At 62.0% G+C, this 228,183-nt stretch carries 214 protein-coding genes, 3 tRNA genes and 2 riboswitches (2 of these 219 running past the window's edge); of the genes, 109 read left to right on the forward strand and 108 right to left on the reverse strand.

The features are described 5' to 3' along the window. Positions 1-2,103, reverse strand: the 5' portion of a protein-coding gene (katG, locus tag ACR0EF_RS10190; RefSeq protein WP_170373441.1) for a catalase/peroxidase HPI. It extends 105 nt beyond the left edge of the window; the window shows 2,103 of its 2,208 coding nt (coding positions 1-2,103); the start codon lies at positions 2,101-2,103; its stop codon lies beyond the left edge, outside the window. A gap of 304 nt (positions 2,104-2,407) precedes the next feature. Between katG and ACR0EF_RS10195 the strand changes: the two genes are divergently transcribed. Next, positions 2,408-4,027, forward strand: a complete 1,620-nt coding sequence (locus tag ACR0EF_RS10195; protein ID WP_170373442.1) for a GMC family oxidoreductase — start codon at positions 2,408-2,410, stop codon at positions 4,025-4,027. On the opposite strand, the gene ACR0EF_RS10200 is transcribed toward ACR0EF_RS10195, so the two are convergent. Further along, entirely contained in the window at positions 4,028-4,888 is an 861-nt protein-coding gene (locus ACR0EF_RS10200; protein WP_170373443.1) for an SDR family oxidoreductase, read from the reverse strand. An 87-nt stretch (positions 4,889-4,975) separates the two neighbouring features. Here ACR0EF_RS10200 and ACR0EF_RS10205 point away from each other — a divergent pair, with 87 nt between their 5' ends. Continuing rightward, positions 4,976-5,611 carry a class I SAM-dependent DNA methyltransferase gene (locus ACR0EF_RS10205; protein ID WP_170370441.1) on the forward strand — a complete coding sequence of 212 codons (636 nt, stop codon included), beginning with the start codon at positions 4,976-4,978 and terminating at the stop codon, positions 5,609-5,611. 6 nt (positions 5,612-5,617) lie between these two features. Here ACR0EF_RS10205 and ACR0EF_RS10210 read toward each other — a convergent pair whose 3' ends face one another. Genes ACR0EF_RS10210 through ACR0EF_RS10220 form a run of 3 tightly spaced genes read right to left on the reverse strand, consistent with a single transcriptional unit; the run spans position 5,618 to position 9,620 of the window. Next, positions 5,618-6,397 carry a carnitinyl-CoA dehydratase gene (locus ACR0EF_RS10210; RefSeq protein ID WP_170370440.1) on the reverse strand — a complete coding sequence of 260 codons (780 nt, stop codon included), beginning with the start codon at positions 6,395-6,397 and terminating at the stop codon, positions 5,618-5,620. A gap of 2 nt (positions 6,398-6,399) precedes the next feature. Continuing rightward, positions 6,400-8,457, reverse strand: a complete 2,058-nt coding sequence (locus ACR0EF_RS10215; RefSeq protein ID WP_170370483.1) for an acetate--CoA ligase family protein — start codon at positions 8,455-8,457, stop codon at positions 6,400-6,402. A 2-nt stretch (positions 8,458-8,459) separates the two neighbouring features. Continuing rightward, positions 8,460-9,620 (reverse strand): acyl-CoA dehydrogenase family protein, encoded by a 1,161-nt coding sequence (locus ACR0EF_RS10220; RefSeq protein WP_170373444.1) that lies wholly within the window; start codon positions 9,618-9,620, stop codon positions 8,460-8,462. Between the two features lie 78 nt (positions 9,621-9,698). On the opposite strand from ACR0EF_RS10220, the gene ACR0EF_RS10225 reads away from it, so the two are divergent. After that, positions 9,699-10,646 (forward strand): GlxA family transcriptional regulator, encoded by a 948-nt coding sequence (locus ACR0EF_RS10225; RefSeq protein ID WP_170373445.1) that lies wholly within the window; start codon positions 9,699-9,701, stop codon positions 10,644-10,646. On the opposite strand, the gene ACR0EF_RS10230 is transcribed toward ACR0EF_RS10225, so the two are convergent. Then, entirely contained in the window at positions 10,643-11,632 is a 990-nt protein-coding gene (locus ACR0EF_RS10230) for a sterol desaturase family protein (protein WP_170373446.1), read from the reverse strand. The two genes, ACR0EF_RS10225 and ACR0EF_RS10230, sit on opposite strands and share 4 nt — an antisense overlap. 11 nt (positions 11,633-11,643) lie before the next feature. Next, a complete protein-coding gene (locus ACR0EF_RS10235; protein WP_170373447.1) occupies positions 11,644-12,399 on the reverse strand; it encodes a class II aldolase and adducin N-terminal domain-containing protein in 756 nt (251 codons plus the stop codon). A 114-nt stretch (positions 12,400-12,513) separates the two neighbouring features. Here ACR0EF_RS10235 and ACR0EF_RS10240 point away from each other — a divergent pair, with 114 nt between their 5' ends. Further along, the gene (locus ACR0EF_RS10240) at positions 12,514-13,398 is read left to right on the forward strand and encodes a LysR family transcriptional regulator (RefSeq protein ID WP_170370435.1); all 885 of its coding nucleotides are present in this window, start codon (positions 12,514-12,516) and stop codon (positions 13,396-13,398) included. A 3-nt stretch (positions 13,399-13,401) separates the two neighbouring features. Here ACR0EF_RS10240 and ACR0EF_RS10245 read toward each other — a convergent pair whose 3' ends face one another. Further along, positions 13,402-13,827, reverse strand: a complete 426-nt coding sequence (locus ACR0EF_RS10245) for a VOC family protein (RefSeq protein ID WP_170373448.1) — start codon at positions 13,825-13,827, stop codon at positions 13,402-13,404. A gap of 127 nt (positions 13,828-13,954) precedes the next feature. Between ACR0EF_RS10245 and ade the strand changes: the two genes are divergently transcribed. From ade to ACR0EF_RS10260, 3 genes are all read left to right on the forward strand, one after another. Then, on the forward strand, positions 13,955-15,757 hold the full coding sequence (gene ade / locus ACR0EF_RS10250; protein ID WP_170373449.1) for an adenine deaminase: 1,803 nt from the start codon (positions 13,955-13,957) through the stop codon (positions 15,755-15,757). After that, positions 15,754-17,217, forward strand: coding sequence for an AMP nucleosidase (locus ACR0EF_RS10255; protein WP_170373450.1), 1,464 nt, complete (start codon positions 15,754-15,756; stop codon positions 17,215-17,217). The genes ade and ACR0EF_RS10255 overlap by 4 nt, the downstream gene beginning before the upstream one ends. Positions 17,218-17,347: 130 nt before the next feature. Then, positions 17,348-17,635: an HU family DNA-binding protein gene (locus tag ACR0EF_RS10260; RefSeq protein WP_170340577.1), complete on the forward strand. Its 288-nt coding sequence runs from the start codon at positions 17,348-17,350 to the stop codon at positions 17,633-17,635. 108 nt (positions 17,636-17,743) lie between these two features. Here the strand turns inward: ACR0EF_RS10260 and ACR0EF_RS10265 are convergent, their stop codons facing one another. Then, entirely contained in the window at positions 17,744-18,940 is a 1,197-nt protein-coding gene (locus ACR0EF_RS10265; RefSeq protein WP_170373463.1) for a BCCT family transporter, read from the reverse strand. 184 nt (positions 18,941-19,124) lie between these two features. Between ACR0EF_RS10265 and ACR0EF_RS10270 the strand changes: the two genes are divergently transcribed. Then, complete coding sequence (locus ACR0EF_RS10270) at positions 19,125-20,012, forward strand: DMT family transporter (RefSeq protein WP_170373451.1); 888 nt, start codon at positions 19,125-19,127, stop codon at positions 20,010-20,012. Here ACR0EF_RS10270 and ACR0EF_RS10275 read toward each other — a convergent pair. Beyond that, a complete protein-coding gene (locus ACR0EF_RS10275; RefSeq protein WP_170373452.1) occupies positions 19,988-20,509 on the reverse strand; it encodes a glutathione peroxidase in 522 nt (173 codons plus the stop codon). The two genes, ACR0EF_RS10270 and ACR0EF_RS10275, sit on opposite strands and share 25 nt — an antisense overlap. A gap of 145 nt (positions 20,510-20,654) precedes the next feature. Between ACR0EF_RS10275 and msrB the strand changes: the two genes are divergently transcribed. Together msrB and msrA (ACR0EF_RS10285) are read left to right on the forward strand one after the other, a co-directional pair. Then, entirely contained in the window at positions 20,655-21,104 is a 450-nt protein-coding gene (msrB, locus tag ACR0EF_RS10280; RefSeq protein WP_005979690.1) for a peptide-methionine (R)-S-oxide reductase MsrB, read from the forward strand. After that, on the forward strand, positions 21,101-21,613 hold the full coding sequence (gene msrA, locus ACR0EF_RS10285; RefSeq protein WP_170373453.1) for a peptide-methionine (S)-S-oxide reductase MsrA: 513 nt from the start codon (positions 21,101-21,103) through the stop codon (positions 21,611-21,613). The genes msrB and msrA (ACR0EF_RS10285) overlap by 4 nt, the downstream gene beginning before the upstream one ends. Before the next feature lie 3 nt (positions 21,614-21,616). On the opposite strand, the gene ACR0EF_RS10290 is transcribed toward msrA (ACR0EF_RS10285), so the two are convergent. The 8 genes from ACR0EF_RS10290 to ACR0EF_RS10325 form a co-directional block, all read right to left on the reverse strand. Then, positions 21,617-23,620: a hydantoinase/oxoprolinase family protein gene (locus ACR0EF_RS10290; protein WP_170373464.1), complete on the reverse strand. Its 2,004-nt coding sequence runs from the start codon at positions 23,618-23,620 to the stop codon at positions 21,617-21,619. Positions 23,621-23,691: 71 nt separating this feature from the next. Continuing rightward, the gene (queG, locus tag ACR0EF_RS10295) at positions 23,692-24,729 is read right to left on the reverse strand and encodes a tRNA epoxyqueuosine(34) reductase QueG (RefSeq protein WP_170373454.1); all 1,038 of its coding nucleotides are present in this window, start codon (positions 24,727-24,729) and stop codon (positions 23,692-23,694) included. A 75-nt stretch (positions 24,730-24,804) separates the two neighbouring features. Then, positions 24,805-25,470: an FtsZ-binding protein FzlA gene (gene fzlA, locus ACR0EF_RS10300; protein WP_170373455.1), complete on the reverse strand. Its 666-nt coding sequence runs from the start codon at positions 25,468-25,470 to the stop codon at positions 24,805-24,807. Positions 25,471-25,529: 59 nt separating this feature from the next. Continuing rightward, positions 25,530-26,270, reverse strand: coding sequence for a monofunctional biosynthetic peptidoglycan transglycosylase (gene mtgA, locus ACR0EF_RS10305; protein ID WP_170373456.1), 741 nt, complete (start codon positions 26,268-26,270; stop codon positions 25,530-25,532). Positions 26,271-26,310: 40 nt separating this feature from the next. Further along, positions 26,311-27,228: a Hint domain-containing protein gene (locus ACR0EF_RS10310; protein ID WP_170373457.1), complete on the reverse strand. Its 918-nt coding sequence runs from the start codon at positions 27,226-27,228 to the stop codon at positions 26,311-26,313. A 176-nt stretch (positions 27,229-27,404) separates the two neighbouring features. Then, positions 27,405-31,937, reverse strand: coding sequence for a glutamate synthase large subunit (gene gltB / locus ACR0EF_RS10315; protein ID WP_170373458.1), 4,533 nt, complete (start codon positions 31,935-31,937; stop codon positions 27,405-27,407). Next, complete coding sequence (locus ACR0EF_RS10320; protein WP_005979708.1) at positions 31,934-32,371, reverse strand: GFA family protein; 438 nt, start codon at positions 32,369-32,371, stop codon at positions 31,934-31,936. The genes gltB and ACR0EF_RS10320 overlap by 4 nt, the downstream gene beginning before the upstream one ends. Positions 32,372-32,400: 29 nt before the next feature. Then, complete coding sequence (locus ACR0EF_RS10325) at positions 32,401-33,834, reverse strand: NAD(P)-dependent oxidoreductase (RefSeq protein ID WP_170342501.1); 1,434 nt, start codon at positions 33,832-33,834, stop codon at positions 32,401-32,403. A gap of 228 nt (positions 33,835-34,062) precedes the next feature. Between ACR0EF_RS10325 and ACR0EF_RS10330 the strand changes: the two genes are divergently transcribed. Beyond that, entirely contained in the window at positions 34,063-34,866 is an 804-nt protein-coding gene (locus ACR0EF_RS10330) for an undecaprenyl-diphosphate phosphatase (protein ID WP_170373459.1), read from the forward strand. Here the strand turns inward: ACR0EF_RS10330 and ACR0EF_RS10335 are convergent, their stop codons facing one another. Next, positions 34,867-35,850: a complex I NDUFA9 subunit family protein gene (locus ACR0EF_RS10335; protein WP_170373460.1), complete on the reverse strand. Its 984-nt coding sequence runs from the start codon at positions 35,848-35,850 to the stop codon at positions 34,867-34,869. A gap of 211 nt (positions 35,851-36,061) precedes the next feature. Between ACR0EF_RS10335 and ACR0EF_RS10340 the strand changes: the two genes are divergently transcribed. Together ACR0EF_RS10340 and ACR0EF_RS10345 are read left to right on the forward strand one after the other, a co-directional pair. Then, positions 36,062-36,148, forward strand: a tRNA-Leu gene (locus tag ACR0EF_RS10340). Positions 36,149-36,209: 61 nt separating this feature from the next. Further along, positions 36,210-37,403: a DUF6538 domain-containing protein gene (locus ACR0EF_RS10345; protein WP_170373461.1), complete on the forward strand. Its 1,194-nt coding sequence runs from the start codon at positions 36,210-36,212 to the stop codon at positions 37,401-37,403. 37 nt (positions 37,404-37,440) lie between these two features. Here ACR0EF_RS10345 and ACR0EF_RS10350 read toward each other — a convergent pair whose 3' ends face one another. After that, entirely contained in the window at positions 37,441-37,740 is a 300-nt protein-coding gene (locus ACR0EF_RS10350) for a hypothetical protein (protein WP_170373462.1), read from the reverse strand. A gap of 607 nt (positions 37,741-38,347) precedes the next feature. On the opposite strand from ACR0EF_RS10350, the gene ACR0EF_RS10355 reads away from it, so the two are divergent. The 3 genes from ACR0EF_RS10355 (at position 38,348) to ACR0EF_RS10365 (ending at position 43,802) form a co-directional block, all read left to right on the forward strand. Continuing rightward, entirely contained in the window at positions 38,348-39,154 is an 807-nt protein-coding gene (locus ACR0EF_RS10355) for a DNA adenine methylase (protein ID WP_170373470.1), read from the forward strand. Positions 39,155-39,177: 23 nt separating this feature from the next. Next, complete coding sequence (locus ACR0EF_RS10360) at positions 39,178-41,532, forward strand: DGQHR domain-containing protein (RefSeq protein ID WP_170373469.1); 2,355 nt, start codon at positions 39,178-39,180, stop codon at positions 41,530-41,532. Between the two features lie 299 nt (positions 41,533-41,831). After that, positions 41,832-43,802, forward strand: a complete 1,971-nt coding sequence (locus ACR0EF_RS10365) for a hypothetical protein (RefSeq protein ID WP_480771324.1) — start codon at positions 41,832-41,834, stop codon at positions 43,800-43,802. A gap of 378 nt (positions 43,803-44,180) precedes the next feature. Here the strand turns inward: ACR0EF_RS10365 and ACR0EF_RS10370 are convergent, their stop codons facing one another. From ACR0EF_RS10370 to ACR0EF_RS10425, 12 genes are all read right to left on the reverse strand, one after another. Beyond that, positions 44,181-45,179, reverse strand: a complete 999-nt coding sequence (locus tag ACR0EF_RS10370) for a hypothetical protein (protein WP_170373129.1) — start codon at positions 45,177-45,179, stop codon at positions 44,181-44,183. A gap of 73 nt (positions 45,180-45,252) precedes the next feature. Continuing rightward, positions 45,253-45,705 (reverse strand): SRPBCC family protein, encoded by a 453-nt coding sequence (locus tag ACR0EF_RS10375; RefSeq protein WP_170370423.1) that lies wholly within the window; start codon positions 45,703-45,705, stop codon positions 45,253-45,255. A gap of 106 nt (positions 45,706-45,811) precedes the next feature. Beyond that, positions 45,812-46,624, reverse strand: coding sequence for an XdhC family protein (locus ACR0EF_RS10380; protein ID WP_170370422.1), 813 nt, complete (start codon positions 46,622-46,624; stop codon positions 45,812-45,814). A 12-nt stretch (positions 46,625-46,636) separates the two neighbouring features. After that, positions 46,637-47,779, reverse strand: coding sequence for a vWA domain-containing protein (locus ACR0EF_RS10385; RefSeq protein WP_367646423.1), 1,143 nt, complete (start codon positions 47,777-47,779; stop codon positions 46,637-46,639). A 47-nt stretch (positions 47,780-47,826) separates the two neighbouring features. Continuing rightward, positions 47,827-48,627 carry an AAA family ATPase gene (locus tag ACR0EF_RS10390; protein ID WP_254434022.1) on the reverse strand — a complete coding sequence of 267 codons (801 nt, stop codon included), beginning with the start codon at positions 48,625-48,627 and terminating at the stop codon, positions 47,827-47,829. Between the two features lie 168 nt (positions 48,628-48,795). Continuing rightward, positions 48,796-51,213 carry an aerobic carbon-monoxide dehydrogenase large subunit gene (locus ACR0EF_RS10395; RefSeq protein ID WP_170370421.1) on the reverse strand — a complete coding sequence of 806 codons (2,418 nt, stop codon included), beginning with the start codon at positions 51,211-51,213 and terminating at the stop codon, positions 48,796-48,798. Continuing rightward, on the reverse strand, positions 51,210-51,704 hold the full coding sequence (locus ACR0EF_RS10400; RefSeq protein ID WP_093963851.1) for a (2Fe-2S)-binding protein: 495 nt from the start codon (positions 51,702-51,704) through the stop codon (positions 51,210-51,212). Before ACR0EF_RS10400 ends, ACR0EF_RS10395 begins: the two co-directional genes overlap by 4 nt. A gap of 14 nt (positions 51,705-51,718) precedes the next feature. After that, complete coding sequence (locus ACR0EF_RS10405) at positions 51,719-52,552, reverse strand: FAD binding domain-containing protein (protein ID WP_170373130.1); 834 nt, start codon at positions 52,550-52,552, stop codon at positions 51,719-51,721. A gap of 133 nt (positions 52,553-52,685) precedes the next feature. Continuing rightward, a complete protein-coding gene (locus ACR0EF_RS10410) occupies positions 52,686-53,762 on the reverse strand; it encodes an MHYT domain-containing protein (RefSeq protein WP_170342892.1) in 1,077 nt (358 codons plus the stop codon). A gap of 141 nt (positions 53,763-53,903) precedes the next feature. Continuing rightward, entirely contained in the window at positions 53,904-55,442 is a 1,539-nt protein-coding gene (locus tag ACR0EF_RS10415) for a tripartite tricarboxylate transporter permease (protein WP_093963852.1), read from the reverse strand. A 9-nt stretch (positions 55,443-55,451) separates the two neighbouring features. Then, entirely contained in the window at positions 55,452-55,883 is a 432-nt protein-coding gene (locus ACR0EF_RS10420) for a tripartite tricarboxylate transporter TctB family protein (RefSeq protein WP_170340610.1), read from the reverse strand. Positions 55,884-55,961: 78 nt separating this feature from the next. Continuing rightward, positions 55,962-56,930, reverse strand: a complete 969-nt coding sequence (locus tag ACR0EF_RS10425; RefSeq protein WP_170361035.1) for a Bug family tripartite tricarboxylate transporter substrate binding protein — start codon at positions 56,928-56,930, stop codon at positions 55,962-55,964. Positions 56,931-57,087: 157 nt separating this feature from the next. Between ACR0EF_RS10425 and ACR0EF_RS10430 the strand changes: the two genes are divergently transcribed. The 3 genes from ACR0EF_RS10430 to ACR0EF_RS10440 are packed head-to-tail and all read left to right on the forward strand — an operon-like array spanning position 57,088 to position 60,186. Then, entirely contained in the window at positions 57,088-57,759 is a 672-nt protein-coding gene (locus ACR0EF_RS10430; protein ID WP_170370418.1) for a response regulator transcription factor, read from the forward strand. Further along, complete coding sequence (locus ACR0EF_RS10435) at positions 57,752-59,149, forward strand: sensor histidine kinase (RefSeq protein ID WP_170370417.1); 1,398 nt, start codon at positions 57,752-57,754, stop codon at positions 59,147-59,149. The genes ACR0EF_RS10430 and ACR0EF_RS10435 overlap by 8 nt, the downstream gene beginning before the upstream one ends. Continuing rightward, a complete protein-coding gene (locus ACR0EF_RS10440) occupies positions 59,146-60,186 on the forward strand; it encodes an ABC transporter substrate-binding protein (RefSeq protein WP_170342553.1) in 1,041 nt (346 codons plus the stop codon). The genes ACR0EF_RS10435 and ACR0EF_RS10440 overlap by 4 nt, the downstream gene beginning before the upstream one ends. Here the strand turns inward: ACR0EF_RS10440 and ACR0EF_RS10445 are convergent. From ACR0EF_RS10445 to ACR0EF_RS10455, 3 genes are read right to left on the reverse strand one after another with little or no spacing between them, the layout of a single operon-like run. Then, positions 60,183-61,691 carry a heme biosynthesis protein HemY gene (locus ACR0EF_RS10445; RefSeq protein WP_170342556.1) on the reverse strand — a complete coding sequence of 503 codons (1,509 nt, stop codon included), beginning with the start codon at positions 61,689-61,691 and terminating at the stop codon, positions 60,183-60,185. The two genes, ACR0EF_RS10440 and ACR0EF_RS10445, sit on opposite strands and share 4 nt — an antisense overlap. 10 nt (positions 61,692-61,701) lie before the next feature. Next, positions 61,702-62,859, reverse strand: a complete 1,158-nt coding sequence (locus ACR0EF_RS10450; RefSeq protein WP_170373131.1) for a COG4223 family protein — start codon at positions 62,857-62,859, stop codon at positions 61,702-61,704. 53 nt (positions 62,860-62,912) lie between these two features. Next, entirely contained in the window at positions 62,913-63,704 is a 792-nt protein-coding gene (locus ACR0EF_RS10455) for a uroporphyrinogen-III synthase (protein WP_254434015.1), read from the reverse strand. Positions 63,705-63,723: 19 nt separating this feature from the next. On the opposite strand from ACR0EF_RS10455, the gene tsaD reads away from it, so the two are divergent. The 4 genes from tsaD to ACR0EF_RS10475 are packed head-to-tail and all read left to right on the forward strand — an operon-like array spanning position 63,724 to position 66,473. After that, positions 63,724-64,821: a tRNA (adenosine(37)-N6)-threonylcarbamoyltransferase complex transferase subunit TsaD gene (gene tsaD / locus ACR0EF_RS10460; protein ID WP_170373133.1), complete on the forward strand. Its 1,098-nt coding sequence runs from the start codon at positions 63,724-63,726 to the stop codon at positions 64,819-64,821. Continuing rightward, the gene (locus ACR0EF_RS10465; protein ID WP_170373134.1) at positions 64,818-65,780 is read left to right on the forward strand and encodes an NAD(P)H-dependent glycerol-3-phosphate dehydrogenase; all 963 of its coding nucleotides are present in this window, start codon (positions 64,818-64,820) and stop codon (positions 65,778-65,780) included. The genes tsaD and ACR0EF_RS10465 overlap by 4 nt, the downstream gene beginning before the upstream one ends. A 1-nt stretch (position 65,781) precedes the next feature. Further along, entirely contained in the window at positions 65,782-66,051 is a 270-nt protein-coding gene (locus ACR0EF_RS10470; RefSeq protein WP_005979743.1) for a YciI family protein, read from the forward strand. Next, the gene (locus tag ACR0EF_RS10475; RefSeq protein ID WP_170373135.1) at positions 66,051-66,473 is read left to right on the forward strand and encodes an EVE domain-containing protein; all 423 of its coding nucleotides are present in this window, start codon (positions 66,051-66,053) and stop codon (positions 66,471-66,473) included. The genes ACR0EF_RS10470 and ACR0EF_RS10475 overlap by 1 nt, the downstream gene beginning before the upstream one ends. A 215-nt stretch (positions 66,474-66,688) precedes the next feature. Here ACR0EF_RS10475 and ACR0EF_RS10480 read toward each other — a convergent pair whose 3' ends face one another. Next, the gene (locus ACR0EF_RS10480; RefSeq protein ID WP_170370412.1) at positions 66,689-67,030 is read right to left on the reverse strand and encodes a DUF2853 family protein; all 342 of its coding nucleotides are present in this window, start codon (positions 67,028-67,030) and stop codon (positions 66,689-66,691) included. 188 nt (positions 67,031-67,218) lie between these two features. Here ACR0EF_RS10480 and ACR0EF_RS10485 point away from each other — a divergent pair, with 188 nt between their 5' ends. Then, positions 67,219-67,866: a DUF899 family protein gene (locus tag ACR0EF_RS10485; RefSeq protein ID WP_170370411.1), complete on the forward strand. Its 648-nt coding sequence runs from the start codon at positions 67,219-67,221 to the stop codon at positions 67,864-67,866. A gap of 54 nt (positions 67,867-67,920) precedes the next feature. Here the strand turns inward: ACR0EF_RS10485 and ahcY are convergent, their stop codons facing one another. Both ahcY and ACR0EF_RS10495 read right to left on the reverse strand, forming a co-directional pair. After that, positions 67,921-69,309, reverse strand: a complete 1,389-nt coding sequence (gene ahcY / locus ACR0EF_RS10490) for an adenosylhomocysteinase (protein ID WP_170340635.1) — start codon at positions 69,307-69,309, stop codon at positions 67,921-67,923. Positions 69,310-69,408: 99 nt separating this feature from the next. Continuing rightward, entirely contained in the window at positions 69,409-69,723 is a 315-nt protein-coding gene (locus tag ACR0EF_RS10495; protein ID WP_170340637.1) for a hypothetical protein, read from the reverse strand. A 204-nt stretch (positions 69,724-69,927) separates the two neighbouring features. Here ACR0EF_RS10495 and ACR0EF_RS10500 point away from each other — a divergent pair, with 204 nt between their 5' ends. Together ACR0EF_RS10500 and ACR0EF_RS10505 are read left to right on the forward strand one after the other, a co-directional pair. Further along, on the forward strand, positions 69,928-70,521 hold the full coding sequence (locus ACR0EF_RS10500) for an HD domain-containing protein (protein WP_170373136.1): 594 nt from the start codon (positions 69,928-69,930) through the stop codon (positions 70,519-70,521). 294 nt (positions 70,522-70,815) lie between these two features. Then, complete coding sequence (locus ACR0EF_RS10505) at positions 70,816-71,889, forward strand: alpha/beta hydrolase (RefSeq protein ID WP_217354744.1); 1,074 nt, start codon at positions 70,816-70,818, stop codon at positions 71,887-71,889. Positions 71,890-71,939: 50 nt separating this feature from the next. On the opposite strand, the gene ACR0EF_RS10510 is transcribed toward ACR0EF_RS10505, so the two are convergent. Further along, positions 71,940-72,494: an ActR/PrrA/RegA family redox response regulator transcription factor gene (locus ACR0EF_RS10510; RefSeq protein ID WP_170368977.1), complete on the reverse strand. Its 555-nt coding sequence runs from the start codon at positions 72,492-72,494 to the stop codon at positions 71,940-71,942. Between the two features lie 80 nt (positions 72,495-72,574). Continuing rightward, positions 72,575-73,201: an SCO family protein gene (locus ACR0EF_RS10515; protein ID WP_170340640.1), complete on the reverse strand. Its 627-nt coding sequence runs from the start codon at positions 73,199-73,201 to the stop codon at positions 72,575-72,577. 90 nt (positions 73,202-73,291) lie between these two features. Here ACR0EF_RS10515 and regB point away from each other — a divergent pair, with 90 nt between their 5' ends. The 8 genes from regB (at position 73,292) to trxA (ending at position 85,117) form a co-directional block, all read left to right on the forward strand. Beyond that, positions 73,292-74,689 carry a sensor histidine kinase RegB gene (gene regB, locus ACR0EF_RS10520; RefSeq protein WP_093963869.1) on the forward strand — a complete coding sequence of 466 codons (1,398 nt, stop codon included), beginning with the start codon at positions 73,292-73,294 and terminating at the stop codon, positions 74,687-74,689. Between the two features lie 66 nt (positions 74,690-74,755). Then, positions 74,756-76,264: a PAS-domain containing protein gene (locus ACR0EF_RS10525; protein WP_170373137.1), complete on the forward strand. Its 1,509-nt coding sequence runs from the start codon at positions 74,756-74,758 to the stop codon at positions 76,262-76,264. A 41-nt stretch (positions 76,265-76,305) separates the two neighbouring features. Beyond that, positions 76,306-76,776 carry a tRNA (adenosine(37)-N6)-threonylcarbamoyltransferase complex ATPase subunit type 1 TsaE gene (tsaE, locus tag ACR0EF_RS10530; RefSeq protein WP_170361068.1) on the forward strand — a complete coding sequence of 157 codons (471 nt, stop codon included), beginning with the start codon at positions 76,306-76,308 and terminating at the stop codon, positions 76,774-76,776. Beyond that, the gene (locus ACR0EF_RS10535) at positions 76,773-77,777 is read left to right on the forward strand and encodes an aminoglycoside phosphotransferase family protein (protein WP_170373138.1); all 1,005 of its coding nucleotides are present in this window, start codon (positions 76,773-76,775) and stop codon (positions 77,775-77,777) included. Before tsaE ends, ACR0EF_RS10535 begins: the two co-directional genes overlap by 4 nt. Continuing rightward, entirely contained in the window at positions 77,774-78,460 is a 687-nt protein-coding gene (locus ACR0EF_RS10540) for a nucleotidyltransferase family protein (RefSeq protein WP_170370405.1), read from the forward strand. Before ACR0EF_RS10535 ends, ACR0EF_RS10540 begins: the two co-directional genes overlap by 4 nt. After that, positions 78,453-81,380 carry a double-strand break repair protein AddB gene (gene addB / locus ACR0EF_RS10545; RefSeq protein ID WP_170373139.1) on the forward strand — a complete coding sequence of 976 codons (2,928 nt, stop codon included), beginning with the start codon at positions 78,453-78,455 and terminating at the stop codon, positions 81,378-81,380. The genes ACR0EF_RS10540 and addB overlap by 8 nt, the downstream gene beginning before the upstream one ends. Further along, on the forward strand, positions 81,377-84,736 hold the full coding sequence (gene addA / locus ACR0EF_RS10550; RefSeq protein WP_170373140.1) for a double-strand break repair helicase AddA: 3,360 nt from the start codon (positions 81,377-81,379) through the stop codon (positions 84,734-84,736). Before addB ends, addA begins: the two co-directional genes overlap by 4 nt. A gap of 60 nt (positions 84,737-84,796) precedes the next feature. Then, positions 84,797-85,117 (forward strand): thioredoxin, encoded by a 321-nt coding sequence (trxA, locus tag ACR0EF_RS10555; RefSeq protein WP_093963876.1) that lies wholly within the window; start codon positions 84,797-84,799, stop codon positions 85,115-85,117. Positions 85,118-85,245: 128 nt separating this feature from the next. Here trxA and ACR0EF_RS10560 read toward each other — a convergent pair whose 3' ends face one another. Next, positions 85,246-85,440 (reverse strand): DUF1127 domain-containing protein, encoded by a 195-nt coding sequence (locus ACR0EF_RS10560; protein WP_093963877.1) that lies wholly within the window; start codon positions 85,438-85,440, stop codon positions 85,246-85,248. 195 nt (positions 85,441-85,635) lie between these two features. On the opposite strand from ACR0EF_RS10560, the gene hslV reads away from it, so the two are divergent. Continuing rightward, positions 85,636-86,193 (forward strand): ATP-dependent protease subunit HslV, encoded by a 558-nt coding sequence (gene hslV / locus ACR0EF_RS10565; protein ID WP_093963878.1) that lies wholly within the window; start codon positions 85,636-85,638, stop codon positions 86,191-86,193. Positions 86,194-86,196: 3 nt separating this feature from the next. On the opposite strand, the gene ACR0EF_RS10570 is transcribed toward hslV, so the two are convergent. Continuing rightward, positions 86,197-87,438 carry an MFS transporter gene (locus ACR0EF_RS10570; protein WP_170361080.1) on the reverse strand — a complete coding sequence of 414 codons (1,242 nt, stop codon included), beginning with the start codon at positions 87,436-87,438 and terminating at the stop codon, positions 86,197-86,199. Positions 87,439-87,638: 200 nt separating this feature from the next. Between ACR0EF_RS10570 and hslU the strand changes: the two genes are divergently transcribed. The 3 genes from hslU to ACR0EF_RS10585 all read left to right on the forward strand — a co-directional run bounded on the left by hslU (position 87,639) and on the right by ACR0EF_RS10585 (position 91,362). Then, positions 87,639-88,946: an ATP-dependent protease ATPase subunit HslU gene (gene hslU, locus ACR0EF_RS10575; RefSeq protein ID WP_170370402.1), complete on the forward strand. Its 1,308-nt coding sequence runs from the start codon at positions 87,639-87,641 to the stop codon at positions 88,944-88,946. A gap of 101 nt (positions 88,947-89,047) precedes the next feature. After that, complete coding sequence (locus tag ACR0EF_RS10580) at positions 89,048-90,145, forward strand: alpha/beta hydrolase (protein WP_170373141.1); 1,098 nt, start codon at positions 89,048-89,050, stop codon at positions 90,143-90,145. Positions 90,146-90,216: 71 nt separating this feature from the next. Then, positions 90,217-91,362 carry an MFS transporter gene (locus tag ACR0EF_RS10585; RefSeq protein ID WP_170370400.1) on the forward strand — a complete coding sequence of 382 codons (1,146 nt, stop codon included), beginning with the start codon at positions 90,217-90,219 and terminating at the stop codon, positions 91,360-91,362. Here ACR0EF_RS10585 and ACR0EF_RS10590 read toward each other — a convergent pair. The 3 genes from ACR0EF_RS10590 to ACR0EF_RS10600 are packed head-to-tail and all read right to left on the reverse strand — an operon-like array spanning position 91,359 to position 93,642. Beyond that, complete coding sequence (locus ACR0EF_RS10590) at positions 91,359-91,946, reverse strand: Smr/MutS family protein (RefSeq protein ID WP_170363948.1); 588 nt, start codon at positions 91,944-91,946, stop codon at positions 91,359-91,361. The genes ACR0EF_RS10585 and ACR0EF_RS10590 overlap by 4 nt on opposite strands. After that, positions 91,946-92,986 carry a murein transglycosylase A gene (gene mltA, locus ACR0EF_RS10595; protein ID WP_170373142.1) on the reverse strand — a complete coding sequence of 347 codons (1,041 nt, stop codon included), beginning with the start codon at positions 92,984-92,986 and terminating at the stop codon, positions 91,946-91,948. Before mltA ends, ACR0EF_RS10590 begins: the two co-directional genes overlap by 1 nt. After that, entirely contained in the window at positions 92,983-93,642 is a 660-nt protein-coding gene (locus ACR0EF_RS10600) for a Tim44/TimA family putative adaptor protein (RefSeq protein WP_170340666.1), read from the reverse strand. Before ACR0EF_RS10600 ends, mltA begins: the two co-directional genes overlap by 4 nt. A 108-nt stretch (positions 93,643-93,750) precedes the next feature. Between ACR0EF_RS10600 and ACR0EF_RS10605 the strand changes: the two genes are divergently transcribed. Together ACR0EF_RS10605 and secB are read left to right on the forward strand one after the other, a co-directional pair. Next, the gene (locus ACR0EF_RS10605) at positions 93,751-94,245 is read left to right on the forward strand and encodes an FxsA family protein (protein ID WP_170373143.1); all 495 of its coding nucleotides are present in this window, start codon (positions 93,751-93,753) and stop codon (positions 94,243-94,245) included. A 54-nt stretch (positions 94,246-94,299) separates the two neighbouring features. Beyond that, complete coding sequence (gene secB / locus ACR0EF_RS10610; RefSeq protein WP_170342607.1) at positions 94,300-94,800, forward strand: protein-export chaperone SecB; 501 nt, start codon at positions 94,300-94,302, stop codon at positions 94,798-94,800. Positions 94,801-94,825: 25 nt separating this feature from the next. Here secB and dnaQ read toward each other — a convergent pair whose 3' ends face one another. The 4 genes from dnaQ to ACR0EF_RS10630 are packed head-to-tail and all read right to left on the reverse strand — an operon-like array spanning position 94,826 to position 97,560. After that, a complete protein-coding gene (gene dnaQ, locus ACR0EF_RS10615; protein ID WP_170342610.1) occupies positions 94,826-95,548 on the reverse strand; it encodes a DNA polymerase III subunit epsilon in 723 nt (240 codons plus the stop codon). Beyond that, positions 95,541-96,134, reverse strand: coding sequence for a dephospho-CoA kinase (gene coaE, locus ACR0EF_RS10620; RefSeq protein ID WP_170373144.1), 594 nt, complete (start codon positions 96,132-96,134; stop codon positions 95,541-95,543). The genes dnaQ and coaE overlap by 8 nt, the downstream gene beginning before the upstream one ends. Next, complete coding sequence (locus tag ACR0EF_RS10625) at positions 96,131-96,964, reverse strand: shikimate dehydrogenase (protein ID WP_170370398.1); 834 nt, start codon at positions 96,962-96,964, stop codon at positions 96,131-96,133. Before ACR0EF_RS10625 ends, coaE begins: the two co-directional genes overlap by 4 nt. Beyond that, entirely contained in the window at positions 96,961-97,560 is a 600-nt protein-coding gene (locus ACR0EF_RS10630; protein WP_170373145.1) for a Maf family protein, read from the reverse strand. The genes ACR0EF_RS10625 and ACR0EF_RS10630 overlap by 4 nt, the downstream gene beginning before the upstream one ends. Positions 97,561-97,963: 403 nt before the next feature. On the opposite strand from ACR0EF_RS10630, the gene ACR0EF_RS10635 reads away from it, so the two are divergent. The 7 genes from ACR0EF_RS10635 (at position 97,964) to ACR0EF_RS10665 (ending at position 105,352) form a co-directional block, all read left to right on the forward strand. Continuing rightward, the gene (locus tag ACR0EF_RS10635; protein ID WP_170342619.1) at positions 97,964-98,413 is read left to right on the forward strand and encodes a CopD family protein; all 450 of its coding nucleotides are present in this window, start codon (positions 97,964-97,966) and stop codon (positions 98,411-98,413) included. 135 nt (positions 98,414-98,548) lie between these two features. Further along, complete coding sequence (gene rho, locus ACR0EF_RS10640; RefSeq protein WP_170342621.1) at positions 98,549-99,820, forward strand: transcription termination factor Rho; 1,272 nt, start codon at positions 98,549-98,551, stop codon at positions 99,818-99,820. A gap of 31 nt (positions 99,821-99,851) precedes the next feature. Beyond that, on the forward strand, positions 99,852-101,138 hold the full coding sequence (mnmE, locus tag ACR0EF_RS10645; protein WP_170373146.1) for a tRNA uridine-5-carboxymethylaminomethyl(34) synthesis GTPase MnmE: 1,287 nt from the start codon (positions 99,852-99,854) through the stop codon (positions 101,136-101,138). A 3-nt stretch (positions 101,139-101,141) separates the two neighbouring features. Next, entirely contained in the window at positions 101,142-103,019 is a 1,878-nt protein-coding gene (gene mnmG / locus ACR0EF_RS10650) for a tRNA uridine-5-carboxymethylaminomethyl(34) synthesis enzyme MnmG (protein WP_170373147.1), read from the forward strand. Beyond that, positions 103,016-103,639 carry a 16S rRNA (guanine(527)-N(7))-methyltransferase RsmG gene (rsmG, locus tag ACR0EF_RS10655; RefSeq protein WP_170373148.1) on the forward strand — a complete coding sequence of 208 codons (624 nt, stop codon included), beginning with the start codon at positions 103,016-103,018 and terminating at the stop codon, positions 103,637-103,639. Before mnmG ends, rsmG begins: the two co-directional genes overlap by 4 nt. Continuing rightward, on the forward strand, positions 103,632-104,435 hold the full coding sequence (locus ACR0EF_RS10660; protein ID WP_315901682.1) for a ParA family protein: 804 nt from the start codon (positions 103,632-103,634) through the stop codon (positions 104,433-104,435). Before rsmG ends, ACR0EF_RS10660 begins: the two co-directional genes overlap by 8 nt. Positions 104,436-104,455: 20 nt before the next feature. Continuing rightward, complete coding sequence (locus ACR0EF_RS10665) at positions 104,456-105,352, forward strand: ParB/RepB/Spo0J family partition protein (protein WP_170370393.1); 897 nt, start codon at positions 104,456-104,458, stop codon at positions 105,350-105,352. Here ACR0EF_RS10665 and ACR0EF_RS10670 read toward each other — a convergent pair. The 4 genes from ACR0EF_RS10670 to rph are packed head-to-tail and all read right to left on the reverse strand — an operon-like array spanning position 105,342 to position 108,166. Next, complete coding sequence (locus ACR0EF_RS10670) at positions 105,342-105,695, reverse strand: YbaN family protein (protein ID WP_170361108.1); 354 nt, start codon at positions 105,693-105,695, stop codon at positions 105,342-105,344. The two genes, ACR0EF_RS10665 and ACR0EF_RS10670, sit on opposite strands and share 11 nt — an antisense overlap. Positions 105,696-105,697: 2 nt before the next feature. Further along, positions 105,698-106,852 carry a radical SAM family heme chaperone HemW gene (gene hemW / locus ACR0EF_RS10675; RefSeq protein WP_170373149.1) on the reverse strand — a complete coding sequence of 385 codons (1,155 nt, stop codon included), beginning with the start codon at positions 106,850-106,852 and terminating at the stop codon, positions 105,698-105,700. Next, positions 106,842-107,456 (reverse strand): RdgB/HAM1 family non-canonical purine NTP pyrophosphatase, encoded by a 615-nt coding sequence (rdgB, locus tag ACR0EF_RS10680; protein ID WP_093963900.1) that lies wholly within the window; start codon positions 107,454-107,456, stop codon positions 106,842-106,844. Before rdgB ends, hemW begins: the two co-directional genes overlap by 11 nt. Then, positions 107,453-108,166 carry a ribonuclease PH gene (gene rph, locus ACR0EF_RS10685; RefSeq protein ID WP_005979825.1) on the reverse strand — a complete coding sequence of 238 codons (714 nt, stop codon included), beginning with the start codon at positions 108,164-108,166 and terminating at the stop codon, positions 107,453-107,455. Before rph ends, rdgB begins: the two co-directional genes overlap by 4 nt. Before the next feature lie 113 nt (positions 108,167-108,279). Between rph and hrcA the strand changes: the two genes are divergently transcribed. After that, positions 108,280-109,344 (forward strand): heat-inducible transcriptional repressor HrcA, encoded by a 1,065-nt coding sequence (gene hrcA / locus ACR0EF_RS10690; RefSeq protein ID WP_170342649.1) that lies wholly within the window; start codon positions 108,280-108,282, stop codon positions 109,342-109,344. Positions 109,345-109,354: 10 nt separating this feature from the next. Next, positions 109,355-109,918: a nucleotide exchange factor GrpE gene (locus ACR0EF_RS10695; protein WP_093963902.1), complete on the forward strand. Its 564-nt coding sequence runs from the start codon at positions 109,355-109,357 to the stop codon at positions 109,916-109,918. A 35-nt stretch (positions 109,919-109,953) separates the two neighbouring features. Here the strand turns inward: ACR0EF_RS10695 and mutS are convergent, their stop codons facing one another. Beyond that, complete coding sequence (mutS, locus tag ACR0EF_RS10700; protein ID WP_170370478.1) at positions 109,954-112,569, reverse strand: DNA mismatch repair protein MutS; 2,616 nt, start codon at positions 112,567-112,569, stop codon at positions 109,954-109,956. A 160-nt stretch (positions 112,570-112,729) separates the two neighbouring features. On the opposite strand from mutS, the gene ACR0EF_RS10705 reads away from it, so the two are divergent. Next, positions 112,730-114,985 (forward strand): NADP-dependent malic enzyme, encoded by a 2,256-nt coding sequence (locus tag ACR0EF_RS10705; RefSeq protein WP_170373150.1) that lies wholly within the window; start codon positions 112,730-112,732, stop codon positions 114,983-114,985. 4 nt (positions 114,986-114,989) lie between these two features. After that, positions 114,990-115,862, forward strand: coding sequence for a ribokinase (locus ACR0EF_RS10710; RefSeq protein WP_170373151.1), 873 nt, complete (start codon positions 114,990-114,992; stop codon positions 115,860-115,862). Here the strand turns inward: ACR0EF_RS10710 and msrA (ACR0EF_RS10715) are convergent. The 4 genes from msrA (ACR0EF_RS10715) to ACR0EF_RS10730 form a co-directional block, all read right to left on the reverse strand. Further along, positions 115,859-116,524 (reverse strand): peptide-methionine (S)-S-oxide reductase MsrA, encoded by a 666-nt coding sequence (gene msrA, locus ACR0EF_RS10715; RefSeq protein ID WP_170370389.1) that lies wholly within the window; start codon positions 116,522-116,524, stop codon positions 115,859-115,861. The genes ACR0EF_RS10710 and msrA (ACR0EF_RS10715) overlap by 4 nt on opposite strands. Positions 116,525-116,619: 95 nt before the next feature. Then, on the reverse strand, positions 116,620-116,901 hold the full coding sequence (locus tag ACR0EF_RS10720; RefSeq protein ID WP_093963906.1) for an SCP2 sterol-binding domain-containing protein: 282 nt from the start codon (positions 116,899-116,901) through the stop codon (positions 116,620-116,622). Between the two features lie 80 nt (positions 116,902-116,981). Next, entirely contained in the window at positions 116,982-117,380 is a 399-nt protein-coding gene (locus ACR0EF_RS10725; protein ID WP_170373210.1) for a DUF1810 domain-containing protein, read from the reverse strand. 32 nt (positions 117,381-117,412) lie between these two features. Beyond that, entirely contained in the window at positions 117,413-118,639 is a 1,227-nt protein-coding gene (locus ACR0EF_RS10730) for an argininosuccinate synthase (protein WP_170373152.1), read from the reverse strand. Between the two features lie 194 nt (positions 118,640-118,833). Between ACR0EF_RS10730 and ACR0EF_RS10735 the strand changes: the two genes are divergently transcribed. After that, a complete protein-coding gene (locus ACR0EF_RS10735; RefSeq protein WP_480771325.1) occupies positions 118,834-119,541 on the forward strand; it encodes a hypothetical protein in 708 nt (235 codons plus the stop codon). A gap of 59 nt (positions 119,542-119,600) precedes the next feature. Continuing rightward, on the forward strand, positions 119,601-120,827 hold the full coding sequence (gene ilvA / locus ACR0EF_RS10740; protein ID WP_170373154.1) for a threonine ammonia-lyase IlvA: 1,227 nt from the start codon (positions 119,601-119,603) through the stop codon (positions 120,825-120,827). A 4-nt stretch (positions 120,828-120,831) separates the two neighbouring features. Here the strand turns inward: ilvA and ACR0EF_RS10745 are convergent, their stop codons facing one another. Further along, positions 120,832-121,158 (reverse strand): Hpt domain-containing protein, encoded by a 327-nt coding sequence (locus ACR0EF_RS10745; protein WP_170373155.1) that lies wholly within the window; start codon positions 121,156-121,158, stop codon positions 120,832-120,834. 157 nt (positions 121,159-121,315) lie between these two features. On the opposite strand from ACR0EF_RS10745, the gene ACR0EF_RS10750 reads away from it, so the two are divergent. Continuing rightward, complete coding sequence (locus ACR0EF_RS10750; RefSeq protein WP_170373156.1) at positions 121,316-122,581, forward strand: PP2C family protein-serine/threonine phosphatase; 1,266 nt, start codon at positions 121,316-121,318, stop codon at positions 122,579-122,581. On the opposite strand, the gene ACR0EF_RS10755 is transcribed toward ACR0EF_RS10750, so the two are convergent. After that, positions 122,578-123,021 carry an NUDIX hydrolase gene (locus ACR0EF_RS10755; RefSeq protein ID WP_170340705.1) on the reverse strand — a complete coding sequence of 148 codons (444 nt, stop codon included), beginning with the start codon at positions 123,019-123,021 and terminating at the stop codon, positions 122,578-122,580. The two genes, ACR0EF_RS10750 and ACR0EF_RS10755, sit on opposite strands and share 4 nt — an antisense overlap. 76 nt (positions 123,022-123,097) lie before the next feature. Between ACR0EF_RS10755 and hslO the strand changes: the two genes are divergently transcribed. The 8 genes from hslO (at position 123,098) to ACR0EF_RS10795 (ending at position 132,345) form a co-directional block, all read left to right on the forward strand. Continuing rightward, positions 123,098-124,084 (forward strand): Hsp33 family molecular chaperone HslO, encoded by a 987-nt coding sequence (hslO, locus tag ACR0EF_RS10760; RefSeq protein ID WP_170373157.1) that lies wholly within the window; start codon positions 123,098-123,100, stop codon positions 124,082-124,084. Then, positions 124,074-124,673, forward strand: coding sequence for a CoA pyrophosphatase (locus tag ACR0EF_RS10765; protein WP_170363969.1), 600 nt, complete (start codon positions 124,074-124,076; stop codon positions 124,671-124,673). The genes hslO and ACR0EF_RS10765 overlap by 11 nt, the downstream gene beginning before the upstream one ends. Further along, positions 124,670-125,824 (forward strand): CCA tRNA nucleotidyltransferase, encoded by a 1,155-nt coding sequence (locus tag ACR0EF_RS10770; RefSeq protein ID WP_170373158.1) that lies wholly within the window; start codon positions 124,670-124,672, stop codon positions 125,822-125,824. Before ACR0EF_RS10765 ends, ACR0EF_RS10770 begins: the two co-directional genes overlap by 4 nt. A gap of 191 nt (positions 125,825-126,015) precedes the next feature. Continuing rightward, positions 126,016-127,866: an ABC transporter ATP-binding protein gene (locus tag ACR0EF_RS10775; protein ID WP_170370381.1), complete on the forward strand. Its 1,851-nt coding sequence runs from the start codon at positions 126,016-126,018 to the stop codon at positions 127,864-127,866. Beyond that, complete coding sequence (locus ACR0EF_RS10780) at positions 127,863-129,695, forward strand: ABC transporter ATP-binding protein (protein ID WP_170373159.1); 1,833 nt, start codon at positions 127,863-127,865, stop codon at positions 129,693-129,695. Before ACR0EF_RS10775 ends, ACR0EF_RS10780 begins: the two co-directional genes overlap by 4 nt. A gap of 39 nt (positions 129,696-129,734) precedes the next feature. Next, positions 129,735-130,964 (forward strand): class I SAM-dependent RNA methyltransferase, encoded by a 1,230-nt coding sequence (locus ACR0EF_RS10785; RefSeq protein WP_170370379.1) that lies wholly within the window; start codon positions 129,735-129,737, stop codon positions 130,962-130,964. A 20-nt stretch (positions 130,965-130,984) separates the two neighbouring features. Continuing rightward, positions 130,985-131,770 carry an ion transporter gene (locus ACR0EF_RS10790; RefSeq protein ID WP_170370378.1) on the forward strand — a complete coding sequence of 262 codons (786 nt, stop codon included), beginning with the start codon at positions 130,985-130,987 and terminating at the stop codon, positions 131,768-131,770. A gap of 56 nt (positions 131,771-131,826) precedes the next feature. Beyond that, positions 131,827-132,345, forward strand: coding sequence for a L,D-transpeptidase family protein (locus ACR0EF_RS10795; RefSeq protein WP_093963918.1), 519 nt, complete (start codon positions 131,827-131,829; stop codon positions 132,343-132,345). On the opposite strand, the gene ACR0EF_RS10800 is transcribed toward ACR0EF_RS10795, so the two are convergent. The 7 genes from ACR0EF_RS10800 to cysQ all read right to left on the reverse strand — a co-directional run bounded on the left by ACR0EF_RS10800 (position 132,329) and on the right by cysQ (position 140,349). Further along, the gene (locus ACR0EF_RS10800) at positions 132,329-133,765 is read right to left on the reverse strand and encodes a nodulation protein NodH (RefSeq protein WP_170373160.1); all 1,437 of its coding nucleotides are present in this window, start codon (positions 133,763-133,765) and stop codon (positions 132,329-132,331) included. The genes ACR0EF_RS10795 and ACR0EF_RS10800 overlap by 17 nt on opposite strands. A gap of 6 nt (positions 133,766-133,771) precedes the next feature. Next, positions 133,772-135,475: a DUF5927 domain-containing protein gene (locus ACR0EF_RS10805; RefSeq protein WP_170373161.1), complete on the reverse strand. Its 1,704-nt coding sequence runs from the start codon at positions 135,473-135,475 to the stop codon at positions 133,772-133,774. Then, positions 135,472-136,458 (reverse strand): glycosyltransferase family 2 protein, encoded by a 987-nt coding sequence (locus ACR0EF_RS10810; protein WP_170370375.1) that lies wholly within the window; start codon positions 136,456-136,458, stop codon positions 135,472-135,474. Before ACR0EF_RS10810 ends, ACR0EF_RS10805 begins: the two co-directional genes overlap by 4 nt. A 185-nt stretch (positions 136,459-136,643) precedes the next feature. Then, positions 136,644-137,687 carry a glycosyltransferase family 2 protein gene (locus ACR0EF_RS10815; protein WP_170370475.1) on the reverse strand — a complete coding sequence of 348 codons (1,044 nt, stop codon included), beginning with the start codon at positions 137,685-137,687 and terminating at the stop codon, positions 136,644-136,646. A 7-nt stretch (positions 137,688-137,694) separates the two neighbouring features. Continuing rightward, a complete protein-coding gene (gene galE / locus ACR0EF_RS10820) occupies positions 137,695-138,678 on the reverse strand; it encodes a UDP-glucose 4-epimerase GalE (RefSeq protein WP_170364396.1) in 984 nt (327 codons plus the stop codon). A gap of 73 nt (positions 138,679-138,751) precedes the next feature. Beyond that, positions 138,752-139,552 carry a 3-deoxy-manno-octulosonate cytidylyltransferase family protein gene (locus ACR0EF_RS10825; RefSeq protein WP_170373162.1) on the reverse strand — a complete coding sequence of 267 codons (801 nt, stop codon included), beginning with the start codon at positions 139,550-139,552 and terminating at the stop codon, positions 138,752-138,754. Beyond that, positions 139,552-140,349 (reverse strand): 3'(2'),5'-bisphosphate nucleotidase CysQ, encoded by a 798-nt coding sequence (gene cysQ, locus ACR0EF_RS10830; RefSeq protein ID WP_170373163.1) that lies wholly within the window; start codon positions 140,347-140,349, stop codon positions 139,552-139,554. The genes ACR0EF_RS10825 and cysQ overlap by 1 nt, the downstream gene beginning before the upstream one ends. A gap of 122 nt (positions 140,350-140,471) precedes the next feature. Here cysQ and ACR0EF_RS10835 point away from each other — a divergent pair, with 122 nt between their 5' ends. Beyond that, a complete protein-coding gene (locus tag ACR0EF_RS10835; RefSeq protein ID WP_170363982.1) occupies positions 140,472-141,293 on the forward strand; it encodes an ABC transporter permease in 822 nt (273 codons plus the stop codon). Here ACR0EF_RS10835 and ACR0EF_RS10840 read toward each other — a convergent pair. After that, positions 141,290-141,892 carry an alpha-ketoglutarate-dependent dioxygenase AlkB family protein gene (locus ACR0EF_RS10840; RefSeq protein ID WP_170370374.1) on the reverse strand — a complete coding sequence of 201 codons (603 nt, stop codon included), beginning with the start codon at positions 141,890-141,892 and terminating at the stop codon, positions 141,290-141,292. The genes ACR0EF_RS10835 and ACR0EF_RS10840 overlap by 4 nt on opposite strands. Before the next feature lie 213 nt (positions 141,893-142,105). On the opposite strand from ACR0EF_RS10840, the gene dnaK reads away from it, so the two are divergent. The 13 genes from dnaK (at position 142,106) to radC (ending at position 153,661) form a co-directional block, all read left to right on the forward strand. Next, entirely contained in the window at positions 142,106-144,013 is a 1,908-nt protein-coding gene (gene dnaK, locus ACR0EF_RS10845; protein ID WP_170363984.1) for a molecular chaperone DnaK, read from the forward strand. A gap of 74 nt (positions 144,014-144,087) precedes the next feature. Beyond that, positions 144,088-145,230, forward strand: coding sequence for a molecular chaperone DnaJ (dnaJ, locus tag ACR0EF_RS10850; RefSeq protein ID WP_170361153.1), 1,143 nt, complete (start codon positions 144,088-144,090; stop codon positions 145,228-145,230). A 126-nt stretch (positions 145,231-145,356) separates the two neighbouring features. Then, positions 145,357-145,459, forward strand: a riboswitch (TPP riboswitch). Between the two features lie 46 nt (positions 145,460-145,505). After that, on the forward strand, positions 145,506-146,309 hold the full coding sequence (thiD, locus tag ACR0EF_RS10855) for a bifunctional hydroxymethylpyrimidine kinase/phosphomethylpyrimidine kinase (RefSeq protein ID WP_170373211.1): 804 nt from the start codon (positions 145,506-145,508) through the stop codon (positions 146,307-146,309). After that, a complete protein-coding gene (locus ACR0EF_RS10860; protein WP_170373212.1) occupies positions 146,306-147,283 on the forward strand; it encodes an FAD-dependent oxidoreductase in 978 nt (325 codons plus the stop codon). Before thiD ends, ACR0EF_RS10860 begins: the two co-directional genes overlap by 4 nt. Next, a complete protein-coding gene (gene thiS, locus ACR0EF_RS10865) occupies positions 147,267-147,461 on the forward strand; it encodes a sulfur carrier protein ThiS (protein WP_170373164.1) in 195 nt (64 codons plus the stop codon). Before ACR0EF_RS10860 ends, thiS begins: the two co-directional genes overlap by 17 nt. 2 nt (positions 147,462-147,463) lie before the next feature. Beyond that, positions 147,464-148,234, forward strand: a complete 771-nt coding sequence (locus ACR0EF_RS10870) for a thiazole synthase (RefSeq protein WP_170340740.1) — start codon at positions 147,464-147,466, stop codon at positions 148,232-148,234. Further along, positions 148,231-148,827, forward strand: a complete 597-nt coding sequence (locus tag ACR0EF_RS10875) for a thiamine phosphate synthase (RefSeq protein WP_170373165.1) — start codon at positions 148,231-148,233, stop codon at positions 148,825-148,827. Before ACR0EF_RS10870 ends, ACR0EF_RS10875 begins: the two co-directional genes overlap by 4 nt. Next, entirely contained in the window at positions 148,824-149,786 is a 963-nt protein-coding gene (locus ACR0EF_RS10880; RefSeq protein ID WP_170373166.1) for a ThiF family adenylyltransferase, read from the forward strand. Before ACR0EF_RS10875 ends, ACR0EF_RS10880 begins: the two co-directional genes overlap by 4 nt. 20 nt (positions 149,787-149,806) lie before the next feature. Beyond that, on the forward strand, positions 149,807-150,742 hold the full coding sequence (locus ACR0EF_RS10885) for an ABC transporter substrate-binding protein (RefSeq protein ID WP_170373167.1): 936 nt from the start codon (positions 149,807-149,809) through the stop codon (positions 150,740-150,742). Continuing rightward, positions 150,739-151,413, forward strand: coding sequence for a thiaminase II (gene tenA / locus ACR0EF_RS10890; protein ID WP_170373168.1), 675 nt, complete (start codon positions 150,739-150,741; stop codon positions 151,411-151,413). The genes ACR0EF_RS10885 and tenA overlap by 4 nt, the downstream gene beginning before the upstream one ends. Beyond that, positions 151,410-152,138: an ABC transporter ATP-binding protein gene (locus ACR0EF_RS10895; RefSeq protein ID WP_170342710.1), complete on the forward strand. Its 729-nt coding sequence runs from the start codon at positions 151,410-151,412 to the stop codon at positions 152,136-152,138. Before tenA ends, ACR0EF_RS10895 begins: the two co-directional genes overlap by 4 nt. Further along, the gene (locus ACR0EF_RS10900) at positions 152,135-152,869 is read left to right on the forward strand and encodes an ABC transporter permease (RefSeq protein WP_170373169.1); all 735 of its coding nucleotides are present in this window, start codon (positions 152,135-152,137) and stop codon (positions 152,867-152,869) included. The genes ACR0EF_RS10895 and ACR0EF_RS10900 overlap by 4 nt, the downstream gene beginning before the upstream one ends. A gap of 36 nt (positions 152,870-152,905) precedes the next feature. Further along, positions 152,906-153,661 (forward strand): RadC family protein, encoded by a 756-nt coding sequence (radC, locus tag ACR0EF_RS10905; protein ID WP_170373170.1) that lies wholly within the window; start codon positions 152,906-152,908, stop codon positions 153,659-153,661. 3 nt (positions 153,662-153,664) lie between these two features. On the opposite strand, the gene ACR0EF_RS10910 is transcribed toward radC, so the two are convergent. The 3 genes from ACR0EF_RS10910 to secA form a co-directional block, all read right to left on the reverse strand. Then, positions 153,665-155,221 (reverse strand): phosphate ABC transporter substrate-binding/OmpA family protein, encoded by a 1,557-nt coding sequence (locus ACR0EF_RS10910; protein ID WP_170373171.1) that lies wholly within the window; start codon positions 155,219-155,221, stop codon positions 153,665-153,667. Between the two features lie 24 nt (positions 155,222-155,245). Further along, entirely contained in the window at positions 155,246-156,163 is a 918-nt protein-coding gene (locus tag ACR0EF_RS10915; protein ID WP_170373172.1) for a hypothetical protein, read from the reverse strand. A 100-nt stretch (positions 156,164-156,263) separates the two neighbouring features. Continuing rightward, complete coding sequence (secA, locus tag ACR0EF_RS10920) at positions 156,264-158,969, reverse strand: preprotein translocase subunit SecA (RefSeq protein WP_170373173.1); 2,706 nt, start codon at positions 158,967-158,969, stop codon at positions 156,264-156,266. Between the two features lie 176 nt (positions 158,970-159,145). On the opposite strand from secA, the gene ACR0EF_RS10925 reads away from it, so the two are divergent. From ACR0EF_RS10925 to mutT, 3 genes are read left to right on the forward strand one after another with little or no spacing between them, the layout of a single operon-like run. Next, positions 159,146-159,994, forward strand: a complete 849-nt coding sequence (locus ACR0EF_RS10925) for a peptidylprolyl isomerase (RefSeq protein WP_170370363.1) — start codon at positions 159,146-159,148, stop codon at positions 159,992-159,994. A gap of 6 nt (positions 159,995-160,000) precedes the next feature. Further along, on the forward strand, positions 160,001-161,227 hold the full coding sequence (gene argJ, locus ACR0EF_RS10930) for a bifunctional glutamate N-acetyltransferase/amino-acid acetyltransferase ArgJ (RefSeq protein WP_170373174.1): 1,227 nt from the start codon (positions 160,001-160,003) through the stop codon (positions 161,225-161,227). A 55-nt stretch (positions 161,228-161,282) separates the two neighbouring features. Next, positions 161,283-161,681 (forward strand): 8-oxo-dGTP diphosphatase MutT, encoded by a 399-nt coding sequence (gene mutT / locus ACR0EF_RS10935; protein ID WP_005979926.1) that lies wholly within the window; start codon positions 161,283-161,285, stop codon positions 161,679-161,681. A gap of 150 nt (positions 161,682-161,831) precedes the next feature. Here the strand turns inward: mutT and ACR0EF_RS10940 are convergent, their stop codons facing one another. Next, the gene (locus ACR0EF_RS10940; RefSeq protein WP_170370361.1) at positions 161,832-162,644 is read right to left on the reverse strand and encodes a bestrophin-like domain; all 813 of its coding nucleotides are present in this window, start codon (positions 162,642-162,644) and stop codon (positions 161,832-161,834) included. A 420-nt stretch (positions 162,645-163,064) separates the two neighbouring features. Here ACR0EF_RS10940 and ACR0EF_RS10945 point away from each other — a divergent pair, with 420 nt between their 5' ends. From ACR0EF_RS10945 to ACR0EF_RS10990, 10 genes are all read left to right on the forward strand, one after another. Next, positions 163,065-165,008, forward strand: coding sequence for an AMP-binding protein (locus ACR0EF_RS10945; RefSeq protein ID WP_170370473.1), 1,944 nt, complete (start codon positions 163,065-163,067; stop codon positions 165,006-165,008). A gap of 77 nt (positions 165,009-165,085) precedes the next feature. Next, positions 165,086-165,907, forward strand: coding sequence for an ABC transporter ATP-binding protein (locus ACR0EF_RS10950; protein WP_093963943.1), 822 nt, complete (start codon positions 165,086-165,088; stop codon positions 165,905-165,907). 29 nt (positions 165,908-165,936) lie between these two features. Next, a complete protein-coding gene (locus ACR0EF_RS10955; protein WP_170340766.1) occupies positions 165,937-166,923 on the forward strand; it encodes a branched-chain amino acid ABC transporter permease in 987 nt (328 codons plus the stop codon). A gap of 3 nt (positions 166,924-166,926) precedes the next feature. Then, positions 166,927-167,184, forward strand: coding sequence for a hypothetical protein (locus tag ACR0EF_RS10960; RefSeq protein WP_170340767.1), 258 nt, complete (start codon positions 166,927-166,929; stop codon positions 167,182-167,184). 3 nt (positions 167,185-167,187) lie between these two features. After that, positions 167,188-168,264, forward strand: a complete 1,077-nt coding sequence (locus tag ACR0EF_RS10965; protein WP_170370360.1) for a branched-chain amino acid ABC transporter permease — start codon at positions 167,188-167,190, stop codon at positions 168,262-168,264. Positions 168,265-168,335: 71 nt separating this feature from the next. Further along, entirely contained in the window at positions 168,336-169,619 is a 1,284-nt protein-coding gene (locus tag ACR0EF_RS10970; protein ID WP_170342736.1) for an ABC transporter substrate-binding protein, read from the forward strand. Positions 169,620-169,702: 83 nt separating this feature from the next. Next, on the forward strand, positions 169,703-170,536 hold the full coding sequence (locus tag ACR0EF_RS10975) for an ABC transporter ATP-binding protein (protein ID WP_170342738.1): 834 nt from the start codon (positions 169,703-169,705) through the stop codon (positions 170,534-170,536). Positions 170,537-170,555: 19 nt separating this feature from the next. Next, positions 170,556-171,773, forward strand: coding sequence for a phenylacetate--CoA ligase family protein (locus ACR0EF_RS10980; RefSeq protein ID WP_170373175.1), 1,218 nt, complete (start codon positions 170,556-170,558; stop codon positions 171,771-171,773). 114 nt (positions 171,774-171,887) lie between these two features. Next, on the forward strand, positions 171,888-173,555 hold the full coding sequence (locus tag ACR0EF_RS10985; RefSeq protein WP_170373176.1) for an ABC transporter permease: 1,668 nt from the start codon (positions 171,888-171,890) through the stop codon (positions 173,553-173,555). A 73-nt stretch (positions 173,556-173,628) separates the two neighbouring features. Continuing rightward, the gene (locus tag ACR0EF_RS10990) at positions 173,629-173,979 is read left to right on the forward strand and encodes a DUF2794 domain-containing protein (RefSeq protein WP_170342743.1); all 351 of its coding nucleotides are present in this window, start codon (positions 173,629-173,631) and stop codon (positions 173,977-173,979) included. Here ACR0EF_RS10990 and ACR0EF_RS10995 read toward each other — a convergent pair. From ACR0EF_RS10995 to ACR0EF_RS11005, 3 genes are all read right to left on the reverse strand, one after another. After that, the gene (locus tag ACR0EF_RS10995; protein ID WP_170373177.1) at positions 173,976-174,713 is read right to left on the reverse strand and encodes a C40 family peptidase; all 738 of its coding nucleotides are present in this window, start codon (positions 174,711-174,713) and stop codon (positions 173,976-173,978) included. The two genes, ACR0EF_RS10990 and ACR0EF_RS10995, sit on opposite strands and share 4 nt — an antisense overlap. After that, complete coding sequence (locus ACR0EF_RS11000) at positions 174,710-176,092, reverse strand: leucyl aminopeptidase family protein (RefSeq protein ID WP_170373178.1); 1,383 nt, start codon at positions 176,090-176,092, stop codon at positions 174,710-174,712. The genes ACR0EF_RS10995 and ACR0EF_RS11000 overlap by 4 nt, the downstream gene beginning before the upstream one ends. Positions 176,093-176,153: 61 nt before the next feature. Then, positions 176,154-176,543 carry a hypothetical protein gene (locus ACR0EF_RS11005; protein WP_170340773.1) on the reverse strand — a complete coding sequence of 130 codons (390 nt, stop codon included), beginning with the start codon at positions 176,541-176,543 and terminating at the stop codon, positions 176,154-176,156. Between the two features lie 142 nt (positions 176,544-176,685). On the opposite strand from ACR0EF_RS11005, the gene ACR0EF_RS11010 reads away from it, so the two are divergent. From ACR0EF_RS11010 to ACR0EF_RS11030, 5 genes are all read left to right on the forward strand, one after another. Further along, the gene (locus ACR0EF_RS11010) at positions 176,686-177,336 is read left to right on the forward strand and encodes a carbonic anhydrase (protein WP_093963954.1); all 651 of its coding nucleotides are present in this window, start codon (positions 176,686-176,688) and stop codon (positions 177,334-177,336) included. Between the two features lie 61 nt (positions 177,337-177,397). Then, positions 177,398-178,375, forward strand: coding sequence for a sodium-dependent bicarbonate transport family permease (locus ACR0EF_RS11015; RefSeq protein WP_170361196.1), 978 nt, complete (start codon positions 177,398-177,400; stop codon positions 178,373-178,375). Between the two features lie 4 nt (positions 178,376-178,379). Beyond that, complete coding sequence (locus tag ACR0EF_RS11020) at positions 178,380-178,691, forward strand: P-II family nitrogen regulator (RefSeq protein WP_093963956.1); 312 nt, start codon at positions 178,380-178,382, stop codon at positions 178,689-178,691. Between the two features lie 198 nt (positions 178,692-178,889). Beyond that, positions 178,890-180,938, forward strand: coding sequence for an acyltransferase family protein (locus tag ACR0EF_RS11025; protein WP_170373179.1), 2,049 nt, complete (start codon positions 178,890-178,892; stop codon positions 180,936-180,938). A 162-nt stretch (positions 180,939-181,100) separates the two neighbouring features. Then, on the forward strand, positions 181,101-183,020 hold the full coding sequence (locus tag ACR0EF_RS11030) for a DUF3604 domain-containing protein (protein ID WP_170370354.1): 1,920 nt from the start codon (positions 181,101-181,103) through the stop codon (positions 183,018-183,020). A 52-nt stretch (positions 183,021-183,072) separates the two neighbouring features. Here ACR0EF_RS11030 and ACR0EF_RS11035 read toward each other — a convergent pair whose 3' ends face one another. Continuing rightward, positions 183,073-183,495, reverse strand: a complete 423-nt coding sequence (locus ACR0EF_RS11035) for a hypothetical protein (protein ID WP_170370353.1) — start codon at positions 183,493-183,495, stop codon at positions 183,073-183,075. On the opposite strand from ACR0EF_RS11035, the gene ACR0EF_RS11040 reads away from it, so the two are divergent. Next, positions 183,479-183,835 (forward strand): hypothetical protein, encoded by a 357-nt coding sequence (locus ACR0EF_RS11040; protein WP_170361202.1) that lies wholly within the window; start codon positions 183,479-183,481, stop codon positions 183,833-183,835. The two genes, ACR0EF_RS11035 and ACR0EF_RS11040, sit on opposite strands and share 17 nt — an antisense overlap. Before the next feature lie 145 nt (positions 183,836-183,980). Here the strand turns inward: ACR0EF_RS11040 and ACR0EF_RS11045 are convergent, their stop codons facing one another. The 3 genes from ACR0EF_RS11045 to ACR0EF_RS11055 all read right to left on the reverse strand — a co-directional run bounded on the left by ACR0EF_RS11045 (position 183,981) and on the right by ACR0EF_RS11055 (position 187,331). Next, entirely contained in the window at positions 183,981-185,003 is a 1,023-nt protein-coding gene (locus ACR0EF_RS11045) for an aspartate-semialdehyde dehydrogenase (protein WP_170373180.1), read from the reverse strand. 103 nt (positions 185,004-185,106) lie between these two features. Beyond that, complete coding sequence (locus ACR0EF_RS11050) at positions 185,107-186,138, reverse strand: glycosyltransferase family 4 protein (protein ID WP_170370352.1); 1,032 nt, start codon at positions 186,136-186,138, stop codon at positions 185,107-185,109. Between the two features lie 20 nt (positions 186,139-186,158). Beyond that, positions 186,159-187,331, reverse strand: coding sequence for an MFS transporter (locus ACR0EF_RS11055; protein ID WP_170365966.1), 1,173 nt, complete (start codon positions 187,329-187,331; stop codon positions 186,159-186,161). 136 nt (positions 187,332-187,467) lie between these two features. Between ACR0EF_RS11055 and ACR0EF_RS11060 the strand changes: the two genes are divergently transcribed. Continuing rightward, positions 187,468-188,610, forward strand: coding sequence for a DUF3095 domain-containing protein (locus ACR0EF_RS11060; RefSeq protein ID WP_170373181.1), 1,143 nt, complete (start codon positions 187,468-187,470; stop codon positions 188,608-188,610). A gap of 7 nt (positions 188,611-188,617) precedes the next feature. Here ACR0EF_RS11060 and ACR0EF_RS11065 read toward each other — a convergent pair whose 3' ends face one another. Both ACR0EF_RS11065 and ACR0EF_RS11070 read right to left on the reverse strand, forming a co-directional pair. Continuing rightward, positions 188,618-189,385 (reverse strand): HpcH/HpaI aldolase family protein, encoded by a 768-nt coding sequence (locus ACR0EF_RS11065; RefSeq protein WP_170373182.1) that lies wholly within the window; start codon positions 189,383-189,385, stop codon positions 188,618-188,620. Then, positions 189,385-190,818 (reverse strand): pyridoxal phosphate-dependent decarboxylase family protein, encoded by a 1,434-nt coding sequence (locus ACR0EF_RS11070; RefSeq protein WP_170373183.1) that lies wholly within the window; start codon positions 190,816-190,818, stop codon positions 189,385-189,387. Before ACR0EF_RS11070 ends, ACR0EF_RS11065 begins: the two co-directional genes overlap by 1 nt. A 776-nt stretch (positions 190,819-191,594) precedes the next feature. On the opposite strand from ACR0EF_RS11070, the gene ACR0EF_RS11075 reads away from it, so the two are divergent. Next, positions 191,595-192,293 (forward strand): fumarylacetoacetate hydrolase family protein, encoded by a 699-nt coding sequence (locus ACR0EF_RS11075; RefSeq protein WP_170373184.1) that lies wholly within the window; start codon positions 191,595-191,597, stop codon positions 192,291-192,293. A gap of 25 nt (positions 192,294-192,318) precedes the next feature. Here ACR0EF_RS11075 and ACR0EF_RS11080 read toward each other — a convergent pair whose 3' ends face one another. Further along, complete coding sequence (locus ACR0EF_RS11080; protein ID WP_170373185.1) at positions 192,319-193,563, reverse strand: winged helix-turn-helix domain-containing protein; 1,245 nt, start codon at positions 193,561-193,563, stop codon at positions 192,319-192,321. Then, entirely contained in the window at positions 193,538-194,563 is a 1,026-nt protein-coding gene (locus ACR0EF_RS11085) for a LacI family DNA-binding transcriptional regulator (RefSeq protein WP_170342776.1), read from the reverse strand. The genes ACR0EF_RS11080 and ACR0EF_RS11085 overlap by 26 nt, the downstream gene beginning before the upstream one ends. Before the next feature lie 114 nt (positions 194,564-194,677). On the opposite strand from ACR0EF_RS11085, the gene ACR0EF_RS11090 reads away from it, so the two are divergent. Next, positions 194,678-194,754: transfer RNA gene (locus tag ACR0EF_RS11090), tRNA-Arg, on the forward strand. A gap of 586 nt (positions 194,755-195,340) precedes the next feature. Here ACR0EF_RS11090 and ACR0EF_RS11095 read toward each other — a convergent pair. Then, entirely contained in the window at positions 195,341-196,726 is a 1,386-nt protein-coding gene (locus ACR0EF_RS11095; RefSeq protein ID WP_217354745.1) for a peptidase M16 family protein, read from the reverse strand. Position 196,727: 1 nt separating this feature from the next. Continuing rightward, a complete protein-coding gene (locus tag ACR0EF_RS11100; protein ID WP_254438880.1) occupies positions 196,728-197,996 on the reverse strand; it encodes a M16 family metallopeptidase in 1,269 nt (422 codons plus the stop codon). A gap of 338 nt (positions 197,997-198,334) precedes the next feature. Between ACR0EF_RS11100 and ACR0EF_RS11105 the strand changes: the two genes are divergently transcribed. Both ACR0EF_RS11105 and ACR0EF_RS11110 read left to right on the forward strand, forming a co-directional pair. Further along, entirely contained in the window at positions 198,335-199,660 is a 1,326-nt protein-coding gene (locus ACR0EF_RS11105) for a sensor histidine kinase (RefSeq protein ID WP_170373187.1), read from the forward strand. Next, positions 199,657-200,313, forward strand: a complete 657-nt coding sequence (locus ACR0EF_RS11110) for a response regulator (protein ID WP_093963999.1) — start codon at positions 199,657-199,659, stop codon at positions 200,311-200,313. Before ACR0EF_RS11105 ends, ACR0EF_RS11110 begins: the two co-directional genes overlap by 4 nt. A 61-nt stretch (positions 200,314-200,374) precedes the next feature. On the opposite strand, the gene ACR0EF_RS11115 is transcribed toward ACR0EF_RS11110, so the two are convergent. The 3 genes from ACR0EF_RS11115 to ACR0EF_RS11125 form a co-directional block, all read right to left on the reverse strand. Next, complete coding sequence (locus ACR0EF_RS11115) at positions 200,375-201,064, reverse strand: hypothetical protein (RefSeq protein WP_174825242.1); 690 nt, start codon at positions 201,062-201,064, stop codon at positions 200,375-200,377. 239 nt (positions 201,065-201,303) lie between these two features. Continuing rightward, complete coding sequence (locus ACR0EF_RS11120) at positions 201,304-202,212, reverse strand: c-type cytochrome (RefSeq protein ID WP_170370343.1); 909 nt, start codon at positions 202,210-202,212, stop codon at positions 201,304-201,306. A gap of 13 nt (positions 202,213-202,225) precedes the next feature. Further along, on the reverse strand, positions 202,226-202,693 hold the full coding sequence (locus tag ACR0EF_RS11125; RefSeq protein WP_170370342.1) for a c-type cytochrome: 468 nt from the start codon (positions 202,691-202,693) through the stop codon (positions 202,226-202,228). An 86-nt stretch (positions 202,694-202,779) separates the two neighbouring features. On the opposite strand from ACR0EF_RS11125, the gene ACR0EF_RS11130 reads away from it, so the two are divergent. Next, complete coding sequence (locus ACR0EF_RS11130) at positions 202,780-203,625, forward strand: LysR family transcriptional regulator (RefSeq protein WP_170373188.1); 846 nt, start codon at positions 202,780-202,782, stop codon at positions 203,623-203,625. A 2-nt stretch (positions 203,626-203,627) separates the two neighbouring features. Here the strand turns inward: ACR0EF_RS11130 and urtE are convergent, their stop codons facing one another. The 6 genes from urtE to ACR0EF_RS11160 form a co-directional block, all read right to left on the reverse strand. Next, the gene (gene urtE / locus ACR0EF_RS11135; protein WP_170364477.1) at positions 203,628-204,335 is read right to left on the reverse strand and encodes an urea ABC transporter ATP-binding subunit UrtE; all 708 of its coding nucleotides are present in this window, start codon (positions 204,333-204,335) and stop codon (positions 203,628-203,630) included. Next, positions 204,325-205,065 (reverse strand): urea ABC transporter ATP-binding protein UrtD, encoded by a 741-nt coding sequence (urtD, locus tag ACR0EF_RS11140; RefSeq protein ID WP_170340827.1) that lies wholly within the window; start codon positions 205,063-205,065, stop codon positions 204,325-204,327. Before urtD ends, urtE begins: the two co-directional genes overlap by 11 nt. Beyond that, complete coding sequence (gene urtC, locus ACR0EF_RS11145) at positions 205,062-206,294, reverse strand: urea ABC transporter permease subunit UrtC (RefSeq protein WP_170373189.1); 1,233 nt, start codon at positions 206,292-206,294, stop codon at positions 205,062-205,064. Before urtC ends, urtD begins: the two co-directional genes overlap by 4 nt. A 31-nt stretch (positions 206,295-206,325) precedes the next feature. After that, entirely contained in the window at positions 206,326-208,281 is a 1,956-nt protein-coding gene (urtB, locus tag ACR0EF_RS11150; RefSeq protein WP_170373190.1) for an urea ABC transporter permease subunit UrtB, read from the reverse strand. Between the two features lie 67 nt (positions 208,282-208,348). After that, a complete protein-coding gene (gene urtA / locus ACR0EF_RS11155; protein ID WP_093964383.1) occupies positions 208,349-209,623 on the reverse strand; it encodes an urea ABC transporter substrate-binding protein in 1,275 nt (424 codons plus the stop codon). Positions 209,624-209,910: 287 nt separating this feature from the next. Beyond that, positions 209,911-210,240 carry a hypothetical protein gene (locus ACR0EF_RS11160; protein WP_170370339.1) on the reverse strand — a complete coding sequence of 110 codons (330 nt, stop codon included), beginning with the start codon at positions 210,238-210,240 and terminating at the stop codon, positions 209,911-209,913. A 268-nt stretch (positions 210,241-210,508) separates the two neighbouring features. On the opposite strand from ACR0EF_RS11160, the gene ACR0EF_RS11165 reads away from it, so the two are divergent. Both ACR0EF_RS11165 and ACR0EF_RS11170 read left to right on the forward strand, forming a co-directional pair. Then, on the forward strand, positions 210,509-212,020 hold the full coding sequence (locus ACR0EF_RS11165; protein ID WP_170373191.1) for an FAD-binding domain-containing protein: 1,512 nt from the start codon (positions 210,509-210,511) through the stop codon (positions 212,018-212,020). 6 nt (positions 212,021-212,026) lie between these two features. After that, positions 212,027-212,179: a DUF2256 domain-containing protein gene (locus ACR0EF_RS11170; RefSeq protein ID WP_217353607.1), complete on the forward strand. Its 153-nt coding sequence runs from the start codon at positions 212,027-212,029 to the stop codon at positions 212,177-212,179. Here the strand turns inward: ACR0EF_RS11170 and ACR0EF_RS11175 are convergent. The 8 genes from ACR0EF_RS11175 to ACR0EF_RS11210 form a co-directional block, all read right to left on the reverse strand. Beyond that, entirely contained in the window at positions 212,176-213,720 is a 1,545-nt protein-coding gene (locus ACR0EF_RS11175; protein WP_170370337.1) for a cryptochrome/photolyase family protein, read from the reverse strand. The genes ACR0EF_RS11170 and ACR0EF_RS11175 overlap by 4 nt on opposite strands. 135 nt (positions 213,721-213,855) lie before the next feature. Beyond that, positions 213,856-213,931: transfer RNA gene (locus tag ACR0EF_RS11180), tRNA-Thr, on the reverse strand. A gap of 195 nt (positions 213,932-214,126) precedes the next feature. Next, the gene (gene dxs, locus ACR0EF_RS11185; RefSeq protein WP_170370336.1) at positions 214,127-216,055 is read right to left on the reverse strand and encodes a 1-deoxy-D-xylulose-5-phosphate synthase; all 1,929 of its coding nucleotides are present in this window, start codon (positions 216,053-216,055) and stop codon (positions 214,127-214,129) included. A 15-nt stretch (positions 216,056-216,070) separates the two neighbouring features. Next, entirely contained in the window at positions 216,071-216,937 is an 867-nt protein-coding gene (locus ACR0EF_RS11190) for a polyprenyl synthetase family protein (protein ID WP_170373192.1), read from the reverse strand. Continuing rightward, entirely contained in the window at positions 216,937-217,179 is a 243-nt protein-coding gene (locus ACR0EF_RS11195) for an exodeoxyribonuclease VII small subunit (RefSeq protein WP_170342825.1), read from the reverse strand. The genes ACR0EF_RS11190 and ACR0EF_RS11195 overlap by 1 nt, the downstream gene beginning before the upstream one ends. Beyond that, positions 217,176-218,102, reverse strand: a complete 927-nt coding sequence (locus ACR0EF_RS11200) for a histone deacetylase family protein (RefSeq protein ID WP_170370334.1) — start codon at positions 218,100-218,102, stop codon at positions 217,176-217,178. The genes ACR0EF_RS11195 and ACR0EF_RS11200 overlap by 4 nt, the downstream gene beginning before the upstream one ends. A gap of 71 nt (positions 218,103-218,173) precedes the next feature. Beyond that, the gene (locus ACR0EF_RS11205; protein ID WP_093964013.1) at positions 218,174-218,875 is read right to left on the reverse strand and encodes a response regulator; all 702 of its coding nucleotides are present in this window, start codon (positions 218,873-218,875) and stop codon (positions 218,174-218,176) included. Further along, positions 218,872-219,384, reverse strand: coding sequence for a MarR family winged helix-turn-helix transcriptional regulator (locus ACR0EF_RS11210; RefSeq protein ID WP_093964014.1), 513 nt, complete (start codon positions 219,382-219,384; stop codon positions 218,872-218,874). Before ACR0EF_RS11210 ends, ACR0EF_RS11205 begins: the two co-directional genes overlap by 4 nt. A 158-nt stretch (positions 219,385-219,542) precedes the next feature. On the opposite strand from ACR0EF_RS11210, the gene ACR0EF_RS11215 reads away from it, so the two are divergent. From ACR0EF_RS11215 to ACR0EF_RS11230, 4 genes are all read left to right on the forward strand, one after another. Next, complete coding sequence (locus tag ACR0EF_RS11215; protein ID WP_170373193.1) at positions 219,543-220,409, forward strand: branched-chain amino acid aminotransferase; 867 nt, start codon at positions 219,543-219,545, stop codon at positions 220,407-220,409. 108 nt (positions 220,410-220,517) lie between these two features. Beyond that, on the forward strand, positions 220,518-221,468 hold the full coding sequence (locus tag ACR0EF_RS11220) for an AraC family transcriptional regulator (RefSeq protein WP_170364029.1): 951 nt from the start codon (positions 220,518-220,520) through the stop codon (positions 221,466-221,468). Positions 221,469-221,577: 109 nt separating this feature from the next. Continuing rightward, the gene (locus ACR0EF_RS11225; RefSeq protein ID WP_149774166.1) at positions 221,578-221,943 is read left to right on the forward strand and encodes a hypothetical protein; all 366 of its coding nucleotides are present in this window, start codon (positions 221,578-221,580) and stop codon (positions 221,941-221,943) included. A gap of 186 nt (positions 221,944-222,129) precedes the next feature. Next, complete coding sequence (locus tag ACR0EF_RS11230) at positions 222,130-222,336, forward strand: hypothetical protein (RefSeq protein WP_170373194.1); 207 nt, start codon at positions 222,130-222,132, stop codon at positions 222,334-222,336. 4 nt (positions 222,337-222,340) lie between these two features. Here the strand turns inward: ACR0EF_RS11230 and cobO are convergent, their stop codons facing one another. The 5 genes from cobO to ACR0EF_RS11255 form a co-directional block, all read right to left on the reverse strand. Beyond that, positions 222,341-222,940: a cob(I)yrinic acid a,c-diamide adenosyltransferase gene (gene cobO / locus ACR0EF_RS11235; RefSeq protein ID WP_170364030.1), complete on the reverse strand. Its 600-nt coding sequence runs from the start codon at positions 222,938-222,940 to the stop codon at positions 222,341-222,343. A 56-nt stretch (positions 222,941-222,996) separates the two neighbouring features. Then, positions 222,997-223,932, reverse strand: coding sequence for a DMT family transporter (locus ACR0EF_RS11240; protein WP_149774168.1), 936 nt, complete (start codon positions 223,930-223,932; stop codon positions 222,997-222,999). 32 nt (positions 223,933-223,964) lie between these two features. Beyond that, a complete protein-coding gene (locus ACR0EF_RS11245) occupies positions 223,965-224,639 on the reverse strand; it encodes an HD domain-containing protein (protein WP_170373195.1) in 675 nt (224 codons plus the stop codon). Then, the gene (gene aroC / locus ACR0EF_RS11250) at positions 224,623-225,723 is read right to left on the reverse strand and encodes a chorismate synthase (protein WP_170373196.1); all 1,101 of its coding nucleotides are present in this window, start codon (positions 225,721-225,723) and stop codon (positions 224,623-224,625) included. The genes ACR0EF_RS11245 and aroC overlap by 17 nt, the downstream gene beginning before the upstream one ends. A 94-nt stretch (positions 225,724-225,817) precedes the next feature. Continuing rightward, a complete protein-coding gene (locus ACR0EF_RS11255) occupies positions 225,818-226,258 on the reverse strand; it encodes a 6,7-dimethyl-8-ribityllumazine synthase (protein ID WP_170373197.1) in 441 nt (146 codons plus the stop codon). A 117-nt stretch (positions 226,259-226,375) separates the two neighbouring features. After that, positions 226,376-226,530, reverse strand: a riboswitch (FMN riboswitch). Positions 226,531-226,584: 54 nt separating this feature from the next. Here ACR0EF_RS11255 and ACR0EF_RS11260 point away from each other — a divergent pair. Further along, positions 226,585-227,199 (forward strand): FMN-binding negative transcriptional regulator, encoded by a 615-nt coding sequence (locus ACR0EF_RS11260; RefSeq protein WP_170373198.1) that lies wholly within the window; start codon positions 226,585-226,587, stop codon positions 227,197-227,199. Between the two features lie 17 nt (positions 227,200-227,216). Here ACR0EF_RS11260 and ACR0EF_RS11265 read toward each other — a convergent pair whose 3' ends face one another. Then, positions 227,217-227,660 (reverse strand): c-type cytochrome, encoded by a 444-nt coding sequence (locus tag ACR0EF_RS11265; protein WP_170364534.1) that lies wholly within the window; start codon positions 227,658-227,660, stop codon positions 227,217-227,219. 473 nt (positions 227,661-228,133) lie between these two features. On the opposite strand from ACR0EF_RS11265, the gene petA reads away from it, so the two are divergent. Continuing rightward, positions 228,134-228,183 carry the 5' portion of a ubiquinol-cytochrome c reductase iron-sulfur subunit gene (gene petA, locus ACR0EF_RS11270; protein WP_093964025.1) on the forward strand. Its footprint extends 511 nt past the window's final position, so only the first 50 of its 561 coding nucleotides appear in the window; it begins with the start codon at positions 228,134-228,136; the stop codon falls past the right edge of the window.

Genomic DNA, 228,183 nt, shown 5'->3' on the forward strand with positions numbered 1-228,183 from the left:
AGCCCGGAGTTGTGAATTGGAACCGAATACCAGGTCCACCCGGGTTCCGGTCCACTTCACTTCACCCGAAGCCCGATCCCGGCCTTCATACACTCCTTTGGCGTCTGCCGCCGGCTTCCATTCGGTGCGCATGTCCAGCAGATTGACAAAGAAGTCATTGCTCAGAACCCCGACCCGGTCTGTCAGGACGCCATGCGCCGTGCCACCGAAATTCGCACCGAGAACGCGCATACCGCCGACCAGGACGGTCATTTCGGGTGCCGACAGAGTCAACAGTTGCGCCTTGTCCACCAGCAACTCTTCAGGAGACACGCTGTACTCCTTGCGCTGGTAATTCCGGAACCCATCCGCGATCGGTTCAAGCGGGGCGAAGGATTCGGCATCGGTCTGGTCCTGCGTGGCATCCGTACGGCCGGGTGCAAACGGAACATCGATGTCATGCCCAGCAGCCTTGGCGGCCTTTTCGATCGCCGCAACGCCGCCCAGCACGATTACATCCGCAAGCGAAACCTTCTTGTTGCCGGACTGCGCGGCATTGAACTCGGCTTGCACCGCCGTCAAAGCATCCAGCGCCTTGGACAGTTTCTCGGGCTCGTTGACGTCCCAGTCCTTCTGGGGCGCTAGCCGGATGCGGGCACCGTTGGCGCCACCGCGCTTGTCCGAGCCGCGGAAGGTCGAAGCCGAGGCCCATGCCGTCGCGACCAGTTCCGACACCGACAGGCCACAAGCCAGCAGCCGGGCTTTTAGGTCGGCCACGTCTGCGGCATCGATCAGATCATGGTCCACCGCCGGCACGTTGTCCTGCCAGATGAGCTCTTCGGCCGGCGCCTCGGGGCCGATGTAGCGCGCCTTTGGCCCTATATCGCGATGGGTCAGCTTGAACCAAGCGCGCGCGAAGGCGTCGGCGAACTCGTCGGGGTTTTCGTGGAACCGCTTCGAGATCGGCCCATAGATCGGATCCATGCGCATCGCCATGTCGGCGGTGGTCATCATCGTCTTGACCTTTTTCGACGGGTCATGCGCAGCTGGTGCCATGTCCTCTTCCTTGACGCCGACCGGCTCCCAGATCCACGCTCCGGCAGGGCTTTTGGTCAGGTTCCAGTCATAACCGAACAGAAGGTCGAAATAGCCATTGTCCCACTTGATCGGGTTCGCGGTCCAGGCGCCCTCGATTCCGCTGGTCGTGGTATCGTCACCCTTGCCTGTGCCGAATTTGTTGATCCAGCCAAAGCCCATCTCTTCGATCGGCGCGGCCTCGGGTTCGGGGCCGACCAGCGCCGGGTCCCCGGCACCATGCGCCTTGCCGAATGTGTGGCCACCGGCAACCAGTGCGACGGTCTCTTCATCGTTCATTGCCATCCGGGCAAAGGTGTCGCGAATGTCACGGCCCGAGGCCAGCACGTCCGGCTCTCCGTCCGGGCCTTCGGGGTTTACGTAGATCAGGCCCATCTGCACGGCGGCCAGCGGATCTTCCAGATCGCGCTCGCCCGAGTAGCGGCTGTACGGGTTTTCGGTCGGGGCCAACCATTCTGTCTCGGCACCCCAATAGATGTCCTCCTCGGGCGCCCAGATATCTTCCCGGCCGCCGGCAAAGCCGAAGGTCTTGCCGCCCATCGATTCAATGGCGCAGTTGCCGGCCAGAATCATCAGGTCGGCCCACGAAATCTGGTTGCCGTATTTCTGCTTGATCGGCCACAGCAGACGACGGGCCTTGTCGAGGTTGCCGTTGTCCGGCCAGCTGTTGAGCGGCGCGAACCGCTGGTTCCCGGTCGAGGCGCCGCCCCGCCCGTCAGCCGTCCGGTAGGTGCCGGCGCTGTGCCAGGCCATGCGGATGAACAGACCGCCATAATGGCCGTAATCCGCCGGCCACCAATCCTGCGAATCCGTCATCAGGTCATACAAGTCCTGTTTCAACGCGTCATAGTCGATCTTCTTGAACGCGTCGGCATAGTTGAAATCGGCCCCCAGCGGATTCCCGGCCGGCTGGTGCTGGTGCAGGATCGCCAGGTTCAGCTGGTTGGGCCACCAGTCCCGGTTCGATCGGGTTCCGGCGCCGTGCATGATGGGGCATTTGCCCGTGTTGGGGTTGTCGCTTCCGTCCATCTCAATCTCCGATCCTGGCTGGTGTCTGTCTGTTTGCGAGGCAACCGTGCGTATGGCACGTGAAAAAGGGGCGGACCGCAGTCCGCTTGAATACACCGAGTCATAGCAAATCCCAGCCATGAGAAAAAATTTTGTTTTCGGATTGATTTGATAGCTATTGATTATGGCTCTGCCATGATCTTTCAAACCGATCCCCATTCACATGACGCGGCGTTCCCCGCCGCCCCGATTGCGTTTTGCCGCCGGTGCTTCAAACTGCGGGCCGTGACGCGCGACACCGCGCGGGCCACAGGGGAGGATCGCCATGCAATTCGACTACGTCATCGTCGGCGGAGGGTCCGCGGGATGCGTGCTGGCCAACCGTCTGAGCGCCAATCCGGGCACGCGGGTCTGCCTGCTCGAGGCGGGCGGGGGCGGCAACAGCATTCTGGTGCGGATGCCTGCCGCTGTGGTTGCCATGCTACCGGGGCGACCCAAGATCAACAACTGGGCCTTTGAAACGGTGCCGCAACCGGGGTTGAACGGGCGAACGGGCTATCAGCCGCGTGGCCGGGCCCTGGGCGGGTCCAGCGCGATCAACGCAATGCTCTATGTACGCGGGCAGCGGCAGGATTATGACGGCTGGGCCGATTTGGGCTGCGAGGGCTGGGACTGGGACAGCGTTCTGCCCTATTTCAAACGGTCCGAGAACAACGAACGCGGCGCGGATGACCTGCATGGCGCCGACGGCCCGCTTCAGGTGTCAGACCAGAAAGAAGAACGCCCGATCACGCGCGCTTTCGTCGAGGCCGCCGCCCAGTTGCAGCACAAGGTGACCGACGATTTCAATCGCGGCGACAACGAAGGCGCGGGGCTGTACCAGGTCACCCAGTTCCACGACCCCGCCAAAAACGGCGAGCGGTGCTCGGCCGCCGCGGCCTATCTGTTTCCAGTCATGGACCGGCCCAACCTGACGGTCATCACCGGGGCGCAGGCGCGCGAGATCACCTTTGACGGCCACCGCGCCACGGGCGTGATATATCGCCAGGGCGGCAAGGGCGCCGACCTTACTGTCACCGCCGCGCGCGAGCTTCTGGTCTGCTCGGGCGCGCTGAAATCGCCGCAACTGCTGCAGCTGTCGGGCATCGGCGACCCCGAGGACCTGAGCCCGCATGGAATCGCCGTCCGCCACGCGCTGCCGGGCGTGGGCAAGAACCTGCAAGATCACCTGGATTTCATCCTGGCCTACAAGACAAAGGACACAGACAATTTCGGCATCGGCGCCGCCGGTACGGTGGGGCTGGTCAAACACCTTTTGCGGTGGCGCAAGACCGGTGTGTCGATGGCGGCCACCCCCTTTGCGGAAGGCGCGGCCTTTCTGAAGACCTCTCCCGATCTGGACCGCCCCGACATCCAACTGCATTTCACCATCGCGCTGGTAGATGACCACGCGCGCAAACTGCACCTGGGCTACGGGTTCAGCTGCCATATCTGCAAACTGCGCCCCGAAAGCCGCGGCACCGTCTCGCTGCACAGCGCAGACCCCTTTGCCGCCCCGGCGATCGACCCGGCCTTTCTGTCCGACCCGCGCGATCTGGACACGATGATCAAGGGCGCGCGGATGACGCGCGAAATCCTCGAGGCACCGGCCCTCGCCAAATACCGCCACAAGGAAATGTTCGGCACCGACACCGCCCGGACCGACCCGGATTGGGAAGGCCATATCCGCGCGCGGGCCGATACGATCTATCACCCCGTGGGCACCTGCAAGATGGGGGTGGACGACATGGCGGTGGTCGATCCGCAGCTGCGCGTGCGGGGGCTGCAGGGGCTGCGGGTGGTCGATGCCTCGGTCATGCCGACGCTGGTCTCGGGCAACACCAACGCGCCCACGATCATGATTGCGGAAAAGGCTGCCGACATGATCCTGGCGGATGTGGTCTGATCAGTCGCCGTTCAGCGTCTGATCCGCGTGCAGCGCCTCAAGGCCCACCCGGTAGTTGGGGTATTTCAGCGTCACGCCCAGATCGGTCTTGATCCGGTCGTTCCGAACGCGCTTGTTCTCGTTGTAGAAGCTGCGCGCCATCGGCGTCAGGTCGGCCGTGTCGAAATCCACTGCCGGCGGCAGCGGCAGGCCCTGAAGCTGCGCGGCATAGCCGATCACGTCCTGCGGCGGCACCGGTTCGTCATCGCAGACATTGTAGATCGCGCCCGGATCGGGACGGCGCATCGACGCCTCGAGCACCTGTGCGATGTCATCCACATGAATGCGCGAAAACACCTGCCCCGGCTTGATGATCCGCCGCAGCCCGCCTTTCTTCAGCTTGGAAAACGGCCCCCGCCCCGGCCCGTAGATGCCCGCAAGGCGAAAGATGTGCAGCGGCAGGCCGGGGATCGCGGCCCAGTCCTGCTCGGCCCGCAACCGCCAGCGCCCGCGCTCGGCCGTGGGTGTCGCCGGCGTGGTTTCATCGACCCAGTCCCCCTGGTGGTCGCCATAGACGGCGGTGGTCGACAGGTACCCGACCCAGTCGAACTGCCCGGCGCGCGCGGCAATCTCATCCCGCAGGGCGGCCAGAACCGGATCTCCCTTGGCCGTGGGCGCGGTCGAGATCAGCAGATGCGTAACCCCGTCCAGATCGGGGGCCTCGCCCGGCCAGACCAGCGGTTCGGCCCTGGCGGCGCGGATGGCGTCCTTCTCGGCGGCATCGCGGGTGGTTCCGACGATGCGCCAACCCTTGGGGGCCAGCCGGCGCGACAGGGCGCGGGCGGTATAGCCGTGCCCGAATGAAAAAAGCGTTCCAGTCATGGTCCCTTGATGATCGCGCCGCGGGCGGGATGCAAGCGCCGGATGGCCGCACTTGATTCGAATCCCCGCCTGCGCCTTCATGGTGTCATGAGTGATGACAAACCCAGCCTGCACGCGGCCTATGCGCTGAAAACTCCGGCAGACAACAAACGGCTCTATGCCGAATGGGCCGGAGATTACGATCGCGGATTCGCCGCGCGCGAGGATTACCAGCTGCATATTCACACCGCCCGCGCTTTTGTCGGCGCCGGGGGACAGGGTCCGGTGCTGGATGTGGGCGCGGGAACCGGCCTGTGCGGCGCGGTTCTGGCCGATCTGGGCGTGGGGCCGATCGACGCCACAGACATCAGTGCCGAGATGCTGGAAAAGGCCATGCGCAAGGACATCTACCGCGACGCGATCGAGGCCGACCTGAACGAGGGCATCCCGGTTCCGCGCTACAGTTATTCGGGCATCGTGTCGTCGGGCACCTTCACCCACGGCCATCTGGGCCCCGAGGTCCTGCCCGCCCTGCTGCGGGTGGCCCGGCCCGGGGCGCAATTCGCCCTGTCGATCAACGCCAAACACTTCGAGGCGCTGGGATTCGCAACCGCCTTCGACAAGCTGCAGGCCGAGGGCCGGATCGAACATCTGACCCTGACCCCGGTCCGCATCTATGGCGATCTGGCCGCCGGCCCCAACAAGGACGACAACGCGCTGATCGCCCTGTTCGAGAAATCCTGATCCGCCTCAGCGGCCCTTCCAGACCGGGTCACGCTTCTCGGCGAAGGCGCGAGCCCCTTCCAGATTGTCCTCGGAGCCATAGAGCACATCGACCGTGCGCAGCTGGCGCTTGGTGATACGGTTCATGATGTCCTGAAACTTGGAATCTTCGGCCTCGCGCACGATCTCCTTGATCGCGGCATAGACCAGCGGCGGGCCGCTCGCCAGCAGGCGCGCCAGGTCCCATGCCCGGTCCATCAACTGGTCTGCCGGGACGATCTCGTTCACCAAGCCCCAGCGATGCGCTTCCTCGGCGTCGAACCAGCGGCCGGTCAGCAGCAGTTCCATCGCAATGTGATAGGGAATGCGCTTGGGCAGCTTGACGCTGGCCGCGTCCGCCACCGTGCCCGAGCGTATTTCCGGCAGGGCAAAGGTGGCGTGATCGGCGGCCAGAATCATGTCGGCGCTCAGGGCCAGTTCCAGCCCGCCGCCGCATGCGATGCCGTTCACGGCGGCAATCACCGGCTTGTTCATGTCGCGCAACTCCTGCAGGCCACCGAAACCGCCGACCCCGTAATCGCCGTCCACCGCATCGCCCTCGGCCGCGGCCTTCAGGTCCCAGCCGGGGCAAAAGAATTTTTTGCCGCCGCCCGTCAAAATCGCCACGCGCAGGTCGGGATCATCGCGAAAGTCGCGGAACACTTCGCCCATGACACGGCTGGTCGCCAAATCGATGGCATTCGCCTTGGGCCGGTCCAACGTGACCTGAAGGATTGCACCATCGCGGTGGGTTTTGATCGGGTTCATGGTCACGCCTTTCGGATCAGGGCATCAACGGCGACCACAGTGTCGGCCGCGCAGATGAGAGGGTTGATTTCAACTTCGTCCACGACCGCCGCGTTGGCAATGACGTAGTTCTGCACCGCCATGACCACTCGCACGACAGCATAGATATCCACGCCGGGCTTGCCCCGATATCCGCTCAACACGGGCGCACAGGCCAGCTTGCCCAGCGCGTCGCGGATCGCAGACGGCGTGGACGGGATCAGGATCGAGGTAGAGTCGCGCAGGAGCTCGGTCAGAACCCCGCCCGCCCCAAGGGTCAGCACATAGCCATGCGCCGGGTCGCGGGTGACGCCGATCAACAGCTCGACAATACCGGCCGGGGCCATTTCCTCGATCAGAACCTCATCGGTGCCGATTGATCTCGCGACCTCGGGCAGATCTTGTCCAGAAACGCCCAGCCGCACCGCGCCATGTTCGGATTTGTGCGCCAGGCCAACGCCTTTCACCGCAAAGGGTCCTCTCAGACCGACCACCGCCTTTTCCGCCCGATCCGCCCGCGCGACGACCGAGCGGGGAACCGGCACGTCGCAAGCGGCCAGTTCGGCCTTGGCCTGAGCCTCGGTCAGAACGGTTGTGGCCGCATTGGCGGCGGGCAGCAGAACCGGCTCCTGCGGTTGGGGATGCAGGCGTGCTGCAGCGCGTGTCGCCGCCAGCGCCTCACGCAGCCCGGCAAAGGGCACGACACCGCCCGCCATCAACCGCTCGGCTACGTCCTCGGGCATCAGTTCGGGCAGGGTCGCGGCCACGGCAAAGGGCCTGCCGGTTTCGCGCGCGCAGGTCAACGCCGCACGGGTGGCGCAGTCCCAATCGGTGGGATCGGTGTGAGGGTAGTCAACGATTGAGATCGTTATTGCCACATGCGGCCCCGTCATCGCCGACCAAGCCCGCGCCATCGCGTCAGCGTCGCGCCAGATATAGGTGTGGTAGTCCAGTGGATTGGCCAGCGCCACCATCGGCCCCAGCGCCGCGCGCAGGCCCGAAACCTGCTCTGCGGCAAGCGGCGGAAAGTGCAGGCCGGTTCCCTCGGCCATGTCGGCGGCCAGGCTGGCCTCGCCACCGGAACAGCTGATCGTCGCCACTCCGGTCCCGTCCAGCGGCCCGGTGACATGCAACAGCTTCAGTGTTTCCAGAAACGCGGGCACGTCGTTCAGCCGCGCGATTCCCAACCGATCCAGAAATGCTTGCGCCCCGGCATCACCCCCCGCCAGCGAGGCGGTGTGCGAAATGGTCGCCGCCTGCGCCTGAGCTGACCGCCCCACCTTGAGCGCCACGATCGGTATGCCCCGGTCACGCGCTTTGGCCGCCAGCGCCTCCCATTTGCGTAGGTCGCCGAAGCCTTCGACATGTAGGCCGATGGCGGTGATCCGGTCATCATCCAGCAGCGCCATCGCGATTTCGGCCTGATGGGTTTGCGCCTGATTCCCGCAGGTCAGCATGAAGGCCAGCGGCAGCGCCCGGCGCTGCATGGTCATGTTGATGGCGATGTTTGAGCTTTGCGTCAGGATCGCAACGCCCCTTTCCACCGGGCGCATGCCGTGCTGGTCGGGCCAGATCGCCACCCGGTCCAGACCGTTGACGAAGCCGTAACAGTTGGGACCGAGGATCGGCATGTCCCCCGCTGCAGTTACAAGCTGCACCTGCAAGTCGGCCCCATCAGCGTCCTCGGCCTGCGCCTCGGTAAAGCCCGAGGCGAAACACACCGCGCCGCCCGCGCCGATGCGGGACAGAGCCTCGACCGCCTCGATGGTGGCGCGGCGATTGATGCCGACAAAGGCCGCGTCGGGCGCTTGGGGCAGGTCTTCGACCCTGGCAAAGACGCGCTCGCCCGCCACCTCGTCGGCCTTGGGATGCACCGGCCAGACCGGGCCGGTGAAGCCCAGTTTCCGCACCTGGCGAATAACCTCGGCGCACCATGCGCCCCCACCGATCACCGCCAGCGAACGGAACCCCAGCATCCGCCTCAGCGCGGCGAGCTTTCCCGGCGCGAGCGCATCCGCCGCGCCGCTCAGGCCCGGCGGCATCTTCACGCCCCCAACGCGCGCAGCAGGTCGCGGCTGATGATGTGGCGCTGGATCTCGCTGGTGCCGTCCCAGATCCGCTCGACCCGAGCATCGCGCCAGAAGCGTTCCAGCGGATAGTCATCCATCAGACCCATTCCGCCATGCACCTGGATCGCCGCATCGGTCACCCGCGCCAGCATTTCCGAGGCATGGAGCTTGGCCGAGGCGATCTCGCGATTGGCGGGCAGGCCCTTGTCCAGCCGGTCGGCGGCGGCCAGGGTCAGCAGGTCGGCGGCGTCGATCTCGGTGATCATATCGGCGATCTGAAAGCTGACGCCCTGAAACTTGCCGATCTTCTGGCCGAACTGTTCGCGCGTGGCGGCATAGTCCAGCGCATAGTCGAAAGCCCGCCGCGCCCGACCCACGCACATGGCCGCCACGGTGATGCGGGTGGCATAGAGCCATGTGTTCATCACCTCGAACCCGCCATCGACCTCACCCAGCACCTGCGCATCGGGCAGGCGGCAGTCGTCGAATTCCAACACCATGTTCTTGTAGCCGCGATGGCTGACCGACTTGTAGCCGTCGCGGATGGTGAAGCCCGCCGTGCCGCGATCGACCAGAAAGGCGGTGATGCGCTTCTTGGGGCCTTTCGGCGTCTGATCCTCGCCCGTGGCGATGAAGACGATGATGAAATCGGCATGTTCCGCGCCCGAGATGAAATGCTTGGTGCCGTTCACCACCCAATCGCCGCCGTCACGCACGGCGGAACATTTCATGCCCCGCACATCCGAACCCGCGCCCGGTTCGGTCATCGCCAGCGCATCCATCTTCTCGCCGCGCACGGCGGGCATCAGATAGCGTTCGACCTGATCGCCCTGACAGGCCATCAGGATGTTCTGCGGCCGCCCGAAGAAATGGGTCAGTGCCATCGACCCGCGCCCCAACTCGCGCTCGACCAGCGCGAATTCCAGGTGGTTCAACCCGGCGCAGCCCACGCTTTCGGGGAAATTGCAGGCGTAGAATCCCAGCTCGATCGTCTTGCGCTTGATCTCGTCGGCGATCTCTTTCGGCACCTCGCCGGTGCGTTCGACGAGCTCTTCATGGGGATAGATTTCTTTTTCCACAAAGCTGCGGACGGTCGAGACGATCATCTCCTGCTCGTCGGTCAGGCCATATTGCATCGCGGGTCTCCGGTTTCTGGGCGTGCGATAATCCTGACGCGGCTTGCCGCCACAATGATGCAGAACTAGACTTCAATCATGCAGAAATGGACCAAATCACCCGCCGCACCGCAGCGATTCGGGGTGCTGCTGTTCGACGGGTTCTCGAACCATTGCCTGGCCAACACGGTCGAGCCATTGCGCGCGGCCAACACGTTGTCGGGGCAGCGACTGTATGACTGGCAATTCCTGTCACTGGATCCGAGGCCGGTCACGTCATCCTCAGGGTTGCAGGTGGCGCCCCATGCGGCGCTGACGGATGCGGATGGGGATATACTGCTGGTGATGCCCTCCTACGGGTTTCAGGCACATGGTGGTTGGCGCACCCAGGCGGGGTTGCGTGCGGCAAAGCGGCGCTTTCGAACCCTCGCCGGGCTGGACACCGGCAGTTGGCTGCTGGCCCAGGCCGGATTGCTGAACGGCTACCGCGCCACGATCCATTGGGAGGAGCTGACCGCGTTCACCGAGCGTTTCCCCGAAGTCCAGGCCTGCCGCGAGCGCTATGTCATCGACGGTGACCGCATCACCTGCTCGGGCGCAATGGCCGCATTTGATCTGGTGATGCACCTGATCGGGCAGGATCACGGTCAGGCGCTGGCACTGGAAGTCGCGCAGCTTTTCATGACGCGCGACTCTGCCCGGTCACATTCCGGCGGCGCAGGCTCGGCCAGCTCGCATGTCAACAAGGCGCTGGCGCTGATGCAGGAAAATCTCGAGACCCCTCTGACGATCCCCGAGATCGCCCGGCGCGTGGGACGGTCGCAAAAAGCGCTGGAATCCCGGATGCGGGCGGACCTGGGGGCCGGGCCGGCCAAGGTCTATCGTCGGATGCGTCTGAATCTTGCGCGCAAGCTGGCCGCGGAAACCGACCTGAGTATCGCCGAGATCGCTCTGCGCGCGGGCTATGAGGATCCCAGCGCGCTGACCCGTGCCTTTCGGGCCGAGTTCGGTCTCAGTCCGCGTGCCCTGCGCAGCCGGGCCCGCTAGGTATACATCTGTTTCTTGTAGGCCCGCGTCCGCGTCGTCGCCTCGGCCGACCCGTCGTGGTATGTGCCGAACCACTTGTCGAACGGAATCTCGGACGTGCCGTAGTTGCACTCGAAATACCGGTGGTGCAGCTGGTGAAAGAAATCGCCGGCCCGTGCGGCGTCCGTATCCCCTGCTTTCAGCTTCTCGAACCCCGAATGGGACAGGACCGGGCTGATCTGCTGGAAATAGACATGGAAGAGCAGATGCAACGGGTTTGAGGCCACGATCAGGTGGATGAAATAGGTCGTGAAATACAGCAGGTTCTCGTACCAGTGGTTCGAGATGCCCGACCACGGCCCAACATTGACGTTGCGGTGATGTACCGCGTGCACATGCTTGTACAGTTTCGGATGATGCTCCAGCCGGTGCACCCAATAGAAATGCAGACCTGACCACATCGGGATGAACAGCATCCAGACCACGCACCAGACCGGCGCGCTGGTCCATGTGACCGTTGGCGCATACCCGTTGGCCATCGCCCAGTAGATCACCCATTGATAAACCGTCGCCACCGTCATGGCGCTGCCCAGCGTCCACCAGATGTTGTCCCAGACCTGATTGCGGAAGGTAAAGGTCCCGTTGTCGCGGGTCAGGTCGCGGCGATCGAACTTTTTGTACATACCCTGCCCCTTGCGCATGTACAGCCACCAGTGCAGCCCGCCCGCGACAAGGATCTGAGGCACCATGTTCAGCAGCCAGACGCGGAACATCCAACCCGGCGCAAAGCTTTGCATCGCATCGAGCGGCGGCAGGAACAACACATAAGCCGCCAGCGCCAGCACCAGGCACAGGGTCAGCGCGGTGATCTGCAACCATGCACCGCTGTACCATTTCCCAACCGCCATCGGTCTGGGCGGCCAGCTGAACAAAGGGTTCAACGCCACAGGGTCAGACGGCCGATAGTGCCAGCGGGCGGCTTCGGGATCATGCGAGGCATCGGTCATGACAAAACCCTCTAGGTGGCGTAGTCCGAGCCTTCGGAGTCCAGAACGGCCTTGATCTCGCGCAGATGCGCAGCGGCCTGATCGGGATAGTCGTCCAGCTCCTGCGCGGTCTTTTCGGCGATCTCGTCCGAAAGCACCCGCAACGGCCGGCCCGTCTGAAGGGCGCGTACATAGGTCTCGGCGGCGCGCTCGAAATAATAGAGTCTGTTAAAGGCATCCGCTGCATTGTTGCCAATCACCAGCACACCGTGGTTGCCCATGATCATGACCTTCTTTTTCGGGTCTTGCAGCATTGTCGCGCAACGCTCACCCTCGCTTTCAAAGGCCAAACCGCCGAATTCGTCATCAATGACATAGCGGTTGAAAAAGGTTGCGGTGTTCTGGTCGATCGGCGGCAGGTTGCTGTCGGCCAAGGAGGCCAGGACGGTGGCAAAAATCGAATGCACATGCATCACGCAACGCGCATGCGGGCATCTCCGGTGAATCGATCCATGCAGACCCCATGCGGTCGGGTCCGGTGCTCCGGGCTTGTTCATCGTGTCGGGATCGTTGGCATCCAGCAGCAGAAGGTCCGAGGCGCGGATGCGCGCGAAATGCATCTGGTTCGGGTTCATCAGGAACTGCGTGCCATCCTCGTTCACGGCAAGGCTGAAGTGATTGGCGACCGCTTCGTGCATGTTCGACCGCTCGGTCCAGCGGAAGGCGGCGGCCATGTCCACGCGCTCCTGCCAATGGTCGATATTCGGCTTCAGATTGGTGACGCTCATCCGGGGGCTCCATTCGGCTTGGGCAGAGGGCTGATACAAACCGTGCCGGGCCGTGGAGCAATTGACCAACGAAAAAATTGGCGCTTTGGCATTAGCTGAGCTTATGATTGAATTATGAAGCCCCGGACTCCCCTTCCCCCGCTTGGCTGGCTGCGCACCTTCGAGGCCGCGGCCCGCCACCTATCTTTCACCGGCGCGGCGCGCGATCTGAACATGACGCAAAGCGCCGTCAGCCAGCAGATCAAATCGCTCGAGGGCTATCTGGGTCAGCCTCTGTTTCACCGCCGCCCCCGCGCATTGGAACTAACTGAGGCCGGAATCACCTATCTGCCCGTGGTGCGCGAGGCGTTCCGGACGCTGGTGCGTGGCACCCAGGCCGTGACCGGGCAGCAGGAAAATACTGTTCAGGTGCAGTGCAACATCACCTTCTCGGTCAACTGGCTGGCCCCCCGCCTGCCCGCCTTCCGCGCGCTGCACCCCGATGTCCACCTGAACATCTTCACCGAGTTGTGGGAGCCGCGCGAAATGGCCGAAGGCGCGGCGGTGGAAATCCGCTATTCCCTGCGCCCGGCCGACACGGTCCGAACCGAGCTTTTGCGCAGCGAGCACTACTACCCCGTCTGCGCCCCCGACTATCCGGTCACACTGGAAAACCTTCAGCAGCAACCGTTGTACGACTGTTCGAATCTTCTGTCGAACTGGGCCAGCTGGGCCGAAGATCAGGATCTAACATGGGAGAATCCGCCGATTACCTATGCCACGACCTATATGGTCGGCCTGTCCGTCGCGATGGCCGGGGGCGGGCTGTGCCTGGCCCATGATACCATCGCAAAGCGCTTGTTGGACGAAGGCCACCTGATCGCGCCCTTCGCGCATCGCGCACACATGCCCGAAGCCTATTACCTGCTGCTGTCGCCCCAGGCCGAGGAGACCCCGGGTGCCGTGGCCTTTGCCGAGTGGATCAGGGCGGAGATCGCGGCCGAGCAACACCGCGCCTGACTTTCAGCCGTCCTTGGGGCGGCTGGCGACCCAGGCATAGCCGTTCTCGCACAGGATATAGGTCTCGCGCAGGCCATGGGGCTTGTCGGTCGGCTCCTGCAGGACGACCGCCCCAGCGGACCTGGCGCGCTCCGCCGCCTCGTCCGGGTCGGTGTCGTATAGGTGAATCTCGATCCCGCCACCGCGCGGGGGCGTTTCAGGAACCAGCCCCAGCAGCGGGTTGGAATGATAGGTGCCGTCCGAATGCAGCTGAAACACCTGATCGCCATAGGTGACGATGGCAAAACCCGCCGTCACCTGATGGGATTTCAGGCCAAAAACAGTCTCCAAAAAAGCGCATTCCGCCCGCACGTCGCGCACCAGCAGGTTCAGCCCGATCCCGCGCAGGCTGCGGCCGAAACTGTCCGCATCTATGGTTTCGTAATCCATGTCGCTACCAGACCCCGCATCGCAGCGCGGATCAAGCATTTGCTGCCCCGCGCCCGGTCGGATGACGGTTTCATGAAGGTGGCACGGCAGGGGTTGCACCTTCCGATGCATTCGGGAAAGTTGTGCCATGGAATACGCACCCTTCCCCTCTTGGCCCGACGTCGCCCCCCGCCTGATCGCCGTTGCCGCTGGCCGCGAAGCCGCCGACATGGTCATTCGCGGCGGGATCTGGATCAACGTGCACAGCCGCGAGGCGCTGCCCGATCACTCCATCGCCATCGCCGCCGGACGCGTGGCCTATGTCGGCCCCGACGCCAGCCATTGCATCGGCCCCGACACCCAGATCATCGAGGCTAAGGGCCGCTACATGATCCCCGGGCTGTGCGACGCGCATATGCATATCGAATCCGGCATGCTGACCCCGGCAGAGTTCGCCCGCGCGGTGATTCCGCATGGCACCACCTCGATGTTCACCGACCCGCATGAGATCGCCAACGTGCTGGGGCTGGACGGCGTGCGGATGATGCATGACGAGGCGCTGATGCAGCCGGTCAACATCTTCACCCAGATGCCGTCCTGCGCGCCCTCGGCGCCCGGGCTGGAAACCACGGGCTACGAGATCACCGCCGAAGACGTGGCCGAGGCGATGACCTGGCCCGGCATCATCGGGCTGGGCGAGATGATGAACTTTCCCGGTGTGATCAACGCCGACCCCAAGATGCTGGCCGAAATCGCCGCCACCCAGCGCGCGGGAAAGACGGTGGGCGGACACTATGCCTCGCCCGATCTGGGGCCTGATTTTGCCGCCTATGTCGCCGGCGGCCCGGCGGATGACCACGAGGGCACCTGCGAGGCCGACGCCATTGCCCGCGTGCGGCAGGGGATGCGGTCGATGATGCGGCTGGGCTCGGCCTGGTATGACGTGGAAAGCCAGATCACCGCCGTCACCGAAAAGGGGCTGGACCCGCGCAACTTCATCCTGTGCACCGATGACTGCCACTCGGGCACGCTGGTGAACGAGGGTCACATGAACCGCGTCGTCCGCCATGCCATCGCCTGTGGCTGCGACCCGCTGATCGCCCTGCAGATGGCCACGATCAACACCGCCACCCATTTCGGGCTTGAGCGCGAGATCGGCTCGATCACGCCGGGCCGCCGGGCGGACGTGATCCTCAGTTCGAACCTGACTGAACTGCCGATCGAGATGGCCATCGCCCGCGGACAGGTGGTGGCCGAGAACGGCGCGATCACGGTGGATTGCCCGCATTTCCACTGGCCTGACCGGGCACGCAACACGGTGCATCTGGGCCATGCCCTGACCGCCGCCGATTTCGAGATCTCCGCGCCCGAAGGCGCCAATCGCGTGCGTGCAAACGTGATCGGCGTGGTCGAGAACCAGGCCCCCACCCAGGCGCTGAAGGCCGAGTTGCCCATTATCGGCGGGCTGGTCGAAGGCGAAGGCGATGTCTGCCAGATTGCGCTGGTCGAGCGGCACCGCGCCACGGGCGGCGTGACCAACGCCTTTGTTTCGGGCTTTGGCTATCAGGGCCGGATGGCCATGGCCTCGACCGTGGCGCATGACAGCCACCACATCATCGTGGTCGGCACCGACCGCGATCAGATGGCGTTGGCCGCCAATCGCCTTGCCGAAGTAGGCGGCGGCATCACCATCTTCCGTGATGGCGAAGAGCTGGCGCTGGTCGAACTGCCCATCGCAGGCCTGATGTCCGACAGCCCGGCCGCGGACGTCGCGGCCAAGGCGCAGAAGATGGTCGAGGCGATGCAGGCCTGCGGCTGTCAGTTGAACAACGCCTATATGCAGCACTCGCTGCTGGCCCTTGTCGTCATCCCCGAACTGCGGATATCCGATCTGGGACTGGTGGATGTCCGAACATTCGAAAAAATTGACCTTCTGGAACCCCTCGCATGACAAAAATAACAACTCCCGACCCACGGGACCCCGAGATTTTCACCGATGCCGCCGCAGCCGTTGCCCGGCTGGAAGAGCTGTATAACGAGTCCACCGCCTTTCTGTGCGAAAGCTTTGCCGAGGCGATGGAAAGCGGCGCGCCCAAGGTCCGGTACAGAGCCTATTACCCGGAAATCCGTATCCGTACGGCGTCCTACGCGCATGTGGACAGCCGCCTGAGCTTTGGTCACGTGTCCGAGCCGGGGGTTCATGCCACCACGGTGACCCGGCCGGATCTGTTCCGGTCCTACCTCACGCAACAGATCGCGCTGCTGATCAAGAATCACAACCAGCCGGTGACCATCGGCCCCTCGACCACGCCGATGCCGGTGCATTTCGCCGTGGCCGGCAACCCCGATCTGGTGGTGCCGCATCAGGGAGCGGCCGGGTTCACCCTGCGCGACGTGTTCGACGTGCCCGACCTGACCACCACCAATGACGACATCGTCAACGGTGTGCACGAACCGCAGGATGGCGTCGGCCCGCTGGCCTTGTTCACCGCGCAGCGCATCGACTATTCGCTGGCCCGGCTAGCCCACTATACCGCCACCGATCCGGACCATTTCCAGAACCACGTTCTGTTCACCAACTACCAGTTCTATGTCTCGGAATTCGAGAACTACGCCCGCGCGCAACTGGCCGACCCGAACAGCGGCTATACCAGTTTCGTCTCGACCGGGAATGTCGAGATCACCGACCCCGACGCGCCGCTGGAACAGCCGCTGAAACTGCCGCAAATGCCGACCTATCACCTGAAACGCGCCGACGGGTCGGGGATCACGCTGGTCAATATCGGCGTCGGGCCATCGAACGCCAAAACCGCCACCGACCACATCGCGGTGCTGCGACCACACGCCTGGCTGATGGTCGGCCACTGTGCGGGGCTGCGCAACACGCAGGCTCTGGGGGATTTCGTGCTGGCCCATGCCTATCTGCGCGAAGACAAGGTGCTGGACGACGATCTGCCCGTCTGGGTGCCGATCCCGCCGCTGGCCGAAGTTCAGGTCGCGCTGGAACGCGCCGTAGCCGAAGTGACCGAGCTGGAAGGCTATGAGCTGAAGCGGATCATGCGCACCGGCACGGTGGCTTCGGTCGACAACCGTAACTGGGAACTGCGCGACCAATCCGGCCCGGTGCAACGGCTGAGCCAGTCGCGCGCGATCGCGCTGGACATGGAAAGCGCCACGATCGCCGCAAACGGCTATCGCTTCCGCGTGCCCTACGGCACTTTGCTGTGCGTGTCCGACAAGCCCCTGCATGGAGAATTGAAGTTGCCCGGCATGGCGTCCGAGTTCTATACAACCCAGGTCAGCCGCCATCTGGCGATCGGAATCCGCGCGATGGAACACCTGCGAGGCATGCCGCTGGAACGTTTGCACAGCCGGAAATTGCGCTCGTTCGACGAAACGGCCTTCCTCTGACGCAAAAAAGCAACGAAATCCCCATATTTTTTGGGGTTTCGGTGCTACTATTCGTTGTGTTCGCCCACAATATCCCGTTACAGTTACGCGGTGAGGCCCAATAGATCGGGCACGTTAAGGAGACCAAGAAATGGCAAAGCCTATGACGAAGACTCAGCTGGTTGCTGCTCTCGCTGAGGAAATGGGAACCGACAAGAAATCCGCGAACGCGGCGCTGGAGGCGATCACTGGCCTGATCACCCGCGAAGTTTCGGCCGGTGGCGCTGTGACCCTGCCGGGCGTCGGCAAGATCTACTGCCGCGAGCGCCCCGAGCGTCAGGTTCGCAACCCGGCCACTGGTGAGACCTTCACCAAAGAAGCCGACAAGGTTGTGAAGATGACCATCGCCAAGGCCCTGAAGGACAGCGTCAACAGCTGATCCGCGCCTTAGGGAAAACGATCAAGGGCCGCGATTTCGCGGCCCTTTTTCTATGGTGTTTGTTTACCGGGCCTGTTGGACCAGACCCGGTGTTGTCGTTGGCCGAGGTCAGTGAACAGTCTCGACCTTGTGGAAATCCAGATCCCGATCTTCGGGCATCGAGTCGATGCTCATCACCTCTTTGCGCTTGGCGATCAGGATATAGACCACGCAGGCGAGGTAGAGGCCAACCACAACGGCGCCGATCCACTGAATCTGCAGCCACTGACTCTGGAACAGAAGCGTCAGCACAAACAGAAGCACCACATTGCCGGCAACATAGGCCGTCTTACCGAAGCGTTCGACCGTCATGTTCAGGTTGTCGGTATAGAGCCTGATCAGCGAGTCCAGTGAGTTAATCACGAAGGTCACGCCGACGATCACCATCGCGATGTTGGTGATGCCTGCGGTGCTGATGCCGTTCAGGTGATAGTAGTAAAGCACGCTGAACCAGATCGCCAAGGGGATCGACGGAAAGATCAGCAGCGCCGCCAGCAATTGCCAGGTGGTCAGCCCTCCGACAAAGCGCGAGGTGAACTGACCGATCATGATCGACCAGGCAAACCACCAGAACAGGTAGAAGGCGTGATAGTCGGACAGAGGCAGTACGAACTTGTGGATATTGGCGAAATACGCCCCGATATTGCTGCTGGTTTCCACGAAACCCGCAACGCCCATACCGGCCGCGGCCCACATGCCAACGATCAGCGCCAGAAACAGAAACGTCGAGCCGACGGAAAGAATCCGCACGTATTTCAGGTCAGTCGAGGAATAGGCCGCGGCCAGAATGACGACAAACACGATGATGTAAAACGTGGTCACTACAGACTCGCCATCACCAACTTCGGGCAGGTATCCGGGCAGGTAGATCAGGAACAGGCTGGCGGTGAAAGCGCAGGTCCCGATGATCACCACATTGTTGATCAGCTTGACCACCGGGATTTCAAAGAACTGTACTCGGGGCTCGATGACGCAGAAATAGAAGGCCGTCAGGAAATAGAAGGCCCAGATCAGGAAACCCCAGAACCCGAACTCGATCGCCAGCGGGTTAGCGAACGCATAGGCCGGATCTTCGGCATAGCCTCCGAATTCGGTGAGCGGGAACATGATCAGCCCGACATCCAGGCCGGATGTGAACAGGATCGCGATGAAAGTGAACAGATGTACAGGTGTCACGCCCACGCACCGCAGGTTCCACCATTTCACGACGAAGAACGCTACCAGCCCAAGAGCAAGCAGGACCCCGAATGACAGGATGTATTCCAATAGCACCGACAAACCTCCCTTTAGATGTCAGATCACCGAGCGGATATCTTTAATTGGCTAGTCAATCAATAAAACCGGCACCCACGGAAAACTTGCGCGCTCCATGTGTCTTTTTTGACGCTCGGGCGCTTGTGGCCCGAGAGAAAATCGGAAACAGTCGCCGCATATTCAAACAGGAGCGGTCATGGATCTGCGCGCCATCGCCATGGGGCTGGCCTTTGCCTTCATCTGGTCGTCGGCCTTTACCTCGGCGCGGATCATCGTCGCGGATGCTTCGCCGCTGTTTTCACTGGCGGTTCGCTTCCTGATTTCCGGCATCCTGGGTGTCGCAATCGCCCGGGCCATGGGCCAGAGCTGGCACCTGACGCGGTCGCAATGGCATGCGACCATCCTGTTCGGAATCTGCCAGAATGCCCTTTATTTGGGTCTGAATTTCTATGCGATGCAAACGGTCGAAGCCTCGGTAGCGGCGATCATCGCCTCGACCATGCCACTCTTGGTGGCGCTGGCCGGTTGGCTGCTGTTCGGGGAACGGTTGCGTCCGCTGGGTGTTCTGGGTCTGCTGGCCGGGTTCGCTGGCGTGGCCCTGATCATGAGCAGCCGGATCAGCGCTGGGATCGACCTGTTTGGCGTTGCCCTCTGCGGGCTGGGCGCGCTGGCGCTGACCTTCGCCACGCTGGCCGTGCGCGGGGCGACCTCGGGCGGGAATTTCATGATGGTCGTCGGCCTGCAGATGTTTGTCGGCTCGGCGGTTCTGTTCGTCGCCGCCCCGTTGTTCGAGACGATCTATGTCCGTCCAACCTGGCCGCTGGCGCTGGCCTTCACCTACACGACCCTGTTCCCCGGCCTGCTGGCCACGCTGATCTGGTTCCTGCTGCTCAACCGGATCGGACCGATCCGCGCGGCGACATTCCATTTCCTCAACCCGGTGTTCGGGGTCGCGATCGCCGCGGTTCTGCTGGGTGAACGGTTGGGCGCAATGGACGCCGTTGGTGTTGCGGTCACCACGCTGGGCATTCTGGCCGTGCAGTTGTCACGCCAGCCGGTTCAGCGCAGCAGCGCCTCGACCTGACGGCGCAGCTTGCGTGAGTCCGGCCGGGTCGTCGACCCAAAGGTCGCCACGACCTCGCCATCGGGGCTCAGCAGGATCTTGTTGAAATTCCAGCCCGGCACAAACCCGGTTTCGGCCGCGACCGCCTTGTAGAACGGGTGCGCCTGCGGACCGGTGACGGGGGTGATGTCGGTCATGGGCAGGGTCAGGTCATAGTTCAACTCGCAGAACTCCTTGACCTCGCTGGCGGTTTCCAGTTCCTGGTTGAAGGAATCCGATGGGACCGACAAAACCACCAAACCCTTGGGCCCATAAGTGTCCTGCAGCTTTTGCAGCCCGGCATACTGCCCGGTAAACCCGCATTGCGAGGCCGTGTTGACCACCAGAACCGGCTGGCCGCGCCAGTCCGACAGCGACAGCGTGCCGCCATCGATCGAAGGGAACTCTCCGGACACGGGCGCGGCCTGCACCGTTCGACCGATCAACAACAGGGCAGACAACAGCAACATTCTGAACATGGCGTGACCTCCTCTTTGATATTGATACGCTCGAAGCACGGCGGCAGATCACCCGCACGATCGCGCGAGCCGGATGAAACAGGGCTTTGCTTTTGTCGCGGCGCACCCCAAATATCTCGGCAACGTATGCAATGCCGGAGGACCCATGCCCAAATATACCAAAGATCCATCGGTTGTGGCGGCCCTGTCGCCCGAGGAATTCCACGTTACCCAGCGCAACGGGACCGAACGCCCCGGCACCGGAAAACACCTGAACAACAAGGAACCCGGCATCTACGTGGATATCGTATCGGGCGAGCCGCTGTTCGCCTCGACCCACAAATACGAGTCGGGCTGCGGCTGGCCCAGTTTCACCAAACCCATCGTGCATGACCACGTCACCGAGCTTGAGGACCGCTCGCTGGGCATGATCCGGACCGAGGTCCGCTCGAAACACGGCGACAGCCACCTGGGCCATGTGTTTCCCGATGGTCCGCTGGATCAGGGTGGGCTACGCTATTGCATCAACTCCGCCGCGCTGAGGTTCATCCATCGTGACGACATGGAGGCCGAGGGCTATGGCGAATACCTCGATCAAGTGGAGGACCCGAAATGACCGAACACCGCGCCGTTCTGGCCGGAGGCTGCTTCTGGGGCATGCAGGACCTGATCCGCAAGCTGCCCGGCGTTCTGCGCACCCGCGTCGGATATACCGGCGGCGACGTGCCCAACGCGACCTATCGCAACCACGGCACCCATGCCGAAGGGATCGAGATCTGGTTCGACCCCGCGCAGATCACCTATCGCGATCTGCTCGAGTTCTTCTTCCAGATCCACGACCCGACCACCGTGAACCGCCAGGGCAATGACATTGGGATGAGCTATCGCTCGGCCATCTACTACTGCGACGAAACGCAGAAACAGATCGCGCTGGACACGATCGCCGATGTGGATGCCAGCGGGTTGTGGCCCGGCAAGGTCGTGACCGAGGTCGAACCCGCGGGCGATTTCTGGGAGGCCGAGCCCGAGCATCAGGACTACCTTCAGCGTATCCCCAACGGCTATACCTGCCACTTCTCGCGCCCGGACTGGGTTCTGCCCAAACGCAGCAGCGCTGCCGAATAAAGGTCAGCCGACGGCCACCCGCGGGCGGCCGCTGGCTTCGACGGTCAGCATCGCCTCGACGAAGACATCCTTGCCCTCGATCCGGGCGGTGCGGATGTCGCGGTTGACGATCACGCGGATATCCTCGGCCCCGGCCTCGCGCACGGCGCTTTCGGTCTCGCGCCGCAGTTCGGCCTCCAGCAGGGCCAGCGCGGGTTCGGGTGTGGGGAAATCCTGCGGACCTTCATTCAGATGCACGCGGTACCGGCCTTCGGACGGAGCGGTCACCGTGCCCGCCCGCCGCATGGTCAACCGCCCCACGACGGCCCCGATCGCGTTGGCCACCCCGGCATGGTCGGGCAGCACCATGGTACAGCGCAGACGCTCACCGACCGCCGGGTAATAGCTCGGCGCCGAGGCACCCAGCCCGACCACATCCACGTTCAGCCTCGTATCCAACGCCAGCAGACCGCGATGCCCGCGCAAGCCCCGCCGTGTCAGCACATGGCGCGCCAGATCCTCGGGCGGCAGGCCGAACGCCTCGGCTTCTTCCGCAAAAGCAGTCTCTAACAAGGTCAAAACGGTCTGTTCGGTCAACTGATCCACGATCATCCCGGCCAGTTCATCGGCCGAGCCCGCGAGCCGGTCGCCCGACCCCACACGCCGACGCGCAATCAACTCCAGCGCCTTGCGCGCGGCATCGGCATCCCAATCGGACAGGCGCCCCAGAACGTGGCTGGCATCCGACGGCGTCACCCCCGAGACCTGAACGATCCCGCGGTCCACCAGCCGGGTCAGAGCGCCGTTTTCCATCCGCGTGCGCAACAGGGTGCTCAGGGGCAGAACCTTGTCCCCCAGCCGCTCCAGCAGCCCCGCCTCGCGCGGGCCCAGACCCTCGGCGTGGATGCCGGGCACGCGGCGGGCGAAACGGGTGTCGTGCTCGCCCACCGTGGTCGCGCGCAACTGCTCGTCCAGCGCGGCATGGACCACCTCGGGCGCCTCAGCCGCGATCAGCGACACCGGCAGCACCCGGCGCGGACCCAGGAACACGCCGCCGCGCAGGCCCTCGGTTACCACATGCACCTGGCTGTCACCGCCCAGACCATGCGTGCGCATCGCCACCGCCTCGACCATGGTGCGAAACCCGCCGACCCGGGCGCCCACCGGGTCGACCGCCGGTTTGCCATCGCGGATCAGCGCCACATCGGTCGTCGTCCCTCCGATATCCGACACCAGCGCGTCCTGAACTCCGGTCAGCCAGCGCGCGCCCACGATCGAGGCCGCCGGACCGCTAAGAATGGTTTCGATCGGCCGTTCCCGCGCCTGCTCGGCGCTCATCAAGGCGCCATCGCCTCGCACCACCATCATCGGCGCGTCGATGCCCAGCTCGAGCAATACATCCTGCGCCCGGCCGATCAGGCGGTCGATCATTCCGATCAGACGTGCGTTCAGCACCGCCGTCACCGCACGTTTCGGCCCGTTCAGCTTGGCGGACAACTGATGCGAGCAGGTCACTGGCGCGCCGGTCTTCTCGGTGATGATTCGCGCGACCTCAAGCTCGTGCGCGGGGTTGCGGGTGGCGAACTGGGCCGCAACCGCGAACCCGGAAATCCCGGACTGCTGGTCCAGAAATTCGCGCAACGCCCCTGTATCCAACGGCGCGGCCTCGGCCCCGGCATGGCTGTGCCCACCCGCGATCACCAGCGCCGGGTCACCCTTCAGCGCATCGCGCAGCCCGTGCCTGTCCAGATCGCCGTCGCGAAACCCGACATAGATCAGCGCAACGCGCCCGCCCTGCCCCTCGACCAGCGCGTTCGTGGCCAGCGTCGTCGACAGCGACGCCATCGAGATCTGAACGGGCGCGACCTGCGCCTGGTCCAGCACCGCCCGGATCGCCCGCCCGACGCCGATCGCCAGATCCTCGCGTGTGGTCAGGGACTTGGCCGAGGCGATCACCTCTTCCTCGTCCCGGATCAGCACCGCATCGGTGTAGGTTCCACCGGTATCCACGCCCAAAGCCAACGCCATCGGGATCTCCATCCTGTTCGCAGTCACGGGTGTAGCGGTTTGAACCGACGCGTCCAGCCTGTTTGCGGCATTCACGACAGTTGTTCGACCGCCCAGCGCGCCGCGTCGGCCACCGTGGGGTCGGCATCCCCGATCAACGCCTGCGCGACCGGAATCAACTCCGACGACCCGGAATTGCCGATGGCATACAGAACGTTTCGCACGAACCGGTCGCGCCCGATCCGCTTGATCGGAGAACCCGAGAATCTGGCCCGGAACGCCGCATCGTCCAACCCGGCCAGTTCCGCCAACGGCGGCGCCATCAGGTCTTGGCGCGCGGCATATCGGATGTCACTGGCCGCCACCGCGAACTTGTTCCACGGACAGGCGGCCAGGCAATCATCACAGCCATAGATCCGGTTGCCCAGCTTGCCGCGCAACTCCTGATCCACCGACCCCTTGTGCTCGATGGTCAGATAGGAAATGCAGCGCCGCGCATCCAGTTGATAGGGCGCCGGAAAGGCATCCGTCGGACAGGCATCCAGACAGGCCCGACACGACCCGCAATGATCCACTTCCGGCGGGTCCGTCGGCAGGTCCAAAGTGGTGAAAACAGACCCTAAAAAGGACCAATTGCCCCACTCCCGGCTGACCAGATTGGTGTGTTTGCCCTGCCAGCCCAACCCGGCCGCATGGCCCAGTGCTTTCTCGGGCACCGGCGCGGTGTCGACGAACACCTTCACCTCGCCCCCGGCTTCGGCAATCAGCCACCGGGCCAGCCGCTTCAGCCGCTTTTTGACCAGATCATGGTAGTCTTTGTTCTGCGCATAGACCGAGATCGCCCCGCGATCGGGTCGGCCCAGAACCTCGGTCGGATCATGATCCGGCGTGTAACTCTCGGCCAGCATGATGACCGAGCGCGCCTCAGGCCACAGCTCCGCCGGATCCCCCCGCCAATGGGCCCGCTCGGCCATCCAGCCCATCTGCCCGTGATAACCGGCCGCCAGAAAGGCGGCCAACCGCGCAGGCACTTCCGGCACGTCCCAGGGTCGGCAGATCCGGCACGACACGAACCCCTCGGCCCGGGCCTGCGACACCAACCTGTCCTTCAATGCCGTCGCGCTGTTCATCTGGCCCAAAATATCCTCGGGGGTGAATTGGCCCAATGGGCCAAGAGGGGGCAGACCGCCCCCTGCCCCAACCTATCAGAAATCCAGGTCGGCGTAATGGGCGGGCGGGCGGAAGCCCGGCACCTGATCCGCCAGAATCGACCGGAAGGCCGGGCGAGACTTGATCTTGGCGTACCAGTCCTTGACCACATGGCTGCGATTCCAGTCCACGTCCGAAATATAGTCCAACGCCGACAGATGCGCGGCAGCCGCAAAATCGGCCAATGTCATCTGATCCCCCGCCAGCCAGCGCCGCTGATCCAGCAGCCAGGCCATGTAATCCAAGTGGAACTTGATTGCCCGCGCGCCTTCCTTGACGTTCTTGCTGTCGGGATAGCCCTGACCGGTCACTTTTTTGTTCACCCGCTCGTACAGCAGCTTGGATGTCACCTCATGGTGGAATTTGTCATCAAACCAACTGACCAGACGGCGCACCTCGAACCGTGCTTCCGGATTTTTCGGCATCAATGCGGGTTCCGGCCGAGTCTCTTCGATGTATTCGCAGATCGCCGCGCTTTCTGACATCACCCGGCCATCCAGCCGCAGAACCGGGACCTTGGCCGCAGGGTTTCTGCGCAAGAAGTCCGGGGATTTTTCCCAGTACTTTTCCTCGACCAATTCGACTTCGATCTTCTTTTCCGCCAGGGACAGGCGGACTTTTCGACAAAAGGGGGACAGGGGAACGTGAAACAAACGCGCCATGTGGATCCATTCGAACCAATTGAGTACCGCTCAGCAATAGCCGCTGACGGGCAGAAGTTTCAATCCTCGAAGCAATCTGCGCGACCATCTGCGCGGATGGTGGCCGCTCCATCGCGGATCGCGGCCGCTCGTCTGCGGGTGTAAACCGACGGGTCCGTGACCGAACGGTTGCGCGGTGACGGAAGGATTGCCGCCAGACGCGCCGCCTGCACCGGGCTGAGCTGGGCGGAACTGACTCCAAAATTCTTGCGGGCGGCCGCCTCGATCCCAAACAGGCCCTCACCGGTCTCCGCCACGTTCAGATACACCTCGAGTATGCGCTTCTTGCTCCAGAAGATTTCGACGACCGGGGTCATGGAGGTCTCTAGCGCCTTGCGCACCCAACTGCGCCCCTGCCACAGAAAGACATTCTTGACCACCTGCTGAGAAATGGTCGATGCCCCGCGGTTGCCACCATCTTCAAGCGCATCGCGGATCGCGTTCACGTCAAAGCCCCAATGCAGGCAGAAATTCGCATCCTCGGCCGCAACGACCGACCGGGCCATGGCCGGAGACATATCCTCGATCGCGACCCATTCCCGGTCCACCTTGCCCAGGCGGCGCCACTCGGACCAGATCGTATGGGTGATCGGCGGGTTGACCACGGTGTAAAGCAAAACAAGCGCCACGAACGCCGCGGCCAGAGCACCGATGACACGCAGTACCCATCGCCGAATCCGAACGATGAGCGTTTCCGTTTTCCGAGACCGGGTTGCCTTTTTGGACTTACCGCGGGATTTGCGCGCTGCTTTCTTCGCCATGTTCCTGCTATACGCCGCAGCACCGGTATTTGGAACGGAATTATGACGCGATCAGCCGCCCTTCGCGCGGGCGCACCACCGGACGGGCGGTTTTCGGACCACCATCTTCCACCGCTGCCAACTGCGGGAACAGTCGCAACAGCTCGGCCTGGGTTTCCCGGTCAGACCGCGTAACGGCGTGGCCGGGATAGTAGCTTTCGCTTTTGGCGCCGTTGGCGATGACGATCTCGTGTTGGTCGAACAACAGGTGGAAATACTCGATCTCTCCACCTTCGACCCGCGTCACTGTCGTGCCGTTGACCAGGGAATGTGCGGCAACCAAAACCTCGGGGTGGCCGTAGAAATAAGCCGCGCGCCAATCGTCGATCAGCATCCGGTGCTGGGGCGAGAACAGAGTGTCACGGTCCAGTCCCAAAACCCCTTCGGCAAAGCGGATGGGGGCGGCGTTGCCCTCGGCCGCGACGGTGGTTCTGCCGACCCAGATCAGAGCCCGCGGGCCATTGTCGATCGTCGTGACCAAGTCACCGGCCTGCAGTTCCTCGACGCAGCGCAATCCGTCGGGTGTCTTTATCATTGTTCCGGCAGTAAAACACGGCGGCCCAAGCTCACCCGGAACCACCAGGGGACCTTCGGTATTGACGAAAGTCGTCGAGACAAGCGTTCCCTCTTGCAGCACCTGACCGTCCGTCGGGGTGAACACGCGGCTGCCATCAGCCAGATAGAAGGTGATTCCCGTGTAGGTGACGTTTCCCACACCGGACACGTTGATCGTCACCGTGTCGCCCGGCCAGGATCGGGTGACATCAATGCCGTTGACCGAGTCATTGTCGGAACTGTCGATGTCGCCATCGTCGTTCTGGTCGACCAGATTGTACTTCTCAACCGTCAGAAGGGTCCCCGTTGCCGGCGGGCTGGCCGGATCCATGGCAAAGAACTGGTCAAGATAGGTCGTGGGCATGCGACGACTCCCTGGCGAAATTGGTGGCAAGCGGAAGCATTGGCGAAATTTCCAAACTTTCCGTGTACAGGCCTAGCGACACGCAATGTTTTTTCAAGAAATCCGGAAACGGGAGGGCACAAAAGGAAAACCCCGCGTGTCTTTTCAAACACGCGGGGCAGGCTTCACAGGCGGTCTTACTCGGCCGGAACCGCCGCTGCCTCGTGGCTCAGCGGGTGGCTGAGTTTGTTCAGCATCTCCTTCGGGCAGACCTGCAGGAAGTTCGACAGCTCGACATCCCAGTGCTGCAGGATATCGGCGGCCTTGCGGCTGCCGGTCTCCGCGGCGTGGCGCTCGATCAGCGACTTCAGCTGCATCTCCCAATGCTCGACCGTTACGGGGCAGGTCACCAGGGTTTCCATGTTCATCAGCAGCTGCGCCTTGCCTTCGGGGTCGTACAGATAGGCCATGCCACCCGTCATCCCCGCGCCAAAGTTCGCACCGATGTCACCGAGGATCACCGCAACGCCGCCGGTCATGTACTCACACCCGTTCGAGCCGCAGCCCTCGACCACCACGGTGGCACCCGAGTTGCGCACGGCAAAGCGTTCCCCAGCACGGCCAGCCGCGAACAGGTACCCGTCGGTCGCGCCGTACAGGACCGTGTTGCCGATGATCGTATTCCGGTCGGCCTGCAGCGGGCTGACCTGCGGCGGACGCACGACGATGGTGCCGCCCGACAGGCCCTTGCCCACATAGTCGTTGGCGTCGCCCGACACTTCCAGCTTGAGCCCCGGCGCGGCGAAGGCGCCCAGCGACTGGCCGGCCGAGCCCTGCAGTTTCACATGCAGGTGGTCCGGCTGGAACGTGTTGCGCATGCCAAAGTTCTGCACGATGTGGCTGGACACGCGGGTGCCGACCGTCCGGTGCGTGTTCTGCACGGCATAAGACAGCTGCATCTTCTCGCCATCCTTCAGGAACCGCGCAGCGTCGCGCACGATTTCAGAGTCCAGCGTATCAGGCACCGCGTTGCGGGGCTTGTCACGGTCATAGACGATGTTTTGCGCGCCATCGACGGTGATCAGCAGCGGATTCAGGTCCAGATCGTCCAGATGCGCCGAACCGCGGCTGACCTGCGCCAGCAGATCCGCCCGACCGATGATTTCGTCGACCGACCGTGCGCCGAGGCTGGCCAGGATCTCGCGCACTTCTTGTGCGTAGAAGGTGATCAGGTTCACCACCTTGTCGGCATTGCCGGTGAACTTGGCGCGCAGGCTCTCGTCCTGCGTACAAACGCCCACCGGGCAGGTGTTCGACTGGCACTGGCGCACCATGATGCAGCCCATCGCGATCAGGGCGGCGGTGCCGATGCCGTATTCCTCGGCCCCCATCATCGCGGCCATGACGATATCGCGCCCGGTGCGCAACCCGCCATCGGTGCGCAGGGTCACCCGGTCGCGCAGGTTGTTCATCGCCAGAACCTGATGCGCCTCGGTCAGGCCCATTTCCCACGGCAGGCCGGCATATTTGATGCTGGTCGCGGGCGATGCCCCGGTGCCGCCATTGTGGCCCGAGATCAGGATGATGTCGGCCTTTGCCTTGGCCACCCCGGCGGCGATCGTGCCCACGCCCGAGGACGCCACCAGTTTCACCGTCACCTTGGCGCGCGGGTTGATCTGCTTGAGGTCATAGATCAGCTGCGCCAGATCCTCGATCGAGTAGATGTCGTGGTGCGGAGGCGGCGAGATCAGCGTCACGCCCTTGGTCGAGTGACGCAGGCGCGCGATCAGATCGGTGACCTTCATGCCGGGCAGCTGGCCGCCCTCGCCGGGCTTGGCACCCTGGGCCACCTTGATTTCCAGCTCTTCGCACTGGTTGAGGTATTCGGCGGTCACGCCGAACCGGCCCGAGGCCACCTGTTTGATCTTGGCCGAGGGGTTGTCGCCATTCGGCTCAGGCACGAAGTGAGCGGGATCTTCCCCACCTTCACCCGAGTCGGATTTCGCACCGATCCGGTTCATCGCCACGTTCAGCGTCTTGTGCGCCTCGGGGCTGAGCGCACCCAGCGACATGCCCGGGGTGACAAAGCGCTTGCGGATCGAAGTGATCGACTCGACCTCCTCGATCGGGATCGGCTTGCCCAGCGGTTTGAAATCCATCAGATCGCGCAGATGGATCGGCGGGTTGGCCTGCATCTTGGCCGAGTACTGCTTCCACAGCTCGTACGAGGCGCGGCTGCAGGCCATCTGCATCATGTGCATCGAGGTCGCTTCCCACGCATGGGTCTCACCCGATTTGCGGGCCTTGTAGAAGCCACCGATAGGCAGAACATCCAGGCCACTCTCCCAGCCTTTGGCGTGGATTCCTTCAGCCTTGGACTGAATGCCGGTGACGCCGATGCCGGAAATCCGGCTGGTCATGCCGGGGAAATATTCGGCCACCATGGCGCGGCTCAGGCCCACGGCTTCGAAATTCAGGCCGCCGCGATACGACGAGATCACCGAGATGCCCATCTTGGCCATGATCTTCAGCAGGCCCTGGTCGATCGCCTCGCGGTAACGCGCGACGTTTTCAGTCAGGCTGCCTTCCAGCAACCCGCGTTCGATCCGGTCGGCCAACGAATCCTCGGCCAGATAGGCGTTCACCACGGTCGCGCCACAGCCGATCAGCACCGCGAAATAATGCGGGTCGATGCATTCCGCCGAGCGCACGTTGAGCGAGCAGAAGGTCCGCAGGCCCTGACGGATCAAGTGCGAATGCACCGCGCTGGTGGCCAGGATCATCGGCATCGCCACTTTGCCGGGGCCGGAATACTGGTCGGTCAGCACCAGGTGACCCGCGCCCGAACGCACGGCCTCCTCCGCCTCGGCGCGGATGCGCGCCAGCGCGGCGCTTAGCGCGCCGGTGCCGGGTTCGAAGGTACAGTCGATTTCGGCCAGCGGCGCATCGAAATTCGCCACCAGTTCTTCCCACTGGGCGTTGCCGACAAAGGGGCTTTCCAGCACCACGATCTCGGTCTGGCTGCTGTCCTCATCCAGCACGTTCTTGAGGTTGCCGAACCGCGTCTTCAGCGACATCACGCGGTATTCGCGCAGGCTGTCGATGGGCGGGTTGGTCACCTGACTGAAGTTCTGGCGGAAGAAATGGCTGAGCGGTCGGTACTGTTTGGACAGAACCGCCGAGGGCGTGTCGTCGCCCATCGAGGCGATCGCTTCTTTGCCATCCTCGGCCATCGGTGCGAGGATCTGCTCCAGTTCCTCGACCGTGTAGCCCGCCGCGATCTGGCGCTTGCGCAGTTCCTCACCGGTGAACAGCGGCTTTTCGGCGACCTTCGCCAGCTTTTCGTCCAGATCGTTGATCTTGCTGACCCATTCGCCGAACGGCAGGGCCGCGGCCAGCTTGTCCTTGATCTGCTTGTCGCGGTACAGCTTGCCCTTCTTCATGTCGACGGCCAGCATCTGGCCCGGACCCAGCGCGCCTTTTTCCTTAACGCTGGCCTCGTCGATCGGGACCATGCCCGCCTCGGACCCGGCGATCACCAGACCGTCGCCGGTGACTACATAGCGCATCGGGCGCAGGCCGTTGCGGTCCAGCCCGGCGCAGACCCAGCGGCCATCCGTCATGGCCAGCGCGGCGGGGCCGTCCCAGGGCTCCATCACCGAGTTGCAGTAGGAATACATGTCGCGCCAGGCCTGCGGCAGTTCCACCGCCTGTTTCGACCAGCTTTCCGGCACCAGCATCGTCTTGGCCATCGGGGCCGAGCGGCCCGCGCGAACCAGAACCTCGAACACCGAATCCAGCGCCGCCGAATCCGACGACCCACCGGCGATGATCGGCTTGATGTCTTCGGCATAGTCGCCGAAGGTCGCCGAGGCCATGCGGATCTCGTGGCTTTTCATCCAGTTGATGTTGCCCTTCAGCGTGTTGATCTCGCCGTTATGCGCCAGCATCCGGAACGGCTGCGCCAGCCACCATTGCGGGAAGGTGTTGGTGGAATAGCGCTGATGATAGATGGCAAAGGCCGACTCGAAACGCTCGTCCATCAGGTCGGGGTAGAACACGGCGACCTGCTCGGCCAGCATCATGCCCTTGTAGATGATCGACCGGCAGCTGAGCGAGGCCAGGTACAAACTCGAAATCCCCGCGGCGGCGGCGGCTTTTTCGATCCGGCGGCGGATGACGTACAGCTCGCGCTCGAACGTGTCCTCGTCAACGCCCTTGGAATTCGAGATCAGGATCTGCTCGATCTCGGGCCGGGTCGCGTTGGCCTTTTCGCCTAGGCAGGTGACATCCACCGGCACGTGGCGCCAGCCATAAATGTAGTAACCCATCCGCAGAACTTCGGTTTCCACGATGGTCCGGCAGCGTTCCTGCGCGCCGAAATCGGTGCGCGGCAGGAACACCTGCCCCACGGCGATCAGCTCGTCCATCTTGGGCTCGTGCCCGGTGCGGCGGATCTGGTCATAGAAGAAAGGGGCCGGGATCTGCACATGGATGCCCGCGCCGTCGCCGGTCTTGCCGTCGGCATCCACCGCGCCGCGGTGCCAGATCGCCTTGAGCGCATTGATCCCGGCCTCGACCACCTTGCGGCTTTTTTTGCCGTCAACCGAAACCACCAGGCCGACCCCGCACGAGGAATGCTCTTCCTGCTCGGAATACAGGCCATTTTCGGCCATCCACTTGCGCTTGGCTTCCTCGGCCCGGACCCAATCGGCATCATATTTCGTCATTGGCTGTCTCCTTCTTCCGACGGGGCGTACATGGCCATGACCTCGGCTTCGGTCATTTGGCGGCGTTCACCTGCGAACGCGTAACCCTCGGGCTTCTTGTCGATGTAAAGTTCAAGTTTCAGCGTGTTGCCGGCCGCGTTGTCGAACAGGCCGGCCGCGATCTGTGTCTGGCCGTGCATCTCGCCCGGCAGGGTGATCCGGTACCACAGGGCCGAGCCGCATTCTTCGCAGAAGGCGCGTTCGGCCCAGTCGGACGAGGTGAAGGTCTTGACCGGCCCCAGCGCCGCATAGCCCGGCTGGGCCGGAAAGGTGACCAGAGCGCTGCTGGTCCAGCGGCGGCACATGTCGCAATGGCAGGCGCCCAGCGCGTCGCGGGCGGGGGTCGCGGTCACGGTGACGGCACCGCACATGCATTGGCCTTGCAATTCGGGCATCCTGTCCCTCCTGTCGCTGGGCTGCGGGGTCACTCGGCCGCAAGCGCGGCCTTGCCGTTGAACCGGTCAATGATGGCCTGGGCGCAGTCACGGCCGTCGCGGATCGCCCAGACCACCAGCGAGGCACCGCGCACGATGTCACCAATGGCATAGACGCCGTCCATCTCGGTCTCGCCAGTTTCGAACGCGGCCTTGATGGTGCCCCAGCGGGTCACGGGCAGGTCGGGCTGGCCGAACAGGGTGGGCAGGTCCTCAGGCTCGAAGCCCAGCGCCTTGATGACCAGATCGGCCTCTTCGACGTAATCCGCGCCTTCGATCACTTCGGGGGCCTGGCGGCCGGTGGCGTCGGGTTGGCCCAAGCGCATCTTCTGCACCATCACGCCGGTGACCCGCTCATCGCCCACGAACCCTTTGGGCGCGCTGAGCCATTCAAAGATCACGCCCTCTTCCTCGGCGTTCTGTGTTTCGCGCTGCGAGCCAGGCATGTTCGCCCGGTCGCGGCGATACAGGCATTTGACCGAGGTCGCGCCCTGGCGGATCGAGGTTCGGACGCAATCCATCGCAGTATCACCGCCACCGATCACGACCACCTTCTTGTCCTTGGCGTTCAGGCGGCCATCGTCGAACTCGGGAACCGCGTCACCAAAGCTTTTGCGGTTCGAGGCAGTCAGGAAATCGATCGCCTTTTCGATACCGGGCAGGCCACTGCCGGGCATGGACAGATCCCGCGACTTGTAGACGCCCGTCGCAATGATCACGGCGTCATGTTTGGCGCGGATATCGGCGAACTTGGCAGCGTCGACGTCACAGTTCAGTTCAAAAGTGACGCCGCCCTCGGCTAGCAGGTCGTTGCGGCGTTGAACCACGTCCTTTTCCAGCTTGAAGCCCGGAATGCCGTACATCAGCAGGCCGCCCGCGCGGTCATAGCGGTCATAGACCGTGACCTGGATCCCGGCCCGGCGCAGCATGTCCGCCGCCGCCAGACCACCGGGTCCGCCCCCGATGATGCCGACGCTTTCGGGGCGTTCGGCGGTTGGAGCGACAGGTTTGACCCAGCCTTCCTCCCACGCGGTGTCGGTGATGTATTTCTCGACCGCACCGATGGTGACAGTGCCATGGCCCGATTGCTCGATCACGCAGTTGCCTTCGCACAGTCGGTCCTGCGGGCATATACGTCCGCAGATCTCGGGGAAGGTATTGGTGGCCTGGCTGGTCTGATAGGCTTCTTCAAGTCGTCCGGTGGCGGTCAGGCGCAGCCAGTCCGGGATGTTGTTGTGCAGCGGGCAGTGCGACTGACAATACGGCACACCGCATTGGCTGCAACGGCTGGCCTGCTCGGCGGCTTTTTCGGCGGCGTATTCGGCATAGATTTCATGAAAGTCCGCTCTGCGATCGGTTGCGGCGCGCTTTTCAGGCATGTCACGATCGATCTGCACAAATTTCAGCATCGGTTGCTTGGCCACGGTCAGACTCCATGAATTGGCTTGGTCGGATTTCTTTATGCGAAGCCAATTCGGATGAAAAGTCAATTGTGCTGACCTAAATTGGAAAAAATCGGAAAGATCGATCTCTTTGGGCGACTTTCTGTTCATTTTTAGGACCACTTCGGACCTAAATCCTGACTTTCCTTTTGCTGATCGCGCTTATACGCCTTGAATGCAAAGAACACGGGCGCAAACACGGGCGGGCAGATGAGTCTTTTTCAGCTGATTCTGGTGGCGATCATCCAGGGGATCACAGAGTTTCTGCCGATTTCGTCATCAGGCCACCTGATCCTGCTGCCAAGCCTCACCGGAATGGAAGACCAGGGCCTGGCCATCGACGTCGCGGTGCATGTGGGCACATTGGGCGCGGTGGTTCTGTATTTCTGGAGCGACGTGAAACTGGCCCTTGCGGGCCTGCCACGTGCTTTGCGCGGGCGCATCGACACCCCACAGTCCCGACTGGCCCTGGCCCTGATCGTCGCCACCATCCCGACCGTTATCGTCGGCGCGATCCTGCACCTGACCGGCCTCAGCAGTGCGATGCGGTCCGTGGCGGTGATCGGGTGGACGATGCTGGGCTTCGGATTGCTGCTGTATTGGATGGACCAGAAGGGCCCCCAGACCAAAGAGGCCGCCGACTGGGGGCTGCATGACGCGATTATTTTGGGTCTGTGGCAGGTCCTGGCGCTGATTCCCGGCACCTCGCGGTCGGGGATCTGCATCACTGGCGCGCGGCACTTGGGGTATACCCGCGAGGACGGCGCGCGCATCGCGATGCTGATGTCGATCCCTACAATCATCGCCTCGGGCGCGCTGCTGTCGCTGGACGTGATCGGGCAGGCCAACGCTCAGCTGGCCAAGGACAGCGCCATTGCAGCCGTGTTCGCCTTTGTTTCGGCCCTGTTGGCGCTGAACCTGATGATGCGTCTGCTGCGTAGCGTCAGCTTCACGCCATATGTGATCTATCGCGTGATCCTGGGTACGATCCTGCTGATTGTCGCTTACAGCTGATCAGATGCGCAGGTTCCGGGCCGAGTTCTGGATGTCGTCGTACTGACCCGACGGGCGGAATTTCCACAGGTATTCCGGCAGAACCGATTCCAGCGAAGCAGGCTCGATCCCCAGATCGGCAAAACCCTTCGCTCCTTCGGACACCACATTGTCACGGCGCAGGTTCTTCAACTGGTCGCGGGTCAGAATGTTGTTCGGAAACAGCTGGAAGCTGATGAATTTCAGCATGTCCAGAACCCCGGCCATGATCCGCCCAACCCAGAACGGCAGACCGATGATGATGCGGCGGCGGTGGATCACCCCGAGCATCTGCTGCATCAGCTCACGGAAGGTCTTGGCCTCAGGCCCACCCAATTCGTAGACGCCCGGTGCGGCCTGACCCAACACGCCCTTGACTGCGGCCTGCGCCACATCATCCACAAACACCGGCTGGAACCGGGTGTCGGCGCCAAAGATCGGAAGGAAGGGCGAGATACGGGTCATGCCGGCGAAACGGTTGAAGAACTGATCTTCGGTCCCGAAGATCACCGAGGGTCGCGGGATCACGGCATCGGGCATGTGGGTCAGCACAGCAGCCTCACCTGCGGCCTTGGTGCGGGCGTATTCGCTGTCGGAATTCGCGTCAGCACCGATGGCCGAAATGTGGACCATGCGGGAAATGCCTTGCTCGGCCGCCAGACGGGCGATGCGGCCCGCGCCTTCGGCTTGCACGGCGCCAAATCCATTCTTGCCCAGTTCGTTCAGAACGCCCACGCAGTTGACGACCGCATCGGCGCCATGCATCGCACTGGCCACCGAGGCATCGTCGCGGATATTGCACAGAATGGGCTCGACCTGGCCCACGACGCCATAGGTTTTGACGAAGATTGCCTCGTTCGGACGGCGGACCGCCACCCGTACACGCCACCCTTCGTTCGCCATGCGTCGCGCGATATAGCGGCCGACGAATCCCGATCCACCGTAAATCGTGACCAGTTTGGACATGGTTGGGCTCCTGCTGTGTAGGTCTTGTTCCGATCTACCGCTCCAAAGCCCGGCAAACAAGGCGCAATAACGCCGCGCATCAGGCAAAAAACACTGCCGGAACCGGCGGGATCGCGCCGTGGGAAGGTGGCCGAAAAAAAACTTTCGAAATTCCGTTCGAATCCTGTTGACGCCCTCGGCGAGTAGGCTTAAACGCCCCTCCACGACACCTGCCCAGGTGGCGGAATTGGTAGACGCGCTAGCTTCAGGTGCTAGTGTCCGTATGGACGTGGAGGTTCGAGTCCTCTCCTGGGCACCATAGCATCCGCTAAACTATTGTTTTGCCTCAGCTTTATCTCAGGATGGAGCTACCGTAGAACATGGCGGAGAACAAAACTGCACCTCACTCATTTGTCAAAGACGGCATCTACTACTTCGTGAGACGCGTCCCCAAGGACCTGCAGCATCACTACACATCACCAAAAATCTCATTCTCGCTTCGCACGAGATCAGCATCTGTCGCTACCTCTCGCGCACTCAGAGCGGCGCAACGGCTCGATGAACACTGGTATTTCCTCAGGATCAACGACTGCGACCTGCCGGGAAAGCACATGCTGCGTTTGGCGCAGAACACCAACGCCGCCCCCAACATGGCGGCCCCCTCTGCTGCAGCAGCCGATACAGTGAAGCTCTCGGAGGCCGTGGGTATCTACCTGAGGCTCAAGGGCCAAGGTCGTCCCATTACCTTTCATCGAGCAGCTGAACGCTCTTGCGGCTACGTGATCGACGTTTGCGGAGATAAGGACATCACTGCTTACAGCAAGGCTGACGCGAACGCCTTCCGCGACAACCTGATTGAACGCGGCCTGGCAGGTAGTAGCATGACGAGGGTCATCGGAACGGTGCGTTCGGTCTTCAACTTTGCCGCTGCCGAAGTTGGCCTCGACATCACCAATCCGTTCGGCAAGGTTTACTATGACCGCAGCGCGGGCGTTGAAGATCGAGAGCCGCTGACGCTCAAAGCCATTCGCACCCTGCAGAGCGAGTGTCGCAAATTCGACGATGATCTGCGCTGGCTGGTCGCGATGGTTTCCGACACGGGTATGCGTCTCGCTGAGGCCGCTGGTCTGTCTGTGGAGGATCTCAACCTGGACGATCCTATCCCCCATGTTGTCGTTCGGGAGCATCCTTGGCGTCGCTTAAAGACCGCAGGCAGCAGTCGCGTAGTTCCTCTTGTGGGTGAAGCGCTCTGGGCCGCTCAGCGCATCCACGACAGCGTCAAGGATAGCGAGTTCGCCTTTCCACGATACAACAAGAACGGACAGACCAACGCAAACTCAGCGAGTGCGGCACTGAACAAATGGATGAAGCCATACGTCAGCGGCAAAGCCACAATGCACGGTTTCCGTCATTCGATGCGCGACAGGCTAAGGGAAGTTGAGTGTCCTGCAGACATCGTGGACCAGCTCGGAGGCTGGCAGACCGAGGGCGTTGGACACGGATACGGAAGGGGTTATCCGTTGAGCGTATTGTCAAAGTGGATGGGGAAGGTGGCGTCCGAACCAGAGAGCTAAGGTCAACGCCACCTGATTTCTGGATAAGGAAGATGGTCTATTCAGGTCCTGCGGAAGAAGCGACCAGCTCTACACCCGCACCTTTGATCGTCGCCTTATCGAGCAGCACCAAGAGACATGATGCAAGGTGAAGCTGACCCTCACCCGGATCGAACAGTTCTTCCTTGATGAGTTGGTCGAGCGGCGATCCATATTGGTAGTCGGAGGCTTCTCCGTGCTTTTCGACCACATCTTCTCTCAACTCTTCCAAAGCTCTCTTGGCGGCTTCAAACAGTTGGTCTTGGTCCACCACCTCAAACTCAAGGGAAACTCTAACTTTGTCCTTTACCTTGTTCAACTTCGTATCCTTGTTATTCACCCGAAGACATAGCACGATCCGCCATGTTCTACGGTAGCTCCATCCTGAGATAAAGCTGAGGCAAAACAATAGTTTAGCGGATGCTATGGTGCCCAGGAGACGTCCCGCTTCTGCGTTCAGCTCCCGTTACAGGCACCGCATCAACCCATAGCCTCAGCTAAACAAAGGGTATCAGCAGGGGCGAATCCCCGTCAACGGGCACCATGTGTTCTACGGTTTGTTCTACGCTACAGGAGGGGCGCTACGAGGACACACAGGTTCGGTACGATACTGTCGTCTTCCACCATTGCTCAAGTTGCAAGCAAGCGTCACCCGCCAACTTAGAGCCTTAGGAGAAGCGTCACTATGAATGGCGATGTTAGGGGGCTTGGGGGGGAAGCCGAAGCCTCCCCTCCTAAGATAGACCACTCAGATATTTGACCCCAAAAGTCTTGGGGTCGTTTCCTAAATACAAGACTTCAGCTTAAGCTCAGTGCTTGCCAATGAGGACTGCTGCCGGGATCCGTTTTGGGTAGACCTGTGGCGCCGCCTATCGCTGAAGAGCTTCTTGAACTCATCCAAGATAAGAGTTTAGGTTGAGAAAAAAATGACAGGACTACGATTGAAACCTTTTATCAAATGGGCGGGTGGAAAGCGCTGGTTGGTTGCTTCCAGCCAGGTGAACTTTCCCGAATATGATGGACGCTACATTGAGCCATTTCTCGGAGGGGCTGCAGTTTTCTTTCATCTACGGCCGAAACAGGCATTACTGTCCGATGTTAACCCACGCTTGGTAGAAACCTACCAAGCAGTACGCGATGACTGGACCCTTGTATGGAAAGAACTACAGCGACTTCAGACAAAGCACTGTAAGGCGTTTTATTATTCGGAGCGATCTAGAACACGAAGAACTAAACACACAAGGGCTGCACAATTTCTTTATCTGAATAGAACTTGTTGGAATGGACTGTATCGAGAAAATCTCAAAGGTCAATTTAATGTTCCAATAGGCACGAAAACTCAAGTAATTATGCCAGATGATGATTTTGAGGCGGCATCTAATGCCCTTCAAAAAGCAAAACTCAGTACATGCGATTTTGAGGAAACTCTACTGGAGGCGAGAACTGGTGACCTCGTATTTCTAGATCCTCCCTACACGACCGCGCACAACACAAATGGATTTGTAAAATATAACCAAAATATCTTTTCTTGGGAGGACCAGATACGCCTGAAGTCATGTGCGTTAGCCGCGAGACAAAGAGGGGCGCGTATTGTTCTAACAAACGCTCATCACGAAAGTATTTTGGGACTTTATAAAGAAATGGGAGAGCCAACTATTGTCAACCGCAACTCAGTCATCTCAGGCAACGCTTCCGCTCGGGGCGCCACTACTGAAGCCGTGTTTATCTTTTGAGAAAAACTGAGAGAGATTGAAGAATGGCTATGCTATCGGATGAGCAAGTTTTGGAACTTAAGGGAAAATTGTCTTCAGATCCATCAACGCTCGGAAAGATATATAAATCTAAAAAGAAAAAGTTTCACGAAAGAAATGTTGACCATAATCGCGTCGAAGAGTTCCTAAGGGATGGATGGGAAGAATTTGGTACACGCCTAAAAACAAAAACAAAACTGCGCAAGCCAAAATCACATTCTGATCAATTTGAAGATGATATTTGGTGCCAGATGTATGAGCTTGGATTTCGCCAGCTAAACGTAGATCGGCACCTCAGCTTACCCTTTGGAAGAAATGAAACGGAGAGAAAGCAGATAGACGTTCTCGCCGTAAGCGGTGACGTGGTTTTGATTATTGAGTGTAAGTCTAGTGACAAGGCAAAGAAGGCCCCCTCATTCAAAACAGAGTTCGAAGCCCTTAGTCAACGCCTTGACGGTCATAAAAAAGTGATTGAACAGCTGTTTGGACCAGGGAAGCGAATGAAGTTTATTTTCGCTACACGTAATTTGAGACTTAATAGAGCAAGTGTTGACGTACAGCGCCTAGAGGAGTGCGGCGGATACTTTTTTAATGACAACACTTTTGACTATGTGAACAGTCTTATCAAGGCTTACAAAGACGCGTCCCATTACCAGTTTTTAGGAATGGTGTTCAAAGGTCAGAACATCAATTCAGAAAAAATTGAGGTGCCCGCTATTGAAGGAAGAATGGGCGCAAAGACTTACTATATGTTTTCGCTGGAGCCCGAGCTATTACTGAAACTCGGATTTGTTCTACATAGAACTCGGGCAAACGAGGCAGAAATGCCGACTTATCAACGGTTGTTGGTGCCTAACAGACTCAAGGGAATTGGAAAATTTATTGAAGAAGGGGGATATTTTCCCAATTCTGTAATAATAAACTTCAATGAGAAAAAAAGGCAGAAGATCCAGTTTGAGGCGAATAGTCGCTCTTCCCACTCTAAGTCGAGATCGGGTACTTTGAAAATACCAAATGCTTACGCAATCGCCTACATAATAGACGGTCAGCATCGCGTTTATGGTTACTCTCAAAGTAAGTTCAAATCTACCAATACCATCCCTGTAGTAGCCTTCAAAAACTTAGAATCCAGCGAACAACTTGAGATGTTCATGGACATCAATCAGAATCAGAAGGCGGTGAGTCCCACCCTTAGAATTACTCTCGAGGAAGACTTGTTCTGGGATGCAGCGCGGGCTGACTCTCGCATGAAGGCATTACGATCATCAATTATTTCTAGTCTTGGTGGCGACCAGTCTGGACCCTTGTTTGGAAAAATTTCACTTGGTGAGGACCGCGCTACTCTGCAAGCAAAGCCCTTTGCGGATTCGCTCCTGCGCTCTGGCCTCCTGCCCGAGGCCAAAGGCAACAAGTTTACAGCTAAGGGTGCAAATCTGAGTTTATATGATGTTCAAAATCAAGATCACCGTAAGGAAATGAGGGCCGCAAAACAGCGTATCGTTTCGCTTTTGAACCATAGTTACGAGCTTGCAGAGACAATGTTGTCTTCACAAGAAGAGGTACTCAGCGATTTTATTGTATCGAACAAGGGGACCTACGCTTTCATATCATTGATAGGCAGCGTTTACACTCATGAGTGCAAAACGGCTTCGATATCATTGAATGTTTCTGATGAAGACCGATTTTCAAGAATCGAAAAATATCTCACGGCGCTTTTCGATGCGCTGAAAAACTTGGACAAAGAACTCTCTAATCATCTGTTGGGAATCCATGGAAGCGGTGCTGAAACTGCGTGGCTGCGGAACTTCCAGAATATCCTTAATAGGAAGTTCTCCGATTATGACCCGCCCGAACTGGAAGATTGGCGAGAACGGCAAAACCAAGAACTTCAACAAAAGGGCCGGGAGCTTGGTACGTCGATTGAACGCCATCTCAAGAAAACAATTCTGAGTAATCTTAAGCTGATATTTGGAGATAATTGGGAGCTGGAGATAGCTAGCATTAAACGTGAGTGCCTACATAGAGCTAGTGAACAGGAAGAAAGGAACTACAAGGAAGGTTTGGAAGTTGTAAAAATTGAATGGACTGAGCAGTTCATGTTGAAAGACTACAAGAAAATTATCTCTGATTACTGGGTTAAAAAGCCTGATCCGGCTCCAGAGGGCTTTCTTACATTTGAAGACCACTACGCAATAGATATTGGGCAAGGTTTCAAGACAAAGAATGATAAGCTGAAATGGTTTTCGCAGTTCAATTCTCTGCGGAATCTCTGGGCGCATGAAGGTTCGAAAGATAAAGGGCTCAACATGAAGGAAGTCGAGTTTCTAGATTCTGTCCACTCGTCACTCAAGGCTCTCTAGATCTCTTTGATCGCATTAGGGATCGTTTGCGCTCAGCAGAAAAGACTTCTCTCGTTTTCCAGGCGTTTCGATTGGAGAACTCGGTTGCTGAAAAATTATTCCTAAAAAAGACACGAACCTTCTTAGTTTCAAGACGATAGGGCTCTGCAGACCTGTGGGTAAATAATCAAGTAGGCCAGGAATGGTTTGGCGTAGAGCAGATTAGCAGAGACCGCTCTCCCGGATGCCGCGCCAAGTCAACACCTGAGAATTAGGGACCACCATAGAAGTACAATGGTGCCATGAACTCAGGAAATCCAATGAAAACCAACTTTCCAGCGCCAATCAGTTCTACAGCTAACCTGACTAGAGGTGGTGAGCGTCCACTTGATGCTTGGCCCGCCTCTATGATCGGGGAAATGATACACACGGCGATTGCGTCCGATCAACTGGTACAAAAGCCAATAAGCTATAAAGATAATAATACCACTTACGCAGCAAACCGTCACATCTCGCTTCGCTCCCAAACCATGGGTAACTTGATAGATCGGCTCATGCAGCTTGGTCTTAGACCATCAGCGAGCCAGCTACTCGCCATTAACGATGTGGCAACGACACTGGAAAAAATGGCTGAAGCCAAATGCGAGCCTTCAGTGTACCTATCCAGTCTTGACCCTGGGGTCGGGAAGACCACAACTCTTATAGAGTTTCTGAAGTGTATTACATCATCTGACGACCACCATAATGTGGGTGTCTTGGTGTGTGTGTCACGGCTCAGCGAGGTGGGGAGGTTGTTCAAAGAAGCTGGTCTCAATGATGAGGATTTCGCAGTCCTGACCGCCGACTCTCAAACCAACCGCCTATCCAACACCGATCCCAGCCAAGCACAGGTTCTCATCACCACGCAGCAAATGCTGGCAATGCGATGTGCTGGGGGCTCCTTCTCTCACTGCAGGGATTTCCACTACCTTGGAGAGCCAAGACAGGTCAGGGTCTGGGATGAAACGCTGGAGCCGGGAGAGGTGGTCTCTCTATCCTCAGACGATGCAGGCAGCTTGTTGCCAATTCTTCGGCCTGTCAGTTCCGAGTTGGCAGACCAGGTCCAGTCAATCCAAGAACAGCTAATCTCGAGCCAAGCTGGCACGACCTTTCAACTGCCCAAAATCGACCCTGGGTTACTCAAGCGGGCTATCGGCGTCGCAAATGCTGAAGACGCCAAACGAAGGCTTGAAGCGCTTGCCTCACTCTCGGGACGTGTTGTGAGGGTTGCGAGTGGAATGGGTAGGCAACGCATTGCGCTCGACATCCGAGACGCGCTACCAAGTGATCTGGTCCCTCTTCTGGTCCTCGATGCCTCGGGTCGGGTGCGCCAGACCTACAGCCACTGGGAGAAGCAGAGGGGAACGCTGAAGCGTTTGCGCTCTGCACCCAAGTCCTACGACCAGCTGATCATCAGTGTCCTCGACCAAGGGGGAGGGAAAGACAGCTGGCACAAAAATGGTGATCAACTCGCTATGGAAGTTGCTACGCTCGTCGACAGCAAGCCCGATGAAGAATGGTTGGTCATACATCACAAGGATGCCAGAGGGGTCGATCCGAAGGACTTGATCTGCAGCTACATGCAGACTGATCCTTCCCGCGTCCACTTCCTGCACTGGGGCGCTCATCAAGCAACCAACGAGTTCAAGGACATCCAAAATGTAGTCTTGGCCGGGACGCTCTTCCTGCCAGAAAGCCACTATGAGGGTCTGAGCTACGCCTCAACTGGTCGCTCCCTCGAAGAAGCTCTTCCCTGTGATCTCATCGCCAATGTTCGTCTTGGGGAGTATGGACATGCAGTGCTGCAAGCGCTCTGCAGGGCCTCAGTGCGAGGAAGTGACGGGTCACGATGTCTGCCCTGCAATGCTTACATCATCGCTTCCCCGAAGTCAGGCATCCGAAAGGCGCTAACCGAGTGGTTCCCTGGTTGTCGGATAAAGACTTGGAGACCCGCTCACAAGCCGCTTCGGGGCAAGGTTGGTGACGCTGTAGACTACATCCAACGCTGCCTTCAGGAAGACCCCACAGCCCCCATCTACTTCTCGGAATTGATGGACGCTGTTGGCATTGCTGACAGGTCGAACTTCAATCGTACAATCCGAAAGAACGAGAGCTTCTTAGCTCCTGTTGAGGCGCTCGGTTTGATCGAGGTGAAGATCGGGAAGTGTAGAGGGAACAACGCTTTGCAACGCCTGTTCGGCCCTGTGGAAAGGTCAGACTACAACCCAAGACTTTTGGGGTCAAATATCTGAGTGGTCTATCTTAGGAGGGGAGGCTTCGGCTTCCCCCCCAAGCCCCCTAACATCGCCATTCATAGTGACGCTTCTCCTAAGGCTCTAAGTTGGCGGGTGACGCTTGCTTGCAACTTGAGCAATGGTGGAAGACGACAGTATCGTACCGAACCTGTGTGTCCTCGTAGCGCCCCTCCTGTAGCGTAGAACAAACCGTAGAACACATGGTGCCCGTTGACGGGGATTCGCCCCTGCTGATACCCTTTGTTTAGCTGAGGCTATGGGTTGATGCGGTGCCTGTAACGGGAGCTGAACGCAGAAGCGGGACGTCTCCTGGGCACCATATCCCCGAACAGATATAACGACCGCGCAAACCACCCTCGAACGGGTGGTCGGCTCTCATTCCGTCTTCTGCAATTCCTCCATCTCGCGGCGACGGATCTTTGCCTGAGACCGCACCCGCTTGATGAATTGCTGGGGAAGGTCCGGTCCGCGCAGCGCCGCGTAGGCCTCGCTGGTCGGGTCGCCGATCAGGTCGGCGTATTTGACCCATGTGCAGAAGGCGAAGACATCGCGCAGGCTCACATGCTCACGGGTGTTGCTGTCCCGGGCCTGTGCCGGAAGCTTGATCGACCTGAAATAGGCCTTTTCGATAGCGGGCCATTGCGGATCGGGAACGAACTCGGGCGCGTCATCGGTTTCCGGAAATTTGAATGCCGGATACTTCTGCCCGTATTCCGAACATCCGTGCGAGATCTTGCTGCTGATTCCTTCAATCCCGTGCTTGGCCTGAAGATCGCGGAACGCGTGCAGGCAGGCGCGCACGTCATCAACCGTGTCGCAATAGATATAGGCCTTGTACGGGAACTTGATCCCGTCGCGCAGCTCGATCATGCATTTGCGGGCGTTGTCATTGGGTAGATCCAGCTTCAGCAACAGGGCATAGGTCTGGAACATCGCACGCAGGTCATGCGGCAATATCTGTACCTTGTAGCAGTCATTGCAAAGAGCCGGGATAGCGCCGGTCTCTTTGAAGAAGTCCAGAAAAACGCCGCAATAGGCGTTCTGCCCGCGTACCTTGAGGACGCGCCCGGAAAAGACCTGCCCGATCGGCACCGCTTGCGAAACGCCGCGGCTTCGCAATGCAGCCAACCATGCGCGGTACTGTTTGACCATGTGCTCGGGCTCAAATAGTTCCGCCTGCCAATCGGCGCCCAGCGAGGTAACGATGTCCGCTTGTGCCGCAGAGAAACGCCCAGCCGAACCCGGAGCCTTGGGCGTATGTTCCAGCCGTGTGACCAACTGACGAATCGACTTGAGGTCAGCGGGCTTCATCACCAGCCAATTCTCAAGTTCGGCAATTTTCGAGGTGGGGGGCACCACTGTCTCCTGCTGCATCAGCGCCAAATACTATGCAGGTGCATACCCCCCTCACGCAATTCGTCAACCGGAACGGCGCCGGGCGCCTGCCTCAGGCAGCGGTTTGCGCGGATACGACCTCGCCGAACCGGGTGAAGAACTTGCCCGAGAGCTTCTTGGCCGTCCCGGCGATCAGACGACTGCCTAACTGGGCGATCTTGCCCCCGACATCAACCTTGGCGGTATAGGTCAGAACGGTCTCGTCACCATCTTCGGTCAGCGTGACGTCCGCACCACCCTTGGCAAAACCTGCGGCTCCACCTTTGCCCTCGCCCACCAGCGAAAACCCGTCGGGGGCGTTGGTCTGGTCCAGCGTCACCTCGCCAGCGAAACGCGCCTTCACCGGACCGATTTTCAGAACCACCTTGGCCTCAAGCTCGTTGGGGGCGGTCTGGGTCAGCTCTTCGCAGCCGGGGATGCATTCACGCAGAACCTCGGGATCGTTCAGCGCGCGATAAACCGCGTCCCGGGGGGCAGCAATGCGAATTTCGTCAGTCAGTTCCATTGGGTATTCCTCTGCTCAGCAACATCTGGGAAAGACACGCAGCGCCTGTTCCGTGGCATCCTCGGGGGTTTGGGCGGGTCGGGGCGGCCATAGCCGCGCCACCCAGCTACGCAAGTTTTTCATCATGAGTTGTCTCCTCGGCGGTGTCCGCATTTCGCCAGCGCACGATCTCGGCCAGGATGGACAAAGCGATTTCATGCGGATCAATGGCCCCGATATCCAGCCCGGCAGGCGACTTCAGGCGCGCAACCTTCTCGGTGTCCATGCCCTGCGATACCAACCTGTCCGTCAGAACCTTTGCCTTGCGCTGGCTGGCCACCATCGACACCCGCCTTGCCGGCGTACCCAGCGCAGAGGCCAACGCTGCCCGGTCGTTCTGGCCTTGCGAGGCGACGACCACAAAATCGCGGGGCTCAACCCCCAACGCATCCACGTTGTCTGGGTCGAAACATGATTGCGCAGCCGCGTCTCTGGTCTCAAACGATACGAACACGCGCAACCCGGCCAATGCCGCATGAGCCGACAAAGCATGGGCAATCGGGGTGTCGCCAAAGATCACTAGGCGGGGCGCGTGTTGATAGGGCTCGACAAGCAGGTCGACCGTACCGCCGGATGGGCAGCCACTCTTGAAGGTCTGAACGCCATCCGGATCGGTCATTGCCACCACCTTGTCCGAGGGTTTCACGCGGATCATCCGCGACGCACCGCTAGCCAGCGCTTCCTGGGCCGAGGCGCGCACCGCACGCTGGACACAGGCTCCGCCCAGATGGCCGAGGATCCGGCCGTCCCGGGTAATCGCCGCCTTGGCGCCCGCCTTGGCCGAGGTCGCATCTGCCGTCCGCACCACCGTTGCGACGCAGAACGCCTCGCCGCTGCTGCGCAACTGGTCAATCGTGTCGAAAATGTCGAAACCAGGCATGATCGGTTCCTCTCACAACTTTTGAAACTCGGGCTCCAACGCGGCCAGCGCGTCGAGCGTGTTTGCCGGAAGGTGCGCATCCAGATGGGGCAAAGCAGCCTGCATGGCGGCGGCGACGGGCTGATAATTCTCCCAACCTTTTAGGGGGTTCAGCCAGACGATCCGGCGCGCCTTGCGCCGGATCCTCGACAAAGCCGCGCCCAGCGCCTGCGGGTCAGAGCTGCAATAGCCATCCGAAAGGATCAGCACGATGGTGCGCCCATTCAGCGCCCGCGCACCGTATCCGTCCAGAAACCTTTCGAGACTGCCGGAGATGTCCGTGCCGCCACCGAAACCTTCGGCCATCAGTGACAACCGCCCAGCGGCGCGCAAGGTGTCGTGGTCCCGCAACGCATCGGTGACCCGCATCAACCGCGTGTGAAACAGATAGGCATCCGCATCCGTTCCGCTGGCCACAAGGCCCTTGAGAAAGGCCAGAAATACACGCGAATAGACGGTCATGGACCCGCTGACATCGCACAGCGCGACGATCCGCATCGGGCGTGGCGGTCGGGCACGGCGAAACAGCTCCAAAGGCTCGCCCCCGCGCGCAAGGCTCGCCCGCTGGATGCGACGCATGTCCAGCGCCGGACCCCGCCGCGCCTGTTTGCGCCTGCGCGAACGTCGATCCCGGATCGCCCGCGCCAGGGCGAGGGCCGCGGCTTCGGCCCGGCGCAGGGATTGCTCGTCCATCAACTCGCGCAGATCCCGGCGCGACAGGTTGTCGGTCCGGGTTGCGATCAGCTTGCCGTCCGTTCCTTCGGCCAGTCCATCCCCGGAATCCGGGGTGCTGGCATCCTGCGCATCGGGGGAAGCGTCCGCGGAATCTCCGCGATCTTCGGGCTGCCAGATCATCGGCTTGGCCGACTGGACCCTGACGTGGGTGTTCTGTGCGACACCGCTCCGCTGCTTGCCCGCGTTGAACCAATAGGCATCGAACAAATCGTCAAAGCGCCGCCAATCCTCGGCATCCCCGGACATCAGGGCACACAAGGCATCCCGCGCCTGTCCGACATCGGTGGCCTCGACCGAGGCCAGTGCGGCCAGCGCATCTCCGGTCTCACGCGGTCCGACCCGCAAACCGTTCCCGCGCAGATGCGCCACGAATCCCGCCATACGGTCGGCCAATCCGTGCGCTCGCGATGGAAACCGTGTTACCTGCATCACGCGACCTTTCCGATCAGGCGATCCATCACCTCGGGTGGAACGGCATCATAGTCCGCAGCGGTCTTCAGCAGACAGACCAGAGTGGCCTGTACGGCCTCGGGTGATTGGGACAGATCGTTGACGCCAAGACCCGAGAGGGCCGCGGCCCAGTCGAGCATTTCGGCAATGCCGGGTGTCTTTTCCAGATCTTCCTTGCGCAGGTTCTGAACCACTCCGATGATCTGGCGCGCCAACAGCCCTTCGACTTCGGGCATCCGTGCCCGCAGGATGGCCATTTCGGTCTCGCCGGACGGGTAGTTCAAAAAGCTGTACAGGCACCGCCGCCGCAGCGCATCCGAGAGATCGCGCGTGCCGTTTGCGGTCAGAATGACGATGGGTCGCGTTTTGGCGGAAATCGTCCCCAGTTCCGGGATCGTGATCTGAAAGTCCGACAGAATTTCAAGCAGATAGGCCTCAAATTCTTCATCCGCCCGGTCAATCTCATCGATCAAAAGAACGGGCGGATCATCGGCGCTGATCGCCTCCAACAACGGCCGCTTCAGCAGATAGTCGTCGGAAAACAGTTGGGCCTCGCTGGTTCCACCACGCGCCTCAGAGGCTCGGATGGCCAGCAGCTGCCGCTGGTAGTTCCACTCATAGATCGCGTGACTGGCGTCCAACCCTTCGTAACACTGCAAGCGGATCAAACGGGCGTCGCGCCACGCCGCCAAAGCCTTTGCCACTTCGGTCTTGCCGACACCGGCCGGACCCTCCAGCAGCAGCGGTCGTCCCAGGGTTTGGGCCAAATGCAACGCCATCGCCAACCGGTCGTCGGCAACATAGCCCTGCTGGGCCAAACCGTTCTGAACGTCACTCAGTGTCACACCAGGGTCCAATCTTCGTTTGACCAAAATATCCCGTGGGGGTCGGAGGGGGTCAGCACCCCCTCCGTTCGGTCGGACCGGGCCCCGCCGGTCCGAAACCGATTACCCGTGCATCCCCAAGCCGTTGGCGATCTTCCAGATCCGCCAATGGTCATGCGGCATGTGGCTCTGAACCAGGCCAAAGGGCCGGAACGCATCATGAACCGCATTCGAGAACGCCGGGACGCCACCCACATTCGGGCTTTCGCCGACACCCTTCGCGCCGATCGGATGATGCGGCGAGGGGGTCACCGTGTGATCGGTCGTGTAGTTGGGCGTTTCCCACGCGGTTGGCAGGAAGAAGTCCATCAGAGTACCGGTCTTGACGTTGCCCATCTCATCATAGGCAATCTCTTGACCCATCGCGATGGCCAGCGCCTCGGTCACACCGCCATGAACCTGACCTTCGATGATCATCGGGTTGATCCGGGTTCCGCAATCGTCCAGCGCATAGAACTGCCGGACCTCCCATTCACCGGTATCGACATCGATCTCCATGACACAGATATAGGCGCCGAACGGATAGGTCATGTTGGGCGGGTCATAGTAGCTGACGGCTTCCAGACCCGGCTCCAACCCCGGGATGGCTTGGTTGTAGGCGGCAAAGGCGATCTCTTTCATCGTCTTGAACCGCTCGGGCGCGCCTTTGACCGCGAACCGGTCCACGTCCCATTCGACATCGTCGTCGTGAACCTCAAGCAGATAGGCCGCGATCATCTGCGCCTTGGCGCGGATCTTGCGTGCAGCCATGGCTGTTGCAGCCCCAGCAACCGGCGTGGACCGAGAGCCATAGGTGCCCAAGCCATAGGGCGCGGTGTCGGTGTCTCCTTCCTCCAGCGTGATGTCATCGGCTGGAAGACCGATCTCGCTGGCAATGATCTGGGCAAAGGTCGTGGCATGACCCTGGCCCTGAGAGATCGTCCCCAGCCGCGCGATGGCTGACCCGGTCGGGTGGATGCGGATTTCGCAGCTGTCGAACATCCCCAAGCCCAGAATATCGCAGTTCTTCACAGGCCCTGCCCCGACGATTTCGGTGAAATGCGTCAGACCAATCCCCAGAAGTTTGCGCGTCTTGCCGGCTTTGAAGTCCTCGATCCGCTGGGCCTGCTCGGCGCGCAGGCCGTCATAGTCGACCGCTTTCAGCGCCTTGTCCCAGGCGGTGTGGTAATCGCCCGAGTCATATTCCCATCCCAGCGCGGACTGATAGGGGAACTGATCGGCCTTGATGAAGTTGATCCGGCGCAGCTCGGCCGCGTCCATGTTCAACTTGATGGCCAGAACCTCGATCATCCGCTCGATGAAATAGGCGGCCTCGGTCACGCGGAAGGAACAGCGATAGGCCACACCCCCCGGAGCCTTATTGGTGTAGACGCCGTCCACGGCCAGATAGGCGGTCGGGATGTCGTAGGACCCGGTGCAGATGTTCATGAACCCGGCCGGGAACTTGGTCGGGTCGGCGCAGGCGTCGAACCCACCGTGGTCCGCGGTTGTATGACACCACAGGCCCGTGATCTTGCCGTCTTTGGTGGCGGCGATCTTGCCCTGCATCCAGTAGTCGCGGGCAAAGGCGGTGGACATCAGGTTTTCCATCCGGTTCTCGACCCATTTCACCGGCTGACCGGTGACGATCGAGGCCACGACCGAACAGACATAACCCGCATAAGCGCCCACCTTGTTGCCGAAACCGCCGCCGATATCGGGGCTGATCACCCGGATATTGTGCTCGGCCAGGCCCGAAATCAGGGACACGACGGTGCGGATCGCATGCGGGGCCTGGAAGGTGCCGTACAGCGTCAGCTTGCCGGTCACCTTGTCCATGCTGGCCACGCAGCCGCAGGTCTCAAGCGGGCAGGGGTGTGTCCGGTGGTAATAGACCATCTCCTCGGCCACCACATCGGCTTCGGCCAGAACGGCTTCGGTCGCGTCCTTTTCGCCCTGTTCCCAGGTGAAGATGTGGTTGTGATGCTTGCGCGGCCCGTGGGCGCCTTCGGTCTGACCTTCCAGATCTTCACGCAGCACCACGTCAGATTTCAGCGCCTCGAACGGGTCGGTCAGAACCGGCAGTTCCTCGTATTCGACTTCGACCAGTTCGACGGCATCTGCGGCGACATAGCGGTCTTCTGCAACCACATAGGCCACCTCCTGGCCCTGGAACAGGACCTTGCCGTCGGCCAGCACCATCTGCTTGTCGCCGGCAAGCGTGGGCATCCAGTGCAGACCCAGCGGCGCCAAGTCCTCGGCCGTCAGAACGGCCACGACACCGGGCACGGCCAGAGCGGCCTCTTTGTTGACACTGACAACGCGGGCATGGGCATAGGGTGAACGGACAAAGGCGCCGAACAGCATTCCGTCCAGCTTGATGTCATCGACGTAGTTGCCCTTGCCTTGGGTAAAGCGCACGTCCTCGACGCGTTTGCGAGAACTGCCCATCCCCTTGAGGTTGGCTGCGCGTTCTTCGGGGGTCATGGTCTGGTCGTTCATTCCGCGGCCTCCTTCTGCGCGTTCAGCATGTCAGCCGAGGCTGAGATCGCCTTGACGATGTTCTGGTACCCGGTGCAGCGGCAGAGATTGCCGGCCATGCCAAAGCGGATTTCTTCTTCGGTCGGGTTGGGATTTTCCTGCAGCAGGCGATGCGCGCGGGTGATCATGCCCGGCGTGCAGAAACCGCACTGCAGCCCGTGATGCTCGCGGAACATTTCCTGCAGCACACCAAGGCTGCCGTCGTCATTGGTCAGCCCTTCGACGGTGGTGATATCGGCCCCGTTCACCTGCGCCACGAAGGTCGTGCAGGATTTGACGGATTTGCCATCGATATCCACGGTACAGGCTCCGCAGTGGCTGGTTTCGCAACCGATATGCGGGCCGGTGATTTTCAGATCTTCCCGCAGGAAGTGGATCAACAACGTGCGCGGCTCGGCCAGGCCTTCGACCTGCTTGCCGTTCACGGTGAGTTTGACATGCATCTTCGACATCTGTGTTCCTCCCCTCAGCCCGCGCGGCTCTGCGCACGGTCGATGGCGCGGCGCAGCATCACGGCGGCCACGTGTTTCTTGAATTCGACGGGTCCGCGGTTGTCGGCCACCGGGTCGATCGCCTCGAGCATCGCGGCCACGCAGCCGTCGACATCACCCGAAGCCAGTGCCGCGCTGGCCGCGTCAGACCAGACGGGCGTGTCGGACAGGTTGGTCATCGCCACAGATGCCTGACCGTTGCCAACCATCACTGCGGCAGCCGCGGTTGCGTAGTCGCCGATCTTGCGTTTCTGCTTTTCATAGGCCTGCCCGACACCGGGGCCGGGAACAGGGATGGAAATCCGTGTCAGGATCTCTTCGTCCTCGCGGGCGGTGAAATAGGCCGCCTCGTAGAAATCGCGGGCCGGGACGCTGCGGGTGCCATCAGGGCCGGACAGTTCGAACGACGCGTTCAGGCACTGCATCAGACCCGGCATGTCATTGCCCGGATCCCCGTTGGCCACGTTCCCGCCGACCGTACCCATGTATCGCACCTGCGGATCCGCGATCTGCAGCGCCGCTTCGCGGATCAGCGGGATCGCGTCGGCCAGACCGTCGTGAGTAATCAACTCGTGCTGCGTGACCATCGCGCCCAGGGTCACGGTATCGGACCCGACCTCGATGCCTTTGAGTTCCTCGATGGCCTGCAGGTCGACCAGATGGCCCATCTCGGCCATGCGCAGCTTCATCATCGGGATCAGACTGTGCCCGCCTGCGATCACGCGCGCTTCGTCCCCGTGTTCCTGCAGAATGCCGATGGCCGAGGCGACGTCGCCTGGCCGGTGATACTCGAAACCGGCTGGTATCATGTTTTCCTCCCTTGGCCCGTTCACGTCGGGGCCTTGGGATTAAGCAAAGTCCTGAGGGCGCGCGCAGGCTATCGCGCAGGAACGGGGGGCGCGGCTTCTTTCACGAAATGCGAATGGACTGCACGAGTTGCGATCAGAGACCCAGCGCCTCGCGGATGTCCGTCAGGCGGGATCGGCTGACCGGCACCTTGCTGAGCGCATCGACCTGGTCGAAATAACAGGTGCCGTTGTCCTTGTGCCGCTCAAACCGGGAAACGTGTCTGGGGTTCACAAGGTAACTTCGGTGGGCCCGCAAAAAGCCGTCTGGTTTCAGGCGGGTTTCGGCCTCGGTGATCGACCAGGGGCAGAACAGTTTCTCAGCGCCCATGTACAAAACGGTGTAGTGCCCCTCGGCCCGAATGGCGGCGATGCGCGCTGGTTCAGTGAAAAAGGTCTGGCCCTCGCGCTCAAACGGGACGCCGGCGCGCAGAGCCGGTTCCGGCTGCGGCGCTTCGGCCACCGGCTCGGGCCCGATAAAGGTGATCCCGGTCAGCAGGAATGCCCCGCAAATCAGGAACACCGCAACGGTCACCCCCATCGCAAGAACCTGATTGTTCAATGCCGGGCCCGCGCCACCTGCGTTGTCACTGGCGGTAAAATCGGTCAGGCCCGTGGCGACGAAGTGCATGGTGAACACGGCCAGGCCAAAACACACCGTGCCCAGCAGGATATTGCGCTGGGTGCGATTGTCGTAGGCAACCCAGATCGCCAGCACTGACAGCACCACCGAAGCCACGGTCGCGATCGCAACGTCCGATGCGGTGTAGACGGGGCGACACAGCTCCATCCCGGCCATGCCGATATAGTGCATCACCACGATACCAAGACCCACGATCACGCCCGCGCCGACAATCGTGCCCGGGCTACGCGCGCGGAAATGCAACAGCAGCAGCGCCAGCCCGACCATCAGAATGGCAACCAGGGCTGAGATCAGGGTAATCAACGCGTCATAGTAGAAAAGGATCGGCAGTTGCAGGCCCAGCATGGCCACGAAATGCATCGACCAGATGCCGCCGCCCAGAATGACCGCGGCCAGGGCGACGACGAACTTCCGCCTCTGGTCATCCAGCTTTGAGGCGCCATGCGTCAGATACAGGCCCGTGAACCCGGCCATGAGTGCGACGGCCAACGAGGCCGCTACGAGCCAAGCGTTATGCGAGTAATCCAGCATTTCGGTTTGCACGCCCTCCCCGACGCGAGAGTGACGTTAGCAAAGCGAGGTGTCTGGGACAATCTTCAGCCGAACCCTGCGGGTCACGGGCCGGCAAACGATCCGCCGCCCGACCATTTCGGCGGGCGGCGGACAGGCAGATCAATCGCTGATCGCGCCTTCTTCGTCACGACGCTGGTGCATCTTGGCCTTGACCCGGGCGCCCACGATCAGGGGCAGAACAAAGCCGATGATCGCGATTGTCCACAACCCGATGGACAACGGGCTGTCGATCAGGGTCCACCAGTTGCCGTTGTCGATGGTCACGGCGCGACGCAGGTTGTTCTCCATCGCGTTGCCCAGCAGGGTACCCAGAATGATCGGCACCAGCGGCACGTCCAGCTTGCGCAGGACCCAGCCCATCACGCCGAACCCGATCATCACCAGCAGGTCAAAGCTGGACCCGGAAATGCCATAGATGCCGACAAAGCTGACCATGGCCACGATCGGCATCAGGATGCGCGACGGGATCATCAGCACGCGGGTGAACAGGCCCACCATGGGGATGTTCATGGCCAGCAGCATGAAGTTGGCGATGAACAGCGCCGCGATCAGGCCCCAGACCACATCCGGGTTCTGCGTGAACAGCAGCGGCCCGGGCGTGATGTTCAGCGCCAGCAGCACCGCCAGCAGTACCGCCGTGGTACCCGACCCCGGAACGCCCAGCGCCAGCATCGGTACCAATGCGCCTCCGGCGGCGGCGTTGTTGCCAGCCTCGGGCGCGGCCACGCCACGCGGATCACCGGTGCCAAAGGTGTTTTTCTTATCCACCAGCCGCTTTTCCATCGAGTACGAAATGAACGACCCCAGTGATGCCCCGGCCCCGGGAAGAACCCCGGCGATGAAGCCCAGGAACGAGGTGCGCAGCATCGTCGGCGTGCAGCTCTTGATCATCGACATCGGAGGGTAGAGCTTGCCGATTTTCAGCTTGCTGCCCTCGGCGTCAGACCCGCCATGCCGGTGTTCGAGGAAAATGAACACCTCGGACAGGGCAAACAGGCCGACGATGGCCACCAGGAAATCGATCCCGTCGTACAGATGCACTTCGCCATAGGTAAAGCGCGGCACGCCCGTTTGGGTATCAACGCCGATGGTCGCCAGCCCAAGCCCCAGCGCGGCGGCAAAAGCCGATTTGGCCTGGTTGGTCGACGACACACCGCCCAGCGTCATGAACGCCAGCGCAAAAAGGGCAAAATATTCGGCCGGGCCGAACAGCAATGCCACTTTGACCAGCTGAGGCGCCAGCAGGATCAGGCCCCAGGTCGCCAGGAACGCGCCGACGAATGAGGCGATACCCGACAGCGAAAGAGCTTCACCCGCCAGGCCTTTTTTGGCCATGGGATGCCCATCCAGACAGGTCATCATCGCAGGCTCGTCACCGGGGATGTTCAGCAGGATCGACGAGATCCGCCCCCCGTACATCGCCCCGTAATAGACACTGGTCAGCAGGATCAGCGACGGCGTCGCGCCCAGCCCCAGCGTGAAGGCCAGCGGGATCAGGATGGCCACGCCGTTCGACGGGCCAAGGCCCGGCAGCGCGCCCATGACCGTGCCCAGAAAGCAGCCCAACAGGGCCAGCATCAGGTTCTGCCAAGTCAGCGCGATGGCGAACCCATCGGCCAAGGATGCAAAAGTTTCCATGATCGCCCCCTAGAAACCCAGCGGCCCTTTGGCCAGCGACAGGCCCAGAACCAGGTGGAAAATGACGTAGATGCCAACCGAGGTACCCACGCCGACCAGAACGCTTTCGATCGGGCCGGACCCCAATCGCCAGGCCAGGTAGGCCGCGGCAAAGGCCGTTGCGATGACGAAGCCCAGCTCGGGCAGCAATTCGGCATACAGGATCATGACCACCACCGCGGCGGCGATCTCGACCAGACGGCCAAGGGCCGGCCACTCCGGCTCGGCGTCCGGGCGCAGGGCGATCACCGCGCTGGACACGCCCAGAATGGCGGCGATGATCAAAGGAAAGGCCTTGGGCCCAACGGCATCGGACAGAAAGCTTTCTTCGATCGCCAGCGCGGATATCGCGAAACCAATGGCAAGAAGAAGTCCGACAACCCCGAAGATGCGGTCACTCATCGGTGTCTCCTGTTGTTCGGGAAAAAAGAGTGCGGGCGCCACGCTGTCGCGGCACCCGCCTGCACGTGAGTGGTGCGGTTACTTGATGATCCCGATCTCTTTCGAGATGGTCTGGATCTGACCGACGGACTCGGCAACGAAGTTCTGGAAGTCCTCGCCCTGCAGGTCCAGCGGAGCCAGACCGTTGGCGGCCATCACTTCTTTCCACTCGTCCGACGCATACAGGTCACCGATTTTTGCGACCCAGTCGTTGTAGGCCTCGTCCGACATGCCGCCCGGAGCGTAGAAACCGCGCCAGTTGGCGCCGATGGCATCCACACCCTGTTCCTTGGCGGTCGGGAAGTCAGCGAATTCACCGGGCAGACGCTCGGGCGCCAGAACCGCGATCACTTTGATGTCGCCGGAATCCACGAAACCCTTGGCTTCGGAAATGTCACCGGTAAAGGCCTGGACCGAGCCGGCCAGCAGCTGGGTCACCGCCTCGCCACCGCCGTCAAAGGCGATGTACTTGACCGAGCGGACATCGTCGATGCCATAGGCGTTGGCCGCGATCAGCACCTTCAGGTGGTCCCAGCCGCCCACGGCCGAACCGCCAGCAACCGAAACCGAAGCCGGGTCGGCTTTGATCTGGTCCAGCAGCTCGGGCAGGGTGTTGACGGGGCTGTCGGCAGCCACGGCGATCACGCCATAGTCGGCGCCGATCGCGGCCAGCCAGCGGACCTGATCCATGGTGTTGCCCGGATAGGCGCCCTGGGCCAGACGGGTTGCGGTTGCGGCACTTGCGGCGACAATCAGGTTGTTGTCGTCATTGCGCTTGTTCACCACCTCGGCAAAGGCCACGCCACCGCCGCCACCGGCCAGGTTCACGACCTGCATGGTCTGGTCGATCAGGCCCAGATCCTGCAGCGACTTGCCCACCTGACGGCAGGTGAAATCCCAACCACCACCGGGGTTTGCCGGTGCAATACATTCCTGAGCGCTGGCGGCAAAGCCGGTCAGGGCGAATACGGCAGCGGCTACGACGCCGCCGGTTCCAAACAGTTTCATTTGGTTCTCCTCCTAGGGTCTTCTTGGCCTGCTGTTACGCAGACGAAACCGGTCCCTGCAGGGAGCCGGGCGCGCAGCCCTTCCTTGCAGGTTGATTTTCTTTAACGAATAATGCTGTCACGAACCTGTCATGTTGCGACGGGCGTTCGGGGGGACAATGCGCGTATTGATGATCGAAGATGCCGAGGATCTGGCCGAGGGCGTCGTGGCCCATCTGGGTCGGTCCGGTGTCGTATGCGATCTGGCGACCTCGGTCGAGGCCGCGCGCGATTTCCGCGCGGTCCAGGTCTATGACGCGATCCTGCTGGACATCAACCTGCCCGACGGGTCGGGCCTGGGCTTTCTGGACGAAATCCGTGGCGGGGGTGACCGCATTCCGGTCTTGATGCTGACCGCGCTGACTGCGGTCGAGGACCGGGTCGCCGCGCTGGACAAAGGAGCCGACGACTACTTGGGCAAACCCTTCGACCAGCGCGAGCTCGAGGCGCGGTTGCGCGCGCTGGTGCGCCGAGATGCCGACCGCAAGAGCGAGCAGATCACGCTGGGCCCGCTGGTCTATGCCCCCAAGGACCGCAGCGCCACGCTGGGCGGCAAACGCCTGAACCTGACCGCGCGCGAGGCCGCCGTGCTGGACGCCCTGATCCGGCACGAGGGGCAGTTCCTGTCCAAGGCGCGGCTGTACGACTCGCTTTACGGGTTCGAGGATGCCGATGTGGGCGTGAACGCGATCGAGCTGTATATCGCCCGGCTGCGCAAGAAATTCTCGGGCAGCGGCGTGGCCATCACCACCCAGCGCGGGGTCGGGTACCGGATCGGCCTGCATGGTTAGGCCGCCCCTGCCCCACAGCCTGACCGCCCGGGTGCTGAGCGCGGTGATGCTGATCCTTGTTCTGGGCGGCGTGCTGGTCGGCCTGTCGATCTGGGCCAACGGCCGGTTGGCGGCCCGTCAGGCCTATGACCGGCTGCTGCTGGGCGCGGCCAGCGACATCGCCGAATCCGTGCGCATCCAGGACGGCCAGCCCATCGTCGACCTGCCGGTTTCGGCGTTTGAGCTGCTGGCCCAGGCCCCGGATGACCGGATCTATTACGCGGTGCGCGGGCCCGACGGGCGCTTCATCACCGGGCTGGACCCGGACACGGTGATCGCGCCCCCGCAGCCCGTCAGCCAAGTGGCCCAGTATTTCACGGCCGACCTGAACGGGGAACCGGCCCGGTTCGTCCGACTGCCCCGCCTGTTCGCCGAGCGCGACTTTTCCGGCGAAGTCGAAATCGTGGTCGGGCAGACCTTGCTTGCGCGGCGCGCGATGACCGCCGGGCTGATGCTGGATGCCCTGCTGCCGATGGCGGCTGCCGGCGCGTTGCTGCTGATCATGTCCTGGTTCGTCACCCGTTCGGCGCTGCGCCCGCTCGAGGCGATGTCGGACGACCTGATCCGCCGCGACCCCTATGACCTGACGCCCGTGGCCAGCGACGGTCTGCCGCGCGAATTGCAGGTCATGATCGCGGCGATGAACCGGTTCATGGGGCGACTGGACCGGCAGGTTCTGTCGATGCGCAACCTGATCGCCGACACCGCCCATCAGTTGCGCACCCCGGTCGCGGCGATCCGGGTGCAGGCCGAAATCGCGCAGGCGGATCCGGATGCCCCAGCTCGCCACCGCGCGCTGGACCGGCTGCTGAATCGCACGCGGTCGCTCGGAACACTTCTGGATCAGCTGTTGTCGCGCGCGATGGTCATCCACCGCATCGACAGCGCCCCGCGCCTGCTAGTCGATCTGCGCGAAGTGGCGCTCGAGGCGCTGGAGCAGAGCGACCACGAGGTGATCGCCCCCGGTGTCGAGGTGCATCTGAAAATCGGGGAAGACCCGGTCTGGGTGCGGGGCGATGCATTCTCGCTGGGCGAGGCCACCAAGAACTTGCTGGGCAACGCGCTGCGCCACGGCAAGGCCCCGGTCAGCATCGGGGCCAGCCTGGACGGTGGCCGCGCCGTTCTGTGGGTGCGCGACAGCGGCCCGGGGCCGGAAACGTCGGTCTCTGCCCGGCTGGGCGACCGGTTCAACCGCAACGCAGGCTCGGGCGAGGACAGCAGCGGGCTGGGCCTGTCGATCGTCAAATCCACCGCCGAAGCCTTTGACGGCACCGTCGAGATGACCCGCACCGATGACGGGTTTTGCGTATCGCTCAGCTTTCCGGCCGCCACCGAAGGAACAGGCGCATGATACGGTTTCTGATCCCGCTGACCCTGTGCCTGCTGATGCCCGCTTCCCGCACTGCTGCGCAGGAGGCAGTGACCGAATTCGGCACCGGGCCTACCCCCCTGCTGGTGCGCTCGACCACGGATATCGGGATCATTCGCCCGGTGATGGAGCAGTTCGCCGCGCAAAACCCCGACCTGACCATCACCTATGAACAATGGGGCTCGAACGCGCTGTTCCAGCACAGCAAGACGGCCTGCAAGACCGGCGACAGCCCGGCGGATGCGGTCTTCTCCTCGGCGGTTCAGCAGATGGTCTGGTTGGTCAATGCCGCCTGCGCCCACCGCTACAGCTCGGCCCTGACGCAGGCGCTGCCCCCGGCCCGGCGCTGGCGGGACGAGCTGTGGGGGATCACCACCGAACCCGCGGTCATCGTCTACAACAAGGACCGTTTGGACGATCTGGAGGTGCCGCGCAGCCGCTTTGCCCTGCTGGACGCGATGCGCACCCGCCCCGACCTGCTGCGCGGCCGGGTGGCGACCTATGACATCGCGGCCTCGGGGCTGGGGTATCTGTTTGCCTATGGCGACAGTCTCGAGGCGACCACCTTCGGGTCACTGATCGAAGGTTTCGCGCGCATAGATGCCATCGCCACCTGTTGTTCCGCCGAGATCATTCGCGACGTTGCCGAGGGCCGGTTCCTGATCGCCTACAACGTGCTTGGCTCATATGTCGCGAATGCCCAGGACCCGGCAGTTGGGGTGATCCTGCCCGAGGACTACACCCTCGTCCTGTCCCGCGCCTTTCTGATCCCGAAGAATGCAGGCAACAGCGCCGCCGCAGCCCGTTTGCTGGATTTCCTGCTTTCTGCACAGGCGCAGGACTTGCTCGCAACCTCGGGGCTTGTGTCCCGAATGGACTCGGCCGAGACCGGACTGACGCCCAGCGCACGACGGTTCATCCCCCTGTCGCCCGCCCTTCTGGTGGCCAGCGACCCGAACCGCCGGGCAGAGTTGTTCAAACTGTGGAACGACGCGTTCGACGTCGAAACCGCCCGCTAGGCCGGTTTCGGTCCGGCGTCTTCGGTCTCAGGTTCTTCGGGGGCCTGGTCTGCCATGCTGGCATCGACAATCTCAGGCTCGGGGATATCCTCGACTTCGGCGTCCTCGGCCATATCCGAGCGGTCTTCCAACGCCCCCACGATCAGAGGCAGCATGTGAACACCCGTCGCCGAGGCGATCTCGGGGGTTTTGGGGGTCTGCCAGCTGAGCGTGTCAAAGCTGTGACAGTTGGGGCAGACCGGCGCCCATTCAGCCTCGATGTCATGGCAGTTGTCGCAAACCCATTGCGGCCCGCGAGGCGCATTCAACGCTTTGGCCAGCCAGCCCTGTACCACCGCGTCCGAGGCCCCTTCGCCGCGCTCGATGGCGGCCATCAGGGTATAGGCTCGGGCATCGGCACCTTTCTCGACCACATCTCCAAGCGCCCGGCGGGCCTCGGGAAAGTCTTCGGCGACGATGTTCAGCTCGGCCAGGATCAGGCGGGTTTCCAGATGTTCGGGATGGATGCGCGTCAATGCCGTAAAGCGCTTGACCCGTTCCTCGGCGGTTTCGTCGGGCACGATCTCGGCAAAGGCATGGGCCAGATCCGGATGCGGCTGCGCCTCCCATGCCTTTTTGAGAATCTTTGTCGCGGCGCGCGGCTTGCCCTTGGAGATGTAGGCCCGTGCGGCCATAGCCGCCGCCGGCACCAGGTCGGGTGAGAGGCGGTTCGCCTCGATCGCGCGCTCCTGCTGTTCGACACTGGCGGTTTCATCCAGAATTCCCTTGGCCTCGGACAGCGCCAGAACAGCGTCGCGTCGCTTGAACACATCACGCGGCAGCGCGCCCGACTTCAACTTGGCGGTCAGGGTCGACCGTGCGCCGGCCCAGTCCTGCGCCTTGGTCTGCAGTTTCAGAAGCACATCCTGCGTTTCCTGATGCCGCGGCTTTAGCGCCAGTGCTTTCTCGGCGAGTTTGCGCGCGGTTTCATCATCGCCCTCGGCCAACTTCTGTTTCATGATTCCGCGCACGCCGACGAAACGTGTGGCCTGATCCGTCACCAGTTTCTTGTAGGTTTCCGAGGCCTTCTTGGTGTCACCGACCATTTCGGCCGCCTGGGCCACCAGAAGGTTGGTCAGCTCCGGCTTGTTGAGCAGCCGTTCGGCCTTGTGCGCCATCGTCATGGCCGTCCGCCCCTCGCCCGAGGCCAGCGCCATCAACCCGTCAGCCAGCGCCTGATAGCCCCGTTTCTCGCGGCTGCGGTCGAAATAGCGCGAAAGGGCAGTTTCATCACCGTTGAGGAATTTCAGGGTCGCAATCAGCAGGTTGAGCAGCTTGAAGAACAGCCAAACCGCCAGAACCAGCAGGCCCAGAGCGATCACCGACTGCAGCGGGCTGAGCGTGACCTCGGTTCCCATCGCGGTGATCTGGATGCCACCGCTGGTTTCCATCAGAACGCCTGCCCCCATGGCCAGAAGGCCGACGATCGCGACAAAAACCAGGATCTTCAACAATGACCAGAGCATGGCGGGCCCCTCAGTTCGAGTTCACGCTTGTCACAAGCGCATTGGCGGCTTCGACCGCGGATTGGCGGGTTTTGGCAGCCGCGATCCATTCGGCCATAGCTGGCTGCGCCGATTCCGGAAGCGCGCCCAGCTCGGTCAGGGCCGTGCTGATGTCACCTTTGCCCAACGCGGCCTCCGCTCGTGACAGGATGGCGTCGGGATCATTGCCGTCTTTTGGCGAAACGGACCGGGCGCCGGTCTGCCGCTGAAGAAAGGCGACGAGGCCCGTTCCCTTGTCGGCTTCGCGCGCATCTGCCAGCGCAGTTCGGGCGGCAGGCGCAAAACTCTCGCGCAGATCCGTCAGTGTCGGCACACCTTCGCCGGCCGGAGCGGACAGGGCTTCCGGCACCTGCACGCCGCCGGTCTGCAACTGGGCCACCAGATCGGCATAGGGTGCGCCGGCATCCAATTGACCCTGAACCTTGGACAGCACGGCCAGGTTCTCTGCCGCCTGTGCCCGGGCTTGGGCCTGCGCGTCCAGGGTTTGCGCTTCGGCGACCATCTTTTCGACTTCGGCACGCTGGGCGGCCAGCGAATCCTGCAGCTTTTTCAGCTCGGCCTCGACGGCCGCAACCGTTTCGGGCGAGGCAGCGTCGGTCAACGGTCGTGCCTCAAGCTGTGCGACGCGTTGCGCCAAGGGATCAACCTTGCCGGACAGATCGTCGACATTGGATTTGAGCGCGCCAAGATCGCTTTCGATCGGCGTCAGCTTGGCGCTCAGCGCCGCGATATCAGCGGACGGGTCGGGAACTTCAGACAATTGCTTGCTCAGGTCAGCCAGTTGCTGAGCCTGGTCGGTCACCTTGGTCTCAAGCGCTGCAATCGCCTCGGACGGATCGGACCCTGCCGGCCAAAGCAGATCGCTGCGTCCGGCGGCGAACCCCAGCGCCGCCGCGATGACGCCACCGATCAGCGCCGGCATGAACCCGCTTCGCTTGGCCTCAGGTTGCTGATCGGTTGCCGTAGCCCGTTCGGCTTCGGCTTCGGCTTCGGCTTCGGAAGGGCTTTGTTCAACCCGATCTTCCGGGTTAAGCGTGTAGGCGTCAGTCTTGGCTTCGACCGCTTCGGGCACCTCATCGACCTTGGGGTCGTCGGCCGGTTTCTGGTCTGTGTCTTTCTTGGCAGCCACCGTCACTTCCCCCTGTCGATTCCCATAAAACCTGACGCGCAGACGCGTCCAAGTTAATCCGCGCCCATCGCACCCTCAAGCCGGATCGCGTATTTAACGAGTTTTTTCACGGCTTTCCGCATTTTCTTGGGCGTCGGGCGTTTGGCAATCCGCAAACAGGCAATCGCCAAGTTTTCAAGGGGCTCGGCGGTCGGTTCGCTCATCACGGCGACCAAAAGCGGTGCCGGTCCGGGCCAAATGTCGGCAAATTGTCGCGCGGTCCGCGGCGAGAACAAGGGCGCAATCACCGGGGCCGAACCAGCCGCAGCCGCCCGGGCCTCGGGCGTCAAAGGCAGCAAATGCTGGCGATAGACCGGCTGTTCCCGCACGGTCAGGCCCAGTTCGGTCAGCCGGGCCGCGATGTTTCCCCGGCTGTGTTCGCCGCGCAGATGCAGCAGCGGGCTGTCCGGGCGCTCTTTGAGCAGTTTGGCGACCAGTTCCTCGGCGGTTTCGCCGGCCATCCGGGCCTCCCACCCGGCCTGGCGGGCTGTTTCGGTGGTGGCCGGCCCCACGCAATAGGCGGGTAGATCCCGGCGCACATCCTGCGCCGCGGCGGCCGCCACGCCATTGGCCGAGGTGAAGATCAGGCCCCGGACTCCGGTCGTGTCCACCGCCTGTTCCATCGGTCGGATATCCAGCAGCGGGGAATAGATCACCTGGACCCGCGACCGCAAACGTTCGGGCAGCTGCGCCACGAACCTTTCCGAGGCGGCGCGGGGGCGGGTCATCAACAGGTACACGGGCGGGCGTTCGGGCCTTGAGGATTGTTTGCTGCGGCGCGGGGTGATACCCCGCGACCAGATCATGATGCAATGGTTCAGGCCGATGGTGCAAACACTTACCGTTCTGGGATTGGAAAGCAGCTGCGATGACACGGCGGCGGCCGTGGTGCGGCAGACCGAGGGCGAACCGGCGCAGGTTCTGTCTTCGGTCGTGCATGGCCAGACGGAGCTGCACAGCGCCTTCGGCGGCGTGGTGCCCGAGATTGCGGCCCGCGCGCATGCCGAAAAGCTGGATGTCTGCGTGCAGCAGGCGTTGGAGCAGGCGGGCCTGACCCTGCAGGACATGGACGCAGTCGCCGTGACCGCCGGGCCGGGACTGATCGGCGGGGTCATGTCGGGCGTGATGTGCGCCAAGGGGATCAGCGCGGCCACCGGCCTGCCGCTGATCGGCGTCAACCACCTGGCCGGCCACGCGCTGACCCCGCGGCTGACGGACGGGATCGCCTTTCCCTACCTGATGCTGCTGGTGTCCGGCGGGCATTGCCAATACCTGATCGCCCACGGTCCCGAGCGGTTCACCCGGCTGGGCGGCACCATCGACGACGCCCCGGGCGAGGCATTCGACAAGACCGCGCGCCTGCTGGGCCTGCCCCAGCCCGGCGGCCCCTCGGTCGAGGCCGAGGCGCGCGATGGCGACCCCAAACGCTTTCGTTTTCCGCGGCCACTGCTGGACCGGCCCGGATGCGATCTGTCCTTTTCCGGGCTCAAGACCGCCTTGATGCGGATGCGCGACCAGATCGTGGCCGAAAAGGGCGGGCTGACGCGTCAGGACCGCGCCGATCTGTGCGCCGGGTTCCAGCAGGCGGTCGTGGATACGCTGGCCGAGAAGACCCGCCGCGCCATCGCCCTGTATCTTGACACCAGCCCTGCCGAGCCGGTGATCGCTGTGGCCGGGGGCGTTGCGGCAAATACGGCCATTCGGACTTCGTTAGAGTCTATTTCCGCGGATTCCGGCGCGCGGTTTACTGCCCCGCCACTGCACCTGTGTACCGACAATGCGGCGATGATCGCCTATGCCGGGTTGGAACGGTTCCGGCTTGGCGCGCGCGACGGGCTGGACCTGACCGCCCGGCCCCGCTGGCCGCTGGACCAGACCAGCCCGGCCATGCTGGGCGGCGGGCGCAAGGGAGCCAAGGCGTGAGTGTTTCGGTTCTAGGAGCCGGCGCCTTCGGCACCGCGCTGGCGATTTCGCTGGCGGGCAAGGGTCCGGTCACCTTATGGGCCCGGTCGGGCGAACAGGCGCAGACGATGCAGGCGACCCGCAGCAACGACGCCCGCCTGCCCGGTGTCACCCTGCCCGACGCCATCACGGTGGCCGCTGAAATCACCCTGGCCTGTCAAAGCGACGTGTTGTTGCTGGCCGTGCCCATGCAAAAACTGCGCGATGTCCTGTCGGACCATGCGGCGGACCTGCAGGGTCGCACCCTGGTGGCCTGCTGCAAAGGCATAGAACTGTCCACAGGCCTCGGTCCGATTGCCGTGATCGAACAGGTGCTGCCCGGTGCACGCACTGCCTTGCTGACCGGGCCCAGCTTTGCCGATGACATCGCGCGCGGGTTGCCCACGGCGCTGACCCTCGCCTGCGCCGACGCGGACCTGGGCACCCGGCTGCAACAGGCCCTGACCACCGCCAACCTGCGTCTCTACCGGACCACCGACGTGACCGGGGCCGAGCTGGGCGGGGCCTTGAAGAACGTGATGGCCATCGCCTGCGGGGCCTGCATCGGCGCGGGTCTGGGGGACAGCGCCCGCGCGGCCCTGATGACGCGCGGCTTTGCCGAGATGCAGCGCTTTGCCGCGATGCGCGGCGCCCGGCCCGAGACGCTGATGGGCCTGTCGGGTTTGGGCGATCTGGTCCTGACCTGCTCGTCCGACCTGTCGCGCAACTTCCGGTTCGGCCTGTCGCTGGGCCGCAACGAGTCCTTTGACGCCGCGACCACCGTCGAAGGCGTGGCCACGGCAAATGCAATGGCCGCCATCGCCGCGGCCGAGGGGCTGGACATGCCCATCTGCCAGACGGTGGCGCAGCTCAGCCGTGGCGCCTACAGTGTCGCCGAGGCCCTGCAATCCCTGCTCAATCGCCCACTCAAGGAGGAATGACATGCTTATCGCCCTGATCGCCCGCGACAAGGACGGCGCCCTGCAGACCCGGCTGGACAACCGCGCCGCGCACCTGGCCTATATCGAAGAAACCGGCGTGGTCGCGCAGGCCGGACCGTTGCTAGACGGCGATGCCATGATCGGATCGCTGGTCATCCTGGATGTCGAGGATCTGTCCGCCGCACAGGCCTGGGCCGATAACGATCCCTACGCCAAGGCCGGTTTGTTCAAATCGGTCGAACTGATCCCGTGGAAGAAGGTCATCGGCTGATGGCGTATTGGCTGTTCAAATCCGAACCCTCGACCTGGAGCTGGGACCAGCAGGTCGCCAAGGGCGACGCGGGCGAGGAATGGGACGGGGTGCGCAACTATCAGGCCCGCAATTTCATGCGGCAGATGAAGCTGGGCGACCGGGGGTTTTTCTATCATTCGCAGAAGGACAAGGCGATCGTCGGCATCGTCGAGGTCTGCGCCGAGGCCCACCCCGACAGCACCACCGACGACGACCGGTGGGACTGCGTGGACATCAAGGCGGTACGCCCCTTCGTCAAACCGGTCACGCTGGACCAGATCAAGGCCGATCAGAGGCTGGCCGACATGGTGCTGGTGAAAAACTCGCGCCTGTCGGTGCAGCCCGTTTCGGATGCCGAATGGGCGGTGATCTGCGAACTGGGCCAGACCGAACCGGATTAAAAAAGGGAAGGCCCTGACGATGCAGAACCTTCCCTACCCCGCGTGCTCCCTACTCACCACACGCAAAGAAATCTCTGGTTCTGACCGTCCTGGTCACGAGGCGAATGTAGCCCAAGGCACGGCGGTTTTTCAAACATGAAATCAATAGATTATGATTCAAATGCAAAACGCCCGCCGAACCAGTCGGGCGGGCGTTTCTGAATGTCGCGGCGGGATCAGCCGTAGACCGACTCTTTGCCGAAATGCTTGGTCAGTATGTAATAGACCACCGCGCGGTATTTGTTGCGCTCGGACATGCCATAGGTCTCCATGACTTTGTTGATCGCGGCCATCAGCTCGGGGCCATCCGACAGGCCCAGTTTCTTGATCAGGAAGTTGTTCTTGACCGTTTCCAGCTCACCTTCCTGGCTGGCGGCCACGGTTGCGGCATCCGCGTCATAGATGGCCGGGCCGCACCCAATGGTAACCTTGGTCAGCAGGTCCATGTCCGGCGTCATACCGCATTTGTTCTTCAGATCATCCGCGTATTTGGCGATCAACTCGTCACGTTTTCCCATTGTCCTCTCCTGTGTGGGTTGGGTTCCGGCCTTTGCGGCGCTGGCTGAACGGTAACGGCTGACAGCTTTTCAACAAAGGGAAAAATCCGACGGTTTCCCCCCAAGGCAGGGATACGCGCACCCGCGGGTTGATCATTGTTTCACTTTTATTTAACATTTTAGTTAATCATTGAGTCGAGGAGACTGCCATGACCATCGCCCTACCGAACGAAAGCGCCGAGTACCGAACCGCCCGAAATGCCCTGTTGGCCGCCGAAGCCGATCTGCGTGCGCGGGTCGAGGAAGTGGCCGCGCTGCGCCGGACCTTGCCCAAGGGCGGCCAAATCCCGCAGGATTACGCCTTTCGGGATCTCGAGGGCAAAATTGCCCCGATTTCAAGCCTGTTCGGTGATCATGACACTCTGGTCGTGTATTCGCTGATGTTTGGCCCCAAGGCGCAGGACCCCTGCCCCATGTGCTCGGCCTTTCTGGACGGGCTGACCGGGCAGGTCGCACATCTGACCCGAAAAACCGCCTTTGCGGTCGTGGCGCAGAATACACCGGATGCCCTGGCTGCGCTGAACCAGCGCATGGGCTGGCAGGGTCTGCCGCTCTATTCCGCGTTGGATACAACGTACCAGCAAGACTATCTGGCCGAGACCGAGGACGGAAACCAGTTGCCGATTCTGAACGTGTTTCAACGCGATGCGCAGGGAATCCACCATTTCTGGAGCTCCGAGCTGTTCTTTCAGCCCAGCGACTGGCATCCACGCCATGTCGATGCTGCCTGGCCCCTGTGGAACATTCTGGACCTGACGCCGCAGGGCCGCGGCGATTTCGTGCCGCCGCTCCGCTGAGCGCAACAAAAAAGGCGGCCCAGATGGCCGCCTTCTCCGCTTATTTCTGACAGATCAATACCGGTAATGCTCGGGCTTGAACGGACCTTCGGGCGTAACGCCGATGTAGTCCGCCTGTTCCTTGTCCAGCTTGGTCAGCTTGACGCCGATCCGGTCCAGATGCAGGCGTGCAACTTTCTCGTCCAGGTGCTTGGGCAAGATATAGACCTTGTTCTCGTACTGGTCGCCTTTGGTGAACAGTTCGATCTGGGCCAGAACCTGATTGGTGAACGAAGCCGACATCACGAAGGACGGATGCCCGGTGGCATTGCCCAAGTTCAGCAGACGGCCTTCGGACAGCAGGATGATGCGGTTGCCCGAGGGCATCTCGATCATGTCCACCTGGTCCTTGATGTTGGTCCATTTGTGGTTTTTCAGGCTGGCCACCTGAATCTCGTTGTCGAAATGGCCAATATTGCCGACAATGGCCATGTCCTTCATCTCGCGCATGTGCTCGATGCGGATCACGTCCTTGTTGCCGGTGGTGGTGATGAAGATGTCGGCGGTCGAAACCACGTCTTCCAGCAGAACCACCTCGAACCCGTCCATGGCGGCCTGCAGGGCGCAGATCGGATCAACCTCGGTCACCTTCACGCGGGCGCCCGCGCCGCGCAGGGACGCGGCCGAGCCTTTGCCCACGTCGCCATAGCCACAGACCACGGCAACCTTGCCGGCCATCATCGTGTCGGTGGCGCGGCGGATACCGTCGACCAGCGATTCCTTGCAGCCGTACTTGTTGTCGAACTTCGACTTGGTGACGCTGTCATTCACGTTGATCGCCGGGAACGGCAGGTGGCCGTCCTTGACCAGCTGATACAGGCGGTTGACGCCGGTGGTGGTTTCCTCGGACACGCCCTTGATCTGATCGCGTACCTTGGTGAACCAGCCCGGGCTGGCGGCCATCCGCTTCTTGATCTGCGCCTTGATGACTTCTTCCTCTTCCGAGGACGGGACGGGGATGATGTCCTCGCCCGCCTCGGCGCGCGCGCCCAGCAGGATGTACAACGTGGCGTCGCCGCCATCATCCAGGATCATATTCGGGCCGTCTTCGAACAGGAAAGACTTGTCGAGATAGTCCCAATGCTCTTCCAGAGTCTGTCCCTTGATGGCAAAGACCGGAATGCCCGCCTCGGCGATGGCCGCCGCCGCGTGGTCCTGGGTCGAGAAGATGTTGCACGACGCCCAGCGCACATCCGCGCCCAGCGCGACCAGCGTTTCGATCAGAACGGCGGTCTGGATCGTCATGTGCAACGACCCGACGATGCGCGCCCCTTTCAGCGGCTTGCTGTCGCCGTATTCCGCACGCAGAGCCATCAGGCCCGGCATTTCGGTTTCCGCGATATCCAGTTCCTTGCGGCCGAACCCGGCCAGTGAAATGTCTTTGACGATGTAGTCGCCAGCCATCAGATGCTCCATTCCGATCAACAACGGTTTGGGCAGCCCCTAACACCGTTGGGGAAAAGTGGCAATGTGGGTGGCAGTGGACCGCGAGCGGCGCTCAGTTCAACTGGGCGTCCCCTCGGCTTGGATCTTTGGGATCGCTTCAAAGAAATCGGTGCCGGCGGCGACAATGCAGCTGATGCCGTTGGCGTGGGTCACCAGAACGGTATAGGTCCCGCTTTCGCGTGAGGCCCATACCTCCATGACCGTTTGTCCGCCTCGCGAGTTCTGCAAGCCGCCAAAGGCAAGCTCCTCTGAATAGGTCTGCTGGAGTTTGGCGATCACATCTCCGCGCAAGGCGCAGTTCTGTGCCAATGCAGGCGGCGCGGCCGCAGCCATTCCAAAGACAAGTGCCAGTCCGAATACACGCTTGAACATGACAGGCTCCTTTCGGTTGGGTTTCAATCCGAGAGGGGCACACTGGGAGGAGCGCGTGCCCCCCTCAGTCTTCATGTCGTGATCACAAGGTGCCGGTTCAAAGCACGATTGCTCAAGAAATTGTTGGCAGCCAGTGATCAGGATGGCTTAAGCATAGCATAAAACCGGGTCTCGGGCACGGTGGACAAGATGGGGCATGGCAGAATGGCAACACAACCCAGGGCATGGCAACGGATGCTGTCGGGCCGCAGGCTGGACCTGCTGGACCCGACACCGGTGGATATCGAGATCGAGGATATCGCCCATGGTCTGGCTTTCGTGGCGCGCTGGAACGGCCAGACGGCGGGTGATTTCGCCTATTCCGTGGCCGAGCATTCCCTGCTGGTCGAAGAGCTGTTCGGCCGGATCGCCCCCAAGGCGCCGGTGAAATGGCGGCTGGCGGCGCTGCTGCACGATGCGCCGGAATATGTGATCGGCGACATGATCTCGCCGGTGAAGGCCGCGGTCGGCCCGGGTTACGGCGCGCTGGACGACCGGCTGGCGGCGGCAATCCACATCCGCTTCGGCCTGCCCGCCGCGGTGCCGAAAACGGTGAAACGTCAGATCAAGAAAGCCGACAAAATCAGCGCGTGGATGGAGGCCACCCAGATCGCGGGGTTTTCCGAGGCCGAGGCGACCAGGTTCTTCGGCCGACCGGACGCGGCGGTGATGGAGGGGTTGCAGATCACCCTCAGGCCACCAGTTGAGGTGCGGCAGGCATATACGGCGCGGCATGCGGAGCTGTTGGCGGAGCTATGAAACTCGACTGGTAACGGAATCTTGCTTGCCCCCAGCCGCATATTTGCCTTTGCGGCGCCCACGCAGCCCGTTTGTCTAAACTCCGAAGAACGGCCTCATTTACTCGATATCGTACCGCAGAGAAGACACTGCTTGAGCCAAAAAGAGCGGCTCCAGCGTTCGTCTGTTGACAGAAGAACGGCACCGTCAGTCTAATGAGGCGCAACCGAGCCGAGTGATCGTCGTTGTATGAAACGCCTCAGAATTGGAACTTCGGATCTACCGCGCGCATTCCGGCTTCTGTGTTTATCCACAATGATGTTGCTGGGAGCGGCTTCATGCGGCCGCCCGCCGGAATTGGTAGGGATCGATAATCCAAGACTTCCTGCATCTGAGGTAGAAGAGGCCAAGCGCCAAACAGTCTTCATTGCCACGACGCGTCAAGCGTCCGGAGCAGAAGGGGTCTTCTTTTCCGGTGACCGCGGTGAGGGTTTGGGCTTGGCTTCAGTAGTCGTCACCATCCCGCCAATTCACAAAGCAGGAAAAATTGAAAGAGCCAGCTCTCTGCCACCTATTGCCTCAAAGCACTTCACCATAGTTGAACCAAAAGTCTATGCTTCGGAAGCCGCCTTTGTTTCTGAAATTGACAATCAACTCCTGAACCTCAGCGTTTCCGACAGAAACGTTCTGGTCTTTGTGCACGGCTACAACACGACCCTGAGCGATGCCATCCTTAGATTGGCACAGTTTGTCGAGGATACCGAGTATGACGGGATCCCCGTATTGATGTCATGGGCGTCTGCTGCAGAGACTCTGAAATACGTCTACGATATCAACAGCGCCCTCGCTGCCAGATCAGACTTTTTGAAAGCCGGTGAGATCATTTCGCGATCACAGGCTCAACAGTTTGACATACTCGCATTTTCCATGGGAGCGTTCCTTACGATGGAAGCCATCTCGCAAGCCGAAATTGCTGGCGAGTTCAATCCCAACAAGAAAATTCGAAACATAATTCTGGCGGCACCCGATATCGATTTGGCGGTATTCGAAAGCCAGCTCTCAACTATCACCCACGACAATCAGAAAATCTTTGTGCTCGTATCCTCGGACGACGGAGCCTTGAGTTTTTCGAAGTTCATTTCTGGCGGAGTCGACCGTGTTGGCGCTGCCGATGCCGCCGAACTCGCAAGGTCAGGAGTCACCGTTATTGATCTCAGCCAAGTCCAGGACTCTCAAAGCACAAGTCACTCGAAATTTGCTTCGTCCCCTGAGGTTGTTCGAATTGCTGGTGAAGCAATCCGCACAAGCAGACGGACCGGCAGGCGTTCCACAACAGAACTTCAGGACCTTATTGGCGAAGGTTCAGTGGAAGTTGTAGGCGAACCTTAATTTCTTGATTTCCCAAGCCTGTTGCCAGAACAGTGCCGATCGACAAAACGCTACCGCGGGCTGCGTTTCGCCAGAATCCGCTGCAAGGTCCGGCGGTGCATGTTCAGGCGACGCGCTGTTTCCGAGACGTTTCGGTCGCACAGCTCATAGACCCGCTGGATATGCTCCCAACGCACGCGATCGGCGCTCATGGGGTTTTCTGGCGGCGGGGGCAGTTCGTCGCCCTTGGCCAGCAGCGCGTTGGTGATGTCGGTGGCGTCGGCGGGTTTCGACAGATAGTCGGTCGCGCCGATTTTCACCGCCGCCACGGCAGTCGCAATTGCACCGTATCCGGTCAGAACCACCACCCGGCTGTCGGGGCGCTTTTCCCGCAGCACCTCGACCACGTCCAGCCCGTTGCCGTCCTCGAGCCGCAGGTCCACCACGGCAAAGGCAGGCGGGCGGGCGGTGGCGATCGCGCGTCCGGCGGCGACGGAACCGGCGGTTTCCACCTCGAACCCGCGCTTTTCCATCGCTCTGGCGAGACGTCTCAGAAACGGCTCGTCATCATCCACCAGAAGCAGGGATTTGTCGGGGCCGATGTCAAGCTGAGCAATGTCTGCCATGGTGTGGTCTTTCTGCTATTTCATGCCGATAGGCTTTGAGATGAGTAATAGCAGCGCCACACCAAAGGTCAAACCGACGGTTACTCTGCCGCCTGGTCCACAAAACAGGCAACAGTGTCGGCCATCTGCTCGGCCGTCGCGTCGCGTTTGAAAAACTCAAGGAACCCGTCCTGCGGCGTAACGAGGTAGGTAAATGTCGAATGGTCGACGAGGTAGTACTCGTCGCTCTTGTCCTGGGCCTTGTAATAGGTCTTGTAGGCCTGGCTCGCGGCCTTGACCTGTTCCGGCGTACCGGTTAGGCCAATCATCTTTTCATGCAGGTTGTAGGCAAAATCCCCCACGACGTCGGGGGTGTCCCGATCCGGGTCTACCGAGATGAAGATCGGAGTGACCGAATAACCGCGCTCGGTCAGCAGGTCGACGGCCTCGGCATTGCGGGTGGTGTCCAGCGGACAGACATCGGGGCAGAAGGTGTAACCGAAATAGATCAGCGAGGGCTCGGTGATCACGTCCTTGTCGGTCACGGTTTCACCCTTGGAGTTGATCAACTCGAACGGGCCGCCGATGGTTGCAGTGCCGCCTGCAATCTGGCTGGACCGGCACTGGGCAAACTTGTCGTCCGAACCGCCGCCGCGCGTCATCAGCCACATGGCGCCCAGGCCCACGGCCAGCACGACGGTTGCAAGAATGGCATAAAGGCGGGTCATGGCGAAATTCCTGACACATGGGGTTGTTGATCGGTTCGGCCGGGACACCTATCAAGTTGACCAGCGGACGCAACAGGACATAATCGCCCGATGACGGATTCCAACACCAGCCTCTGGCGCGGACAGGAACGCAGCAGCTGGATCCGGCTGCGCACGCTGATCCTGCTGCGGTGGGTTGCAATCATCGGCCAGATCACGGCCATCACCGTTGCCCAGCAGACCTATCACGTCCAGCTGGAGCTTGGGCTGTGCTACCTTGCCATCGGTGTTTCGGTCATGGGCAACCTGACCGCCATCCTGCTGTTCCCGCAGAACAAGCGCCTGTCGGAATTCGAAAACTTCCTCATGGTGATGTTCGACCTGCTGCAGCTGGCTTTCCTGCTGTATCTCACAGGCGGTCTGAACAACCCGTTTGCCCTGCTTTTGCTGGGCCCCGTGACGATTGCGGCCAACGTCATGAGCACCCGGTCGACCCTGATCATCGGGGGCGCCGCAATCGTGCTGGCGACGCTTCTGGCCCAGTTTCACCTGCCGCTGCGCACCGATCTCGGCCTTGTTCTGGACATCCCCGACATCCTGCTGTTCGGCAACTGGGCCGCCATCGTGATCGCTATCGTATTCATCGGAGCTTATTCACACCGCATCAGCGCCGAGGTTCAGTCGATGTCCGAGGCGCTGGCCGCCACCCATATGGCCCTGGCGCGCGAGCAGAAGCTGACCGACCTAGGCGGCGTTGTCGCCGCCGCAGCGCACGAGTTGGGGACGCCACTGGCCACCATCAAGCTGACCAGCTCGGAACTGATCGAAGAGTTGGACGACCGCCCCGACCTGAAGGAAGACGCCGCCCTGATCCGCGAACAGGCCGACCGGTGCCGCGACATACTGCGCGACATGGGTCGGGCCGGCAAAGATGACCTGCACCTGCGCCAGGCACCTTTGTCCGCCGTGATCCACGAGGCCGCCGAGCCCCACATACACAGGGGCAAACAGGTACATTTTGACGAAGGCCCCGGGCCCGACGGGGATGTCCAGCAGCCCTCGATCCTGCGCAAGCCCGAGATCATTCATGGCCTGCGAAACCTGATCCAGAACGCCGTGGACTTTGCCCGCGCACAAGTCTGGGTCGAGGCCGAATGGACGCCGGACCGGATCACCGTCAGCATTATGGATGACGGGCGTGGTTATCCGTCACACATCATCGGCCGTATCGGTGACCCGTTCATGCGCCGCAGACGCGCCGAAAGCGATCTGCGCACACGCCCCGAATACGAGGGTATGGGGTTGGGCCTATTCATCGCAAAAACGCTCTTGGAGCGCAGCGGCGCCGAACTGAAATTTGCAAATGGGTCAGACCCTTACCAGGCGGTGACGGACCAGGCCGAGCGACGCGGCGCGATCGTGCTGGTGACATGGCCGCGCAAGCTGATCGATGCGCAGACAGGCGACAACCCGGTGCCGTCGGGCGTGAACGAACGGTTCCAGGTCTGAGTTAAGACACCGTTAACTATTTAAGCGCAAAGTCGGGTCCGGTTTGTTTTTGGGGTAGGCGGCACTGTGGCCGACTGGATCATACTTGCGGCGATCAGCCTGGTTTCGTCGGGCTTTGCCCTGCAGTGGCTCATGCCGCGCCGTCCGCGACGCGGTGACAATTTTGGTTTGTCTGCGCCGGCTTCGTTGTTGGATGCGGTGTTTCTGTTCAACGGAAGCCGCCTGATCAGCCATTCCGACATCGCCTTGTCCGGGTTCGAGGCGGTGAATGACTGGGATGATCTCAGGCGCCTGCTGCAGCGCGACTTTCCGGCCTTCCCCGAGACTTACGAAACCGTCCGCCAGCAAGGCAATATCGTGGTTTCGGCCATAGATTGTACGGTCGAGCGCGAGGTTCGGTGTGAATGGATCGACGGCATCGTCCGGGTGCAGTTGCGTGATCTGACCGGCATCACCGAACCGACAAGGAGGGATCCGAACGATCCGATCCGCCTCGCCATGGATCGCGCGCCCTACCCCGTGTGGCTTCTGGATCATGCCAACAAGGTTAGATGGTGCAACGCCGCCTATGTCGCGCTGGCCCGCAAGGCGCGCGGGCAGGACACGGATCTGACCCAACCCATGTTCCCTGAACTGACCGAAGACGCGCGGCCCGGCAAGAAGACCCGCGTGTCAATTCCGGTGAAGGACAGCAGCAGCAAGCTGTGGTTTGATCTGACGCGTGTGGCGCTGGACGAAGGTCACCTGCATTACGCGGTCGACGTAAACGCCATTGTCGAGGCCGAGACCGCCCAGCGCAAATTCGTCCAGACGATGACGAAAACCTTCGCGCAACTGTCGATCGGCCTGGCAATCTTTGATCGAAACCGCCAGTTGGCGCTGTTCAACCCCGCCTTGATCGACCTGACCGCATTGCCGCCCGACTTCCTGAGTTGCCGGCCGAATATCTCAAGCTTCTTTGACCGCCTTCGGGATCAGCACATGATGCCCGAACCCAAGAATTACCGCAGTTGGCGCCGGCAGATGAACGATCTTCTGGAAGCGGCCGAGGACGGAAACTATCAGGAAACCTGGTCACTGCCGTCGGGCTCAGTCTATTCGGTCAGCGGTCGCCCCCATCCCGACGGCGCCGTCGCCTTCCTGTTCGAGGACATTACGGCCGAGATCACCCTGACCCGCCGGTTCCGGTCCGAGATGGACCTTATGCAGTCAATCCTCGACAAGCTTGCGGACGCCGTCGCCGTTTTTGCCGATGACGGGACACTGGCTTTCACCAACTACGCCTACCAGCTGCTGTGGGGAGACTCGGACGAGGTCGGCTTTGAACCAGCCACGGTTCTGGACGTCACGCGCCAGTGGCAGTCGCAATGCCAGGCCAATCCAATTCTGGGTGACATTCGGGACTTCGTCGAAATGCGCAACAACCGGGCCGAGTGGAGCTCTGATCTGTACAAGCGCGACGGCACCCGGCTCTTGTGTACGGTCAGCCCTATCCAGAATGGCGCAACCATCGTCCGGTTCACGATCGAACACGCGCGTGGAGAAACGCCGGATATGTTGCAGATCACCGCCTGAACCGGGTTGCAGAGGGTTCGGCCCCCGTTCATTGTGGCGCCATGAATTCGCCCGCTTCGATCACTCTGACATCACCGGAAGAAACCGCCGATCTGGCCAGCCGCCTGTCCGCCCATTTGGCGCCCGGCGACGTTATTTTGCTGGACGGCCCAATCGGCAGTGGCAAAACCCATTTTGCACGCAATCTGATCCAATCGGCACTGCCTGTGCCCGAAGATGTGCCATCGCCCACATTCACGCTGGTTCAGGTTTACGATGGTGAAGCCGGCGAAATCTGGCACTCCGATCTGTACCGGCTTACCTCGGTGGATGAGATCGAGGAATTGGGCCTGACCGGGGCCTTTGATACGGCGATCTGCCTTGTGGAATGGCCTGACAAGCTGGGTCCGCTACAACCGGCCTCGGCCCTGTTGGTGCAGTTTCATGCCGACCCCGCTGCCGAAGAAACCCGACACCTGACCCTGACGTGGTCCGACCCCAAGTGGACCGAAAAACTGAAGAGGATCGCATGACCAACCGCGCAGTTCTGGCCGAGGCGCTGGTCGCACGGACCCCTTGGGCCAAAGCCTCTCGCGCGCCGCTGGCTGGAGACGCCTCGAACCGCCGGTATGAACGCCTGACCGACCCGGATACCGGGCGGACCGCCGTTTTGATGGACGCGCCCCCGGACAAGGGGGAAGACGTGGAACCGTTTGTCAGGGTGGCGGAATACCTGCGGTCCGTCGGTCTGAGCGCGCCCGAGATTCTTGCCGAGGACGCCGAGAACGGGTTCCTCCTGCTGGAGGATTTCGGCGACGACCTGTTTGCCCGCCTGATCGAGAAGCAGCCGGAGGTCGAGCGTGAATTGTACGAGGCCGCAACCGACGTGCTGATCCATCTGCACTCTGGGCCCCTGCCCTCATTGGACAGCTATGACCCGTCCCTCATGGCGGAATTGTCGGCTCTTGCCTTCACCAAATATGCCCAAGGGATACAAGGCGCCTATGACCAAGACGCCCATGATCGTTTTCAGCATCGGTTCGCCGACATATTGCTGCAGGAAACCTCGGGCACGCGGGTGGTGACCCTAAGGGACTACCATGCCGAGAACCTGATCTGGCTGCCTGAGCGCGACGGGGTCCGCCGGGTCGGTCTGCTGGATTTTCAAAGCGCAATGCTGTGCCATCCCGCCTATGACCTGATGTCGTTGCTGCAGGATGTCCGCCGCACTGTGCCCGCCGCAATCGAAATGAGCATGGTCAACCGCTACATCACGGCAACAGGTGTGGATGACCACGATTTCCGCACGGCGTACAGTGCCCTCGGCGCCCAACGCAACCTGCGGATACTGGGCGGATTTGCCCGCCTTGCCACCGACTATGGCAAACCGCATTACGTGGATCTTATCCCGGCGGCTTGGGCTCATCTGATGCGCGATCTCGAGCATCCGGCGCTGGTCTCGGTCGCGGATCTGGTTCGGCAGGCGCTGCCATCCCCAACGCCCGAAAACCTTGCAAGGCTGAGGGCCGGATGACCGATACACCCGAGGCCATCATGCTGTTTGCCGCCGGTTTCGGCACCCGCATGGGCGCGTTGACCCGCACCCGACCCAAGCCGCTGATCCCAGTGGCCGGACGGCCGCTGATCGACCATGCGCTGGACCTGACGGATGCGCTAAGGCCGCGCCGGGTGGTCGCGAACCTGCATTACCTGGCTGATCAGCTGACAGATCATTTGGCGCCACGTGGTGTCCTGCTTTCACACGAACAGCCGGACATCCTGGAAACCGGCGGCGGATTGCGCGCGGCCCTGCCGCTGCTGGGTCCGGGGCCGGTTTTCACGATGAACACCGATGCGATCTGGTCCGGGCCCAACCCTTTGGAGTTGCTGAAGGCGGCTTGGGATCCGGCGCGGATGGACGCTCTGTTGATCTGCGTGCCGATCGCACAGACGATCGGACATGCAGGCCTCGGAGATTTCAGGATCGACCCCCAAGGCCGGCTTGAACGCGGGCCGGGTCACGTCTATGGCGGCATTCAGATCCTGAAGACCGACGGTCTGGCGGACATTCCGGAAAAAGCGTTCTCGCTCAATATCTTGTGGGACCGGATGCACCGCGATGGCCGGCTGTACGGTCTGCAGTATCCCGGGCGCTGGTGCGATGTGGGCCGGCCCGAAGGCATCGCCCTGGCCGAGGAGATCGTGGCCGATGTTTGACCCCAGCGCCACCCCCCGGGTCTTTGCGGTGCCGCCCGGTGCGGATTTTCCGCAGGCACTGGTGCGTGGGCTGCGGGCGCGCTGCGACGGCCACCCGCCCGAGGCACTGGCCCGCGTGCAACTGGTGCTGAACACCCGCCGCATGGCCCGCCGCGTGCGCGAGCTGTTCGATCAGGGTCCGCCCTGCCTCTTGCCCCGCATTTCGCTGGTCACCGATCTGGGCGAAAGCGTCGATCTTGATCGTGTACCGCCCGCCGTACCGCCCTTGCGTCGCCGGCTGGAACTGACGCAGCTGGTGGCGCGACTGCTGGACCAGCAACCGGACCTGGCCGCGCGGTCGTCGCTGTTTGACCTTTCCGACAGCCTCGCTGCCCTGATCGAAGAGATGCAGGGCGAAGGCGTCCCGCCCGAGGCGATCCGGCAACTGGACGTGACTGACCTGTCGGGCCATTGGGCACGGACGCAGGCCTTCATCGGCATCGCCGACCAGTTCCTGAAGACCGAGGATGGCAGTCTGGACGTGCAGGCCCGCCAACGCCGCGTGGTCGAGAACCTGATCGCCCGCTGGCAGGACGCGCCGCCGCAACACCCCGTGATCCTGGCCGGGTCCACCGGCTCGCGCGGGACCACGCTGATGCTGATGCAGGCGGTGGCGCGGCTGCCGCAGGGGGCGCTGATCCTGCCGGGGTACGATTTCGACCAACCCGCTCATGTCTGGGAACGGTTGGATTCGGCAATGACCTCGGAGGATCACCCGCAATACCGGTTCCGCAAGCTGATGACCGAACTGGGGATAGGGCCGGATCAGATCGCATCCTGGACCCCGGACCAGCCCCCCTCGCCCGCGCGCAACCGTTTGGTTTCATTGGCATTGCGCCCTGCCCCGATCACCGATGCCTGGATGAGCGAAGGCCCGCAGCTGCGCGATCTGGATGCCGCGACTCGCAACATCACCTTGGTCGAGGCGCAATCGCCGCGGGCCGAGGCGCTGGCCATCGCCCTGCGCCTGCGGCAGGCGGCCGAGACCGGCCAGACCGCCGCCCTGATCACCCCCGACCGGATGCTGACCCGCCAGGTCAGCGCCGCGCTGGACCGCTGGAACATCCTGCCCGATGACAGCGCCGGCCTGCCGCTGCAACTGTCGCCACCGGGCCGGTTCCTGCGCCATGTGGCCGGGCTGTTCGCGCGCCGTCTGGATGCCGAGGCACTGCTGACCCTGCTGAAACACCCTTTGTGTCACAGCGCCGGCGACCGCGGCGCGCATCTGTTGCACAGCCGCGATCTGGAACTGCACCTGCGCCGCAACGGCCCGCCCTTCCCCGACAGCGCCAGCCTGACAGGTTTTGCCGTCGAAAAAGACGTGCCGGATGCGTGGGCTCTGTGGCTGATCCGCAATTTCTGCAACCAGCAGATCAGCGGCACCCTGCCCCTGACCGACTGGGTGCAGCGCCTGCGCGATCTGGCCGAGGCGATTGCTAGCGCCGGAACCGACGGCGCGGGCGAGTTGTGGGACAAGAACGCAGGTCAATCGGCGCTGGCGGTGATCTCGGGACTTGCAGACGAGGCCGAGCACGGCGGCGAGATGACGGCGCTGGATTTCGCCGATCTGCTGGGCGCGCTGCTGGCCGGGCAAGAGGTCCGCGACCGCGACGCCCCCCACCCGCGGATCATGATCTGGGGCACGCTCGAAGCGCGCGTTCAGGGTGCCGACCTGCTGATCCTGGGCGGGTTGAACGAAGGCAGCTGGCCCGAGGCTCCCGCGCCAGACCCCTGGCTGAACCGCCAGATGCGCGACCGTGCCGGCCTGTTGCTGCCGGAACGGCGAATCGGCCTGTCGGCGCATGATTTCCAGCAGGCCATCGGCGCGACCGAGGTCTGGCTGACCCGCGCGGTCCGCTCGGATGATGCCGAAACCGTGCCGTCACGCTGGCTGAACCGGTTGACAAACTTGTTGCAGGGCCTGCCGGATCAGGGCGGCCGCGCGGCGCTGGAACAGATGCGCGACCGGGGCAAGACATGGCTGCGCTGGTCCGAGATGCTGGAACAGGCGCCCCGGATCGCCGCCGCACCGCGTCCTTCACCGCGCCCGCCGGTGGTCGCGCGCCCGCGCCGCCTTTCGGTGACCGAGATCAAGCGGCTGATCCGCGACCCTTATGCGATCTATGCCAAGCACGTCCTGCGCCTGAAACCGCTGGACCCGCTGGTGCAGGCGCCCGACGCCCTGCTGCGCGGCATCGTGATCCACGAAATCCTGGAACATTTCGTCAAAGACAGCGTGCTGGACAGCGCGCTGCTGACCCGCGACAACTTCCTGAAACGGGCCGAGGCGCTGCTGGATCAGCATGTCGCCTGGCCCACCGCCCGGAAACTGTGGCTGGCGCGGCTCGAGCGGATCGCCGACGACTTTCTGCGCGCCGAGATCAGCCGCCGCAGCGACGGCGGTCCGATCGCCTTCGAGGCCAAGATGCGCCTGACGCTGGAACCGCTTGGGTTCGCCCTGAATGGCCGCGCCGACCGGATCGACCGCAACAGCCGCGGCGCGCTGACCATCATCGACTACAAGACCGGCACGCCACCCTCGGAGTCGCAGCAGGCCAAGTTCGACAAGCAATTGCTGATAGAGGCCGCGATGGCCGAGCAGGGCGGGATCGAAGGATTTGACCCGATGGCCGTGGCCAGCGCCGTGTTCATCGGTATGGGCGGCACCTACAAAGAGGTCCCGGCACCCTTGGACAAAGAGCCGCCCGACAGGGTTCTGGCCGAGCTGACAGAGCTGATTTCCACCTATTTAGAGCCTGATCAAGGTTTCTCCTCGCGCCGGATGATGCACAAGGACAGCGACGTGGGCGACTATGACCACCTGGCGCGGTTCGGCGAATGGGACCGCACCGCCGAAACCAAGCCCGAGGATCTGACATGACCCCGCGCGACGAAGCGACCGAACGGCAGGTTCAGGCGGCGCGGCCCGATGCGTCGACCTGGCTGGCGGCCAATGCGGGCTCGGGCAAGACGCGGGTTCTGACCGACCGCGTGGCGCGGCTGCTCCTGGACGGTGTTCAGCCGCAGCACATCCTTTGCCTGACCTACACCAAGGCCGCCGCCAGCGAGATGCAGAACCGCCTGTTCAAACGGCTGGGCGAGTGGGCGATGCTGGACGACGCGGCGTTGCTGCGGCAACTGACCGAACTGGGCGTCGAAGGGGTGATCGACCCCGACCGCCTGGCCCGTGCCCGCACCCTGTTCGCGCGCGCGATCGAAACGCCGGGCGGTTTGAAGATCCAGACGATCCACTCGTTCTGCGCCTCGCTGCTACGGCGGTTCCCGCTCGAGGCCGGGGTCAGCCCGCAGTTTTCCGAGATGGAAGACCGTGCCGCGGCCCTGCTGCGCGAGGAAATCGTCGAGGATTTCGCCGAAGGCCCGCAGGCCCGCATGATCGAGGACGTGGCCCGCCACATCACCGATACCGGCTTTGACAAGCTGACCGCCGCGATCGCCCAGAAGCGTACCCTGTTCACGCCCGCGCTGCAATGGCCCGACCTGCTGGCCCGTTTTGGCCTGCCCGAGGGGTTCGACGAGGACGCGCTGCTGGCGCAGGTGTTTCTGGGCGGCGAGGTCGAGCTGATCCGTTCGATCCTTCCGGCGCTGGCGGGCGGCGGCAAGACCGACGCCAAGGCGGCCGAGAAACTGTCGGGCTTCACCGAACCCGCCTTGGGTCAGTTGCCGGTGCTGGAAGACGTGTTCCTGACCGGCAAATCCGCCAAAGAGCCCTTTACCGCCAAGATCAACAGCTTTCCCACCAAGGCGCTACGCGAGGGGGTTCTGGCGGGGCAGATGGATCCGCTCGAGGCATTGATGCGGCGGGTCGAAGCTGCAAGGGAAGGGCGACTGGCGCTGGCAGCCGCACGCAAATCTCTGGTGCTGCACCGCTTCGCGGCGGCATTCCTGCCGGAATATGAGCGCCGCAAGCAACTGCGCGGCTGGCTGGATTTCGACGACCTGATCCTGCGCGCGCGCCTGTTGCTGAACGATCCGGCGGTGGCCGCTTGGGTTCTGTACCGGCTGGATGGCGGCATCGACCACATCCTTGTGGACGAGGCGCAGGACACCAGCCCCGATCAATGGGATGTGGTCGAGAAACTGGCGCAGGAATTCACCAGCGGCGAAGGCGCACGATCAGGGGTCGAGCGCACGATCTTCGTGGTCGGCGACAAGAAACAGTCGATCTATTCCTTCCAGGGGGCCGACCCGCAGGCCTTTGACCGGATGCAGGCCGAGTTCGGGCGGAAACTGCAGGAATCAGGCTCTAAACTGTGGGATTGGACGCTGGAATATTCGTTCCGTTCCTCCAGCTCCATCCTGTCGCTGGTCGATATTCTGTTCGAAAACCGCGCCGAGGCAGGGTTTCAGAAAGAGTCGCAGCACCGCGCCTTCAAAGCCGATCTGCCGGGCCGGGTCGATCTGTGGCCGGTGGTGGAAAAGGTCGAGGACGCGGACGAGGGCGACTGGACCGATCCGGTCGATCGGCCCGCGGCGCAGCATCACACGGTGATCCTGGCCAACCAGATCGCCGCGCGCATCAAGGCCATGATCGACGCCGGCGAAACCATCCCCGAAGACGGACCTACGCGCAGTACATTCGTGCGCCGCAAGGTGCGGCCGGGGGATTTCCTGATCCTGGTTCAGCGCCGCTCGGACCTGTTCGCCGAGATCATCCGCGCCTGCAAGGCCCAGGGTTTGCCGATCGCAGGGGCCGACAGGCTGAAGGTGGGCGCGGAACTGGCGGTCAAGGATCTGGCCGCGCTGCTGAGCTTTCTCGCCACGCCCGAGGATGACCTGTCACTGGCCACGGTGCTGAAATCGCCGCTGTTCGGCTGGTCCGAGCAGATGCTGTTCGACCTGGCTCATCGCCGGCAGGAAAGGTACCTGTGGGCGGCGCTGCGCCAACGAGCCGGGGATTTTCCCGAAACGCTGGCGGTACTGAACGATCTGCGCGGGCAGGTGGACTTTCTGCGCCCCTATGACCTGATCGAACGGGTGCTGACCCGCCATGACGGCCGCCGCAAACTGCTGGGCCGTCTGGGTGCCGAGGCCGAGGACGGCATCAACGCGTTGCTGTCGCAGGCGCTGGCCTATGAGCGGTCGGACATTCCCAGCCTGACGGGCTTCCTGGTGTGGATGCAGACCGACGACCTTGAGATCAAGCGCCAGATGACCGGAGTGGGCGACATGATCCGGGTGATGACGGTACATGGCTCGAAAGGGTTGGAGGCGCCGATCGTCATCCTGCCGGACACCGGCAAGCGGCAGCCGCCCCGCGATACCGAGATCATGGTCGCCGACGGAACGCCGCTGTGGAAGGTGCCCGCCGACCTGTCGCCCAGCCTTGTCGCCCGCGCCCGCGAAGACGCGCGCCAACGCGAGGAGAACGAACGGCTGCGTTTGCTGTACGTCGCGCTGACCCGGGCCGAGAAATGGCTGATCGTGGCGGCGGCCGGCGATCTGGGTCGGGACGGGTCCAGCTGGTACCAGCTGGTCGAAGACGCGATGGGCTGGGCAGGGGCCACCGAGATCCCCGGCACCGGCATCCGCCGTCTGGCGCATGGTGATTGGGAGGGTCTGCCACTGGACCATCGCCCGACCCCGGAACCGGTGCAGGATACCCTGCCGGACCTGTTCCACCGGCCCGCGCCCGAGCCGACGCCCGATCCCGAGACGCTCAGCCCGTCCGATCTGGGCGGGGCCAAGGCTCTGCCGGGCGAAACCGGGCTTGAGGAAGAGGCCGCCAAGCTGCGCGGCACCCGCCTGCACCTGCTGCTCGAACATCTGGGCCAGGCGCCGCGCGACCGGTGGGATCAGCTCTGCGCCCGGCTTCTGCCCGATATGCAAGACGGTGACCGCCGCGACCTTCTGGCCGAGGCGGCGGGCGTACTGACCGCGCCGGACCTGGCCCCCGTCTTTGCACCGGCCGCGCTGGCCGAGGTGCCCGTCTCGGCCACTCTGGACGGTCGTCGGATCCACGGGGTGATCGACCGGTTGATCGTGACGGATGACGCGGTGCAAGTCATTGATTTCAAATCGAACGCCACGGTTCCTGATCGGGCCGAGACCTGCCCCGAGGGCCTGCTGCGCCAGATGGGCGCCTATGCCGCCGCGCTGTCGCAGATCTATCCCGGCCGCGAGATCTGCACCGCGATTTTGTGGACGCGGACGGCGCGCCTGATGTGGCTGCCACACGATCTTGTGACAGATGCGCTGGTGCGGGCCCAGATATCTTGACCTCCCCAATGGGCGCACCTACGTTCGACTCCCAACCGCATGTCATTCAGGAGACAGAATATGTCGACCGTAGCCGTAACCGACGAAACCTTTGACGCCGAAGTCAAGAACTCGGACGTCCCCGTCGTGGTGGATTTCTGGGCCGAGTGGTGCGGACCCTGCAAGCAGATCGGACCCGCTCTGGAAGAGCTGGCGGCCGAATATGGCGGCAAGGTCAAGATCGCCAAGGTCGACGTGGACAGCAACCCCAACTCGGCCGCAGCCATGGGTGTACGCGGTATTCCCGCGCTGTTCATCTTCAAGGACGGTCAGGTGGTTTCGAACCGCGCAGGCGCTGCCCCGAAGGCCGCTCTGCAAAGCTGGATCGACGAATCCATCTGATACCGAACGGAACTCAAGAAAGAAGGCGCTCCTCATCGGGCGCCTTTTTTGTGCATGGTCTGCGCAAAAAGAAAAAGCCGCCCGGAAATCCAAGCGGCCATTCGTCTTTAGTCGAATTCGGTCTGAATTCAGATCTTGGCGATATCTTCGCGGACCAGACCGATATCTTCCAGCTGGGCATCGCTCAGTTGCGACAGCAGCTTGCGGGTCTTGCGGGCGGTGTTCCATTCGGCGACAGCTTCGAAAGCGTGCGAGATGCCGTCCACTACACGCAGGATGGTAGCTGCTCCGAGCGGCGCATGGATGTTTGCGGTGGTTGCCATTTGCGCATTCCTTTTTTGAAACAGCCGACCCTGTGTCGGTTGTAAGCCTCATCTAGTCTTGCGACAGGCGACTCACAATTGCTGGTCCGGCAACCCCGTGATGCACGGATTGCATATCTTTTAGGCAGTTTGAGAACGGGTTGCGCGGATCGCGCCTCCGGCCCATATAGGGCATCAACGGATACGGAGGCTTGAATGGCGGAGAACGACTTTCCCGGTTGGCACGGCACCACGATCATCGGCGTCAAGAAAGGCGGCCAGATCGTCATCGCGGGTGACGGGCAGGTCAGCCTGGGCCAGACCGTGATCAAGGGCACCGCCCGCAAGGTGCGGCGCCTGTCGCCCGGCGGGTTCGAGATCGTCGCCGGGTTCGCCGGATCGACCGCCGACGCCTTCACACTGCTGGAACGGCTGGAAGCCAAGCTGGAGGCCACGCCCGGTCAACTGGCCCGCGCCTCGGTCGAACTGGCCAAGGACTGGCGCACCGACAAGTACCTGCAAAAGCTTGAGGCGATGCTGATCGTCACCGACGGCCGTGACCTGTTCGTGATCACCGGGGCCGGGGACGTGCTCGAGCCGGAACATGACGTGGCGGCGATCGGGTCGGGTGGCAACTTTGCCCTGGCAGCCGCGCGCGCGATGATGGACAGCGACAAGTCGGCCGAGGAGGTTGCCCGCGAGGCCATGGCAATTGCCGCCGACATCTGCGTCTACACCAACGGCAACCTGACGGTTGAGAGCATTTCGGGCTAGGGGTCAGGCCAGCAGGGCCGAAATCTCCTTGCCCTTCCACCGGCGGTGCATCCCGATCAGCCCCAGAATGGCCGAGGCGATCACGATGTAATAGGGCAGGCGGATATCGATGCTCATCAACCCGCCGCCGATCAGCGACATGATTCCACCGGCCAGGCAGAACACGGCCGTGGTTACGCCCATGACCCAGCCCTGATCCGCCTCGCTGACCGACGAGGAGAACAGGCCCAGAAGGGTCGGGTAGGCCACGCCAAACAGGAAATAGAACAGGAACACCGGCACATAGCTGAGCACGCCGCTGGGGCTGAAGGCAAAGGCAAAGCCGCAGATCACCATGACGATAAGCGAAACATATATGATGTTGTGCTTGCTGAAACGTTCTTGCGCGGGTTTCACGAGAAACGTACTTGAGAAGGCCAGCGCAACACCGATGACGACCATCGCCATACTGCCACCGATCACGCCGTAACCAAAAGCGCTGGTCAGGAAATTGTCCACAAACACGTAGAAGGTGACGTTCGCGATCATGAAGAACGCGTAGACGGGCAGGATCTTCAGAACCATGGGGTGGCCACGCACGGCGACGAGGCTGTCGGTTACGTCGCGTGGGCGAAAGACGAAGGGTTCGCGTTCGGTTCGAGTATCCTTGAAGAAGAACAGCACCAGCAGGATCGCGATAAGCACCAGGACAAACGCGCCGTAGAATGGGGTCTTGAGCGTGGCAACGCTGCCCAAAAGCGCCGCATCCGACAGGACCGCTCCGATGATCGGGCCGCCGACCAGGCCAAAGCTGACCCCTGTCACGATATAACCCATGTTCCGGTCACGATCGGCCGCATCCGTGCTGCCGTCGATCATGGCCGCCTGCGCAATGGGTTGGTTTCCGGCCGTGAACCCAGTGATCGACCGGCCCACGATCAGCAGGATCAGGCTGTTGAGATACAGCGCCGCAATCGTGATCGCATAGCCCGCCAGCGCGCCACCCAGACAGACCAGAAGTGCATTCTTGCGCCCGATGGAGTCCGAAACTTTCGAGACATAGACGACGCCCAGAAACCAGGACAGGAAGAAACACCCGATCACCAGACCGTAGTAGAAGTGACGGCTGCCCATTGGCGTGCTTTCCGGCAGAAAGCCCGATTTCGTCTCCATGATCAGCGAGTTGATGATCGGAAAAACCAGCCCTTGGCCGATCAGGTCCACGAACACCACGAACAGCAGGGTAATCTTGGCAATCTTGGACATTTCACTCTCCGGGTCCCGCGCACATTCCGCCAACCCTATCAGAGGACACCGAAATCTCCCAACACGGAGGTCAGGAAAGAATTGCATTGGCGCCGGGTCATTGTTAACCAACGCGGCCAAATGTGCGGTCTCGGTTGTTTTTGCCGACCCCGTGCTTACCTAAGCCGCAGCTGACTGCCGACCATCGAAAGGACTGCCCTGTGACCGACCTGACCCCGCGCGAGATCGTCTCGGAACTGGATCGTTTCATCATCGGGCAGAAGGATGCCAAGCGCGCTGTCGCCGTGGCCCTGCGCAACCGCTGGCGGCGCAAGCAGTTGCCGGATGACATCCGCGATGAGGTCTATCCCAAGAATATCCTGATGATCGGGCCCACCGGCGTGGGCAAAACCGAGATCAGCCGCCGCCTGGCCAAGCTGGCCCGCGCGCCTTTCATCAAGGTCGAAGCGACCAAATTCACCGAAGTCGGCTATGTCGGCCGCGATGTCGAACAGATCATCCGCGATCTGGCCGATGCCGCGATCATCCAGACCCGTGAATACATGCGCGAAGAGGTCAAAGCCAAGGCGCATCAGGCTGCCGAGGACCGCGTGATCGAGGCCATCGCCGGCTCGGACGCCCGCGAGAGCACCCGCGAGATGTTCCGCAAGAAGCTGAAATCCGGCGAGCTGGACGACACGGTGATCGAGCTTGAATTGGCCGATACGTCCAACCCGATGCCGATGTTCGACATTCCCGGCCAGCCGGGCGGTCAGATGGGCATGATGAACCTGGGCGACATTTTCGGCAAAGCTTTCGGCGGGCGCACCGTCAAGCGTCGCATGACCGTTGCCGAAAGCTATGACACCCTGATCGGGGAAGAGGCCGACAAGTTGCTGGATGACGAGGCCGTCACCCGCGCGGCGCTGGAATCGGTCGAGCAGAATGGAATCGTATTTCTGGACGAGATCGACAAGGTCTGCGCCCGGGCAGAAACCCGCGGCGGGGATGTCAGCCGCGAAGGCGTGCAGCGCGACCTGCTGCCGCTGATCGAAGGCACGACCGTCTCCACCAAGCATGGCCCGGTCAAGACCGACCACATTCTGTTCATCGCCAGCGGCGCGTTCCATATCGCCAAGCCTTCGGACCTGTTGCCGGAACTGCAGGGGCGTCTGCCGATCCGGGTGGAACTGCGCGCGCTGACCGAAGAGGATTTCGTGCGCATCCTGACCGAGACGGACAACGCGCTGACCCGCCAGTATACGGCTTTGATGGGCACCGAAAACGTTACCGTCAGCTTTACCGAGGACGGGATCGCCGCGCTAGCCCGGATCGCCGCCGAAGTGAACCAGAGCGTCGAGAATATCGGCGCCCGGCGCCTGTACACCGTGATGGAGCGCGTTTTCGAAGATCTGTCCTTTGTCGCGCCGGACCGTGCCGGCGCGGAAATCGTGGTCAACGCGGCCTTTGTGGATGAAAACCTTGGTGAGCTGACCAAATCCACGGACCTGAGCCGTTACGTTCTGTAACATGATCAGCCGGTTTTCGCCGGTTGATCCTGCGCAATTATCTGGACGCGTCGGCAGGTTACGCTATGCGTAGCACGTAACTGTTGGTCTGGGATCGATCCGTGCTGCGCTATCTGATCATTTTCGTCACGGTTTCCGTTTTGGGAGGCTGCGTTGATCGATCCATCTCGGTCACCTTGCCCGAAGCGTTGGACGTCGGAACGGCGCAGACCGTGTTCGCGGCCACCACCCGCGCACGCGAGGCCGACGGCTCGTACGGGTATCGTCGCACTGACCGCCTGCAATTCCTCGAAACCACCGTCTCGATCCCGCCGAACCACCGACCCGGGACGCTTGAGTTTTCCTATTCGGACCCGAACCCGAGCCGGCAGTTCGTTTTGGCCGGTGTGCGCGAATTTCCGACCGAGCAGGATCTGAAAGCGCGGCTGAACGGCGCCAAGGAAGTCACGATTTTTGTTCATGGCTACAACGCCACCCAGACCGAGACCGTTTTTCGTGCGGCTCAGTTGGCTCACGACATCGGCCTGCCTGGCAAGACGTTGGTCTATTCATGGCCCAGCCGGGGGGCCGGATCGGGCTATGCCTATGATCTGGACAGCATGCTGTTTGCCCGCGACGGGCTGCAACAAACCATCTCTACGCTGAAATCTCTGGGCGTCCCGCGCGTGCTGATCGTTGCGCACTCGATGGGAGGCGCGCTGACCATGGAGATGATGCGCCAGGCTGAGCTGCGCGAGCCAGGCTGGTCGCGGCGCAATCTGGAAGGTGTGTTGCTGATCTCGCCCGATCTCGACGTTGACGTGTTCCGGTCGCAAATGGCGGTGATCAAGTCTCCGCCCGAGCCATTCGTGATCATGGTCTCGCGCAAAGACAAGATCTTGAACGTGTCCGGACGCCTGCGCGGAACTGCCAAAGGCGAGCGGCTGGGCAACATCAACTCGACCGAGAAGCTGGCGCAGTACCCGGTCAGCATCATCGACACCACGGCCTTCAACAAGGATGCGGAGTCCTCGCATTTCGTGGCCGCCACATCTCCGGCACTTCTGTCGATCCTCAACGCGGCGGGCCGGGTCAGCAGGACCTTTGGCCGGGATCAGGGTGGCATTGATCTTCTGGTGCCGCCGGCCGTGCGAAACGATGCCGGCGCGACTGAGGTTGTTCTGACCGAAACCGGGCAGGTGCGGGTCAGCACTCCGTGATTGCGCGCGGGGTCCGCCTTTTCCTTGCGGACAATGCTCCGTGGTTGGGCGCGGGGGTCTTGCTGACCTTCATGTCCAGTTTCGGGCAGACTTTTTTCATTTCGATCTTCGCCGGGCAGATCCGGGCTGAGTTCGGCCTCAGCCACGGCGCATGGGGCGGTCTTTATTCATTGGGCACGACTGTTTCCGCGATTGTCATGATCTGGGCCGGAGGGCTGACCGATATCTATCGTGTCCGAGTGCTGGGCCCGGCTGTCCTGCTTGGGCTTGCGTGTGCCGCGCTGGCGATGGCGGTCAATCAGTGGGTGATCCTGTTGCCCGTGGTGATCTTTCTGCTGCGTCTGTTCGGCCAGGGCATGTGCAGCCACATTGCCATGGTTGCGATGGCCCGGTGGTTCACTGCCACGCGGGGCAGGGCACTCTCCATCGCAACGCTAGGATTTGCCGTCGGTGAGGCCCTGCTGCCCGTGCTGTTCGTCGCCGCCATGGCCTTTGTCGACTGGCATTTTCTTTGGGCGCTCTCCGCCGCCATCGCGTTGTTGGGAATACCGGCGTTAATGCGGATGCTGCGTCAAGAACGGACACCGCAAAGCCTGGCCCGGGAAACCAGCGCGACCGGGATGCTTGGGCGGCACTGGACCCGGCGCGAAACGTTGTTGAACCCGCTTTTCTGGTTCATGATGCCTGCGCTCATGGGGCCTTCGGCATTCATTACCGCGTTCTTCTTTCACCAGGTCCATCTGGCGCAGACCAAGGGCTGGGCCCATATCCAACTGGTTGCGTTGTTTCCGGTCTATACCGGGGTGTCGATCCTGGCGATGTTCGCCTCGGGCTGGGCGCTGGACAGATGGGGCACGGCGCGGATGATGCCGTTCTATCAGCTTCCGATGGCTGCCGGGTTTGCCCTGTTTGCCTTTGTCCAGACAATCCCCGGCGCCGTAGTCGGTTTGTCCTGTCTTGCCATTTCGGTCGGCGCCAACAGCACGCTGCCCGCCGCGTTCTGGGCCGAGTTCTACGGCACCCGTCACATCGGCGCGATCAAGGCGATGGCTGCCGCCGTCATGGTGCTGGGGTCTGCTGTCGGGCCCGGTCTGACTGGCGGGTTGATCGATCTGGGCGTGCCGCTCAGCGCGCAGTTCCTGTGGATCGCCTGGTTCTTCGTGGCAACTTGCGGCATAGTCTGGATCGGTGTTCACAGAGCCCGGCGGCTGCTTTAGCGGATCCGCCTCAGATACACGTAGTAAGCCCCATCACCGCCATGACTGATATGGGCCGGACTGACCTGAAGAACCGCTTGGGCCAAGGGCGGCAAGTTCAACCACTGAGGCACCTGGTTGCGCAGCACGCCGCGGGGCGTCGGGATCGGGCCGGGTTCGTCTCTGTCCTTGCCTTTGCCGGTGACCACCAGAACCAGTCGTTTTCCCGATGCCTGCGCCGACAGGATGAACCGGATCAAAGCAGGATGGGCCGTGTCGACCCGCATTCCGTGCAGATCCAGCTTACCTTCGGGCTTCAGCTTGCCGCGTTTCATCCGCGCAAAGGCCTTGCTGTCCATCTGTACGGGAGCGGCACGCAGGCTATCGCCGATTGCGGGCTTCAAGCTGTGGCCGCGCCCATTTGTCGGTGCATTCTGACCCAGTTCAAAGGCGTCTATCCGCGCTTTTGGGGTTTTTCGCGGCTTGGGTTTCGGCAATGTCGATGGGTGAACGGATTGGGGAATCTCCGGGTGCAGCCGCTCGGTCTGCCGGGTCACCTTGTGCCACAATTCAATCTCGTCTTCGGTCAGCTTGCGGCGGGTCATCAGAACTCATCCGGCAGCATGGCATAGGCGCGTTGGATCGGCAGCAGAACGATCATGCGGCCGGGATCCTTGAGCTGGCCCGCTGCCTGTCCTGCGGCGTCCCCGGTTCCGAAAAAGATGTCGGCCCGTTGTGCGCCCTTGATTGCCGAGCCGGTGTCCTGGGCGATCATCAAGCGCCGCAGCGGAGTCTTGCCGTCTTTTTCAACCCAGACCGGCGCACCCAACGGGGTATAGGCCGGGTCCACGGCGATGCTGCGCATTGCGGTGATCGACCGGTTCATTGCGCCCAAAGGCCCGCGGTCTGCAGCCACCCGCGAAACCTCGCGGAAAAAGACGTAGGACGGGTTGTGCATCAACAGCTCGGTCCCAATCTCGGGGTTCTTGCGCACCCAGGACTGGATCATCCGGGCGCTCACATCATGCGCACCCAGAATACCGCGCCGGACCAGCTCAACCCCAACCGACCGATAGGGGTGGCCGTTGGCCCCGCCATATCCGACACGCACCGAACTGCCATCCGGCAAACGGATGCGCCCCGAGCCTTGAATCTGCAGAAAAAACAACTCGACCGGGTCATCGACCCAGGCGATTTCCAAGCCGCGGCCCTTCATCACGCCACTGGTCAGCAACTCGCGCCGACTGAGCCATTGCCCAGCCGCCCGCGCCTCGGGCGGCATCTTGTAGACCGGGTATCTGTAGGTTTCAGTCCGCGTCCGCGAGCCGTTCAATTCCGGTTCAAAATATCCGGTGAACAGCGGGGCCTTTTCATCCTCGATCAGGATGGGCCGGAAGAACAGTTCGAAAAAGGCGCGCGCGGCATCGGGCTCGTATGTCCGTGCGGCTGCACACAACGAACGCCAGTCCGGATCGTCCAGATCCCCGCAAGTGTCCAGAAAAACGGACAAAGCCGCGCCGTGGTCATCCTCGGCCCAGCCATCAAGGTCAGCAAATGACAGGATGGATCGCGTCGCCTCAGCTCCGGCGGCATTGGCGGCGGTCAGAACCGCCACCAGCATCAGCGACCGGAGCGTTCCGATCATGCGTCCGTGGCGACAAGCAGCCAGTTCGGATCATCCGCGCCCATGACGCGAGCAAAAGTCCAGCTGTCCTTTTGGCGCTTGATCGTGTTGGGGCTGCCTTCGATGATGTCACCGCCCCGGTCACGCACGACCGACGTCAGCTCGCCGACGAACCGCACAGTGATCTCGGCGCGGTTTGAATCCTTGTCGAATTGTGCATCCACCAGGCCCATCTCACGCACACCGATGAACTCGGCCTCGATCGTCAGGCCCTTGTCCTCGCGATCGGCGACAACCGACACGAAGGTTTCGAAAACTTCCTCGGACAGGAAGGGCTGGATTTCATCCAGATTGCCCCGCTCGAACCCCATGACGATCAGCTCATAGGCGCCACGGGCGCCCTGCAGAAACTCGCTGACCGAAAAGCTGGGCTCGACTCGCTTCATTGCGGCCAGCGTCTGCGCCAATTCGCTGTCTTCGGGCACATGGTCGGTAATGTCACGATCCGGACCGCCGTCGATCACTTCGAAATCACGACGCGACTTCCCGGTGTCGGGTTGCTGCGGCACCGGTGGTTTTTCAAAGCCTTCGCGCGTGCCCAGCACGCTTCTGAGACGCAGGATCAGGAAGATGGCTATGCCAGCCAGCACCAGAAGCTGGATCAGGGGTGAATTCATTTCGTCCTCTTTTCAGCACCGAGACTTTGTACACGCGGCCTCGTGCCACTATGTAGGTGACAGTTGGTGGCAAGTCCACAGCCCGGCCTGTGGGAAAGGATAGCGCATATGTATCTGTTCTTGGCATTTTTATTGGTGCCGATCATCGAAATCGCCCTTTTTATCCAGGTCGGCGGTCTGATCGGCCTGTGGCCGACGCTGGCAATCGTGGTTTTGACCGCCGTTCTGGGTACCGCGATGGTGCGGACACAAGGTCGCATGGCGATGGGTCAGCTGCAGCGCGCCTTTTCCGAACTGGACGACCCGACCGAACCGCTGGCCAATGGTGCAATGATCCTGCTGTCGGGCGTTCTGCTGATGACTCCTGGGTTCTTCACCGACGCAATCGGCTTTGCGCTGCTGGTTCCCGGGGTGCGGGCCGCGGTTTTTCGGTATCTCAAATCACGGGTCACGATTGCCCAGTTCCAGATGGGTCCCGGCCCGCAATATGGGGCGGCGCGCGATCCGTTCGGTGGGGATGACATCATAGACGGAGAGTATTCGGAAGTGCGCACAAAACCCGCACAACCGTCGAAATGGGTGGAAGGGCCGCACCAGCATTGAGGTGCCCGGCCCAACTTGATAAGCAGTGGCGAATTAAAATTTTGGAGCGGATCCATGACCGAAGAAACCGCCGCCGGCACAACCGAGCCCCAGGCAGCCCCCCAAATCCAGATGCGCATTCTGGGACAGTTCATCCGGGACATGTCCTTTGAAAACGTGATGGCGCAAAAAGGCGTCTCGGGCGACGTGCAGCCCGAGATCTCAGTCCAAGTGAACCTGGATGCGAAAAAGCGCTCGGCCGACCACCAATACGAGGTGTCGATCAAGCTGAACCTCAAGTCCAAGGCCAAGGGTCTGGAGGACATCCTGTTCCTGTGCGAGATCGATTATTGCGGCCTGTTCCACGTGGAAGGCGTGCCGAATGATCAGTTGCACCCGTTCCTGATGATCGAATGCCCGCGGATGCTGTTCCCTTACCTGCGCCGCATCGTCAGCGACATCACCCGCGACGGTGGCTACCCGCCGGTCAATCTGGACAACATCGATTTCGTCGGTCTGTACCGCAACGAGTTGATGCGCCGTCAGGCCGAGGCGTCCGACAAGACCGAGGCGTGATCAGGCAACCCGCATCTGACCCGGGTCAGGTGCGGGACCACAGGGCGTTTTCGCCCAGCTTTTCGACAAATGCATCATGCGCAGCACGCTCATCCTCGGTAATCCGGGGCTGCAGTGGGTTCGGCCGTGGACCGGGGCGCCAGATGTCGCCACCGGTTGAGCTTTCAGCAGACGCCGAAGACAGGCCAAAATCAGGTTGGCGTCCGCCGATCAGCTCCAGATAGACTTCTGCCAGGATTTCCGAGTCAAGCAGCGCACCGTGCAGAACCCGGTTCGAGTTGTCGATGTTGAACCGGCGGCACAGCGCATCCAGCGAGGCGGGCGAGCCGGGAAACCGCTTGCGCGCGATCGCCAGCGTGTCCAGCGCCTGCTCCATCGGGATCGGGGGCAGGCCCATCCATCCCAACTCGGCATTGAGGAACTTCATGTCGAATGACGCGTTGTGGATCACCAGCCGTGCATCCCCCACGAAATCGCGGAAGGCCTGCCCGACCTTCGCAAAGACAGGTTTGTCCTTCAGGGTGATCTGGCCCGGTTCGGCAGGTTGCGGCGGCTCCAGCAGGTCAGGGCCGATGCCGTGCACGCCGAAAGCCTCGGCCGGCATCGAACGTTCAGGGTTGATATAAACGTGATAGGTCTCGCCCGTGGCGACATGGTTCCACAGCTCGATAGCCCCGATCTCGACGATCCGGTCGCCGCTTTCGGGATCGAATCCGGTGGTTTCCGTATCCAGTACGATTTCACGCATCTGTCAGTCCTGCCCTGATCTGCCTGACCACATCCTGCACCTGTGCGCGGGCATGGTCCAGAGTGTCGGTGACGATCACGAAATCCGCCCGCGCGCATTTTTCGTCATTCGGCATCTGCTTGGCGCGGATCTGCTCGAACTGCGCCTCGGTCATCGTGCCCCGTGCCATGACACGGCGCTTCTGCTCGTCCGGGGGGATCGAAACGCAGGCCACCGCATCCATCTGCGCGTCGCCGCCGGTTTCGAAAAGCAATGGGATGTCAAAGACAAGGATGTCCGACTTGGCCGCCTGTCGAAACGCCTCGCGATCCTGGGCCACCAGCGGGTGCACGATGACTTCGATCCGTTTCAAGGCGGTCGGATCGGCGCCGATGATCCGTTTCAGCGCGTCACGGCTGACGGCCCCATCCTCGATCGCGTCGGGAAATGCCGCGCGGATCGGCGCGACCGCCGCACCGCCTTCCGCATACAGCCGATGCACCGCGGCGTCGGCATCCCACACGGCGCAACCTTCCTGCGCGAACAGGTCGGCGGTGGTGCTTTTGCCCATGCCGATCGACCCGGTCAGACCCAGCGCAAAGCTCATGCCAGAACCGCTGCGCGGGTTTCTTCCGTAACCTCGGGGCGCAGGCCGAACCACCGCTCGAACCCCGGGACCGCCTGGTGCAGCAACATGCCCAGCCCATCGACGACCGTACAGCCGGCAGCCTCGGCCTGTTCCAGAAGGCGGGTTTTCATCGGCGTGTAGACCAGATCAGTCACCACCGTTCCCGGCTGCAGCCCGTCCAGCGGGACGCGCAGCTCGGGCTGACCCTGCATGCCCAGTGACGTTGTGTTCACCACCAGTTCGGCGTTTTCGATCACGTTTCCGGCCTGGACCCAATCGACCACGGTGATGCGCTGACCAAATTCCTCTTTCAGGTGATCGGCGCGCGACCGCGTGCGGTTGGTCAGCAGAATCTCGGGTACGCCGGCCTCGGCCAGCGCCTGCAGCACCGCCCGCGCAGCACCGCCCGCGCCGAATACCACAGCCGGACCATCCTGCGGCACCCAATCCGGCGCGCCCGCGCGAAGGTTCTGCATGAACCCGTACCCGTCGGTATTGTCCGCGTGGATCGAGCCATCGGCCCGGAACACCAGCGTATTCGCCGCCCCGATCACCGAGGCGCGGTCCGACACGTGATCGGCCAGGCGCAACGCGGCCTCTTTGTGCGGAACGGTGACATTGGTCCCGACGAACCCGGCCTTGGGCAAGCTGCGCAGGACCGTTTCAAGATCTGCGGGCGCAACATCCATCGGCACATAATGGCCCGGCAAACCATAGGTCTTCAGCCAATAGCCATGCAGCGCGGGCGATCGGGAATGGGCAATCGGGTGTCCGATCACTCCGGCCAGTGGAATGCGGTTGTCGGTCATTGTTCGATCACCCCTCGGACCGCTAGAAAATTGAGCAGCTCCAGCAGGGGCATACCCAAGACGTTAAAATAGTCGCCGTCAATGCTGCTGAACAGGCGCACACCTTCTTCTTCCAGCTTGTAGGCCCCGACCGCGTGGCGAATGCTGTCCCAGTTGCGCGCGACATAGCCCTTCAGATAGGCATCCGAACTGGCGCGCATCCGCAACCGCACCTGCCCGACATGGCGCCAGACCGGTTCGCCATTCTGATAGATCACCGCCGCGGACAGCAGCATGTGACGCTTGCCGCGCATCGCCTTCAATTGCGACAGCGCTTCTTCGGGCGTTTCGGGCTTGGACAGCAGACGTCCGTCGAAATCCAGAACCTGGTCACAGCCCAGAACCATCGCCCCGGGCGTCTTGTCACTGATCTTGCGCGCCTTGAGCTCGGCCAGTGCATCGGCGATGTCGCGGGGCGGGGCGCCCTCGGCCACAAGCGCGCGTTTGGCGGTATCCTCGTCCACGCGGGCGACCTGGACGGAAAACGGCACTCCGGCGTTCCGCAGCAACTGCGCGCGGATCTCGGACCCCGAGGCAAGAAAGATGGGGACAGTCATGTGGAAAACCCCGTGGGCAAGTGGATCATTGGTCTTGAACGGTTTGTATGGTTTTCCGGTTGACACGCAAGCCCGCGATTTAGGCCTGAAACTTCCCTGAGTCGCTCAAAGACTGTCCGGTCGGGACAAGGATAACTCGGGATCTTGGGACTTCCTATTCATCAAAAGATGTCCCTTGAGTTATCCCCAAGACAGGTCCGCGATGTATAGTTTAAATGCTTATTTTTATTATGTAAAAAATGAAATCACCAGAATCACCCAGTTTTGGAATTTATTCATCCACCTGGGGAAAACTGGCGGACAAAACAATAATCCACGGATTTTGCCCACCCTACAAAACCATCATCCTTTCTCTTTTCTATTTTTTTTATTAGGGAGGGTCCGACCAGTGCCGGGAAACCCGATGACCGATCTTCTCTTCACACTGTACCCTTGGGTGAAATCGCTGCACATCATGGCGGTGATCTCGTGGATGGCGGGGCTGTTCTATCTGCCACGTCTGTTCGTCTATCACGTCGAAAAGGCACAAGCCGTGGACGGTGCGCCCGAGATCTTCTTTGAAATGGAAGAAAAGCTGCTGCGCGTGATCATGCGACCGGCGATGATCGTGGCCTGGGTCTGCGGCCTCATCATGGTGTTCACTCCCGGCATCGTCGGGTGGGACTGGTCCTGGCCTTGGGTCAAGGGTGCTGCGGTGATCGGCATGACCTGGTTTCATCACTGGCTGATGGCCCGGCGCAAGGATTTCGTCGAAGGCCGCAATACGCTCACAGGGCGCCAGTACCGCATGATGAACGAGGTTCCGACCGTTTTGATGGTCATCATCGTTCTGGCGGTCATTCTGAAGTTCTGAGGGCCATTTCCGCACCGGTTTGACTCGGGCGGCGACCGGCCTTATGTAGGGATCAACCCATCCGTCCGGATGGCGCATCTTCCTGTTTGAAATTCAACGCTGTGCCGCACCCTTGCGGCCAAGGTCCGTATCATCATGACAATCGAATCCCTGAACCTGTCCGATCTGAAGGCGAAAAGCCCCAAAGACCTTCTGGCCATGGCCGAAGAGCTCGAGATCGAAAACGCCTCGACCATGCGCAAGGGCGAGATGATGTTCCAGATCCTGCGCGAACGCGCAGACGAGGGCTGGACCGTGGGCGGCGACGGCGTGCTTGAGGTGCTGCAGGACGGCTTCGGCTTTCTGCGCTCGCCCGAGGCGAACTATCTGCCCGGCCCGGACGACATCTATGTCTCGCCCGACATGATCCGCCAGCATTCGCTGCGCACCGGCGACACGGTCGAGGGTGAGATAAAGGCTCCGGACGAGAATGAGCGCTATTTTGCGCTGACGAAGGTGACCAAGATCAACTTCGAAGACCCGGAAAAGGCCAAGCACAAGATCCTGTTCGACAACCTGACGCCGCTCTATCCGGATGAGCGGTTGAAGATGGAGATCGAAGATCCGACCATCAAGGACAAATCCGCTCGTGTGATCGACTTGGTCGCGCCGATCGGCAAGGGCCAGCGGTCGCTGATCGTGGCGCCGCCGCGGACCGGTAAAACGGTGATCCTGCAGAACATCGCGCACTCGATCGAGCGCAACCACCCGGAATGCTACCTGATCGTCCTGCTGATCGACGAACGCCCCGAAGAGGTGACGGACATGCAGCGTTCGGTGAAGGGTGAGGTGGTATCCTCGACCTTTGATGAACCGGCGACCCGCCACGTCGCCGTGTCCGAGATGGTGATCGAAAAAGCCAAGCGCCTGGTCGAGCACAAACGAGATGTTGTTATTCTTCTCGACTCGATCACAAGACTTGGTAGAGCGTTCAACACCGTGGTGCCGTCCTCGGGCAAGGTTCTGACCGGTGGTGTGGACGCCAACGCGCTGCAGAGGCCCAAGCGGTTCTTCGGTGCGGCCCGGAACATCGAAGAGGGCGGTTCGCTGACCATCATCGCCACCGCGCTGATCGACACCGGCAGCCGGATGGACGAAGTGATCTTTGAAGAATTCAAGGGTACCGGTAACTCGGAGATCGTTCTGGATCGCAAGATCGCAGACAAGCGGGTGTTCCCGGCGATCGACATCCTCAAGTCCGGCACCCGGAAAGAGGACCTGCTGGTCGACAAGGGCGATCTGGCCAAAACCTTTGTTCTGCGCCGTATCCTCAACCCGATGGGCACAACCGACGCGATCGAGTTCCTGTTGTCCAAGTTGAAACAGACCAAGACCAATTCCGAGTTCTTCGACTCGATGAATACCTGATACGGTCTTGTAACCGACGCGAGGCCTTCGAATGGATACGATATTCGCCTTGGCCAGCGCGCAAGGCAAGGCAGGGGTTGCTGTGATCCGCCTGTCAGGACCGCAGTCGCACCAAGCGGCCAAGGTTCTGTCGGGTGGAGATTTGCCGTTGCGTGGCATGTGCCTGCGTGAGTTGCGGGCACCTGACGGGTCGCGCCTGGATGACGGGCTGGTTCTGACCTTCCACGGTCCATCCAGCTTTACCGGCGAAGATGTGGCCGAGCTGCAGATCCATGGCAGCGCGGCTTCGGTCAACGCGGTTCTGCGCGTCTTGTCCGAAATGCCGGATCTGCGACTGGCTGAGCCGGGCGAGTTCACCCGGCGTGCTCTTGAAAACGGGAAGATGGACCTTGCCCAGGTCGAAGGCTTGGCCGATCTGATCGACGCAGAGACCGATGCACAGCGCAAGCAGGCTCAGACCATCCTGGCCGGCGAATTGGGCGACTTGGCGGAACGGTGGCGGCGGGATTTGATCCGGGCGGCCTCATTGCTGGAGGCCGTCATTGATTTTGCCGATGAAGACGTGCCAACGGATGTGTCACCCGAAGTCCGATCGCTTGTGACTGCTGTCATGGCGGATCTGGAGCGGGAGGCGAAGGGCGTGAGGATTGCCGAGCGGATTCGCACCGGCTTTGAAGTGGCTATTGTCGGCCCACCGAACGCGGGCAAGTCGACCTTGCTGAATGCGCTTGCGGGCCGGGAGGCGGCAATTACTTCGGAATATGCTGGCACCACCCGCGATATTATCGAGGTGCGGATGGACCTGGCAGGCTTGCCGGTCACGTTGCTGGATACGGCCGGGTTGCGCGAAACAGAGGACCACGTAGAGGGTCTTGGGATCGCTCTGGCCAGAAAGCGGGCGGAAAATGCCGACCTTCGCGTTTTTCTGACCGAGGACCCGGAAGCGTTGGGAATCGGTATGCAATCCGGCGACATCCAGGTTCTGCCGAAGTCCGACCTTCGTTCAGATGGGACCGAGGGTGTGTCGGGGAAGACAGGTCAGGGAATAGACCGCCTGATCCACAACATATCGGTAGTCTTGCGAGAGCGAACCGCAAGTTCTGGTATTGCCACCCGGGAACGCCATCGTGTTGCAATGCTGAAATCCTCGACCGCTCTGTCCGAAGCACTCAGAGTTCTGGATTCCGGCCCGGACCTGTACGATATTGCAGCAGAAGAGCTGCGGATCGCCATCCGCGCGTTGGAGTCTTTGGTCGGCCGAGTAGATGTGGAAAATCTGCTGGACGAAATATTCGCCAGCTTTTGTTTGGGTAAATGAGGAGTGTTTCACGTGAAACATTCGGAGTTGGACGTCGTCGTTATCGGAGCGGGGCATGCGGGGGCCGAGGCGGCCCATGCCGCGGCCCGGATGGGTGCGCAGACAGCTTTGGTGACACTTTCGGAAACCGACATCGGTGTCATGTCGTGCAATCCGGCGATCGGTGGACTTGGAAAAGGCCACTTGGTTCGTGAGATCGACGCCCTGGACGGCGTTATGGGGCGGGTTGCAGACCGGGCGGGAATCCAGTTCCGCCTTCTGAATCGCCGTAAAGGGCCCGCCGTTCAAGGGCCTCGTGCGCAGGCCGACCGTGCGCTGTACCGGGCTGCAATGCAACAGGAAACAAAGGCGCGCAAGAACCTCGAAGTCATTACAGGAGAAGTCATAGATTTCCGAATGGCCGGTCATCGCGTTGCCGGGGTGGTTCTGTCCGACGGATCTGAAATCACTGCGAAATCGGTGATTCTGACCTCGGGAACGTTTCTGCGGGGCGTGATTCATATCGGCGATGTTCAGAGGCCCGGAGGCCGCATGGGCGACAGGCCGTCTGTACGACTGGCTGAGCGGTTGGATAGCTATGACCTGCCGATGGCGCGGCTGAAAACAGGAACGCCTCCTCGACTTGATGGACGCACGATCGACTGGGACGGATTGGAACGGCAGGACGGTGATGATGACCCGACCATGTTCTCATTCTTGTCCAAAACACCGGTGGCGCCGCAGATATCTTGCGGCATCACTCACACGAACGCGCAAACCCATGAAATCATCGAGAAGAACCTGAGCCGCTCTGCGATGTATGGGGGGCATATCGAGGGAGTGGGGCCGCGATATTGCCCTTCGATCGAAGACAAGATCGTTCGGTTTGCGGATAAGGACTCTCACCAGATTTTTCTGGAGCCTGAGGGCGTCAATGATCACACGGTGTATCCAAACGGGATTTCGACTTCGCTGCCGCAGGATGTCCAAGTCGAGTATGTTCGATCCATCAAAGGCCTTGAGTCGGCAGAAATCCTGCAGCCGGGCTACGCCATTGAATACGACTATGTGGACCCGCGTGTGTTGAGCGCGTCCCTGGCCTTGCCGGAGATCCCGGGGCTATATCTTGCAGGGCAGATCAATGGAACCACAGGATATGAGGAGGCGGCTGCTCAGGGCCTGATCGCGGGCCTGAATGCCGCGTTGGAAGTTCAAGGGCGAGATGCGATTCATTTTACTCGAGCCAATAGCTATATTGGTGTCATGATTGACGATCTGACCACACGGGGTGTAGCGGAACCGTATCGGATGTTTACCTCGCGCGCCGAATTCCGTCTGTCCTTGCGCGCGGACAATGCGGATCAACGCCTTACGCCGAAAGGCCTGGAAATTGGGTGTATATCGGATCACCGTCGCTTGGCTTTTGAAACCAAAATGGAAAGGCTGGGTGCTGTGAAGTCAGTACTGACCGAACGGACCTTTACGCCCAAGGAAATCCGCACAGCTGGCATCGAAGTAAATCAGGATGGTAACCGCAGGGACGGAATGGCAATCTTGGCGTTTCCGAACGTTTGCTTCGAGGACCTTGTGCCGCTGATCCAGCAGCTGGAGGATGTCGACCAAGACACCCGTCGGCAGATCGAAAGGGACGCGCTGTACGCCAATTACATAGCTCGGCAACAACGAGACGTCGAAGCCATGAAGCGCGACGAAACCCATGCCATACCCGCGGATTTTGACTATTCCTCGCTCACAGGTCTTTCGAATGAGTTGAAGCAGAAGCTGTCAGCCGCGCGACCGGCGAACATTGCCCAGGCGAGTCGCGTGGAGGGTGTTACGCCTGCTGCTTTGACCTTGGTACTGGCAAAACTCAGAAGCAGTCAGAGAGCAAAAAAGGCATGAACGGCGACTCGTGCGCTTCGCCCGATGGCTTGAATGTTTCACGTGAAACATTCGAAAAGCTGTCAGTCTTTGTCGATCTTCTGCGGAAGTGGAATCCAAAGATTAACTTGGTTTCGCGCAGCACTCTGCCAGAAGTCTGGTCGCGGCACGTAAAGGATTCGATCCAGGTCTTTCATTTGGTTGAGCCGAAGAATCACTGGGTCGATCTGGGAAGCGGTGGAGGATTTCCGGGGCTGGTCTGCGCGATACTGGCCTCTGAAGCTTCGCCTGAGACGGAATTTACCCTAGTTGAGAGCGATCAGAGAAAATCGGCGTTTTTGCGCACCGTCATCCGTGAAACCAAGGCCAACTGCTCGGTGATTTCAAAGCGGATTGAGGCTGTTGATCCCTTGGGCGCTGATGTCCTCTCCGCAAGGGCGCTCGCAGACCTGACGACGTTATTGTCATTTTGTGACAGGCATTTAAAGGAAGATGGAGTGGCCGTGTTTCCCAAAGGTGCCACCTGGAAAAAAGAAATCGACGCGGCACAACGGGAATGGAATTTCACCACGGAGACGGCTAATAGTTTAACTGACCCCCAGGCTGTCATCCTGAAGATCAAAGGAGTCTCACGTGGTTGATCTGTCGCGCCCTGCAGGACCTCGTATCATGGCGGTTGCCAATCAGAAGGGTGGGGTTGGCAAGACCACGACAGCGATCAATCTGGCGGCGGGTTTGGCCGAGGCGGGATGCAAGGTTCTGGTCGTGGATCTGGACCCGCAGGGAAATGCGTCCACCGGGCTTGGAGTCGAGGATCGTGATTGGACCACGTATGATTTGATCTTGGACGAGGCGCCCTTGGAGGCTGTCGTACAGGAAACCGAAATCGAAAACCTCAGTATCGTTCCGGCCACGGTTGACCTCAGCTCGGCAGATATTGAGCTGATCTCGAATGAAAAACGCAGCTACTTGCTGCACGACGCGCTCAGGCAACCGGCGATCGACAAATTCGGTTTTGACTTCGTTCTGATCGACTGCCCGCCGTCCCTCAATCTGCTGACAGTCAACGCAATGGTGGCGGCGCATTCGGTGTTGGTTCCGTTGCAAAGCGAGTTCTTTGCGCTGGAAGGCCTTTCGCAACTGATGCTGACGATCCGAGAGGTTCGCCAGTCCGCGAATCCAGACCTCAGAATCGAAGGTATTGTGTTGACTATGTATGACAACCGCAACAACTTGTCCCGGCAGGTCGAAAAGGATGCGCGTGACAATCTGGGAGAGATGGTATTTAAAACCAAGATACCCAGAAATGTCCGGGTCAGCGAAGCGCCGTCATTTGCACTTCCGGTCCTTCAATATGACTCGGGGTCTCTGGGGGCGATGGCGTACCGGCATCTGGCACGCGAAATCATGCAAAAGAACAAGAAAGTGGCTGCCTGAGCGGCTGTCAGGAGGGCGAAGTGAGCGCCAGAAAAGGAAAACCTCGCGGATTGGGGCGCGGCTTGTCCGCCTTGATGGCGGATGTATCACAGGATCCTGAGGGCCGGGTTACGGCTGAACCACGTCGGCCGGACATGAAGGTTCCGATCGAGAAGCTGCGGGCCAACCCGAATCAGCCGCGCCGCACATTCTCGCAGGATCAACTGGACGAGCTTGCTGCCTCGGTCAAAGAGAAAGGGATCATCCAGCCCCTGATCGTTCGCCCGGTCGGCGGCGGCGAATATGAAATCGTCGCGGGTGAGCGCCGCTGGCGCGCCGCGCAGATGGCGCAGTTGCACGACATTCCGGTCATCGTGCGCGAATTCGACGACACCGAAGTACTTGAAGTCGCCATCATCGAAAACATCCAGCGGGCAGATCTGAACGCCGTGGAGGAGGCCGCTGGCTACAAGCAATTGATGGATCGGTTCGGCCACACCCAGGAAAAGTTGGCCGAAGCCCTGGGCAAAAGCCGCAGCCATATTGCCAACCTTCTGAGGCTTTTGTCACTGCCGGGTGACGTTCAAGCCCTTGTTATTGAAGGTAAAATCTCGGCCGGACACGCGCGCGCCCTTATCACTGCGGATAATCCGTCCGAACTGGCAAAAATTGTCGTGAAAGACGGCTTGTCAGTCCGCGCGACCGAAGCGCTGGTCAAGAAGCAGCAACAGGGCGACAAAGATCGTCCCGCACCGCGGTCGCGTGACCTCAATGCAGGCAAGGACGCAGATACGCGGGTTTTGGAAAAAGACCTTTCCGCGATTCTGGCGATGAAGGTGGTCATCAACCACAAGCCCGGAACCGAGACCGGGCAGGTCGTGCTGACCTATGAAAACCTGGATCAACTGGATGATCTCTGCGCAAAGCTCAGCCGTTAGGGCGTGACCAGATAAAGATCATCACCGCGCCCAAGGTCACGGCCTGAATAATCAGGACATGGCTGGGCACAGAGACCAGAACCGACAAACCAAAGACGGCGGCAACCGACAGGGTCGCCGCCTTTTTTGCGGCTGGCCGGATCGCGCCCGAGGTTTGCCAATCAAGGATTAACGGACCGAAGGTTCGGTGAGACATCAGCCAGTTGTGCAGACGGGAAGAAGAGCGCGCGAAACAGAAGGCGGCCAACAGTAGGAACGGAACGGTAGGAAGCAGGGGCAGGGCAACGCCGATCATGGCCAAGGCCACGCAGAGCAATCCAAATGTGGCCCACAAATAGTGCATGACTAATCCAGCAACTCACGGATCACCGCATTGAGAACCGCGCGGCCGTCAGCAGTGGCGGAAACGCGTGGCCCGTCTTGGGTGATCATTCCGATGTCTTGCAGGTAGTCCAGTTTGGGTTGCGGCAAAGGGTGGCCGGACAGGCAATTGAAACGGTCCATATCTAGACCTTCAGTCAAGCGAAGACACATCATGAGGTATTCGTTCGCTTGTTCTTCGTCGGTCAGGGGGGGCCGCAGCTTTTCGCCATTTCCTTGCGTAGCGGCATTCAGCCACACGGTCGGTGCCAGATGGGTTTCGGTTGCGATCCGTTGGCCATCTACCGTGATCCGCCCATGGGCACCCGGTCCGATGCCGACATAATCGCCATAGCGCCAATAGATCAGGTTGTGCCGCGACTCGGCCCCGGGAACGGCGTGGTTCGACACCTCGTAGGCAGGCATGCCGTGGGCTTCGCAGACCTCTTGCGTGGCCACGTACATGTCGGCGGCGTTGTCGTCCTCGGGCAGGCCACGCAGCTTGCCGACCGAGTAGCGGTCGCCAAAGGCAGTGCCTGCCTCGATGGTCAGCTGGTACAGTGACAGATGGTCGATCGCCATCGACAGCGCCTCGGTCAGCTCGGCGCGCCAGGCTTCAAGCGTCTGGTACTGGCGGGCATAGATCAGGTCGAAGCTGACCCTGTCGAAACAGGTGCGGGCAATGTCGAAGGCGGCGCGTGCCTCGGCCACGCTATGGATGCGGCCCAGCCGCCTTAGATCTTCGTCATTCATCGCCTGAATGCCCATCGAGATCCGGTTCACGCCCGCATCGCGATAGGCGGCGAACCGTCCGGCTTCGACCGAGCCGGGATTGGCCTCGAGCGTGATTTCCATGTCATTGGCGGGTCGCCATAGGCTGCGGGCGGTGTCGATCACGGCGGCGACGGTTTCGGGCGCCATCAGCGATGGGGTGCCGCCGCCAAAGAAGATCGTGTTCAGAACCCGGTCGGGGGTTTCGGTGGCCGAGCGCTTCAGCTCGGACAGATATGCGTCAAGCCATTGTTTTTGATCAATATTTCTGGAAACATGGCTGTTGAAATCGCAATAGGGGCACTTGGCCTCGCAAAAGGGCCAATGCACGTACAGGCCAAAGCCCCCGTTGCGCCAATCATCCGCCAAAACAGCCTTTCACGAACAGCTCCACCGCGCGACCACGGTGGCTGATCTTGTTCTTTTCCCAGCGATCCATCTCGGCAAAGGTAATGTCGAATCCGTCAGGGACGAACATCGGATCATAGCCGAACCCGTCCTTGCCACGGATCGGCCAGACCAGATGACCGGGTGCGACGCCCTCGAACACCTCGTCATGGCCGTCGGGCCAGGCCAGAACCAACGTACAGCGGAACTGAGCGGTGCGTGGATGCGGAGCGTTGCGCGCCTCAAGCTCGGTGTGGGCGCGAGTCATGGCCATCAGGAAATCGCGGCCATTTCCGGTTTCGGCCCAGTCGGCGGTGTACACGCCCGGCGCGCCATCCAGCGCATCGATGGTGATTCCGGAATCGTCGGACAGGGCCGGCAGGCCAGTGGCCTGTGCGGCCGCGTGGGCCTTGATGCGCGCGTTGCCGACGAACGTGTCCTCGGTCTCTTCGGGTTCGGGCAGGTTCATCTCGGCCGCGCCCACGACGGTCACGCCAAAGGGCTCGAGCAGATGGGCCATCTCCTCGAGCTTGCCTTTGTTGTGCGTGGCCACCAGCAGCCGATCACCTTCGAACCGGCGGGTCATGCGGTGGCGGCCTTTTGCGCGGCCACCAGCTCGGACACGCCTTTTTCTGCCAGTTCCATCAGCTGATCCATCTGCGCGCGGCTGAAGACCGAACCTTCGGCGCTCATCTGCACCTCGATCAGCTTGCCCGAGCCGGTCATGATGAAGTTTCCGTCAACGCCGGCCTCGCTGTCTTCGGGATAGTCCAGGTCCAGAACGGGCTGGCCGGCATAGATGCCGCAGGATACGGCGGCGACCGGATCGACCAACGGGTCCGTGATAACGTCGCCCGCCTTCATCAGCTTGTTCACCGCCAGCCGCAGCGCGACCCAGCCGCCGGTGATCGAGGCGCAGCGGGTGCCGCCATCGGCCTGCAGCACGTCACAATCGACGGTGATCTGGCGTTCGCCCAGGGCGACGCGGTCGACCCCGGCGCGCAGGGCACGGCCGATCAGGCGCTGGATCTCGACGGTCCGGCCACCCTGTTTGCCGCTGGCGGCCTCGCGCCGCATCCGGGTATTGGTCGCGCGGGGCAGCATGCCGTATTCGGCGGTGACCCAGCCCAGGCCTGACCCCTTGATGAAAGGCGGCACGCGATCCTCGATCGTGGCGGTGCACAGAACATGGGTGTCGCCGATTTTGATCAGGCAGGAACCTTCGGCATGTTTGGTAAACCCGGTCTCGATTGAAACCGGGCGCATTTCGCTTAAATCTCGTCCAGAGGGTCGCATGAAATATCCTTTGTCTGCTGGCTTGGGGATAACGCCCGGCATGGCAGCGATGCAACCCCGATTGACCTTTCTGTTGGCAGCTATTTAATGGCCACCCAGCAAGGGAACCACCGATGAGTGAAGCGAGCAAAATTCTGGACGAGTTGAACGACCGGTCGCGGGAAGTGTTTCGCCTGATCGTCGAAAGCTATCTGGAAAGCGGCGAGCCTGTGGGCAGCCGCACCCTCAGCCGGTCGCTCAGTGAAAAAGTCAGCGCGGCAACGGTTCGCAATGTCATGCAGGATCTCGAGTTTCTGGGCCTTTTGGGCAGTCCGCATGTCAGCGCCGGCCGGGTGCCCACACAGGTTGGGCTGCGCATGTTCGTCGACGGCCTGCTGGAAGTTGGCGACTTGGGCGAGGACGACCGCAAGAAGCTGGATGAGACGCTGGGCAGCAATTCCGGTGATGTCAGCGGTATGCTGGATCGCGTCGGGGCCGCCTTGTCGAACGTCACGCATGGCGCGTCGCTGGTGCTGACACCCAAGCACGAATCCGAGATCAAGCATATCGAGTTCGTTTCCCTGGGCCATGACCGGGCCCTGGTGGTATTGGTTTTCGCAGATGGCCATGTGGAGAACCGGCTGTTCACGCCACCACCGGGTCAGACGCCCAGTTCGATGCGTGAGGCGGCCAATTTCCTGAACGCCCTGATCGAGGGCCGGAAACTGTCCGATGTGCGCCGGATGATCCAGACCGAGATTGCGGCGCGCAGGCAAGAGATCGACGTGCTGGCCCGCGAGCTTGTGGAAAGCGGCCTTGCGGCCTGGGAGGGCGAGGCGTCGGACTCGGCGCGTCTGATCGTGCGTGGTCGGGCGAATCTGCTGGGCGACACCGGTCAGGAAGAGGAGCTGGAGCGAATCCGGGTCCTGTTTGACGATCTGGAACGCAAGCGTGACATAGCCGAATTCCTCGAATTGACCGAGGAAGGCGAAGGTGTGCGCATTTTTATCGGCTCGGAGAACAAACTTTTCTCACTTTCGGGTTCCTCTTTGGTGGTGTCTCCTTATATGAACGCTGATCGAAAGATAATCGGCGCCGTTGGCGTGATCGGGCCGACCCGTCTGAACTATGGGCGGATCGTGCCGATCGTGGACTATACGGCGCAACTGGTTGGGAAACTGATTTCCGATCGGAGCTAGAGGGTAAAAGATGGCAGAGCCGAAGAACGAAGACTTTCTGGACGACATTGCAACTGCCGAGGCGGAAGAACTGGCCGAGGAGATGGCCGAGATCAGCGAAGAAGCGCTGGAACTGGATGCCCTGAAGGCCGAGCGCGACGAGTTGCGCGACAAGTTCATGCGCGCCCTGGCGGATGCGGAAAACGCACGCAAGCGTGGCGACAGGGCCCGCCGTGAGGCCGAACAGTATGGTGGGTCCAAATTGGCGCGCGACATGCTGCCGGTCTACGACAACATGAAACGAGCGCTCGAGGCGGCTACGGACGAGCAGAAAGAGGTTGCGGCCGGCCTGATCGAAGGTGTCGAGCTGACCATGCGCGTGTTGAAGGACGTATTCCAGAAACACGGGATCGAGGTGATCACACCCGAGGTTGGCGACAAGTTCGACCCGAACCTGCACGAAGCCATGTTCGAAGCCCCTGTGCCGGGCACCAAAGCGGGCGAGATCATCCAGGTCTCGGCCGAAGGGTTCATGCTGCATGACCGCCTGCTGCGTCCGGCGCAGGTGGGGGTCAGCTCGACCCCGGCCAGCTGACGGGCCAGTGCTTCACTGACAATTGAATGGGGCGGTCAGGATTTGGCCGCCTCTTTCAGTTTGTAGATCAGGTCCAGCGCTTCGCGCGGGGTCAACTCGTCCGGCAGGATCTGGTCCAGCATGTCGGTGATTGGCGAGGCCTTCGCAACCGGTGGCGGCGGGGGCGGTGCTGCGGAAAACAGCGGCAGATCATCGATCAGCGCTTTTTGCTTGCCGCCCTCGCGCTCGGTCTTCTCCAACTGGTCCAGAACCACCCGTGCGCGCTCGACGACCGAAGCCGGCAAGCCCGCCAGTTGCGCGACCTGCACGCCATAAGACCGGTCGGCCGCGCCTTTGTGGACCTCGTGCAGGAAGATCACCTCGCCCTCCCATTCCTTGACTGCGACGGTGGCGTTTTCGACGCCCTCCAGCTTGCCGGCCAGCGCGGTCAGTTCGTGGTAATGGGTGGCGAACAGGGCGCGGCAGCGGTTGGCGGCGTGCAGATGTTCCAGCGTGGCCCAGGCGATGGACAGGCCGTCATAGGTGGCGGTGCCGCGTCCGATCTCATCGAGGATCACCAGCGCCCGGTCATCGGCCTGGTTGAGGATGGCCGCGGTTTCGACCATCTCGACCATGAAGGTCGACCGGCCCCGCGCCAGATCGTCGGAGGCACCCACGCGGCTGAACAACTGGCTGACCAGCCCGATACGCGCGCGCTCGGCCGGAACGAAACTGCCCATCTGCGCCAACAGGGCAATCAGCGCGTTCTGGCGCAGGAAGGTCGATTTACCCGCCATGTTCGGACCGGTCAGCAGCCAGATGGCCGCACCGTCCTCGGCGCTGAGGTCGCAGTCATTGGCGATGAAGGCATCACCCGATTGCTGGCGCAACGCGTGCTCCACCACCGGGTGGCGGCCCGCGACGATGTCGAAGGCGCGCGAGCCGTCCACCTGCGGTCGGCACCAGTTCTCGCCCCGCGCCAGGTCGGCCAGCGCGGTGGTCAGATCCAGCTCGGCCAGCCCGCGCGCGGCTTGATTGATGCGGGCAGCATGCGCCAGAATCTCGTCAGACAGCCTTTGATAGAGCCGCTTTTCGATCTCAAGCGCCAGGTTGCCGGCGTTCAGGATGCGGGTTTCGATCTCGCTGAGCTCAACCGTAGTGAACCGCACCTGGTTGGCGGTTGTCTGGCGGTGGATATAGGTCTCGCTGAACGGCGGGTTCAGCATCTTTTCGGCATGGGTGGCCGTGGTTTCGATGAAATAGCCCAGCACGTTGTTGTGCTTGATCTTCAACGAGGCGATGCCGGTATGTTCCGCGTATTTCTGCTGAAACCCGGCAATGACCGAGCGGCCTTCGTCGCGCAGGGTGCGGGCCTCGTCCAGCTCGGCGTCGAAACCGGGGGCGATGAAGCCGCCATCGCGCGCCAGCAGCGGGGGGTCGGCGACCAGCGCCTGATCCAGCAGGTCGAGCAGATCGTCGAAGCCCACGAGGTTCTGCTCCGCGGTTGCCAGCAGCATGGGCAGGTCCTGACTGGCGCAGATTTCGGCAATGGCCTGCGCCTGGGCCAGCCCGTTGCGGATGGCGGCTATGTCGCGCGGGCCACCGCGCTCCAGCGACAGGCGCGACAGGGCGCGGTCCAGATCGGGCGTCTTGCGCAAGGCTTCGCGCAGATCGGCGGCGATCAGGCTGTCCTGCGCGGCAAAATCGACCGCGTCCAGCCGCGCATGGATCACATCCAGGTTGCGCGAGGGGCTGGACAGCCGTTGTTCCAACAGGCGCGCGCCGCCCGGGGTCACGGTCCGATCCACCACCGACAGCAGCGATCCGGCCCGTCCGCCCGACAAAGATCGCGTAAGTTCAAGGTTGCGGCGGGTGGCCGCGTCGATCTGCACGACGCGATCCTCGGATTCTTTCATCGGCGTCTGCAGCAGCGGCAGTTTGCCCTTTTGCGTGATCTCCAGATAGTCGATCAGCGCGCCCATGGCCGAGATCTCGGCCCGGCCAAAGCTGCCGAACGCGTCCAGCGTGCCCACGTGAAACAACCCGCAGATGCGTTTTTCTGCCGCAGTGCTGTCGAAACTGGCCCGCCCGATGGGGGTAAGCGCGATGCCCAGGTCCTGGACCGTGTCGCGCAGACCGGCCTCAGTGCCGTCGGCCACGATCAGCTCGGACGGGGCCAGCCGGGCCAGCTCGGGGCTGAGGCGGACCGAGGTCAGCGGCATCACGTGAAACGCCCCGGTCGAGATGTCGGCCCAGGCCAGCGCGGCCTCGTCGCGCACCTCGGCATAGGCGGCCAGAAAATTGTGGCGGCGCGCCTCCAGCAGGGCGTCTTCGGTCAGGGTGCCGGGGGTGACAAGGCGCACGACATCGCGCTTTACCACCGATTTAGAGCCTCTTTTTTTGGCCTCGGCCGGGCTTTCCATCTGTTCGCAGACGGCGACGCGAAAGCCCTTGCGGATCAGCGTCAGCAGATAGCCCTCGGCCGAATGCACCGGCACGCCGCACATGGGGATGTCGTCGCCATTGTGCTTGCCGCGCTTGGTCAGGGCGATGTCCAGCGCCTCGGCGGCGTTCACGGCGTCTTCAAAGAACATCTCGTAGAAATCGCCCATGCGGTAGAACAGCAGGGCGTCTTTGTGGGCCTCTTTGATTTCCAGGTATTGCGCCATCATCGGCGTGACGTTGGACAAGGCTGCTCCCCTCTGGCGTATTCCGGCGCGACCTTACAAATCCCCCAACCGCGACGAAAGGTGAAATCGCATAGTCGTTGAGGCGCGCCCGCGCCTGCGGTATGAGGCGAAAAGCCCCGAAGTCATGGAACCGACCGTCAAAATGCCCAAAGCGAAGATCACCAAAGAAGAGGCGTTGGCCTTTCACCTGGAACCCACCCCCGGCAAGTGGGAGGTGCAGGCCACCGTTCCCATGACCACGCAGCGCGATCTGTCGCTGGCCTACAGCCCCGGCGTGGCGGTTCCGTGTGAAGCCATCGCCGAAAACCCCGAGACCGCCTATGACTATACCAACAAGGGCAACCTTGTGGCCGTGATCTCGAACGGGACGGCGGTTCTGGGGCTGGGCAACCTGGGCGCTCTGGGGTCCAAGCCGGTGATGGAGGGCAAATCGGTCCTGTTCAAGCGCTTCGCCGACGTGAACTCGATCGATATCGAACTGGACACCGAGGACCCCGACGAATTCTGTCGCGCGGTCAAGCTGATGGGGCCGACCTTCGGCGGCATCAACCTGGAAGACATCAAGGCGCCCGAGTGCTTCATCATCGAACAGCGCCTGAAGGAAGAGATGGACATCCCCGTCTTTCACGACGACCAGCACGGCACGGCGGTGATCTGCGCGGCGGGGCTGATCAACGCGCTGCACATCTCGGGCAAGAAGATCGAGGACGTGAAGATCGTCCTGAACGGGGCCGGGGCGGCGGGGATTGCCTGTATCGAACTGCTCAAGTCGATGGGCGCCCGCCATGAAAACTGCATCGTCTGCGACACCAAGGGCGTGATCTACCAGGGCCGGACCGAGGGGATGAATCAGTGGAAATCGGCGCATGCGATTTCGACCGAGCTGCGTACGCTGGAAGAGGCCATGAAGGGCGCCGACGTGTTTCTGGGCGTATCCGTCAAGGGCGCGGTCACGCAGGAGATGGTCGCCAGCATGGCCGACAATCCGGTGATCTTCGCCATGGCCAACCCCGATCCGGAAATCACCCCGGAAGAGGCGCACGAGGTGCGCGTTGACGCGATCGTGGCCACCGGGCGCAGCGACTACCCCAACCAGGTCAACAACGTTCTGGGCTTTCCCTACCTGTTCCGCGGGGCGCTGGACATTCACGCCCGCGCCATCAATGACGAGATGAAGATCGCCTGCGCCCACGCGCTGGCGCGTCTGGCGCGCGAGGACGTGCCCGACGAGGTGGCGCTGGCTTATGGCAAATCGCTGACCTTCGGGCGCGACTACATCATTCCCACGCCGTTTGATCCGCGCCTGATCTATCGCATTCCGCCGGCCGTCGCGAAGGCGGGGATGGACACCGGCGCGGCCCGGCGGCCGATCATCGACATGGAGGCTTATGAGCTGAGCCTCAAGTCGCGTATGGACCCGACCGCCAGCATTCTGCGTGGCCTGAACGCCCGGGCCCGCGCGGCGCAAAGCCGGATGATCTTTGCCGAGGGCGACGATCCGCGGGTTCTGCGCGCGGCGGTGATGTATCAGCGGTCGGGCTTCGGCAAGGCGCTGGTCGTGGGCCGGCCCGACGACGTGAAGACCAAGCTGGAAGCCGCCGGTCTGGGCGACGCGGTGCGCGAATTGGAAGTGGTCAACGCCGCCAACACCACGCATCTCGATGCCTACAAGGACTTTCTGTATCAGCGGTTGCAACGCAAAGGCTTTGATCGCAAGGACATCCACCGCCTGGCCGCGCGCGACCGGCATGTGTTCTCGGCCCTGATGCTGGCGCATGGGCACGGCGACGGTCTGGTGACCGGGGCCACTCGCAAATCGGCGCATGTGCTGGACCGCATCAGCCATGTGTTCGACGCCGACGCCGCCCATGGCGCCGCCGGGATCACCGCGCTGCTACACAAGGGCCGGATCGTGCTGATCGGCGACACGCTGGTGCACGAATGGCCCGACGAGAACGATCTGGCGACGATTGCCGAACGCGCCGCCACGGTTGCCCGCCACATGGGGCTGGAGCCTCGGGTGGCCTTCGTCAGCTTCTCGACCTTCGGCTATCCGGTCTCCGAGCGGACCGAAAAGCTGTACAAAGCCCCGCAAGTGCTGGAGGCGCGCGGCGTCGATTTCGAATACGAAGGCGAAATGACCGTCGACGTGGCGCTGAACGCCCACCAGCAAGAGGCCTATCCCTTCTGCCGCCTGACCGGGCCGGCCAACATCCTGATCGTGCCCGCGCGGCACTCGGCCTCGATTTCCACCAAGCTGATGCAGGAGATGGCCGGAGCCACGGTGATCGGCCCGATCCTGACCGGCATCGACAAGCCGATCCAGATCTGTTCGACCGGCTCGACCGCGAATGACATCCTGAACATGGCCATCCTGGCCTCGTGCGACATGGCGTGATCCGATGGCAATCTGGAACCTGGGCTCGATCAATGCCGACATGGTTTATGCGCTGCCGCACCTGCCGGCGCCGGGTGAAACCCTTGCGGCCAGCGGTTTGCAGCGGTTTCTGGGCGGCAAAGGCGCGAACATGTCGGTTGCGGCGGCGCGGGCCGGGGCGCATGTGCGCCACATCGGCGCCGTGGGGGCCGACGGGCTGTGGGCGCGCGACCGGTTGACCGAATACGGGGTCGACACGCGGCACATCGCGCAGGTCGATCAGCCCACGGGCCATGCGATCATCGCCGTGGATGCGCAGGGCGAAAACCTGATCATCCTGTACCCCGGCGCCAACCATGCGATCGGAGCCGGTCAGGTTTCCGCCGCGCTGGCAGACTCTGACACGGGCGGTCTTCTGGTGTTCCAGAACGAGACCACCGCACAGGTCGAGGCCGGGAAGCTGGGCCGCGAGCGGGGTCTGACGGTGTGCTATGCCGCAGCCCCCTTCAGCGCAACGGCGGTGCAGGCGGTGCTGCCCTATCTGGATTTCCTGATCCTGAACGAGGTCGAGGCCGCCCAGCTGCAACAGGCCACAGGGATGGCTCCGGCCGATCTGCCGGTCGAGCATGTGATCGTCACGCTGGGGTCAAAAGGCGCCCGCTATCATCAACGCGGGCAGGCGGCGGCAGAGTTTCCCGCCCACAAGGTCAAGGCCGTGGACACGACCGGGGCCGGGGACACCTTTACCGGATATGTTCTGGCGGGAATGGACCGGGGGATGCCGATGGCGCAGGCCATCACCCAAGCGAACCGGGCCGCTGCCCTGATGGTGATGCGGCCTGGTACGGCGGACGTCATTCCCGATCTGAAAGAGGTGCGCGAGGCCGCGCTGGATTAAGATCCGGCAAACGGCGCGGCGTTGCCCCACAATTGCCGGACCCGTGCATCGCGGCCGCAGGCCTTGCGATACGCCTTGTAGGCATTCAGCTGGCGTTTCGGCCCGAACCGGGTGAACACCAGCTTTTTGCCCTTGTAGTAATCCTGATGATAGGCCTCGGCCGGATAGAACGCCCCAAGCGACAGGACCGGAGTCACGATGGCCTGACCCAGCGCACGCTGTGCTTCGGCCTTGCTGCGTTCGGCCAAAGCTTTTTCGCCTGTGTCAGAGACGAAAATCGCGGTGCGATAGCTGTCGCCCCGGTCACAGAACTGTCCACCGGCATCGGTGGGATCGACCGAGCGGAAAAATAGGTTCAGCAGGGTTTCACGGGAAACGCGGGCCGGATCGAAGGTGATCTGCACCGCCTCGTAATGGCCGGTGCCACCGCTCGTGACCTGGCTGTAGGTGGGGTTCGGAGTCGTGCCGCCGGTGTAACCCGAAACCGCCTCGATCACGCCGGGCACGGATTCGAAATCGGCCTCGACGCACCAGAAACAGCCGCCCGCCACGGTCAACGTCTCGGTTCCGGCCGCCGGGGAAGGCTGAGCGCGCAGGATCAGCGCCAGCGCAATCAGCGCAAACAGAAGGGTCAGCTTGATCTGGTCGAGGCAACGGGTCATGGCGGATCTCCTTTCCGCCTAAGGCTGCCGCGCAACGGGGCGGCTGACAATCGGCTGAAACCGTTTGTCACGCGGTGGTGAGTCGAGTTTATCGCCTAGCCCAGCAGCTGCCCCAGCTTCATCGCGACGCCCATGTCGCCCGAGATCTTGAGCTTGCCCATCATCACCCCTGTCATCGGGTTCAGCTTGCCGGTCAGCAGTTTGCCCAGATTGTCGCGCGAGATGCGGATGGTGCAATCGGTCTCGCGGTCCTGGGTGGTGGCCGTGTTGTCGGCCAGAACGATCACGCCATCGGCGCCGCAATCGAATTTCAACGAGCCGTCAAAGCGTTTATCGGCCAGCCCCTTCTGGATTCCCTCGGCGATCTCCTGCAGCATCCCTGCCTCCCTTTTTCGCACTTTCGTTTGGGGTGACAGAGGGCAGGGGCCGGGGCAAGCGTGACCTTACGGGAAACCGCTCAGCCCAGGGCCTGCTGCGTGCGCGGGCAGGGCTGACCGTCGTAGAACGCATCCAGAACCGCCTGGAATTCGGGAGGCGCATCGGGCACGGTGGCGAACAGGGTCATGGACGACCGCAGCTTCTTGGCATCCACCTTGCCCAGAATCTCGGCCGGGTCCTTGCCTGCGTGGGTCAGCATCAGCCGGGCCACCTCGGTCAGGCGGCGGCGCAGTTCGGGGTGGGCCAGATAGGCGGCAGCCTCGTCCAGATCCTCGATCCCGTAGAGCTGCGCCATGTGCGACTGGCCCAGCTCGGCCAGTTGCGGAAAGACGAACCACATCCAATGGCTGGTTTTCTGCCCCTGTTCCAGTTCGCGCAGGACATCGGACCAGACCGTGTCCTGCGCTTCGATGAACATTTCCAGTTCGTCGTTTATGCCGTCATCCTCGGTCACTTGGACAACCGCTTGTCGCGCGCCGCCAGCAGCTTGAGCCGCAGCGCGTTCAACTGGATGAAGCCCGCAGCGTCCTTCTGGTCATAGGCGCCGGCGTCCTCCTCAAAAGTCACATGCGCCTCGGAATACAGCGAATGATCCGACCAGCGGCCGACCGTCGAGGCCAGACCCTTGTACAGCTTCACGCGGACGGTGCCGGTGACGTGTTCCTGAGATTTGTCGATGGCGGCTTGCAGCATCTCGCGCTCGGGGCTGTACCAGAAGCCGTTGTAGATCAGCTCGGCATATTGCGGCATCAGTTGGTCCTTCAGGTGCATCGCGCCGCGGTCCATGGTGATGGATTCGATGCCGCGATGCGCCTCCAGGAGGATGGTGCCGCCCGGTGTTTCGTAGATGCCGCGCGACTTCATGCCCACGAACCGGCCCTCGACCAGATCCAGACGACCGATGCCATGCTTGCCGCCGTATTCGTTCAGCTTGGTCAGCAGGGTGGCGGGGCTCATCGCCTCGCCATTGATGCTGACCGGATCGCCTTTTTCAAAGCCGATCTCGATATATTCGGGCTCGTTCGGGGCGTCCTCGGGGTGGACGGTGCGCTGATAGACATAGTCGGGCGCCTGAACGGCGGGGTCTTCCAGAACCTTGCCCTCGGACGAGGTGTGCAGCAGGTTTGCGTCCACCGAGAAGGGCGCCTCGCCGCGCTTGTCCTTGGCGATCGGGATCTGGTGCGCCTCGGCAAATTCCAGCAGCTTGGTACGGCTGGTCAGGTCCCACTCGCGCCAGGGCGCGATCACCTTGATGTCGGGGTTCAACGCATAGGCCGCCAGTTCGAACCGCACCTGGTCATTGCCTTTGCCGGTGGCGCCATGCGCCACCGCGTCAGCGCCGGTTTCCTTGGCGATCTCGATCAGGCGCTTCGAGATCAGCGGCCGCGCGATCGAGGTGCCCAGCAGGTACAGCCCTTCGTACTGCGCATTGGCGCGGAACATGGGGAAGACGAAATCGCGGACGAACTCCTCGCGGATGTCCTCGATATAAATGTTCTCGGGCTTGATCCCCAGCAGCTCGGCCTTCTGGCGGGCGGGCTCAAGCTCTTCGCCCTGACCCAGGTCGGCGGTGAAGGTCACCACCTCGCAGCCATACTCGGTCTGCAGCCATTTCAGGATGATCGAGGTATCAAGGCCACCGGAATAGGCCAGAACAACTTTCTTGGGCGCGGACATCTGACTTCCCCTTATGCGTAAGACGATTGGCCCCTAGCGGGTTTTCGACGTGGGGGCAAGAAGCTGTGGATTGACCGGGCGGCGGAATTGCAGTCAAACGGTATCAACCATGGATTGATTAAGGAAAATTCGGAATGCTCGGATGGAATATTTTTGCGCACTCGCTTCGGATGGTTTTTGGCAATCTCAAGCAGGTGGCGCAAATCGTTATCGGTCCGGCCGTAATCGGAACGGTTGCGATCATCGGACTGTTCATGGTGTCCGGAATTCCACTTGAGGCATTTGATGACAATCCGAACGGGCTTCCGCCGGGAGTGAACCCGGGGGCCCTTATTCTGTTCGCGTTTCTCGTGTTCGTCGTGATGGTCCTCATCATGGGCTGGATCGCGGTGGCCTGGCACAGATACATTCTTCTGGAAGAGTATCCTTCCGGCGTGCTGCCCACCTTTCGGTTCGATCGCATTCTGGCCTATTTCGGACGCGGGCTGATGCTGGGGATCCTGATGGCAATTGCGTTTCTGCCGATGGGGATCCTGACAGGCATGCTGGGCGAAGGACTGATCGCCGTTTCGATCATCCTGACCATCGGCTACCTGGTTTTCCTGGCTATTTGCTTCTATCGGCTGTCGATTATCCTGCCGGCTGCGGCAATCGGCCAGCCGATCACGCTGACCGAGGCTTGGAACAACACTCTGGGCACCGCAGGAACAATCGTCGTTCTTATCGTGGTCTCGTTCCTGTTTCAGTTCCTTGTTCAGCTGGCGATCGGAGTTTTGTCGATCATTCCGGTATTGGGTGTATTGATCGCCCTGTTTTTCGGGATCCTGATCCTGCCGATGATCAACGTCAGCATCCTGACTACGATGTACGGCGTGTTCATCGAAAAGCGCGAACTGGGCTGATCGCTCGTACACCGATGTATTCCTTGCCCTTGTCGGCCTGATGGGGCAGGGAATGCGGCATGAGTGATTTCATGACCCGCGCCCGCGCCGCCGAACAGGCGATGCGCACCGTGTTTCCTGCAACACCGTTGCAGCGCAATGCCCATCTGTCCGAGAAATACGACGCCGACATCTGGCTGAAACGCGAAGACCTCAGCCCGGTGCGGTCCTACAAGATCCGTGGTGCGTTCAACGCCATGCGCAAGCAGCAGGGACAGGACCTGTTCGTCTGCGCCAGCGCTGGCAACCACGCGCAGGGCGTGGCCTTTATGTGCAAGCACATGGGGGTCAAAGGCGTGATCTTCATGCCGGTGACGACACCTCAGCAAAAGATCCAGAAGACCCGAATCTTTGGTGGCGACAACGTCGAGATCCACCTGACCGGCGACTATTTCGACCACACGCTCGCCGCGGCTCAGGACTGGTGCGCGCAGCAGGGTGGGTATTTCCTGTCGCCCTTCGACGATGACGACGTGATCGAGGGGCAGGCCTCATTGGCGGTTGAAATTGAGGAACAGTTGGGCCGCCTGCCTGATCACGTGGTGTTGCCGGTGGGCGGGGGCGGCATGTCCTCGGGTGTGGCGACGTGGTTCGGCGACCGAACCCATTGCCTGTTCGTCGAACCCGCAGGCGGAGCTTGTCTGCGCGCGGCGCTGGCGGCGGGCCATCCGGTGTCGCTGGACAAGGTGGACAATTTCGTTGACGGCGCGGCGGTGGGCCGGATCGGGGACAAGCCGTTCCAGCTGTTGAGTGACCGGCACCTGTCGGACGTGATCGTTCTGTCCGAGGACCGCATCTGCACCACGATGATCGAGATGCTGAATGTTGAAGGCATCGTGCTGGAACCCGCCGGGGCCTTGGCGATCGAGGCGGTGGGAGACATCCAAAGCTTTGTGCGCGGCAAGACGGTCGTCTGCGTCACCTCGGGCGGGAATTTCGATTTCGAGCGTCTTCCCGAGGTCAAAGAGCGCGCACAGCGCTATTCGGGCGTCAAAAAATACTTCATCCTGCGCCTGCCGCAGCGCCCCGGAGCACTGAAGGAATTTCTGAACATCCTCGGCCCCGAAGATGACATCGCCCGGTTTGAATACATGAAGAAATCGGCGCGCAATTTCGGTTCGGTCCTGATCGGGATCGAGACCAGCAAGCCGGACAATTTCCTGCGCCTGTTTGCGCATCTGGACGATGCCGGGTTCGTCTATACCGACATCACCGAGGACGAGACGCTGGCGCAGTTCGTGATCTGACCGATTACAGGTTGTCCTTTAAGCCGGACATGAATTCCGCGCGCGAGCGGTCAAAAGCCGCGATGACCGCGTCCAGATCGACTTCCGCCCCATGGCCCGCAGCAGCGCGCCGTTCGCCATCCTGACAGAGTTTGGACAGACTCTCAAAGCCAAGGCTCAATGCACTGCCTTTGAGGAAATGCAGGTTCTGCTCAAGCGCGGACCGGTCGGTGTCCGACGTCAAGCGGCCCATGACCTCACCGACTTCATCCAGAAAGATCCGGACGACCTCGTCGAATTCCTCGGGCCCGACTTCATCACGCAGCTGGCGCACCCTGGGCCAGTGTATCATCACCGTCCTCCACCTTGACCGGTACCGTCTCTGAATACCGGTCCGGGGTAAAATCCGGGTTAAGCCGCTGCGGTGAACAGCTTTCATCGGTTGTTAAGCCGTGCGCCGTAGCTTTGCCCCACCCCCGTTGGAAAATGCGCAGAGGTTTCGCGTGCGAGTGTCCAGCCATATTGAGGCCAAGGCTGACCTGGATTTTGGAGCCATCCGGACGGTGCTGGTGGTCGATGACAGCCGCCTGCAACGCCGTATTCTGGTGGCATCGCTGAAGAAATGGGGATTCACGGTTGTCGAGGCCGACAGCGGTGAAGAAGCGATCGAGATCTGCAAGCAGTCCCTGCCTGATCTGGTGCTCAGTGACTGGGTGATGCCGGGCATGGGCGGGCTGGAATTTTGCCGCGCGTTTCGCGCGTTGGAGAACGACCAGTACACCTATTTCATCCTTCTGACCTCAAAAAGTGAGAAGCAGGAAGTCGCGCGCGGCCTGGATGCCGGCGCGGATGATTTCCTGATCAAACCGCTAGAAGCAGACGAGTTGCGGGCCCGCATTTCGGCAGGGGCCCGCATTCTTGATATGCAGCGCGAGCTTTCGGACAAGAACCGGTTGATCGAAACCGCTTTGGCCGAACTGCGCCTTGCGCATGACGCCATCGACAAGGATCTGATCCAGGCGCGCAAGATACAGGAATCACTGGTGCCGGAACTCTATCGGGAATTTGGCAGGTCCCGGGTCAGCCTGCTGCTCAAACCCTGCGGCCACATCGGGGGTGACCTGGTGGGGATGTTTTCGCCGGGCGCGAACCGGATCGGGTTCTACAGCATCGACGTCTCCGGCCACGGTATCACGTCAGCAATGATGACAGCGCGGTTGGGCGGGTATCTGACCAGCCAGCATTTCGATCAGAACGTCGCAATGGAGAAGCGGTTCAACAAGTTCTACGCCTTGCTGCCACCCGAGCAGGTAGCCGCCATTCTGAATGCCCGCCTGATGGCCGACACGGGGATCGAGGAGTATTTCACCATGGTCTACGCCATCGTGGACCTGCGCAACGGCCACCTGAGGATGGTTCAGGCTGGGCACCCCCACCCACTGCTGTTGCGCCGGACCGGCCGGGCAGAGTTCCTTGGGGATGGCGGCCTGCCCATCGGATTGCTGCCCGATGTGGCGTTCCAGCAGACCGAAACCTATCTGCAGCGCGGTGACAAGCTGCTGTTGTACTCGGACGGCTTCACCGAATGCCGTGTCAAAAACGGTGATCTTCTGGATGAGGATGGGCTGCAACGGATGGCGCTGGAATGCCTTGGTGCGAACAGCGGGCCGGAGTTTCTGGACGACATGTTCTGGCGATTGACTCAGGGCATGCCGCCGGGTGCCGGGATGGAGGATGACGTTTCAGCCGTGTTTTTCGAGTACAACGGAAACTAAAGCCCGGATAGATGCAGCCGCGCGAAGTGCCGGTCGCCTGCATTGCCCAACATGTGAACCGCATCGCCGGTGTTCATCCAAACCGCCTCGTGAAAGGGTTCGGTCGGTGGTCCTTTGCGTTGAACCGGGCGAGCGCGGTAGATCAGACAGACCTTCTCGGCCCACAAATCATATTCGGGCATGTAGGTGAACCGCCGGAACGCACCAACCCGCCGCGGGTCCGCGATCGACCATCCGGTTTCTTCGAACACCTCGCGATGCAGGGCGACAATTGGCGACTCGCCCGGGTCGATCCCGCCACCGGGCAGCTGCAAGTCGGGTCCGGGTTCGGTCTGGCAGGTCAGCAGCAGGCTGGCCCCGCGCGGCAGCAGCGCATAGACGCCGACCCGGCGCGTGTATTTCCGTCCCGGTTCCGGGGTTTCGCCGAACCGCCTGATCATGTAAGGACCCTTTCAACCCCGAATGTACGACCTATATGGTGGCGATATGCCAACTTGCGGCGCTTAAGGAAACCCCATGTCTCTTGGAACGAAAATCGCGTGGGACGATACCGTCCTGCCCTTTCAACTTGATGTATCGGATATGCGTGGCCGCGTGGCCCGGCTGGACGGGGTGCTGGACGGCATCCTGAAGCAGCACAACTACCCCGCGCAGGTCGAGGCGCTGGTGGCCGAGATGGCCTTGCTGACCGCGTTGATCGGCCAGACGGTCGCGCTGCGCTGGAAGCTGTCGCTGCAGGTTCAGTCAAAGGGGCCCGTGCGGATGATCGCCACCGACTATTACGCCCCGCGAGAAGAGGGCCAGCCCGCGCAGATCAGGGCCTATGCCAGCTTTGACCGCGACCGTCTGACCGAAGGTGCACCCTTTGATCAGGTGGGCGAGGGATACTTCGCGATCCTGATCGACCAGGGCAAGGGGACGCAACCCTATCAGGGGATCACGCCGCTGGCCGGAGGATCGCTCAGCGCCTGTGCCGAGGCGTATTTCGCGCAGTCCGAACAGCTTCCGACCCGCTTCTCGCTCAGCTTTGGCCGGTCGACCGAGCCGGGTGTGGGCGAACGCTGGCGCGCCGGCGGCATCATGCTGCAGCACATGCCAAAGGCGTCTCCGTTTGTCGCCAGCGGCGAGGGTACGGGCGAAGTTCTGACAGCCGCCGATCTGGTCGATGGTCAGGAAGAAGAGAATTGGGGCCGGGTCAACATCCTGCTGGACACGGTCGAGGATCTGGAAATGATCGGGCCGTCCGTGGCGCCGACCGACCTGCTGGTGCGCCTGTTCCACGAGGAACAGCCCCGCGTGTACGAGGCCCAGTCGGTGCAGTTCGGCTGCACCTGCTCCGAGGACCGCGTGCGTCAAAGCCTGTCGATCTACTCGGCCCAAGACATCGAGAAGATGACCACGGATGAAGGCACCGTCACCGCCGACTGCCAGTTCTGCGGCGCGCATTATGTGCTGGATCCGAAATCGGTCGGGTTCGAGGCCGAAGATCCGGATGGCGCCTGACTTGATCCCGCGTCTGAGCGCGGCGTTGACCCGTCCGGGCGATCGGTCCAGCGACTTCGACCTCAATCCCGACACGGTTCTGCCTGCGGGGCGCAAGCTGCGCCCCGCGGGTGTTCTGGTCGCCGTGGACCTGGCCCGCGGCGATCCGCGCCTGATTCTGACCAAGCGGTCCTCGGCCCTTAAACACCATCCGGGGCAGATCGCCTTTCCGGGCGGCAAGCAGGACGACACCGATGCGGATGTGACCGTCACGGCCCTGCGCGAGGCGCAGGAAGAGATCGGCCTGCCGCCGGACCTGCCGCGCATTCTGGGCACATTGCCGGTGCATGAAACTGTCACGTCATTCGCCGTGACACCGGTGGTGGCGGTTCTGGAGCGCGGCTTTGACCCGGTGGCCGAACCGGGCGAGGTAGACGAGGTGTTTTCGGTTCCGCTTGCGCATGTGCTGAACCCTGCGAATTATGTGGTTGAATCGCGCATCTGGCGCGGAACACGGCGGTATTACTTCGCGGTGCCCTTTGGCCCCTACTACATCTGGGGCGCCACGGCCCGCATGTTGCGCGGGCTGGCGGCACGGATGAGCGAATGATGCGGATCACCGAAGACTGGATCACCAACCCGGCCACGCAGAACGTGTGCAAGGCGCTGACCGAGGGCGGCGCGCAGGCGCTGTTCGTGGGGGGGGGCGTCCGCAATGCGCTGCTGGGGGCGCCGGTCTCGGATCTCGACATCGCCACCGACGCCCGCCCGCAACAGGTGATGGACCTGGCCGAACGGGCCGGGCTGAAGGCAATTCCGACGGGGATTGATCATGGTACTGTGACCGTGGTCAGCGACGGCATACCGCATGAAATCACGACATTTCGCCGCGACGTCGAAACCGATGGGCGACGCGCGGTCGTGGCCTTTTCCGACCAAGTGGAAGAGGACGCCGCCCGTCGCGATTTTACGATGAACGCGCTTTATGCCCGCCCCGACGGCACCATTCTGGACCCGCTGGGCGGCCTGCCTGACCTGCAGGCGCGGCGCGTGCGGTTCATCGGCACGGCCGGGGATCGCATCCGCGAGGACTATCTGCGCTCGTTGCGGTATTTCCGGTTCCACGCCTGGTATGGCAACGCGCAGGCCGGAATGGACCCGGATGCGCTGGCGGCGATTGCGGCGGATCTGGACGGGCTCGACCGGCTGTCGCGCGAACGGGTCGGGGCCGAGATGCTGAAACTTCTGGCCGCGCCCGATCCGGCCCCATCAGTGGCCGCCATGCGCAGCATCGGCGTTCTGGCGCATCTGCTGCCCGGCGCCGACGATCGGGCGCTGCCGATCCTGATCCATCTTGAATCGCAGGCCGGGCTTGCCCCCGACGCGCTGCGCCGTCTGGCAGCCATCGCGGGGCCCGAGGTTGCCGGGACTCTGCGCCTCAGCAAGGCGCAACTGGCCCGCCTGACCCGGATTCGGGACGGCGCGCAGGGCGGTTCCGGGGCGGCCGAATTGGGTTATCGGCTGGGTCGGCCAGACGGACAGGACGCGGCGCTGCTGCGCTGCGCCTTTCTGGAACAGCCTTGGACGGCTGAGACGGGCGCGGCCGTTGAAAAAGGGGCCGCGGTGTCATTCCCGGTCAAGGCCGCCGATCTGCTCGGGCGCTACTCCGGCCCTGCGCTGGGCGCGAAACTGGCCGAACTGGAAAGCCGCTGGATCGCCTCGGATTTCACGCTGGACCGGGACGCGCTGCTGCAAGTTTGACGGGAAGTCTCAAAAGGGGATGACAAGCCTGCAGGTGTTCGGCTAGGGTGCGCCTGTCACATGGATGGAGGACTGCGAATGTATTACGGGATCTGGTTCGGCTAAAGCCAGAACACCTGACCCGTACGGGTGGTGTTTTGGCGCCATCTGCTTTCGCATTTTCAATTTTCCTGCTCAATCGGAGCACCTCCATGTTTCGCTTTTTCGAAAACCTTGTAGACCCTTTTGTTGCCTATGAAGAGGTAAACAAGCCGCCGACGCGGCTGTGGCCCTTCATGCTGGATTATTCCCGCCCTTTTAGGCGCGTCTTCTTCTGGGCCGCGCTGATGTCGATCATCGTGGCCGCGGTCGAGATCGGGCTGATCTATTACATGGGCCGGGTCGTCGACCTGCTGGGCGGATCACCGTCCGAGGTCTGGCAGGCCCACGGGACCGAGCTGGTCCTGGTCGCGCTGTTCATCCTGTTCCTGCGACCTATCCTGCATGTGCTGGACGTGTTGCTGCTGAACAATGCGATCCTGCCCAATTTCGGCACGCTGATCCGCTGGCGGGCGCACAAGCACGTTCTTCGCCAGTCGGTCGGTTGGTTCGAGAATGATTTTGCCGGGCGTATCGCGAACCGCATCATGCAAACCCCGCCGGCCGCGGGCGAGGTGGTGTTCCAGGTGTTCGATGCGATTTCGTTCTCGCTGGCCTATCTGATCGGCGCGGCGATCCTGCTGATGGCCGCCGATCCACGCCTGCTGCTGCCGTTGCTGATCTGGTTCGCGCTCTATGCGCTGCTGGTGCGCTGGACGGTGCAGCGGGTGGGGCCGGCGTCGCAGGCCGCGTCCGATGCGCGGTCTACGGTGACGGGCCGGGTGGTCGACAGCTATACCAACATCCATTCGGTGAAGATGTTCGCCCATGCCCGGCAGGAACTCGATTATGCACGGGAAGCGATCGAGGAGACCCGGCGCACCTTCCAGATCGAAATGCGTATCTTCACCATCATGGATGCCGTTCTGGTCGCGCTGAACGGCGTGCTGATCATCGGTGTGGTCGGCTGGGCCATTTACCTGTGGATGCAGGGCAGCGCCTCGGTCGGGGTGGTGGCGGCGGCCACCGCGCTGACGCTGCGGCTGAATGCCATGACCGGCTGGATCATGTGGGCGTTGACCAGCTTCTTCCGCCAGCTGGGCGTCGTGGCCGAGGGGATGGAGACCATCGCCCAACCCGTCGACCTGTTGGATGCGCCGGGCGCCAAGCCGCTGCAGCTGACCGACGGCCAGATCGAGATCCGCGACCTGTCGCACCATTATGGACGCGAGACCGGCGGGCTGGATCATGTCAATCTGACCATCCAGCCGGGCGAGAAGGTCGGGCTGATCGGGCGGTCGGGGGCCGGGAAATCGACCCTCGTCAAGCTGCTTTTGCGGTTCTACGACGTGGAAAGCGGTGCGATCCTGATCGACGGGCAGGACATCCGCACTGTCACCCAGGACAGCCTGCGCCGCAATATCGGCATGGTTCAGCAGGACAGCGCGCTGCTGCACCGCTCGGTGCGCGACAACATCCTGTATGGCCGTCCCGATGCGACAGAAGACCAGATGATCGCCGCTGCCAAACAGGCCGAGGCGCATGACTTCATCCTCGACCTGCAGGACCCGCAGGGCCGCACCGGCTATGACGCCCATGTGGGCGAGCGCGGCGTCAAGCTGAGCGGCGGGCAACGGCAGCGGGTGACGCTGGCGCGGGTGATCCTGAAGGACGCGCCGATCTTGTTGTTGGACGAGGCCACATCCGCCCTAGATTCCGAGGTCGAAGCCGCAATCCAGGAGACGCTGTACGGCATGATGCAGGGCAAGACCGTGATCGCCATCGCGCACCGGCTCAGCACCATCGCCCAGATGGACCGCATCCTGGTGATGGACGGAGGCCGGATCGTCGAGGAAGGCACCCATGCCGATCTTTTGGAGCAGGGCGGTCTTTACGCCCAGTTCTGGGCGCGCCAATCTGGCGGCTTCATGAACCCCGAGGCCGCGGACGAGGCAGCAGAATGACGGTCGCAGACCTGATCAAACCGTTTGAACCCACCCAGACGCCCCCGCCGCAAAGGCTGGGGGCGTTCATTCGCTGGTGCCTGACAGGGGCCTGGCCCATGTTGTTCGCCGCTGCGCTGTTTTCGGCCCTGGCAGGCGCGATGGAGGCCGGAACCGCCTGGATTCTGGGCTGGGTGATCGACATCGCGACCGCCAGCGGCCCCGAGAACTTTCTGACACCGCGAAACCTGTGGATGATCCTGGGCGCCGTGGCGTTCTTCATGCTGATCCGGCCGCTGCTGTTCGGGCTGTCCTCGGTGTCGAACAACTATATCGTCATGCCCAACATCCCGCCGCTGGTGCTGGCCAGGCTGAACCGCTGGACGCTGGGCCAGTCGGTCACCTATTTCGACGACGATTTCGCCGGTCGCATCGCCCAGAAACAGATGCAGACGGCCAATGCGCTGACCTCGGTCGTGTCCGAGACCATCAGCGCCATCGTCTTTGCCCTCGCCTCTCTCGTGGGGTCTTTGCTTTTGTTAGGGTCTATTCACCCCCTGGTCATGCTGCCCTTCGTGGCTTGGCTGGCGGTGTATTTCCTGCTGGTGCGCTGGTACCTGCCGCGCATCCGTACACGCTCGGCCGCGCGGGCCGGAGCGCGGGCGATGGTGTCGGGACAGGTGGTGGACACGATCACCAACATCAAGACCGTCAAGCTGTTTGCCCATTCCGAGTTCGAGGATCAGGCCGCGCGCGACTCGATGGTTGCGCTGCGCGACAAGTCTCTGGCCTTTGGCAAACTGTCGGCCAGTTTCCGGTTCATTTTGATGACACTGGCGGGGCTTCTGCCGGTTCTGCTGTTGGGCGCGACGCTGTGGCTGTGGCAGGGCGGGTCGGCGACCACCGGGGATATCGTGGCGGCGGGCGCCATTTCGATCCGCATCGCGCAGATGACGGGCTGGGTCAGCTTTACCCTGATGGGGATCTACGCCCATGTGGGCGAGATCGAGAACGGCATGAAAACCCTGGCGCGGCCCGACCGGGTCGAGGATGCGCCGGACGCCGCCGAGCTGACGGTGCCCGAGGGCCGGATCGAGTTTCGTGATGTCAGCTTTGCCTATGGTCGCGACTTGGGCGGGGTCTCGGACATGACGCTGACGGTGCAGCCGGGCGAAAAACTGGGAATCGTCGGCGCCTCGGGGGCGGGGAAGTCCACCTTGGTTTCGCTGCTTCTCAGGCTCTATGACAGGGAAAATGGGCAGATTCTGATCGACGGGCAGGACATCTCCCGCGTCAAGCAGGACAGCCTGCGCCGCCAGATCGGCATGGTCACGCAGGAAACCGCGATGTTCAACCGCTCGGCCCGCGACAATATCCTGTACGGTCGGCCCGATGCCACCGAAGACCAGATGATCGCCGCCGCCAAAAAAGCCGAAGCGCATGATTTCATCCTCGATCTGCAGGACGGGCAGGGGCGCAAGGGTTATGACGCGCATCTGGGCGAGCGCGGCGTCAAGCTGAGCGGTGGCCAGCGTCAGCGCATCGCTTTGGCCCGCGCGATCCTGAAGGACGCGCCGATCCTCGTGCTGGACGAGGCCACCTCGGCGCTGGATTCCGAGGTCGAGGCCGCGATCCAGACCGCGCTGCACCGGGTAATGGAGGGCAAGACCGTTCTGGCCATCGCCCACCGCCTGTCCACCCTCAGCGAGATGGACCGGATCATCGTTCTGGATCACGGGCGCATCGTGGAAAGCGGGCCGCATGACACTCTGCTCGCGCAGGGCGGGTTGTATGCGCGGTTCTGGCACCGCCAGTCGGGCGGGTTCATCCAGACCGAGGCCGCCGAATAAGGGTTTTGTTGGCGCATCAGCCCGGCTATCAGGCAGGCCATGACGCAGGAATACACCATTCTCCGCCTCGGGCATCAGGGCGACGGCATCGCCGAGGGCCCGGTCTATGCCCCCCGAACGCTGCCCGGAGAGCGGGTCAGCGGCGCGTTGGACGGCTCGGTGCTGACCGATATCAAGGTGCTTACGCCGTCGGACGATCGGGTCAAGCCGCCCTGCCGCCACTACAAAAGCTGTGGCGGCTGCCAGTTGCAGCACGCCTCGGACACCTTCGTGGCCGATTGGAAGGTCGAGGTGGTGCGTACCGCCTTGGCCGCTCAGCGGCTGCAGGCCGAGATGCGCCCGATCCTGACGTCGCCACCGCAGTCGCGTCGCCGCGCCTCCATCGCGGTGCGCCGCACCAAGAAGGGCGCGCTGGCGGGGTTCCACGGGCGCGCCTCGGACGTGATCACCGAGATCCCGGATTGCCAGCTGCTGGACCCGGCTCTGACTGCCGCCACCCCAGTGGCCAAGGCGCTGGCCGAACTGGGCGGCAGCCGCAAGGGCGTGTTGTCGGTCACCCTGACCCTGTCCGAAGCCGGGCTGGACGTGGCGGTGCAGGGCGGCAAGCCGCTGGATGGCCCGCTGGAACTGGCGCTTGCGCAGGCGACCGAGCAGCACGGGCTGGCGCGGCTGGCCTGGGATGGCGAGGTGATCGCCATGCGCAACCCACCCGCACAGCGGTTCGGACCAGCGGCGGTGGTCCCGCCGCCGGGGGCCTTCCTTCAGGCCACTAAAGACGGAGAACAGGCTCTGACACAGGCTGTTTTCGAGATTGTCGGCCCAGCCAAGCGGGTGGTTGATCTGTTCGCGGGCTGCGGCACGTTCTCGTTGCCGCTGGCGCAACGGGCCGAGGTTCATGCCGTTGAAGGCGCGGCCGACATGACCCGTGCGCTGGATCAGGGCTGGCGCAAGTCCACGGGATTGAAACAGGTCACGACCGAAGCGCGCGACCTGTTCCGCCGCCCCTTGATGCCGGACGAGCTGCGCCGTTTTGACGCCGTGGTTCTGGACCCGCCGCGCGCCGGCGCCGAGGCCCAGGTGGCCGAGCTGGCTGAGGCCCGCCGTCCGGTCATTGCCTATGTGTCCTGCAACCCTGTGACCTTCGCGCGGGATGCAAAAATTCTGGTTCAGGCGGGCTATGCCCTTGAATGGGTCCAAGTGGTTGACCAATTTCGATGGTCATCCCACAGCGAATTGGTGGGCAGCTTCAAACTGGCAGAGAATCCATGACCCGACAGGAGACCCTTCGCATGACGATCCGGCAGCGCCTGCAGGCCTTTGTCGAAAACCCGCGGTTTTCGCAATTCATCACCGGCGTCATCTTGGTGAACGCAGTTCTGCTGGGCATGGAAACCTCGGACGGCCTGATGGCGAAATTCGGGCCGGCGATCGTGCTGCTCGACACCATCTGCCTGACCATCTTCGTGGCCGAGATCGCGATGAAACTGGTGGCCAACGGGCGCCGTTTCTTCCTCAATGGCTGGAACATCTTCGATTTCGTCATCGTCGGCATCGCCTTGGTGCCCGGCGGTGCGGGTCTTTCGGTGTTGCGTGCGCTGCGGATTCTGCGGGTGCTGCGCGTGATATCGGTTGCGCCACGTCTGCGCCGGGTGGTCGAGGGCTTCATTTCGGCCTTGCCGGGCATGGCAAGCGTGTTCCTGTTGATGGCGATCCTGTTCTATATCGGTGCTGTGATCTCGACCAAACTGTTCTCGGACAGCTTTCCGGAGTGGTTCGGTGATCTGGGTCTGTCGGCCTACACCCTGTTCCAGATCATGACGTTGGAAAGCTGGTCGATGGGCATCGTCCGCCCGGTGATGGAGGTATATCCCTACGCCTGGCTGTTCTTCGTGCCCTTCATCATGGTCACGACCTTCGCGGTCGTGAACCTGTTGGTCGGTCTGATCGTGAATTCGATGCAGGATGCCCACCACGCCGAGGACGAAGTCAAGACGGATGCCTATCGGGACGAGGTGCTGGACCGGCTGGAGTCGATCGAACGCCGCCTGACCGAGCATATGAACAGCAAAAAGTGATTTCCGTTTCTGCCGGATTTTGGCATTATGCGAAAAAACGAGCAGGCAGTGAAATCATGGATCGTCGAGCATTTGGATTGGGTGCACTGGCAACACTGAGCCTTTCGGCTTGTGGAAGTGCGGGCCCCCGGTTTCTGACCTACAACGGACCCGAGGTGACATCCATTGTGGTGAACAAGGGCGCGCGCAAGATGTACCTGCTGCATCACGAGCAGATCTTGCGTGAATATGATGTCGAGCTTGGGTTCGCTCCAAGCGGCACAAAGGTCAAGCGCGGAGACGGTCGCACACCCGAAGGCACCTACCTGATCGACCGCCGCAACCCTCGCAGCCGATATCACCTGTCGCTGGGGATTTCCTATCCCAACAGCCAGGATATCGCCAAGGCAAAGGCGATGGGCTTCGACCCGGGTGGAGATATCTTCATTCACGGCCAACCGAACCTGCGCAAGGAGTTCAAGCGCGCGAAGAAGACACCGGATTGGACCGCTGGCTGCATCGCCGTCAAAAACGAAGAGATCGAAGAGATATATGCGATGGTGAACGAGGGTACGTTGATCACCGTTCGGCCTTGATAGGCCGCCATTTCCCGAATCCAAACTGCAGATAATCGCGCTGATAGGTTTCCTCGGCCAGCGCCTCGAGTTTGTCATCGTAGATCTGATCCAACGAATAGGGCTGGTCCGGCGCGGGCACGCCGGGCTTCGGCGGGGCATTGTGCCCCAGGCCGCGGGCCAGATTCGGTAGCGCGGTGGCCATCTCTTCTTCGCGCAGTATGAGATCGGGCAGGGCAAAGCCCGCAATCCCCTCCAGCATGCGGGCCTGCGTGCACCACAGCCCGTCGACCCGGATCGGGGTCTGGCCAGAAAGATTCAGCTGCAGAAACTCAAGAAACGCCGAAAACGCCTGATAGTGCTGCTCGAGCGAATAGTTCCCATCGCGCACCTGGCCCGGGATCGGCAACTTGAACCCGTTGCGCAGCCGGTTGCGGATTCCGGCATATGCGCCGGGCCCGGTGCCCAGGATCCGTTCGCAAAACACCGAATGTGCCCGCGCCAACGGGTGTCGCAGGACCGTGAATTTCCGGTGACCCGGATGCGCCTTCATCCAGCGGCGCACCTGTTTCTGGTTTCGGTCGGTGATCAGCTCGCCGCCATCCAGTTCGGACATCCATTGAACCACGATCTGTTCCGGTCCACCACGGATCGGCAGATACATCAGCGGCGTTTCCGCGGCCGCGATATGACGCGAAACGGCAGGCCCCCGTCGTGGTTCGAAGTTCGGCGTTCGGTGCAGGTTGAACCGGTCCAGCGCCGCAAGGGCCGCATCCATGGCTTCGGGATTGGTCACCTTTGACAAAGCCGGTTCCGGGTTCTGAGGTTTGAGATCCGGAGCCAGTTGATCCAGACGCGCCTCAACCCCCAGCCATGCCGCCAGTCCGTTCAGAACATCCAGTTGGGTCAGATCCTCGTAACCGATGTAAAATGCGGTCTGGCCCGTTTTTTGCAGCTGATTGACCAAACTCAGTTGAAACGCCTGCTGCTCATCCACGTAGTCCCGAAACTCGTCCGCATCAAACGCAACCTTGGTGGCGCGCCTGCGTTTGACGTTGGTCAGCATCCACTGTTGGGTCTCCCGCGCAATCTTGAGCGAGATGTAGCTGTCCAACGGGTTGCGGTTGAGAATGATCTTTGCGCAGCGCGGATCGTTCAGCGCCATCGTCAGGGCCCGCGGGTCGTGCGAGTGAAAAAACCGGAACCCGTGCAGACCCTCCGGCGCGGAACGCATTGCTTCGATCAGGCGGTCCGGCGCAGCATCCCTGTCTTCCAGTGAAAATCCCAGCACTTCGGTTGCTTTCGGGTATCCGATGAAGTGCGGATTGAACGCCTCGCCATGACACTGCACGCCGTCCAACGCATTCAGGTTTGCCTCCAGCAGGTTCGACCCGGTGCGCATTTCGGCAAGAATGATGAAATAGTCAAAGTCGGTCGGCATGCGGGGTCATTGCACCAGGTAGGGCTTGCGATACGGGCGGGTCTGATTGCCGAATACATCGTCGGCAGGAAAGTCGCCCATCAGGTGAGGGTGCATTCCCTGGTTCTTGAGGTTTTGCAGGAACTTTCCAAACCCCGCCAGATCAACCATCGTCGGCGCCTCGATCAGATGGCTGGGCTGCGTCGCGCCCATCTCTTCAAGAACGGTTTGCAGGTGTTCCATCGGAGATTCGACGAATTCGGCCATTGACCAAACATGCACGCGCGCTTTGGTCCACACGGAATCCAGCACCTCAAGCTGTTCGGTCTCGATCTTTTGCAGGCGGGCCGCTTCGGCGCGGATGTCGGCGAAATTCATGTTCGACCGAAACAGCGGAACAGCCCAGGCCCCGGTGACCACGCAGACCTGTGCGTTCTTGTCTCTCGCCAGAAACCAATTGATCTTCTGGGTGTCAGCGGGGCCGAATTGAAAACACTGGCGTTCGCCCCGGGTGTTCCAGATCAGGTTCGAAAGAAAAGCCGTCGGATTGTAGTCGCGTAAAACGGCGTTGTCGCTGAGGGACCCGTTCAGGATGGTCTCGCCTTCGGCAAACTCGGCACGCGTGGGGTTGAACAGATGCCCATGGACGCGGGCGCCTGACGCATTGCCCAGCCAGCTTTCAAAGCCCTCAAACAACTCGGAAAAACCCTGAAACACGGAGTAAGGAAACGCGGTCAGGCCGTTTTCGCTGCCATGGCGGGGAAAACGACTTTGCATGTACAGGCCGTCGCGGCCGCGGGTACGACGCTCGACCGCTTTGGAAAAAACGCGGTCGATCTTGCCGGGATTGGGCTCGGCGGGTTTTCCGGCGAGATACTGATCGTTCAGAAACGCCTGATACAGCCGGTCGGCGCGCGGCCAGGTCTTGCGGGCGACAAAACAATCGGATCGGCGCAGCAACTGCAGGTGATCGTCATAGAAGATGTGCGGGCGGCCCTGATAGTCGAATTTCGACAGGGTCAGCGATCGGCTTTCGATCTGGGTGGAATAGAGCCGCGCCAGCGTCTGGAAATAGCTTTCGTCGGGGATCCAGACATGCCGGAAGTATCGATCATAGACCTCTCGCTTGGGGTCTTGCAGGATCGCGGTCAGGGTCTGCCGAGTCAGGCACCACCACTGGCTGCCCATATGCGGGATCAGTCCGTTGGGGATTGTCCGCCGATATCCGACCGCGCGCTGAAGCTTGACGAAGCGGTCAAACAGCTTGCGGTGTTTGCGCCACGAGAAGGGAAACCGAAGGGTAAAGCGTTCAAGGTCCAGCCCGCCCACGGTCCAACTGACATCGGCGGTGGTGGCGCTTTCAATGAAATCCACGCGAGGCCGGTCGCTCAGGTAATCGATCAGGTCCTGAACCGGGCGCAATGGCAGGCAAGAGCCCGATGACAGAAAGACATGGCGTACGTCGGGAAAGCGCTCCAGCATCAGCGTCGCGGCAGATTGCGAAGCCGCAACGATACCCCAGCCGCCCCACTCGCAGACCTGGCGGTCGCAGAACAGGATCAGCGGATCATCCCCGCAGGCTGCGACAAAGTCTTTGAACACGGCCGGGTCGACCTTGCGGTCGACGTGGATGACCACCGGACAACCTGCCGCGGTCCAGTGCCGGGCAACCTGCTCAGCCCGGTCCAGCGCAGTGTGGACCAGCATCACGATGCCCAGGGTCCCGCTCATGCCCAGTTCCCTTTGGACATCAGACCCAGAATCTCAAGTTGGCGCCAATTGATGTATTTCTCGGACCATTTGCACCAGAAAACCGGTTTGCTCTCCAACTGGTCGACATAGGCCCTGTATTCGCCGGACGCGCGGTAGTGTTCACCGCGCTGCAGTTCTTCGCGGGCTTTGTCACCCAGCGTGTTGATCAGCTTGGCATGCAGCAATGCGCCGCTGGTTTTCTCGCCGCCCCACTCCTCGTAGACCTGGTTCAGGCCGCGCGGCAGCAGCGCATGGGTCGAGCTGACATAGACATAGCGCCGATCCCATTTGACCAGAGGGATCTTGTTCAGCGCGGGCGCTTTCGCGGGCTTGTCCTGAAAGAAAACCCGTGCCCGTGGCCCACCCTGGATCCACAGGTTTCCATAGGCCGGGTTCTTGGTGATCATGTAGTTGCCCGAGTCGAACCATGCGGCAATCTCGAACGGGTCCTGCCCCTCGTGATAGGTGGCGTCCTGTATCGGCCCCTCGGGATACATGTCCAGCAGCATCGTCCCGAAACTGCGCACCCCGGTGCCGTCCAGCCAGTCGGTCAGCGCGTCGATGGGACGTGTGTCGCAGAACGGATAGATCAGGAACTCGTCCGGATCTACGGTCAGGACCCAGTGTCCATGGGCGTATTTCCGCAGCAAGTAGTTGGACCAGTCGATCCCGAATGTAGAACGGCGATAGCTGGCATTCGTATACCAGACCGAGACATCGGGCTGCGCCTTGAGATAGTCCAGCGTGCCATCCGTGCTGTCATTGTCGACGAACAGGAAATGCCGGACGCCCAGCTTGCGGTAATAGTCCAGAAAATAGGGCAGGCGGATCTTTTCGTTGCGCACGACGCTCATCAGCAGAACATCACCGGACCGGATCTGCCGGGTGTTGTTGCGGACGGTGCGCAGATCGCGTCTTCGGCGGATGCAGCGCACAAGACGGCGCTTGCGCCGCAGTCTCATCCGGTAAGAATCCAAAAGGCTCACGCGCTGCCCAACCTTCTTGTAATACGCGAGCATGCCCGGGGTCCGCATTTGGTCAGACGGGAGCCGGACACTAACGTTTTATGACATTTTCGCACCTTGCGAAGCAATGTATTTAAAAGCCGTTAGCCAAGCATGGGTTTTTGAGGCACAGGGTTCCCCGTTCACGTCCACCCGCCCGCTGACAGCAGTCCAAGGCTCTGCAGATGCGCCCAGCCTGAATACCGTTCTGATTGTGGAGTCCAAAGGTCGGGCCCGGCAATGATGCCATCATAGTATGGCCCGAATTGGTCGGGATCATGAAAATGCTGGCGCCTTTGTTTTTCGATGCGCGACTTCTCGACGACTTGCGGCAGGAATTTCGTGTGCAACAGGACGCCCGAGGGGGTTTGCCCGGAAGGCCCGCCATAGGCAAAATTCAGGTGTCGGGGCAGGGCCGAGTGACAGGAGTTCACGAAGGCATAGCGACGGTCCCACTTCACCAACGGAATCTTGTTCAGGGTCGGAGACCGGTCCGGGCAATCGGCAAAGAAGGCGCGTTCGCGAACGCCGCCTTGCACCCACAGGTTTCCCAGCGGCTCTTGCCGGCGGGCCCTGTAAGGGCCGGAATCGAACCAGTTCAAAGTTTCGGTCGGGTCGGTCTCGGGATCATAGGGCGCCGCGCCCAACGGGCCTTTCGGGTATAGATCAAGCATCAGCGCGCCAAAGGCCGGCTGTCCGATTTGGTCCAGCCATCCCGTCAGATCGCGCAGGTCGCGGCCGTCGTGATGGGCATAGATCAGCAGTTCGTCCGCATCCACCATCAGCGTCCAATGACCATGGCCATGCCGCATCTGCAACCAAGTCAGCCAGTCCAGCCCGAACCGAGCCTCGCGATAGCTGGCCTGCGTTTGCCACAGCGACACGTCCGGCTGGTTCAGCAGATAGGTGGTCGAACCGTCATCGCTGCCGTTGTCGACCATCAGGAAATGATCGACCCCCAGCCGGCGATAGTGGCGCAAGAACCAGGGCAGGCGCTCGATCTCGTTGCGCAGGGTGGTAAAGGCCAGAATGTCGGTGGGCGCGATCAGCCGGGTCTTGTCCGAAACCGGCGTCAACGCGTGGCGGCTGCGGAAGGACCGCCACAACAGGCGCTTGCGTTTCAGGCGCAGGCGGTATCTGCGAACCCAGCCCGGGGCGTTTTCGTCATGGTGGTGCGCGGCGCCCATGGCTCGATCACTTTTCGTAATGGCCATTCTGATGCCAGCGCCAGGCATCGGCGATCATCACTTCCAGCCGCGACCGTTTGGGCCGCCAGCCCAGTTCGGCCTCGGCCCGGGTCGAGCCTGACACCAGCTTGGTGCAGTCGCCCGCCCGGCGCGGACCGGTGATGAAGGGCACCTCGCGATTGGTCACGCTGTGCGACTGCGCGATCACCTCTTTTACTGAAAACCCGGTGCCGGTGCCCAGGTTGAACACCCGGCTGCCCTTGCCCTGTTCCAGCCAGCGCAGGCCCAGCACATGCGCATCCACCAGGTCGCAGACATGGACATAGTCGCGGATGCAGGTGCCGTCGGGCGTATCGTAATCGGTGCCAAAGACAGTCAGCGCGTCGCGCTTCCCGTCGATCGCGTCCAACAACAGCGGAACCAGATGGGTCTCGGGGCGGTGAAACTCGCCCACGTCGCCGTCAGGGTCGGCACCGGCCACGTTGAAATAGCGAAAGATCACGTGGTTCAGCCCGTGCGCCTGTTCGAAATCGCGCAGGATGTCCTCGATCGCGCGTTTCGAGGCGCCATAGGCGTTCAACGGGTGTTGCGGCGTGGTTTCGTCCAGCACCACGTTGTCGTGGTCGCCATAGGTTGCACAGGTGGACGAGAACACGAAGTCCAGGCAGCCGGCGGCCACGGCCGCCTCAATCAGGCTCAGCGATCCGGTGACGTTGTTGCGCCAGTACCGGCCCGGCTCGCTCATGGCTTCGCCGACCTGGCTGAGCGCGGCAAAATGCATCACTGCCGCCGGCTGGTACTTGGCAAAGACCTGCTCCAGCCGCGCGCGGTCCAGCAGATCGCCCTGTTCGAAGGGGCCGAATTTCACCGCATCCTGCCAGCCGGTGACAAGGTTGTCATAAGTCACGGGCACATAGCCCGCCTGCGCCAGCGCCTTGCAGGCATGAGATCCGATATATCCGGCGCCGCCGGTCACGAGTATGTTTGTCATCCGTGGTCCTGCCGAATGTCTGCCCGTCATGGATTAGCTGCCCGGCCGCCCGCGCGGAACGGGGAATTTGCGCCTATTCCAACCCCATCGCGGCCATCATGCTTTCGATCCTGGCCACGTCCTGCGGATTGTTCAACTCCCAGAACTGACGGCCTTTTGCCTCGACCTCGACACACAGAACCTTGCGCCCGTTTTCCATGAACCGCAGCTGTTCCAGCCCCTCGAGCCGTTCCAGCGGCCCGACCGGCCAGCCCGGATAGGCGGCCAGCGCGTCGGGCCGGTAGGCGTAGACGCCCACATGGTGGAACACCGGCGTCGGATCCGACCCGGCATAGGTTTCGGCGGTGAAGGGGATCACTTCCTTCGAGAAATAGAGCGCGCTGTGATCGGTCGCGAAGACGGCGGTGGTGCCGCCCACCCGGCCATGCCTGCGGTCGTTCAGCAGCCCGTTCAGCGCCTCGCCGTCGCACCGCAGCACCGGCGTGGCCACGCCGGCCTCGGGCGCGGCGCGCAGGCCATTGACCAGATCCTCGATGAACCAATGCGGGGTCAGCGGGGCGTCGCCCTGCAGGTTGACCACGATCTCGTAGCCGCCGCCCAGCCTGTCATGCGCCTCGGCGCAGCGTTCGGTGCCGTTGGCGCAGCTTTCCGAGGTCATCACCACCTCGGCGCCAAAGCCCTCGGCCGCGGCGCGGATGCGGTCGTCATCGGTGGCCACCACCACACGGTCGACGTCTGAGACCGACATGGCCGCGCGCCAGGACCGCTCGATCAGGGTCATGGACTTTCCCGTTGCGCCGGTCAGCGGCACCAGCGGTTTGCCCGGATAGCGGGTCGAGGCATAGCGGGCGGGGATCGCGATCAGAACCGACATCAGGCCTCCTTGAGTTCGACGCCGGGGGCATAGGCGATGAAGAACGGGTTGGCATAGCCTTCCTTGCCGTAGGTCAGCGGCGCGTGGTCGTCAAAACGAACCACATTACCCCCGGCACCGGCCAGCACCGCGTGGCCAGCGGCGGTGTCCCACTCCATCGTGCGGCCGACACGCGGGTAGAGGTCGGCCTCGCCCGTGGCCACAAGGCAGAATTTCAGCGACGAGCCCGCCGACTTGCTGTCTTTGACCTGGTATTTGTTGATGTAGTCATCCGTAGCCTGATCGCGATGCGATTTCGAGGCCACCACCAAAAGCGCCGAATTGTCCGGATCAGAGACTGAAATCGGGGTGACCTCGCCCGGTTTGTCCTTGTCCAGAGCGCCGGTTTCTTCGACCGATCGGCCATCGGCCAGGGTATAGAACATGCGCCCGCGGGCCGGGGCATAGACCACGCCGCGGGTGGGCACGCCGTTTTCGACCAGCGCGATGTTCACGGTGAAATCGCCACGTCGGTTTATGAATTCCTTGGTGCCGTCCAGCGGATCGACGATCAGAAAGGTGTCGCCCTGCTGGCTGTGCGACGCGGCCTGCTCCTCGGTCACCAGCAGGATGTCGGGAAAGGCGGCGCGCAGACCGGCCGAGATCAGCGCATCGGCGGCTTCGTCGGCTTCGGTCACGGGGCTGGAATCGGACTTGACCTTCACGTCAAAATCATCGGCATCGTAGATCTCCATGATCTTGTCGCCCGCTTCGAGGGCCAGGCGTCTGATCACGGGGATGAGGTCGTCATAGGTCACAAAAATGCTCCGTTTCCATGGTTTGTTGATCCGAAAACCTGACGAACTTATGCTGTGCCGGATGCGGAACGGCAAGGAATTCGTGCCACGCTGGCGGAACAAAACCGGGAAAGAGCGTTCGAGTGTTCTATTACAAGCGAAGCAGCAGCCTTGTGGGTGGGGCATTCAACCTTGCGGAACTGGTGTTTCACGCCGTGGTCCGCAACATCCGCTCGCAGCATTCCAACGCCGTAATCGCCATCATGATGAACATCGTCCAGGTCGTTTTGATGGCGACCGTGTTCTATTTCATCATGTCGTTTCTGGGCGGACGGGTGGCCAAAATCCGGGGTGAGTTCATCCTGTACATCCTGTCCGGCATCTTTCTTTTCATGACGCACATCAAGTCCGTCGGTGCGATTGCGGGGCTTGGAGGCACCAACAACCCCATGATGCTGCATTCGCCGATGAACATGATGGTTCTGCTTTTGGCCGCGGCCTTCGGAACCTTGTACACGCAGGTCGTTTCAATCCTGGTGATCCTGTTCGTCTACAGCGTCGCGGTCAATCCGATCGAGATGCAGGACCCGGGCGGCGCGTTCGCGATGCTGATCCTTGCGTGGTACACCGGCTGCGCGGTCGGTCTGGTCTTCATGGCGCTCAAGCCGTGGCTGCCGCAGACCTCCACCATTCTCAGCAATGTTTATCGCCGGATGAACATGATCTTCTCGGGCAAGATGTTCGTGGGCAATGCGCTGGGCGGATGGATGCTGGCCATGTTCGCCTGGAACCCGTTGTTTCACGTGATCGATCAGTGCCGCGGTTTCGTGTTTCGCAACTATTTTCCGCGCAACTCCAGCTGGGAATATGCGCTTTGGGTCGGTATCGCCCTGATGATGATCGGGTTGCTGGGAGAATTCTTTACCCGCAAGCACATTTCGAAAAGCTGGGATGCGCGCCGTTAGGTTGCCACGCGCAGCGTCAGGTTGATCCGGCCCCCTTTGGGCAGCAGGCGCGAAGAGCCGAAGCGGATCCGGTCGATACCGTGATAGGCCAACCGGGCGGGACCCCCCATGACGACCACGTCGCCGGAATTCAGCCAGACGGACTCGGTTTTGCCGCCGCGGGTCGTGTTGCCGATGCGGAACAGGGCGTCATCGCCCAACGAAACCGACAGGACCGGCCACGAGAAATCGGCCTCGTCCTTGTCCTGGTGCATCCCCATTTTTGCGCCTTCGCCGTAGTAGTTGATCAGACAGCAATCGGGATCTCGAGCGGTTCCGGCAAGGTCGCGCCATATCGACAGGATCGGGTCCGGAATGGCAGGCCACGCCATGCCCTTGGGGTGCGCGTCTTGGTACCGGTATCCGGCCCCGTCCGACACCCAGCCCAACGTTCCGGCCGACGTCATGCGAACCGACATCTTGCGCCCCGAAGCGGTCCTGGGATGAAACAGCGGAGCGGCTTTCAGAATCGGCCGCAAAAGCTCGATGATCTGCCGCTGAGCAGCGCCGTCCAGATGGCCTTTTCGGATGTCGAACCCCCGTAAATTCAGGCGCGTCATGACAGAAACCTCATTCCTTTCGAAATCCTTGCCAAAAAAGGCCCAAGATTCCCGAAAACCTGCATTTCACAACGCTTGCAGGCCTCAGGCCTCGCCCTTATATACGCCGGGACGCGCGATGGTGTAGACCTGTCGCGCCCAGCAGATCGGGGCAGGGATGCCGTAACGGGTTCCGGCCTCGGGACATCGCCTTGAAAAGAAAGGGATCGAAAAATGGGAAAAGTAATCGGGATTGACCTCGGGACCACCAACTCGTGCGTAGCCATCATGGACGGCGCGCAGCCGAAGGTCATCGAAAACGCGGAAGGGGCGCGGACCACGCCCTCGATCGTCGCCTTCACCGAAGACGAGCGACTGGTCGGGCAGCCGGCGAAACGCCAGGCGGTCACCAACCCCGACAACACGATTTTTGGCGTCAAGCGCCTGATCGGGCGTCGTGTGGATGACGCAGAAGTCCAGAAGGACAAGAAAATGGTGCCCTACGCCATCGTCGATGGCGGCAACGGCGACGCTTGGGTCGAGGCCCGCGGGCAGAAATACTCTCCAAGCCAGATCTCGGCCTTCATCCTCGGCAAGATGAAAGAAACCGCTGAAAGCTATCTGGGTGAAGAAGTCACGCAGGCCGTGATCACCGTTCCGGCCTATTTCAACGACGCTCAGCGTCAGGCCACCAAGGACGCAGGCAAGATCGCCGGTCTGGAAGTGCTGCGGATCATCAACGAACCGACTGCCGCCGCGCTGGCCTATGGCCTGGACAAGCAGGACAGCCAGACCATCGCGGTCTATGACCTTGGCGGTGGTACCTTCGACGTGACCATTCTGGAAATCGACGACGGCCTGTTCGAGGTCAAATCGACCAATGGTGACACCTTCCTGGGTGGTGAAGACTTTGACATGCGCATCGTCAACTACCTGGCCGACGAGTTCAAAAAGGAACACGGCGTCGACCTGAGCCAGGACAAGATGGCGCTGCAGCGTCTGAAGGAAGCCGCAGAGAAGGCCAAGATCGAGCTTAGCTCGACCACCCAGACCGAGATCAACCAGCCGTTCATCTCGATGGGCGCGAACGGTCAGCCGCTGCATATGGTCATGAAGCTGACCCGTGCCAAGCTGGAATCGCTGGTCGGCGACCTGATCAAGAAGTCGCTGAAGCCCTGCCAGGCCGCTCTGAAAGACGCCGGCATCTCGGCCAGCGACGTGGATGAGGTTGTTCTGGTTGGTGGTATGACCCGGATGCCGAAAGTCATCGAAGAGGTGACCAAGTTCTTCGGCAAAGAGCCGCACAAAGGCGTGAACCCGGACGAAGTCGTGGCCATGGGTGCTGCGATCCAGGCCGGTGTTCTGCAAGGCGACGTCAAGGACGTGGTTCTGCTGGACGTGACCCCGCTGTCGCTGGGCATCGAAACTCTGGGCGGCGTGTTCACCCGCCTGATCGACCGCAACACCACGATCCCGACCAAGAAGTCCCAGGTCTTCTCGACCGCCGAGGACAACCAGAACGCCGTGACCATCCGGGTGTTCCAGGGTGAGCGTGAAATGGCTGCGGACAACAAGATCCTGGGCCAGTTCAACCTTGAAGACATCCCGCCGGCCCCGCGCGGCATGCCTCAGATCGAGGTGACCTTCGACATCGACGCCAACGGCATTGTTTCGGTTTCGGCCAAGGACAAAGGCACCGGCAAGGAACAGAAGATCACGATCCAGGCCTCGGGCGGACTGTCGGAAGAAGACATCGAAAAGATGGTCAAGGACGCCGAGGAAAACGCCGAAGCCGACCGCAAGCGCAAGGAGCTGGTCGAAGCCAAGAACCAGGCCGAAAGCCTGATCCACGCGACCGAGAAATCGATCGAGGAGCATGGCGACAAGGTCGATCCGTCGACCATCGAGGCCATCGAACTGGCGCTGGCGGCCCTCAAGGACGAGGTCGAGTCGGACAATGCCGACAAGATCAAGGCCGGCATCCAGAACGTGACCGAAGCGGCCATGAAACTGGGCGAGGCGATCTACAAGGCGCAGTCCGAAGAGGCCAGCGACGAACCGGCAGCCACGGATGCGGGTCCCGGCGATGACGACATCGTCGATGCCGAGTTCGAAGACCTGGACGATGACAAGCGCAACTAACGGGTAACCGGGCCAATTCGGGCCGGTCCGGATGCCGGGCCGGCCCGTTTACGTTGAGGCAGAAGGAAATACCGATGTCAAAACGCGACTACTACGAAGTGCTCGGCGTGTCCAAGGGTGCTTCGGCGGATGAGATCAAGAAAGCTTTTCGCCGGAAGGCGAAAGAGCTGCACCCCGATCGCAACAAGGACAACCCGGACGCCGAGGCCCTGTTCAAAGAGGCCAACGAGGCCTATGACGTTCTGCGCGACGCTGACAAAAAGGCCGCCTATGACCGGTTCGGCCATGCTGCGTTCGAGAATGGCATGGGCGGAGGCCAGCGTGGTGGCGGCTTTGGATCGGGCGATTTCTCCAGCGCGTTTTCCGATGTGTTCGATGACCTGTTCGGCGATTTCATGGGTGGACAGCGTGGCGGCGGCGGACGCCGGGCTGCTCGCGGTTCGGACCTTCGCTACAACCTGAGGGTTTCGCTGGAAGAGGCCTATTCCGGCCTGCAGAAAACCATCAACGTCCCGACAGCCGTGGCCTGCTCGTCCTGCGAGGGCACCGGCGCCGAGGGCGGAGTTGAACCAACCACCTGCCCGACCTGTTCCGGCATGGGCAAGGTACGCGCACAACAGGGCTTTTTCACTGTCGAGCGCAGCTGCCCGACCTGTGCTGGTCTGGGACAAATCATCAAGAACCCCTGCAAATCCTGCCATGGCTCGGGCCGGGTCGAGAAGGAACGCGCGCTGTCGGTCAACATTCCGGCGGGCGTCGAAACTGGCACCCGTATCCGTTTGGCGGGCGAGGGCGAGGCCGGAATGCGCGGCGGTCCTCCGGGCGATCTCTACATCTTTGTCGAGGTGACTCCGCACAAACTGTTCGAGCGGGACGGCCCGAACCTGTATTGCCGCGTGCCTGTCAGCATGGCGAAGGCAGCGCTGGGCGGCTCGATCGAAGTGCCCACCATCGACGGTGGCCGCGGCCGGGTGCAGATTCCGGCCGGCAGCCAGTCGGGCCGGCAGATGCGCCTGCGCGGCAAAGGTATGCCTGCGCTGCGGGGCGGCGGTATCGGTGACATGTTCATCGAGCTTGCGGTCGAGACTCCGGTCAACCTGACCGCGCGGCAAAAAGAGCTGCTGCAGGAGTTCGACGATCTGGGAGAGGACAACCACCCGGAATCGAAAAGCTTTTTCTCGTCCGTTAAATCCTTCTGGGAAAGGATGCAAAGCTGATCCCAGCGTTCCAGACCCCGAAAGGCCGGCGTATCATCGCCGGCTTTTTTGTTTTCTAAGTCCAGATTGGCCCGAAACTGCGCGGAATTGGCCCTTGATTCTCGGCCTCAGCCTTGAGAATGTCCGCGCCAACCGTTGGGGTGCCCCGGAACCGGGGCTGAGAGGCGCGAGCCAACCCATCGAACCTGATCCGGGCAATACCGGCGGAGGGAACGGTCTAAAACACTCAGACGTTTTCCATGCCCGCGTTGCCCCACATGCAAGAAGGGAGCGACATGGCGCATATCGCTTTGACCATCGCAGGATCCGACAGCGGCGGAGGGGCCGGTATTCAGGCCGATCTCAAGGCGATGTCGGCGCTGGGTGTGTTCGGTGCCAGTGTCATCACCGCCGTCACGGCGCAGAACACGCAGGCGGTCACCGCCGTGCATGGTATTCCGCTGGACGTGATTGCCGCGCAGATCGACGCGGTTCTGTCCGATCTGGACGTGCGGGCGGTCAAGATCGGCATGCTGGCCACGCCCGAGATCATCCAGACCGTCGCTGACGGCCTGTCCGGCTTTGCAGGCCCCATCGTGCTGGACCCTGTGATGATCGCCAAATCGGGCGATGCCCTGCTGGCGCGCGAGGCGGTGCAAACGTTGCGCGAGGTGCTGCTGCCCCGCGCCACCGTCCTGACCCCGAACCTGCCCGAGGCCGCCTGTCTGCTGGACCAGCTGGTCGCCGAAACGCCCGAGGAGATGGTCGCGCAGGGCCATGACCTGTGCACCCTGGGGGCTGGGGCCGTCCTGATGAAAGGCGGACACGGCAAGGGCGATACCTGCCATGATCTGCTGATCGATCAGAACGGCGTCATCGGTGAATTTACCGCGCCCCGTCAGGACACGCGCAACACCCACGGCACCGGATGCACCCTGTCCTCGGCCGTCGCGGCCGGTCTGGCCAAGGGGCTGCCTCTGGTCGATGCGGTGGCGGAGGCGCATGACTACCTGCAAGGCGCGATCACCCGCGCGGATGAGTTGCAGGTCGGCTCGGGCCACGGGCCGGTACATCACTTCCACCGGGTATGGCTGGCGTGACGGTCTGGTCGGTCATAGGTGCCGGGGTTGCCGGCTTGGCCGTGGCCTCGGAACTGGTGGCGCGGGGCGCGCGGGTGCAGGTGTTCGATCCCGGCGGGCCTCCCGGTCCGCATGGGTGTTCCTGGTGGGCGGGCGGCATGCTGGCGCCGTGGTGCGAATATGAAAATGCCGAGGAACCGGTGCTGAGGCTGGGGCAGCAGGCGATCGACTGGTGGGCGGCCCGCACCCCAGTCGCGCGGCAGGGAACGCTGGTCGTGGCCAACACGCGCGACCTGCCCGACCTGCGCCGCTTTGCCCGCCGGACCGAGGGATTCACGCAGGTCGATCAAGCGAAAATCGCCGAATTAGAGCCTGATCTGCACCAGTTTTCCCAAGGCCTGTTCTTCGCCGACGAGGCCCATCTGGACCCTCGCCGGGCATTGCAGGACCTCTATCGCGGCCTGCAGGACAAAGGGGTCGAATTCCACCGCACGCTGGCCCCGTCGCGGCTGGACAACGCCATCGATTGCCGGGGCCTGCACGCGCGCGACATCCTGCACGACCTGCGCGGCGTGAAGGGTGAAATGCTGGTGATCCGCTGCCCCGACTTGACGCTGACCCGGCCCGTGCGCCTGCTGCATCCCCGGATGCCGCTCTATGTCGTGCCGCGGGGCGAGGGCATCTACATGCTGGGCGCAACGATGATCGAATCCGAGGACAGCAGCCGCATCACCGCGCGCTCGATGCTGGAACTGCTCAGCGCGGCCTATGCGCTGAACCCGGCCTTCGGCGAGGCCGAGGTGCTGGAAATCGGCGTCGATCTGCGCCCGGCCTTTCCCAACAATCTGCCGCGCATCCGCCGGCTGGGCCGGACGATCTATGCCAATGGCCTCTATCGTCACGGCTACCTGCTGGCCCCGGCGCTGGCCCAGGGCGTGGCCGATCTGGCGCTGAACAACACACATTCGGAGATGGTCGATGAAGATCGTGCTTAACGGCGAGCCGCGCGAGGTGAGCGCCGAAACCCTTGGCGACTTGCTGGCCGAATGCCGCTTTTCCGGCCGCGTCGCCACCGCGGTGAACGAGGAATTCGTGCCCTCCAGCCTGCGCATTGCGCACAAACTGGCCGAGGGCGACAGGGTCGAGGTCGTCGCACCGATGCAGGGGGGATGAAGATGAAGACGTTTTACGGCACCGAACTACCCAACCCGCTGATGCTGGGCACCGCGCAATATCCCAGCCCGGCGATCCTGGAACAGGCGTTCCGGGCCAGCGGCGCGGGCGTGGCCACCGTCTCGTTGCGGCGCGAAGGTGCGGGCGGGGCCGGTCAGGCGTTCTGGTCGATGATCCGCGATCTGGGGGTTTTGATCCTGCCCAACACCGCTGGCTGCCACACGGTCAAAGAGGCCGTGACAACCGCCCACATGGCGCGCGAGGTGTTCGACACGCCGTGGATCAAGCTGGAATTGATCGGCCACACCGACAGCCTGCAGCCCGACGTTTTCCAACTGGTCGAAGCCGCGCGCATTCTGACCGACGAAGGGTTCCAGGTGTTTCCCTACACCACCGAAGACCTGATCGTGGCCGAACGTCTGCTGGCGGCCGGGTGCCAGGTGCTGATGCCCTGGGGCGCGCCGATCGGGTCGGGGCGGGGTTTGAACAACGAATACGCCCTGCGCGCGATGCGGGCCGAGTTTCCGGACGTGCCGCTGGTGGTGGATGCGGGCATCGGCCTGCCCAGCCACGCCGCCCACGCGATGGAGCTGGGCTATGATGCGGTGCTGCTGAACACCGCCGTTGCCCGCGCGGGCGATCCGGTGGCGATGGCGCAGGCCATGGCGCTGGCGGTGCAGGCCGGGCAATTGGCGCATCAGGCCGACCCGATCGAGCCGCGCGACATGGCCGAAGCCTCGACCCCGGTGATCGGAAAGGCCTTTCTGTCATGACGCTCGACCGCTTCTATCCGATCTTCGATCATAGCGACTGGCTGCGGCGGGTGCTGCCCTTGGGCGTGAAGCTGGTGCAGTTGCGCATCAAGGATCAGCCCGACGCGGTGGTGCGCGCGGAAATCGCCACCGCGCAGGCCCTATGCCGCGACCACGGCGCGGTGCTGGTGGTGAACGACTATTGGCAGGCCGCCATCGACGCGGGCTGCGACTGGATCCATCTGGGGCAGGAGGATCTGGACGACGCCGATCTGCCCGCCATCCGCAAGGCCGGGCTGAAGCTGGGTGTCTCCACCCATGACGATGACGAGCTTGAGCGCGTGCTTTCGATGGATCCGGACTATGTGGCGCTGGGGCCGGTCTATCCGACCATCCTGAAAAAGATGAAATGGCACCAACAGGGCCTTCCGCGCGTGACCGAGTGGAAACGGCGCGTGGGTGACATCCCTCTGGTCGGCATTGGCGGCATGAGCGTCGAGCGCGCGCCGGGCGTGTTTCAGGCCGGGGCCGACATCGTCTCGGTCGTGACCGACATCACCCTGAACGCCGACCCCGAAGGCAGGGTGCGCCAGTGGATCGAGGTCACGCGATGAGCCGCTATGCCCGCCAGATGATCCTGCCCGAGGTCGGGGCCGAGGGGCAGAACCGCCTTGCTCGCGCGCGGGTTCTGGTGGTGGGCGCCGGGGGGCTGGCCGCGCCCGCCCTGCCGCTGCTGGCCGGGGCCGGGGTGGGGCGTCTGACCATCGTCGATCCCGATACGGTGGACCTGTCGAATCTGCACCGCCAGACGTTGTTTGCCGAGTCCGATTGCGGCCGCCCCAAGGCCGAAGTGGCCGCCGAACGCTGCCGGGCGCTGCACAGTGAGATCACCGTTGAAGCGCAAAAAAAGGGTCTAACACCGGCAATTGCTGCTGATCTGGTGGCCGAGGCCGATCTGGTTTTGGACTGCGCCGACAGCTACGCGGCCAGCTATACGCTGTCGGATACCTGCCTGGCGCAGGGCAAGCCGCTGATCAGCGCCTCGGTTCTGGGCCTGTCGGGGTATGTCGGCGGGTTCTGCGGCGGCGCGCCGTCGTTGCGCGCGGTGTTTCCCGACGCGCCCGACAGCGGGGCCAGCTGCGCCACCGCAGGCGTTCTGGGCCCGGTCGTGAGCATGATCGGCGCGATGCAGGCGCAGATGGCGCTGGGCGTGATCCTGGGCCTCGATCCCTCGCACCTGGGCCAGATAGTGCAGGTGGATGGCCGTACCTGCTCCAGCAGCGGATTCCGCTTTGACACCGCGCCGGAACCAGCCAGCCATTTCCCTTTTGTGGCGCCCGCGCAGCTGACCCCGGACGACCTGGTTGTCGATCTGCGCAGCGTTGATGAGGCGCCCGAAGCGATCCACCCCGACGCCCGCCGCCTGACGGTCGAGGCGCTGAAAACAGACCCTAACAAAGGCAAAACGCTGGCCCTCTGCTGTGCCACCGGGCTGCGCGCCTGGCGCGCGGCCGAGGAACTCCACCCCCATTGGCGCGGCCCGATCGTTCTGGTCGCCGCCGCAACGTCGTGAAGCAAAAGGAAACGCAGACCATGAAGAAACTGATCACCGCCCTTGCCCTGCTGGCCGCCGCGCCCGCCTGGGCGCAGGACAAGATGACCGTCCTGCTGGATTGGTTCGTGAACCCCGACCACGGGCCGATCATCGTGGCGCAGGAAAACGGCTATTTCGCCGAACAGGGACTTGAGGTCGAAATCGTCCCGCCTGCCGATCCGTCGGCTCCGCCGCGCCTTGTGGCCGCCGGTCAAGCCGATCTGGCCGTGTCCTACCAGCCGCAGCTGCACCTGCAGATCCACGAGGGCCTGCCGCTGAAACGGGTCGGCACGCTGGTCGCCACACCGCTGAACTGCCTGTTGGTGCTGGAGGACGGCCCGATCAAAACGCTGGCCGACCTCAAGGGAAAGAAGATCGGCTTCTCGGTCGCCGGTGTCGAAGAGGCGATCCTGACCGCGATGCTGAACGCGCATGGCGTGTCGCTGGACGATATCGAGATGATCAACGTCAACTTCTCGCTGTCGCCGTCGCTGATGACGGGGCAAGTGGACGCCGTGATCGGCGCCTTCCGTAATTTCGAACTGAACCAGATGGATATCGAAGGCGTTCCGGGCCGCTGCTTCTACATCGAGGAAGAAGGCGTGCCGCCCTATGACGAGCTGATCTATGTGGCCAACCCCGAGACGATGGATGCCGGCAAGATCGCCCGCTTCCTGGCCGCCACCGAGAAGGCCACGCAGTTCATCGTGAACAATCCGGAAAAAAGCTGGGAGATCTTCGCCGCCACCTCGCCCGAGCTGCAGGACGAGCTGAACGCCCGCGCCTGGGTCGATACCCTGCCGCGTTTCGCCCTGCGCCCCGCAGGCTTTGATGCTGGCCGCTATGCCCGGTTCGAGGCCTTCCTGAAAGAGTCCGGCATGATCGACAGCATCAACCCGGTCAGCGACATCACCATCGACGTGACCGCGCAATGAGCGACTACGGCAACGCCTTCGCGCTGATGCGCGACGCGGCACAGGGGCCGTGGCGGGACTATACCCGCCACGCCTTTGTCGAGGGGCTGAGGGACGGCACTCTGCCGCGTGCGGCCTTTCTGCATTACCTGCGGCAGGATTACGTGTTCCTGATCCATTTCTCGCGCGCTTGGGCGCTGGCGGTGGTGAAATCCGAAACCCATGCCGAGATGCTGGCCGCGTCGCGCACGGTGAGCGGTCTGATCAGCGAAGAGATGAAGTTGCATATCGGCATTTGCGAGGCCGCGGGCATCAGCCAGGACGAGCTGTTCGCCACACCCGAACGCCCCGAGAACCTGGCCTATACACGCTATGTACTCGAGGCCGGCTACAGCGGTGATCTGCTGGATCTGCTGGCGGCGCTGGCGCCCTGCGTAATGGGATACGGGGAAATCGGCACACGGCTGGCGGCCGAGGCCACCTCGGACACCTACCGCGATTGGATCGACGCCTATTCCAGCAGTGAATATCAGGAAGTCTGTCAGGCTGTGGGTGAACTGCTGGATTCGGCTCTAATAAGGCGACTTGGGGCGGATTTCCGTACCACACCGCGTTGGGATCGCCTGTGCCAGACCTTCCGCACCGCGACTGAGCTCGAGGTCAATTTCTGGCAGATGGGTCTGACCCCATGACCCCGCCCCCCGATCTGACCATCAGCGGACAGGCTAGTATCGACGGCGCGCCTCTGTTCGCGCCGCTGACCCTGTCGCTGAAGGCCGGGCAGTGGACCTGTCTGCTGGGCGGATCGGGGGTCGGCAAGACCACGGTTCTGCGCCTGATCGCCGGGTTGGCGACGGGGGCAGAGTTCACCGGCGAGATCCGCGCCAGCGACGGGCTGCCGGTGGCCGAGCGTGTGGCCTACATGGCGCAGGATGATCTGCTGCTGCCTTGGGCCACGGTCGCGCAGAACGTGGCGCTGGGCGCGCGGCTGCGCGGCGAACGGGTCGATCAGGACCGCCGCGCCCGGTTGATCGAACGGATGCGGCTGCAGGATCACATGGCCAAGAAGCCCTCGGAACTGTCGGGCGGGCAGCGTCAGCGGGTGGCATTGGCCCGGACCCTGATGGAAGACAAGCCGATCATCCTGCTGGACGAGCCGTTCTCGGCGCTGGATGCGCGCACCCGCGCCGACATGCAGGATCTGGCCGCCGAGGCGTTGCAGGGCCGGACCGTTCTGCTGGTCACCCATGACCCTGCCGAGGCCGCGCGTCTGGGGCAGTCGATCATGGTGATGACGCGACACGGCCTGACCCCATGCCAACCGCCTCATGCACCGGCCCCGCGGAAGGTGGACGATCTCGAGACGCTGGAAACGCAGGGCGCGCTGCTGAAACTGCTGCGCGAGGAAGTGGCATGAAGACGCTCTCGGTCCTTGCCGCGACCCTGTTTGCGCTGGTCCTCTGGCAGGCGATCGTCACCCTGACCGGCCTGCCGAAATTCATCCTGCCCGGCCCGGCATTGGTGGCAGAGACGTGGTGGCAGAACCGCTGGCTGATCGCCGAACACACCTGGATCACCGCCATCGAGGTGTTGATCGGTCTGGCCTGCGGCACTGTGCTGGGTGTCATCACCGCGCTACAGCTGGCCAATTCCCGCGCCGCGCGGGTGCTGGTGCAGCCTATGCTGGTGTTCACCCAGGCACTGCCGGTCTTTGCGCTGGCGCCGCTGCTGACCCTGTGGCTGGGCTATGGGCTGTGGTCCAAGGTCGCGATGGCGGTTCTGATCATCTATTTTCCCATCACCTCGTCGTTTTTCGACGGGCTGATGCGCACGCCGCCCGGCTATCTGGACTTGGCCCGCACCATGCAGGCCAGCCCGCGCAGCGTGCTGTGGCATATCCGCATCCCGGCGGCGCTGCCCTCGCTGGCCTCGGGGATGCGGCTGGCGGCGGTCTATGCTCCGATCGGGGCCGTGATCGGTGAATGGGTCGGCTCGTCGCGGGGGCTGGGATACCTGATGCTGCTGGCCAATGGCCGCGCCAAGACCGACCTGATGTTTGCCGCGATGCTGACGCTGGGGGTGTTCTCGATCCTTCTGCACCTGGCAGTGCGCCGCGCCACGGCCCGCATGGCCGGTGAGGCGCGTTAACCATTCGGAAACCGACTCTGAGGCAATAATGGGTTTATGACCGATGACGCCTTTGCCGAAGCCCCATCGCTGTTCGAAAGTGACGAAGCGCCGGTCACGCCGCTGCCCACGGGTCGGCTGCCCTCGTATATCAAGGACCACCGCAAGCGCCTGCGCGAACGGTTCATGTCGGGCGGCGCGGGGGCGATGCCCGATTACGAGCTTCTGGAACTGGTCCTGTTCCGCTCGATCCCCCGGCAGGACGTGAAGCCGCTGGCGCGGCGTCTGCTGGACGCGTTCGGTGATTTCAACCGGGTGCTCACCGCCCCGGTGGAACGCCTGCGTCAGATCAAGGGCGTGGGCGATACGGTCATCACCGACCTCAAGATCCTCGAGGCCTGCGCCCATCGCATGGCCCGCGCCCGGGTGATGCAGCGGCACGTGATTTCCAGCTGGGACGCGCTGCTGGACTATTGCCACACCACCATGGCACATCGCGAGATCGAGCAGTTCCGCGTGTTCTTCCTGGACCGCAAGAACGTGCTGATCGCGGATGAGGAGCAGGCCAAGGGCACCGTCGATCACGTACCCGTCTACCCGCGCGAGGTCGCCAAACGCGCGCTGGAACTGAACGCCTCGGCGCTGATCCTGGTGCACAATCATCCGTCGGGTGATCCAACCCCGTCGCAGTCGGATATCGACATGACCAACCGCATCAACGATGCCTGCGCCGCACTGGGGCTGACCTTGCACGACCACCTGATCATCGGCAAATCGACCGAGCTGAGCTTCCGCTCGGAAGGTTATCTCTGACCGCTAGCGCACCCAGACTTCGACACGACGGTTGGCCTTGCGGCCCCATTCCGTGTCGTCGCAGGCCATGGGCATGGCTTCACCGAAACCTTCGACGGCGATCTCGACGGTTTCGGGGACGGCGGTTTCGATCGCGGCAAGGATCGCGTTCCGCACTGTCTGTGCGCGCCGCAAGGCGATGCGGGCATTGGTTTCCGCAGCACCGTCTCCGTCACTGAAACCGACGAAGACCAGTTTGCGCCCGTCATACTGGCCCGATTCAAGCGCCTGCGCCATTTGCAGGATGTTCGATCGCGACTGCGCGTCTGGCCGCGACGATCCCGGCTCGAACCGGAAAGACACCGACAGGCGCGACAGCGGGCGCAGAGTTTCGATCATCCGTTGCAGTTCTTCCAGACCCACCTCGGACCCACCCGAGGTGATGGCGTTGGCCAACCGGTCGCCCTGAAGCCCAAGACGTACCAGTTCGTGGGACTGGTCGACGAAACCGGCTTGCCGGATGACCATCTGTGCCTCGGGGCTTTGGACATAGGCCAGAAACTGGCGGGCGATCTTCGGCAGGCGCCGCTGCGGCAGATACAAGAACATCGGCAGGGTCAGCGGATAGTCCTCGGTCTTGATGGCGGCGCGCGTGGCGCGCAATGCGTGGCCGCATCCGCCGGCCAGCGGCAGATTGCGCACGTTTTGCGGGCCAGCGTGGCTGACGATACCAAGTGCGAACGGATCGCGCGCAACCGCTGCTGCCAGTTCCGCGCTGCGGGTGTGGCGGATCACGTCCTCATGCGCCTGCACACCGGCTGGCTGCATCACCTGGTCTTGCACGGCCTGACCAACACCGGTTGTCACATCCGGCAGATGAACGGCGATGGGGGCATCCGGGCCACCGAGCTGTGCCCAGTTGGCGACCTCGCCATTTATGACCCGCGCCAGGTCCGAAACCGAGATCTGCTGGATCGGATTGTCCAATGAGACCACAGGCACCAGCGCGCCAAGAGCCACCACCCGCGACCGGCGCGGTCGGGACAGGTCGCCCAGACCGTTTTCCTGCGCCGCCGCGGCCTCCTGCGGGCGGATTTCGCGCATCGCCAAAGCGATGTCTGCCTGATCGGCGGTCAGATCGGCAAAACCGCGGTCGGTGTCCGATACGCGCAGGAAAAACCGCGCCAAAGGAGCGGTCCGATCCGGCTGCGTCAGGGCAAAGACAAGCTGCGCAGGGTCCGTGCCTTCGCTTAGCACGTTCAGGTTTTCTCGTTGCGCAAAGCCTTCGATCAACGCCGGAAGTAGGGATTCGGCCATCACCGATGCGCCAGAGAAGTTCACTTCGGCCACAAAGTCGATCAGGTTGGGGCAAGCCGGACCGTCGCAGGTGACGCCGGATCCATCCACCGTCAGTTCGCCGAACTGGGTGTCCACACGGTAGAACTCACCATCAAACCCCAACAGGTTCCCGGTGATCTCGACCTTGCCGTCATGCGAGGTCAGCGTGATGTCCTGAGCGAGGGCGCCTGAAGCGCCAGCCATCAACGATAACATCGTCATCGTCGCGCGAAGATACTTCATAAAGACCTGTTGACCTGCCTGCCGTTACTTTGCGGCGATTGTCAGGTCTTGGAACAGATTATTCAACACCAGAAAATCCTGTCCGCTGTCGCAGGCCGGCAGGGAGATCGACAGCTCTCGCGACCGCAACCCTTGATCGTCCAGCAACTCGAGCGCTTGCAGATCCAAGTCCTGCCCACAATTCCGGGGAGTCACTTCGGCCTCGACGCTCAGGGCGACGGTGCCATTTGCGTCGGCCAGGTTGCGGGGGATCGAATAGATCTCGACATTGCGCTCGCCGGCCATGCCGAAGTGGACAACCTGCCCGGTACCGGAGCTGCCGGCGTTCGACCAGACATGCCCGGCCTCGCCATAGGATGCACCGAACTCCAACGCGTGCAGTTGTAATTCGGTGTCCCCCATCCATTGCAGCGCAACCCGGTCATAGTCTGAAAAATCAGGAATGTGAGTGGTGGCGACAGTGCCGCGCTGGTTTTGGAACGAGATCAGGAAAATGGCATATTCCGACAGGGCGGGAATGGACAGGTCCAGACGGCCGTCCTTGTCGGTTCGGGCGCTGAACGTCATGCCGCTGTGGTGCAGCTCGACGGTTTCATCGGGGTTGCAGGGGGCCTTCAAGGTCAAACGTGCTGTCGCGTTGGGGGCTGCCATTGCGCGGGCCCGGAGATCGCAGTTGACCTGCGCCTGAGGAACGGCAGGCTCTGCCCGAGGCGGAACTTTGGCCGAGGGTTCGGGGGCCGTGGACGCGGTCGGCGTTGCCGAGGTCAGCACGATTCCTTCCAACCCGGCAATCACGGTGCCTTCACCAGACGGCTGGATCATCGCCTGACGTGTTTCCTGCACGTCCGGCTGCGAGGCCGGTCCGTTCTGCATCAGGTAGCCGATGGCCAAGGCGCATGCGACCGTGCCACCTGTGGTCACGTAGTTCCGTATTACAAACAAGACACCCTCCCCAGTTGAAGGAGCGAGTCGGAGAGTGCTTAACAATCGCGGCCAATATGTGGCCGCGACGCGGACTCATTATGTCGGGAATCTGACCGGATCAGGCAAGCCGACCATGGCAGTGCTTGAACTTCTTGCCGGATCCGCAGGGGCAGGGATCGTTGCGCGACGGGTTACCCCAGGTTGACGGGTCGTCCTCGACAAAGCCGGGCCGCGCATCGCCCGAGGCCTGCGCCTCGGCCACCGCTTCGGCCTGTTCGGCGGCTTTCTTGATCTGGGCCTGCTGCGCCTGCATCTGTGCCAGCATCTCGCGCTGCTCTTCTTCGGTCAGCGGGCGGACGCGGGCCAGTTGCTGGGTAACCGTTTCACGCAGGCTGTCGAGCATGTTCTCGAACAGCTGGAAGCTTTCGGTCTTGTATTCGTTCAGCGGATCGCGCTGGGCGTAACCGCGGAAGCCCACGACCGAGCGCAGATGTTCCAGGGTCAGCAAGTGCTCGCGCCACTTGCTGTCGATGGTCTGCAGCAGCACCTGCTTTTCGATGTTGCGCATGTTCTCGGGGCCGAAGGCGGCGGCCTTCTGGGCCATCATCTCGTCGGTCGCCTTGATCAGGCGTTCGCGAACCACGTCGTCATCGACCCCATCCTCGGCCGCCCACTCCTGCACCGGAACATCGATGTTCAGCTTTTCTTTGAGGGCCGCGTGCAGCCCGTCGGTGTCCCACTGGTCGGCGTAGGTTTTGGGCGGCATGTACTGGTCGATCAGATCGTCGATGACCTGTTCGCGCATGTCCGAAACGATTTCGGACAGATCGTCGGTCGACATGATTTCACGTCGCTGGTTGAAGATCACCTTGCGCTGATCGTTCATCACGTCGTCGAACTTGAGAACGTTCTTGCGCATGTCGAAGTTGCGGCCTTCGACCTTGGCCTGCGCGCGTTCGAGCGATTTGTTCACCCAAGGGTGGACGATCGCTTCGCCTTCTTTCATGCCCAAGGTGGTCAGAACCTTGTCCAGCCGTTCCGAGCCGAAGATGCGCATCAGGTCGTCTTCCAGGCTGAGGAAGAACACGGTGCGGCCTGGGTCGCCCTGACGGCCCGAACGGCCGCGCAGCTGGTTGTCGATGCGGCGGCTTTCGTGGCGCTCCGAGGCCAGAACGAACAGACCGCCGGCCTCAAGCACCTTTTGCTTTTCTTCCGCATGGCGCGCCTCTTCCCGGGCGCGCAGTTCGGCCGGGTCGGCGTCGGGGTTCTCGGCCAGCGCTTGCATGACGCTCATTTCCACGTTGCCGCCCAGCTGGATGTCGGTGCCGCGGCCGGCCATGTTGGTGGCGATGGTTACCGCGCCCAGACGTCCGGCCTCGGCCACGATCTGGGCCTCCTGCTCGTGCTGGCGGGCGTTCAGGACGTTGTGCTTGATGCCTTCCTTGGTCAGCATCTCGCTGAGCATCTCGGACTTCTCGATCGAGGTCGTGCCCACCAGAACCGGCTGGCCCTTGGCGTTGGCCTTCTTGATCTCTTCGATCATGGCCGCGTATTTCTCGGCCGCGGTGCGATAGACCTGATCGTCCTCGTCGACACGGGCGATCGGCTTGTTGGTCGGCACTTCAACCACGCCCAGGCCATAGATTTCGGCGAATTCCTCGGCCTCGGTCAGGGCGGTACCGGTCATGCCGGCCAGCTTGTCATAGAGGCGGAAATAGTTCTGGAAAGTCACGCTGGCCAAAGTCACGTTTTCGGGCTGGATGGGGGCGCCTTCCTTTGCTTCGATCGCCTGATGCAGGCCTTCGGACAGACGGCGGCCCGGCATCATGCGCCCGGTGAATTCGTCGATCAGAACCACGTTGCCGTCGCGCACGATGTAGTCCTTGTCCCGCTGGAACAGTTTGTGCGCGCGCAGGCCCTGGTTGACGTGGTGCACCACCGTGGTGCTTTCAGGGTCGTACAGCGACTGGCCCTCGGGCAGCAGGCCACTGGCGTGCAGCTGCTCTTCAAGGAACTCGTTGCCTTCATCGGTGAAGGTCACGCTGCGGGACTTCTCGTCGATCGTATAGTGATCGTCCTGCAGGGACGGAATCAGGCCGTCGATGGCCGTGTAAAGATCGGACCGGTCCTGAGATGGACCCGAGATGATCAGCGGGGTCCGTGCCTCGTCGATCAGAATCGAGTCGACCTCGTCCACGATCGCGAAATTGTGGTGCTTCTGGTAGACCTCGTTCAGATCCGCCTTCATGTTGTCGCGCAGATAGTCGAAGCCCAGCTCATTGTTGGTGGCGTAGGTGATGTCACAGGCATAGGCCGCTTTTTTCTCGGCATCGGGCTGGCCCGACCAGATCACGCCGGTGGTCATACCCAACGCGCCGAACACGTTGCTCATCCATTCGGCGTCACGCTTTGCCAGATATTCGTTGACTGTGACGACATGCACGCCCTTTCCGGTCAGTGCGTTCAGATAGGCGGGGAAGGTGGCGACCAGGGTCTTGCCTTCGCCGGTCTTCATCTCGGCAATGTTGCCCTGATGCAGGAAGATGCCGCCCATGAGCTGCACGTCAAAGGCCCGCAAACCCAGCGCGCGCTTGGCGCCTTCGCGCACGTTGGCGAATGCCTCGGGCAGCAGGTCGTCCAGGCTCTCACCCTCGTTGGCCCGCTTGCGCAGCTCTTCGGTCTTGGCTTTCAGATCGTCATCCGAGAGTTTTTCGAACTCCGGCTCCAGCGCGTTGATCTTTTCGACCAGCGGGCGGGTTGCCTTGATCTTGCGGTCGTTCGGTGTTCCGAACACCTTTTTGGCAAGCGTACCGAGTCCCAGCATGTTCACTCCAGCGGATCTTTTCTTGTCTTGGTTGCGACAGGCTTGCCCACCTTGCGCGCAACCCATAGATAGCTGGGAGGAAAAGATGGTCCTGTCAAAGGCTGCAAGCGATGTAAGCGGCAGGTTCCAGAGTGTCAACGCCACGCCCTGTCGCGGCCAGAATATAGGATGAATTCATGCCCAAAGGTCTCACTTTTCTGCCATCGCTGGCTCTTGCGGCCATGATGGCCCTGCCTGTCGCCGCTGAAACCGAACACTCTGCCGATACGGTTGTGGCGCGCGTCAACGGCGACGAGATCACTTTGGGTCACGTGATTGCCACTGCGGCTGGCCTGCCGCCGCAATATCAGCAGTTGGAAGACGAGGTCCTGTACCAGTTCATCGTCGAGCAGCTGATCCAGCAACAATTGCTCAGCCAGGAGCAGGAAGACTTGACCCGCCTGAACGCGCTGATGCTGACCAACGAAGAGCGCTCGCTGAAGGCGGTGCAGACGGTGAACCAGATCACCGATGCCGAGGTGACCGACGACGCGATCCAGGCCGCCTATGACGCGCAGTTCGCGGACTTCCAGGGCGAGGACGAGTTCAACGCCAGCCACATCCTTGTCGCGACCGAGGAGGAGGCCAAAGAGATCAAGGCGCAACTGGATGACGGCGCCGATTTTGCCGAGCTGGCCAAAGAGAAATCCACCGGTCCGTCCGGTCCCAATGGCGGCGCGCTGGGCTGGTTCGGAAAGGGCCAGATGGTTCCCGAGTTCGAACAGGCCGTGATCGGGCTGGAAAAAGGTCAGGTCTCGGACCCGGTGCAGACCCAGTTCGGGTGGCATGTGGTGATCCTGAACGACAAACGCAAATCCGAAGCGCCCGAGTTTGCGGCGGTGCGGGATGAACTGGCCCAGTCCGTCCGTCAGGAGGCCATTCAGGCCAAGATCGACGAGCTGACCCAGGCGGGCAGCGTCGAGCGCCCCGAGGTCGAGGGCCTGACCCCGGACGTGGTCCGCAAGCTGGACCTGGTTCAGGAGTAACCCGGCGTGGCCAAGATCACCAAGGTGTCTCCGCTGGTCCCTGCGGCCTTCCCTGATCTGCCGGTCATCGACGGTGTGCGGTTCGCCACCGTCGCTGCCGGGGTGCGGTATCAGGGCCGCACCGACGTGATGCTGGCGGTGCTCGATCCGGGTACCGCGGTGGCGGGGGTGTTCACCCGCTCGGCCACCCGTGCGGCGCCCGTGCTGGATTGCCAGGACAAGATCGGCGGGCCCAGCGACGGGCCGGCGGCGATCCTGGTGAACTCGGGCAATGCCAATGCCTTTACCGGACAGTACGGGCGGGCCTCGGTCGAGCAGATTACCGCTGCCGTGTCGCAGGTCACCGGCGTGGCGCAGAACCGCGTGTTCACCTCGTCCACCGGGGTGATCGGCGAGCCGCTGCCGCATGACCGGATCGTGGCCCAGCTGGACGAACTGACCGCCGGCCTGCGCGCCGACGCGTTGGAAGAGGCCGCGCGGGCGATCATGACCACCGACACCTTCCCCAAAGGCGCTAGCGCGCAGGTGGAGATTGACGGCAAAACAGTCTCTATTGCAGGGATTGCCAAAGGGTCGGGTATGATCGCACCCGACATGGCGACGATGCTGGTCTATATCTTCACCGATGCGAGGATCGACCAATCGGCGCTGCAACGGATGCTGGCCGAGCAGACCGACCGGACCTTCAACTGCATCACAGTGGACAGCGACACCTCGACCTCGGACAGCCTGTTGCTGTGCGCGACGGGCGCGTCGGGCGTGGAGGCCACCGGCAATGCCGATTTCGCGCGGGCGCTGGAATCGGTGATGCTGGATCTGGCGCATCAGGTGGTGAAGGACGGCGAAGGCGCCACCAAATTCGTCGAGATCCGCGTGACTGGCGCCGCCTCGGACGCGGATGCCAAAGTGCACGGCATGGCCATCGCCAATTCACCGCTGGTCAAGACCGCCATCGCGGGCGAGGACCCGAACTGGGGCCGTGTCGTCATGGCGATCGGCAAGTCCGGCGCGGCAGCTGACCGGGACACGCTCAGCATTTCCTTCGGCGATATCCTCGTGGCCGAAAAAGGCTGGGTCAGCCCGACCTATCGCGAGGAAGACGCCGCCGCCTACATGATGGGCCAGGAACTGGTGATCGCGGTCGATCTGGGGCTGGGCGAGGGCAAGGCCACCGTCTGGACCTGCGATCTGACCCACCGATACATCGAGATCAACGCGGATTACCGGTCGTGACATCAGAGCAATTCCAGCAGAAGTGGCGCCCGGTTTTGCGTCCGGGATTGCGACCATGAAAACGGTTCTCGTCTCTGCCGTCGCCCTGATCGACGTGGATGGGCGGGTGCTGCTGGCGCAGCGCCCGGAAGGCAAGGCCATGGCCGGGCTGTGGGAATTTCCGGGCGGCAAGATCGAGCCGGGCGAAACCCCCGAGGCCGCCCTGATCCGCGAATTGCACGAGGAACTTGGCATCGACACCTGGGCCTCGTGCCTGGCACCGCTGACCTTTGCCAGCCACAGCTATGACGATTTCCACCTGCTGATGCCGCTGTTTGCCTGCCGCAAATGGCAGGGCATCCCGCAGTCAAAAGAAGGGCAGGCGTTGAAATGGGTGCGGGCGAATGACCTGCGCAACTATCCGATGCCGGCGGCGGATGTTCCACTGATCCCGATTTTGCGGGATTGGTTGTAGGGCGCAAAGCCAGGGACGTTCGAGTTGATAGGTCTGGATGTCTCGTATACAGGATGAACTCGACATTCGCGGCAAGCGGCTTGAGCCGCCCAAAAACAACAAACAAAACCGCCCTATGCAGTTATCTAAGCTGTGTTTTCAGGCTAACCCTCAAAATGATCTTTCGATCACCTTTTCAAGTGAAACAGGTGTGACTTTAACAATCCGCTCGAATGGATTCCCCATAACGACGATTCCAAAAAGCACTGCTCCGTTCAATGCCGCAAACATCGCCATCACCGCCGTAGAAGCACTACTCAAGGGGTATGCTAGCAAACAAATCGCAGAAAAAACAAAACCGACTGAAGCGATCGTCCAGAATAGCCGGGTTGGGCCAGACAGGACATTCAAACTGAGAGTGGCACGGGTCTCTTGCACAACCAGATGACTGGTAAGAAGGTCTTCTGCAATCGGTTCGTTTGCGTTTGACCGCAGATGCATCAAGCCGGTACCGATCTCACGCATTAGCGCGTCTGCTGCCAACGAAAGCTCGCCTTCGCTGAGAAGGGGCCATTCCTCATTGACTAGGACGTTTGCCAGTTCCGCCACTTTGGCTCTTATGATCGCAGCTTCCGGGTCGCTCGACCAGCCCAAGCCTTTATAAATTCGCTCTATTTCTATGGCCTGCTGGTTGGCAACAGATCTCAATTCGATGAAGTCGTCTCGAGTTACGCTAAAGCCAAGTGTCAGCAACAGCGAGTGTATCACTGATATTCTGAATGCGCCCCAATCAAGAATCTTGATGTGTTCGTCGGCAATTCGGTTATGTATCACGGCGTACATCAGGCGGTACAGCAAAGTTGCGACGAGGGTGAAGCATGCGACGCACAGCAAGAATACGGGTATCAGATCATTAGAAAAGGCCAAGGTCCGTACCTTTCGATCACTTTTTTCGCCGCTCAACACCCACTTTTGAATGAGCATCCAGCAACTTTTTATATCGGAAACCTAGGATCGCAAACACTGCTACTTTGGGTCGCCGAGGACAAACGTCAACTTCGGGCTCGAAGCTGCCATTTATCACGCTCTGCTTATACGACCGCTACCATATTCTCTTTAGCGTTTCGGCGTAGAAGCAGAATGCAAACCCACGCCGCTCTTTTTTGAAGCGTGCTGTTTCGCAGTTTGTACAAGACGTACAAATCGGAACATCACCCCGGCATCCCTGTTACAATTCGTAAGATTCCGGAAAACATCACGAAAAAGTTGACGCTGATCGTCCTCCTTGTCCTTAATCGGGGCAGCGACGCGCGGGTCTGACCCGGCGACGTCGTTCCGGCCCAAACCGGGGCCGGATGGGGAGGAGAGATAGAATTGGCTCAGACGCAGTCGGGCGCCGAGGGGATGCATTCCCTTCCGGCGCTGCTACACCGCAATGCGACGCAGTTCGGGGATGCCCCGGCCTACCGCGAAAAGGAATTCGGGATCTGGCAGTGCTGGACCTGGGCGGAAACCGCCGCTGAGATCCGTGCGCTGGCTCTGGGTTTCCTGGAGCTTGGCGTTGAAAAGGGCGACCATATCGCCGTGATCGGGCGCAACCGTCCGGCGCATTACTGGTCGATGGTCGCGGCCCAGATGGTGGGCGCGGTGCCGGTGCCGCTGTATCAGGACTCGGTCGCAGAAGAGATGGCCTATGTGCTGGAACACTGCGGCGCGAAATACGTGGTCTGCGGCGACCAGGAGCAGGTCGACAAGGTTATCGAGATCCAGCAGGACATGCACCAGGTCAAGCACATCCTGTACACCGACAAGCGCGGCATGCGGAAATACGACCACAGCCAGATGAACGCGCTGAGCGACATCATGGCCGAGGGCCGCGCCGGGCACCACCGGTTCGATGCCGAGCTGGACCGCCGTATCGCCGAGATCACCTATGACGACACCTGCGTGATGCTCTATACCTCGGGCACCACGGGCAAGCCCAAGGGCGTGGTTCTGTCGAACCGCAACGTGATCGAAAGCGCAAAGAACTCGGCTGAGTTCGACCACCTGACCCGGAACGAGGATATCCTGTCCTATCTGCCGATGGCCTGGGTGGGCGATTTCATCTTTTCGGTCGGTCAGGCCTATTGGTGCGGGTTCTGCGTGAACTGTCCCGAAAGCGCCGACACGATGATGACCGACCTGCGCGAGATCGGCCCGACCTACTTCTTCGCGCCGCCGCGCGTGTTTGAGACCCAGCTGACCAACGTGATGATCCGGATGGAGGATGCCAGCCCGATGAAGCAGCGGATGTTCCGCTATTTCATGGATCACGCCAAAAAGGTCGGCGGGCGCATCCTGGACGGCCACCCGGTCGGCTTCGTGGATCGCCTGAAATACGCGATCGGAAATGTCCTGGTTTACGGACCGCTCAAAGACACGCTGGGCTATGGCCGGTTCCGTGTCGGATACACCGCGGGCGAGGCGATCGGGCCCGAAATTTTCGATTTCTACCGCTCGCTGGGGATCAACCTGAAGCAGCTGTATGGTCAGACCGAGGCAACGGTGTTCATCACCGTCCAGCCCGACGGCGAGGTGCGCGCCGACACCGTCGGTGTGCCTGCGCCCGATGTCGAACTGAAGATCGCCGAGAATGGCGAGATTTTCTATCGCTCGCCCGGAGTGTTCGTTGAATACTTCAAGAACCCCGAATCCACTGCCTCGACCAAGGACCCCGAAGGTTGGGTGGCCACGGGCGACGCGGGGTTCATCGAGGAAAGCAGCGGCCATCTGCGGATCATCGACCGCGCCAAGGACGTGGGCAAGATGGCCGACGGCTCGATGTTCGCGCCGAAATATGTCGAGAACAAGCTGAAGTTCTATCCCGACATCCTCGAAGCGGTGCTGTTCGGCAATGGCCGCGACCGCTGCGTGGCCTTCATCAACATCGACCTGACGGCGGTGGGCAACTGGGCCGAGCGCAACAACATCGCCTATGCCTCGTACCAGGAACTGGCGGGCCATCCGCGGGTGCTGGAGACGATTCGCAGCCATGTGGAAGAGGTCAACAAGTCGGTTGCCGCCGACGAGATGCTGTCAGGCTGCCAGGTGCTCCGGTTCGTGGTGCTACACAAGGAACTGGACCCCGACGATGGCGAGATCACCCGCACCCGAAAGGTGCGCCGCAAGTTCGTCGAGGACAAATACGCCGACATCATCGCCGCGCTTTATGACGGGTCCGAGACGGTCTCGACCACGACCGAGGTGACCTATGAGGACGGGCGCAAGGGATCGATCAGCGCCACGTTGCAGATCGTCGACGTGCCGGTCGTGCCGGTGTCGCATCAGAAGGTGGCCGCGGAATGAGGCCGGTCGTGCGCCGCTCGGCCTGCGGCCATCGCCCCGCCCGCCGTCCCGTTAACCCGCAGTTTGAGGAGTAGACGATGCTGGATGCATCCGACGACGGATATGTCACTGAGGATGGCCGCAAGATCGGCGGCGTGGTGATGGAGATGAAGAACATCACCCTGCGGTTCGGCGGCGTGGTGGCGATTAAGGACATCTCGTTCGACATCCGCCAGGGCGAGATCCGCGCGATCATCGGGCCCAACGGTGCCGGCAAGTCCTCGATGCTGAACGTGATTTCCGGCTTCTACATCCCGCAGGAGGGCGAGGTCTGGTTCCACGGGGCGAAACGCCCGCAGATGAAACCCTATGAGGTGGCCCGACAGGGCATCGCGCGGACCTTTCAGAACATCGCCCTGTTCGAAGGCATGAGCGTTCTGGACAACGTGATGACCGGCCGCCTGAACTTCATGAAGACAAACATTCTGCAGCAGGCGATCTGGCGCGGCAAGGCCGAGGCGGAAGAGGTGGAAAACCGCGAGGCGGTCGAGAAGATCATCGACTTTCTGGAAATCCAGCACATCCGCAAGACGCCTGTGGCGCGGCTGCCCTATGGCCTGAAGAAGCGCGTCGAACTGGCCCGCGCGCTGGCCGCCGAACCCAAGCTGCTGCTGCTGGACGAGCCGATGGCCGGCATGAACGTCGAAGAAAAAGAGGACATGAGCCGCTTTATCCTGGATGTGAACGACGAGTTCGGCACGACCATCGCCCTGATCGAACATGACATGGGCGTGGTGATGGACCTGAGCGACCGCGTGGTCGTGATGGATTACGGCAAGAAGATCGGGGACGGCACGCCCGACGAGGTGCGCAACAACCAGGAAGTCATCGACGCCTATCTGGGGGTCAGCCATGACTGAGCTCCGCACAGAATTGAGGGGAGGCGCATATGCCTGATCAGTTGATTTTCGCGATGGAGGTCTTTCTGAACGGCCTCATGGCCGGGGTGCTGTATGCGCTGGTCGCGCTGGGCTTTGTGCTGATCTACAAGGCGTCGGGGATCTTCAATTATGCCCAAGGGGTTATGGCCCTGTTTGCGGCGATGACGCTGGTGGGGATCATGAACGGGCAAGTGCCGTTCTCCCATCTGATCAACGCGATCTTCGGTACGCATATTCACTACTTCGGCTGGAATGTGCCGGCGCTGCTGGCCATTCTGCTGACGATGGGCGTGATGGTCCTGCTGGCCTGGGCGGTGCAGCGCTTTGTCATGCGCCACCTTGTGGGGCAGGAGCCAATCATCTTGTTCATGGCCACGATCGGCCTGGCCTATTTCCTGGAAGGCGTGGCCGACCTGATGTGGGGATCCGAGATCAAGACGCTGGACGTGGGTCTTCCGCAGGGCATCAACCTGTGGATCGACGAGACCACCTACAACATCTTCGGCTACGGCTTCTTCATCGACAACCTGGACATCGTGGCGACGGTCATCGCGGCGCTTCTGGTGGCGGCATTGGTCGCGTTCAGCCAGTACACCAAACAGGGCCGCGCCATGCGGGCCGTGGCCGACGACCACCAGGCCGCGCTGTCGGTGGGCATCTCGCTGAACTTCATCTGGATCATGGTCTGGTCGGTGGCGGGGTTCGTGGCGCTGGTCGCGGGCATCATGTGGGGCACCAAATCGGGCGTGCAGTTCTCGCTGTCGCTGATCGCGCTCAAGGCGCTGCCGGTGCTGATGCTGGGCGGGTTTACCTCGATCCCCGGTGCCATCGTCGGCGGGCTGATCATCGGCGTGGGCGAGAAGCTGTTCGAGTTCGCCGTGGGCCCGCTGGTGGGTGGCGCGACCGAGAACTGGTTTGCCTATGTTCTGGCGCTGATCTTCCTTGTGTTCCGGCCGCAGGGCCTGTTCGGCGAGAAGATCATCGAGAGGGTGTAGGCCATGACCAAGCTGATCGCCATCATCAACGTGATCGCGTGGGCGGGGTTCTGGGCCTTTGGGTACATCGCCCTGACCTCGAACGATCTGACCGCCAATCAGCTGACCGTGGCCGCGCTATTGGCCTTTGCCGGGCTGGTGATGGGTGTTCTGGCCTACATGAAACTGGTGCGCGCCTCAGAGGCGAGCGGATATGCCAAACGGTCCAACCAACTGGACGCCGAAGCCCGCAACCGGGCGCAGGAACAATGGGGAAAGTAAGACATGTTCTATCGTGAGGCCGGAGACTTCAAGACCTCCTACAGGGACGACAACCAGACTTTCCCGATCAAGTTCGACCGGTATCGGTATTATGTGGTGCTGGTGGTGGCGTTCGGGATCATCCCGTTCATCATCAACGACTATTGGGCCAACGCGCTGCTGCTGCCCTTCCTGATCTATGCGATTGCGGCGATCGGCCTGAACATCCTTGTGGGGTATTGCGGGCAGGTTTCCCTGGGTACCGGGGGGTTCATGGCCGTGGGCGCCTATGCCTGCTACAAGCTGATGACCGCCTTTCCAGACGTGTCGATGTTCATCCATGTGATCCTGGCCGGCGGCATCTCCGCCATCGTGGGCGTGCTGTTCGGCCTGCCCAGCCTGCGGATCAAGGGGTTCTACCTGGCGGTGGCGACGCTGGCGGCGCAGTTCTTCCTGGTGTGGCTGTTCAACCGGGTGCCGTGGTTCTACAACTATTCGGCCTCGGGGCAGATCAACGCGCCGGAACGTGACGTGTTCGGCATCATCATCACAGGCCCCAACGCGCCGGCCTGGGCGACCTATCTGTTCTGCCTGATCTTCCTGACCGCCTGCGCGATCATCGCCCGCAACCTGACCCGCGGCACCACCGGGCGCACCTGGATGGCGATCCGCGACATGGATATCGCCGCGGAAATCATCGGTGTGAACCCGCTGCGCGCCAAGCTCAGCGCCTTTGCCGTCAGCTCGTTCTTCGTGGGCGTGTCGGGCGCGCTGTTCTTCGCCATCTACCTGGGCGCGGTCGAGGTGGGCGAGGCCTTCGGCATCCAGAAATCCTTCCTGGTGCTGTTCATGGTCATCATCGGCGGGTTGGGCTCGATCTTCGGATCCTTTGCCGGCGCGGCCTTCCTGGTCCTGTTGCCGGTTGTGCTCAAGGTCGTGGGCGCGGACATGCTGGGCTGGCCCACCGATATCGTCGCGCATCTGCAGCTGGTGATCGTGGGCGGGCTGATCATCCTGTTCCTGATCCTAGAACCGCACGGTCTGGCGCAGCTGTGGCGCGTCGCCAAGGAGAAACTGAGACTCTGGCCTTTCCCGCACTAGGGACTGGCCCAATCAAGAAAGGGGCGCAAAGCCCGAACCAACATCGGACAAACCAAGGGAGGAGACACCCGATGAACAAGAAACTGGCAACAATGGCGCTGGGTGCGCTGATGGCCGCAGGTCCGGCAATGGCCGACCTCGTGTTCCCGTCGCTCAGCTACCGCACCGGGCCTTACGCCGCGGGCGGCATCCCCTTCGCGGATGGCTACGCGGACTATTTCACTCTGCTCAACGAGCGGGACGGCGGCATCGGTGGTGTTCCGGCCAAGGTCATCGAGTGCGAAACTGGCTACAACACCGAGAAGGGTGTGGAATGCTATGAATCGACCAAGGGCGAAGGTGCGCTGGTGTATCAGCCGCTGTCGACCGGCATCACCTATCAGCTGATCCCGAAAACCACGGCTGACGACATCCCGATGCACACGATGGGATATGGCCGCACCTCGGCCAAGAACGGCAAGGTGTTCAGCCACACGTTCAACTACCCGGCCAACTACTGGGACGGTGCCTCGGGTGCGATCAACTATCTGCTCGAGGAAAACGGCGGTGATCTGAGCGGCAAGAAGATTGCGCTGGTCTATCACAACTCGGCCTATGGCAAGGAGCCGATCCGCACGCTGGAAGAGCTGTCCAAGAAGCACGGCTTCGAGCTGGTGGCCCTGCCGGTCGACCACCCCGGCCAGGAGCAGAAATCACAGTGGCTGCAGATCCGCCGCGATCGTCCCGATTATGTCCTGATGTGGGGCTGGGGCGTGATGAACCAGGTGGCCATCCAGGAAGCCGCGAACATCCGGTTCCCGATGGAGAACTTCATCGGCATCTGGTGGTCGGGCGCTGAACATGACGTGATGCCCGCCGGTGCGGCCGCGAATGGCTACAAGGCGCTGACCTTCCACAACGTCGGCTCGGACTATCCGCTGTATGACGACCTGCAGAAATACGTCATCGACGCTGGCAAGGCCGCCGGTGCCGGTGATCAGGTCGGTACGGTCCTGTACAACCGCGGCCTCTATGCTGCGATGCTGGCAGCCGAAGCCGCCAAGAAGGCACAGGAAATCTCGGGCAAGGCTGACATCACCTCGGGCGACATGCGCGACGGTATGGAAGCACTTGAGATGACCGAAGCGAAGATGGCCGAACTGGGCCTGCCGAACTTTGGTCCGACCTTCTCGGTCAGCTGTGAAAACCACGGCGGGGATGCCCTTGTGGGCGTGACCCAGTGGGATGCAGACAGCAAGACCTGGACTCTGATTTCGGAGTTCAAGGCTACCGATACGGACGTGATCGGCCCGCTGATCGAGGAAGACTCGAGCGCATACGCGGCTGAGAACAACATCGAACAGGGCTGCAACTAAGCGGCACGAACACCGGGGCGGCGGCTGACCGCCGTCCCGAACCGGACAAGCCCCGAACGGGGCAGGCATGAGGACACGCGCTGATGCTGGATGCGGCACAAACCACTGACGTGCAGGCGGAAACCCTGCTTGAGGTCAACAATATCGAGGTGATCTACAACCACGTGATCCTCGTGCTGAAGGGCGTCAGCCTGACCGTGCCCAAGGGCGGGATCACCGCGCTGCTGGGCGGCAACGGGGCCGGCAAGACGACGACGCTCAAGGCGGTGTCGAACCTGCTGCATTCCGAACGCGGCGAGGTCACCAAGGGCTCGATCAAGTATCGCGGCCAGAACGTGCACGAGAGCGATCCGGCCGACCTGGTGCAGAAGGGCGTCATCCAGGTGATGGAAGGCCGCCACTGTTTCGAACATCTGACCGTCGAGGAAAACCTGCTGACCGGGGCCTATACCCGCAAGGACGGCAAGGCCGCCATCCAGCAGGACCTTGAACTGGTCTACAACTATTTCCCCCGCTTGAAAGAGCGCCGCCGAAGCCAGGCAGGCTATACCTCGGGCGGGGAACAGCAGATGGTCGCCATGGGCCGCGCGCTGATGAGCCGCCCCGAGACGATCCTGCTGGACGAGCCCTCGATGGGCCTTGCGCCGCAGCTGGTCGAGGAGATCTTCACCATCGTGAAGGACCTGAACGAACAGGAAGGCGTGTCTTTCCTGCTGGCCGAACAGAACACCAACGTGGCGCTGCGCTTTGCCCATTACGGATATATCCTGGAATCGGGGCGCGTGGTGATGGACGGCCCAGCCGCCGAACTGCGCGAGAACCCGGACGTCAAGGAATTCTACCTCGGCATGTCCGACGAAGGCCGCAAGAGCTTCCGCGACGTGCGGTCCTATCGTCGCCGCAAGAGGTGGCTGTGAGCGGATGGAGGATCTGGCGATGACATTCTACGACGCTCTGGAAACCCGTTCGGCCGATCAGCGCGCTGCCGAGCAATCGACTGGTCTGCCCGAACAGCTGGCGCGGGCGAAATCCGCGCCCGGTTTCGCGGCCCATTTCGCCGATGTCGATCTGGACGCGATCCAGACCATCGCGGATCTGCCCAAGCTGCCGGTTCTGCGCAAGTCCGACCTGACCAAAGCGCAGGGTCAGCACCCGCCCTTTGGCGGCTTTACGGTCAAACCCGCGCATGGCTTTGCCCATGTGTTCCAGTCACCCGGGCCGATCTATGAACCCGGCGGAGTCGATCACGACTGGTGGCGCATGGGCCGGTTCCTGCATGCGGCGGGCGTGGGCCAGGGCGATATCGTGCAGAACTGCTTTGGCTATCACCTGACACCGGCGGGCATGATCTTTGAGAACGGCGCGCGTGCCGTGGGCGCCGCCGTGCTGCCCGCGGGCACCGGCCAGACCGAACTTCAGGTCACCGCCGCCCGCGACGTGGGCTGCACTGCCTATGCCGGTACGCCCGATTACCTGAAGGTGATCCTGGACAAGGCCGACGAGATGGGCGTCGTTCTGAACTTCTCGAAGGCGGTCGTGGGCGGCGGGGCACTGTTCCCCAGCCTGCGCCAGGCCTATGCCGATCGCGGAATTTCCTGCCTGCAATGCTATGCCACGGCCGATCTGGGTAACATCGCCTATGAAAGCGCCGCGATGGAGGGCATGATCATCGACGAGCATGTCATCGTCGAAATCGTGACCCCCGGCACCGGAACACCGGTGGCGGAAGGCGAGGTCGGCGAAGTCGTGGTGACCTCCCTCAACCCCGACTATCCGCTGATCCGCTTCGCCACCGGTGATTTGTCGGCGGTGTTGCCCGGGCAGTCGCCCTGCGGCCGCACCAACCTGCGCATCAAGGGCTGGATGGGGCGCGCCGACCAGACCACCAAGATCAAGGGCATGTTCGTGCGCCCCGAACAGGTGGCCGCGCTGGTCGCCAAGCATGACGAGATCGTCAAGGCCCGCGTCATCGCTGCCCGGCAGGGCGAGATGGACACGATGACCGTGCAGATCGAAAGCCCTGGCGGCGATGATGGCGCCTATGCCAAGTCCGTGGTCGAGGTGCTCAAGCTGAAGGGCACGGTTCAGGTGGTGCCGCCCGGTTCGCTGCCCAAGGACGGGCTGGTGATCGAGGATCAGCGCGTCTACGACTGATCCGGCCCGGGGTTCTGCGGCCAAATGCGCCGCAGAATCCTGTGCCTGCCCACTGGCGTTTCCGAGTTTTTTGGTCGATTAAAGGTGAACCGCAACCTTTGCCGACCCGAGGCCATGGCCCAGATCGAATTCTCAGAACATGGATCGCGAAACCGCGGGGCCTTGGGCACCCGGTTCGTCGGGGCCCTGGCCTATCTGGTGGCAGCAGCCTGCCTGTTGCCGATGGTCGCCGTGGTGCTGGCGGCCGTCACCGGCGGAACCGACACGATCCGGCATCTGCTGGACACGGTCCTGCCCGGCTATGCGGCCACCACGCTGGTTCTGGTCTCATTGGTTTCGGTGGGGACCTTCGCCATCGGGGTCGGGGCCGCGTGGCTGGTCACCATGACCCGTTTTCCCGGCGTACGCCTGTTCGAGGTGGCACTGGTGCTGCCGCTGGCCTTTCCAGCCTATGTGCTGGCCTATGCCTATACCTTCATCCTCGATCATCCCGGCATCGTTCAGACCACGTTGCGCCAAGTGACCGGCTGGGGCCCGCGCGACTATTGGTTCCCCGAGATCCGCTCGACCGAGGGCGCGGCAGTGATGCTGATCCTGGTGCTGTACCCCTATGTCTATCTGTTGGCGCGCGCCGCCTTTCTGCAGCAAAGCGCCACCGCTTTTCTGGCGGCGCGGGCGCTGGGCAGCAGCCCGTGGTCGGCCTTTTGGCGTGTCTCGCTGCCGATGGCGCGGCCCGCGATTGCCGGTGGTGTTCTGCTGGCGGTGATGGAGACCATCGCCGATTTCGGTACGGTCGCCTATTTCGGGGTTCAGACCTTTGCCACCGGCATCTACACTAGCTGGTTTTCGATGGCCGACCGCGCGGCGGCGGCGCAGCTGGCGCTGTGCCTTCTGGCCTTTGCGCTGGTCATGGCAGTGACCGAGCGCACCCAACGGGGCAAGGCCAAATACTACCAACCCGGCAAACGCCACGCGGCATTGCCCGCCGCACAGCTGAGCGGCTGGCAGGCCGTGGCGGCATGGGTTTTGTGCGCCATTCCGGTTTTGTTCGGCTTTCTGCTTCCGGTGATCGTGCTGACTCAGATGGGATTGGAGTCCGAGCAGAACCTGCTTTCGGCCCGCTATCTCGGGTTCATTCGGAACTCTCTGACGCTGGCAGGAACGGCAGCGGTGATCACCGTCTGCGCCGCGGTCTGCGTCGGGTTCTTCCAACGGCTGAGACCCGGGCGCGGTTCGGCCATGGCGGCTTATGTGGCGCGGTTGGGCTATGCCGTGCCAGGCGGCGTGATCGCGGTCGGGCTGATCGTGCCTTTTGCCGGGTTCGACAATGCGCTGGACGCCTGGATGCGGCAGACCTTCGGCGTGTCGACCGGGTTGCTGGTCACCGGCTCGATCTGGCTGTTGGTGGCGGCCTACATGGTGCGCTTTTTGGCCGCCGCGCTGAGTGCCTATGAAAGCGGTCAGAGCACGGTACATGCCAACATGGATGCCGCTGCCCGCTCGCTGGGGCAGACGCCATTGGGCACGTTGCGGCGGGTGCATCTGCCGATCCTCACGCCCTCGCTGCTGACGGCGCTGCTGATCGTGTTCGTGGACGTGATGAAGGAACTGCCGGCCACGCTGATCATGCGGCCCTTCAACTTTGACACGCTGGCGGTTCAGGCCTACCGGCTGGCCTCGGACGAACGGTTGGAGGGCGCGGCCGTTCCGTCTCTGGTGATCCTGGCCGTGGGGCTGCTGCCGGTGATCCTGATCTGCCGCCAGGTCGGGCGCCGGCCCTGACGGGCGGTTCAAAAATACCACACCATGTCGTGACAGGCTTGATCTGATCGCATTTTCCGGCAAGGCTGGAGTCATGAACATGCAGCCTCCCAGCCGGAACCCTGCAAGTCCGGTCCAGATGCCGGTGGCCTTCAACCGGCAAGAGATGTCACAGATTCTCTCCGTTTATGGACGGATGGTCGCCGCCGGAGAATGGCGTGACTACGGAATATCAAATCTGCGCGACGTTGCCATATTCTCGATCTTCCGGCGTACCGCCGAGCACCCGATCTATCGTGTTGAAAAACACCCCCGGCTGCGTTCAAAGCAGGGGATGTATTCGGTGATGGGCATGGACGGGCGCATCCTGAAACGCGGGCACGACCTGCGCGCCGTTCTGCGGGTACTGGAACGCAAGCTGATCCGCTCGGTCGACCCGGATTAGAGCCGCTTGTGCGCTGTGACCGGCCCGTCGCCCTGGGTCTCGATCCGGGCAATGGCCTGATCCATCGGTTCAAAGACCACCGCCATGTGATGCGCATTGGCATGCAGCAGCATGTTATCGCCGGACACCCAAGCCACATGGCCTTTCCAGAACAACAGATCGCCACGCTGCGCCAGGGTGCCTTCGGGCAGTGCGGTGCCAAGCTCCCGCTCCTGGTCGCCGCTGTCGCCGGGGCAGGCAACGCCGCAGGCCAGCAGCCCGTCCTGAATCAGGCCTGAACAATCCAGCCCCCACCGGCTGTTTCCACCCCAAAGATAGGGTGTGCCCAGAAACAGTTCGGCCACCGCGACCGGGTCGTTCAGCAGGGTTCCGACCGGTTTGACATGCACTGCGGGGATGAACCCAAGCTCGGTCTCGACAAAGCGGTCCTGCGGCGACAGCACCACGATCCGGCTGCCAAAGCTCAGGCTGACCCGGTCCGGGCTTTTGATGTCGGGTTCCGAATAGGCATGGGTCGCCGGGGCCCAGATCCAATGCGTGGCCGGGGCGTCAGGGCCCAACTGGTCCGCGCGCAGCCAGCCTTGATACCCATCCTTGTCGGAAGTCACCCGGCACCAGCCGCCGGATTGTTCGGTGACGTCCAGGCCGTCGCCATACAGAAGCTGACGGTCGCGCGGGCTCTTCGGACTGCGCAACAGGTCCACGACGGGGCGGATGACGCGCGCGCGGTTCACAGGCCCAACATCCCGGGCAGGGCGGTCAGCAGGGCGCGCGGCCCTTGTCCCAGCCCGCCTTTGCTGCGGCCGGGCTCTTTGGCCTTTTGCCAGGAGTAGATGTCGAAATGCATGTACCGGCTGTTTTCCACGAACCGCCGCAGGAACAGCGCCGCAGTGATCGACCCCGCGAACCCGCCCGCCGGCGCGTTGTCGAGATCGGCGATGCCCGGCTCGATCAACGTCTCATAGGGCGTGTGGAACGGCATCCGCCAGACCGGGTCAGCCGCCTGAACGGCGGCCTGCGCCAACGCCTGCGCGGCGGCATCGTCATCGGTGTAGAACGGGGCCAGATCCGCCCCCACCGCCACCCGCGCCGCGCCGGTCAGCGTCGCCATCGAGACCACCAGATCCGACGCACCCTCATCCGCCAGCGCCAGCGCATCGGCCAGAACCAGCCGCCCCTCGGCATCGGTGTTGTTGATCTCGACCGTCAGGCCCTTGCGTGAGGTCAGGATGTCGCCCGGCCGGAACGCGTTGCCCGCCACCGCGTTTTCCACCGCCGGGATCAGCACGCGCAACTGCAGCGGCAGATCCAGCGCCATGATCATGCGCGCCAGTCCCAGTACGTTCGCCGCGCCGCCCATGTCCTTTTTCATCAACCCCATCGAGGCACCCGGCTTCAGGTTCAGTCCGCCGGTGTCAAAGCAGACGCCCTTGCCGACCAAGGTCAGCTTCGGGCCGCTTGTGCCCCAGGTCATCTCGATCAGGCGCGGAGCCTGTTCGGCGGCCCGACCCACCGCGTGGATCATGGGAAAGTTCTGTTCCAGCAAGCTGTCGCCAATGGTGACGGCACAACGAGCCCCGTACTCCTGCGCCAGCGTTTCAACGGCGTCTTGCAGGGCCTGAGGTCCCATGTCGGCCGTCGGAGTGTTGACCAGGTCACGGGTGAGAGCTTCGGCATTGGCCATGATCTCAACCCGCGGAGCATTCACACCGTCCGGCGCGACCAATCGGGCTTTTGCGCCGGACTGTTCGGCATATCGGTCGAAACTGTACCCGGTCAGCAACCAGCCCAGGGCTTCGATTTCGGCTCTGTCTGTCGGCAAACCGGACGCAATCCGGTAAGTGCCTTCGGGCAGAACCTCGGCGGCGGCGGCAAGCGGAAAGCGTACCCGAGCGCGCCGGGTGTCGGTTCCATAGCCTGCCAGCGCGAATTGCGGCGCGCCCGTCGGTCCGGGAACCAGCAGAACCTGCCCGATTGCGCCGGAGAATCCGTTCGCGGCCACCCAGGCCTGTGTTTCATCGGGCTGAGACTTCAACCATGGCTCGAGCCCGTCCTGCGCAAGAACATGCAGATCAATGGCAGGAGCATCGGAAGGTGCAAAAGACAGGGACATGGGCGCCTCGGACTGTTCTGGTGCCGCCTACACTAGCCGCCTGTTGTTCGCCCGCAACCCGTCATATCGAAAGATCCTGTTGATCCCATACTGCGGTCAGCGACCGCTCGCCCACCCGGATCAGTCGGCTGAGCGTGGCTCCGGTCGCCACCGCATCGCCGGCATCTACCGTCCGGGCCACGTCGCCGGCGACCCGGGCCAGCGCCGTCATGCCGACCTGTTCGGATATCGCGACCAGAGACTTGGCGCATTTGCGCAGCCCCGCCCAGTCACGTTGACGCCAGAGCCGTTCACAATTCGACAGGCGTACTGCCAGCTCCTCGACCGTTCGGCACAGAACGTCGACCGCGTTCGTGTCACCCAATTGCCGATACAGCCCGTTCAGCCGGTCCGGATCCAGCCGCACGGACTCCTTCTGTTCAAGCGTGACGATCTTGTCCACCTCATTCACCCCAATCTTTCTGCCCCCACGGCATCTGCGAACCTGTCACAAAAGACCTTTGCAATTCCTTTCGGCCAATCGGGATAATGTCTCGAATTTTGTTCGAACTTGCGTTAGATCGGCGGTCGAACTGCAAATTTGGGAAAACGCGATGCACCACGCCAAACCTCTGCCGAGCTATCTGGTCAAACGGTACCACGGTTGGAAAGCCACGTCCTATTCCGAGAACCAGGCCTGGTACCGCCGGCTGGCGACCGAGGGTCAGCGTCCGCGGGCGATGGTGATTTCCTGCTGTGACAGCCGGGTCCATGTCACCTCGATTTTCGGGGCCGACCAGGGCGAGTTTTTTATCCACCGCAATATTGCCAACCTGGTGCCGCCCTACGAACCGGACGGCGAGCGCCACGGCACCAGTGCAACCATCGAATATGCGGTGACGGCATTGAAAGTGGCGCATCTGATCGTACTGGGACATTCGCAATGCGGTGGGGTGCAGGGCTGTATCGACATGTGCAAGGGCGAAGCGCCGCAACTGGAAGCCAAAGAGAGCTTTGTCGGACGCTGGATGGACATCCTCAAACCGAAATTCGATCTGGTCTCCGATGTCGAGGACCCCGCCGAACAAGCGCGCCAGTTCGAGCGTCAGGCGGTTGTCGCGTCGCTCGAAAACCTGATGACCTTCCCGTTCGTGGCCGAGGCCGTACAGAACGGCTCGATATCGCTGCACGGCTTGTGGACCGACATCGGCGAAGGCGGTCTGGAGTATTATGATCCGTCAGGAAAAAAATTCCTGCCGGTTTAGTCTTTAAATCGGAGAAACGCACCCTAATTGAACGCTAGTTCAATTAGGGTGCGGTGACTGTATGGAAAACCTGTTGTCTCTGGCGGCCGACAATCTGGTCTCGCCGATCATTCTCAGTTTTGTGCTTGGTCTGTCAGCGGCATTGGCCCGATCTGACCTGACCATTCCCGAGGCCATCGCCAAGGCGATGTCGATCTATCTGCTGTTTGCGATCGGCTTCAAGGGTGGTGTCAGTGTTGCCGCACACGGGATCGACGCCACGCTTGGCTTGTCCCTCATTGCAGGTGTCATTCTGTCCGCATTGCTGCCCCTGGTGGCGTTCGGCCTGTTGCGCGTGCTGACCAACCTTGACCATGTCAACGCAGGCGCGGTCGCAGCGCATTACGGCTCAATCTCGATCGTCACATTCGTGGCCGGTACGTCGGTTCTGGAAAGTCAGGGCCTGGTGTACGAGGGCTACATGGTGGCTGTTGCGGCGGCGATGGAAGCGCCGGCGATCCTGTCCGCTCTGTGGCTGATCTCCCGCGGCGGCGGAGCCCGCCGGATGGACTCGGATCTCTGGCGCGAGATTGCCCTCAATGGTTCGATCGTTCTGCTGGTCGGGTCGTTTGCAATCGGCTGGATCACGGGCGAGGACGGTCTGGCCGAGATCAGCAGCTTCGTGGTCGCACCGTTCAAGGGGGTTCTGTGCCTGTTCCTGCTGGACATGGGTATCGTCGCCGGGCGCGGATTGCGTGCCGGGCGCGGGCTGATCACGATGGGTCTGCTTGGCTTCGGCGTGCTGATGCCCCTGATCGGGGCCGGTGCCGGGTTGGTGGCCGCGCTCCTGTTGGGTCTGTCCACCGGCGGAGCGGTGTTGCTGATGGTGTTGGGCGCCTCCGCCTCGTACATCGCGGTTCCGGCGGCGATGCGCGTGGCCGTGCCCGAGGCGAACCCGTCCATCTATCTGACCCTGTCTTTGGGCGTCACGTTCCCATTCAACCTGGCGCTGGGCCTGCCGATCTACGTCTCGGTCGCCCGGGCCGTTACCGGAGGATAAGACGATGCAGACACATGATGCCAAACGGGTCGAGATCACCATCGAAGCCATCGTGAAATCCCGTCTGACGGATGCTCTGGTCGATCAAGGTGTGACCGGGTTCACGATCCTGCCGGTGCTCGGCGGATCGGGACGATCGGGTGAATGGAGCCGTTCTGGCCAGGTCAGCCGCGCCAGCGGGATGGTTCAGGTCATCTGCATCATTCGCCCCGACCGCTTGGACGGGCTGCTGAGCGCGATCCTTCCCGTACTTGATCGCCATATCGGGGTTGTAAGCGTCACCGATTGCCAGGTTCTGCGGGCCGAGCGTTTCTGACCCGGAGATCTTGGGATCGGATGCGCGCCTAACTACCGGATTCATGGCGTAGACCCATGCACGATGTGCGGAGCGAACAGGCAAACCCCTGTTCGCAAAACCACACATTTTCCTTCAGAGCGGGCTGACTGACAAACATCGTTGATGGCAACCCGGACGGGCGCTAGCATTTCAGCCAGCATCTTGAGGTTGGCCGTATTGAGCATCGCCTACAGAAGGGAAATTGACGGCCTTCGGGCAATTGCCGTGTTGCCAGTGGTCTTCTACCACGCCGGATTGTCATGGCTGTCCGGTGGGTTTCTGGGTGTTGATGTCTTCTTCGTCATCAGCGGCTACTTGATCACGTCGCTTCTGATCGGGGATATTCAACGCGGACGGTTGTCCATCGTTGATTTCTACGAAAGGCGAGCCAGGCGGATTCTTCCGGCCCTTTTTGTGGTTCTGGCCGTGACGACCTGCCTGGCGTGGATCTGGATGCTGCCGGCCGATCTCAGGGTCTATTCGCGAAGCCTGTCATCCGTCGCGGTTTTCCTGTCGAACGTCTTCTTCTTCCGGAACAAGGACTATTTCGCGGATGAATTCGACATGCATCCGCTCCTCCACACCTGGAGCCTTGCGGTGGAAGAACAGTTCTACCTGCTGTTTCCGCTACTGCTGCTGTTTCTGTTTCGACGAGGGACCCGGACCTGCATCATTGGCCTGACGGTGTTGCTTTTGGCTAGTCTGTTGCTGGCGCAGTGGACATCGGAAAACGAACCGAGGGCAGGGTTCTACCTCATCTATACCCGCGCGTGGGAGCTTTTGGCCGGCGCGATATGCGCCTTCGTTCCGCGGCAGGACAAGGGGCGTTTCTCGACTGTGCTGCCCCTGCTGGGCATGGCCGGGCTGCTGGTGTCTTACGTGATGTTCGACCGGTACACGCCGCACCCGTCAATCCTTACGGCCGTGCCTGTTCTGGGAACCGTTCTGGTCATCCTTTTCGCCAGCCAACGGGACCCGGTGGGGGCGCTGTTGTCGTCTCGGATCATGGTCTGGATCGGCCTGATCAGCTACAGCCTTTATCTGTGGCACTACCCTTTGTTGGTCTTTGCCAAGATCCGGAGTGTTCCGGCCCCAACGCCGCTGACCATCGCCAGCCTTGTTGTGCTGGCCTTTGTGCTCTCCGCCTTGACATGGCGCTTCGTCGAGCAACCCTTTCGCCGTCGCAGGGAAGGTCTGTTCAGCCGCCGGGGGATCTTCATCGGAAGCGCCGCGATATCGGCTTTGGTGTTCTCGGTCGGGGTGTTGATCTTCGCAACCGATGGCGCGCCCGATCGCAAGGCGCTGCGCGATCTCGATCTGCCAAGGCTGACCGAAAGCCTGGCTCCGAACCGCGGTTTGAGCAATGAATGCAACGGTCGGATGCCGGTGCCGGACAGCTGTGCGACTTCCGAGTCTCCCAAGGTTGCGGTTTGGGGGGACAGTTTCGCCATGCATCTGGTGGTCGGCCTGACCGCGGCCTATCCCGAGCTTGGGGTCGTCCAGCTGACCAAGTCGCTCTGCGCGCCGATCGCCGGTATCGCCTTTGCCGATCGCGGCCGGACCGGAGAATCCCCGCAAGCCTGTCTGGATTTCAGCGACCAGGTGCTGGATTATGTCACTTCGACCGACAGCATTGACTATGTCATCGTCTCATCGCCGTTCTACTACCTGTTCGAGCCCGGCGGACTCGCCGCCGTTGACGGTGCAATGGACCCCGAAGGCCCGCAGAGCACGGTTCTGCGGAACCTGGAAAAAACGCTCGAACGGCTTGTGTCTGCCGGTAAAACCCTGATCGTTGTGTCTCCGCCCCCCTCGAATGGCCAAAACCTGGGCTATTGCGCGGTGAATGCAGAACTCCGAGGCGCTGACCCGGATCTGTGCGACTATTCGTTCGCGGACATACAGCCGGAGCTTCTTGAGGTTGCTGAGATGCTGCACCAGCTCGAGGGCCGCCACAAAGTCGTCTGGCTGGATCGGATACTCTGCGATGCTGACGGCATGTGCCGCGCCAGCGACGGCACGACGGCATACTATCGGGATGGTCGCCATCTCTCGAAAGAAGGTTCGCGCGAACTTGGGTGCCGCACCGGTGGATGGTTCCTGTTCGGGGACGAACCTAGTGGGCCAGCCGGCTCTGGCTCAGCGGCGGTCCCTGCGAATGACCGTACCTGCAGCCAACTTCAACAGAACGCCGACCTGGCCCAGAGAGACTCGAACGGAGAGTGATTCCTCAGCCCTGCATTGGTCTGCCGCCCGCGCGCTGAACCACTGCAGCGCGAGGTCCGGGTTGTGCCGATAGTAAATTTTATTCGAATATCCAAATCCGTGATAGGCTGCCGTCATTTCCGGAACCAACCGAATGGAAATGACACACCTGGGAGGGATTTTATGACCAAGTCTTTCGCAATCGTTTCACAACGTCCCTTGTGGACATTGGCCTGTCTGGCCGCGCTGACCGCCACATCCGTGTCCGCGCAGGAATTCCAGACCGAGCAGGACAGCACGGACGTCGTATTGGCGCCTGATGATTTCTCTCCCTATGCGGGGCGGAACTTTCCCCAACGGCCGCTGTGGGGAGACTCGCATCTGCATACTTCGGTTTCGGTTGACGCCGGCACGATGACCCGGCTGACCCAGGAACAGGCGTTTCGCTTTGCCCGCGGCGAAGAGGTCACGACAACCCACGGCCTTCGGGCCAAGCTGTCCCGTCCGCTTGATTGGCTGGTCGTCTCGGACCATGCCGAGATGTACGGGCTGATGCCGCAACTGCTGGCCGGAGACGCCGAGGTTCTGGCGACACCCCAGGGCAAGGCCTGGTACGAGGCGCTGACGGCGGGTGACAGCCAGCTTGCGTTTGACACGGCAATGGAGATCGTCGCCTCGTTGTCGGATGACGTCCCGCCCATCGACAACCCGAAGGCCATCAAGCATGCGTGGGAGGCGTACACGGCCCTTGCGGACAGCTTCAACGAGCCGGGAGTCTTTTCAGCCATCATCGGTTATGAATACACAACCGAGGGCGCCAACAACCTGCACCGGAACGTGCTGTTCCGCGATGGGCGCGACCGGGCCAACCAGACCCGCCCGTTCTCGCAATACGACAGCAAGAACCCCGAGGACCTGTGGGCCTTTCTGGCCGAATATGAGGAAAGGACAGGCGGCGAGGTCCTCGCCATCGCGCACAACGGCAACCTGTCGAACGGGCGGATGTTCTCTCTGAACGCCTACGATGGATCCGCACTGACCCAGGAGATCGCAAGCCTGCGCGCCCGGTTCGAGCCGCTGTACGAACCGACGCAGATCAAGGGCGACGGTGAGGCGCATCCGTTCCTCAGCCCCGATGACGAGTTCGCAGATTTCGACACATGGGACGCGGCCAATCTGAACGGAACCGAGTTGAAGCAACCCGAGATGCTGGCCGGTGAATACGCGCGCGAGGCTTTGAAGCGCGGGCTCAAGATCGAACAGGAGCTGGGTGTTAACCCGTTCAAGTTCGGGATGGTCGGCGCGACGGATTCGCATACCGGTATGGCAACGGCGCAGGAAGACAACTTTTTCGGCAAACATTCCGGGGTCGAGCCCGGGCCGAACCGTTGGGAACACCTAGTAATCGAAGCACCCGACCCAGAGCTGTCGATCTATGGCTGGAAACAGGCCGCTGGTGGATTGGGTGCGGTCTGGGCGACGGAAAACACCCGCGAGGCGATCTTTGACGCGATGCAGCGCAGGGAGACCTACGCGACCACGGGGTCGCGTATGGGGGTTCGGTTTTTCGGCGGTTATGACTTCACCGATGAGGATGCCGCAAGCCGTGTTCCTGCGGATGCCGGCTACAAAAAAGGCGTACCGATGGGGGGCAACCTGCAGGCGTCTCCCGATGGACGGGCTCCGAATTTCCTTGTTTTTGCATTGAAGGACCCGATTTCCGGCAACCTGGATCGCATCCAGATCGTCAAGGGCTGGGTCGATGCTGACGGGGCCTTGCAGGAGAAAGTCTACAACGTCGTCTGGGCCGGCGATCGCCAGCTGGACGAGAACGGCAAGCTGCCCGAAGTCGGCAACACCGTCGATGTCGAAAACGCCACGTGGACCAACACCATCGGGGCAAGTGAGTTGATCACCACGTGGCAGGATCCGGATTTCGACCCCAACCTGTCTGCGTTCTACTATGCCCGTGTGATCGAGATCCCGACCCCCCGCTGGACCGCCTACGAGGCCAAACGGTTCGGGATCGAGATGCCGGACTATGTTCCGATGATCACGACCGAACGGGCCTATACGTCGCCGATCTGGTACACCCCGGGATAAACAATCGTTCCGTGAAGCGAAGCCCCGCCTCGCGCAGGCGGGGCGGTCTTGTTCATTCGGCTGGGTTGGGGTTGCCGGCCACCGGCCTGCGGTTGTCCGCGTCTATCGCTCCGAAACCGTGAAGCAGCAGGATGAACACGAACAGGACCATGGTCAGAACCGCCAGAAGCGATCCGATCTGGGCAAGGGTTTCGCCCCTTTCGGTAATTGCCAGCACGATCCCGGGAACGAGCACCAGAACCGTTGCCACGGACAGCCCATAGTGGAGTTTCGCCAGACCGCTGCGCGCCGCCTCGGGGGTCAGAGCGTAGTAGAATCCGAACACTGCCAGCGCAACGAACCCGATCAGGTTCAGGTGGCCATGTGCTGGCGACAGCGTGTGATCATGGCTGGCCGACATCTGGATTCCCCACAACATGCCCAAAACGGCAAATATGGCTGCGGTGGTCAGAAAAAAGATGGGCAATCTGGTCATAACGGTCTCCTTTGAATATTCGATGAGCCGCACGGGGCGTGGAAAACTGGGTTTGCCGGAAAAGGTGTGTTCTGACGCGGGCATCCGAACCATGCTGCCCAACCCGGCCCGAACCGTCTGGCAGTGCGGCGTCGAGCACCGAAGGCCAGAAAAACATCGGCCTACTCAGCGGTTCCAGAGCTGGTGGGATCGCGCGGTGTCGAACCCCGGTTCCTGCGACAGGTCAGGCTCTGTTTGGTCAATCATGGCTCGTTTCCCCTCGGCTGAGATTGAAACGAAGGCGCCTTCAATGGGCGGAAAAATACCAGCAGCTGTGAAATATGAAAAATTGATTATGTGAATAATAGCTATTCACCTGGCGAATTTACTTTTGCTTGGGCAGAACCTGCGGTGATGCCTGGCGCGCCTTCCTTCTCGCATTGCCAAAAAATGAAAACCCCGCAGCCCATGCTGCGGGGTTTTAAGATTTCAGTCTGGTCCGGCTATCAGCCCTTCTTCAGGACCTCGCGGCCCAGCAGCTCGGCGATCTGAACCGCGTTCAGAGCCGCGCCTTTGCGCAGGTTGTCCGCGACGCACCACAGGTTCAGGCCGTTTTCCACGGTTGAGTCCTGACGGATCCGGCTGATGAAGGTGGCGAAATCGCCTACGCATTCAACCGGCGTGACATAGCCACCGGCCTCGCGCTTGTCGATCACCATCACGCCCGGAGCTTCGCGCAGGATGTCACGGGCCTCGTCCTCGTCCAGGAATTCCTCGAACTCGATGTTCACCGATTCCGAATGTCCGACAAAAACCGGCACCCGCACACAGGTCGCGGTGACCTTGATCGACGGGTCGACGATCTTCTTGGTCTCGACGACCATCTTCCACTCTTCCTTGGTCGAGCCGTCTTCCATGAAGACGTCGATATGCGGAATGACGTTGAAGGCGATCTGCTTCTGGAATTTCTTCGGGGCGACCTCGTTGATCGGGTTGTAGACGGCCTTGGTTTGATCCCACAGCTCGTCCATGCCTTCCTTGCCGGCGCCCGACACCGACTGATAGGTCGAGACCACGACGCGCTTGATCTTGGCGCGGTCATGCAGCGGCTTCAGCGCCACTACCATCTGCGCGGTCGAGCAGTTGGGGTTGGCGATGATGTTTTTGTTCTTGTAGTCGTGGATCGCCTGCGGGTTGCACTCGGGCACGATCAGCGGGATCTCGGGGTCGTAGCGATAGAGCGACGAGTTGTCGATCACCACGCAGCCGGCCGCTGCCGCTTTGGGGGCGTAATCCTTGGTCGCGGCGGACCCCACGGCGAACAGCGCCATGTCCCAGCCGGTGAAATCGAAAGTGTCCAGATCCTGGGTCTTGAGTGTCTTGTCGCCAAAGCTGACTTCGGTGCCCAGCGAACGACGGCTTGCCAGAACGGCAATTTCGTCCACGGGGAACTGGCGTTCAGCCAGGATGTTCAGCATTTCGCGGCCCACGTTACCCGTGGCGCCGACGACAACGACGCGATAGCCCATGTCTAGTCTCCTGAATTAAGGACGCGCGTTCATAGCCGCGTTGCAGAAAATAAAAAAGGGCCTTCGCGGCGGAATTGACCGAATGACGCAGTTTTGCGGCGACTCAGGCCTTCAGCAGCTGCTGATAGAGCGCAACAAGGGCCTGCGCCTCGCCGTTGATGTCGAAATTCCGTTCCACATGGGCGCGGGCGGCCCGGCCTGCGCGGGCCAGGGAATCACGGTCCGCCAGCATCTCGGCCGCGGCCGCGGCCAGCGCCGGAATGTCGCCCGGAGGCACCACCCGACCCAGCGTCGGGTCGGTCACGATCTCGGAGAATGCGCCCACATCGGTGGCCACCACCGGCACACCGCAGGCCATCGCTTCGAGGGGGGTCAGTCCGAACCCCTCCCAGCGTTGGGGGGCGATGAACAGATCCAGCGCCTGGTACCATTGGGCAATCTTGTCCACGGTGACCTCGGGCTTGAACAGGATGCGGTCGGACAGGCCGGCTTGGGCCACCTTGTCCTTCAGTTCGGTCAGGAAAGCGCTGTGTTTCTCGGTCGCGCGGCCCATGACGATGCCATGTACGTCGGGGACCTGCCCGCACAGGTCGATCATCGCATCGACGAAGGCGTCGGTGCCTTTCTGGTGGCGGATGCGGCCGTAGCAGCCCAGCAGCAGCCCGTCGGGCAGGCCCATTTGCGTCCGCAGCCCCGCCTTGTCGGCGGGTGGGGTGAAATCCTGCAGGTTGATGCCGTGCATGATCACCTGCGCGTCGCGCTCGAGGTATCCGGCCGTCTTGCGCGAGGTCGCCACCACCGCGTCCATCTTGCCGATCAGCCACTTGGTATAGCCCGTGTGCGCCCGCTGCGAGGCGCTGGTGAACAGCAGTTTCAGCCGCAGCCGCAGCAGGTCGCGCAGGATCAGGCCCAGCAGCATCTCGGTGTTGCGGCGGGCGTGCCAGACCCGCAGCGTCTTGCGCGACAGAAAGGGCAGGCGGCCCAGCGGGATGTGCGGGATGTCCGAAGGCAGGCCCGGGCCGGTGGCTGCGATGTCGATCCACTGTGCCTGCAACGGCACCAGCCGCGCGATCGTGGCGGTCACGCCGGACAGGCGGCGTTTGAGGTTTGGGGCAATAACAACGGGGTCGTTCACGGCGCGCGCTCCTGCGGGTCTCACTCCATGCTGTCACGGCTGAACAGGTAGATCACGCAGCCGATCGTCAGCGTGACGGCAAAGAAGGCGAATATCGCTGTGTAGGGTGCGGTTGGCCCCATGTCCACCGTCGCCGCATGGATGCGGCCGGTGGCGAATTGCGCCAGCCCCACGCCGCCGATCCCAAACAGGTTCAGCAGGGTCACGCCGCGCCCCACCAGATGCGCCGGGATGAAGGCGCGCCCATGCGCCATGATCACCGGGAAGGATGCCCCCAGAAACCCGATCAGCGCCATCAGTAGTACCGACAGCCAGACGGCCTCGGCGACCCACAGCCCCAGCAGCCCCAGCGCCAGCACCGCCAGCGCGTTGCCGCCGAAGATCACCCATTTTCGGGTGTTCAGCAGCCGGTCCAGCGGCCCATAGGCAAAGGTGCCCGCGATCATCGCGGCGCCCATGACCAGCGTGGCCTGCCCGATCTGGGTGGCGCTTAGCCCGAACACGTCCAGCAGATAGGGGCCGGCCCACAACCCCCGCAGCGCGGCCGAGGGTGCATAGGCCACCAGCATCAACGGCAAAATCGCCCAAAGCGCAGGTTCGCGCAGCAGGTCCAAAACCGACCCTTTCTGCTCGGACACAACCCGCGAGGGGTCTTTGACCGTGACCCAGATGCCCACTGCCACGGCGCCTGAGATCGCGGCCAGCCCCGCCAGAGTCGCGCGCCAGCCCATCAACTCGACCGCCAGCGCCGTGGGGTACGAGGCCACGAGGTTGCCGACCGACCCCACGCCCAGCATAACAGCGGCCAGGGTAGCGAACTTCGCGGGCGGGTATTCGCGGGCAAAGATGAAATACGAGGCCATCAGAACCGGCGAACATCCGACCCCGATCAACGCCATCGCCACCGCCACATGCAGGGGCGTCGCGGCCAGCGCGAACACCGCGGCCCCACCCGCGCCGCCGATCAGTAGCAGAACCGCCGCCGTCTGCCGGGGGCCAACCCGGTCCAGCGCCCAGCCCACCGGGATCTGCATCGCCGCAAAGACCAGAAACCACAGACCCGAGGCCCAGGCCAGATCTTCGGGCGTGGCGCCGATGTCTCGCGCCAGATCGGCAGTCAGAACCGCAAGGAACGCGCGGAAGAACTGGCTCAGGACATAGGCCAGACACAAGATCACCAAACCTGCCTGCATGTCGGTCTCCTTGCCGTCCGCCTTGGTGGGATGCTTGACACGTCCCGATGCCATGCACAAGCGCGTGTGATATGTTGCAGTATCGGGAAACGCCCCCGCACTACGCTATCATTGCGGCAAGCAAACGGGAGGGACAATGAAGACCGCCGATATCGGATTCTATGACCGCGTACCCATTACACGCGACTTTCTTGCCCTGTCGGATCCTGAACAATTCACCCCGGTCCCGGATGACTGGATCGTGGGCGTCGCCGATATCGTGGATTCGACCGGCGAAATCGCGCGTGGGCGCTACAAGACGGTGAACATGGTGGGCGCGGCGGTGATCTCAGGCATGATCAACGCGCTGAGCGGGCGGGTTTTTCCTTATGTTTTTGGCGGTGACGGCGCCGGATTTGCCATTCCGAAGGACGATGCGGACATGGCGCGCGACACCTTGGCCGCGCTGCGCAGCTGGGCGAAAACCGAGTTCGACATCGCCCTGCGTGCGGCCCTGGTGCCCGTGTCCGACCTGCGTGCGGAAGGGCACGACTTGCGGGTGGCGCGCTATGCGCCGTCCTCGGGGGTAGATTACGCCATGTTCACCGGTGGCGGACTGGCTTGGACCGAGGCGCAGATGAAGGCTGGCCGGTACGAGGTTCCGACCGCCGGGTCCGACGCACAGCCCGACCTGACGGGACTGTCCTGCCGCTGGTCCAACAGCCCTGCGCGGCATGGGCAGATCGTTTCACTTGTCATCCAGCCCACTGCGCAGGCGACAGAACGCGATTTTGCTGATCTGGCGCAATCAGTTCTGTCCGCATCCGAGGCTCTGGAGCGCGCGGGCCATCCCGTGCCGGCCGGCGGCCCTCCGATCAAGTGGCCACCTCCGGGGCTTGCACTGGATGCCCATGTCTCGCGCGCTGGACGCAATCTGGCCGTGCGCAAGGCCGCGCTGCTTGTGCAGAACCTGCTGATCTGGCTGCTGTTCAAATCGGGCAAGCGACTGGGCGAGTTTGAGCCGGGCCACTACAAGAACATGGTCAGCCGAAATGCGGATTTCCGCAAATTTGATGACGGGTTGAAGATGACGCTGGATTGCGACGACGAGACCCTGTCGCGCATCGCCCGGACCCTTGAGGATGCGCGCGGACGCGGCAAAATCAGATATGGCATCCATTCCCAGCAAGAGGCGATGATGACCTGCTTCGTGCCCGCCGCCACGCGCGACGATCACGTACATTTCGTCGATGGTGCATCGGGCGGCTATGCGCAGGCCGCCGCCGCAATGCAGGGGTGAGCCGCCCTCAGGAACGCCATTTCGCGGCCAGCCCGCGGGCGGCCTGAGCCAGCAGCATGACGTCGATACCGACCGCCAGGAACTGCGCGCCCATGTCCCGATACGCTTGAACCGCTTCATCATTGGTGCCCAGAATACCGGGCGCCTTGCCTGCTGCCCGGATCAGCTTCAAAGCATCGGCGATGGTGGTGCGGACCTCTGGCACCGTGCTGTCGCCTTTGCAACCCATGTCGGTGGACAGATCGGCCGGGCCGATGAACACGCCGTCCACGCCCTCGACCTGCAGGATGTCGTCCAGTGCGGCCATGCCCGCAAGGTTTTCCACCTGAACCAGCAAACAGATCTCGGGGTCGGCCGTGGCCACGTAATCGGGGATCGTGCCGTACATTGTCGCCCGTGTTGCGGCGGCCCCAACACCCCGCACACCTCTGGGCGGGTACTGGCAGGCCCGAACCAGTTCGCGTGCCTGATCCGCGCTTTCGACCATCGGTACCAGAATGGTCTGGGCGCCGGCGTCCAGCACGGTCTTGATCATCCAGGTCTCGCCGACCGGCAGCCGCACCACCGCGTGCGAAGGGCTGTTGGCCAGCGCAATCAGCTGATCGCGGATCGAACGGATGTCATTCGGCGCATGTTCGCCATCGATCACCAGCCAGTCAAAGCCGGCGGTTCCCATGATTTCCGCGGTGATGGCTTCGGCAAAGCTCATCCAGCAGCCGATCTGCATTTCGCCCTTTGTCAGAGCCTGTTTGAAGCGGTTTTTGGGGGCGGGCATCAGCGATCCTCCTGCGGGGGTGTGGGCAAGGTGCGGGCGATTTGGGTGATCACGTCAAAGGCCATCCGGACGTCCTCCTCGCTGGTTTCGAACTGGCCGGCCTGAAAGCGGATGACGATGTTGCCATCGACTCGGGTCTGGGTCAGATAGATGCGCCCGTCATCGTTGATGGCGTTGACCAGCCGCAGGTTCAGGTCGTCCAGATCCGCGGCGCCGGGTGGCTCATATCGGAAGGTCCACAGAGACCACATGGGCGGGGTGACGATTCGGAAATCCGGCTCGACCGCCAGCCGGTCATGCAGGTCGCGCGACCAGTTGACGTGGTTGCGCAGCCGCGCGCGCAAGCCTTCCAGCCCGTAGGCGCGGATCACGAACCACAGTTTCAGCGCCCGGAACCGGCGGCCCAGAGGCACGGACCATTCCGAATAATTGATGATCCCGTCCTGACCATGGGTTTTCAGATATTCGGGGCTGATCGCCAGCGTCTGCACCAGATCGTCGGGGTTTTTCAGGAAATGCGCGCAGCAGTCGAACTGAACCCCCAACCATTTATGCGGGTTGAAAACGATGCTGTCGGCCTGGTCGATCCCCGGCCAATAGTGGCGGTATTCGAGGCAGATCATCGCCGACCCGGCCCAGGCTGCATCCACATGCGTGTGCAGCCCATATTTCTTCGCGACTTTCAGGCACGCATCCACCGGATCGGTCGCGCCGGTTCCGGTGCCGCCGACGCACAGGATCACCCCCGCGGGGTGAAGGCCGGCGTCCAGATCGGCCCGGATCGCGGCCTCGAGCGCTGCCGGGTCAATGCCGCGCCAGTCACCCTTGAACGGGACGCGCACCAGGTTGTCCTGCCCGATCCCGGCCACCCAGATGGCGCGGTCAACCGATGTGTGTACCTCGGACGAGCAATAGACGCGCAAGGGTGTCTGCCCAAACAGGCCCTGACGGTTGCCCTGCCAGTTCAGCGCCTTTTCCCGCATGGTCAGAACGGCGGCCAGCGTGGCCGACGAGGCTGAATCCTGGATCACACCGGCAAAGCCTTCGGGCAGGTCCAGCGCCTGCCGCAGCCAGTCCATCATCCGGGTTTCCATCTCGGTCGCCGCGGGCGAGGTCTGCCACAGCATGCATTGCGGCGCGATCGCGCTGGCCAGAAACTCGGCCAGTACCGAGGGCGCCGAGGCGTTCGAGTTGAAATAGGCGAAGAAGCGCGGATGCTGCCAGTGGGTGATGCCCGGCATCACGATCCGTTCGAAGTCTTGAAAAATCCCTTCTATCGGTTCGCCTTGCTCCGGCGCCGTCGCGGGAAGCGCGTTCAGCACCTCGCCGGGCTCGGTCCGGGCGCGCACCGGGTGCTGGCCGACGGTTTGGTGATAATGCTGCGTCCACTCGGAAATGCGTTTGCCCCATTCCGAGAATTCATCCCATCTCATCTGCCTTGCCTTCCGCCTTCGCATCTTTCGCGCGCAAGTGATGGCGATGCAGGCGGGCAGGTCAATCAAATTCCGGACGACGATGGCGCTGTGAGGTGGGACCGTGGCGGCCGTTCGATCCAAACTCAGGCTCTAATAAAGAAAATCGCACCGGCTGTGCGGATCGGAGAACCCCGCCGGAGAAACTAGGGGTCGACTCCGGCGGGGTGGCCAGACGGTGTCTGAAGTTATTTGCCTGGCCCGGGGCCGAAGAATCCCTGTGTTGAAGGGCTCCGGCCCTGAATCGGAGAATGTGAGGTGCCCAAATTGCACCCCGACAGCGCAGCCCAAGCACCCAGGGGGATGAGGCCAGAGCGGCGGTTCTCCGAAACCGTAATTTTTCCTTGGTATTCGTGACGGTGGCACGCTGATGAACAAAGCTTGATTGGCTGGGCGCGCCGACCGCCTGAAAGAAAATCTAGCGCACCTGACCGCGAAACCAAGTCGCAATAAGGTGACGCGGCCAGTGGGCCTGTTGCGCTGCCTTCGAATATCTGCCCGATATTTCCGTTCATGATGCGCGGCCTGTGCGGTTTATTAAACAGGGCGGTCCCAAGTTTCCCTAGAATAAAGACGGATAGTCTGCGCGGATGAAACTGGTTTGCGCCCAGGTCCGCGGCCTTGGCAACTTCGCGCCGAAACGTACAGGCGGGCCGGCAATAATCGGCGTGTTTGCCGGGTTGAACAGCGGAGTGTCTCCTTTAGTCTGCGCGGCAATATGAAGGAAAGGATGCAATATGGCCAAATCTCTGTTTTCCCTGCCGGATGTGGTGCAGATACCAGTAGTTGGAGAGGCCAACACCTATCCGGTGGGGCGCATCTTCTGCGTGGGACGGAACTATGCCGCCCATGCGGCCGAGATGGGAAACGAGGTTGACCGCGAGGCGCCGTTCTATTTCACCAAGTCCCCGCAGAATGCCATTCTGACCGGGCAAACCGTGCCTTACCCGCCGGGCACCGAGAATTATCATCACGAAATGGAACTGGCTCTGGCCATTGGTCGCCCGGTGTTTCAGGCGACGTCGCAGCAGGCTTGGGATGCCGTGTTCGGATATTGCTGCGCGCTGGACATGACCCGGCGCGACCTGCAGATCCGCGAGCGCAACAAGCAGCGCCCCTGGGATCTGGGCAAGGATGTGGAAAATGGCGCGGTGTTCGCGCCGCTGACCCGCGCCGCCGATTGGGCGCCGACCGATGACATCCGCATCCATCTGAGCGTGAACGGTGAGGTCCGGCAGGACGCCACCCTGTCCGAACTGATCTGGAAGATCGACGAGATCGTCATGCACCTGTCCCGGTTCTATCACCTGCGGCCCGGCGATCTGATCCTGACCGGAACGCCTGCCGGTGTCGGCCCGGTCGTCGCCGGAGACGTGCTGACCGGCGGTATCGACGGGTTGGACCCCATCCGCCTGGCTCTCGGGCCGGCGGAATAGTCCCTATGAAAGGGCTTTCAGCCGATCAAACAGGCGCGCGCAGCCAGTCTGCGGCAAAGGCGACCTGTTCCAGCCCGGCAAAACGGCGCACCCGGTCCAGCTCGGCTTCGAGCCGCCGGGTGCGGGCGTCCGACCACCGGACCCCACGCTCGGGCCAAAGGGCGCGGACCCGCAAGGTGCCTTCGTCGCGATGGGCCTTCATGTCGATCCGCCCGATCAGGAGGTCTTTCTCGAGAAGCGGAAAGACGTAATAGCCATAGGTGCGCTTGGCCTCGGGCACGAAGACCTCGATCCGATAGTGGAAGCCGAACAGGCGCTGGGCGCGGTTTCGGTCGCGCAGCATGGGGTCGAACGGGCTGAGCACACGGATACGCCCCGGCGCGGGGGCAGGGTCGGCAGCCTGGTCCGCCAAGCCGGGTCGCGCAAACACGCGGCGCATTCGACCATCAGCGCATTCCACTTCGATTTCCTGCAAATCCCCCCGTGTCAGAGCCTGTTTGCACCACTCTTTCGCCTCGGCAGCGGTGACCGTGTCCCAAAACGCGGCCAGTTCGCCCGAGGTGGCAAAGCCCAACCGATCGAGCGCCGCGTGGCACAGCCAGTCCACCGTCGCCTGATGGTCGCACTCCATCATGCCGGGGCAGAGATGGGTGTCGATCACACGCTCGGTCAGGTCGTATTGTTTTTGAAACCCTCGGCGCCCCACCACCGTCAGCGCGCCCGAGCGCCACAGGTATTCCAACGCCGTTTTCGAGGGGTGCCAATCCCACCAGCCGCCCGAGCCCTTTTTCTCATCCTGTCCCAGATCGGCCGAGCACACCGGGCCATGGTCGCGAATGTGTCGCAGAACGGGCTCGAACTGCTGTTCGAACCCGTCGCGCCGCCAGTTGCGCCAGCGGGTCCGCAGCATCTCGGCGTCGCGCTGGAAGCGCAGGTGCCAATGCGGGTAGAACGCCATCGGGATCACGGCGGCGTCGTGGGTCCAGTGTTCGAACAGGCCGCGGTCGCGCTCGTACAGGCGCTTGAGGTCGTTCGGCCGATAAGACGGGCGGCGCGAGAACAGGATCATGTCATGGGCGCGCGCCACGGTGTTGATGCTGTCGAGCTGCACGAAACCCAGCCGGTGGATCAGATGCAGCAGATCGGGCCCTTTGGCCGGACCTGCGGGCTGTTCCGCCAGCGCGTGACGGTCCATGAACAACGCACGGGCGGTTCGATTGTCGAGTTGTCGCAGCTTGCCCCGTTCAGCGCCGCTTGAGCGTGTCGCCATAGCTGATCTTGGGGGTCAAGGTTATGCGTGTTTCGATCTCGGTATTCGGGTCGGCCAGTTGGGCGGCGATGATTTCCGCCGCTTTGCGACCGATTTCAAGCCGGCAGGCGTCCATGGTGGCCAGCTTGCGCGGCAGACCCTGCAGCAGTTCGACGTTGTTGAATCCCGCAAGGCCGATCTGTCCGGGCACGTCGATACCCTGCTCAAGCAGGTACAGCAGCCCGCCCGCGCCGATCATGTCGTTGGAATAATACAGGAAATCCAACTCTGGGGAGCGTTCTAGCATGGCTTTGGTCATCTCGCGCCCCTTGGCCAGGGCCGAACCGCCGGAATAGAACTCTCGGTCCTCGATCTCGATCCCGTGCTTGCCTAAAACTTCGGTGAAGCCCTCGAACCGTTTGCGCGCGCGGTGGTCCAGCGGCATCTTGGTGCCCATGAAGCCGATATGCTGATACCCGGCCTTCAGGATTGCTTGCGCCATCTCGCGCCCGGCCCGGCGGTGCGAAATGCCCACCATCGCGTCCACAGGCTTGCCGTCCGTATCCATTATCTCGACCACCGGAATGCCCGCCGAATCCAGCATGGCCCGCGCGGCCTCGGTGTGTTCCAGCCCGGCGATGATCACGCCGGAAGGCCGCCACGACAGCATCTCGTACAGGACCTTTTCCTCTTTTTCCGGCAGATAGTCGGTGACGCCGACCACGGGCTGCAGCTCGGTATCCTCAAGCACCTGGTTGATGCCGGTCAGCACCTCTGGGAAGACCATGTTCGACAGCGACGGGATGATCACCGCCACCAGGTTCACCCGGCTCGAGGCCAGTGCGCCAGCGATCTTGTTGGGCACGTATCCCAGCTCTTTCGCGGCGGCCAGAACCCGGGTGCGGGTCGCGTCCGACACATCGCCCCGATTGCGCAGGACCCGGCTGACCGTCATTTCCGACACACCGGACGCTTCGGAGACATCACGGAGAGTAAGCGGGCGTTTCGTTTCTGTTGTCACCGGGGATACCTGCATTGTTGTTTCCCCGATGCTAGCGCGAACAGGGCAATCTGTTCAACTGTTGTGCAAAGGTCATGACAAGCCGAAAAAACCCGGCTACAGAAGGCGCCGCGCGGCCCCGTGGCTCAACTGGATAGAGCAGCCCCCTCCTAAGGGGCAGGTTGCAGGTTCGAATCCTGCCGGGGTCGCCAGCAACTCAGCGCGAGTCGGGTTTCGGGTTCGGTTTCACCGCTCAACCGCGATGGCGCGCTTACTTCGTACATGCAGTCCTGGCGATCCTGTTTGCTGTGCATACACTTCTTTTGGTGCAGTCGCCCTGAGAGTTTCTGCCTCTCTCAAATCTGCATTCTGGTGCGGTTTTGGACCAGCCTCGGCTCGTCGTGCATTTGGTATTCCCAGTGCATTGCGCTCCACCGCAGGTTTTCGGCTGCCATTTTCGGTAGGAATCGTATGAGCGCCACCCCTCTGGGCATGCTCCGCCCGCGAACGCGCAAGCGGTCTTTCCCTTGATCGTGACGGTTTTTCCTCCCGCACCATTGCACTCTGCTGCCGTTGGGGCCGCACTTCCGGGAAGTGGCGATACCAACACCAAACACAGACCAACCAAAGATAGTATCTCAAGAACACGCATAGCGTTCTCCTTGCTGCGCGACAGGCAAGTCCAAGCTTACGTGACCGACAGACAATCCCAAAGGGTCAATCCCACGGTACCTTCGAGACGATGTATCGCGGGGATCATCTGGTCTTTGAAGCACCGCAGCAATGGCCCGCGGACAGTCAGTATTCCGCGTTTGACAGCTTGTTAAGGCAATCCCTGATCGGTGCGCCTTTGGGCAGGGCACAGTACCCGTCCGACCGCATGTCGGCCGACGGGGAAACACCTCCTCCGATCAAGATCACCAGGAACTCCTCAACCGGGGGCAACAGCGTATCGGCGTTCTCAATCGTCTCTTCGGTCGAGACTGTCCGGAATGCCTCAAACAGTGGAAGGGTGATTTCGCCTTCTACGCCGTCAGGATGTTCGTCCAGAAACTGGCGCGCGCCCCAGTCAGGGTCTGTGAAGAATCTGTGATAGTAGGTGCGGTCCAACCGATCTTTCTGGATTTCCAGACTTTCCGGGACAACGCCTCCGTTGCGGACGCCTTGATAGATTTCCATGATCTTGCCGTGGACCTCGGGCCATGCGCTGGCTTCGACGGTCGCGCTCAGCGCGATCACGGCCTTGTTCTTGCCCACGACCACAAAGTCCGAACGTGGATCGTAAGATGCACGCATGGACTGGCGGATGACCCGAAACATCTCCGAGCCCTGATTGGCGCCGATGTAGTCAACAAGAAGGTTCGAGCCAACTTGGTCCTGTGCGTTCGAAAACGCCTTTGCATTGGCAAGCAGGATCAACATTTCGGATGCGTCGGGATCGGCGAGATGCACGATACCTTTGGGCAGGGCAAAGGACGCCCCGTTCGCGCCCGTCCACCCTTCGGCCCATTTGCTCAGGGCGCGCCCCAGCCGGAACCGCGCGCCCGGCAGCGAATTGATCAATCGGACGGTGCGGCGCGTTACCTCTTCTTCCTCTGATCTGAGGATGACCTGAGCAGGTCGTCCGAACTGAAAGTCGGTTTCAAGGGTTTCTTCGTCCGTGGCGGCAGGGTCGAATTCCAGATAATTGGTAATCTCGTTCAACACATCCGACGGCTGTCTGGTTCTGGTCGAGATAACTGGGCGAGACGTCTCAAGCTCTCGTGCGTACCAGTCTGGTGTGTATCGGGGTTCGAGCAATACGTTCTCGAGGTGCACCAGGACTTCCGGGAAGACGTCGCTTGGCGCCGAGACGGTGAGCGTCAGGTTCTTGCCGCTTCTGCCGATTTTCTGTTCGACACCTTTCAGCTTCAGGAACGAACTGACTTCGTAGGATGAGCGGGTCGAGGTCCCGCCTGTCACCACGCTCGCAATGGCGGCGGACATGGCGGCAGTGCGGTCCAGCGTCGGGTGGTCAATCGTCCACACCAGGGTCAGTGCGGACGTGCCGTTCTCAAGCGGAGAGAGCTCGACCAGTTTCGTTTCGCCTGCAGTCGCAATCAGTTCCGCCTGTGCCCGCTCACCCGGCAGCAAGGTAAGCGCCGCAAAGAGAACTGCGAGAAGCCGGCCCTTGAAAACGCGCATGTCAGTCGGCTTTCTCTGCAAGAACGAAAGATGTCGCCGAGGGCTGCAAGATTTTTTCCGCAAAATCGATAACTTCCTGATCTGTGGTGTTGCTCAGCGTTTCGGCAAAGACCGACGGGCTGATGGGCGGGAATCCGTCGGCGGCGACGTTCTGCAGAAACCACAGAAAGGCCGAAGGACGGCGGGCCATGTTCTGGGACCAGACCACCTCCTTTTGACGGAGCTGATGAATTTCGTATTTGCTGATCGGCTCGTCCAGCAAGCCAGCCAAGGTTTCGGTCAGCAGATCCTTGGCTTCATCCACGCTGAAGCCGGGCATGAGTTGCAGGTCGATCACCAGTTCAACATCGGCATTCTTCGCAAAATACCAGTTGACGCCATGGTTGAGTATCCGCGTGTCCTCGTGGCGTAGAACCTTGGCGATCCGTTCGTTCAGGATCCCGCTTGCGATGAAGAACGCGCCTTGCATGTCGATGCTCGTGGAGCGGTCTTCGAATTCCACGAATTTTGCGAACAGCACGGTGTCGCGTTGCAACCGATCCGACTGCAGGCGCACGACGGACTGTTTCTCGGGATCCGGCTTTTGATCCAACCACGGTTTTTTCGGAGCGTCAGATGGTTCGGTATCGCCAAACACCCGCGCCACCAGTTCTTCGGCCCGGGCTGGTTCAATGTTTCCGGAGACAATCAACGTCACGTTGGACGGCACATAGTGTTCCTTGTGAAACTGATAGGCCTTCTCGAGGCTCAGCTTGGGCAGATCCTCGACGGTGTTGTCTGCCCGGCCGCGCAAGGTGCCGTAGAGGTTTTGAAGTGCCATTCGGCTGAGCCAGCGAAACGGATATTGCCGTTCACGCAGCAAGGTTTCCCGCTGGACGATAGCGACTTCGCTCTCCGCAAATTTCCTGGATACGGATGGCGTGTCCAGAACGGCCCGGGAAAGCCGCAACAACATCTCCGCCTCGGATGGCAGCCCGGAATTCGTGTAAACGGTCGCGACATTGTGCGTGGTGGCGTAGATGTCGCGTTCACGCGGTTTTCTGAGAATGGTGGCGTCGGCCGAGAACGCGGCGAGATGCTCGGTCAGATGGGCTGTGCCGGACGGGTCCGGGTCGTCATACGACCCCGAAAGAACGATCAACTGAACATCCACGCGGTCGAAGGTGTCCACTGGAACCACATATGCCGCGTGCAGCCCGCCCTTCTGGGCAAGCGGAATGATGCTCTGAGCCTGAGCGGATCCGGAAAAAACCAAAAAGACGATCGACAAGAAAAATACGGCGGCGCGCATCAAAATCCTTTGAACTATTAGATTTTCGCAGAAACGCCGGTCAACCGACGCTCAACCATAGGGGTAACGGTTGTGTCAATGCTTGCGGGGTGCGGGGTGTTTTTCAAGTCGTAAAAGGCATTGCAAACCGGGGTGTGCTTCTGGGGCTGCGGGCGGGGCTTGCTGGGGCGAACATCTGGATCATGTCAGACCAAGGTCTGTGGTGCGGTTTTCGATTGTGGGTCATAGTCAGGACCACGATGAGGACGAAAGTTGCTGAGCTGACGATTGGGAATTGGTCGTTGTCGCGAGTTTTTCTTGCGGCAAGCATCCTTGTGATGGGATCTGCAACCGCGATCGTCGGTGTATGGGTTTCAAATCGAATCCAGAATGCGGTCGTGCAGAACTCGGCCAATTCGGCGGCGCTGTATATGGAAAGCATCGTCTCACCTCTCAGCCAGGAACTGGCGTTGGGTGACCGCCTGTCCGAGCAGGCGAGGCGGGCGCTGGACGAGATATTCATGACCCAGCCGATGCGCGATCGTATCGTATCATACAAGTTCTGGAAGCAGGGTGGTGTGGTCGTACACGCCTCGGACACAAACATCATCGGTAACCGCTTCGAGCCGACGGGCGACCTTCAGCGTGCCTGGATCGGCGAAATCTCGGGCTCGTTCGAGGAACTGGATCACGATGAAAGCGCTGCCGAAGCGGCCTTGGGGATACCGCTGCTCGAGGTCTACAGCCCCATTCGTGAACTGTGGTCCGGTGAAATCATTGCCGTGGCCGAGTTCTATGAAAGGGCCGATCAATTGGAGATGGATCTGGCAAAAGCCAGGCGCACAAGCTGGATGGTGGTCGGTTCCGCCTTTCTGGCAAGCACGGTTGTTCTGTTTTGCATCGTTGCGATCGGGGACAACACCATCCGGCGGCAGGCGCGGCTATTGAAGAAACGGCTGGCGGAAAGCGAAAGGATGGCGGCGCAGAATGCGATGCTGCGGTCGCGGGTGGTCGAGGCCTCGGGTCGGTATGCCGCGCAGACGGACCGTTTTCTGAAGAAACTCGGCGCCGAACTTCATGACGGCCCGGCGCAGTACCTTTCACTTGCCGCCCTTCGGTTGGAGGCCGCGTTTTCGGACAGATCCCCAAAACCCAAGGAGGCCGAGGAAATCCAGCAGTCGCTGCAGAAGTCCTTGACCGAAATCCGCGCGCTGTCCCGGGGGCTGTCTGCGCCCGATATCGACAACCTGACCTTGATTGATGTCGTGAAAAGAGCGGTCGAGGACCACGCGGAGCACAGCCCGTTGCGGCCTGAAATCTCGTTTCATGGCGGTGACATGCCGAATTTGTCGGTGTCTGACAAACTGTGCGTTTTTCGTTTTCTTCAGGAGACACTGTCGAATACTGCGCGATATGCTCCGCAGTCCCGCTGCAGCGTCACCTGCCATGTTCGCGAAGATTGCATTGTCATTCAGGTCAAGGACGATGGACCCGGCTTTGATCCTTTGGACGGTACTGTTCTGCGCGATGATGGCGGCCAGGGGCTGCTGGGGCTGCGCGATCGGGTCGAGAGTATCGGCGGCAGGTTTCAGGTCTCGTCCAGTCCCGGCCAGGGCACCACCGTCGAAATGACCCTGTTTCCCAACAAAACGAGCTCACCATGACCAAGACACTTGTCATAGCAGATGATCATCCGATTTTCCGGGATGGGCTGCGGCGGACCTTGGATGAGGCAGAAGGGTTCGAAGTTCTCGCGGCCGGATCCAGCGCCGACGAAGCGGTTGCGCTTGTCGCACAGCACCAGCCCGACATCGCAATTCTCGATCTCTCGATGCCCGGCGGTGGGATCAACGCGACACGCAGGATCGCAGCAATGGAAAAACCGCCCTGCATCGCGATTCTGACGGTTTCGGAGAACAGCAGCGATGTTGCCGATGCACTCGAGGCCGGAGCGATTGGATACATTGTCAAAGGCGTAACCGCGAGCGAACTGACCGCCTCCCTGCGCAGCATCGCCGCGGGGGAGGGGTTCGTTTCGCCGGGGCTGGCTTCGCGGGTACTGCTTCAGATCAACAACGACGCAAGCCCTGCGAACAGCAGCGATGTCCTGGATGATCTCACGCATCGCGAAGAGGAGATACTCAGGCGCGTGGCCAAGGGTTTGAGCAATCGCGAGATCGCCGTGGAACTGGATCTTCAGGAAAAGACCGTGAAACACTATATGACGGCGATCCTGTCCAAGCTGCACGCGCGGAACCGGGTCGAGGCCGCGCTTATCGCGCACGACGCGTGGGGCAAGAAAAACAAGCCCGCATAGCCTGTGAACGCCGAAACGGCCTCTCCGACCGAGAGACCGTCCGGGAAATTCGCGCTGTTCGTCAGTTCGCGACCGATTGCAGCCTCCGGATGTCTGCGGCCGTGGCTGTTCTTTCCACAACGGTCCGGTTGAAGGGGTCTTTCAGCTCGTAGCGCCCGAACTCGATCTCTTCTTTCCAGCCGTTGGCGTAGTTGACTTCGATGTTGTTGCCTTGACGTTCGATCTTTGTGGGGCGGCTTCCGGCCGTACCACCTTGCCCGGATGCGCTTACATTCTTGATCGAAATGCCGTTCGCCAGGGAACGAAGCCTTGAGATATCGGCACCTGTGGCTGGCCGTTCCTCAACGGTCCGATTCTGAGCATTCTTTCTCTCGTATCTGCCGTTTTCGATTTCTTCCTTTGTTCCGTCCGCATAGCGAACTTCGATCCCGTTCGCAGTTGTCTCGACCTTGGTTATGCCGGCCGACCCGGTCGCGGCGCTTCCGGATTGCGACGATCCCTTTTTGCTGCCGCTGCGACTTGATCGATCGTCGTCATCGTCGTCGTCATCATCCCGATCATCATCGTCGTCGTCATCCCGGTCGTCGTCATCATCGTCCCGATCGTCATCGTCATCATCGTCGTCCCGACCGCTGCCACTCTTGCCTTTGCCGCTTTTCGCAAACGCGTAAGCGGGCTCAAGCTGTAAGCCGCCCTCGGTGCTGAACTTGGGAGTGTATGGCGCCGCCGAAATCAACGTCGCCAGTGCCACAGTGCTGAGAAGTTGTCCCAGTTTCCGGTTCGCAATCATTTCAGCCTCCTTTGCTGTTCGACAAATGTCTGGTTGTCGAAGGGAGGCTAAAGCGGGTTGGATCCGTCCACATCGGGCTTAGGTCTGACGAATTTCCAACCAAACGTCCGAAGGGGGAAGCAAAAGGCACAAGGTGCCAAGATCACGTCGACTGGCGAACCGCCAAGGCTCGTAGGTTGCCGGGGGATGTGGGCGTCGGCTCAGTCTGTTGTGGCGTCGTTGGCCGGTACCGGAACAACCTTGAGATATGCGGCAATCGCCAACCGGTCCTCATCGGACAGACGGGAAGTGTTCTCGATGACCTCGGCCATCTCTCCGCCGGCGCTGTCATAGTCCGGAGTGAAACCGGACTTCAGATATTCGGCGATGTCGGCTTCGGACCAATCCAGGTGGTTGGTGGTCAGGCCGGGGATGCGCCCTTTTCCGCTGGGATTTGGCGCACCCGTCAGCCATTGATCCCGGCTCAAGCCGCCAAGGCCATCTCTGGGCGTGTGGCACTCGGCGCAATGGCCCAAGGCTTCGACCAGGTAGCGTCCGCGCTGCTGCTGCACATCAAGATCACCGTCCACCACCCACCCTGGTTCAAGGTAGAGAAGCTTCCAGCCGCCCAAACTTCGCCGGATGTTGAAGGGGAAACCGACCTCATGCGCGATACTTTCCTGCGAGGCGGCCGGCAGGGTGCCGAGGAATGCGTGCAGCGACACGACATCCTCCGGCGTCATGTTCGTATAGGTCGTGTAAGGGAAGGCCGGGTAATAGTGCTGCCCGGCCGGCCCGGTTCCGTAGATCAGGGCATCCGCCAGTTCCAGCGCCGACCATGACCCAATCCCGGCTTCTGGGTCGCTGGATATGTTCGGAGCTATGAACGTACCGAAATCTGTCTCGAACCGGCGTCCGCCCGCCAGCACCAGCTTTTCCTCACCCTCGGAGTTCGGCGCTGAATGGCACGAGGCGCATCCGGCCGCAAAGAACACGGTCTCGCCCCTGACAAGATCAGGGGCAATACCGTCCAACTCGGCCGGATCGACGTGTTGCGGTCGGGTCAGAACCAGACCGGTCAGCCCGGCCACGACCGCGACGCCCGCGGCAATCGACAGAAGCCGCCGCACCGTCAGGGCCTTGTCAGTTCTTTGGGGCTCTGTAAGCCTTGTGACATGCCGAACAGGCTCCACCCAATGGTCCCATTGCTGCTTTCAGCGCTTCGACATCTTGCCCGGCGGCGGCCTGCATCGCAACCGCGGCTTCAGCCATTGCCTGGCCCTTGGCGCTGACATCCGGGAAGTTCTCCCAGATCGCAGGAAGCGCCCGGGAAGATGGGTCGGAGACATTGTCGGACCCGGCTGGCCACATGGCCGACTGATCGATCTGCGTCACGGCAACTAGGTTGTTGGCCGCGCGCGTCGCGGCCTCGGCGTTGTATTCCACCTCGCCCTTGGCCATGCCGCCAAGCGTGCCCAGATTGAACGCATACAGCTGCATGACGGCCTTCCGCGCCTTGACGGCCGGGTTTTCGCTTTCCTGGGCTACGGCCGTGCCAATTACGGCCACAGAAATCAAACTCGCCGCAAGGATTGAGAATTTCTTGATCATGGTATCTCTCCCACATGAATGTGCCGAATGGTAACTTGATCGAAATTTCTTGTAATTGTTTATTTCTCTGCGTTTCTTGTTAACTTATGAACAATAAAAACTGGGATGACATCCGATACGCACTCGCCGTAAGCCGGCACGGCTCGTTGAATGCAGCGGCCACAGCGCTGGGCGTGACCCATGCAACGGTGCTGCGCAGGGTGGCCGCGTTTGAACGACGCCATGGGTGCGTGATCTTTCAAAAGAACCCGACGGGCTACAGCACGCTGCCCGAGGCCCGGGCCATTCTTTCTGCCATGGAAAATGTCGAGGATGCGGTGCTTTCGGTTGAACGGGCAATCGTGGGCGCGGACCGTTCGCCGACCGGGCGGGTGCGGATTGCCTCGACCGACAGCCTTTGCCAGCTTGTTTTGCCCGGGATACTGAACCGCATTTCTGCGCTTTATCCGGGTCTGGAGCTGAGTCTGCTGAGCGGGAACAATCACCATGACCTGTCGCGGCTGACCGCGGACATTGCCGTGCGTCCATCAATCCGCCTGGGCGAAGACTTGGTGGGCGAGCGCGCTGGCGCGTTGGCCTTCGGGGTCTACGACGATGGGTCCTCCTACCGAAAATGGATGCGTTTGGATGGGGCGCTGAGCGGTTCGGTCCCGGCCAGATGGATGGCCGAACATGTGCGGGATGAAGACACCACCATCGGCGCGGACAGTTTCCTTGTGCTCCAGCAGATGGCTGCGACAGGCGTCGGCAAGGCGTTTCTGCCGACGTTCATCGGTGATGCGGACCCGCGGTTGCGGCGGGCGCCGGACATGGATCCGGAAATCGAGGTTCCTCTGTGGGTAGCCACGCTTGAAGAGATTGCGCGGACGCCGCGGTTTGCCGTCGTGCAGCGGGCTTTGGTGGAATACCTGCCCGAAGCACTGGGCCGGTAAGATCAAACCGAAACGGCCGCCTTGAGCTGCTGCTGACCAAGTTCGGATTTTGATCCTTTCAGGAATGGCGACCCGCGTTCCAGCACCAGAAAACTGTCGCCTAGGGAATACGCGAAATCAAAATACTGCTCGACCAGGACAATCGCCATCTCACCTTGATCGCGCAGCAGGCGGATGACTTCGCCGATCTGCTTGATGATGTTGGGCTGGATGCCCTCGGTTGGTTCATCCAGCAAAAGCAGCTTGGGTTTCGTGATCAACGCCCGCGCAATCGCAAGCTGCTGCTGCTGACCTCCTGACAGATCACCGCCGCGTCGTGAGAGGAACTCTTTGAGAATAGGGAACAGCTCGAAGATGTAGTCAGGTATCCTGTGTTCGCTGCGGGGCAGGCAGGCAAAACCGGTTTCCAGGTTCTCGCGGACCGTCAGAAACGGAAAGATTTCTCGTCCTTGCGGAACATAAGCCACACCTTTTCGAGCCAGCTCATAGGATGTGGCCTTGCTGATCTCCTCGCCGCCAAGCCGGTATTCACCGCCGCTGCGGGGGTGCGTTCCGGAGATGGCTTTCAACAGGCTGGTCTTGCCGACGCCGTTGGTGCCCATCACGCAGGTGACCTGACCCTGACGCGCGGTGATGTCGATCCCGCTCAGGATCTGGCTGCCGCCGTAGTGCAGGGACAGGTCCGAGATTTCCAGAAGCTCAGCGGCCAAGATACACCTCAATCACTTTGTCATTATTGGTGACGTGGTCCAGCGACCCTTCGGCCAGAACTGACCCTTCGTGCAGCACCGTGACCTTGCAGTTCAGGCGGCGGACGAACTCCATGTCATGTTCAACCACCACCACGGCGCGGGTTTTGGCGGCCGCGACAAGAATGTCGGTTGTGTGCTCACGCTCGGCGGGGGTCATTCCGGCGGCCGGCTCATCAACCAGCAGCAACTGCGGATCCTGCGCCAGCAGCATGCCGATCTCAAGCCACTGCTTCTGCCCGTGGCTCAACTCACCCGCCTTGCGGTTCAAGGCATTCTGCAGTCCGATTTCCTCGGCCAGGTCGGCGACCTTCTGATGATCCGACTGTCCGGCCCGAAACCGCAGGACCGCCAGCGGGCCGCGTTTGTTCCTGAGGGCCAGCATCAGGTTCTCGCGAACGCTCTGGTCCTCGAAGACGGTGGGGCGCTGGAACTTTCGGCCGATGCCGGCCTGGGCAATCTGGCTTTCGCTCATCGACAGGAGCGACACGGATTTGTCGCCCCACAGAACATGGCCGTCATCCGGTTTGGTCTTGCCGGTAATGATGTCCATGAACGTCGTCTTGCCCGCCCCGTTCGGGCCGATGACCGCGCGCATTTCGGCTGGGCCAATCTGAAATGTCAGGTTGTTGATGGCTTTGAATCCGTCGAAGGTTACGGACACGCCGGAGACTTCAAGCAACGTACTCATTCGTCGGCCTCCTTTTCGCGCAACGACCCAAGATCCGGGCCCAGATCGGCGCCGTGGCGATCCGGGGCGCGCCGCTCGGCAAACTTGTCGATCAGGCCGCCGATGCCCCGAGGCGCAAACAGCGTGACCGCGACAAATGACAGCCCAAGCAGGATGGTCCACCAGTCGACCCATTGGATCGTGTAGAACCCCAGCGAGATGTCGGGGGCCTGACCACCCGTGAACCAGGTGGACAGCAGAGAAACGAATGCCGCGCCGATCACTGCTCCGTACAGACGGCCCCGTCCGCCGATCGCGACCCAGACGGCCAGGTAGATTGATGCAATGGGCGCGATCTCGGCTGGATTGATGATGCCGGCTTGCGGGTAGTACAGGGCACCCGCGATGCCGCAGATCACGGCAGTGAAAGTGAAGATGAACAGCTTGTAGGCTTCGACCGAATACCCAAGGAACCGAACCCGGCTTTCGTCGTCCCGGATGGCGCGAATGACCGATCCGAACTTGCCGGACACCATCCAGGCACAGACCAGATAGCCCAGCCCCAGCGCGAGGGCCGACGCCCAGAAGAACAGGATCGAAACCGTCGATTGCGGCACCGAATCCAGACCCGGCAGATTCTGCAGACCCGACAGGCCGTTGTTCCCGCGCAGCCCGCTGTCGTTCTGAAACAGGTACAGAGACAGCGCCAGCGTCATCGCCTGTGTCAGGATCGACAGGTAGACCCCGGTCACGCGGCTGCGGAAGGCCAGCCACCCGAACACAAGGGCCAGCAAGCCGGGCACCAGTACGACCGCAGCCAGTTGCAAGGGCAGCGAATGCGCAACAGCCCAGATCGGTGGGAACTCGGATGCGCCGACGACTCCGAAGATCTGGGTGGCGATGCCGTCGGAGACTTCCTGGGCCGTTGGTGGCAGGGCCGAGGACGCGAGGCTTTCGATCACGATGATCTCGGTCCGCGCATACATCAGCCACATGCCGATGGCGTATCCGCCGATTCCGAAGAAGGCCATATGCCCCAGGGACAGGATGCCCGTGTAGCCCCACACCAGGTCCATCGCCAGGGCCGCAAGGCACAGGCAGAGGGTCTTGCCCAATGTCTTGACGAAGCTGGTGGATATCAGGCCGATCCCGAACCCTTCGCCCAGCACTGTTATGGTCGCCGTGAACAGGGCCAGAATGATCAAGAAGATCGCAACCGAGGGATAGCGCAGCACAAATGGCTTTCGCATCGGGCTGGCTGTAGATGTCATGTCAACCATATCACGCTTCCGCCGCCCGACCCTTGAGCGCGATGATGCCGCGCGGCCGGAATTGAATGAACAGGATGATGAACAGGATCATGTAGGTCTGCGCCGCCAGGGTATTTGACGGGTTGAACCATTCGATCCCCTTCTGCAGCGTGCCGACCATCGTGGCCCCCAGCAGCGTCCCCCAGATGTTGCCCACACCGCCCACGACCACTGTCATGAAGCTTTGCACGATATAGTCGGATCCCATCTCGGACGTGACCTTGGCGTAAAGTCCGATTGCCACGCCGGCAATGCCCGCGATGCCCGAGCCAAAGCCGAAGGTCAGCATGTTGATCCGGTCGGGATTGATACCCATCGAGGACGCCATGCGCGGGTTCTGCGTCACGGCGCGCACCTCAAGCCCCAGCCGGGTCCGGTTCATGACGATGAGGAAAAGCGCGAGGAACAGCAGCGCCAGAACAAAGATCGCGATGCGGATGTAACTGATGGAGACGATATCGTTCAGCACCATCGAACCGTCCAGCCAGGCCGGGGCGGTCAGGGGACGCGCCTGGGTTCCAAAGATGTTCTTGGCCAGTTGCTGCAGCGCGATGGAAACCCCGAAGGTCGCAAGCAGCGTCTCCAGCGGACGGTGATACAGCCAGCGAATGACCAGACGTTCCAGCAGAACACCGGCGCCGAAGGTCACCAGGAATGCGCAGGGAATGGCGACAATGATCGACAGGGTCAGGTCCGGAATGAACAGTTGAACCACATATCCGGTATAGGCGCCCATCATGATGAACTCACCATGCGCCATGTTGATGACGCCCATGACGCCGAAAGTGATGGCAAGGCCGATGGCGGCAAGGAAATAGATCGAGGCGAGCGACAGCGCATCCAGAACCAGATCCGCCGTCTGGTTGAGAGCGACTTGCGTCTCGATATTGTCCAGCACGGCCTGCGCGGCCAGCGCCACCGGCAACGGTGCTGAGGTGTAGACTCGGTAGAACTTGTACTGTTGCACAGCCTCTGCGATGTCGTCCTGCGTCACTAGCGGAGCGGCGAGCCCCTGATCGGCCAGCAGCTGGTATGCCGCTTGTCGTGCCGCATCTTCGTCCAGACTTGCCACCTGTACGCCTGCGACCCTGTCACCGTCGATATTCGAAATCAGGGTCTCTTTGATGGTGCCGTCGTCCACCAGGGCCGGTGCCAACCCGTTCTCGACCAACAGGTCATAGGCCTGTTTCTGTGTCAGTTCGTCCGACCCGGCCTCGATGGTCACAGCGCCATCCGGAGCCGTGTCGGACACCTTGATTTCAGATGCAACAAGGGGATTGAGCGTTGCGCGCACGTCAACGCCCAGATCGCCGGCGAAGCTGTCGATTGCAGCCAGCCTTGCGACCGCGTCATCATCAAACCGGATCGTCAACAGACGCTCGAGCCGGTCCTTGCGGGCCCGCAGATCCGCGTCCTGCTCTCCGGCAATGGCGCCGCGCAGGGCGGATAGGTGCGAGGGTTCCGCGTCCCGCTCGATCGCCGTCAGCGCTGCGCTTCGGTTCAGCGGGTCGGGGTCGTTCAATTGAAACTGCACCAGCGCCGAAGCGATCAACCCGCGAATGCCCGAGTTCGGCTTGAGTTGTTTGTAATCCTTTTTGTCGACGACACCGATCTCGGCCCCATCCGAGATATCGAAAACCCGCAAACCGCCATCGGCCTTGGACGCAAAAACGAAAAGGCCCGTATCCCGGTTGAACCACATGTCCTTGGCCTGCCACCGCTCCAGGACGGTTTGTGCCTCGGGCAATCCGCTCTGCGCCAGGGCGTCAATCGCCGGGCCGATCGTCTTGCGAGAGGATTTTTGAATGACCTCCGCATGGGCCTGCAAAAGCTTCTGCACCGGCGCGTCGGAGGATTGGGCTTGCAAAAGACCTGGGGCCACGAACAGCAGCAGGGCAAACAAAGCCCGGCAAATCGAAAGCGTCATTTGGGGAGACCTCGGCATTGGGCCCCGGGGCACAGGTGACGCGCCCCGAGGTGTTCCGGTTCAGATCTTAGTAGTTCGATTTGATCTGCACGCAGCTTTTCGTTTCGGTGTTGTACATACCGCAACCCAGCTCTTTCCAATCCGAGACCAGAACCGCGGATTCGGGCAGGTAGTCCGTCCAGGCATCGCCCGGAACCTCTTCGGTCTGGCTGATGATGTCGAACTGACCGTCTTCCTGGATTTCGCCGATCAGAACCGGCTTGGCGAGGTGGTGGTTCGGCAGCATGACGGCCGTGCCGCCCGTCAGGTTCGGGAATTCCTGGCCGTACATGGCTGCGCGCACGGCATCGACATCCGTCGAGCCCGCCTCGGTCGCGGCGTTAACCCACATGTTGAAGCCGATGTAATGCGCTTCCATCGGATCGTTGGTCACCCGATCTTCGCCCATGCGGGCTTTCCAGGCGGCAACCCAGGCCTCGTTCGCTTCGCTCTCTGCCGACTGGAAGTAGTTCCACGCCGCCAGATGCCCGACAAGGTTGGTTGTGTCCAGACCGGCCAATTCTTCCTCGCCGACCGAGAAGGCAACTACTGGGATGTCATCCGCCGAGATACCTGCGGCGGCCAGTTCCTTGTAGAAGCCCACATTCGCGTCGCCGTTGATGGTCGAGATAACGCCGACTTTCTTGCCGTCCGCGCCCAGCGCAACGACATCCGCCACGATCTTGGACCAGTCGGAATGGCCAAAGGGGGTGTAGTTCACGAAGATGTCCTCTTCGGCGATGCCTTTCTGCTTCAGATAGCTTTCGAGGATGTTGTTCGTCGTGCGCGGATACACGTAGTCGGTGCCCAAAAGGGCGAATTTCTCGACCCCCAGTTCCTCAAGGAAGTAGTCCGTTGCGGGGATCGCCTGCTGGTTCGGTGCGGCACCGGTGTAGAAGACGTTCTTCGAGCTTTCTTCGCCTTCGTACTGAACCGGATAGAACAGCAAACCGTTGAGCTCTTCGATGACCGGCAACACGGATTTGCGGGAGACCGATGTCCAGTTGCCAAAGATCACGTCAACTTCATGGACGGTCAGCAGTTCGCGCGCTTTCTCGGCAAACAGCGGCCAGTCCGAGGCGGGGTCGACAACTACGGCTTCCAACTCGCAGCCCAGCAGGCCACCAGCTTCGTTCTGCTGTTCGACCAGCATCTCCATCGTGTCTTTCAGCGTGGTCTCGGAGATGGCCATCGTACCGGACAATGAGTGCAGAACGCCCACTTTGATCGGGCAATCGGCCAGCGCGGGCAGGGCGGTTGCGAACAATACAGCAGCAGTAGTGTTGAGTAGTTTGGAGTGCATCAGCGTTTCCTTTTGTGCGATGCGCAGCAGGCTTGTCCGGAACGCCGAAACATCCCATATACCCCCCACGCTTAATTGCGGTGTGCGAGGGCGTCATCAGGTTCCTAGGCCGGGCACCTTCGCACATTTTCCAAGCCGTCTTTCGGCGCACCACATTGCTAGGTCAGCTTTTGCCGGGGCTCAGAGTCCGGTGGTGCGAGTTTTTGGATTGATTCAGCGTGTTGCCCAAATTTGCGGCGGTGCCGCATGGTTCGCCCAAAAATGCGGCACTGCAGCGAAGGGTGGTCTCAGACGCCGCCCAGTATCAGCAGGCTGCACTGATCCAGAAGGTCGCTGGCCGTTTGCCGCGCGGCGCTGGCCGCCGTGATGTCCGAGCCAAAGGTCGCCGTATGGAGCAATCGCGCATGAGCGTGTTTTGAGTTCACCCGGTGGCTCAGGACCAGTTCGGCCTCCTCTGCCGTCACGGTCGCCTCAAGCAAGGACACGAAACCGCCGCGAAGCAACTCATAGTCCTGCGCCTTGGGGTCGTTCAGAAGCCAGGCATGCTCCATCTCGGCCGAAAAACGCCCGGCGCAGCCGGCAAACGATTTGACCATGTCGGTTTCAGCATGAAGCATTCCGATGGATGAGAAAGTGCACAGTGCTGAAACGTAAATAGTTTTCAAAGCGCCCATGTTTTGATCATTGCAACCGAAAAAGCGCCCGTCAAGGCAGCGCTTTGTGATCTGGCCTGCCCATTTCCCGACAGGCTTCGGTCGCACCGGGCCATGACAGAACCGGTTCCGCGCGGTTTTTGCGTCCCGGCTCTGCCGGGGCGCATTGAACCCGGTTGAGGGCTGGCCGGACCAGACTAGCTATTGCCCAGATTTGGTTCGGAGAGCGGTTTTGCAGATCGTCTGGTTCAAGCGGGATCTCAGGGTGCAGGACAATCGTGCCCTGGCTCAGGCGGCACAGCGGGAGGCGCTGGTGCCGCTTTACGTGGTTGAACCCGATCTTTGGCGTCAACCCGACATGTCCGCTCGCCAATGGGCGTTCATCCACGAAACCCTGGTCGAGCTGCGCAGGCAGCTTGCGGAATTGGGCCAGCCCCTGATCGTACGGACGGGCGAGATGCTGTCGGTCCTGGACGATCTTGCGCAGAGTTTCGACCTCACGGCCCTGTGGTCGCATGAAGAAACGGGAAACGACTGGACCTTTCAGCGGGACAAACGCGTGGCGTCCTGGTGCCGAACCCGGGGTATTCCCTGGCACCAGCCGCGCAATCACGGGGTTCGCCGTCGTCTGGCGTCGCGCAATGGCTGGGCCAAAGAGTGGGATCGCTTCATGAGCGAACCGATCACGCCCGCACCCATATTGCGGCCCATCCCGATGGACCCGGGTGGGATCCCGTCCAGCAGGGAACTGGGGTTGCACCCGGACCCATGTCCACGGCGCCAGTCGGGCGGCCACACGGCGGCGTCGGACCGGTTGACCACATTCCTGAGCACGCGCGGCCGGACCTATCGCAGCGCGATGTCCTCACCGCAGCTGGGGGAACACTCGTGTTCGCGCCTGTCCCCGCATCTGGCGTGGGGAACGCTGTCGATGCGCGAGGTGATGCAGTCCACATGGGCGCGGCAAAAAGCGCTGAGCCACACCCCTGACAAACAGTGGCGGGGGGCGATGTCCTCGTTCGAAGGCCGGTTGCATTGGCACTGCCATTTTATCCAGAAACTGGAGGATGACCCCCGGATCGAGTTCCAGAACGTGCATCGCGCCTATGACGGGATCCGCCCCTCGGCCCCGGATTCGCATTGGCTGGAGGCCTGGACCAACGGTGAGACCGGCCTGCCATTTGTTGACGCATGCATGCGGTACTTGCGGGCAACGGGGTGGCTCAACTTTCGAATGCGCGCGATGGTGCTGGCGACGGCCAGCTATCATCTGTGGCTTGACTGGCGCGCGCCCGGTGAGGTTCTCGCCCGCCTGTTCACCGATTACGAACCGGGCATCCACTGGAGCCAGGTGCAGATGCAGGCCGGCACCACGGGCATCAACGCGCTGAGGATCTACAACCCGGTGAAACAGGGCCATGATCAGGACCCGACCGGGACCTTTACCCGCCGTTGGTTGCCGGAATTGGCGGATATCCCGGATCGCCATCTGCAAGAGCCGTGGAAGGCCGAGAACGCAGGTGCCGTGCTGGGCAAACGCTACCCGATGCCCATCGTTGATCACGTCGCGGCGGCCCGATTCGCTCGGGATCGGATCTGGGCGGTGCGGCGCGGGGAAGGATTCCGGGACGAGGCTGCGAAGGTCTTGGCCCGGCATGGCAGCCGTAAGGGGCGCTTGCGGAAAGGAAACAGCCGTGCGGTCACCCGCAACCCGGCGCAATTGTCATTGGATCTGGGGGACTAGATGCGGATGCGGAAAAAGTCGGATCTTCCGACGAAAACCTGCGCCACATGCGGGCGTCCTTTCACCTGGCGGCGAAAATGGGCCAAGGTCTGGGACGAGGTCCGCCACTGCTCGCAGCGTTGCCGCCGAGCCCGATCATCTTCGACCGGCCAACGCTAGAGGCTGTCGAGTATCTCGCGCGCGCTGTCGCGGTATTGGGCCTGTTTTTCGGGGTCCATACGGTCCCAGGTTCGGTAGGCATGGCCCAATCTGGGATTGCCACGCAGCTTGTCGGCGTTGCGTGCTAGGAAATCCCAATACAATGGATTGAAAGGGCAGGCATTCGCACCGAACTTGCGTTTCACGTCATAGCGGCAATGCGAACAGTGATCCGACATCTTGTTGATGTATTTGCCGCTTGCTGCGTAGGGTTTTGATCCAAGCAATCCACCATCGGCGAATTGGCTCATTCCGATCACGTTGGGGGCCTCGACCCATTCATACGCATCGGCGTAAACCGCCAGATACCACTCGTGGACTTCGTGCGGATCGACCCCGGCCAGCATCGCGAAATTGCCAGTCACCATCAGGCGCTGGATATGGTGGGCATAGGCGTGGTCGCGCGTCTGCCCGATAGCGGCCGCCATGCAGGCCATTTCCGTTTTGGCCGTCCAGTAGAAATCCGGCAGCTGGCGGGTTGCCCCGAAGTGGTTCCGTTCCGTGTACCCGGGCATGTTCAGCCAATAGAGGCCCCGAACATATTCTCGCCAGCCGATGATCTGACGGATAAAGCCCTCGACCGCATTCAAAGGCGCGCGGCCTTCATAGTAGGCACGCTCGACCTGCCGGCAGATCTCCATCGGCCCCAGCAGACCCGCGTTCAGGTAATGCGACAGGACCGAGTGATAGAGGAACGGTTCTGCCTGTAGCATTGCGTCCTGATGGTCCCCGAACAGAGGCAGAGCGTGTTCCACGAAATGGTCCAGCGCCTCGAGCGCGCCGGCGCGGGTCACCTCGAACCAGAACGGGCGCAGCTGTCCGAAGTTGTCGCCAAACTGGGTTTCGACAAGGCTCAGAACCTCGGTGGTGATGTCATCCGGGTCGGATCGGGGCGGTCGGGGCATAAACAGATCGGCAGTGGCGGGTTTGCGGTTTTCCGCATCAAAGTTCCAGCGCCCGCCTTCGGGTTGGTCGCCGTTCATCAACAGCCCCGTTTTGCGCCGCATCTCGCGATAGAAATATTCCATCCGCAACTGCTTGCGTCCGTCCGCCCAATTGCGGAACTCCTGATGCGTGGCGACAAACCGGTCATCTTCCAGCATATGTAGATCGGTTTGGCTTTGGTCCGCCCACTCCAGCAAGGCGGTTTGCAGCCGATACTCGCCGGGCTCGGTCACCTGAACGTTTGTAATCGACAGATCCGCGATGGCCCGCGCGATCTCGCCTGTGATGGAGCCGGTATTGTCAGGGTGATCCAGCCTGACATAACGGACCTGCCACCCCGCCGCACCGAGCTCATCTGCGAAATGGCGCATTGCCGAAAAGACAAACGCGATCTTCTTTTTGTGATGCGGAACATATCCCGCCTCGTCCGCGACTTCGGCCATCAAAACCGTGTCGCGCGCCTTCTCCGCCTGACTCAAGGCGCTCAAGTTTTGGCTCAGTTGGTCGCCCAGCACCAGGATGAGCCGGCTGGAACAGCGTTCGTTTGACTGCGTCATTTCCGTCGAGTTAGGGCCGCCTCGCGGATGAGCAACCCAAACTTCTGGAAAGGTTGTACGGCAGATAAATTGAGGAACCGAAGCAACAGACGGGAAAACCGGCGGCAAGCCACCGAAGTTTGTTCCGAGAAGCTATGGTGCCGCTGAAGGGACTCGAACCCCCGACCCCATCATTACGAATGACGTGCTCTACCAGCTGAGCTACAGCGGCCCATTTTCTACGCGCACCCGTGCCCGTGGGGGCGCGGTATGCGGTGCGAAGGATCGTTTAAACCGTCCAACGGGCGTAGGCAAGACCGGTTATTGACCCCGATGTGAGGTTTTGTTGGTGGGCGACTTGCCTTGTATACCCTCCGTTCGAACCGAGTGCCGTTCTGGATGAGGGCAACCGACGATCCGGTCGGGATCAGGCGCGCTTTTCTCCGATTGATGCAACGCCCAGAACGGAAAGCACCTTGGCTTCGATCTGTTCGGCGCTCATGCCTGCGACCGCATACATGTCGGCAGGGCTGGCCTGGTCGATGAAAATGTCCGGCAGCACCATCGAGCGGTATTTCAGTCCTCGGTCGTATACGCCTTCCTCTGCCAGCAGCTGCGCAACGTGGCTGCCGAACCCGCCGATGGCGCCTTCTTCGATGGTAATCAGCGCTTCGTGGTTGGCGGCCAGGTCCAGGATAAGGTCGCGGTCCAGCGGCTTGGCGAACCGGGCGTCGGCGATGGTCGGCGTGATACCGCGCGCGGCCAAAGATTCGGCGGCCTTCTGTACCTCGGCCAGGCGCGTGCCGAAGGACAGGATCGCCACCCGCGCCCCCGCTTGGATCAGGCGGCCCTTGCCGATTTCCAGAACCTGTCCACGTTCGGGCAGATCGACACCCACGCCTTCGCCCCGCGGATAGCGGAACGCGATGGGGCCGTCGTCATGGGCAGCGGCGGTGGCGACCATGTGCACCAGTTCGGCCTCGTCGGCGGCGGCCATCACCACCATCCCCGGCAGGTTGGACAGGTAGGCGATGTCGAACGACCCGGCATGGGTCGCGCCATCAGCACCAACCAGCCCCGCGCGGTCTATGGCAAAGCGCACCGGCAGGCGCTGGATCGCCACGTCGTGCACCACCTGGTCATAGCCGCGCTGCAAAAACGTGGAATACATCGCGCAGAACGGCTTCATCCCCCCCGCCGCCAACGCGGCCGAGAAAGTGACCCCGTGCTGCTCGGCAATCGCCACGTCGAAACAGCGTGAAGGGTAGCGTTCGGCGAACAGGTTCAGCCCGGTGCCGTCGGGCATCGCCGCGGTCACCGCCACGATCTTGTCGTCGCGACTGGCCTCGTCTACCAGGGTCTTGCCGAAGACCGAGGTGTAGGACGGCGCGTTCGACGGCGCCTTCTGCTGCTTGCCGGTGACCACGTCGAACTTGGCGGTGGCATGGCCCCTGTCGCGGGCCTGCTCTGCCGGGGCATAGCCCTTGCCCTTTTTGGTCAGCGCGTGGATCAGAATCGGCCCGGTCGCCCGCGCCTTGACCGTGCGCAGCACTGGCAGCAGCTGGTCCAGGTCATGCCCGTCGATCGGGCCGACATAGGAGAATCCCAGTTCTTCAAACAGCGTACCGCCCACGGCCATGCCCTTGAGCATCTCCTTGGCCCGCTTGGCGCCTTCGCGGAACGGTTCGGGCAGCAGCGACACCGCCCCCTTGGCGGCGGCCTTCAGATCGTGGAACGGCTCTTCGGCATAGATGCGCGAGAGATAGTTCGACAGCGCACCCACGGGCGGGGCGATGCTCATCTCGTTGTCGTTCAGGATCACGATCAGGCGTTTTTTCAGGTGGCCGGCGTTGTTCATCGCCTCGAAAGCCATGCCAGCCGACATCGACCCGTCGCCGATCACCGCGATCGCGTCGCCCAGCCCCTCGGGCGTGACCCCACCCAGGTCGCGGGCCACGGAAAAGCCCAATGCCGCGCTGATCGAGGTCGAACTGTGCGCCGCGCCGAACGGGTCATAGGGGCTTTCGCTGCGTTTGGTGAACCCGCTCAGGCCGCCTTTCTGGCGCAGGGTGCGGATACGGTCGCGCCGCTCGGTCAGGATCTTGTGCGGATAGCACTGGTGCCCGACATCCCAGATGATCTTGTCGCGCGGCGTGTCGAACACCGCGTGCAGGGCCACGGTCAGCTCGACCACGCCCAGCCCCGCGCCCAGATGCCCGCCGGTCACCGAAACGGCCGAGATCGTCTCGGCCCGCAACTCGTTTGCCAGCTGATGCAGCTGCGCGTCCGAAAACTGCTTGAGATCCGCCGGGCGGTTCACAAGGTCCAGAAGCGGTGTGTTCGGACGGTCTGACATGGCATCCCTTACGGTTCAGCTTTCACGCGCAATAACGAAGCGGGCGGCGTCCTTCAAGGTTTCGGCCCGTGCTCCGTACCCATCCAACGCGGCGCAGGCCTGATCAATCAGCTCGGTCGCGCGGGCCTTGGCGGCGTCGAGGCCCAGCAGGGACACGAATGTCGCCTTGCCCGCCTGTGCATCCTTCTGCAATCGTTTGCCCGCCTTTTCGCTGTCACCTTCCACATCAAGGATGTCGTCGGCGATCTGAAAGGCAAGACCCAGCGCACGGGCATATTGGCGCAATGGGGCCGGATCAGCCTCCGACAGAACAGCACCGGCGCACGCCGACCATTCGATCAGCGCCCCGGTCTTGCCGGCCTGAAGATGCGTGATTTCCGGCAGGGTGAAAGGTTGTTCGGCAGTTTCGGCCGCGATGTCCAACGCCTGACCCAGAACCATGCCTTGCGCGCCGCTGGCTTGGGCGAGGGTCAGCGCCAGTTCCGCCCGAACGTCTGAAGATCCGACCTCGGGCCGGGTGCAAAGCTCGAACGCCAGCGCCTGCAAAGCGTCGCCAGCCAGAACCGCGATGCCGTCGTTCCATTGCTTGTGCACGGTCGGACGACCGCGCCGCAGATCGTCATCGTCCATGCAGGGCAGGTCGTCGTGTACCAGGCTGTAGGCGTGCAGCGCCTCGATCCCGGTCGCGGGCCAGATCGCGCAGGTCTCGTCCATCCCATGCAGCCGGGCGCTTTCCAGCACCAGAAATCCGCGCAGCCGCTTGCCGCCCTGCGTGGCATAGGCCATCGCGCGGGTTACATCGACATCGTCCAGCGCGCCCAGAACCAGATCGAACTGCGCCTGGATCAGCGCGGCATCCTGAACCAGCCTTTCGGAAAACATTACAGACCTTCGACAGGGGTCGTCCCGGTGGGCTGCCCATCGGCATCCAGCGTGATGGCGGCCACTTTCTCCTCGGCGCGCTTCAACTCGTCCTCGCAGCGTTTCTTCAGCTTGGCGCCGCGCTCGTACAGGGCGATCGACTGGTCCAGCGCCACGTCGCCGCGCTCCAGCTGGCCGACCACGGCCTCCAGCTCTTTCATCGCCTGTTCGAATGTCATCTCTTCAACGGGGGTCTCGGTCATCGGGCTGCCTTCATCAGTTCTTCAACATGGGCGCGTGTGGCCTTGGCCAATGCGTTCAGATCATACCCGCCTTCCAGAGTCGAGACGATACGGCCCCCACACAGCTCATCGGCGATCCGGCACAGCTGTTCGGTGATCCAGGCGAAGTCGTCGGTGGACCAATTCAGATTGGCCAGCGGATCGTCCTGATGTGCGTCGAATCCGGCCGAGATGATGATCAGCTCGGGCTGGAACGCGCGCAGCCGGGGAAAGGCCTGCGCCTCGTAGGCCGCGCGCATCTCGGCTCCGCCGGTGCCGGGGGTCAGCGGGATGTTTACGATGGTGTCATGCGCCCCGGTTTCATCCGGCCGTCCCGAACCCGGCCACAGTGGCATCTGCTGGCTGGTGATCACCAGCGCACGGGCCTCGTCCCACAGCAGATCCTGCGTGCCATTGCCGTGATGCACGTCGAAATCCACCACCGCGACCCGATCCAGCCCGTGATGATCCAACGCATGTTTCGCCGCCAGAGCGGCATTGCCGAACAGGCAGAATCCCATGGCGGTTTCACGTTCGGCGTGATGGCCGGGCGGCCGAATGGCGCAGAACGCATTCGGCGCCTCACCGCCCAGCACCATGTCCACCGCCCGCACCACGGCCCCCGCCGCCCGATAGGCCGCATCGACCGAGCCGGGTGACATGAACGTATCCCCGTCGATCTGGCGGAACCCTTCGGTGGGGCGGCTGTCGCGGATTTCGCGGATGTAACTCTCGGGATGGATGCGCAGCAGATCGTCATCCGCCGCCAGCGGCGCGGTCACCCGCTGCAGGTCCAGCGGCTCCAGCGCATGCAGGATATGTTCCAGCCGGGCCACCCGCTCGGGGTGCCCCTCTGGGGTGACATGACCCAGGCAGTCGGCATGCGTCAAAACAGCGGTCTTCATGAAACTCCCCCAACTTCATCTGGCCAAAAATATCCTCGCCGAAGGCAAGAAAACGCCGCGCGGCGGCAAAATCAATCCGGCGCCAGCATATATCCTGCGCCCCGAACCGTTTGCAGATAGCGCGGCTGCTTCGGGTCCTGTTCGATCTTGCGGCGCAGGCGCGTGATCTGCACGTCCACCGCACGTTCCTGCGCCTGCCCCTTGTCGCGCCCCAGATCCTCGACCAGCTTCGACCGGCTGATCGGCTCGCCCGGCTGAGCCGAGAAGATCTTCATCAACTGGCTTTCGGTGGCGGTCAGCCGCACCGGCTCTTCGCCCTGCCACATCTCGCCGCGTTCGATGTCATAGCGGATCGGCCCCAGATGCAGGATCTTGGCGGCGGTGTCCTGCGCCGTGGTTTCCGGCATCCGCCGCAGGATGGCGTTGATCCGCAGCAGCAACTCCTTGGGCTCGAACGGCTTGGCCAGGTAATCATCGGCCCCGGCTTCCAACCCGGCGATCCGGTGCTCGGTCTCGCCGCGTGCCGTCAGCAGCAGGATCGGCGTGTCATGCGTCTCGCGCAGAGCCCGGGTCAGGCTGACGCCATCCTCGCCCGGCATCATCACATCCATCACGATCAGGTCGAAATCCAGCCCCGACAGGACCCGTCGCGCATGGGCGGCATCACGCGCCGCCGTCACCAGAAATCCGCTGCGCATCAAGAATTTCTTGAGCAGATCGCGGATGCGTTCATCGTCATCGACGATCAGAAGATGGGCGTCCACATCGCTCATGAAGTTGAATCCCGCAGTTTCACATAGGCCCGACGCATATCAGCATCCATCATCGCTTCAAGAACTTTGCGGAACCCGGCAACCGCCTCGGGGCCGGCATCCTTGTAGGCCGCGCGCATCCGGGCGCGCTGGGCGTCCGACAGCTGCGACTCGAGCGCCTTGCCCTTTTCGGTCAGGTACAGGTGGCGTTCGCGCTTGTCGACGGTGCCGACCCGGCTCTCGACCAGGCCGTCGTCGATCAGCGTGCGCAGCACCCGGTTCAGCGACTGCTTGGTCACCCCCAGGATCGCCAGCAGGTTGTTCACCGTGGTGCCCGGCGCGCGGTTGATGAAATGGATTGCCCGGTGATGCGCCCGGCCATAGGCCATTTCGCTTAGGATGCGGTCGGGGTCGGCGGTAAAGCCACGATAGGCGAAGAACATCGCCTCGATCCCCTGGCGAAGCTGTTCATCCGTCAGAAACAACAGGCTTTCTCCGCCAAAGACCGGGGCGGGGCGGATCTCGGACATATCGGGCCTCATTCGTTACACGCCCCGACTTTAAGTCAGCGTTATTGACATTCCAAGGGCGGACAGGTATCGAATCGCAGTTTTTGCGCAATTTTGTGTCCGGGTCGGACCTAAGTAGCGCAACAATCGGAAATGTGGCCCGGGTCAGGAGGTTTCGGATGGCGGGATATGACGATCGTGACGGTGTCATCTGGATGGATGGCGAATTTGTGCCCTGGCGCGACGCCAAGGTGCATGTCCTGACCCATGCGATGCACTATGCCAGCTCGGTCTTCGAGGGCGAGCGCGCCTACAACGGCAAGGTCTTCAAAAGCCGCGAACATTCCGAGCGGTTGATCAAATCGGCCGAGGCGCTGGACATGCCGATGCCTTACACGGTCGATCAGATCGAGGCGGCCAAGGCCGAAACGCTCGAGAAAAGCGGCCTCAAGGACGCATATGTGCGCGCGCTGGTCTGGCGCGGCTCGGGCGAGGACATGGGCGTGGCCTCGGCGCGCAACCCGGTGCGCATGGCCATCGCGGTCTGGCCCTGGGGCGCCTATTACGGCGATGCCAAGATGCAGGGCGCCAAGCTGGACATCGCTGAATGGAAGCGGCCCAGCCCGGAAACCATCCCGGTCCATGCCAAGGCGGCGGGGCTGTACATGATCTGCACCATCTCCAAGCACAAGGCCGAGGCCAAGGGCTGTTCGGATGCCTTGTTCATGGATTACCGCGGCTATGTGGCCGAGGCGACCGGTGCCAACGTATTCTTCGTCAAGGATGGCGAAGTGCATACACCGCTGGCCGACTGCTTCCTGAACGGGATTACCCGCCAGACGGTGATCCAGATGCTGAAAGACAAAGGCATCACCGTACACGAACGCCACATCCTGCCCGAGGAGATGGCCGAATTCGAACAGTGCTGGCTGACCGGCACCGCGGCCGAGGTCACGCCGGTGGGCCAGATCGGTGAGTATACCTTCGAGGTCGGCGACCTGACCCGTGAGATCGCCAACGATTACGAACAGCTGGTTCGCAGCTGATCCGACATCCGCTCGGGCGGTGGCCGACCGGCCTTGCCGCCCGTCCTGGGTTTGTTGCAGATCGTCCGCTGCGCTGGACGATCGGGTGCGAATCCGTATCCTTGGCGCATGTTGGACCTGCTCAGCGATATCCTGACGCGCCTGTCTTTGCGGGGCACCCTGTATTTCCGGACCTCGTTCACGCCGCCCTTCGGCGTGCAGGTGCCTGCATTCGAAAACGTCGCCCGGTTTCACTTCGTCCAGCGCGGAGAGCTGAAGGTGCATGTGTCCACCACCGGCGAGACCCTGCGGTTGCGGCAGGGGGATCTGATCCTGATCCCGCACGGTGCCGCACATGCGCTGCTGTGCAACGAGGTCCGGCCCGTGGATGCTCTGCCGCTGGAGCAGGTTCTGGACCGGGCCGGCTACAAAGGTGACGGTGTGCTGGTCTATGGCGGAGCCGAGCAGGACCGTGACACCCAACTGATCTGCGGGCATTTCTCGTTTGCCGGTCCGGCCGGGCGGCGCGGCACAGGGCATATGCTGATCGACCGTCTGCCGCCCTATATCCTGATCGAGAATTACGGCGAATCCGCCGGGGCCTGGATCGAGGCGACGCTGCGGATGATCGAATCCGAGGTTGCGGGTGCCCGGATCGGCGGGGACCTGATCGCGCTGAAACTGTCTGAGGTTCTGTTCGCCCAGGCGATCCGCGCCTATCTGGAACATCAAAGCCCCACCGATGCGGCCCTGTCGGGCTTCGCCGATCCACGTATATCACGCGCGCTGGGCGCCTTTCACCGCGACCCGGCCCGCGAGTGGAGCGTGGCATCGCTGGCGCGTGAAGCCGGCATGTCGCGCACGACCTTCGCACAGCTGTTCACCCAGAAGATGGGCGCCACGCCCATGCAATACCTGACCGACTGGCGTATGCAGATCGCCTGCCACGGACTGATCGAAAGCCGCTGGAACGTGGCCGACGCGGCGGCTCAGGTCGGCTATGCCTCCGAGGCGGCGTTTTCGCGGGTGTTCAAGAAGCAGATCGGCCTGTCTCCAGCCGCCTACAGGGCGATGCACTGATCCGGCAAACTGGCGGACGATCTGCAAGGTATTCCAAACGATCTGGGCTGCTACGTTCGGGATGGCGAACATATCCTTGATCCGTCCTCAATCAAGGAAAGGAAACATCATGTCTCTGCGTTTCGTTACCCGCACCATTCATGCCTATCTGGACTACCCGGTTGCCCTGGCCCTGATGGGGTTGCCATTTCTTCTGGGACTGGGCGCGTCGAACCCGATCGCGCTGTGGCTCTCGGTGGCCACCGGCGTGGCGGCTTTCGTGCTGACGGTGCTGACGGATCATCACCTGGGCGTCTGGCGCGTGCTGCCCTACAGGTTTCACCTGGCCGTCGATCTGCTGGTGGGGCTCACCTTCCTGTTCGCGCCTAGCCTGTTCGGCTTCACCGGTCTGGATGCGGTCTACTACTGGCTGAATGGCGCCGCCGTGGTGGCCGTAATCTCGCTCAGCGCGCCCGACCAGACAGCCACCGCCTGACCCCTTGCTCCGGCCATTTGGGCGGAGCGAATTTTGGTCTTGAAAAGTCCGACAGAAATTGTCAGTTTTAGCCCAACGCCAGATACCCCGGTATCAAGCCTTTGATTCCGAGACGGCCTGCACGCCAAGCCGTACACCCGCGAGGGCGCGCCACCGTCTCGGAAACGATTTCGGAAAGGCCACGCGATGCGCGACCCGATACTTGAACTTCTGTCCAGTTCAGACCTGCCCCTTGGCAGCGGGTGCTGCGCCGATGGCGACCTGGTGGCCTACCTGGACTGCAAATGCCAGGACGGACGCTGTGACCGGGCGGCCGGGGTTGCGGACGCCCGGATCGCCACTGTCCCGCAGAGCACGCCGGCGGCACCGGCAAGTGGTGCCACCCCGCGTTGACCGATCAGAAATCGACGCCGCGCTGGGCCTTGATGCCGGCCTGGAACGGGTGCTTTTCCTCGGTCATTTCGGTGACCAGATCGGCATAGTCGCGCAGCGCCTGCGGCGCATCGCGCCCGGTCAGGAACACGCTGGTCCGGTCCGAGCGGGCCTTCAGCCCCTCGATCACCGCGTCCACCGACAGGTATTCATAGCGCAGGGCGATGTTGATCTCGTCCAGCACCACAAGGTCATAGTCGCCGCTGGCCATCAGGTCGCGCGCCTTGTCGAAGGCGGCGGTGGCGGCGGCGATGTCGCGGTCGCGGTCCTGGGTGTCCCAGGTGAAGCCTTCGCCCATCGTGTGCCAGGTGACCAGATCGCGGTCTTCGAAGAACCGCCGCTCGCCGGTCTTCCATTTGCCCTTGATGAACTGCACCACGGCGACCTTCTGGCCCCAGCCCAATGCGCGGATCACCACGCCGAAGGCGGCCGAGGATTTACCCTTGCCCTTGCCGGTGTTGATCAGCACCAGCCCGCGGCCGGGATCCACGGCCTCGGACACTTTCTTGCGGTGCTGGGCCTGCACCTGTTGCATCTTCTGTTTGTGGTCCTGTGCGTCGCTCATGGCAAAACCTCGTTGATTGTCCGCGCCAACCTAGGCGATGGGCGCGAAAGGTAAAGTCAGGGTTTGTGATCGGTCAGCGACCGCGCCTTGCCGCGTTCCAGTCCCAGCTGGTGTTCGCGCCAGATCACCACCGCATTGCCGGCGATCACCAACGCCGCCCCCAACAGGATCGCCAGGGTCGGCAGTTCGTCGAACCAGACATAGCCGATGAAGATCGCAAACAGCATCGACGTATAGTCATAGGGCGCCAGCATCGAGGCCTGCCCGAACCGGTAGGACGAGGTCACCAGAATCTGCGCGACGCCGCCGATCAGCCCCATCGTAATCAGGATCAGCAGCTGGTTCAGGGTCGGCATGGTCCAGCCCCAGAACACGGTCAGCGCTGACAGCAGCGTGGCGGTCATCGAGAAATAGAAGACGATTGCGGCGGGGTGATCGACCTGAACCAGTTGCCGGATGTGGATCTGCACGAAGCCACGGGCCACGGTCGCGCCCAGCACGCACAGCGCGCCGATCGTGGCGCCGGTACCCAGATCGGCCGAGCCCAGCCGGGGCCAGATCATGATCAGCACGCCCAAGAGCCCGATCGCCACTGCGCCGATGCGGATCAGGCGGATGCGCTCGCCCAGCAGCAGCGCCGCCAGGATCAGGGTGAAGATCGGCGTGGCATAGCCGATCGCCGTAACCTCGGGCAGCGGCAGCAGGCTGAGCCCGGTGAAGGTCAGGCCCATGGCGGTGGTGCCCAGCACCCCGCGCCAGAAATGTCCCATGGGTTTCCTGACGACAAAGCCCTGCGCCAGTTCCCCGCGCGAGATCAGCCAGGCCACGATCACCGGCACCGCGAAAAGCGAACGGAAAAACACCATCTGGCCTGGCGGGAAATCCGCCGACAGCGCCTTGACCAGCGCCGACATCGCCGTGAACAGGAACAGCGCGCTGAGTTTCAGCGTCACGGCCAGCACGGGGCGATGAGAGGTCAGGGATTGGGCCATCGGCGCGACCCTGCGCCTTTGCGCGGCAAAGATCAACGGGTCGGATTGGGGCGTGTCCAGCTGTCGGGCAGGGGGCTGCCGATCTCTTCGGCAAATTCGGTCAGAAACCGGATCATGCGCCGGACCCGTTGCTGAGCGATCTGCCGTCCGGCTTCGGTCAGCATGTCGTCGGGCAGGGCCAACAGCTTCACCTTCCAGTGGTCGATCGAATAGTGCAGATCGTCCAGCGGCCGGTGCGAAGCGAACGGATCGGCCGGATCATAGAGCGTCCGCCCCAAAGCGCCGGACACCGAGAAATTCCGCGCGATCCCGATGGCGCCCAGCGCATCCAACCGGTCGGCATCGCGCAGGATGCGCGCCTCGGGCGTCTCGGGCGGGATGTTGGCGGAAAAACTGTGCGCTTCGATCGCGTGGCGGGTGGCGGCGATCTGGGCATCGCTCAGGCCCAGTTCCCGCAGAACAGGCTCGGACTCCTCGGCCGACCGGCGCGAGGCCAGGTGTCGGTCGGGGTCGTTCTTGGGCAGGTTGACCAGATCGTGCAGATAGCAGGCCGCCAGCAGCACGGTCCTGTCGGTTTGCGCATCGGCGATGGCGCGGGCATTGACCCAGACACGGTCCAGATGGGCCAGGTCATGGGCCGGGTCGGTGATCATCCGCTGCGCGACGACCGCGCGTAGGCGGTCGCGCAGCTCAGCCAATCCGTCCACGGTTCTCACCGATCTGGCCCCGATGCAGCAGCAGGTGGTCCAGGATCACGCAGGCCATCATCGCCTCGCCCACCGGCACGGCGCGGATGCCGACGCAGGGGTCGTGGCGGCCCTTGGTGATGATCTCGGTCTCTTCGCCCGACTTGGTGATGGTCTTGCGCGTGGTCAGGATCGACGAGGTGGGCTTGACCGCGAACCGCACTACGATGTCCTGCCCGGTCGAGATGCCGCCCAGGATGCCGCCCGCGTGGTTCGAGCTGTATTGCGGGCCGTCCTGACCCATGAAGATCTCGTCGGCATTGGCCTCGCCGGTCAGTTCGGCGGCCGCCATGCCTTCGCCGATTTCGACACCTTTGACCGCGTTGATCGACATCATCGCCACGGCCAGATCGGTGTCGAGCTTGCCATAGACCGGCGCGCCCAGGCCCGCGGGGACGCCACGCGCCACCACTTCGACCACCGCGCCGACCGAGTTGCCGGATTTGCGCAGATCGTCCAGATAGGCTGCCCAGTCCTCGGCGGCTTGTGCATCCGGGGTCCAGAACGGGTTCTGTTCGATCTGTGCCCAGTCAAAGTTGGCGCGGTCGATCCCGTGCGGGCCGATCTGGGTCATGTAGCCGGTGATTTGCACGTTGGGCGCGATCTGCTTGATCGCCTCGCGCGCCAGCCCGCCCGCAGCCACCCGCGCCGCCGTTTCCCGAGCCGAGCTGCGTCCGCCGCCGCGATAGTCACGGATGCCGTATTTCTGCCAATAGGTGATGTCGGCATGGCCGGGGCGGAACTTGTCGATGATGTCCCCGTAGTCCTTCGAACGTTGATCGGTGTTCTCGATCATCAGCTGGACCGGGGTGCCGGTGGTCTGGCCCTCGAACACGCCCGACAGGATTTTCACCTGATCAGGCTCGCGCCGTTGGGTGGTGAACTTGTTCTGGCCCGGTTTGCGCTTGTCCAGCCAGTGCTGGATCATGCCCTCGTCGATCGGGACTCCGGGCGGGCAGCCATCGACCGTGGCGCCCAGCGCGGGGCCGTGGCTTTCACCCCAGGTGGTGACGCGGAAAAGGTGTCCAAAGCTGTTCATCGACATGGGGCATGCTCCTTTGAGGGTCGTGATTAACGGCGAGAGCCTGCCGCCTCAAGCGGATTTGCGGTTGGGGCATCGTTGCCCCAACCCGGTGTGCTTAGGCCGCACGGGTCAGTGCGGCGCGGGTTTCGACGATTTTCAGCGCCGCCCGAGCTGCCTCGCGCCCCTTTTCCACGAAATGTGCGCGGTAGATGGCGGTGTGATGGTCGGTCTCCTGGTACTGGTGCGGCGTCAGCGACACCGACAGGACCGGCACGCCGGTTTCCAGCCCCGCGCGCATCAGCCCGTCAACCACGGCCTGCGCCACGAATTCGTGCCGGTAGATGCCGCCATCGACGACAAGGGCCGCGCAGGCCACGGCGGCATAGCGGCCCGTCTGGGCCAGGTCGCGGGCCAGAAGGGGCATCTCGAACGCGCCCGGCACGTCGAACACATCGACCTGATCGGCGGGGATCAGCTCCAGAAAACCGTCCAGCGCGCGGTCGACGATATCGGCATGCCAGTTGGCTTTGACGAAAGCATAGCGGGTGTGTGTCATCGTGATCTCCTTTCAGCTTGGTGGCCTGCTGGCGGGTGCGAAGGGTTTCGCGGCCAGCGCGGCATGACACGTCACCCAAGGCGATCACGGACAGACGCGCTCTTGGCGGGGCGCGCTGCTCGTTCTCTTTCATCCGGACTTTAACCGTCGGCTCTGGCTTCTCACCAGATCTGCTGACACTCTGCCGGTTGGATGGCAGAGCCGCTCGCGGGCTGGCGGGCTTGGGCCCGCATACCGCCGGTGGGGAATTCCGCCCCGCCCTGAGAACGGCGCGACCTTGCCAAGCGTGCGCGCGATCTGCAAGACCTGTCTGCAGGAGGACGGCAATGCACCCCAACCCAGCCTTTCGCGCCGAGGACCGCGCGCGCCATGTGGAGTTTGCCCGCAGCCGGGGATTCGGCGTACTGGCGCTGTCGGTCGACGGCCCGCCATTGATCAGCCATGTGCCCTTTCTGCTGTCCGAGGATGGCGCGGTGGCCGAACTGCATCTGGTGCGTTCGAACCCGATCGTGCGGGCGCTGGCCAACCCGCAGGAGGCGCGGATCGCGGTTCAGGGGCCCGACGGCTATGTCTCGCCCGATTGGTACGGGGTCGCGGATCAGGTGCCCACATGGAACTATGTGGCGGTCCACCTGACAGGCCGGCTGGAATTGCAGCCCCAGGACCGGCTGCGCGATCTTCTGGATCGGCAATCGGCCATTTTTGAGCAGCGGCTGCAACCCAAACCGCCCTGGCGCGCCGATAAGATGGACCCGGCGGCGCTGGAGCGCATGATGCGCATGATCGTGCCCTGCCGCATGCAGATCACCCAGATCGACGGCACCTGGAAACTGAACCAGAACAAGCCCGAGGCGGCGCGGCTGGCCGCGGCCGAGAATGTCGAGCAGTCCGGGATCGGCACCGAGCTTGGTCAACTGGCCGCCCTGATGCGGGACAGTTGACCGGCGCCGGGTTGGGTTCAGTCGGTGAACGTGGCCAGATAGGCGGCGATATCCTCGGCACCTGTCTTCAGCTTGACGCTCATGTTCGGGCGGGCGGTCTCGTCCTTCAGGAAGTCCTGGATGAACCCGATCGGGTCGCGGGCGTAGGCGGCAATATTCTCTTGCGTCCAGACCAGGCCGTTTTCACCGGCGCGGATCATGTCATCGGTGAACATGCCGATGGGCAGCCGTTCGCTGCCGTTCAGATAGTCGTTTTCGGTTCCGGCGGCCCTGCCGACCACACCATAGAGATTCGGGCCGGTGATGCCGCCTTTGATCAGAACCTCGCCATCCTTGATGATGGCGTGACAGGACGAGCAGCGGTTGTAGAGTTTCTCGCCGCGCGCTGCGTCGCCTTCGGCGGCGGCCTGGTGTGCGGCGGTGAACGCGAGCAGCAGAATGGCATTTTTTGACAAAGTCATTTGGGTCCTCATTCAGATCGGTCGCGCGCCCGCCGCCTTTGCTTGAAAAACCCCGGGGTCGCAACCGGGAAATTTATCGCGACGCAACTAAAAAAATGATTTCAAAATAGATGTTTACATGGGTTTCGTGGTCCCGGAACCGCGCGGTCAGGTTGCTGTCGTATATGCCTCGTGCCGGGTACCCGAGTGAACAGGTGCTCGGCCGGGCCAAGGCCGATAGCCGTGGCGAAGGGTTAGAGAATCACCTGCGAAGTGATTCGCGCCTTCGAACGGCGATTTTCGCAACATCCGAGGAAGTTCTTGAAAAATGACCCCTTCATTGTGACATGAATGCCCAGATGCGGCGTAGTGCGCGCCTATGACCGCTGGACGAACCGATTTCCGCCAGCTAGATACCCGCGATGAGACGCCGCTTTGATGCGGTGCTGATGCATGTTTGCCCGTAGCCGGGCGCTGGAATCGGAGAAAACCTCGTGTCCCACGCAGAAGACCACGAAGGCACCCGCAGAGATTTCCTCTACTA

Source organism: Ruegeria sp. CG8 (assembly GCF_056537165.1).

Coding starts and splice junctions, on each gene's coding strand:
- ACR0EF_RS10320 (WP_005979708.1), bottom strand. CDS start 32,371: ATGCCCGAATTGCAAGGCCAATGCATGTGCGGTGCCGTCACCGTGACC.
- ACR0EF_RS10720 (WP_093963906.1), bottom strand. CDS start 116,901: ATGCTGCAGGAGATCGCCGAGGGAATCCAGAAGGGGCTGGCCGATAAA.
- thiD (WP_170373211.1), top strand. CDS start 145,506: ATGGCGCATATCGCTTTGACCATCGCAGGATCCGACAGCGGCGGAGGG.
- ACR0EF_RS10725 (WP_170373210.1), bottom strand. CDS start 117,380: ATGTTCATCGAAGCGCAGGACACGGTCTGGTCCGATGTCCTGCGCGAA.
- ACR0EF_RS10560 (WP_093963877.1), bottom strand. CDS start 85,440: ATGGCAACCACCGCAAACATCCATGCGCCGCTCGGAGCAGCTACCATC.
- ACR0EF_RS11070 (WP_170373183.1), bottom strand. CDS start 190,818: ATGAGATGGGATGAATTCTCGGAATGGGGCAAACGCATTTCCGAGTGG.
- ACR0EF_RS10840 (WP_170370374.1), bottom strand. CDS start 141,892: ATGACGCGCCTGAATTTACGGGGGTTCGACATCCGAAAAGGCCATCTG.
- urtD (WP_170340827.1), bottom strand. CDS start 205,065: ATGAGTACGTTGCTTGAAGTCTCCGGCGTGTCCGTAACCTTCGACGGA.
- ACR0EF_RS10730 (WP_170373152.1), bottom strand. CDS start 118,639: ATGTCCGCGCCCAAGAAAGTTGTTCTGGCCTATTCCGGTGGCCTTGAT.
- ACR0EF_RS11230 (WP_170373194.1), top strand. CDS start 222,130: ATGCGCGACCCGATACTTGAACTTCTGTCCAGTTCAGACCTGCCCCTT.
- ACR0EF_RS11055 (WP_170365966.1), bottom strand. CDS start 187,331: ATGCAGGCAGGTTTGGTGATCTTGTGTCTGGCCTATGTCCTGAGCCAG.
- ACR0EF_RS10925 (WP_170370363.1), top strand. CDS start 159,146: ATGCCCAAAGGTCTCACTTTTCTGCCATCGCTGGCTCTTGCGGCCATG.
- ACR0EF_RS11075 (WP_170373184.1), top strand. CDS start 191,595: ATGGCCAAATCTCTGTTTTCCCTGCCGGATGTGGTGCAGATACCAGTA.
- ACR0EF_RS10430 (WP_170370418.1), top strand. CDS start 57,088: ATGCGCGTATTGATGATCGAAGATGCCGAGGATCTGGCCGAGGGCGTC.
- ACR0EF_RS10980 (WP_170373175.1), top strand. CDS start 170,556: ATGACATTCTACGACGCTCTGGAAACCCGTTCGGCCGATCAGCGCGCT.
- ACR0EF_RS10955 (WP_170340766.1), top strand. CDS start 165,937: ATGCCTGATCAGTTGATTTTCGCGATGGAGGTCTTTCTGAACGGCCTC.
- rdgB (WP_093963900.1), bottom strand. CDS start 107,456: ATGACCCGCCGGTTCGAAGGTGATCGGCTGCTGGTGGCCACGCACAAC.
- dxs (WP_170370336.1), bottom strand. CDS start 216,055: ATGTCAGACCGTCCGAACACACCGCTTCTGGACCTTGTGAACCGCCCG.
- ACR0EF_RS11240 (WP_149774168.1), bottom strand. CDS start 223,932: ATGGCCCAATCCCTGACCTCTCATCGCCCCGTGCTGGCCGTGACGCTG.
- ACR0EF_RS10805 (WP_170373161.1), bottom strand. CDS start 135,475: ATGAGCGGGACCCTGGGCATCGTGATGCTGGTCCACACTGCGCTGGAC.
- galE (WP_170364396.1), bottom strand. CDS start 138,678: ATGACAAACATACTCGTGACCGGCGGCGCCGGATATATCGGATCTCAT.
- ACR0EF_RS10410 (WP_170342892.1), bottom strand. CDS start 53,762: ATGCTGGATTACTCGCATAACGCTTGGCTCGTAGCGGCCTCGTTGGCC.
- msrA (WP_170370389.1), bottom strand. CDS start 116,524: ATGACCCGTTGCCTCGACCAGATCAAGCTGACCCTTCTGTTTGCGCTG.
- secA (WP_170373173.1), bottom strand. CDS start 158,969: ATGCTGGGACTCGGTACGCTTGCCAAAAAGGTGTTCGGAACACCGAAC.
- ACR0EF_RS10790 (WP_170370378.1), top strand. CDS start 130,985: ATGACGATCCGGCAGCGCCTGCAGGCCTTTGTCGAAAACCCGCGGTTT.
- ACR0EF_RS10510 (WP_170368977.1), bottom strand. CDS start 72,494: ATGGCAGACATTGCTCAGCTTGACATCGGCCCCGACAAATCCCTGCTT.
- queG (WP_170373454.1), bottom strand. CDS start 24,729: ATGAACAGCGCGACGGCATTGAAGGACAGGTTGGTGTCGCAGGCCCGG.
- ade (WP_170373449.1), top strand. CDS start 13,955: ATGGAATACGCACCCTTCCCCTCTTGGCCCGACGTCGCCCCCCGCCTG.
- ACR0EF_RS10745 (WP_170373155.1), bottom strand. CDS start 121,158: ATGATACACTGGCCCAGGGTGCGCCAGCTGCGTGATGAAGTCGGGCCC.
- ACR0EF_RS10255 (WP_170373450.1), top strand. CDS start 15,754: ATGACAAAAATAACAACTCCCGACCCACGGGACCCCGAGATTTTCACC.
- rho (WP_170342621.1), top strand. CDS start 98,549: ATGACAATCGAATCCCTGAACCTGTCCGATCTGAAGGCGAAAAGCCCC.
- ACR0EF_RS11110 (WP_093963999.1), top strand. CDS start 199,657: ATGACCAAGACACTTGTCATAGCAGATGATCATCCGATTTTCCGGGAT.
- msrB (WP_005979690.1), top strand. CDS start 20,655: ATGCCCAAATATACCAAAGATCCATCGGTTGTGGCGGCCCTGTCGCCC.
- ACR0EF_RS10990 (WP_170342743.1), top strand. CDS start 173,629: ATGAACATGCAGCCTCCCAGCCGGAACCCTGCAAGTCCGGTCCAGATG.
- ACR0EF_RS11200 (WP_170370334.1), bottom strand. CDS start 218,102: ATGAAGACCGCTGTTTTGACGCATGCCGACTGCCTGGGTCATGTCACC.
- ACR0EF_RS11215 (WP_170373193.1), top strand. CDS start 219,543: ATGGCGGGATATGACGATCGTGACGGTGTCATCTGGATGGATGGCGAA.
- ACR0EF_RS11225 (WP_149774166.1), top strand. CDS start 221,578: ATGTCTCTGCGTTTCGTTACCCGCACCATTCATGCCTATCTGGACTAC.
- ACR0EF_RS11195 (WP_170342825.1), bottom strand. CDS start 217,179: ATGACCGAGACCCCCGTTGAAGAGATGACATTCGAACAGGCGATGAAA.
- ACR0EF_RS10455 (WP_254434015.1), bottom strand. CDS start 63,704: ATGATCTGGTCGCGGGGTATCACCCCGCGCCGCAGCAAACAATCCTCA.
- ACR0EF_RS10625 (WP_170370398.1), bottom strand. CDS start 96,964: ATGACCGACAACCGCATTCCACTGGCCGGAGTGATCGGACACCCGATT.
- ACR0EF_RS10330 (WP_170373459.1), top strand. CDS start 34,063: ATGAGTCTTTTTCAGCTGATTCTGGTGGCGATCATCCAGGGGATCACA.
- ACR0EF_RS10600 (WP_170340666.1), bottom strand. CDS start 93,642: ATGAATTCACCCCTGATCCAGCTTCTGGTGCTGGCTGGCATAGCCATC.
- regB (WP_093963869.1), top strand. CDS start 73,292: ATGACGGATTCCAACACCAGCCTCTGGCGCGGACAGGAACGCAGCAGC.
- ACR0EF_RS10395 (WP_170370421.1), bottom strand. CDS start 51,213: ATGAACGACCAGACCATGACCCCCGAAGAACGCGCAGCCAACCTCAAG.
- ACR0EF_RS10500 (WP_170373136.1), top strand. CDS start 69,928: ATGGCAACACAACCCAGGGCATGGCAACGGATGCTGTCGGGCCGCAGG.
- ACR0EF_RS10940 (WP_170370361.1), bottom strand. CDS start 162,644: ATGCTCATTCAAAAGTGGGTGTTGAGCGGCGAAAAAAGTGATCGAAAG.
- ACR0EF_RS11125 (WP_170370342.1), bottom strand. CDS start 202,693: ATGATCAAGAAATTCTCAATCCTTGCGGCGAGTTTGATTTCTGTGGCC.
- ACR0EF_RS10215 (WP_170370483.1), bottom strand. CDS start 8,457: ATGCCGCCGGGCCTGAGCGGCGCGGCGGATGCGCTCGCGCCGGGAAAG.
- ACR0EF_RS10785 (WP_170370379.1), top strand. CDS start 129,735: ATGACGCAGGAATACACCATTCTCCGCCTCGGGCATCAGGGCGACGGC.
- ACR0EF_RS10385 (WP_367646423.1), bottom strand. CDS start 47,779: ATGGCGGGATTCGTGGCGCATCTGCGCGGGAACGGTTTGCGGGTCGGA.
- tsaE (WP_170361068.1), top strand. CDS start 76,306: ATGAATTCGCCCGCTTCGATCACTCTGACATCACCGGAAGAAACCGCC.
- ACR0EF_RS11015 (WP_170361196.1), top strand. CDS start 177,398: ATGGAAAACCTGTTGTCTCTGGCGGCCGACAATCTGGTCTCGCCGATC.
- ACR0EF_RS11065 (WP_170373182.1), bottom strand. CDS start 189,385: ATGCCCGCCCCCAAAAACCGCTTCAAACAGGCTCTGACAAAGGGCGAA.
- ACR0EF_RS10810 (WP_170370375.1), bottom strand. CDS start 136,458: ATGAGACTGCGGCGCAAGCGCCGTCTTGTGCGCTGCATCCGCCGAAGA.
- mutS (WP_170370478.1), bottom strand. CDS start 112,569: ATGATGGCGCAATACCTGGAAATCAAAGAGGCCCACAAAGACGCCCTG.
- ACR0EF_RS10345 (WP_170373461.1), top strand. CDS start 36,210: ATGGCGGAGAACAAAACTGCACCTCACTCATTTGTCAAAGACGGCATC.
- ACR0EF_RS11020 (WP_093963956.1), top strand. CDS start 178,380: ATGCAGACACATGATGCCAAACGGGTCGAGATCACCATCGAAGCCATC.
- ACR0EF_RS10695 (WP_093963902.1), top strand. CDS start 109,355: ATGGCAGAGCCGAAGAACGAAGACTTTCTGGACGACATTGCAACTGCC.
- rph (WP_005979825.1), bottom strand. CDS start 108,166: ATGCGACCCTCTGGACGAGATTTAAGCGAAATGCGCCCGGTTTCAATC.
- ACR0EF_RS10960 (WP_170340767.1), top strand. CDS start 166,927: ATGACCAAGCTGATCGCCATCATCAACGTGATCGCGTGGGCGGGGTTC.
- ACR0EF_RS10875 (WP_170373165.1), top strand. CDS start 148,231: ATGACGCTCGACCGCTTCTATCCGATCTTCGATCATAGCGACTGGCTG.
- ACR0EF_RS10275 (WP_170373452.1), bottom strand. CDS start 20,509: ATGTTCAGAATGTTGCTGTTGTCTGCCCTGTTGTTGATCGGTCGAACG.
- dnaJ (WP_170361153.1), top strand. CDS start 144,088: ATGTCAAAACGCGACTACTACGAAGTGCTCGGCGTGTCCAAGGGTGCT.
- ACR0EF_RS10705 (WP_170373150.1), top strand. CDS start 112,730: ATGCCCAAAGCGAAGATCACCAAAGAAGAGGCGTTGGCCTTTCACCTG.
- ACR0EF_RS10375 (WP_170370423.1), bottom strand. CDS start 45,705: ATGGAACTGACTGACGAAATTCGCATTGCTGCCCCCCGGGACGCGGTT.
- ACR0EF_RS10475 (WP_170373135.1), top strand. CDS start 66,051: ATGGCGTATTGGCTGTTCAAATCCGAACCCTCGACCTGGAGCTGGGAC.
- tenA (WP_170373168.1), top strand. CDS start 150,739: ATGAGCGACTACGGCAACGCCTTCGCGCTGATGCGCGACGCGGCACAG.
- ACR0EF_RS10605 (WP_170373143.1), top strand. CDS start 93,751: ATGTATCTGTTCTTGGCATTTTTATTGGTGCCGATCATCGAAATCGCC.
- ACR0EF_RS11105 (WP_170373187.1), top strand. CDS start 198,335: ATGGGATCTGCAACCGCGATCGTCGGTGTATGGGTTTCAAATCGAATC.
- ACR0EF_RS10235 (WP_170373447.1), bottom strand. CDS start 12,399: ATGAGCGTCACCAATCTGAAGCCGAATATCGACCATTGGCAGGAGCGC.
- ACR0EF_RS11220 (WP_170364029.1), top strand. CDS start 220,518: ATGTTGGACCTGCTCAGCGATATCCTGACGCGCCTGTCTTTGCGGGGC.
- ACR0EF_RS10755 (WP_170340705.1), bottom strand. CDS start 123,021: ATGATCAGGCGGTTCGGCGAAACCCCGGAACCGGGACGGAAATACACG.
- ACR0EF_RS10485 (WP_170370411.1), top strand. CDS start 67,219: ATGACCATCGCCCTACCGAACGAAAGCGCCGAGTACCGAACCGCCCGA.
- ACR0EF_RS10590 (WP_170363948.1), bottom strand. CDS start 91,946: ATGACCCGCCGCAAGCTGACCGAAGACGAGATTGAATTGTGGCACAAG.
- ACR0EF_RS10205 (WP_170370441.1), top strand. CDS start 4,976: ATGAGTGATGACAAACCCAGCCTGCACGCGGCCTATGCGCTGAAAACT.
- gltB (WP_170373458.1), bottom strand. CDS start 31,937: ATGACGAAATATGATGCCGATTGGGTCCGGGCCGAGGAAGCCAAGCGC.
- ACR0EF_RS10800 (WP_170373160.1), bottom strand. CDS start 133,765: ATGCCGACCGACTTTGACTATTTCATCATTCTTGCCGAAATGCGCACC.
- dnaQ (WP_170342610.1), bottom strand. CDS start 95,548: ATGCGTGAAATCGTACTGGATACGGAAACCACCGGATTCGATCCCGAA.
- ACR0EF_RS10260 (WP_170340577.1), top strand. CDS start 17,348: ATGGCAAAGCCTATGACGAAGACTCAGCTGGTTGCTGCTCTCGCTGAG.
- ACR0EF_RS11205 (WP_093964013.1), bottom strand. CDS start 218,875: ATGAGCGATGTGGACGCCCATCTTCTGATCGTCGATGACGATGAACGC.
- ACR0EF_RS10270 (WP_170373451.1), top strand. CDS start 19,125: ATGGATCTGCGCGCCATCGCCATGGGGCTGGCCTTTGCCTTCATCTGG.
- ACR0EF_RS11040 (WP_170361202.1), top strand. CDS start 183,479: ATGGGCAATCTGGTCATAACGGTCTCCTTTGAATATTCGATGAGCCGC.
- mltA (WP_170373142.1), bottom strand. CDS start 92,986: ATGATCGGAACGCTCCGGTCGCTGATGCTGGTGGCGGTTCTGACCGCC.
- ACR0EF_RS10775 (WP_170370381.1), top strand. CDS start 126,016: ATGTTTCGCTTTTTCGAAAACCTTGTAGACCCTTTTGTTGCCTATGAA.
- ACR0EF_RS10425 (WP_170361035.1), bottom strand. CDS start 56,930: ATGAAACTGTTTGGAACCGGCGGCGTCGTAGCCGCTGCCGTATTCGCC.
- ACR0EF_RS10815 (WP_170370475.1), bottom strand. CDS start 137,687: ATGGGCGCCGCGCACCACCATGACGAAAACGCCCCGGGCTGGGTTCGC.
- ACR0EF_RS10370 (WP_170373129.1), bottom strand. CDS start 45,179: ATGCAGCAGGAGACAGTGGTGCCCCCCACCTCGAAAATTGCCGAACTT.
- ACR0EF_RS10900 (WP_170373169.1), top strand. CDS start 152,135: ATGAAGACGCTCTCGGTCCTTGCCGCGACCCTGTTTGCGCTGGTCCTC.
- trxA (WP_093963876.1), top strand. CDS start 84,797: ATGTCGACCGTAGCCGTAACCGACGAAACCTTTGACGCCGAAGTCAAG.
- urtB (WP_170373190.1), bottom strand. CDS start 208,281: ATGACGCTTTCGATTTGCCGGGCTTTGTTTGCCCTGCTGCTGTTCGTG.
- ACR0EF_RS10200 (WP_170373443.1), bottom strand. CDS start 4,888: ATGACTGGAACGCTTTTTTCATTCGGGCACGGCTATACCGCCCGCGCC.
- ACR0EF_RS10910 (WP_170373171.1), bottom strand. CDS start 155,221: ATGAAGTATCTTCGCGCGACGATGACGATGTTATCGTTGATGGCTGGC.
- addA (WP_170373140.1), top strand. CDS start 81,377: ATGACCCCGCGCGACGAAGCGACCGAACGGCAGGTTCAGGCGGCGCGG.
- urtA (WP_093964383.1), bottom strand. CDS start 209,623: ATGCACTCCAAACTACTCAACACTACTGCTGCTGTATTGTTCGCAACC.
- ACR0EF_RS10415 (WP_093963852.1), bottom strand. CDS start 55,442: ATGGAAACTTTTGCATCCTTGGCCGATGGGTTCGCCATCGCGCTGACT.
- fzlA (WP_170373455.1), bottom strand. CDS start 25,470: ATGGCGCGTTTGTTTCACGTTCCCCTGTCCCCCTTTTGTCGAAAAGTC.
- ACR0EF_RS10570 (WP_170361080.1), bottom strand. CDS start 87,438: ATGTCCAAGATTGCCAAGATTACCCTGCTGTTCGTGGTGTTCGTGGAC.
- ACR0EF_RS10365 (WP_480771324.1), top strand. CDS start 41,832: ATGAAAACCAACTTTCCAGCGCCAATCAGTTCTACAGCTAACCTGACT.
- ACR0EF_RS10210 (WP_170370440.1), bottom strand. CDS start 6,397: ATGAACCCGATCAAAACCCACCGCGATGGTGCAATCCTTCAGGTCACG.
- ACR0EF_RS10795 (WP_093963918.1), top strand. CDS start 131,827: ATGGATCGTCGAGCATTTGGATTGGGTGCACTGGCAACACTGAGCCTT.
- ACR0EF_RS10825 (WP_170373162.1), bottom strand. CDS start 139,552: ATGTCGGTTCTGATCGCGATCCCCGCCCGCTATGCCTCGACCCGCTAT.
- hslV (WP_093963878.1), top strand. CDS start 85,636: ATGGCGGAGAACGACTTTCCCGGTTGGCACGGCACCACGATCATCGGC.
- ACR0EF_RS11170 (WP_217353607.1), top strand. CDS start 212,027: ATGCGGAAAAAGTCGGATCTTCCGACGAAAACCTGCGCCACATGCGGG.
- ACR0EF_RS10975 (WP_170342738.1), top strand. CDS start 169,703: ATGCTGGATGCGGCACAAACCACTGACGTGCAGGCGGAAACCCTGCTT.
- ACR0EF_RS10515 (WP_170340640.1), bottom strand. CDS start 73,201: ATGACCCGCCTTTATGCCATTCTTGCAACCGTCGTGCTGGCCGTGGGC.
- ACR0EF_RS11190 (WP_170373192.1), bottom strand. CDS start 216,937: ATGTTTTCCGAAAGGCTGGTTCAGGATGCCGCGCTGATCCAGGCGCAG.
- mtgA (WP_170373456.1), bottom strand. CDS start 26,270: ATGGCGAAGAAAGCAGCGCGCAAATCCCGCGGTAAGTCCAAAAAGGCA.
- ACR0EF_RS11045 (WP_170373180.1), bottom strand. CDS start 185,003: ATGGGCTATCGCGTCGTTGTCGTCGGCGCCACGGGTAACGTGGGCCGC.
- ACR0EF_RS11060 (WP_170373181.1), top strand. CDS start 187,468: ATGAAGACCGCCGATATCGGATTCTATGACCGCGTACCCATTACACGC.
- ACR0EF_RS10885 (WP_170373167.1), top strand. CDS start 149,807: ATGAAGAAACTGATCACCGCCCTTGCCCTGCTGGCCGCCGCGCCCGCC.
- ACR0EF_RS10945 (WP_170370473.1), top strand. CDS start 163,065: ATGCATTCCCTTCCGGCGCTGCTACACCGCAATGCGACGCAGTTCGGG.
- ACR0EF_RS11260 (WP_170373198.1), top strand. CDS start 226,585: ATGCACCCCAACCCAGCCTTTCGCGCCGAGGACCGCGCGCGCCATGTG.
- ilvA (WP_170373154.1), top strand. CDS start 119,601: ATGAGTGATTTCATGACCCGCGCCCGCGCCGCCGAACAGGCGATGCGC.
- ACR0EF_RS10220 (WP_170373444.1), bottom strand. CDS start 9,620: ATGCAATATGGCCTGACCGACGAGCAGGAGATGATCGTCTCGACCGTC.
- dnaK (WP_170363984.1), top strand. CDS start 142,106: ATGGGAAAAGTAATCGGGATTGACCTCGGGACCACCAACTCGTGCGTA.
- ACR0EF_RS10505 (WP_217354744.1), top strand. CDS start 70,816: ATGATGTTGCTGGGAGCGGCTTCATGCGGCCGCCCGCCGGAATTGGTA.
- aroC (WP_170373196.1), bottom strand. CDS start 225,723: ATGTCGATGAACAGCTTTGGACACCTTTTCCGCGTCACCACCTGGGGT.
- ACR0EF_RS10630 (WP_170373145.1), bottom strand. CDS start 97,560: ATGACTGTCCCCATCTTTCTTGCCTCGGGGTCCGAGATCCGCGCGCAG.
- radC (WP_170373170.1), top strand. CDS start 152,906: ATGACCGATGACGCCTTTGCCGAAGCCCCATCGCTGTTCGAAAGTGAC.
- secB (WP_170342607.1), top strand. CDS start 94,300: ATGACCGAAGAAACCGCCGCCGGCACAACCGAGCCCCAGGCAGCCCCC.
- msrA (WP_170373453.1), top strand. CDS start 21,101: ATGACCGAACACCGCGCCGTTCTGGCCGGAGGCTGCTTCTGGGGCATG.
- ACR0EF_RS10290 (WP_170373464.1), bottom strand. CDS start 23,620: ATGGCGTTGGCTTTGGGCGTGGATACCGGTGGAACCTACACCGATGCG.
- ACR0EF_RS10360 (WP_170373469.1), top strand. CDS start 39,178: ATGGCTATGCTATCGGATGAGCAAGTTTTGGAACTTAAGGGAAAATTG.
- ACR0EF_RS10310 (WP_170373457.1), bottom strand. CDS start 27,228: ATGCCCACGACCTATCTTGACCAGTTCTTTGCCATGGATCCGGCCAGC.
- hrcA (WP_170342649.1), top strand. CDS start 108,280: ATGAGTGAAGCGAGCAAAATTCTGGACGAGTTGAACGACCGGTCGCGG.
- ACR0EF_RS10670 (WP_170361108.1), bottom strand. CDS start 105,695: ATGCACTATTTGTGGGCCACATTTGGATTGCTCTGCGTGGCCTTGGCC.
- ACR0EF_RS10870 (WP_170340740.1), top strand. CDS start 147,464: ATGAAGACGTTTTACGGCACCGAACTACCCAACCCGCTGATGCTGGGC.
- ACR0EF_RS10390 (WP_254434022.1), bottom strand. CDS start 48,627: ATGGCGTTGCATTTGGCCCAAACCCTGGGACGACCGCTGCTGCTGGAG.
- ACR0EF_RS10470 (WP_005979743.1), top strand. CDS start 65,782: ATGCTTATCGCCCTGATCGCCCGCGACAAGGACGGCGCCCTGCAGACC.
- thiS (WP_170373164.1), top strand. CDS start 147,267: ATGAAGATCGTGCTTAACGGCGAGCCGCGCGAGGTGAGCGCCGAAACC.
- mutT (WP_005979926.1), top strand. CDS start 161,283: ATGAAAACGGTTCTCGTCTCTGCCGTCGCCCTGATCGACGTGGATGGG.
- ACR0EF_RS11080 (WP_170373185.1), bottom strand. CDS start 193,563: ATGGCGACACGCTCAAGCGGCGCTGAACGGGGCAAGCTGCGACAACTC.
- ACR0EF_RS11130 (WP_170373188.1), top strand. CDS start 202,780: ATGAACAATAAAAACTGGGATGACATCCGATACGCACTCGCCGTAAGC.
- ACR0EF_RS10380 (WP_170370422.1), bottom strand. CDS start 46,624: ATGCCTGGTTTCGACATTTTCGACACGATTGACCAGTTGCGCAGCAGC.
- ACR0EF_RS10405 (WP_170373130.1), bottom strand. CDS start 52,552: ATGATACCAGCCGGTTTCGAGTATCACCGGCCAGGCGACGTCGCCTCG.
- ACR0EF_RS11265 (WP_170364534.1), bottom strand. CDS start 227,660: ATGACTTTGTCAAAAAATGCCATTCTGCTGCTCGCGTTCACCGCCGCA.
- urtC (WP_170373189.1), bottom strand. CDS start 206,294: ATGCGAAAGCCATTTGTGCTGCGCTATCCCTCGGTTGCGATCTTCTTG.
- ACR0EF_RS10225 (WP_170373445.1), top strand. CDS start 9,699: ATGCAGAAATGGACCAAATCACCCGCCGCACCGCAGCGATTCGGGGTG.
- mnmE (WP_170373146.1), top strand. CDS start 99,852: ATGGATACGATATTCGCCTTGGCCAGCGCGCAAGGCAAGGCAGGGGTT.
- ACR0EF_RS10880 (WP_170373166.1), top strand. CDS start 148,824: ATGAGCCGCTATGCCCGCCAGATGATCCTGCCCGAGGTCGGGGCCGAG.
- addB (WP_170373139.1), top strand. CDS start 78,453: ATGTTTGACCCCAGCGCCACCCCCCGGGTCTTTGCGGTGCCGCCCGGT.
- ACR0EF_RS10440 (WP_170342553.1), top strand. CDS start 59,146: ATGATACGGTTTCTGATCCCGCTGACCCTGTGCCTGCTGATGCCCGCT.
- ACR0EF_RS10480 (WP_170370412.1), bottom strand. CDS start 67,030: ATGGGAAAACGTGACGAGTTGATCGCCAAATACGCGGATGATCTGAAG.
- ACR0EF_RS10495 (WP_170340637.1), bottom strand. CDS start 69,723: ATGTTCAAGCGTGTATTCGGACTGGCACTTGTCTTTGGAATGGCTGCG.
- ACR0EF_RS10770 (WP_170373158.1), top strand. CDS start 124,670: ATGATGCGGATCACCGAAGACTGGATCACCAACCCGGCCACGCAGAAC.
- ACR0EF_RS10985 (WP_170373176.1), top strand. CDS start 171,888: ATGGCCCAGATCGAATTCTCAGAACATGGATCGCGAAACCGCGGGGCC.
- ACR0EF_RS11030 (WP_170370354.1), top strand. CDS start 181,101: ATGACCAAGTCTTTCGCAATCGTTTCACAACGTCCCTTGTGGACATTG.
- ACR0EF_RS10710 (WP_170373151.1), top strand. CDS start 114,990: ATGGCAATCTGGAACCTGGGCTCGATCAATGCCGACATGGTTTATGCG.
- ACR0EF_RS11035 (WP_170370353.1), bottom strand. CDS start 183,495: ATGACCAGATTGCCCATCTTTTTTCTGACCACCGCAGCCATATTTGCC.
- rsmG (WP_170373148.1), top strand. CDS start 103,016: ATGAACGGCGACTCGTGCGCTTCGCCCGATGGCTTGAATGTTTCACGT.
- ACR0EF_RS10245 (WP_170373448.1), bottom strand. CDS start 13,827: ATGGATTACGAAACCATAGATGCGGACAGTTTCGGCCGCAGCCTGCGC.
- hslO (WP_170373157.1), top strand. CDS start 123,098: ATGTCTCTTGGAACGAAAATCGCGTGGGACGATACCGTCCTGCCCTTT.
- ACR0EF_RS10400 (WP_093963851.1), bottom strand. CDS start 51,704: ATGTCGAAGATGCATGTCAAACTCACCGTGAACGGCAAGCAGGTCGAA.
- ACR0EF_RS10420 (WP_170340610.1), bottom strand. CDS start 55,883: ATGAGTGACCGCATCTTCGGGGTTGTCGGACTTCTTCTTGCCATTGGT.
- ACR0EF_RS11175 (WP_170370337.1), bottom strand. CDS start 213,720: ATGACGCAGTCAAACGAACGCTGTTCCAGCCGGCTCATCCTGGTGCTG.
- ACR0EF_RS10970 (WP_170342736.1), top strand. CDS start 168,336: ATGAACAAGAAACTGGCAACAATGGCGCTGGGTGCGCTGATGGCCGCA.
- ACR0EF_RS10355 (WP_170373470.1), top strand. CDS start 38,348: ATGACAGGACTACGATTGAAACCTTTTATCAAATGGGCGGGTGGAAAG.
- ACR0EF_RS11000 (WP_170373178.1), bottom strand. CDS start 176,092: ATGTCCCTGTCTTTTGCACCTTCCGATGCTCCTGCCATTGATCTGCAT.
- ahcY (WP_170340635.1), bottom strand. CDS start 69,309: ATGGCTGGCGACTACATCGTCAAAGACATTTCACTGGCCGGGTTCGGC.
- ACR0EF_RS11255 (WP_170373197.1), bottom strand. CDS start 226,258: ATGACACACACCCGCTATGCTTTCGTCAAAGCCAACTGGCATGCCGAT.
- ACR0EF_RS10635 (WP_170342619.1), top strand. CDS start 97,964: ATGACCGATCTTCTCTTCACACTGTACCCTTGGGTGAAATCGCTGCAC.
- ACR0EF_RS11210 (WP_093964014.1), bottom strand. CDS start 219,384: ATGTCCGAGATCCGCCCCGCCCCGGTCTTTGGCGGAGAAAGCCTGTTG.
- ACR0EF_RS10895 (WP_170342710.1), top strand. CDS start 151,410: ATGACCCCGCCCCCCGATCTGACCATCAGCGGACAGGCTAGTATCGAC.
- ACR0EF_RS11010 (WP_093963954.1), top strand. CDS start 176,686: ATGCACCACGCCAAACCTCTGCCGAGCTATCTGGTCAAACGGTACCAC.
- ACR0EF_RS10765 (WP_170363969.1), top strand. CDS start 124,074: ATGGCGCCTGACTTGATCCCGCGTCTGAGCGCGGCGTTGACCCGTCCG.
- tsaD (WP_170373133.1), top strand. CDS start 63,724: ATGGTGCAAACACTTACCGTTCTGGGATTGGAAAGCAGCTGCGATGAC.
- ACR0EF_RS10335 (WP_170373460.1), bottom strand. CDS start 35,850: ATGTCCAAACTGGTCACGATTTACGGTGGATCGGGATTCGTCGGCCGC.
- coaE (WP_170373144.1), bottom strand. CDS start 96,134: ATGAGCTTTGCGCTGGGTCTGACCGGGTCGATCGGCATGGGCAAAAGC.
- ACR0EF_RS10965 (WP_170370360.1), top strand. CDS start 167,188: ATGTTCTATCGTGAGGCCGGAGACTTCAAGACCTCCTACAGGGACGAC.
- ACR0EF_RS10230 (WP_170373446.1), bottom strand. CDS start 11,632: ATGACCGATGCCTCGCATGATCCCGAAGCCGCCCGCTGGCACTATCGG.
- ACR0EF_RS10445 (WP_170342556.1), bottom strand. CDS start 61,691: ATGCTCTGGTCATTGTTGAAGATCCTGGTTTTTGTCGCGATCGTCGGC.
- ACR0EF_RS11160 (WP_170370339.1), bottom strand. CDS start 210,240: ATGCTTCATGCTGAAACCGACATGGTCAAATCGTTTGCCGGCTGCGCC.
- ACR0EF_RS10950 (WP_093963943.1), top strand. CDS start 165,086: ATGCTGGATGCATCCGACGACGGATATGTCACTGAGGATGGCCGCAAG.
- ACR0EF_RS10535 (WP_170373138.1), top strand. CDS start 76,773: ATGACCAACCGCGCAGTTCTGGCCGAGGCGCTGGTCGCACGGACCCCT.
- cobO (WP_170364030.1), bottom strand. CDS start 222,940: ATGAGCGACGCACAGGACCACAAACAGAAGATGCAACAGGTGCAGGCC.
- ACR0EF_RS10780 (WP_170373159.1), top strand. CDS start 127,863: ATGACGGTCGCAGACCTGATCAAACCGTTTGAACCCACCCAGACGCCC.
- ACR0EF_RS10195 (WP_170373442.1), top strand. CDS start 2,408: ATGCAATTCGACTACGTCATCGTCGGCGGAGGGTCCGCGGGATGCGTG.
- ACR0EF_RS10585 (WP_170370400.1), top strand. CDS start 90,217: ATGTCCAGTTTCGGGCAGACTTTTTTCATTTCGATCTTCGCCGGGCAG.
- ACR0EF_RS10540 (WP_170370405.1), top strand. CDS start 77,774: ATGACCGATACACCCGAGGCCATCATGCTGTTTGCCGCCGGTTTCGGC.
- ACR0EF_RS11095 (WP_217354745.1), bottom strand. CDS start 196,726: ATGCGCGTTTTCAAGGGCCGGCTTCTCGCAGTTCTCTTTGCGGCGCTT.
- ACR0EF_RS10435 (WP_170370417.1), top strand. CDS start 57,752: ATGGTTAGGCCGCCCCTGCCCCACAGCCTGACCGCCCGGGTGCTGAGC.
- ACR0EF_RS10240 (WP_170370435.1), top strand. CDS start 12,514: ATGAAGCCCCGGACTCCCCTTCCCCCGCTTGGCTGGCTGCGCACCTTC.